Here is a 230,686-nt window from a genome sequence, read left to right on the forward strand (position 1 = left end):
TAGATCACGTCGACCTGCTGCAGCCCGCGCGTCGTGCGCATGTAGACGAACTTGTCCTTGACGACCAGATCCTGGCCTTCGACAAGTTCCACGCCCATCTGCTGCGCGAGAAACGCATGCTCGAAATAGGCGCTGTTGTACATGCCGGGTGTGAGCACCACGACGGTGGGCTCGGCGCTTGTCGATGGCGCGCTGGCGCGCAGCGTGTCGAGCAGCATGTCGGGATAGTGCGCGACCGGCGCGACCTTGTGCATCGAGAAAAGCTCGGGAAAGAGCCGCATCATCATCTTGCGGTTCTCGAGCATGTACGACACGCCCGAGGGCACGCGCAGGTTGTCTTCGAGCACGTAGTAGACGCCGTTGCCGCTCGAGTCGGGCGCGCGCACGATGTCGATGCCCGCGATGTTGGCGTAGACGTTGTTGGGTACCTCGACCTGCACCATCTCGGGGCGAAACTGGGTGTTCTTGTTGATCAGTTCGTCGGGCACGATGCCTGCGCGAATGATGTCCTGCCCGTGGTAGACATCGTGGATGAAACGGTTGAGCGCCGTGACGCGCTGCTCCAGCCCCTGTCGCATGCGCTGCCACTCGTTCGCGGGAATGACGCGGGGAATCAGATCAAACGGAATCAGGCGCTCGGTGCCTGCTCCTTCCTCGTCTTTTTCGCCATATACGGCAAAGGTGATGCCCACACGGCGGAAGATCAATTCCGCTTCCGTGCGACGCGCCTGCATGACGCTGTCGGGCTGCCTTGCCAACCATTGCGCATAGCGCAGGTAGTGCGCGCGCTCGGCGCCAGCAGTGATAGGAAGCGATTCGTACATTTCGTCAAATTTGTGCATTAAGAAGGCCTCCTGATGACGCAGGATAGCAAGTTGCGCGCCCGTTTCCTGCGCCGATCCTTTAAGCCCCATCAGCGCAATCCCTAGGTTATTGCCATTGGTCAGGGCTTGTGTGCAAATGCTTCCAGTAACGCAGGCCGCGCTCGCGCTCGCACACCGCGTCTTGAGGCGCTGAGGAACGCCACAGAACCGCTCCGCAGGACGGTGTCGAGAACACCTTGCTTTGCCTGATGCGGTAGCGCTCGATGATCTCGGGAACCGGATGTCCAAAGCGATTGCGATACCCCGCCTGCACGACCGCCACCTGCGGTTTCAGCGCGTCGATGAAGACGGTGCTCGACGATGTCTTGCTGCCATGGTGCGGCACCAGCAGGTAGCTCACGGGGCTCAGCACGTCGCGCGCGAGCAGCGTGCGCTCCTGCGCCTGTTCGATGTCGCCCGCGAGCAGCGCCGAGACGCCGTGGGCATCACTGATGCGAAGCACGCAGCTCATAGCATTCGACTTGAGCGGTAATGCGTGCTTTGCAGACAATTGCAGCGCGGACTCGCGTTCCGGATGCAGCACCTCGAACAGCACGCCATCCCATTGCCAGTGATCGCCCGCAATGCACGGCCTCGGTGGTCGGCCGTGCCACAGTGGGTGATCGCTTTCGACCGACGCCACCAATGCCGCCTGGGGCTGATGGGCGAGCACGGCTGCGGTCCCGCCCGTGTGATCGGCGTCGCGATGGCTGAGCAGCAGCATGTCGAGCCGCTCGCCCGTCGCACGCAACAGCGGAACGACCACGCGCTCGCCCGCGTCGGAGTCGGCTGAGTACAGCGGGCCCGCGTCATACAGCAGGCTGTGATGCGCCGTGCGCACCAGCACCGACTGACCCTGTCCGACATCGATGGCCAGCAACTCCACGCGGCCCGCGGGCGGTCTGGCTGGCGTCCACCACAGGGCGGGCAAAAGGCAGGGCAGGGCCAGCATGCGCACACGCCAGGGCAGATGCATGGCCAGCCAGATGCCCGCGCAGACGGCCAGCGCCCCGGCCCAGACCGGAGCCACGGCAAGCGAGAGTTGCGAATACGGCAGCGCCGCGCACCATTGCAGCACCGCCACCAGACATTGCACGCTCCAGAGTGCGAGGTTCCACAGCGGATGCCAGACGATGCCGAGAAACGCCACGGGCAACACCGCCAGCGTGATCCATGGAATCGCGAACAGATTCGCGACGAGCCCGATCAGCGAAACCTGCCCGAACAGCAGCAGAGTGAGCGGTGCCACGGCGAAGGTGACCACGGCCTGCTGATGCACAAGGGCCTTCACGTGCAGAGGAAGGCCGGTGCGCACGCGGGCGAACCATCCCGGCGATTCGGCGGCTTCCGGGAGGCCGGGCGCGGCCACGCTGCTTGCAAACAGAATGCCGACCGCCACGAAGCTCAACCAGAACCCCGCCTGAAGCATGGCCCACGGATCCCACAGCAGCACCATCGCGCAGGCCAGCAGCCACACATGCGGCCAGGGCCAGCGCTTTCCGCCGAGGTTCAACGCGGCAACGGTGGCGAGCATGAAGATCGTGCGTTGCGCGGGCACGCCCCAGCCACTGAACCATGCGTATCCGGTGGCAAGCAGCACGCCGCCGCAGACGCTCGCGGTCTGCGCCGGAACGCGCAGCGCAAGCCGTGGAGATCGTCGCCACAAAGCGCCGATGAGCTTGCCCGCAAGCCAGGCAAACATGGTGATGTGCAGCCCCGAGATGCTCACCAGATGGGCCACTCCGGTGATGCGGAAAATGTCCCAGTCGTTGCGGTCGATGGCGCGCTGATCGCCGGTGACAAGCGCGGCAACCACACCGGCCGCGCCGGCCCGTGAACGCCCCTCGTCGGAGGCGCGCAGAACCAGCCGCTCGAGGATGGCGTCGCGCACGTGCTGGCGCATGCGCTCGACCGGATAAAACCCGCCCTCGCCCAGATGCTGCGGCGCCGACTCGACTCGCACATAGCCCGTGGCCTGAACGCCTTGCTCCCACACCCACAGCTCGTAGTCGAAACCGAACGGGTTGGCTGCGCCATGGGGCGCCTTGAGTCGCACGTCCATGGACCAGCGCTGGCCTGCAATCAGCGAGGGAGGCGGGCTTGTATGCGGTGTGTCACGCGCCTCGAACAGCCCGCGTGCATACCAGTTCAGCTCGATCAGTGCGGGCAGTCGCACCGCGCGCCCTGCCAGCGTTGCAGACTCCACGGCCATGCGAAATCGCACGCCGCTGTCACGCGTCTGAGGCATGGCGGTGATCGTTCCCTCGATGCGCAGATCGCGTCCTTCGAGCGCTGGTGACAACGCATTCCCGGCAAATAGCGCGCTGCGAAGCCCGATCTGTGCAAAGGTCGCAAGGGCCGCGATTGCCAGCATGCACAAGGCGAGCGACCAGCGCCATCGGTCGCGGCCCGTGCACCGCATGAAGAGCAGCAGGCCGCCGAGCGTGATTGCGATGAGCAGGCCCGACAGGTAGGCGTGCATCGTCCACAGGCGCGGTTGCTGCAATTGCAGCGCCGTTCCCACCGGCACGCCGAGCAACAAGGCCGCACCCCACCAGGGGCTGCGGAATTCGGCTGGGCGACGGTTCATCCTGCGATGCTAGGCAGGCTTGTTCTGCGGCGCCTTGATCCAACCCGTTCGCCTTGGGCCTGTTTCAGCGTTCGCTTTTCCTGGCAACGGACACGCGGCCCGAAATCGACTCAAAAATAGCGCCGCCATATGGAAATCACTGCCGCGACTATGTAACATGCGCCTTTCGTGCGCAAAAGGCCGATGCAGCTTGCGCCGCGGATCTCAACTTCTTCCACAAGGATGCCGACATGAGCGTTTACGACAAACTCAAGGAACTCAACATCACCCTGCCGCCTGTGGCCACGCCCGCTGCGGCCTATGTGCCGTTCTTGCAGACCGGAAATCTGGTGTTCCTCTCCGGTCACATCGCGCGCAAGGAGGGCGCGGTCTGGATCGGTCAGCTCGGCAGGAACGTCACGACCGACGAAGGCAAGCTCGCGGCCCGCGCCGTGGCGGTCGATCTGCTGGGTACGCTGCATGCGGCAACCGGGGATCTGAATCGCATCAAGCGCATCGTCAAGCTCATGAGCCTCGTGAACTCCACCGCAGATTTCACCGAACAGCATCTCGTCACGAACGGCGCGAGCGAATTGTTCGCCCAGGTTCTCGGAAGCGAAAAAGGATCGCATGCGCGCAGCGCTTTTGGCGTCGCGCAGGTGCCGCTCGGTGCCTGCGTCGAGATCGACCTGATCGCCGAACTCGCCGATTGATTTTGCTTCCCTATGCCGCTTCCGCCTTCCGCCTTCATGCGGCAGCGGTAGATAAATTGCCCCGACCGGCCATGTCCACCACGACCCACGCCCGCTCGTTCTCACCATCCAGTCCCACGTCGCCTATGGCCACGTCGGCAACGACGCAGCGATGTTGCCCCTGCAGATGCTGGGCATTCAGCCGGTCGCGGTGCATACCGTGCAGTTCTCCAACCACACGGGCTATGGCGAATTCAAGGGGCAGGTGTTCACTCCCGCCCATATTTCCGATGTGCTCGACGGCCTGCGCGCGCGTGACGTGCTCTCGCGTTGCGAGGCCGTGCTGTCCGGATATCTGGGCGACGCCGGTGTCGGCGAGGCCATCCTCACGGCCGTACAGGAAGTGCGCGCATCCCACCCCAAGGCGCACTACCTGTGCGATCCTGTGATGGGCGACGTGGGGCGCGGGATTTTCGTGCGCCCCGGAATTCCGGAGTTTTTGCGCAAGCGTGCGTTGTCGCTGGCCAGCGTGATCACACCCAATCACTACGAATTCGAATTGTTGAGCGGCGGCGAGCCGTTGACCACGGTCGAAGCCGCCATCAAGGCGGCGCGCGCGATGCTCTTGCAGATGCATGAATCGAAGTCGGCGCTCATCGTGATCACGAGCCTGCGCACCGACGATCTACCGACGGACAGTCTGGCCACGCTGGCCGTCACCGCCAGCAACGCGTGGCTGGTGCAGACGCCATTCGTCGATCTGCAGCCCTTGCCCAATGGCATGGGCGACGTGTTTTCCGCCGTGCTGCTCGGGCATCTGATGCAGGGTGATCCGGTCCCAACGGCGGTATCGAGCGCGGTCAGCACGCTCTATGCACTGGTCTTGCGCACCCGCGAGGGCGAGCGCGACCTGCCGCTCATCGCATATCGTGACCAGATCATCAACCCGGGTGAACGGTTTTCTGCCGAGCCTGTTTGAACGCGGGCCTGACTTGTCGCCGCAGGTTTACATGCGCGAAGCAAAACTCAAACCCGCGCCCCGTTCACCTGCCTGAACGCGATGCCGACGATCAGGGGCCAGGTTGCTGCGCTTGTTCGCACTTCACATCGAACAACTCACGGTCGGCCAGCGTGGCACCGATGCGCATGGCGCTCAGGCAGCCGCCCCATACGCATCCGGTGTCCATGGCCAGCAGGTTGGGGCGGTTGACGAGACCCAGCGTCGACCAATGACCAAACGCCACCAACACATTGGCGCTCTTGCGGCCTGGTACATCGAACCACGGCATGAGGCCTTCGGCGGGGTGGCCGCGCTTTCGGTGCTCTCGAAATCCATGACGCCCTGCGGCGAGCAGAAGCGCAGCCGCGTGAGTGAGTTGACGATCACACGCAGCCGGTCGACGCCTTGCAGATTGTCGCTCCACTGGTCGGGCAGATTGCCGTACATCTGATTCAGGAATTCGGGCAGATCGGGGCTTCGCAGAACTTGTTGGACTTCATCTGCGAGGCCGAGGGTGTCTTCAAACGTCCATTGCGGCAGCACGCCCGCGTGAATCATGAGCATCTGTTCGCCCGCCACCGAGAATGAACGCGCCAGCGGCTGTTGCCTGACCCATTCGAGCATCGCTTCGCGGTCCTTGGCCTCCAGCACACTGTTCAACGTATCCCGGCGCGATGGATGGCGCGCGCCATGTGCGGCGGCCAGCAAATGCAGATCGTGATTGCCGAGCAGTGCACGCACGCTGTCCCCCAATCGCATGGCGCGGCGCAGCACGTCCGCCGAACTCGGGCCTCGATTGACGAGGTCGCCTAGCAGGTACAGCGTGTCGCGGCTTGCCGAGAAGTCAATGTGCTCAAGAAGTCGCACGAATGCGCCGTCGCATCCCTGGATGTCACCGATGAAGTAATTGGCCATGAAGCGTGTATTCGAATTCGGAATGATTGAGCGAAATGCTGCCGGAATTGTCTCTCAGGATGAGGTTCGGAGGGCATTCAGCACCGTATTGATTCAATGAACCCCCAATCCTGCTCATTCGTTTGGAGCTGGTGGGTAATGCGCAGTTTAGTAACCAATTGAATCGTTGATCGTTCTGCTCTGTCGGCGCTATTCGGATCGCATTGAAGGACGATCAATGCTTTGGAGCGAGGCGCATGAGTGTGTAAAGATTTCAAAGAAATTTCTTTCTATATTGAATGCATGGGTTTTTTGTTTATATAATCGCGTCACTTTCATTAAATTCACTGGAATTGGCACAACCATGACAGATAGCTACAAAGACCTGCTGAAGCAACGCGAAGACCTGGAAAAACGAATCGGTGAAGCGCGTCGCCAGGAACTCTCGACTGCGGTGACGCAGGTACGTAATCTGGTGGCCGAGTACGGCCTGACGGCTCAGGATGTGTTCCCCACGGGTCGCGGCTCGCGCGCCTCTGCCACATCCGGCGTGAAGGTTGCTCCCAAGTATCGCAATCCCGAAACCGGTGAAACTTGGACCGGCCGTGGCAAGGCGCCCAAGTGGATTCAAAATCAGGATCGCGAAAAATTCGCCATCTGATCCACTGGATCCAAAAACGGAATCGTTCTGGCAGTTGATCGAATGATTCCACCCGAAAGTCCGCGCAATGCGGACTTTTGTCTTTTTGAATGGTGTGTGCATTGCACCATTTTTGTGCACGCTCAAAATGAAGTGTGCGCCTGTGGGTATCCGCTGTGCTCCTTTGGGTGCGACGTACCCGGCTTCAGGCAGGCAAATATCGCGGAGCAAGGCGTTAACGATTTGACCCCTGAGTGCTTCCGTATATGGGCAATGCGGTTAACTTTTTCATTGTTGTTTCAACGAATGCCATATCGAGAAACCTCGATGCGGCGGCATATGACACCGCGGCCTGCAAGAGGTTCCATGATTTTTATTTCGTGCGGGCGCTGACGGAGTTCTTTCGATTGGCGGATGGCGTCGCGCGATGGCCATTTTCCCGAACCTTGTAGGGAATTGCGGGACATTCGGGAAATCGGCGTGAGTTTCGTGCAGCCAACGACCAATCGCCGAGGGCGTGGGGCCTGGAGAGGCGACCGTCTTGAGGGGCGATTGTGGGTCACTTATAGCGAAACCTCTCCGCGACTGCCAAAATGGTAGCCGTCGTTTTTCAAACGGAGCTACACAACATGGTCAAGACCCACGAACCGCGCCACGCTTTTGAATCCACTCTCAAATCCTTCAGTGCCGGTTCCGGCAAGTCCTCGAAGGGCCAGTTCTATTCACTTCCTGCGCTCGCCAGGCAGTTTCCCAACGTGAATCGCCTGCCGTTGTCGCTGCGCATCGTGCTCGAGTCGGTACTGCGCAACTGCGACGGCAAGAAGGTGATGCCCGAACATGTGGAGCAGCTTGCCAACTGGAAGCCCAATGCCTTTCGCACGGACGAGATCCCGTTCGTCGTGGCCCGCGTGGTGCTGCAGGATTTCACCGGCGTGCCGCTGTTGGCCGATCTGGCCGCAATGCGCACTACCGCCGCCGAGCTGGGCAAGAAGCCCAAGACCATCGAGCCGCTGGTGCCCGTCGATCTGGTGGTGGACCACTCGATCATGGTCGATTACTACGGCAGCAAGAATGCGCTCGACCTGAACATGAAGCTGGAGTTCCAGCGCAACAAGGAGCGCTACCAGTTCATGAAATGGGGCATGCAGGCCTTCGATACCTTCGGCGTCGTGCCTCCAGGGTTCGGCATCGTGCACCAGGTGAACCTGGAATATCTGGCCCGCGGGGTGCACAAGACCAGCAAGGACGTGTACTACCCCGATTCGCTGGTTGGCACCGACAGCCACACCACGATGATCAACGGCGTCGGTGTCGTGGCCTGGGGAGTGGGCGGCATCGAGGCGGAAGCCGCCATGCTCGGGCAGCCGGTGTATTTCCTCACGCCCGACGTCGTCGGTTTCGAGCTGACCGGCAAGCTGCGTGAGGGCGTGACGGCGACCGATCTGGTGCTCACCGTCACCGAAATTCTGCGCAAGGAAAAGGTTGTCGGCAAGTTCGTCGAGTTCTTTGGCGAGGGCACGCGCAGCCTCGCGGTGCCGGATCGCGCCACCATCGGCAATATGGCGCCGGAATATGGCGCGACCATGGGTTTCTTCCCGGTCGATGAAAAGACCATGGATTATTTCGAGGGCACGGGCCGTACCAAGGCCGAGATTGAAGCCTTCGAGGCCTATTTCAAGGCACAGGGCCTGTTCGGTGTGCCGCTCGCCGGCGAGATCGACTATTCGCAGGTCGTGAGGCTGGATCTGGGCACCGTGGCGCCCAGTCTTGCAGGTCCGAAGCGCCCGCAGGATCGCATCGAGATCGGGCATGTCGCGGACAAATTCACCGAGCTGTTCACTGCGCCCGCCGCTCAGAATGGTTTCAATCTGCCGCTCGAAAAGCTCGACAGACCGGTGAAGGTGCACATCAACGGCCACGGCACAACCATCGAGCCCTCGGACATCAAGCCGATTCCCGCAGGCGCGCCGCTCAACGCGGTGGAAATGGTGGCCAACAAGCCGGCGGTCGATGATGCCGCCGCAAGCATCAAGGCGGCCGACAAGGCCGTTGAGCGCATCGAGGGGCGCGACATCGATCTGCACAACGGCGACGTGCTCATTGCCGCCATCACGAGCTGCACCAACACCTCGAACCCGAGCGTGATGCTCGCTGCTGGTCTGCTCGCCAAGAAGGCGGTAGAGGCGGGTCTGCACGTCGAGCCGCATGTGAAGACCTCGCTGGCTCCGGGTTCGCGTCTGGTCACGCTGTATCTGACCGAGTCCGGCCTGCTGCCCTATCTGGAGAAGCTGGGTTTCGCGATTGCCGGTTATGGCTGCACGACCTGCATCGGCAATGCCGGCGATCTGCTTCCCGAATTCAACACGGCGATTCAACAGAACGATCTGGTCTGCGCGGCCGTGCTCTCGGGCAATCGCAACTTCGAGGCGCGCATCCATCCGAACATTCGCGCCAACTTCCTCGCAAGCCCCCGCTGGTGGTCGCCTATGCCATCGCGGGCAATGTGCGCAAGGATCTGATGACCGAGCCCGTGGGCCAGGGCAAGGACGGTCGCGACGTCTATCTGGGTGACATCTGGCCGACCAGCGACGAAGTGCACAAGCTCATGAAGTTCGCCATGAACGGCAAGGCGTTCCGCTCCAACTATGAAAAGGTCGATACCGAGCCCGGCAAGCTGTGGGAAAACATCCATGGCGTGACGGGCGCGACCTATACCTGGCCCGACAGCACCTACATCGCCGAGCCGCCGTTCTTCGACGGCTTCACGCTCGATGTGAAGGCCCCTGCCGGACAGGCGGACAGCCCGTACTCGGTGCACAACGCCCGCGTGATGGCGCTGTTCGGCGACTCGATCACCACCGACCACATCTCGCCAGCGGGCTCGATCAAGGAGTCGTCGCCTGCCGGTATCTGGCTCAAGGACAACGGGGTTCAAAAGGCCGATTTCAACAGTTACGGCTCACGTCGCGGCAATCACGAGGTCATGATGCGCGGCACTTTCGCCAACGTGCGCATCAAGAATCTGATGATTCCCGCGCTGGCCGACGGCTCGCGCGAAGAAGGTGGCGTGACGCTCTATCGTGACGCGAACGGCAACGAGACCAAGATGGCGATCTACGACGCCGCGATGAAGTACCAGTCCGAAGGCCGCGCCACCGTGATCCTGGCGGGCGAGGAATACGGCACCGGCTCAAGCCGCGACTGGGCGGCCAAGGGCACGCAACTGCTGGGCATCAAGGCCGTCGTGGCCCGCAGCTTCGAGCGCATTCACCGCTCGAATCTGGTCGGCATGGGTGTGTTGCCGCTGCAGTTCCTCGGCAACGATAGCTGGCAGACCCTCGGGCTCAAGGGCGATGAAACCATCGATGTGATTCCATCTGCCGATCTGAAGCCGCAAAGCGATGCGCAACTGGTGATCACCAGCCCTGACGGGACGCGCAGGGTGGTGACCGTGAAATTGCGTATTGATACGCCGATTGAGGTTGACTACTACCGGCATGGCGGGATCTTGCCGTATGTGTTGAGGCAACTGCTGGCGGACTGATCGTCCTGCTGCTCCTCTGCCTTTCTCTGTGATTGGTTGGTTGCCCCAGTGGCGGGGAGGTGTGTTCGGCACCTCGCTTCGCTACTGCTCGGAGGGCTGCATTGACCTGAATCAGGCGACTATTTACTGGTCGATTTCCCCTCGGTGCTTCGCCGCATCACAATCGGCCTATGCAAAAACAGATTTTGATCGCCGGTGGCGGGATCGGTGGTTTGGCGGCTGCTCTGGCGGCGGAGCGGGCGGGTGGGAAGTTCGGTTGTTCGAACGCGCGCCGGAGTTCTCCGAGGTTGGGGCGGGTGTGCAGATCGGGCCGAATGTGGTGCGCCGGCTCCAGGCCTGGGGCTTGCATCGCGCGCTGCAGGCCGTGGCGGCGTTTCCGGAGAAGCTGCAGGTGCGCAGCGCGGTGTCGGGGCGGGAACTGGCGGCGTTGCCGCTCGGAGCCTCGGTGATCGAGCGCTATGGGGCGGCGTATGCAACGATCCACCGGGCCGATCTGCACGGCCTGCTGCTGCATGCTTTGCGGGATTTGCCTGCCGTGCATTTGAATCTCGATCAACGCGTGGATCATCACCAGCAAGGCGATGGCGTGGTGACCGTGCGTCTGGCGGACGGGACGGTGGTCGAAGGCGATGCGCTGGTCGGTGCCGATGGGCTTCGCAGCGGCACGCGGGCGCGCTTGCTTGGGGAGGTGGCGACGCGTACCTCAGGTCATCTGGCCTATCGGGCGGTGATCCGGCAGATTGATCTGCCGCTGCACATGCGCACCCGCCACGTCACTGCGTGGCTTGGGCCGGGGCTGCATGTGGTGCAGTATCCGCTGCGTCGGGACGAACTCATGAACGTGGTGGCGATCCGGCATGGCGAGTCGCCCGCCGATCTCGATCAATGGGATCACAGTGCCAATGCTGCCGATCTCGAGTCCGCGCTGTCGCAGACCTGCGCACCGCTGCAGGAGCTGATCCGCGCCGTGCCGCAGGTCAGCGGTGGCTGGCGGCTGTGGCCGTTGTCTGATCGGGCTCCGGTGCGCGGGCCGCAGGAAATGGCGCAGGGCCTGGTCGCGCTGCTCGGGGATGCGGCGCATCCGATGCGTCCCTATCTGGCGCAGGGCGCGGGCATGGCGATTGAGGATGCTGCGGAACTGCAACGCGCGTTGTCGATGCATGATCTTGAAGTGGACCTGCGACTGCGCCGTTATGCGCTCAATCGCTGGCAACGCAACGCGCGCGTGCAGGAGCGATCACGGCGCAATGGCAGCATCTTTCATGCGACGGGTCTGGTGCGCCTTGGGCGCGATGTTTCGCTGCGCTTGCTGGGCGAGCGACTGCTCGACGTGCCCTGGCTTTATCGCGGCGATGGCGCCGGGGCCAGTCACCTTTGAAGCGCCGCGTTTTTGTCGTCGGTCTTCGGTGGTGAGGGCAGCAGCGTGAATGCGAGCGCGGCCATGACGAGCAGCGCGGCAATGCTGTACATCACGGGTCCGAATGGCTCGAGCGCTCGCGCCTGAGCGAGCGATGCGACCAGTCCGGTGAACCACTGCATCGCCGCGACGCCAAGAAACATGGCCATGGTGAACGCCGCCATCGCGCGACCGGTGAGGGCGGCTGGATAGGCGCTGCGCACGTCGGCATATTGCAGGATCAGGAATCCCGACAGAAACCCGATGGTCAGTGCCGCGGCAATGTTGGTCCATGCGTTGTGCGCGAATCCGATCAGCGCGAACAGCGCAGCAAACATCAGTGTGCAGACGACCAGCCATCGGCGGCGGTGCTGCGGCCCGGGGTCGATGCGGCCAAACACCATCGGACCGCACAGCGCCATGAGCGACAGCACGAGTGCCACGTTGCCGCTTTGCACCAGTGAAAAATCGTACCGGCTGATCAAGAGCGGCCCGAGCCACAGTCCGCGCAGGCTGATGAACGCGGCGTAGGTGATGAAGCCCAGCACCACGATGCTCCAGGTATGTGGCATCAGGAACAGCGAGCCAAAGCGCGCGACCGCTTCGCTGACGGTTTCCTTGCGAAGGTGGGCCTGATGATCGGTCTGCACCGGTTCGCGCACCGCTCTCCAGATCGCCAGCCAGGCCACCAGCGACATCACGGCCAACACCACGTATGCCATGCGCCATGAAGTGCTTTGCACCAGCCATGCAAGCGGCGTGCCGGTGAACAGCATGCCGAGCGTGCCGATCGCCATGGCCATGCCCGAGATCGGCGCAAAACGGGACGCCGGAAAATGTCGCGAGATGAACACCGTACACGCCAGAAACGCGGGTGAGCAACCAATGCCGATCAGTGCCTGCCCCAGCAGCAGCGTGCCGTAACCGGGCGCGGTTGCGGAAATCACGGCGCCGACAATCGTCAGAGGCGAAGCCAGCAGCACCGTGCGGCGCACGCCCCAGAGATCAAGGGCAATGCCCATGAACAGTTGCATCGCCCCGAACATGAAATGGAAACTGGCTGCAAAAATGCCCAGCGCCTGAGGCGACAGCCCCAGTTCGTGCGACAGCGGTGCCGCCAGGATCGCCGCGACCGTGCGATAGGCGTTGCTGAGTGCGAAACCGGAGGTCAGCGCCAGCAGCATCGCCCAGAGCGTCGGAGTAATGGCGTTGGCCTTGGGGGTTTGTACAGGCATGGAGGCGAATTTTTTTCAGGCTGCGATTGCGGCCACTGGCCGCAGTGTGCTGCAAATGTCGGCTTCGTGCACGAGGCGTTTTTTGCCGGTTCTCGAAATTTCTCCCGGCCCGAAACGCCCATAATCTACGCTTTCTTCCGCCATTCCTTCCCTTCATTACTTCATCGACCTGACTTCAGGATATCAACGTGGATCTGCTTTTACTGCTCAAGGCCGCCATCATGGGCGTGGTTGAAGGGCTGACCGAATTTCTTCCCATTTCTTCGACCGGGCATCTGATTCTTGCGGGTGCGCTGCTCGGATTTCACGGCGAAAAGGCCAAGGTGTTCGACATCGCAATCCAGACCGGAGCAATCTTCGCGGTGATCCTCGTCTACTGGGAGCGCATCCGCTCGACCATCGTCGAACTGCCCACCCAGCGCCGCGCGCAGAAATTCGCGCTCAACGTGATCGTCGGATTCCTGCCGGCCGTGGTGCTTGCGCTGATCTTTGGAAAATTCATCAAGGCGCATCTTTTCACCCCGGTCGTCGTGGCGACGACCTTCATTCTGGGCGGCTTCATCATTCTGTGGGCGGAAAAGCGCAGCGCTGGCGCGGCAGGCGCACCGCGCGTGAACTCCGTCGATGACATGACCGTGATGGACGCGCTCAAGGTCGGCCTCGTGCAATGCCTCGCCATGATCCCCGGCACCAGCCGCAGCGGCGCAACCATCATCGGCGGCATGTTCCTCGGCCTCTCGCGCAAGGCCGCGACGGATTTTTCATTTTTCCTGGCCATTCCCACCCTGATTGGCGCGGGCGTGTACAGCCTCTACAAGGAGCGCGCGCTGCTCTCCACGGCGGACATTCCGATGTTTGCGGTCGGCCTGATCTTCTCGTTCATCAGCGCCTGGATGTGCGTGCGGTGGTTGCTGAGGTACATCAGCAGCAACAGCTTTGTGCCGTTTGCGTATTACCGGATCGTGTTCGGGGTGATTGTCTTGCTGACGGCTTGGAGTGGGGTGGTGAATTGGTCTGATGCGGGGTAGGGTAAGGGGATGGGTTTCCCCCTTTGTTCAACCCCCCTCTCTTTTTTTGACGGTTTAGGGGCGTTTTTTCCCGGGGCCGGGACTGCCCCCGGCGGGGCAATCACTTTTTGCTTGCGCTCAAAAAGTAATCAAAAATGCGCTTGGAAGTCACGCGGTGAAACTCACTGCGCGCTGACGCGCTCCGTTCGGACAATCACCGCGAGTCAGAGGAAATACGGGGAGGTGTGCTCGGCACGTCGCTGCGCTCGTGCACATCTCGCGACTTCGCGAGATGCAGGAGGCACGAGCGCAGCGACGTGCCGAAAATTCCTCTTCAAACTGACTTGCGGCAATTGTTCGAGCGAAGCGCGTCAGCGCGTAGCGCGTTTTGCCGCAGGTATTGAAAGCGCGTTTTTGGTGCCTTTTTGCGCGCAAGCAAAAAGGGACTGCCCCGCCGGGGCAGTCCCGGCCTCGGGAAAAAACGCCGCAGCACGAGCTAAAAACCGCAAAAAGTCGACCCGCGGGTAGAGCCCACTTCTACCCGCGTTGACTCACAGCCTCCAGATTCCGCAACGAAGCCTCGATCGCCGCAGCCGTCGCATGCGGTTGCTCCATCGGGAACAGGTGTGAGCCGTCGATCATCATGATTCGGCCCTCGGTCACGCGCTCGGTGAGCGCCATGCCGACCTGTCGCATCTCCACCGACTCCAGTCCGCCGATGAACGCCGCCGGGCATTGCAGCGGGTGTTTCTTGAGCAGCGGTGCGAGGTTGTGCGGCAGGGTGTTGTAGATCGCGGTTTCCACTGCGCGGTCAAAGGCCAGCACGCGTTTGCCGGCCTGGTCGGTCAGGCCGTGCTGGACGTAGTCGCGCAGCACGCGTTCGTCCCAGCGCGCGAAGGCTTTTTTGTGGCGAAAGTGTTCGAATGCTTCGTCCGTGCTGTTCCAGCTGTTGCGGCGGGCGCGGCTGATCTTGCCGGGGGTCAGCGAGCCCACGAACTGTGCGCGTTTGACCACATCGAGCGCGCTGGCGCGCCAGCCGCTGATGATGGGGAGTCGATCAGGAGCACGCCGCAGGCCAGTTCGGGGTGGCGCGCTGCGGCCATGAGGCTCAGGATGCCGCCGAGCGAGTGGCCGACGAGGTAGACCTTCTGGCCGCCTTGCTCGACCCGCTCGCGGGCAAAGTCCGCGAGCTGCTGAACCAGATGGGGCCAGTTGTTGGTGACCTGATAGCGCTCCTCGTGACCATAGCGCTCGACCGCCGACACGTCGAAACCGCGCTGGCGCAGGTCGTTCAGCAGCACGTTGTAGGTACGCGCGGGAAGCTGTTGCCGTGCGAGAAAACGAGGGCGGGGCTGCTGGGCATGGCGGTCTGTCTGTCCGTCTGTCTGTCTGTGGAATTATTGTTGCTTGCGGCGTGCCGCGCGCGTCAGACCAGCTTTTCGTCGGGCTGGTGATCTTCTTGAGATGCTGGCTGCGATGAGGTTCGGCAAGGATCGGCACTTCGGTGACGCCGCCGTTCCAGGCCGGGTCCTCGATGCTGTCGAACACCTGGCGCAGGCGCTCGCCCCAGCTTTCATGCACCATGCGGAAATAGGGGTTGTATTCGTCGATGCAGACGATCTTGTCCGAGGAAAATTTGTCGACCTCATAGACCACCAGATCGAGCGGCAGCCCCACCGAGAGATTCGATTTCAGCGTGCTGTCCATCGACACCAGCGCGCACTTGGCGGCTTCTTCGAGCGGTGTCTCGGGGGTGATCACGCGGTCGAGTACCGGTTTGCCGTACTTGGATTCGCCGACCTGGAAATACGGCGTCTCCGCCGTGGCCTCGATGAAGTTGCCAGCCGAGTAGACCTGGAAAAGGCGCATGCCTTCGCCCTGGATCTGTCCGCCGATGATCATCGAGACGTTGAAATCAACGCCCGCGCGCTGGAGCGATTCGCCGTCGCGTTCGTAGACGCGGCGCACGGCGCAGCCGAGTACACGGGCCACGTCGAACATGCTGGTGGCGTTCCAGATGGTGATGGGCTCTTCGTCATCTTGCGCGCGCAGCTTGGTCACCTGCAGGATTTCGCGCACGGATTGCGAGATGCTCAGGTTGCCCGCCGACAGCAGCACCATGAAGCGGTCGGCGGTCTTTTCATAGACCATCATCTTGCGAAAGGAGCTGATCTGGTCGAGTCCTGCGTTGGTGCGGGAGTCGGAGAGGAAAACCAGCCCGGCGTTGAGCCTGATGGCGACGCAATACGTCATAGCGGTCGAAGAAGTGAATCCGGAAGGCGCAAGTGTAGTCGTCTTGAGCCAGATATCCTGTCCGGGAGCGTGATCGATGCGGGTTTGCGCGGCGTCGCCTCTCGGTTCAACCCCAAATCCCGCCGTGCGGTCCTATGACAAACCGGATGCGGGCGCTTAACCAACGGTTTACAGGCGATGGATATGATCGACCGAAAACAGTCCTATCCAAGGCACACATGCGAATTCGCTCATCCCACGCCAGTTTTCGAGGACTTCCACGGTCCGTTTCACGGGGCCGCTCAACCACCGGCGTGATCGTTGGTGTGCTGGCTCTGGCACTTGTGGCGGGCGGGGCCTATTGGTGGTATCAACGCAACGCCGCTCCGGGAGTTGCGGCAGCGAAGCCACAGGCCGCAGGCCCTCGCGGTGGTGGCGGTGGCGGAGCACGCCCGGGTCCCGGCGCGGGCGGCGGTGCGCAGGCGCAGCCGGTGTCCGCCGGCGTGGTGGATCGGCGCGACATGCGCGTGCTGGTGAGCGCCATCGGCACCATGAACGCCCGCGCGACCGCCGTCGTGCGCGCCAAGGTGACGGGCGAGATGATCAAGCTGCACTTCAAGGAAGGTGATGACGTGAAGGCGGGCCAGTTGCTCGCCGAGATCGATCCGCGCAGCTTCCAGGCGACGCTCAACCAGGTGCAGGGAACCTATCTGCGCGACCAGGCGCTGCTCAAGAACGCCCAACTCGACCTGCAACGCTACAAGGAATTGCAGGCGCAGGACTCGATTGCCACCCAGCAGGTGGACACGCAGGCCGCGCTGGTGCGCCAGTACGAGGGTACGGTGGCTTCCGGCAAGGCCCAGGTCGACGCGGCGAAGCTGCAACTCAGCTACACCCGCGTGACGGCGCCGATTTCCGGTCGGCTCGGCCTGCGCCAGGCCGATCTGGGCAACGTGGTGAATCCATCGGATGCCAATGGCATCGTGACCATTTCGCAGATACGTCCCATCGACGCGGTGTTCTCGCTGCCCGAAGTGCATGTGAGCACGCTCGCGCGGCGCATGGCGGACAAGCAGGATCTGCCGGTGGAACTCTGGGACCGCGAGCAAAAGCAGATGCTCGCCAAGGGGCGCATGAACGCGCTCGACAACACCATCGACACGACCACCGGCACGGTGAAGGCCAAGGCCTCGTTCGACAACACCGACTACAGGCTGTTCGCCAACCAGTTCGTGAACGTGAAGCTGCAGGTCAACCTGCTGAGGGACTCGCTCACCGTGCCCTCGACGGCCGTGCAGAACAACTATGTGTATCTGGTCAAACCCGACAACACGGTCACCCAGCGCAAGATCACGGTTGGCGTGACCGATGGCGATCGCGTGAGCGTGCAGGGCGATCTGCAACCCGGTGATCAGGTGGTGACCGACGGTATCGACCGTCTGCGTGAAGGAGCACCGGTCACCATCATCGCGGCTGACAAGGTCAGCAACGTCGATCAGGCCGTACAGAACAACGCAAGCGGGCCGCGCATGCCGCGCAACCTGCCACCCGAAGTTCGCGCCAAGGTGGCGAGCATGTCGCCCGAGGAGCGCAAGGCGTTCTTCCAGAAGATGCGCGAGGAACGAGCTGCGCGCGGTGAAGCGGCGGGTGGATCGGCGTCGTCCGCGGCATCTGCGGCGTCCGGCGCATCATCGCGTCCTCAGGATCGTGCGTCGGCCGCGCAGGCGCCCGCATCGGCGGCCAGCCGCTGATCGACAGGTGTTGCACCCCAGCCGATTGCCCACATGAATCTCTCGCGCCTCTTCATCCTGCGGCCCATCGCGACCACCTTGCTGATGGTGGCCGTGCTTATCTCGGGCATTCTGGCGTACCGGCTGCTGCCGATTTCATCGCTGCCGCAGGTGGACTATCCCACCATCGAGGTCACGACGCTCTATCCCGGCGCGAGCCCCGACGTGATGACATCGAACGTCACCGCACCGCTGGAGCGCCAGTTCGGCCAGATGCCCGGGCTCGACCAGATGTCCTCGGTGAGTTCGGGGGAGCCTCGGTCATCAGCCTGCGCTTCTCGCTCGACATGTCGATGGACGTGGCCGAGCAGCAGGTGCAGGCCGCCATCAACGCGGGCTCGAACCTGTTGCCAGGCGATCTGCCGATGCCGCCGCTCTATAGCAAGGTCAATCCTGCGGACGCGCCGATTCTCACGCTGGCGATCACTTCGCCATCGTTGCCGGTGATCCGTGTGAACGATATGGTCGAGAACCGCCTTGCGCCCAAGCTCTCGCAGGTCAAGGGCGTGGGGCTGGTGGCGATTGCCGGTGGCCGCCGTCCTGCGGTGCGCATTCAGGCCAACCCTACCGCGCTCGCCAGCTATGGCATGACGCTCGAAGACGTGCGCTCGGCCATCGCCGCGGCCAACGTAAAGGGTGCAAAAGGTGGGTTCGACGGCCCGTCGCGCGCGTCGACGATTGATGCGAATGACCAGCTTCAGTCGGCGGCCGAGTACCGCAATCTCATCATCGCGTTCAAGAACGGCAATCCGATTCGCCTGTCCGACGTGGCCACCACGGTGGATGAGGCCGAGAACACGCGCCTGGCCGCATGGGCCGCGAACCCCGAACACGGCTCGCAGGCCGGCGTGATCCTCAACATCCGCCGCCAGCCCGGAGCCAACGTGATCCAGACGGTCGATGCGATCAAGAAGCTGCTGCCCGAACTCAAGGAGACGCTGCCCGCATCGCTCGACATGCAGATACTCACCGACCGCACGGTGACGATCCGCGCCTCGGTCAAGGACATGCAACTGGAGCTGCTGCTTGCCATCGGCCTGGTGGTGGCCGTGATCTTCGTGTTCCTGCGCAGCGCGTCGGCCACGCTGATTCCGAGCTTTGCCGTGCCGCTGTCGCTCGTCGGCACCTTCGGGGTGATGTATCTGGCGGGTTTTTCGATCAACAACCTCACGCTGATGGCGCTCACGATCTCGACGGGCTTCGTCGTGGACGACGCCATCGTGATGATCGAGAACATCGCGCGCTATGTCGAGAAGGGCGAGCCGCCGATGCAGGCCGCGCTCAAGGGTGCCAGGCAGATCGGCTTCACCATCATCTCGCTGACCATTTCGCTGGTCGCGGTGCTGATTCCGCTGCTGTTCATGGGCGACGTGGTCGGGCGGCTGTTCCACGAGTTCGCGATCACGATGACGGTGGCGATCCTGATTTCGGCGGTGGTGTCCCTCACGCTCACGCCGATGCTGTGCGCGCGACTGCTCAGGCACACACCCGAAGAAAGCCACGGCCGCCTCTATCGCGCAACCGGCCGCTTCTTCGACGCAATGATCGAGAGATATGGGCGCATGCTCGGCTGGGTGCTCGCTCATCGCGGCCTCACCTGGATCGTGTTTCTCGCAACCCTCGCCATCACGGTGCTGCTGTATTTCGCGGTGCCCAAGGGTTTTTTCCCCGAGCAGGACACGGGCACGATCCAGGCCACGACCGAGGCCGACCAGTCGATCTCGTTCGCATCGATGGCCGAGCGCCAGCAGGCACTGGTCGATCAACTGCTCAAGGACCCGGCGGTGCAATCCATCTCGTCGTTCATCGGCGTCGATGGCACGAACACCACGCTCAATACGGGTCGCCTGCTGATCGACCTGAAGCCCCATGGCCAGCGTGACGGCGTGGCGGCGGTGGTGCGCCGTCTCTCGGACGATTCGAGCCGCGTTCCCGGCATTCGCCTGTTCGCGCAGCCGGTGCAGGATCTCACCATCGAGGATCGCCAGGCGCGCACGCAGTACCAGTTGCTTCTGTCCTCGCCCGACATGGAGGTGCTGACGGCCAGCACCACCGCGCTGGTCGAGCGCATGCGCGGACTCGGTCAGTTGCTCGATGTGAGCAGCGACGTGCAAAGCCTCGGCAAACAGGCCTTTGTGCGCATCGACCGCGCGCAGGCCAGCCGCATGGGCGTGACGGTGGCAGGCATCGATACGGCGCTGTACAACGCGTTCGGCCAGCGCCTGATTTCCACGATCTTCACGCAATCGAACCAGTACCGCGTCGTGCTGGAGGTCGCGCCGCAGTTCAAGATCGGGCCCGAGGCGCTGCAATCCATCTATGTCTCATCGTCGAGCGGGCCACCGGTTCCATTGACCTCGATTGCCACCGTCGAAGAACGCAGCATGGCGCTGTCGGTGAATCACGTGGGACAGTTGCCAGCCGCGACGATCTCGTTCAACACCGCGCCCGGTGTGTCGCTCGGCCACGCGGTGCAGGCGGTGCAGGACGTGATGAAGACGATGCGCGACGAGGGCCGGCTGCCGTTGTCGGTGGACGCGAATTTCCAGGGTGCGGCGCTGGCGTTCCAGGCGTCGCTGTCCAACACGCTGCTGCTGGTGCTGGCGGCCATCGTCACCATGTACATCGTGCTCGGCGTGCTGTATGAGAGCACGATCCATCCGGTGACGATTCTCTCCACGCTGCCATCGGCAGGTGTCGGTGCGCTGCTCGCGCTGTTGCTGTTCGGACTGGACCTCGACATCATCGCGATCATCGGCATCGTGCTGCTGATCGGCATCGTGAAGAAGAACGCCATCATGATGATCGACTTCGCGCTCGAAGCTCAGCGCGACGAGGGTCGCAGCGCGCACGACGCGATCTTCCAGGCCTGCATGCTGCGCTTTCGCCCGATCCTGATGACCACGCTTGCGGCATTGCTGGGCGCGCTGCCGTTGATGCTCGGAACGGGCGTGGGCAGCGAGCTGCGGCACCCGCTGGGCGTCACGCTGGTCGGTGGTCTGATCGTGAGCCAGTTGCTCACCTTGTTCACCACGCCCGTGATTTATCTGACGTTCGAGGGCTGGATGGAAAGGTGGCGCGTCAAGCGCGGCCTGCCGCCGGTCAAGCTCACGCATCCAGAACAGGAAGAAGAGGAACGCCGCCTGGGAGAGGCGCCATGAAGAGCTGGTCCAGCCTGTCCACGCCGTTCATCTTTCGGCCCATCGCCACGATGCTGCTGACGATCGGACTGGCGCTGGCGGGCGGGATTTCGTACTTCCTGCTGCCGGTTGCGCCGCTGCCGCAGGTGGACTATCCGACGATCTCCGTGACCGCAAGCCTGCCCGGTGCCGCGCCCGACACCATGGCCGCAACCGTCGCGACGCCGCTCGAACGCGCGCTCGGAGCGATTGCCGGAGTGAACGAGATGACGTCGAGCTCCAGCCTCGGCAACACCCGCATCACGCTGCAGTTCGATCTGACACGCACCGTGGACAGCGCCGCGCGCGACGTGCAGGCGGCCATCAATGCGGCGCGCACCTTGCTGCCCTCGGGCATGCCGAGCAATCCGACCTACCGCAAGATCAACCCCGCCGATGCGCCGATCCTGATGATCGCGCTGACCTCGGAATCCCTCACGCGCGGGCAGATGTACGACGCGGCTTCGACCGTACTCGCGCAGAAGCTCTCGCAGGTCGAGGGCGTGGGGCAGGCATCGATCAACGGCGGCGCGCTGCCTGCGGTGCGCGTGGAACTCGATCCGGTGAAGCTGGCCGCCCATGGCGTTTCGCTGGAGCAGGTGCGCACTGCCATTTCGGCGACCAATGCAAACCGGCCCTTGGGTGCGGTCGAGCGCGAAGATCATTACTGGCAGGTGGCCACCAACGATCAGGCGCGAGTGGCTGCGGACTACGCGCCGCTGGTGCTCAGTTGGTCTAATGGCAACGCGATTCGCTTGTCCGACGTGGCCGAGGTGACCGATTCGGTGCAGGACGTGCGCAACTACGGCGTGATGAACGGAAAGCCCGCGATCCTGCTGCAGGTGTTTAAGCAACCCGACTCCAACATCCTTGAAGCCGTGGCGCGCGTGCGCGCGCTGCTGCCGCAACTGAAGGCGTCGATCCCTGCGGCCATCGACATGACCATCGTCTCCGACCGCACGCCCACGCTGCGCGCCTCGGTGGAAGAGGTGGAGCGCTCGCTCGTGATCTCGATTGCGCTCGTGATCCTCGTGGTGTTCCTGTTCCTGCGCAATCTGCGCGCCACGCTGATCCCGGCGGTTGCCGTGCCGGCATCGTTGATGGGCACGTTCGGCGTGATGTACCTGTGCGGCTACACGCTCGACAACCTCTCGCTCATGGCGCTCACCGTGGCCACCGGCTTCGTGGTCGACGACGCCATCGTCGTGCTCGAAAACGTGATGCGCCACATGGAGCGTGGCAAGTCTGCCGTGCGCGCGGCGCTCGATGGTGCGCGCGAGATCGGGTTCACCGTGGTGTCGATGAGCATCTCGCTGATCGCGGTGTTCGTTCCCATCATGTTCATGGGCGGCATCGTGGGTCGCTTCTTTCGCGAGTTTGCGGTGGTGATGTCTGCGGCGATCCTGGTGTCGATGCTGGTGTCGCTCACCACCACCCCGATGATGTGCGCGGCCCTGCTGCGCACGCCTGAGCAAGAGAACAAGGCGAAAGCCGAGCGGGTGCGCGGCCGCTTGGGCCGCGCATGGGATCGTTTCTCTGCGGCCATTGGCCGCATGGAAGACCGTTCGATGGCCGTCTACCGCAAGACGCTGGCCTGGTGCCTGCGCCATCAGCCAATCGTGATTCTGGTGCTGCTCGGCGTCATCGCGCTGAACGTGCAACTGTATCGCGTGATCGAAAAGGGCTTCATCCCCGATCAGGACACGGGCCGCGTGATGGGCTTCATCCGCGCGGATCAGGCGACGTCCTACCAGGCCATGGAGCGGCGCATCAAGCGCTTTCTCGCCATCGTGCAGGAAGACCCGGCGGTGGAATACGTCACCGGCTTCACGGGCGGCGGTCAGCGCAATTCGGCCAACATGTTCATGTCGCTCAAACCCATGGCCGAACGCAAGGTATCGAGCGACGAGGTGATCAACCGCCTGCGCGAAAAGCTCAAGAACGAACCCGGCGCGCGGCTCTTCATGATCAAGCAGACCGACATCCGCATCGGTGGACGCCAGAGCATGGCGGCATACGACTACACGCTACAGGCCGACGACATCGCCGATCTGCGCGCCTGGGAGCCACGCATCCGGCAGGTGCTCTCGACGCTGCCTGAGCTCGAGGACGTCAACAGCGATGTGCAGGACTACGGCATGCAGACCACGCTGGTGGTGGATCGCGATGCAGCCGCGCGCCTGGGGCTCACCATGGCGCAGATCGACACCACGCTCAACGATGCCTTCGGCCAGCGGCAGGTCGGCGTGATCTACAACCCGCTCAACCAATACCGCGTGGTGATGGAGGCCGCACCGCGCTTTCTGCAAAGCCCGGAGACGCTGCGTGGCTTCTTCTTCGTCAACAAGACCGGCGAGCAGGTGCCGCTCACCGCGTTTGCCCAGATCACCACGACCAACACGCCGCTGTCGGTGAGCCATCAGGGCGGCACACCTGCGAGCACCGTGAGCTACAGCCTTGCGCCGGGTGTGTCGCTGTCGCAGGCCAACGATGCGATCCGCAAGGCGGTCGCCGAGCTTGGCGTGCCGGTGTCGGTGCGCGGCAGTTTCAGCGGCACGGCGGGGCCTTCCAACAGGCGCTCGCGGGGCAGCCGCTGTTGATTCTCGCGGCCATCATCACCATCTACTTGGTACTCGGCATCCTGTATGAAAACCTCGTGCATCCGCTCACGATTCTCTCCACGCTGCCCTCGGCGGGTGTGGGAGCGCTGCTGGCGCTGATGCTGTTCAAGACGGAGTTCTCGCTGATCGCCTTCATCGGCGTGATCCTGCTGATCGGGCTGGTCAAGAAGAACGCCATCATGATGATCGACTTCGCGCTCGCGCGGGAAAAGGACGGCCACGTCACCCCCGCGCAAGCCATTTATCGCGCCTGCGATCTGCGCCTCAGACCGATCCTCATGACCAGCATGGCGGCCATCTTTGGCGCGCTGCCGCTGATGCTCGGACGTGGCGATGGCGCGGAATTGCGCCAGCCGCTGGGCATTGCCATCGTGGGGGGCTTGCTGGTGAGCCAGTTGCTCACGCTGTACACCACGCCCGTGGTCTACGTGCTGCTCGAGGGCGCGCGCAACCGCGTCGTGCGTGGCTGGGCGAATCGTCCGTGGTGGCTGCGCCGTTCAGCGCCAACGCACGTATCGCAACCCGCGATCCAGACGGGGGAATGAACGTGAAGAAACACCATCCAGACAGAATGACCAAACCGTTTGTACTGAGCCTGTTGTCCATTGCCTTGCTGCTTGCGGGCTGCTCTACGCAAGAGCCCTATCAGCGCCCGTCGCTCGACGTGCCCGAACACTTCAAGGAGGCCGCGAAGCTCGCCGATGCCTCCGGTATCTGGCAACCGGCGCGCACCGGGGCAAACGGCGCGTCGCCGGTGGATGTTCCCGCAGAGTGGTGGAAGCTCTACGGCGATGCCACGCTCGACGGCTTGCAAAGCGAGGCGCAGGCCGGGAATCAGACGCTCGCCCAGGCCGCCGCGCGGGTGCGCGCCGCGCAGGCAGCCGTCGCCAGCAGCCGTGCGTCGCTGTTCCCGACCATCGGCACGACCGGCAGCGGCTCGCGCGCCAAATCGAGTGGCGGTAACTACACCGACTCATCCACCGGCCAGACCACTTCGCGCAGCGGCAGCATCAACAACAATTTTTCGCTCGGATTGAATGCGAGCTGGGAGGTCGACCTGTGGGGGCGCGTGGCCGGCATGGTGAGCGCGGACGAAGCCACCGCTCAAGCTCGCGGCTATGACCTCGCCGCGGCGCGATTGTCGATGCAGGCGTCGGTTGCCCAAACCTATTTCTCGCTGCGCGCGGCCGAGGCCCAGCAACGCCTGCTCAAGGAAACGCTGGACGCCTACACGCAGAGTTGGGAACTCACGCGCAATCGCTACAGGTCGGGTGTCGCGTCGTCCGCCGATGTCGCGCAGGCCGAGTCACAGTACAAAAGCACCGAAGCGCAGTTGATCGAATCGCAATCGACGCGTGCGCAACTCGAACACGCGCTGGCGGCACTGCTCGGCAAGGCCCCTGCTGCGTTCAGCCTGTCCGAAACCGGCGTGCTACCGACGCCGCCCATGGTGCCCGCCATGCTGCCGTCGAAACTGCTGGAACAGCGCCCGGACATCGCTGCGGCCGAGCGCAGCGTGGCCGCCGCCAACACCGAGATCGGCGTGGCGCGCGCGGCTTACTTCCCGTCGCTGACCTTGTCTGCGGCAACCGGTTTTCGCGGTTCCACGCTGTCGAATCTGCTGAGCGCGCCCAACCTGTTCTGGTCGCTCGGGCCGGCACTCGCGCTGTCGATTTTCGATGGTGGCGCACGCAGCGCTGCGGTGGAGTCCTCGCGCGCCCAGCTCGATCTGGCGGCGGCCACCTATCGGCAAACGGTGATCACCGCATTGCAGGAAGTCGAGGACAACCTTGTCATGGCCGATGCGCTGACGCGCGAACTGCAGGTCCAGACCGAGGCCGCAGCGGCGGCACGCAAGGCGCTGACCGTTGCCAACAACCAGTACAAGGCGGGTATCGTGACCTACCTGAACGTGCTGAGCGCACAGACCACGGTGCTAAGCGCCGAGCGCAGCCTGATCGACGTGCAGAACCGCCGCCTGGCCGCAGTCAATACGCTGCTCAAGAACGTCGCCGGGAGCTTTGAAGAACCGGTAGTCCGCTAGGTTTGTGCTCAGTCGCCCTCGATGCAGAACGCTTCGCGAAAGGCCTCGGCAAAAGCCGCGCTGCCCGACACGGTGAGCGTGATCGTGGTGTGACCTGTGCGGGCCGCGTGAACCTGCATCCGCGCGGCGTGCTCGTCATATCGCGCGCTCAGCGCCTCACCCGCGTCATCTTGCGCATGCAGGTCGAAATCCCAGTCCCCGCCGTCTTCGATGGCGCCGCGTCGTCCAGGGAAAGCGCGCCCCGCCCATTGCAGAATTGCCTCAACCTCGCCCGCAAGGGCACCGAGCCGTCCAGCAGGCACGCTGGCCATTGCATCCCAGGTGCCATTGCCTTCGTCGTCTTCGCTGTAGTCAAAAATCAGATAGTCGAGTGATTGCGTCACGGCGGTAGTCAGGTGGTGGAAAATCGGGATCGCATTTTCGCCCGAACTCACCCGACCCAAGACAGACACCATGAATACCGGAGACCCGAGCCCGCCCCGTTTCGTTGCCATGCTGCGCGTCACAGGGCTGCGGTTTGGCTACGCGAACGGCCCGCAACTGCAATGCCCCGATCACGCCTGGCATGCCGGACTGCATCTCGTGCAGGGCGACGAGGGTGTCGGCAAGACGGCCTTGCTCTGCACGCTCGCGGGCGCATTGAAGCCGTACGCGGGCGAGGTGGAGCATCTGTTTGGCACTCGGGCGCAGTTCAGCCGGGCGAAATCTTCTGGCAACACCCGCGCGCCGAAAGGGCCGAAGCCGAACGCACGGCGACCTGCCACGACTGGATCGAAAGCAACGCACCCGGTTATCCACAATGGTCGGCAACCGATTTCGAGCGGCACATCGAAGGCTTCGCGCTGCACGAGCACATGCACAAACCACTGCTGGCGCTGTCCACCGGCTCGCTGCGCAAACTCTGGATGGCGGCGGCCTGGGCGAGTGGTGCGGCGATCACGTTGATCGACGAGCCGCTCGCCGCACTCGACAAACCGTCAATGCGCTACGTGCAGGAGACGCTCAACGAGTTCACGGTGGAAGATCAGCAAGAGCGATTCGCCACGGCACGGCGCTGCGTGATCGTCACGCATTGGGACGCGATGCAGGATGTGGAGTGGGATGGGGTGCTTACATTGACTTGAAGCGAGATGCATGGATTCGGCTGACAGCGATTTTTTCAGGGCGCTCGCGCAGGGCGATCCATAGCCTGCCCGCTTCATCACGATCTATGCGGGCAATGCTGGCCGCACGCACGACGGTGCCGCGATGCACTTGCCAGAACTGCTGTGCATCGAGATGCGGCAGCAGGTCCTTGAGCGCCGTACGCAGCAGGTATTCGCGACCTTGCGTCAGCACACGCACATATTTGTCGGCTGCCTCGAGATAGACAATGTCCTGTACCGGCACCAGATGAATGCTTTTACCAACGGTTGCTTGTAGAAACTGCAGCGGATTTGGCTCGTTCTGTTGCTGACTTTGCGATTGTGTATGGAGTTTCTGCAACTGGTGCACTGCATGATCGAGCGCATCGCCGATGTTGCTTTCCTGACAGCGTCGTGACCAGTTTTCCCGAAGTCGCTGAACGGTGCGCGCAAGACGCTCTGATTGAACCGGCTTGAGCACATAGTCGATGGCCTGCGCATCGAAAGCTTCGATGGCGTACTCTTCATACGCAGTGACAAACACCAGCGCCGGAAAACGCACCGACACAGGCCAGGCATCGGCCAGTTCGGCAGCAGCTTCCAGCCCGCTTTGACCGGGCATGCGAATGTCGAAGAAAAGAATGTCCGGATACGTCGCCAACGCCTCCTGCACCGCGCGAATTCCGTTGTCCACCATGGCGCAGATCCGCAATTCGGGCCATGTCCTGGAAAGCGCCGCGCGCAGTTGCTCGGCCAAGAGTGGCTCATCTTCTGCGATCAGTGCGGTAGGGAATGTTTCGTTGGAGGTCATGCGGATGGATCGATGGGAATGACGATGCAGGCGATCATGCCCGTGCCCTGGGTTGCCGGACGCAGTTCGAAGCGCGCCCGATCACCATAACGTGTAGCAAGACGCTCGCGCACTAGCGCGGTACCGAGGTGCTTTCCTGATCTGGCATCACTGGCTTCTAGCGGGGATGGGTTGAACTCCGGGCCAGTATCCGATATGCAGAGTTCCACGCCGTGGCATCGTCCGCCATCGTCCACCGGGCGAGCGCTGACACGGACTGCTCCGCCATGTATCTGCGGCTCAAGTCCGTGTCGTATGCTGTTTTCGACCAAAGGCTGCAGCAGTAGCGGTGGTACGCGAACCTCGGCTAGCGCATCAGGCAGATCGAGAGTGAAGGTCAGGCGCTGGCCCATGCGAATCTGCATGATTTCAAGATAATCCCGCAGCCGCGCAAACTCGTCGCGCAGCGTATGCTCTTGCTGGCGGGAGTGGGTGAGCGTCGCGCGCAGATAGTCGATCAGATGGTCGAGCATGATCTCGGCACGCTCAGGTTGCGTGGCGACGAGCGCTCGCAGATTGGCCAGCGTATTGAACAGCATGTGGGGCTCGAGCTGTGCTTGCAGCACCTGCAGTTGCGCTTGCGCCGTTTGCCGCTCCGCTTGTGCGGCCTGCATCTGAAAATGGCGCGACTTGCCGATCAGATAGAAAACGAAGGATAGGGTGGCGCTGGCAGCGATGGTGATAACTACCGGCAACACCAGGAGCGACACGTTGTCACGCGCAGCTTGCGGATGCATCAGCGTCTGGTAGGAATCGCCGATCCACCCGCCAACTCCAACCCCGATGGCGATGCCCAGTGCGACCACGGCCACGCCGCGCCAGCCATGCGGCCAAGCGTGTTCGCTATGGTTGTTGCTCAGGCGAAAACGCGCAAATTCAATGGTCAGCCAGCTCAGCACTCCGATGGAAACGGAGTACACGAGGTTGACATCCCAGGAGCTCATGCCAGCGAGCGTAAGCACCAGTGTGATCAACAGGCAGACGAATAGCGTCGCTGCGGCATGTCGCGCAAGCTGTGGCAGTGTGATGGTGTGAGTCGGCATGACAGCGGCATGTTACGACGGGAGGCGACCATGGTCGGCGCGACGTTCGCGCTCGATGGCCTTGGCTTCCCGTTCGACCATGCGCTGCCACCAGGCGCTACGTGGCGCAATCAGCCAAACGCTGGCTCCATGCACCAACAAGCCGAAACCCCAGAAAACCATGGGGTAGAGGGACCAATGTTTGCCCTGATGTAGCGAAAGCGCTGTCAGTGCGGCGTTGACCATCAGGTAGATGGCGGCGTGCATATACCAGCCCAGCTTCTTGCGCGCTCGGCACCTGGCCAGATCTTGTAGCCGTTCAGCAGTGTCGTTGGCGTGGATGGTGTGGGCGGACATGCGTGTTCCTCCGAGAAAATTGAACGGGGTACGTAAAGATCAGATCGCGCTCAGCGTATGCCAGAGCCATCGACCGATCAGGCGATTCGGAGCCAGCGTGAGCAAGCCAGCGACGACGCAGGCACCGAAATAGACGATCCGCATCAGGCGGCGATGACCTGCGATGTTTTGGTGACGCAAATGCCAGAACGCGCGGGCCAGTCCTAAAGCTGTCAGCGGGATCAGCAGATGAACCAGCGAGAACCCATGCCAGCTGAGCGCATTGCTGCTGCGCAGGAACGTGGCGGTCCCCGCCGTCCCGATCATGAACAGCACGAAGACCAGGCCAGCCGTTCGATGCAAGCTGAGGATTGGTGCGGTCTGCCTGCCGGCGAACAGCGCCAAGGCTCCCGCGAGCGTTGCGATCAGCGCGAACGTCGCATGGGTGGCAATCAAGGGCGTCATATGGCATTCCGTCGTTGTGATGGACGGAATGTGCAACGCGACTACCGCGTCGCGCGAGCGGGTTGCGACGGTCTGCAGAACGCGTGTCGTGAATTGCAGTTTTACGGTGTCAACTGCATGCGGCAGTGGGTCTCTGCCCTGAGACCCACGTCACCCCACCAACCTTTTCAACTGATACAGCGCGTCCAGCGCCTCGCGCGGGCTCAGGGCGTCGGGGTTGATGTTGCCCAGCGCCTGCTCGACCTGGCTGATGCCGGCTTGCAGCGGCTCGGGCGGCGGTGCGAACAGGTCGACCTGGGTTTCGTCCTCGCCCGCACGGGATTCGAGTGCATCGAGGGTGTGGCGTGCGTGGTTGATCACGCCGGCCGGAACGCCCGCGAGTTTTGCGACCTGGATGCCGTAGCTTCGGCTTGCTGGGCCGGGCTGGATTTCGTGCAGGAAGACGATGTCGTTGCCCGACTCGGTCGCCCCGACGTGTACGTTCACCGCGTGGCCGTGGCGCGTGGACAATTCGGTCAGCTCAAAATAATGCGTGGCGAACAGCGAGAACGCCTTGGTCCGGTCGTGCAGATGCGTGGCGATGCCGCTGGCCAAGGCGAGGCCGTCGAAGGTGCTGGTGCCGCGCCCGATCTCGTCCATCAGCACCAGCGAGTGCGGCGTGGCGCTGTGCAGTATCTGCGCGGCCTCGGTCATTTCGAGCATGAAGGTCGATTGCGCGTTGGCGAGATCGTCCGCCGCGCCGATGCGTGTGTGGATCGCATCGATGGGGCCGAGTCGGCACGCGGCTGCGGGCACATAGGAGCCGATGCTGGCGAGCAGCACGATCAGCGCCACCTGTCGCATATAGGTCGATTTGCCGCCCATGTTCGGGCCGGTGATGATCTGCATGCGCGTGTTGGCGTTCAGGCGCGTGTTGTTGGGAATGAAGGCCCCGAAGAAGTCTCGGCCAGCCGCGCCTCGACGACCGGGTGGCGGCCCGCGTCGATGTCGATGCAGGGTTCGTTCACGAACTGCGGCGCGCACCAGTCGAGCGTGAGCGAGCGCTCGGCGAGCGCGCACAGCGCATCGATCGTGGCGAGCGCTCCGGCCAGGCGCGTGAGCGCCGGAACATGGGACTGCAATTGGTCAAGGATCTGTTCGTAGAGGAATTTTTCGCGCGCGAGCCCACGTTCCTGAGCGGACAGCGCCTTGTCCTCGAAGGTCTTCAGTTCGGGCGTGATGAAGCGTTCTGCGTTCTTGAGCGTCTGGCGGCGACGGTAGTTGTCGGGCACGCGGTCGAGATAGCTCGTGGTGACCTCGATGTAGAAGCCGTGCACCTTGTTGAACTGCACGCGCAGATTGGGAATGCCGGTGCGTTGCTTTTCCTGGGTTTCGAGTTCGAGCAAAAAGCTGTCGCAGTTGTTCTGGATGCCACGCAATTCGTCGAGTTCGGCATCGAAGCCGGTGGCGATCACGCCGCCGTCGCGCACCAGTGCCGCAGGTTCTTCCATGATGGCCGAGCGCAGCAGTTGCGTGCAGTCGGCGGGTGGCACGAGATCGTCGAACAGTTGCGCGAGAAACGGCTCGGGCGCGCGCGGAAATTGCGAGAGCAGATGGGATTTTTCCAGCGTGTTGCCAAGGCCCACGAGTTCACGCGGGCGCACCTGACGCAAGGCGATGCGCGCGGTGATGCGCTCCACATCCGACACGCCCTTGAGTTCGGCGCGCAGCATCTGCCAGGGACTGTTGCTGCCCGAGCCCGCTCCGCGCAGCACGCCAATGGCGGCAAGGCGCTCGCGCGCCGCAGTGCGTTCACGGGCGGGTTCGAGCAGCCAGGTCTTCAGGAGCCGGCTGCCCATGCCGGTCATGCAGGTGTCGAGCAGCGAAAACAGCGTGGGCGCTTCCTCGCCGCGCAGCGTCCGGGTCAGTTCCAGATTGCGGCGCGTGGTGGCGGGCAGATTGATCAGTTCGTTGTTGCGCTGCACGCGCACGCCATGCACGTGGGTCAGCGCGCGGCCCTGTGTGTGCTCGGCGTAGGTGAGCAGCGCGGCGCAGGCCGCATGCGCGTGCTGCAAACCCTCGGCATGCCAGGCTTGCAGACTGGCGGCGCCCAGATGTTCGAGCAGCTTGCGTTCGCCGAGTGCGGCATCGAACTGCCAGTCGGGGCGCAGGCTCAGCGGGCAGGTCAGCACGCCGCCGTGGCGCAGCTCGACCAGTTGCTCTTCAAAGCGTTGCGTGACGCCCGCGCTGTAAATCACCTCGCTGGGTGCGATGCGCGCGATCCAGTTGCCCACTTCGTCATGCGTGCATTCGGACAGATGCACTACACCCTGCGTGACGCTGAGCCACGCGAGCCCGGCCTTGGCGCGTGGCCCCTGGTGCACGGACAGCAGAATCGATTCGTTCTTGTCGGACAGCAGTTCGCTGTCGGTGAGCGTGCCCGGCGTGACCACGCGCACGACCTTGCGCTCCACCGGCCCCTTGGCCGCACCGACTTCACCGACCTGCTCGGCAATCGCCACCGACTCACCCATCTTGATGAGCCGACCCAGATAATTCTCGAGCGCATGAAACGGCACCCCGGCCATGGTGACCGGCTGCCCCGCCGACTGGCCACGCTGCGTGAGTGTGATGTCGAGCAGGCGCGCAGCCTTCTGCGCGTCCTCGTAGAACACCTCGTAGAAGTCGCCCATGCGGTAGAAAAGCAGCGTGTCCGGATGGTCGGCCTTGAGGGCGAGGTATTGCGCCATCATCGGCGTGTGCTGCGAAAAATCAGATTCCGCAGACGCTGGTTTTTGTACTGATGGTTCGTTCATGCTGTCAGTTTCGGGCCGTGCTGTCCGTTTGGAGAGCGGCTATTGTCCGCGACTTCCCGCTGGGTACACGCTGAGCGGTCTTGTTCAACGACAATCGCCGGTGCCCTTACTCCTTGCCCCCGTTTTTGTGCAACCGTCCGCTGATCACCGCAACAACTTCAATCTTCTGCGCCTGCTGGCTGCGCTCGCGGTGCTGTGGAACCATGGCGGGTTTCTTTATCGACTCGATCTGCCTGTGCCGTTTGCCGGTCACAGCCTTGGCGCGGTGGCGGTCTATGTGTTTTTCTTCATCAGCGGTTACCTGATCGCGCAGAGTTGGGCGCGCAGCGACGGTTGGCTCGATTATTCGGTCAAACGGGCCGGGCGGATTTTTCCGGGCTGGTGGTGGCGACCGTGTTTTCAGTGGCCGTGGTCGGTGCGGCGATGACGACCTGGACGCAGGCTGATTACTGGGGCAGTCCGGTGACCTGGGCCAATCTGCTGAACAACGCATTCGGGCTTGCGACGGTGCAGGTGCTGCCGGGGTGTTCGAGCGCAATCCCTTCGCGTTCACGGTGAATGGTTCGCTCTGGACGATCCGCTACGAGCTTGCCATGTATGTGTTGCTCGCGCTGGTTTCATGGCTCGGAGGCAGGCGGTTTCGCGCACTGTATGCGCTGTGGGCGATGGCACTTGCGGCCATCTGGCTGTTGGCAATGCGGCTCGATTGGCCGGACGTGCCTGCGGGCGCGCCGGTGTGGTTCAAGGATCTCTGGTCGATGCGGCAACTGACCTCGTTGGGCGTTTATTTCTTCATCGGCAGCGCGTTTGCGCGGGCCGATGTCAAGAGCCACTGGTGGATGGCGGTGCTGGGCGCCTCGGCACTGCTGGCAGCGCGCAGCAGCGCCGACGCGATGGTGATCCAGCTTGGCCTGTGGGTAGGGGTGAGTTGCATGGTGTTTTTTCTCGGTTTTTGGGGACGCAACGCAACCCGTGGCCAGCCGCATGAGGATTTGTCGTATGGGGTGTATATCTACGCGTTCCCGATCCAGCAGGCGGTGACCGAGATATCGCTGAGCAGAGGCTGGTCTCTGTCCGTGTGCATGGCGCTATCGCTGGCTCTGACGCTGGTGCTTGCTGCGGCTTCGTGGTTCTGGGTGGAAAAGCCCGCTCTGGCGTTCACTCGCAACTGGCTCAGGAAGAAGCGGCGCAGATCGGCGATGTCTGGCGCGATCAGCCCTTGATGATCAGCCCGGCTGCGGTCCGGGCCTGCCGTCTTCGACGACGAAATGCGCCAGTTCACGCACCGCGCTGTCGGCGTTGAGTGGATCGACCACGGCCTGCAAGCGGGTGCTCCATCGCGTGGGCGTGATGTCGCACAGTCCGTAGCCGCGTTCGTCGCAGCGGGCCAGCAGCACCTGCGGATTGATATGGCGGATGGCGTCAACCTTGTCCTGGGTCGTGCCCGATCGTGAGCTGATCGACGTGCCGCAGAACTCGCTGGCGATCACGCGGGGCCTCTTTCCGTCGCGCTCGCGCGCATTGACGGCTTCTACGTTGCAAACGAAATTCTGGTGAATGTCGCCGCCCAGAAAGACGCTGTTGCGCGGCGGATGGGCGTCGATGGCACGCAGCAGGCGATCACGCGCGGGCGGGTAGCCATCCCAGGTTTCGGACGACTGGCTGCCCGATGGATAGATTCTCGGCGTGAACAGCGTCTGCTGCGCAATCACGCTCCAGCGCGGGGAGCGCGCACGTGCATCGGCGAGCAGGCCCTGCTCAAGCCAGCGTTCCTGATCCCAGCCCAGGAAGCTGCGCGCGGGATCGAGCAGTTCCTTGCATTCGGTGGCTTGCACCGGGTTCGCCGCGCCGCCGGGCGGGCGACAGGCCTGGCGGTCACGGCTCTGGCGGGCGTCGAGCAGGTGCAGCCGCGCCAGTTGACCCCATTGCAGGCGCCGGTAGATTTTCAGGCTGTGAAAGCCGCCTTGGGCCGCGAGCGTCGAAGCCCTGAGCGGCATGTGTTCGTAGAAGGCCTGCCACGCGGCGCTACGCATCAGCAGGAAATTGGCCGTCGTCCCGTCCTTGCCTTGATTGGCCGTGTAGTCGTTCTGCACTTCGTGATCGTCCCAGGTAACGAGCCAGGGCGCGACGGCGTGCGCCCGTTGCAGATCGGGGTCGCTCTTGTGCAGCGCGTAGCGGTCGCGGAAGTCGGCCAGCGTGTGCGGCAAGCGGAGTTCGTGAACACGCGCCAGGCCTTCGGGTCTGGCGGGCCGCGCGTACTCGTACATGTAGTCGCCGAGAAACAACACCAAATCTGGCGACTGCGCAGCCGCGTGGCGCCATGCGGTGTAGAAGCCGTGCTCCCAGCGCTGACACGATGCGTAGACCACGCGCAGCCGCCCCGGCAACTCGTGTGCGGCGGGCGCCGTGCGCGTGCGGCCCGTGGCGCTGACGGCATTTCCGTGCATGAAGCGGTAGAAGAACCAGCGCCCGGAGGGCAGGCCGCGCACCTCCACATGCACGCTGTGGGCCAGCGCCGGATCGGCCCGGCCGTGCCGCGTGCGGCAATCTGACGGAATTGCTCGTCGTGCGCGACTTCCCAGCGCACGGTCTGCGGGCCGAACACGCTGAGCGCTTCGGGCGGCGATGCCGTGCCGACGGGCAGGGCGGGCACGGTCATGAGCCGCGTCCAGAGCACGAAGCCGTCGGGCGACGGATCGCCGCTTGCAATGCCCAGACCGAACGGGTCGTGCTGCCACTTCGCGTTCTGCGACCATGCCCAATGCGGGATTGCGGACAGGGTGGAGAGCTGCGCTGCGCGAATCAGCCATTGGCGGCGAGAGGCGATCATCGACATGACGGGCGGCGGATGTGGTGCTAGTGGAACACCCACGATAGCGCGATTTCGGCGTTGCAAGGGACAACCGAGAACGCTATCAGCATCTCGAAGCACAATGTCACCTTTTGGTTCTGCGCGACCTACAATCCGGTATTCAGCATTTGAGACCATGAAGATTCTCATTTCCAACGACGACGGCTATCAGGCGCCGGGCATTGTGGCCCTGCACGACGCTCTCAAGACCATTGCCGATGTCGAGGTGGTGGCTCCCGAACACAACAACAGCGCCAAATCGAATGCACTGACCCTGCATTCGCCGCTTTACGTGCATGAGGCCGCCAACGGGTTCCGCTATGTGAACGGCACACCTGCGGACTGCGTGCACATCGCGCTGACCGGCTTGCTGGGCTACAAGCCCGATCTGGTGGTGGCCGGCATCAACAACGGCGCGAACATGGGTGACGACACCATTTATTCCGGCACCGTGGGTGCGGCGATGGAGGGCTATCTGTTTGGCATCCCCGCAATCGCTTTCTCTCAGGTGGACAAGGGTTGGGGCGAGATCGAGGCCGCAGCGCACAAGGCGCGCGAGTTCGTGCAGCAACTCGAGGCGGGCAAGCACTTCGGCGGCGTGCCCTGGCTGCTCAATGTGAACATTCCCAACATGCCGGTCGATGCGCTCAAGCCCATGCGCGTGTGCCGTCTGGGACGCCGGCATGCGGCCGAGCGCGTGATCGAGCAGCAAAGCCCGCGCGGTGACACGATGTACTGGATCGGCAGCGCCGGTGCGGTATTTGACGAGGCCGAAGGCACGGATTTCCACGCCACCTCGCATGGGCATCTGTCGATGACGCCGCTGAAGGTCGATCTCACCGATCACGAACGCGTGGTTTATTGGGGGCAGGCGCTGCAGCAGTCCGGCAAGGAGGCCGCATGAACCAGCGCCGTCCGGGTTTCCCGGCCCGCCTGCCTGGTCCCGGGCCGGGTGCCGGAGCCAATCCCGCAGCGCCCAAGCCTGTTATGAGCAATCCGGCGCGCGCCGTGCCGCGCGCGGCACCTGCGCCGGTGGGCGTGGGGCTGGACTCCTCGGCTGTGCGCGACCGCATGGTGCGTCGGCTCGCCGAATCCGGCATTGGCTCCGCGCCCGTGCTAGCCGCCATGGGAGTCGTGGAGCGCCACCGTTTCGTCGACAGCGCGCTGGTCAATCAGGCGTATGAAGACACCAGTTTACCCATCGGCCTGGGACAGACCATTTCAAAACCGAGTATCGTCGCGCGCATGGCGGAATTGCTGCTGGGCGCACCGGCGGTCAAGACGCAGGGCCTGGGTCGGGTGCTCGAAATAGGCACCGGTTGCGGCTATCAGGCGGCAGTTCTGGGTAGGATCGCCAAGGAGGTGTATACCATTGAGCGGCTTCGTGCGTTGCACGAGAAGGCTCGTGACAACCTGCGTCCCCTCAGACTCACCAATGTGCATCTGATTCTGGGTGACGGCATGCTGGGTTACCCCAAGGGGGCACCCTATGCAGCCATCATCTCGGCCGCCGGTGGTGAAAAATTGCCTGAACAATGGTGTGATCAACTTGCCGTGGGTGGCCGTCTCGTCGCCCCATGGCTGGCCCGGATGGGAAGCAGGTACTTCTCGTGGTGGACAAGACCACGGCAGGGCTCAAGCAGACCATTTTGGAAGCCGTGAATTTCGTCCCCCTAAAATCGGGGTCGTCTGAAGGAATGTAGTTATGAATTTATCGCGTAGTCTTGTGGCTTGGGCCTGTGCCGCATCGGCCTCCGTGCTGATGGTCGGTTGCGGCAGCACCTCGGTGAACAGGGCTCCCGTGGAGGATCGTGGAACGTCTGCGGGCTCGAGCACGTCGGCTCCGAGTTCCTCCGGCACGTCCGCCATCGATCCCAAGACCCTGCCCGGTTATGAAAACATGGGCAAGCCGGGCTACTACACCGTGAAGCCCGGTGACACCCTGATCCGCATTGGCCTGGAATACGGCCAGAGCTGGAAGGACATCGCTCGCTGGAGCAATCTGGAAAACGCGAACGTGATCGAGGTCGGTCAGGTGCTGCGCGTCGTGCCGCCGGGACAGACTCCGTCGACGACGACGACGACGGCGGCCACCGAGACCCGTCCGGTCGGCGCATCGCCAGCCGCGAGCGCGGCCAAGCAGCCAGCATCGGCGGCTTCCACGGCGTCGGCTGCGGCCACACCCGTGCCTGCGCCAGCGCCCGTGTCCGTTCCCGCACCGTCGGCGGGTGGCGATGACCTCAATTTCATGTGGCCCGCGAGCGGCGGCTTGATCGCGGGCTTCGACGAGGCGCGCAACAAGGGCTATGACATCAGCGGCAAGGCGGGTGATCCCGTGATGGCTGCCGCCGACGGCCGTGTGGTGTACGCCGGGGCCGGTCTGCGTGGCTATGGCAATCTGATCATCCTCAAGCACAACAACACCTTCCTCACGGCCTACGCGCACAACCAGACGCTGCTGGTCAAGGAAGACCAGAACGTGCGCAAGGGCCAGAAGATCGCCGAGATGGGCAGTACCGACACCGATCGCGTGAAGCTGCACTTCGAGATCCGCCGTCAGGGCAAGCCGGTCGATCCATCGCGCTACCTGCCTTCACGTTGATTGACTGGCTTGCATCTTGGCCAGCAGGAAGACCCAACCCGCTGCCGCGACATTGCGGCAGCCGGGCCCCGAAGCAATCACCGGTGATGCGAACGAAAACAACGGGCTGGGTGCAAACGCCAGCCCGATTGCTTTGCAGGACGCGATCAACGAGCACGACAACGATAGCGACGAGAGCGACCACGATATCGACCACGACGCTGCGGCCACGGGCGCAGCCGAGGTGCGGGAATTCGTCGTAGCTCCGGCCCAGCATCTGATCCGCCTCGACAAGGTGCTGGCCGATTTCGTTCCCGAGTTTTCTCGCAGCTATCTCCAGCAATTGCAGGCTGCCGGTGCGGTCGAGCTCAATGGCAGGCAGGCGGTCAAGCCCGCGGCCAAGGTGGCGGCCGGAGACCGGCTGCGCGTCGAGATGCGGCCCACGCAGCAGAGTCAGGCCTTCAAGGCCGAGAACCTGCCGATCGACGTGGTCTACGAGGACGAGCATCTGCTCGTGGTCCACAAACCCGCAGGGCTGGTGGTGCATCCGGCGGCGGGCAACTGGAGCGGCACGCTGCTCAATGCCTTGCTGGGCCGCGACGAGCAGGCACGCGCCTTGCCGCGTGCGGGCATTGTGCACCGGCTCGACAAGGACACCAGCGGCCTGATGGTGGTCGCGCGTTCGCGTCAGACCATGGATGCGCTGGTGCGCATGATCGCCGCGCGCGAGGTCAGCCGCCAGTACCTGGCGATTGCGCACCGCCCCTGGGTGGGCGCGCGCGAGCGCCATGTGAATGCGCCGATGGGTCGTGATCCGCGCAATCGGCTGCGCATGGCGGTCGTCGATCTGGATCGCAACCCGGGCAAGACCGCACAGACCGACATTTCCGTGCTGGACAGCGTGGACGAGGGCTGTCTCGTGCGCTGCACGCTGCACACCGGCCGCACGCACCAGATCCGCGTGCACATGGCGTCGATACATCACCCGCTGCTGGCCGACGTGCTCTATGGCGGCTCGGTCGTCGGCGCGATGAACCGGCAGGCGCTGCACGCGTTCCGGCTGGCGTTTACGCATCCGGTGAGTGGTGAGGAACTGGTTTTCCATGCCGCGCTGCCGCAAGACATGCAGGGTGCGCTGGATCAATGGGGGCTGCGCTACAATGCAGGAATGCTGTCGACGCCGGGCTGATCGATTCGCCTTTGGGACTCCAGCAAAAAATCCCTCTCTCGCGGCAACTGAGCGCCGCACGCGTTCTCTCTCTTGTCGAGCCGCTGCCTGATTCCGTGGCGCTGCTCCTTTCCCGGAATTGCGGAACCATGAATACGCTGGATGCCAAACGGGTCCTTGAAACCGCGTTGATCTGCGCGCAGCAGCCTGCGACCGTGCGCGAGCTGCGCGTGCTGTTCGACGATGCGCTCGGCGCTGACACCATCAAGAGCCTGCTGACCGATCTGCAGCTCGATTGGGCGCAGCGCGGCGTGGAACTGGTGCCGGTGGCGACCGGATGGCGCTTTCAAAGCCGTCCCGAGATGCGCGAGTTTCTCGACCGCCTGCACCCCGAAAAACCGCCGCGCTACACGCGAGCGACGATGGAAACGCTGGCGATCATCGCCTACCGCCAACCGGTGACACGCGGCGACATCGAAGACATTCGCGGTGTGACGGTCAACAGCCTGATCATCAAGCAGCTTGAGGATCGTGGCTGGGTGGAGGTGATCGGTCATCGCGAGACTGTGGGCCGCCCCTCCTTGTTCGCCACGACGCGGCAGTTTCTCGATGATCTGGGATTGCAGTCCCTCGATCAGTTGCCGGTGCTGGAAGACTCGGCTGCGCAGTCCGCCATGCTCGATGCGCTCGGTGCAGAGGCGCTGGAGCACAGCTTGCAGGGCGACCTGCTGGATGAGGCGGCTGCCCAGGCCACCGATGCCCCAGGCTCCGCAGCGCCGGATGGCGAGTTGCCGCTCGAAACTGCCGAAACCGCCATCGAGATGGAAACCGGGATCGAGAGCAACGATGAAGACGGCGGAGCAACCACAGGCCTTGCTCCAGACCAGCAAGCCCGCGAGGAAGCGGGTCCTGCTGCGGACGAGGCGATGGAAGACGAAAACGCAGATACCACGGATGCGCAAGCATCCCACACAACACCACTGCCTTCGGGCGACAGCGTTGCGCAGGACCCGGTCGATCAGGCCGGAATGCCTTCAGGGCAGGACGAAGGGCTCCTGCGCGAAGGTGACGTTGACGACGACGACGACGCGGAAAAAAACCTATGAACGATTCAACAGATCAATCTGCCGACGAGCAGAACCCCGCACCGACCGCAGGGCCGCAAGAAAAGCCGCCGCGCCGCCGCCGCGCGACCAAGGCAGATGCGCCTGCGACAGACGATGCGCAGCCGCTCGATGCCGAGGCTGGCGCTCCCTCAGGTGATGAGCCAGCGGCCGAGAAACCCAAGCGCACGCGTGCGCCTCGCAAACCCAAGGCCGATGCCGAGGTTGAGACTGAAATGCAACCCGCCGCCGAGCCGGTCGAAGCGGTGGAGCCTGTGGTTGAAAGGGCGCGAGTGCAGCCGCAGGCTGAAGATGAACCCGTGCTGCCCCAACCCACCGCCGATGTGCCTGCCGCCGAGGTTGCGGCAGAGCAGCCGCAGGGCGGCGAGCGCCGTCATCGCAACGAGCGCGGCAACGAACCGGGTCGCCAGCGCCATCAGGATGGGCGTGGTGAACGCAATGAACGTGGCGGTGAGCGCCGCGATGGTCGCCGCCCGCAGCGTGGTGCAGGCGGCGCAGACGAGGGATACCAGTTCGCGGACGTGGTGTCGGGTCAGCTCGATCGTGATGAGGATGACGAAGCCGTAGCCCCCAGCAAGCGTGTTCTGCCGCCGCAGGCCGAAACGCCCAAGCTGCACAAGGTGCTTGCGCAGGTCGGCCTGGGCTCGCGTCTGGAGATGGAGCAGTTGATTCTCGAAGGCCGCATTTCGGTGAACAACGAGCCTGCCCACATCGGTCAGCGCGTGCAGTTTGGCGACCAGATCAAGATCAACGGCAAGCCGATCCGCTACCGCATCGCACCACCGCCGGTACGCGTGCTGGCGTATCACAAGCCGGTGGGCGAGGTGGTCACGCACGACGATCCGCAAAACCGCCCGACGGTGTTTCGCAAGCTCCCGCGCCTGGTGCAGGGCAAATGGCAATCGGTCGGTCGTCTGGATCTGAATACCGAAGGCCTGCTGCTGTTCACCAGTTCGGGCGATCTGGCCAACAAGCTGATGCACCCGCGTTTCGGTCTGGAGCGCGAATACGCGGTGCGCGTGCTCGGCGCGCTGAGCAACGAGGAAAAGGAACGCCTGCTCGAAGGCGTGCAGCTCGAAGACGGCGTGGCCTCGTTCGGCTCCATCGACGATGGCGGCGGCGAAGGTGCCAACCACTGGTACCGCGTCACGATTTCGGAGGGCCGCAACCGCGAGGTGCGCCGCATGCTCGAGGCCGTGGGTCATGCAGTGAGCCGCCTGATCCGCATTCGCTACGGCGCGATGATGCTGCCGCGCGGGCTCAAGCGCGGCGCGTGGATGGAGCTCGATGAACGTGACATCCGGGCGCTCGTGGCGGCAGCCGGTGCGGGCGAGGTCATGGACAACCGCCCGGGCGGCAACGCCGATACGCGCGGTGGCGCTCAGGGCAAGGGCAGGGCCGGGGCGGCAACAACAATCGCCGCGGCGGTCTGCGCAGTCCGCTGGGCAACGGTGGCAGGGGCGGCAATCGCCAGAATCAGGGCGGCGGCCAGGGCGGCCCGCGTGATCCGGGCGCATTTGGCGGTCCGCAGGACCGCTCGGCGTCCGGTGGTCGCAACCAGAGCACTCGCGGCCGTGGCAAGTCCGGCGGTGGCGGTGGCGGTGGCGGTGGCGGTGGCTCCTCGCAGCCCGATCCGATGAAGACCTCTGTGGGCTACATCGGCAGCGACAGCTTCTCGCGCCAGCGCCAGCAGCAACGCAACAACGGTCCGCGTCGGCGCGATCGTTAAGTTTTCATGACGGTGAAATGAAGGGGCGTGAAGATTTCACGTCCCGTGCGACCGCTGTTTGTGCCCTTGGGGCGCTTCATTTCATCCGTGACGAAGTGGCTTTCGCCAAGGTTTTGGCGAAAAGCTAAAATGCCGGGTTTTGCTTCTCAGGCAAAAAAGTCCATATTTCAACAGGAAACCATTAAATGGCTATCGAACGCACCCTCTCCATCATCAAGCCCGACGCAGTTGCGAAGAACGTGATCGGCCAAATCTACGCACGCTTCGAAGCTGCCGGCCTGAAGGTCGTTGCCGCTCGCATGGCTCACCTGTCGCGCCTCGAAGCCGAGCAGTTCTACGCTGTTCACAAGGAGCGTCCTTTCTTCAAGGATCTGGTGGACTTCATGATCTCCGGCCCGGTGATGATCCAGGCCCTGGAAGGCGAAAACGCCATCCTGAAGAACCGCGAACTGATGGGCGCAACGGACCCCAAGAAGGCAGCTCCCGGCACCATCCGCGCCGACTTCGCCGACAGCATCGACGCCAATGCAGTGCACGGCTCCGACGCTGCCGAAACCGCTGCCGTGGAAGTGGCTTTCTTCTTCCCCGGCATGAACGTCTACGCTCGTTGATTCGGGAACTGTGCGGGGTTGGGGTGATCCCAATCCTGTGTCAGCCGGATTCTTGAAACTCTTCTCTCCCGCGTGGACATGGACTGGTTTGCGTTATGACCACGAATCTTCTCGACTTTGACTTGAATGGCCTTACCGCTTTCTGCGAAGGTCTGGGGGAGAAGCGTTTTCGCGCCACGCAGTTGTTCCGCTGGATTCACCAGCGCGGTGCCAGTGATTTCGACCAGATGAGCGATCTGGCGAAATCGCTGCGCGAAAAGCTGCGCGGCTGCGCGCACGTCACGGCCCTGCCCGTGGTGACCGAACACATCTCCACCGACGGCACGATCAAGTGGCTGTTCGACGTGGGTGATGGCAATGCGGTCGAAACCGTTTTCATTCCCGAGGATGACCGTGGCACGCTGTGCGTCTCCTCGCAGGCCGGTTGCGCGGTCGGTTGCCGCTTTTGCTCGACGGGCATCAGGGCTTCAGCCGCAATCTGACGACCGGCGAAATCATCGCCCAGCTCTGGTATGCAGAGCATTTCCTGCGCAAACGATTCAACACCGACGAACGTGTCATCTCCAACGTGGTGATGATGGGCATGGGCGAGCCGTTGCAGAACTATTCGGCACTGGTGCCCGCGCTGCGCACCATGCTCGACGACCATGGCTATGGGCTGTCGCGCCGCCGGGTCACGGTGTCCACGTCGGGTGTCGTGCCGTTCATGGACAAGCTGGCGCTTGACTGCCCGGTGGCACTGGCGGTGTCGCTGCATGCGCCCAATGACGCATTGCGCGACAACCTCGTGCCGCTCAATCGCAAGTACCCGCTCGCGGAACTGTTGCAGACTTGCAACCGTTATCTGGAGCACGCGCCGCGGGACTTCATCACGTTCGAGTACTGCATGCTTGACGGCGTGAACGATCAGCCCGAACACGCAAGACAGTTGATAGAACTGGTTCGCGGACAGGGGGCAGACAATGTGTCCTGCAAGTTCAACCTGATACCCTTCAACCCCTTCCCCGCGTCGGGCCTCAAGCGCTCGAGTTCGGCTCAGGTGACGATGTTTGCAAAAATATTGTCCGATGCGGGTATCGTCACCACTGTGCGCAAGACGCGCGGGGACGACATCGATGCCGCCTGTGGTCAATTGGCAGGCGACGTGCGGGATCGCACGAAGGTGGAGCAACGCATGGCCAAGCTCCGCACCATTGAAATCAGGCCCGTCTCCTGAGATGAGGCCTGAGGCGTGAACAATTCAAGGGGATCAGTATGAACGGACGGGGCTTGGAATGGCGGCGCGCGGGGCTGTTGGGAGGTACGGCAGCTACGTTGCTGGTCGCAACCATGGGCCTCGGCGGCTGCGTGAGCACGACCTCCACGAGCGAGGCCGACACCAGCCAGATGGCCACCACCGTGGACACGGACGTGCGTCGCCGTGCGCGCATCCGCCTGGAACTGGCCGCCAACTACCTGCAAAGCGGCCAGACGAATGTGGCGCTCGATGAAATCCGTCAGGCGCTCGCCGCCGATCCGACCTTCGTCGACGCCTACCATCTGCGCGGACTGATCTACATGCAGATGAACGATCTGAATCAGGCCGAGGAAAGTCTCAATCGCGCGCTGGGCATGCGCGCGAACGACCCGGACATCATGCACAACCTGGGTTGGCTTCTGTGCCAGAAGGAGCAATACGCCCGGGCCGAGGCGATGTTCGACAAGGCGCTGGCGGTTCCGACCTATCAGGATCGCAACAAGACGCAGATGTCCAAGGGCGTGTGCCTGGTGCGCGCGGGCAAGCCCGATCAGGCCGAACCGATCCTGACACGCGCCTACGAACTCGATGCGGGCAACCCGATCCTTGGCTACGAAGTCGCCAAGCTGAAGTTCGACAAGGGCGATCTCAAGCGTTCGCAGTTCTATATGCGACGCCTGAACAGCAGCAATTTCGCCACGGCCGATTCGCTGTGGCTTGGCATCAAGGTCGAGCGTGGATTGGGCGACCATGCGGCGGTGCGCCAATTGGCTGAGCAACTGCGCCGCCGCTTCCCTGATTCCAGACAAATGCTGGCCTACGAGAGAGGTGCTTTCAATGAGTGAGCAACTGGGCATGGGTGCCGCAGTGCCTGAAGACAACATGAACGAGGCCGCATATGGCGCGGCCACGGCAGGGGAAATCCTGCGCGAGGCGCGTGAGGCCGCGGGCGTGCACATCGCCGCGCTGGCCGTGGCGCTGAAGGTGCCGGTCAGCAAGATCGATGCGCTGGAGACCGGGCGCCATGAAGAGTTTCCCGACAACGTATTCATGCGCGCGCTCGCGGCCACCGTGTGCCGCACGCTGAAGATCGATCCGGCTCCGGTGCTGGCTCTGCTGCCTTCGGGCGCTCCGCAGGCGCTCAACACCTCGCGCGGGCTGAACGCTTCGTTCAAGGACCCGACGGGCCGCTTCAAGATGGAGAGCTCGATCGAGCGTCCGAACAAATCGCGCTGGTTGGGCGCGGCCGTGGTGGTGTTGCTCGTGGGTGCGCTTGCCGTGGCATTTTTCCCGCACAAGGAAATGACGTCGGGACCGGAGGCGCAGAACGGAACGTCGGCGCAGGAGTCTTCGCCGAATGTGGCGGCAAACGAGCCGCGCGAAGCCGTCGCGACGGAGGCGACTGCCAGCGATGCTGCGGTGCCGCCGATGGGCGCTTCCCTGGCGCCGGCCAATGTGGGCGCGACAACTGCCGCAGTCGCTGCGCCGACGGTGGCCGCGAATGCGGCGCTCGCAGCCGCATCGTCGGCGGTGGCGGGAGACGCATCGAAGGTCCTGGAAATCAAGGCACGCGAGGCTTCCTGGATCAAGATCGTGAGCGCGGTGAACGGTGTCGTGCTGCAGCGCGAACTGGCGGCAGGCGAGAGCGTCGTGGCGACCGGTGCGCCGCCGTGGAACGTAACCGTCGGGCGTCCTGATGTCACGGACGTGATCGTGCGTGGACAGCCCATGTCCTTGAGCAACTATGCGCGCGGCTCCGTCGCGCGATTCGAGGTGAAGTGAACATGTCCGTTATGGAACAACCTGTGGCGATGTCGGCCCCTGCGGCGCGCAGATCGCGGCAGGCCCGGGTGGTATGGGGTGACCGCGTCGTCACCGTGGGCGGCGATGCTCCGGTGCGCGTGCAGTCCATGACCAACACCGACACGGTGGACGCGATTGGCACGGCCATTCAGGTCAAGGAGCTTGCACGTGCGGGCTCGGAGATGGTGCGCATCACCGTGAACACGCCGGAAGCGGCGGCGGCCGTGCCCTATATCCGCGAGCAACTCGACCGCATGGGCGAGAACGTGCCGCTGGTGGGTGATTTTCACTACAACGGCCACCGCCTGCTCACCGAATACCCGGACTGTGCCAAGGCGCTGTCCAAGTACCGCATCAACCCCGGCAACGTCGGCAAGGGCGACAAGCGCGACCGGCAGTTCGGCCAGATGATCGAGGCCGCCGTCCGGTACGACAAGGCCGTGCGCATCGGTGTGAACTGGGGCAGTCTCGATCAGGAACTGCTCGCGAGCCTGATGGACGAGAACAGCCGCCGCGCCGCGCCTTGGGACGCCAGGCAGGTGATGTACGAGGCGTTGATCACCTCGGCCATCGATTCCGCGAAACGTGCAGAGGAAATGGGCCTGGATGGCAACCAGATCATTCTCTCGTGCAAGGTCAGCGGCGTGCAGGATCTGATTGCGGTTTACCGCGCGCTCTCGCAACGCTGCGACTACGCGCTGCACCTTGGACTCACCGAAGCCGGCATGGGCACCAAGGGCATCGTGGCCTCGACGGCGGCGCTGTCGGTGCTGATGCAGGAAGGCATTGGCGACACCATCCGTGTCTCGCTGACCCCGATGCCGGGCGAGGCGCGCACTCAGGAGGTCGTCGTGGCATCCGAGATATTGCAATCGCTGGGGTTGCGCATGTTCGTGCCCAGCGTCACGGCGTGCCCCGGTTGCGGTCGCACGACGAGCACGACTTTTCAGGAACTGGCCAAGCAGATCGACGATTTCCTGCGCCTGCAGATGCCCGTCTGGCGCGGACGTTATCCCGGCGTGGAAAAGATGAAGGTCGCGGTCATGGGCTGCATCGTCAATGGTCCCGGCGAAAGCAAGCATGCCGACATCGGCATCAGCCTGCCGGGCACGGGCGAGGCGCCGGCCGCGCCGGTGTTCATCGACGGAGAGAAGGCGATGACGCTGCGCGGCGAGGGCATTGCCCAGGAATTCCAGCAAGTGGTGGAGAGCTATATCGCCAGACGCTTTGGGGGCGCGGACGCCGCTTGAACCTATTCAGGTGACAATCCCGTCTTTCGACAGAATGGACATCGCGCGGCAATCGAGTGAGTGCAGGCGCTGCCGACAATAAAAAGGTATTTCAGTTGAGCAAGACTCAAAAATTGGTAGCCATCAAGGGAATGAACGACATTCTCCCGCCCGAATCGGCGAAGTGGGAGTGGCTGGAAGACAAGGTTCGTGACCTGATGGCACGCTTTGCGTACCGCAACATGCGCACGCCCATCGTCGAGCCCACCGCGTTGTTCGTGCGCGGACTCGGCGAGGTGACCGACATCGTCGAAAAGGAGATGTACTCGTTCGAGGACAGGCTCAACGGCGAGCAGCTCACGCTGCGCCCCGAGGCCACGGCGGGCGTGGTGCGCGCCGTGGTCGAACACACCATGCTGTATGAGGGCGGCAAGCGCCTGTACTACATGGGGCCGATGTTTCGCCACGAGCGGCCGCAGCGCGGGCGCTATCGCCAGTTCCACCAGATCGGTGCCGAAGCCCTGGGATTTCCCGGTGCCGAGGTCGATGCCGAGCTGATCCTGCTCGCGCACAGCCTGTGGCAGGAAATCGGCCTGCAGAACATCGAGTTGCAGCTCAACAGCCTCGGCCAGCCCGAGGAACGCAAGGCGCACCGCGCGGCGCTGATCGAATACCTCGAGAAGAACCTCGATGTGCTCGATGAAGACGCGCGCCGCCGCCTCTACAGCAATCCGCTGCGCATTCTGGACACCAAGAATCCGGCGATGCAGGAACTGGTGAATGCCGCGCCGCGACTGTTCGACTTTCTGGGTGAGGCCTCGCTGGCGCATTTCGAGACCGTGAAGACCATCCTCGATGCCAACGGCGTGAAGTGGACGCTGAACCCGCGCCTGGTGCGCGGCATGGACTACTACAACCTCACGGTGTTCGAGTTCATCACGACCCAGCTCGGCTCACAGGGCACGATCTGCGGCGGCGGGCGCTACGACTACCTGATCGAGCAGATCGGCGGCAAACCCGCCCCTGCCGTGGGCTGGGCGCTGGGCGTCGAGCGCGTGCTCGAACTGCTCAAGGAGCAGGAGCAGCCCGTGCCCGAACCCACGTCCGATGCCTACGCCATCATTCCCGATGCGCAGGCATTGCCGACCGTCATGGCCACGCTGCAAAAATTGCGCATGGCCGGAGTGACCGTGCAGATGCATTCGGCGGTCACGGCGGGCGAGGGCATGGGCAGCATGAAATCGCAATTCAAGAAGGCCGACGCAAGCGGTGCACGCTTTGCGCTGATCTTCGGTCCGGACGAGATGGCGCGCGGTGCGGTCACAGTGAAATCACTGCGCGACGGCAACGGGCAGCAGGTCGAGCAGCCGCTGGCTGACATCGACACATGGGCGGCAACGCTCCACATCACTGGTTAACTAGTATCACAAGCAGCGGAATACAACATCATGGCCAATCATTTTGACCTCGAAGAACAGGAACAGCTCGACCAGATCAAGCACTTCTGGAAGCAGTGGGGCACGTTGATCACTGCTGTCGTGGTGCTCGTGTGCGGCGGCTTCGCCGCGTGGAGCGGCTACAACTACTGGCAGTCCCGTCAGGCGACCCAGGCCGCAGTGCTGTTTGACGAGGTGGACTCTGCGGCCGAGGCCAAGGACGTGCAGCGTCTGCAGCGTGCGTTCGACGACATGAAGTCGCGCTATGGCAGCACCGCGCAGGCGGGGCAGGCCGGACTCACGACCGCCAAGGTCTTGGTCGATGCCAAGAATCTCGACGGTGCCAAGAGCGCGCTCGAATGGGTTGCCAAGGACTCCAAGTTCGAGGGCCAGAAAGCCATTGCCCGCCTGCGCCTGGCCGCAGTGTTGATGGAGCAGAAGGCGTATCCTGAGGCGCTCAAGCAGCTCGAAGGCAGCGTTCCTCCCGAATTCGCCGCGTCTTTTGCCGACCGCCGCGGCGATGTGCTGGCGCTCAGTGGCGATGCCAAGGCAGCCATCGCGGCATACCAGGAGGCGCATGCCAAGCTGGATCCACGCTCGAACTATCGTCGCTTGATCGAGGCCAAGCTCAATTCGCTCGGCGCAACGGTGCAGGTCGCTGCGGCTCAGACAACGGGGAGTAGTCAGTGAAAACGAGGTTCTCTAGCAAATCCCGCATTGCCTTCACGGCAGGCGTATTGGCGAGTGCTCTGGCGCTTGGTGGTTGCTCGATGTTTGGTGGCAGTTCCGCTCCCAAGCCCGTGGAACTGGGCGCCAATGTTCCAGTGATTTCGGTCTCGCAGGTCTGGAAGACCAACATCGGCAAGGTGCAGAGCATCGTGCTGGAGCCGCGCGTCATCGGTGATACCGTCATCGTGGCGTCGGACGCGGGCGAGGTCGTTTCGTTCAATGCGGGCACGGGCGCTGCCACGTGGCGCGTGAACCTGGGCACTCCGCTGTCCGCAGGGGTGGGTAGCGACGGTCGCTGGAGTTCCGTGGTCAGCAAGCGCAACGAGCTGATCGCCATCGAAGGCGGACGTGAACTCTGGCGCAAGCAGTTGCCGATCCAGGTGTTCACCGCGCCGCTGGTCGCGGGCAATCGCATCTTCGTGCTGGCAGCCGATCGTTCGGTCTATGCCTACGACGCCGCAACCGGTCAGCGCATCTGGGTGCAGCAGCGTCCGGGCGAGGCGCTGGTGCTGCGTCAGCAGGGTGTGCTGATGGCCATGGACAACACGCTCGTCACCGGTCTTGCGGGAAGACTCGTGGGCTTCAATCCCGACGACGGTTCGATCCGCTGGGAAGCGCCTCTGGCAAGCCCGCGCGGCACGAACGATGTCGAGCGTCTCGTGGAAATCGCCGGTCGCACCAGCCGCATCGGAGGCAGTCTCTGCGCACGTGCGTTCCAGACTTCCGTGGGCTGCATCGACATGGATCGCGGCGCGGTCGCGTGGACGCAGACGGCCGCAGGCAGTGAAGGTGTCGATGGTGATGAAAACGCCGTTTACGGCGTCGAGAGCAATGGCACGGTGCTCGCCTGGAGGCGTGCCGACGGTGTCAAGATGTGGAGCAGCGACCGTCTGCGCTACCGGCATCTCACGGCACCGCTGGTGCTGGGGCGTTCGGTGGTGATTGGTGAATCGACTGGCGACGTGCACATGCTCTCGCGCGAGAATGCAGCGCCGCTCAACCGTCTTTCGACCGACAAATCCGGTATCGCCGCAGCCCCGGTGGCCGCGGCTGGCACGCTCGTCGTGGTGACCCGCGACGGTGGAATCTTCGGCTTCAGGCCGCAATAGACCAACCATAAAAATGAAGCCAGTTATAGCTTTGGTCGGACGCCCGAACGTGGGCAAGTCCACCTTGTTCAATCGAATGACGAAGTCGCGCGACGCCATCGTTGCGGACTTCGCCGGATTGACGCGTGACCGGCACTACGGAAATGGCCGCCAGGGCAAGCACGAATACATCGTGATCGATACCGGCGGCTTCGAGCCGGATGCCTCCTCGGGCATCTTTCGCGAAATGGCCAAGCAGACGCAGCAGGCAGTTGCCGAGTCGGACGTGGTCATTTTTGTCGTGGACGCGCGCGCCGGACTGTCCGCGCAGGATCACGAGATCGGCAAGTATTTGCGCCGCCTCGGCAAACCGACCCTGCTGGTTGGCAACAAGGCCGAGGGCATGAAGGACAGCATGCACATGTCCGAGTTCTACGAACTCGGCCTGGGCGAGGTGTATCCGATTTCCGCCGCGCACGGTCAGGGTGTGCGCCCGCTGGTCGAGCATGCGCTGGCGCTGCTCAACCTGCCGGAGCCCGGAGAAGACGAGGACGACACGGACAAGGGCGTGATTCGCCTCGCCGTCGCGGGTCGCCCGAACGTCGGCAAATCCACGCTGATCAACACCTGGCTTGGCGAGGAACGGCTGGTCGCGTTCGACATGCCGGGCACGACGCGTGATGCGATCTCGGTGCCGTTCGAGCGGCTGGGCCAGCGGTTTGAATTGATAGACACGGCGGGCCTGCGCCGCAAGGGCAAGGTGTTCGAGGCGATTGAAAAATTCTCGGTGGTCAAGACCCTGCAGGCGGTCGAAAGTGCACACGTCGTGCTGCTGCTGCTCGACGCCACGCAGGGCGTGACGGATCAGGATGCGCACATTGCGGGCTACATTCTGGAAAGTGGTCGCTCGGTCGTGATTGCGGTCAACAAATGGGATGCGGTCGACGACTACCAGAGGCAGATGCTCGAACGTTCGATCGAGACGCGCCTGTCGTTCCTGAAGTTCGCACCGATTCACTTCATCTCGGCGATCAAGCGCCAGGGCATAGGGCCGCTGTGGACTTCGATTCTTCAGGCCTACAAATCGGCCACCTGCAAGATGCCGACGCCGGTGCTCACACGCCTGCTGCTTGAGGCCGTGCAATTCCAGACGCCCAAGAAATCCGGCATGTACCGGCCCAAGATGCGCTATGCGCACCAGGGCGGAATGAACCCGCCGGTGATCGTGATTCACGGCAATTCGCTCGAGCATGTGACGGACGCCTACAAGCGGTTTCTGGAAGCGCGTTTCCGCAAGGAATTCAATCTCGTGGGAACCCCTTGAGAATTGAAATGAAGACCTCACATAACCCCTACGCCGATAAATAAATTTTTTGGCGCGCTAGCACCAAAACAACGCTGATTCAAGCCCTTGACGAAGTTGGGGTCCGTTGGCTGTGGTAAGGTGTCGGTTTACAACAACGCTCTGAGAACACGGAGAATATCGTGAGCAATAAAGGCCAACTTTTGCAAGACCCCTTTCTGAATGCACTGCGTCGCGAGCATGTGCCCGTTTCGATCTATCTGGTCAACGGTATCAAGCTGCAGGGGCAGATCGAGTCATTTGACCAATACGTTGTGCTGCTGCGCAACACAGTGACTCAAATGGTCTACAAGCACGCCATCTCGACCATCGTTCCCGGTCGTGCAGTGAATTTCTCCACTGCCGAAAACGCGGACGCTGAAAACAACCAGTAAGGTCGCCATCTGCATGGCGGTCACTCTTCGACCGTCAGGTCGTGAGTTTTTATTTGAAGGCTCTAGACCTTGAGCGTTGAAGAAGAAGTCCCTGTGCAAGGCAATGCCCCGGTCATCCTGGTCGGGGTCGATTTTGGAGCCCCCATTTCGATGGGGAGCTGGAAGAACTCGGTCTCCTGGCCGAGACGGCGGGCCTACAGCCCGTCGCCCGTCTCACATGCAAGCGCAAGGCGCCCGATGCGGCGCTGTTCGTGGGCTCCGGCAAGGCGGAAGAAATCCGCCTTCTCGCGCAGACCTACGGCGCCAAGGAAATACTGTTCGATCAGGCATTGAGCCCGGCCCAGCAGCGCAATCTCGAGCGCACGCTTGGCCTTCCCGTGAACGACCGCACGCTGCTGATTCTCGAAATCTTCGCCCAGCGTGCGCGCAGCCACGAGGGTAAATTGCAGATCGAACTGGCGCGCCTGCAATACCTCGCCACCCGTCTGGTTCGTCGCTGGTCCCACCTGGAGCGGCAGCGCGGCGGTATCGGTGCGCGCGGCGGCCCAGGCGAGACGCAGATCGAGCTGGATCGCCGCATGATCAATGACGCGATCAAACGCACCAAGGAGCGTCTGGTCAAGGTCAAGAAACAGCGCAATACCCAGCGTCGCCAGCGCGAACGCCGTGAGGTGTTCAGCGTGTCGCTCGTCGGGTACACGAACGCTGGCAAGTCCACACTGTTCAACGCGCTCGTCAAGGCGCGCGCCTATGCGGCGGACCAGTTGTTCGCGACGCTCGACACCACGACGCGCCAGATGTATCTCGGTGAAGAGGTGGGTTCGATTTCGATTTCGGACACCGTTGGATTCATTCGCGATCTGCCTCACGGACTGGTCGATGCGTTCCAGGCGACGTTGCAGGAAGCGGTCGAAGCCGATCTGCTGCTGCACGTGGTCGATGCGTCGAATCCGCACTTTCCCGAGCAGATCGAGCAGGTGCAGCGCGTGCTTGCCGAGATCGGCGCGGACGACATCCCGCAGATACTGGTGTTCAACAAGCTCGACGCCATTGCCGCCGGGCAGATGCCCGTTCAGATGCGCGACGAATACGAGCTCGATGGCCGCAGGCTGCCGCGTGTGTTTCTCAGCGCGCAAAGTGGCGAGGGTCTCGCTGCGTTGCGCGAGGAGCTTTCCACGGCTGCATTGGCATTGAGAAGGCGGTCGATGTCCCCTGAGCCCGCTGCTGAATTTCAGCCCGAAGAACATTGATGGGCACAATAGCTTCCTATTCAAGCGTCTAAGAGAACAAGAGACTTTGGCATGAACTCTGACAACATCGCATTTCGTTGGGCGGCACTGCCCCAGCGCATACGCGGGATGTTCAATCTGAATGACCCTCGCTGGGGGCGTGGTGACGATAAATCCGATGGCAATTCCTCGCCGCCGGAGAATCAACCGCGTCCACCGCAGAGCAACAACAATGGTCAGCAGCCCGACAGTCGCCAGCGCGGCCAGGGCAACAACAACGGTGGCGGCGGAGGAGGTGGCGGCGGGCAACCCCCGATCTCGATGAGATGTTCCGCGACCTCAACCGCAAGCTCCAGGGCCTGTTTGGTGGCGGCAACAAGGGCCCCAACAACAACGGTGGCAATGGTGGCGGTTTCCAGCCCGGCATGAAGGGCGCGGGCATCGGTGTCGGCGTGATCGCGGCAGTTGCTGCCGTGATCTGGCTTGGCACCGGCGTGTTCATCGTGCAGGAAGGTCAGCAGGCCGTGATCACGCAGTTCGGCAAATACAAGTCGACCGTGGGCGCGGGTTTGAACTGGCGCCTGCCCTATCCCATTCAGAAGCACGAACTTGTGTACGTCACGCGCATCCGCTCGGCCGACGTGGGACGCGACAGCATCATCAAGAGCACGGGTCTGCGCGAGTCGGCGATGCTGACCGAAGACGAGAACATCGTCGAGATCAAGTTTGCCGTGCAATATCGCCTGAGCGATGCGCGTGCCTGGCTGTTCGAGAGCCGCGATCCGGAAAGCACCATCGTGCAGGTTGCGGAGACCGCGGTGCGCGAAGTGGTCGGCAAGATGAAGATGGATTCCGCACTTGCGGATGAGCGCGATCAGATCGCGCCGCGCGTGCGCGATCTGATGCAAACCATTCTGGATCGCTACAAGATCGGCGCCGAAATCGTCGGCATCAATTTGCAGCAGGGCGGTGTGCAGCCACCCGAGCAGGTGCGTGCGGCCTTCGACGACGTGCTCAAGGCAGGTCAGGAGCGTGTGAGACTGCAGAATCTGGCGCAGGCCTATGCCAACGACGTGATTCCACGCGCTGCCGGTTCGGCTTCGCGCTTGAAGGAAGAGTCCGAGGCGTACAGCGCCAAGATCGTCGCTGCGGCGCAGGGTGACGCCGGTCGCTTCAGCTCGGTGCTCACCGAGTACCAGAAAGCGCCGCAGGTCACGCGCGATCGCATGTATACGGACACGATGCAGCAGGTGTATTCCAACGCCACCAAGGTGGTCGTGGAATCGAGCCGGGGTTCGAACCTGCTGTATCTGCCGCTGGACAAGATCATGCAGTCGGTCTCGCAGGCCTCCAACACTGCGGCTGCCGGCACGGTTGACGGCGCGACCGCTGCGGCTGCTCCAGCACCTGCGGCGACGAGCGCCGCGCCCAATGTAGATACACGCGTGCGCGACGCCAACCGCTCACGTGAGCGTGAAGCGCGATAAGAGGGAGAAGTCGTGAACAAAGTCGGTTTTTGGATCACTTCACTGCTGATCGCCCTGGCTCTCGCCAGCTCCATGCTGTTCGTGGTCGACCAACGCCAGTTTGGCGTGGTGTACGCCCTTGGACAGATCAAGGAAGTCATCACCGAGCCTGGCCTGAACGTCAAGCTGCCACCGCCGTTCCAGAACGTGCGCTACATCGACAAGCGTCTGCTCACGCTCGACAGCACAGACACCGAGTCCATGCTCACGGCCGAAAAGCAGCGCGTCGTGATTGACTGGTACGTGCGCTGGCGCATCTCCGATCCGTCGGCCTATATCCGCAACGTCGGCCCGGACGAGGCCGCCGGTGCCCTGCAACTCAACCGCGTGGTGCGCAATTCCTTCCAGGAAGAAGTCAACCGCCGCACGGTGCGCGAACTCCTCTCGGGCAAGCGCGAGGTGCTGATGGCGGACGTCAAGCGCGAGGTGCTCGAGGCCGTGCGCGGCAGCAAGCCCTGGGGCATCGACATCGTCGACGTGCGCATTACCCGCGTGGACTATGTGGAAGCCATCACCGCGTCGGTCTACGGGCGCATGGAAGCCGAGCGCCAGCGTGTGGCCAACGAGCTGCGGTCGACGGGGGCCGCCGAGGCCGAAAAGATTCGCGCCGATGCCGACAAGCAGCGTGACGTGATCGTGGCCGGGGCCTATCGCGATGCCCAGAAGGTCAAGGGACAGGGCGATGCGGAAGCCGCCCGCGTCTACGCCGAGGCGTTTGGTCGCGATCCATCGTTTGCACAGTTCTACCGCAATCTGGATGCCTACAAGTCCAGCTTCGGCAAGAAGGGCGATGTGATGGTGGTGGACCCCTCGTCTTCGGAATTCTTCAAGAACTTCACCGCGCCGGCGGCCAGTGCGCGCGGCAGCAGGTAAGCCGTGAAAAATGGTGCGCTTCGCGCCATTTTTCGCTGACTCTCGAAGACCTCACGGCTCCAGGTCACAAGCCCTCTGGTCAGCATTCGCCCTGTTGCTGATCTTCGAGGGCTTGTTGCGTTTTCCGCCCTTGGAACTGGCTGCGCGAGGGTCCCAATCCGTGTGCCCGGACCGCTTGCCATCATCGTCGGCGCGCTGATTCTGCCGCTCGTGTAGTGGAAGACCCGTACGGCGCTGTTTGATTGCAGGCTGTCCGGTAGAATCACGCTTTTAACAGCATCCCCATTTCTCATGTCCGCTTGGGTCCTGCCGGATCACATCGCCGATGTCTTGCCCTCAGAGGCTCGGCGCATCGAAGAGCTTCGCCGTGGATTGCTAGATACAGCCCGTAGTTACGGGTATGAGCTGGTAATGCCGCCACTGCTGGAGCATTTGGAATCGCTGCTTACCGGCACCGGCGAGGCACTGGATTTGCAGACCTTCAAGCTGGTGGACCAACTCTCTGGCCGCTCGGTGGGTGTGCGTGCCGACACCACTCAGCAGGTCGCACGCATCGATGCTCATCTCCTGAACCGAAATGGCGTCACGCGCCTGTGCTATTGCGGCCCGGTGCTGCACGCGCTCCCGGACCGCCCGCATGCGACGCGCGAGCCGCTGCAGTTCGGCGCCGAGATCTACGGCCATGCGGGTATCGAGGCCGATGTCGAATCCGTCCTGCTTGCCCTCGAATGCCTGCGCGTGGCCGAGGTCAAGGACCCGAGCGTCGATCTGGCCGACGTCCGTATTGTCCGCAGCCTGCTTGCAGGCGTTCCTGCGGGTCTGCAGACCTTGGCCCGCGTGCATGGCGCGCTGGCGGTCAAGGACGCCAGCGAGCTCAAGGAACTCACCCGGTCTTTCCCCGAGTCATCGCGCAACGGGTTGCTCACATTGCTACAACTCTACGGTGATGTGAAGGTGCTCGATGAAGCAGAGAAGGCGCTCGGACACATCGCCGGCGTCAAGCCCGTGCTTGACGATCTGCGCACCACGGCCGAGCGCATCAGTCCGGCCCGGGTGACCTTCGATCTCGCGCATGTGCGTGGCTATGCGTACTACAGCGGTGCGCGCTTTGCGATCTACGTCCCCGGCGCGAGCGATGCGCTGGTGCGCGGTGGTCGCTATGACGAGGTCGGCGCCGTGTTTGGACGAAACCGTCCCGCTGCGGGCTTCAGCCTGGACGTCAAGGAGTTGGTCGGCGCCGTCACTCCCAAGCCGCTCAAGGCCGCCATCCGTGCGCCCTGGGGCGTGCATGGCGACGTCGCACTTGCCATCAGCGCTTTGCGTCAGCAGGGCGAAACCGTGGTCTGCGTACTGCCCGGGCATGAAAGTGAAGTAGACGAATTTCACTGCGACCGTGAATTGGTACAGGTGGCCGAGCGCTGGGTCGTGCGCGCTATCTGACATTGAATTTCTAAGTATTTGATCGGATTTGAAATGAAGACAAGCAAGGGTCGTAACGTCGTCGTCGTCGGCACCCAGTGGGGTGACGAGGGCAAGGGCAAGCTGGTCGACTGGCTGACCGAAAGCGCGCAAGGCGTCGTGCGTTTTCAGGGCGGCCACAACGCGGGTCACACACTGGTGATCAACGGCGTGAAGACCGCCTTGCACCTGATTCCCAGCGGCATCATGCGTCCCGGTGTGAAGTGCTATATCGGCAACGGCGTGGTGCTGTCGGCAGCCAAGCTGTTCGAGGAAATCGAAGGTCTGGAAAAAGCGGGCGTGGAAGTGCGTTCGCGTCTGCGTGTGAGCGAAGCCTGCCCGTTGATCCTGCCATTCCACGTGGCACTCGACGTGGCCCGCGAGGCGGCTCGCGAGTCCGGCGGCGTCGAAAAGATCGGCACCACGGGTCGCGGCATCGGCCCGGCTTATGAGGACAAGATCGCTCGTCGCGCGCTACGCGTGCAGGATCTGAAATATCCTGATCGCTTTGCTGCCAAGCTGCGCGAATTGCTGGCGTTGCACAACCACGTGCTGACCACCTTCCTCGGTTCAAAGAATTTCCAGTTCGGCGATGCCTTGAAGGCCTACATGAAGGATGGCGCGGTGCAGTTCGAGCCGGTGTTCGAGGAAGCAATGCGTCATGCCGAGCTGCTCAGGCCCATGATGGCCGACGTATCGTGCGAACTGAATGTCGCGCACAAGGACGGCGCAAACCTGCTGTTCGAGGGCGCGCAAGGCACGCTGCTCGACGTCGATCATGGCACCTACCCCTATGTGACCTCGAGCAACTGTGTCGCCGGCAATGCCGCAGCAGGTTCCGGTGTCGGCCCCGGCATGCTGCATTACATCCTCGGCATCACCAAGGCCTATTGCACGCGCGTCGGCGGCGGCCCGTTCCCGACCGAACTGGATTGGCAAAAGGAAGGTACACCGGGCTATCACATGAGCACGGTAGGGGCCGAAAAGGGTGTTACCACGGGTCGCAGCCGTCGTTGCGGCTGGTTCGATGCTGCGCTGCTCAAACGCAGCGCGCAGGTCAATGGACTGTCCGGCCTGTGCATCACCAAACTCGACGTGCTGGACGGACTGACCGAATTGCAATTGTGCGTTGGCTATGAGCTTGACGGCGAGCGAGTGGATCTGTTGCCAATGGCTGCGGAAGACATCGCGCGGTGCAAGCCTATCTACGAAACCATTCCCGGCTGGACGGAATCCACCGTGGGCGTGACCGAGTACGACAAACTGCCGGCAACCGCGCGCAAATATCTGGAGCGCATCGAGGAAGTGACCGGCGTGCCGGTCGCGATGATCTCGACGAGTCCGGATCGTGATCACACGATCCTCATGCACAACCCATACGCCGCCGATTGATCCCGCCAACGGATTCAAGAGCAAAGACTGCCATCCGATCAGGAGTAAAGAATGTTGACAGAAGACGGCAAGCACCTCTACGTCAGTTACGACGAGTACCACAACCTCATTGAAAAACTGGCGCTCAAGGTGTATCAGTCAGGCTGGGAGTTCGACACCATCCTGTGTCTCGCACGTGGCGGTCTGCGCCCGGGCGACATGCTGAGCCGCATTTTCGACAAGCCGCTGGCCATCATGTCCACCAGCTCTTATCGCGCCGAGGCGGGCACCGTTCAGGGCCATCTTGACCTTGCACGTTTCATCACCACGCCCAAGGGTGAAATTGCCGGCCGTGTGCTGCTGGTGGATGATCTGGCGGATTCGGGCCACACGCTCAATGCCGTGATCGCCATGCTCAAGACCAACTATGCACCGATTACCGAACTGCGCAGCGCGGTGATCTGGACCAAGGCGCTCTCGACCTTCACTCCGGATTACTCGGTGGACTATCTGCAAACCAATCCCTGGATCCACCAACCTTTCGAGACCTACGACAATTTGACGCCGGAAAAGCTCATGGAAAAGTGGCGCCTCTGATCGCCGCTTGCAGGCCATGCTTTTGCTCAAAGGGAGAGATGTAAAAATCTCTCCCTTTTTCTTTGCCAGGTCTCAAAACGCGGCTATAATCGTTTCCCTTCCTTGAGACGAAGTCGGAATGCGCGGAGCGATTCGCAGTCATGCCGGAATAGTTCGAAGAGGATCGTGAAGTGGCTGGCGGGCTGTAAAAAGCGTGCTACACTTCAAGGCTTCGCTGGTTGCTGCGGGAGCGGTGGTTGGCAGGGGGGGTGGTTGAGTCGGTGGCAAGACCCCAAAGATTGACAGGTCTTTTCAAAACGTGTCATAATTCAAGGCTTCGCTGATCACGGCGAGTCAGGCGGTCCGGAGGTAACCCGGGCGGTCAGGATCCTTAAAAACATACAGCCGATAAGCGTGGGCGTTTGATGGCGAGTGCCAGGTTCTTCGGAACTAGTGCTTAGCACTACAAACGCTCATGAAAACAGTATTGTTGAAGTCTTTTCTTCATCAATTCCAATTTTTGAGCAAGTCGAGAGACTCTAAATTTTCAAGATCGAACTGTAGAGTTTGATCCTGGCTCAGATTGAACGCTGGCGGCATGCCTTACACATGCAAGTCGAACGGTAACAGGTCTTCGGATGCTGACGAGTGGCGAACGGGTGAGTAATACATCGGAACGTGCCCGATCGTGGGGGATAACGAGGCGAAAGCTTTGCTAATACCGCATACGATCTACGGATGAAAGCGGGGGATCTTCGGACCTCGCGCGGACGGAGCGGCCGATGGCAGATTAGGTAGTTGGTGGGATAAAAGCTCACCAAGCCGACGATCTGTAGCTGGTCTGAGAGGATGATCAGCCACACTGGGACTGAGACACGGCCCAGACTCCTACGGGAGGCAGCAGTGGGGAATTTTGGACAATGGGGGAAACCCTGATCCAGCCATGCCGCGTGCAGGATGAAGGCCTTCGGGTTGTAAACTGCTTTTGTACGGAACGAAAAGGTTCATTTTAATAAAGTGGGTCCATGACGGTACCGTAAGAATAAGCACCGGCTAACTACGTGCCAGCAGCCGCGGTAATACGTAGGGTGCAAGCGTTAATCGGAATTACTGGGCGTAAAGCGTGCGCAGGCGGTTATGTAAGACAGATGTGAAATCCCCGGGCTCAACCTGGGAACTGCATTTGTGACTGCATGGCTTGAGTGCGGCAGAGGGGGATGGAATTCCGCGTGTAGCAGTGAAATGCGTAGATATGCGGAGGAACACCGATGGCGAAGGCAATCCCCTGGGCCTGCACTGACGCTCATGCACGAAAGCGTGGGGAGCAAACAGGATTAGATACCCTGGTAGTCCACGCCCTAAACGATGTCAACTGGTTGTTGGGAATTTGTTTTCTCAGTAACGAAGCTAACGCGTGAAGTTGACCGCCTGGGGAGTACGGCCGCAAGGTTGAAACTCAAAGGAATTGACGGGGACCCGCACAAGCGGTGGATGATGTGGTTTAATTCGATGCAACGCGAAAAACCTTACCCACCTTTGACATGGCAGGAACTTACCAGAGATGGTTTGGTGCTCGAAAGAGAACCTGCACACAGGTGCTGCATGGCTGTCGTCAGCTCGTGTCGTGAGATGTTGGGTTAAGTCCCGCAACGAGCGCAACCCTTGTCATTAGTTGCTACATTTGGTTGGGCACTCTAATGAGACTGCCGGTGACAAACCGGAGGAAGGTGGGGATGACGTCAAGTCCTCATGGCCCTTATAGGTGGGGCTACACACGTCATACAATGGCTGGTACAAAGGGTTGCCAACCCGCGAGGGGGAGCTAATCCCATAAAGCCAGTCGTAGTCCGGATCGCAGTCTGCAACTCGACTGCGTGAAGTCGGAATCGCTAGTAATCGTGGATCAGAATGTCACGGTGAATACGTTCCCGGGTCTTGTACACACCGCCCGTCACACCATGGGAGCGGGTCTCGCCAGAAGTAGGTAGCCTAACCGCAAGGAGGGCGCTTACCACGGCGGGGTTCGTGACTGGGGTGAAGTCGTAACAAGGTAGCCGTATCGGAAGGTGCGGCTGGATCACCTCCTTTCTGGAAAACAGCATTCAAGATTGAACGCCCACACTTATCGGTTGTTGGAACAAAGCCAGGTGGCCTGCCCAAGCAATGCGGCGGGCTGCGTGGAATGGGTCTGTAGCTCAGCTGGTTAGAGCACTGTGTTGATAACGCAGGGGTCGTTGGTTCGAGCCCAACTAGACCCACCAAGATTCCAATATCTGGTTCGAGGATCCCGGGGGATTAGCTCAGCTGGGAGAGCACCTGCTTTGCAAGCAGGGGGTCGTCGGTTCGATCCCGTCATCCTCCACCACCACACTCCAAGTGCTTATCAAGTAATCAACATCAAAGCGGTTTCGCCAGGAGACTGCTTTGATGTTGAATCCGGATTACCGGATCAACGCGGCTGTTCTTTAAAAATTCATAGAGTCGAAAATCAGTGTTGCTGGCGGAAAGCAGGAAACCGGATGGGTTGCTGCACCGTGCCGCCAGTGACAAATTTGATTGCGTCAAAACGAATAGACAAAAACTTTGTTTGTTCAAGTAATGACGAATTGTTCTCAAAGTTGGGGTGCGCGATAAAAAGCGGACTCCAGCCAAGAAGATCATTCACATTACGGCATAACGCGTGAGGTGAGAGACCTCACAAGACAAGTCTGAGATCTGTTGACTGTGTAGTCTCCTTGAGGGGAGATGTCAAAGTTATAGGGTCAAGTGACTAAGAGCATATGGTGGATGCCTTGGCGATGATAGGCGAAGAAAGACGTGATAGCCTGCGATAAGCTTCGGGGAGCTGGCAAACAAGCTTTGATCCGGAGATTTCTGAATGGGGAAACCCACCCGCAAGGGTATCGGCAACTGAATACATAGGTTGCCGAGGCGAACCGAGTGAACTGAAACATCTAAGTAGCTCGAGGAAAAGACATCAACCGAGATTCCGATAGTAGTGGCGAGCGAATTCGGAAGAGCCTTGCAGTGATAGTCATCGGGTTAACAAAACGGCATGGAAAGGCCGGCCATAGTGGGTGATAGCCCCGTATGTGAAAACCCGGTGGTGGTACTAGGCTGCAGACAAGTAGGGCGGGGCACGAGAAACCCTGTCTGAATATGGGGGGACCATCCTCCAAGGCTAAATACTCATCATCGACCGATAGTGAACAAGTACCGTGAGGGAAAGGCGAAAAGAACCCCGGGAGGGGAGTGAAATAGATCCTGAAACCGTATGCTTACAAAAAGTCGGAGCCTCGCAAGGGGTGACGGCGTACCTTTTGTATAATGGGTCAGCGACTTACATTCAGTGGCAAGCTTAACCGAATAGGGGAGGCGCAGGGAAACCGAGTCCGAACAGGGCGATTTAGTCGCTGGGTGTAGACCCGAAACCAAGTGATCTATCCATGGCCAGGATGAAGGTGCCGTAACAGGTACTGGAGGTCCGAACCGACTAGTGTTGCAAAACTAGCGGATGAGCTGTGGATAGGGGTGAAAGGCTAAACAAACTTGGAAATAGCTGGTTCTCTCCGAAAACTATTTAGGTAGTGCCTCAAGTATTACCTGCGGGGGTAGAGCACTGTTTTGGCTAGGGGGTCATGGCGACTTACCAAACCAAGGCAAACTCCGAATACCGCAGAGTACAGCTTGGGAGACAGAGCACCGGGTGCTAACGTCCGGACTCAAGAGGGAAACAACCCAGACCGCCAGCTAAGGTCCCTAAAATTGGCTAAGTGGGAAACGAAGTGGGAAGGCTAAAACAGTCAGGATGTTGGCTTAGAAGCAGCCATCATTTAAAGAAAGCGTAATAGCTCACTGATCGAGTCGTCCTGCGCGGAAGATGTAACGGGGCTCAAGCCAGTTACCGAAGCTGCGGATGTGCAATTTATTGCACGTGGTAGGAGAGCGTTCTGTAAGCCTGTGAAGGTGTCTGGAGACGGATGCTGGAGGTATCAGAAGTGCGAATGCTGACATGAGTAGCGTTAAAGCGGGTGAAAAGCCCGCTCGCCGTAAGCGCAAGGTTTCCTACGCAACGTTCATCGGCGTAGGGTGAGTCGGCCCCTAAGGCGAGGCAGAGATGCGTAGCTGATGGGAAACAGGTCAATATTCCTGTACCGATCAATAGTGCGATGTGGGGACGGAGAAGGTTAGCTCAGCCAACTGTTGGACATGTTGGTTCAAGCCTGTAGTCGTGCCTGGTAGGCAAATCCGCCGGGCTAAGATGAGGGGTGATAACGAGTGTGCTTGCACACGAAGTGAGTGATACCCTGCTTCCAGGAAAAGCCACTAAGCTTCAGCTATTGACGACCGTACCGCAAACCGACACTGGTGCGCGAGATGAGTATTCTAAGGCGCTTGAGAGAACTCAGGAGAAGGAACTCGGCAAATTGATACCGTAACTTCGGGAGAAGGTATGCCCCCGGTATGTGAAGTTGAACAAACGGAGCAGAAAGGGGTTGCAAAAAATCGGTGGCTGCGACTGTTTATTAAAAACACAGCACTCTGCAAACACGAAAGTGGACGTATAGGGTGTGACGCCTGCCCGGTGCTGGAAGATTAAATGATGGGGTGCAAGCTCTTGATTGAAGTCCCAGTAAACGGCGGCCGTAACTATAACGGTCCTAAGGTAGCGAAATTCCTTGTCGGGTAAGTTCCGACCTGCACGAATGGCGTAACGATGGCCACACTGTCTCCTCCTGAGACTCAGCGAAGTTGAAATGTTTGTGATGATGCAATCTCCCCGCGGAAAGACGGAAAGACCCCATGAACCTTTACTGTAGCTTTGTATTGGACTTTGAACAGATCTGTGTAGGATAGGTGGGAGGCTTTGAAGTGTGGTCGCTAGATCACATGGAGCCAACGTTGAAATACCACCCTGGTGTGTTTGAGGTTCTAACCTGGATCCATTATCTGGATCGGGGACAGTGCATGGTAGGCAGTTTGACTGGGGCGGTCTCCTCCCAAAGTGTAACGGAGGAGTTCGAAGGTACGCTAGTTACGGTCGGACATCGTGACGATAGTGCAATGGCATAAGCGTGCTTAACTGCGAGACTGACAAGTCGAGCAGATGCGAAAGCAGGACATAGTGATCCGGTGGTTCTGTATGGAAGGGCCATCGCTCAACGGATAAAAGGTACTCTGGGGATAACAGGCTGATACCGCCCAAGAGTTCATATCGACGGCGGTGTTTGGCACCTCGATGTCGGCTCATCTCATCCTGGGGCTGTAGTCGGTCCCAAGGGTATGGCTGTTCGCCATTTAAAGAGGTACGTGAGCTGGGTTTAAAACGTCGTGAGACAGTTTGGTCCCTATCTTCCGTGGGCGCTGCAGATTTGAGGAAGCCTGCTCCTAGTACGAGAGGACCGGAGTGGACACACCTCTGGTGTACCTGTTGTCACGCCAGTGGCATCGCAGGGTAGCTATGTGTGGAAGAGATAACCGCTGAAAGCATCTAAGCGGGAAACTCGTTTCAAGATGAGATCTGCCGGGGCCTCGAGCCCCCTGAAGGGTCGTTGTAGACCACGACGTTGATAGGCTGGGTGTGGAAGAGCAGCAATGCTTTAAGCTAACCAGTACTAATTGCCCGTGCGGCTTGACCCTATAACTTTGATAATGACTTTGAATAGCTCAAGACTTGTAAGTTATGCCAAGACGCAATCAAAACTGATCCCAGACTCTATGAATTCGCAACGCAGTTCTCCCACAGAACTGCCAAGCACCCCGTTATGCCTGATGACCATAGCAAGTTGGCACCACTCCTTCCCATCCCGAACAGGACAGTGAAACGACTTCGCGCCGATGATAGTGCGGGTTCCCGTGTGAAAGTAGGTCATCGTCAGGCTCTTACAGCCCAAGACGCCCTCCACTCCTCATGAGTCGGAGGGCGTCTTGCTTTGGGGGGACGAAATGACGGCAGACGCATAGCTGGGACATACTGCCGAAGTAGCTTCACCATCGCCCATTCACGAACGGCCCGATCAAATTCGGGGCATCACAGCATTCGATCCATGCAACTTCAGGACATTCTCTATTCCCAGGGTTTTGGAACCCGGCGTGTGTGCGCCGGGCTGGTGCAGCAGGGGCATGTGGCCATCTATGTAGATGGCGATGCGGCAGAGCCCGTGGTTTGTCGGGACGCAACGCAGGATTTCGAGGAGCATGGGCTACGTCTCAATGTGCAGGGCGTCGATTGGCCGTATCAGGACAAGGCATACATCCTGCTTCACAAACCGGCGGGCACGGAATGCTCGCAGAAGCCATCAGCCTATCCCAGCATTTATACCTTGCTGCCGAGCCCGCTGCGTCAGCGCCCGAGCAAGAGCAATGTTCAGGGAGTTCAAGCCGTCGGGCGTCTGGATCAAGACACTACGGGCATGTTGATACTGACCGATGACGGGCCATTCATTCATCGCCTGAATTCGCCCAAGCGCCACGTGCCCAAGGTGTATGACGTGACGGCCAAACATGAGGTCACGCCCGAGCAGATCAAGCGCCTGCTCGACGGTGTACTGCTGCATGACGAAAACCAGAACGTGCGCGCTGCGGCCTGTGAGCAAACGGGCTCGCACACGTTCAGATTGACCCTCACCGAGGGCAAGTACCATCAGGTCAAGCGCATGGTCGCCGCTGCGGGCAATCGGGTCGAAGGTCTTCATCGCTCACGTATTGGAACGATGGATTTGCCGAGCGATCTGGCCGCCGGAAAGTGGCGTTGGTTGACTATCGACGAGCTTAGTCGGTTGACCGCAACAACCTGATCGCGGTCAACGGTCATCCACTGCCAAAAGGTCCGCGCCCGCTTACACTTCGAGCCTCGGCGACTGCGGTATCTGGCTGACCACACCACGTGAACGGCTCGCGTCCCCGAATCGGAAAAGGGATTTTTGTGAAGTATCAGGTTTGGCACAAGGCGGGCTTTGCACTGCTGACGGCGTTCACGATGATGGGTGCCAAGGCGAATCTTCCGCCGATTTTCGTTCTCAATTCCCTTGATGCCAATGTCAGCGTCATCGATCCCGAAAAGTGGGTGGAAGTCCAGCGCATTGCCACGGGCAAGGAGCCGCACCACCTCTATCTCACCCCCGACGAGAAGTCGGTGGTCATCGCCAATGCGCTCGGCGATTCGTTGACCTTTGTTGATCCGAAGACCGCCCAGGTCCAGCGCACGGTGACGGGCATTGTCGATCCCTATCATCTGCGCTTCAGCCCGGACATGAAATGGTTCATCACGGCGGCGAATCGTCTGAACCATGTGGACTTCTATCGTTGGGACGGAACGAACATGACGCTCGCGCAGCGCGTGCCTACCGCCAAGACGCCAAGCCACCTCTGGATCGACAACAAGAGCCGCACGGTGTATTCGACCATGCAGGACAGTGATGAACTGGTGGCGATCGACATCGCAACTCAAAAGATCAAGTGGCGCGTGAAGACGGGCCCGATGCCCGCTGACCTGTATGGTTCGCCCGACGACAAGACGTTGTTCATCGGTCTCACGGGCGGCAAGGGTGTCGAGGTGTTCGACATCTCCACCGACCAGCCCGCGCGCAGCGTGCAGATCATTCCGACCGGCGCTGGCGCACACGCTTTTCGCGCGGCAGGCGACGGCAAGCACCTCTACGTGAGCAACCGCGTTGCCAACACGATCAGCAAGATCAATATGGCCAGCCGCCAGCCGGTCGAGAGCTACTCGGCTCCCGGAGGCCCGGACTGCATGGACGTTTCCGCCGATGGTCGCTACATCTATGTGGGCGCGCGTTGGGCACGCAAGCTGCTGGTGATCGACACGCAGGAAAAGAAGGTGATCCGCTCGGTCAACGTCGGCAAGTCGCCTCATGGCGTCTGGACGCTGAACCACGCCAAGCGCTGAACTGTTTCGCGTTCCCGGAGTCATGCATTTCATGCCCATGCGCTTCGTCAAACACCTTGTGTCTGGTCTGATCGTTCTGCCCGTGGCCGTGATGGCGGCGCCCGAGGCTGCGTGCGACAAGCCGCTCTATCTGACCTTCGACACCGGGCACATGGGCGTGGCTCCGTTGATCGCAGACGTGCTCAAGCGCGAACAGGTGCACGTCACGTTCTTCGCTGCCAACGAGGCGACCAAGACGGACGGAAGCAGCCTCGACGCGCAATGGGCACCGTGGTGGAAGGCCCGCGCGGCCGAAGGCCACGAATTTGCCTCACACACCTATGACCATGTCTATTGGCGTGGTGATGTCGTGGTCAAGGGCCAGGAGCCATCGTTCAAGGTCCGGCCTTCGGCGGGGCCGCGCAACGGGCAGCAGTTCACGATGACGGCTGCTCAATATTGCGAGGAAATCGGGCGCTCGGAGGACCGCCTGCGTGCGATCACCGGCAAGGAGCCGCTGCCGCTTTTTCGAGCGCCTGGCGGCAAGACCTCACCGCGTTTGCTGGCGGCCGCCAAGGCCTGCGGCTACGCTCATGTCGGTTGGGCACCCGCAGGCTTTCTCGGAGATGAGTTGCCGAGCGAGAAATTCAGCAACCAGCGCCTGCTCGATCAGGCGCTTGCCAATATTCGCAGCGGCGACATCTTGCTCGCCCATCTTGGCATCTGGTCGCGTCAGGACCCGTGGGCCCCGGCGGTGCTCGAGCCACTCATCAAGGGCTTGAAGGAGCGCGGATTCTGTTTTCGCACCTTGCGTGGACATCCAGACTACGCGAGTTGGGCGCGCAAGCCGAAGTAGCTCCAGAGGGACAGGACAGAATCGTGGAATGGTGGTCGTCGCTTTTCAACTCGGTGCAGCAGTGGCTGTTTGAATCCGTCATCCAGCCGGCGATGTTCCAGTTGGGCCTTGCCAGCCTGCTTGAAGATGGCTACGACGCTACGGGATGGTTGTTGGTCGGGCTGCTGCAGATGCTCGTGATTGTGGCGGTCATCGGGCCGCTCGAGCGCTGGCGACCGGTGGAGGCCGTCACCGATCGCAAGGGCATCCGGACAGACATCATCTACACGTTGATTCAACGTCTTGGCGTGTTCCGGCTCGCGCTGTTCTTCACATTGGCACCGCTGTTCGACGGACTGTTCGGGATGCTGCGTGTGGAAGGCCTGCGCACTTTCAATATCGACGCGATCTGGCCCGGCATCACCGATGTGCCCTGGGTCAGCTTTCTGATCTATCTGGCTGTATTCGATCTGCTCGACTACCTGATCCACCGGGGTCAGCATCGTTTCGAGTGGTGGTGGTCACTGCATTCGCTGCACCATTCGCAGCGCCAGATGACCAAATGGTCGGACAGCCGCAACCATTTGCTCGACGACGTGCTGCGTGACGTGATCATCGTGGTGGTGGCGCAGTTGATCGGGGTGGCTCCGGGCCAGTTCGTGGCGATCGTCGCGATCGCGCAGCTCAGCGAAAATCTGCACCATGCCAATGCCCGCATCTGGTTCGGTCGGATTGGCGAGCGGCTGTGGATCAGTCCGCGCTTTCATCGCCGCCACCATGCGATCTCGCTCGTGGAAGCGCGCCAGGGTGATCCGCATTTGCCAGCAAAGGAGTTGCCGCGTTCCATCGAGCTGGCGCGCGGCTGCAATTTCGGCGTGCTGTTTCCGGTCTGGGACATGCTGTTCCAGACGGCCAATTTTGAACTGCGTTTTGATCCCACCGGCGTTGAAGACCAGATCAAACCTGGCCCGGATGGCAGGGTGCGCAACTATGGCCGTGGATTCTGGTCACAGCAGTGGCTCGGAATCCTGCGGCTATTCGGGCGCGGGTGACGGGGCGCGAGTCCCAAGGTATTCTCGGGCCATGAAGATGTCTTCCTTGTTTGATTCGTTCTGGCGCGCCGCCGCGTATTGCCTGATCCCCCGGGTGATCGTGCTCTCACTGCTGCCCCTGCTGCTGATCGCCATCATCGCGGGTGCCTGCACCTACTTTTTCTGGGATTCCTCGGTCGCCGCCGTGCAGCAGATGCTGGGCGATTCGGGCCTGTTGAGCGGTCTGTGGAACTGGCTGGCCAACATGGGGTGGAATCACGTCACCGACTACCTCGCACCGCTGCTGGTGGTGCTCGCGGCGGTTCCGGTGATCGTGCTGATCGCCTTGTTGTCGGTGGCCGCGTTCATGACGCCCGCGCTGGTCAACCTCGTCGCCGCTCGACGCTTTCCCCATCTGGTGCGCAAACACGGTGGTTCCCTGCTCGCGAGCGTCACCTGGTCGGCGCTGTCCACGGTTGCGGCGATGCTGGCCCTGGTGGTGTCATCTCCGTTATGGCTGATTCCGCCGCTGGTGCTGGTGTTGCCGCCGCTGATCTGGGGGTGGCTGACCTACCGCGTGATGAGCTTTGATGCACTGTCCGAACACGCGAGCAAGGAAGAGCGCAAGGAGATCTTCGCGCGCCATCGCTACAGCCTGCTCGGCATTGGCGTGGTGTGCGGCTTTCTGGGTGCGGCTCCGAGTCTGGTGTGGGCTTCGGCCGTGGTGTTTGCCGCAGCCTTTCTGGTGCTGATTCCCATCGCCATCTGGATCTACACGCTGGTGTTCGCGTTTTCCTCGCTGTGGTTCACGCACTATTGCCTTGCGGCGCTGGAGCAACTGCGGCTTGAGCGCAATGAGCCTGCGTTGGACGTTCCGGTCACGCCGGTGCCGTTGCCGGAATCGACGGCGACGGTCCCCAGCAGTGCGCCTCCCGCGTTGAGCGATGAGTCGGGCGCCAAGCCGGGCAATCATTGAGATACTGTTTCTTTTCCTGAACTCACCCGGATCGACCGTGACACCTCAGTTTGGCCTCATCATCGTCGGCGACGAAATTCTCTCGGGCAAGCGGGCCGACAAGCACATGCCCAAGGTCATCGAGTTGCTCACGGCGCGCGGCCTGTCGCTGGCTTATGCGCACTATGTTGGCGATGATCCGGCGCGCATCACCCGAACGCTTTCGGATGCGTTTGCGACTTCCGACATCGTCTTCAGTTGCGGCGGCATCGGCGCGACGCCAGACGACCACACGCGCCAGTGCGCCGCCGCGGCGCTCGGCGAGCCCCTGGTCCTGCACCCCGAGGCGGCAGCGCTGATTCGCGAGCGCATGCAGGATGTGGCGCGCGAGGAAGGCAAGCCGTTCGAGCCTGGCCGACCCGACAACCTGCATCGCCTGAACATGGGTACGTTCCCGGCCCGTGCCCACATCATTCCCAATGCCTACAACCGGATTCCCGGGTTCAGTTGCGTGGGCGCAGGGGGCGGTGCGGTGCATTTCGTGCCCGGTTTTCCGGTCATGGCATGGCCGATGATCGAATGGGTTCTGGATCACCAATGCGCACAGTGGTTTCACCGCGAACCGCAGACCGAGCATTCGGTCGTCGTTTACGGGGCCATGGAATCCGCGCTGACGCCGCTCATGGTGCAGATCGAGGCGGCGTTTTCGGCCATCAAGGTTTTCAGCCTGCCGAGTGTCGATCATCCCGTGCATGGACGGCACATTGAATTGGGGGTGAAAGGCGCATCTGATATGGTTCCGGCTGCCTGGAATATGCTTATCGGTACCTTGCACAATATGGGTGCCCATCTCGGCCCCGAAATGGTGCGGGAGCGGTGACTTGCAGGTGATTCACTCGGATCGCACCATTGTGGTGCAATTCATTGCATGCTTTCCCGCGTGTCAGGCTGCCGAGAGCCTTGTGCCATCTTGTGGTGCATGGACTCGGGCGGGCTGGCACGCATTCTGCTAATCAAGATTTTGTTATCAAATACGCGATCATTCCTTGGAGAACACTAATGGCTAAGACCGTTGCAGACGTGATGAACATGGTGAAAGAGAACGAAGTCAAGTTTGTTGACTTCCGTTTTACCGACACCCGCGGCAAAGAGCAGCACGTGACCGTGCCCGTCTCGCATTTCGACGAAGACAAGTTCACGTCCGGCCATGCCTTTGACGGTTCGTCCGTTGCCGGCTGGAAGGGCATCGAGGCATCGGACATGCAGCTCATGCCCGACCCGAACACCGCCAACATCGACCCCTTCTTTGAAGAGACCACGCTGTTCCTTCAGTGCGACGTGGTCGAGCCTTCGGACGGCAAGGCCTATGATCGCGACCCACGCTCCATCGCCAAGCGCGCCGAGGCCTATTTGAAGGCCTCTGGCCTGGGCGACACCGCCTATTTCGGTCCGGAGCCTGAATTCTTCATCTTTGACGGTGTGCGCTGGACCAACGAACCCGGCAAGGTCGGCTTCGAGATCGAGGAATACGAAGCCCCGTGGAACACCGGCACCAAGTTCGAGACCGGCAACCGTGGTCACCGTCCTACGACCAAGGGCGGCTATTTCCCCGTGCCTCCCGTGGACAGCACTCAGGACATGCGCGCTGAAATGTCCCTGATCATCGAATCGCTGGGCATTCCGGTCGAAGTGTTCCACCATGAAGTGGCGGGCGCTGGCCAGAACGAAATCGGCACCAAGTTCAGCACGCTGGTCGAGCGCGCGGACTGGACGCAGCAGATGAAGTACGTGGTCTGGAACGTGGCCAATGCCTATGGCAAGACGGCGACCTTCATGCCCAAGCCCTACGCCGGCGACAACGGCTCCGGCATGCACGTTCACCAGTCGATCTGGAAGGACGGCAAGAACCTGTTCGCTGGCGACGGCTATGCCGGTCTGTCGGATTTCGCCCTGTACTACATCGGCGGCATCATCAAACACGCCCGTGCGCTGAACGCCATCACCAACCCCGGCACCAACAGCTACAAGCGCCTGGTTCCCGGTTTCGAGGCTCCGGTCAAACTGGCCTACAGCTCGCGCAACCGTTCGGCATCGATCCGCATTCCCTATGTGGCGAACCCCAAGGGTCGCCGCATCGAAGCGCGCTTCCCCGATCCGCTGGCCAACCCGTACCTGTGTTTCTCCGCGCTGATGATGGCGGGTCTCGACGGCGTGGAAAACAAGATCCATCCGGGCGAAGCCGCCACCAAGGATCTCTACCATCTGCCGCCAGAGGAAGACAAGCTGGTGCCGACCGTCTGCCACAGCCTGGATCAGGCGCTCGAAGCGCTCGATGCTGACCGTGGTTTCCTGACCAAGGGCGGCGTGTTCTCGGACTCCATGCTCGATGCCTACATCGATCTCAAGATGACCGAAGTGCAGCGTTTCCGCATGGCGCCGCATCCCGTGGAATACGACATGTACTACTCGCTGTAAGTCAGCCGGAGCACGGGTTGGTTCGTTGATAGCATCAGCCCGGTGCTTCGTTGACAGCAAACAGAAAGCGGCTTGAGGGCCGCTTTTTTCATTGGCGCAACGGTTCTGGAGGAACGATCGAGGCCTTTCGGGGTCTTTGAGGGATGGTCTGTTATCGTCGGTGGATTGCATATGGCTACAAATAGCGGAAATCGATTGCCGCAGGGGAGCCGGTTGGGCTGACGATTGTTGTCGCGCGAGGAATTCATGGAAAAATCACTGGTTGCACTCTTCATCGCTGTTGCTTTGGTGCCAATGGCCTGGTCCCAGGACCGTATCTATCGCTGCGGCAACGAATACACCAACAACGCCAACGATGCCAAGCAGCGTGGCTGCAAGGTGGTGGAGGGCGGCAACGTCACGGTGTTGCAGGGCGCGGCGCGTCCTGCCGGGGGCGGTGGTGGTGGCGGTGCGGCCGCGCCGCGCAGCAATCCTCCGTCGTCGTCGAGTTCGCCTGCGGGCGCGCCGAAGGTGGACAACGCCGACCAGAAGGCGCGCGACTCCGACGCGCGTGCGATCCTCGATTCCGAACTCCGCAAGGCACAGGCCCGCTACGATGATCTGAAGAAGGAATACAACGACGGTTTCCCGCAAAGATCGGCGCTTGAGATGCGCAATCCCCAGGGCTACATAGAGCGCACCGCCGAAATCAAGGCCAATCTGACCCGCGCCGAGGCCGATGTCGAAGGCATCAAACGCGAGCTATCGCGCCTGAAATAAGCAACGTGGCCCCCAACGCATCCAGGAGTCCTTCACTCGCACATCCCTCTGCGCCACCGCAGTCCCCGGACCACGCAACGCAGAACTATCAGGCGCTGGATCTGGTTTCCACCCTCGTGGCCGTGCTGGGTGAAGATGGTGCCGTGATCTTTGCCAACGCGGCGCTCGAGACGGCGCTTGGGCAATCGCGCCGCACGCTCGAAGGCGCAGACGTCGGCAGCTTTTTCACCGATGCGTCGATTCTGCGCAATGGCTTATCGGGCGCGCGAGGTGCCGATTTCGCCGCGCTGCGCTTCGAATCCAGCCTGCGTCGCGGCTCGCAGGATCCTCTTCCGGTGCACGTGCATCTGTCGTGCGTGGAGCAGGGCGGGGACGTGCTCGTCGAATGCTGGCCGCTGGAAGCCCAGGCCCGTCAGGACCGCGAGGAACGCTTGCGCGAACAGGCGCTTGCCAACAAGGAACTGATCCGTAATCTGGCGCACGAGATCAAGAATCCACTGGGCGGCATTCGCGGCGCTGCACAGTTGCTCGAGATGGATCTGCCGTCGCCTGATCTGCAGGAATACACGCAGGTCATCATCCATGAGGCCGACCGCCTGCAAAGCCTCGTGGACCGGCTGCTTGCGCCTCACCGCCATCCGCATCAGGTCGGCGACGTCAACATCCACGAGGTCTGCGAGCGTGTGCGCTCCCTTGTGCTGGTGGAGTTTCCGCGCGGCCTGTCCATCAAGCGGGACTACGATATCTCGATTCCCGAGTTCCGTGGGGATCGCGAGCAGCTCATCCAGGCGCTGCTCAACATCGTGCAGAACGCGGCGCAGGCGCTGACCGAGCGCATCATCTTGGGCGGAGATGCCGAAATCATCCTGCGCACCCGCGTGGCGCGGCAGGTAACATTTGGTCGCCAGCGCTATCGGTTGGCATTGGACTTGCATGTGATCGACAACGGACCAGGTGTGCCCGAGGCGATCAAGGAGCGAATCTTCTATCCTCTCGTCACGGGAAGGGATGGTGGTTCGGGTCTGGGACTGACGCTTGCGCAGACTTTCGTGCAGCGGCATCACGGCCTGATCGAATGTGACAGTGTCCCGGGACGCACGGACTTTCGCATCCTCATCCCGCTGCCTTGAGGTCCTTGAAGCAACAGGGCGGCGACGCCCTCTCAACAAGGAAATAGATAAACATGAAGCCGATCTGGATAGTGGACGACGACCCCTCGATCCGCTTCGTCCTCGAGAAGGCGCTGGCGCGCGAGAACCTGCCCACGCGCAGCTTCTCGAACCCGCGCGAGGTGCTAGACGCGCTTGCCGACATCGCGGCAGGCGACACCGAATACAGCGGCCCGCAGGTGCTGGTCAGCGACATCCGCATGCCGGGTGGTTCGGGCCTGCAATTGCTCGAAAAACTGCGCGAGCTACAGCCCGGCCTGCCGGTGATCATCATGACGGCGTACTCGGATCTCGATTCCGCCGTATCCGCACTGCAACGCGGCGCGTTTGAGTACCTGCCAAAGCCCTTCGATCTGCCCAAGGCGGTGGAGCTGATCCGCCGTGCGGTCGAGGAAAGCCAGCGTGAACAGGTCGCCGAGGAACGCCAGGCCGCAGCGCCCGAGATTCTCGGGCAGGCACCGGCGATGCAGGACGTGTTCCGTGCCATCGGTCGCCTGAGCCAGAGTGCGGTGACGGTGCTCATCACCGGCGAGTCGGGATCGGGCAAGGAACTGGTGGCGCGTGCGCTGCACAAGCACTCGCCGGTATCGGGTGGCCCGTTCGTGGCGATCAACACGGCGGCCATCCCCAAGGATCTGCTGGAGAGCGAACTGTTCGGCCACGAGCGCGGCGCGTTCACCGGTGCGCAGACCCAGCGGCGCGGGCGTTTTGAGCAGGCCGAGGGCGGCACGCTGTTTCTCGATGAAATTGGCGACATGCCCTTCGATTTGCAGACACGCCTGCTGCGGGTGCTGTCTGACGGCCATTTCTACCGCGTGGGCGGGCATGCCGCAGTCAAGGCCAACGTGCGCGTGATTGCCGCGACGCACCAGAACCTGGAGGCGCGCGTGAAGGACGGCGTGTTCCGCGAGGATCTGTTTCACCGCCTGAACGTGATTCGCCTGCGCCTGCCGGCGCTGCGCGAGCGGCGTGAAGATGTTCCCGGGCTCACGCGCCATTTCCTGCAGCAAAGCGCCCGTCAATTGGGCGTCGAGCCCAAGCGGATTTCCGAAGCGGCGCTGGCACGGCTGCAGGCATTCGATTTTCCGGGCAATGTGCGCCAGTTGGAGAACATCTGCCATTGGCTTTCCGTGATGGCTCCCGCTCAGGTGATTTCGGTGCAGGATCTTCCGCCCGAGGTGCTCAACATGCCCGTCGTCGTCCCGGGTGCCTCGCCGCAGGAGGCCAAGCCTCTGGAAGCCGCGGTGTTGGCAGAGACGGCTGCGGCAACGGTCGCAGCACCACAGGTGACGCCATCGTCGTCTGGACCGGGCAGCGTGGGCGGCTACGGCGCGGTCTTTCCGGAGCCATCCCTGGCCGTGTCGCCAGGTCAGGGCCTGGTGCCAACCCAGACGGGCTGGGAGCGCTCGCTTGAGGCCGAGGCGCAGGAACTGCTGCGTGAAGGCCGCCCGGAGGTCTGGGACATTCTCACGCGGCGCTTCGAGTCCCGCCTGATCAAGACCGCGCTGCACGAAACGCATGGCCGTCGCATGGAGGCGGCGCAGCGTCTGGGCATCGGCCGCAACACCATCACGCGCAAGATTCAGGAGTTGGGCCTCGACGAACACCGGGGGGTGACGAAGGATGAGTCTTTTTTCGAGGTAGTCGAAAAAAATTTTCGCTCTGCTTCACCCCATTTGAGCGCTTGCTCCGATTCAGTGGATGTGATTCCTACATTCATCCACTTTGAGGAGCAAGCCATCATGGTTGCGTCGTTCCAGATCTTTCGCAGAATTGCATCCCCGCTGTTGATCGGCACTGCGCTGCTCGGCGGTCTGTCCAGCACTGTCCAGGCCGCGACCCTGGCCGATGTGAGGCTGATCGAGCGCAACAGCGGGCGCGTGCTGCCGCTGTATTTCCACCAAGGCGAATACTGGGTGGCGAGCCGGCCCGGAGCCAACTATTCCATCGACATCACCAATCGCATGGGTAGCCGCGTTCTCGCGGTGATCAGCGTCGATGGTGTCAACGCGATCACCGGAAAAACCGCATCGGCCACGCCCGATGACGGCTATGTGTTCAGCCCTCGCCAGAACTGGGCCATCAACGGCTGGCGCAAGAGCGACAGCCAGGTGGCGGCGTTCTATTTTTCTGAAAGCGATGCCTCGTATGCGAGCCGCACGGGCCGCCCGCTTGATGTGGGCGTGATCGGTGTTGCATTGTTCCGCGAGCGTCCGGCGGAGCCCGTGCGTCCGGCCCCTCCGATTCTGCGAAACGAACGCGGCATGGAGGATCGCAAAGCCGGTCCGGCAGGGGATGCATCTGCCAGTTCTGCGCCCGTGGCGCCAGCTCCCATGCCAGCGCCAAGCGCAAAGGCACCGATGGCGGCCGAAGCTGAATCCGCTGCGAGCCCGCGCATGGCCGAGAAGAACGCCGACCATGCGGCCAAACGCAGTCCAAGCCTTGGCACCGGCCACGGCGCGGTCGAGACCTCCTACACCTCGAACACCGAATTCGAGTCAGCCACCCGCCGCCCCGAGCAGGTGGTCCGCATCCGCTACGACAGCCATGCCAACCTGGTCGCCATGGGCGTGATTCCGGCGCCGCGCACCGGACGCACGCCCAATCCGTTTCCAGCCCATGGAAGCGAGGCTTTGTTCCCGATCCACCACGTTGGTGAGCAAGCCAGGTCGCGGGCAATAACGGCACTCGGCGCTGTGCGATTTTCTCCACAGCGCGGTCGGCAGCGCCTATGGCTTTGCATAATGCCCGCCATGGTGGAGTCCGAACTGAATGCCCTGGCCGATGAAGCCCTGATGCTGGCCTACGCCGGTGGCGAGGCGCGGGCGTTCGAGCTTTTGTACGATCGTCACAGCCTGCGCCTGTGGCGCTATCTGTTTCGCAACACCGGCAATCACGCGCTGGCGGACGATCTGGGTCAGGAGGTCTGGTTTGCCGTCGTGGACGCTGCTCTCACCTATGCGCCCAAGGCGCGGTTCACGACCTGGCTGTTCACCGTGGCGCACCACAAGCTGGTGGATCACTGGCGCAGCCACCGGCCCCAGCTCAGCCTTGATCAGGAGACGCCCGAAGCCATGCAGCTCGCCGAAACCCTGTTCGCGCATTCCGGCTTCGAGCCCGAACGCCTGCAGGGCCGCAAGGATCTGGCGCGCGCGTTGCTCGATGCGTTGGCCGATCTGCCCGAAGAACAACGTGCGGCGTTTTTGCTGCAAGCCGAAGGAGACATGAGCGTGGCCGACATCGCCGCCGCGAGCGGGGTTCCATTGGAAACCGCCAAAACCCGGTTGCGCTATGCCCGCGCCAAACTGCGTCAGGCGCTGGAGGTGCTTGCATGACCGATCGCACTCCTGAAAATCCACCGAACGCGCCCGCCGATGACGCCTTGGTCGATCTGTATCGCGAGGCCACCCAGCAGGATCGCGGTCCCGACGCGGCCGCGCGAGAACGCGTGCTGGCCCATGCGCGCGAACAAACGGCCAGGCGCAAGCCCGCGACTACGCTCGTCACCGAGCCGCCGCAGCGCCGCGAGGCTGCCAATGACCGCCGCTGGCTGCGCCATGCGCTGGGCAGTCTGGCGATCATCGGGGTCGTCGGCTGGCTGACCCTGCAGCATTTGCAAGAGCCGGGCGCGCCGCAGCTCGATCAGGCCGCGCCTTCGGTGCAGCAGTCGTCGCCTGCGCCCCAGAGTGCGCCCGCAGCGGCGCCTTCTGCGGCCGAAAGCAACGCGAATTCGGACACGGCAGCGGATCGCCCACCAGCCCCTGTCTCAGACGTGAAGGAAGAGCCGAATACGGTGTCCAGACCCGCGCCAGCGGCACGCAGGCAGCGCGCGCAGGAGGACGCCATAGAGCGGGAACGGGCCGTGGAGAAGGCCGTTTCACCCTCGGCGCCGCGCTCTGCGCCTGTCCCCGCGCCCGCCGCGACACCTGCGCCGGCGCCGATGTCGCGCTCACAGGAGTCCGCACCTGCGCCGCAACCCGTGCCATCGCCATCACCATCGCGCGCCGCAGAAGGCAGTATCCGCGCGCCATCGTCGATGCAGGACCGGGCCATGGGCCGCATTGGCGGTGACCACAATAAAACCCAGCAGGCGGATGCTTTGGATCTGGTGGACTGCGATGAAAACATGCAAGCCTCGGCGCTCGCCGAGCAGGCTCGCCGAATCAAGGCGCGTGACGAGGCGGTAGCTGCCGGGCAGCCGCTGCCGGACCCGGCACCGGTATGCAGGCCCCGAGCCGCCGTCAGTCCAGCGTCACAATGACCGGAGCGTGATCGCTGGGCTGCTTGTTCTTGCGCGGCGCGCGGTCGATGGTGCAGGCGCTGACACTGCCCTTGAGCGCGTCGCTGACCAGAATGTGGTCGATCCGCAGCCCGCGATTTTTCTGAAAGCCGAGCATGCGGTAGTCCCACCATGAATAGCTTTTCTCGGGCTGCTCGAACATGCGGTAGGCATCGGTGAGGCCGAGGCCGATCATGTTCTGGAAATAGGTGCGTTCCTCGACCGTGTGATGGATGGTGTCCTTGAGTCCGACCGGGTCGAAGGAATCGCGATCTTCCGGCGCGACGTTGAAGTCGCCCATGACGATCAATCGGGGGTGCTTTTGCATCTCGCCGCGCACCCAGTTCTCGAGAGCGCCCAGCCACTTCATCTTGTAGGTGAACTTCTCGCTGCCGGGCTCCTGGCCGTTCACGAAGTAGCAGTTGATCACGCGCAGAGGGCCGGTGTGCGTTTCCACGGTTCCGGCTATCACGCGGGCCTGCACGTCTTCGTGCGATGGAATGTTGCGCACCACGTCGTCGGCAGGCTTGCGCGTGATCAGGGCCACACCGTTGTAGGTCTTCTGGCCATAGGTCACCGCGTGATACCCCTCAGCCTCGAAGGCATCGTAGGGGAACTTGTCATCGGTGAGCTTGAGTTCCTGAAGACCGAGCACGTCGACCGGGTTGGCCTTGAGCCAGTCGAGCACCTGCGGCAGGCGCACGGAGAGGGAGTTCACGTTCCAGGTGGCAATACGCATATGGCTTGTATCCTATTGATTTAAAAGAATTTTCAAATCCGGTTTTTTGTTGATACCCCCAAATCTACCCCAGAAGGGGTCTTTCGATCGGGAGCTTATAGGCTCAATCTTGGGCGATTGGGGGTATCGAATTGCCCTCTTGAACGGTCAAATTTCAGCCAATCATTGTATTTCAGCGGTTGCTGAAAACAGACAAAGTAGTGAAACCGTCTTGACGGCTTCACTGGAAATGCTATTTTCAGCGTGTGATGAAAACGCCCGATCCAGTGAAAACCGAGCTTCAGGCTGCAGAAGCTCTCCGTCTCTTGTTGGCGGAGGTGCCTGCAACAGAGAGCGTGGACGTTCGTATCGTTGAACGCAGGCCAGATTCGGGCATCGACATCTTTGCCGAAGTGACGGCCTTCGGTCGCCAGCATAAGCTGGTCGCTGAAGTGAAGTCGAGCGGGCAGCCGCGCCATGTACGTCAGGCCCTCCTGTCGCTGCGCAACTACGTAGCGCATCAGGCAGACCGCATCACGCCGATCCTGATCGCGCCGTACCTGTCACCCCAAGCGCAGGATCTGTGTCGCGAGTCCGGTGTGGCATACCTTGATCTTGAGGGAAATGCCCGGCTGGCCTTCGGCACCTTCTTTCTCTCGCGCCAGTTCGCGAAGAGGCCCGTTGTGGAGAAGCGAGAACTGCGCTCGCTGTTCAAGCCTAAGTCAGTTCAGGTTCTCAAGGTCTTGCTTCGCGAGCCCTCAAAGCCGTGGCGGGTAGCTGAACTGGCTGAGGTTGCCGGTGTGAGCCTGGGGCACGTCAGCAATGTCCGGAATGGCTTGCTGGACCGGGAGTGGGCGCAGTTGGCGGATGAGGGGATGTTTCTCGCCGCGCCGGATGCGCTTCTGGACGCGTGGCGCGAAGCCTATGAAGTCCCATCCGGTCAGCGGCAGGCCTTCTACACCACCCTGCACGGCGCATCGTTCGACGCGGGGTTTAGGGGGCGACCGCTTGAACGCGGGGGCAGATTGCGCTTGCATCGTTCTCGGCCGCTCAGTGGCTGGCGCCCTTTGGCCGCACGGGCACCCATTATTTCTATGCTGACGCAGAAGGGCTGGAGATCCTGCGGTCGAGCTTGAAGCTTTCGAGCACGAGCAAGGGCGAAAACGTCGTCGTGACGGTGCTTGACGAGCCTGGGCTGTTCCAAGACACGGTGCAGCCCGCTCCCGGTGTGGTTTGCACAAGCCCGGTCCAAACCTATCTGGATCTGGCGGCGGCAGGCGAACGCGGGCAGGAAGCGGCGGACCACCTTCGGCAAGAGAGGTTGCAATGGCAAGGATGACGCCTGGTGAGGCTCAGCACGCGAGCGAGTACGACGATCGGACGACAGCAGCCGTGAAGTCGGTGCTTGTCGAAATCGGGCAGATCCTTGGCAGTTTCAAGGGGCGCTTTGCCATCGTCGGAGGTGCTGTGCCTTGGCTGTTACTGGGCAACGAGGACATGCCTCACGTCGGCACGCTGGATGTCGATCTAGGTTTGGATGCGGCCGTCCTGGGGATGGGGAATATGCCCATCTGGTGGAGGCGCTGCTGGGCCATGGGTATGAGCAGCGCAAAGAACTCCGTCGGTTCCAGTTGGTTCGCCAAATCCAAGCAGATGACGGCGGGCCTCCCATCGATGTCGTGATCGACTTCTTGATGCCGCGGGATGCGGACGTTGTGAAAAACGTGCCTCCGTTGATCAGCGATTTTGCGGTGCAGAAAGCAGACGGTGCGGACCTGGCGCTTCGCTTCTATCAAATGGTTGCCATCGCTGGGTCCATGCCAGGCGGTGGAACCAACAGGGTCGAGGTCGCAGTCTGTTCCATTCCAGCGCTACTGGCGATGAAGGGGCATGCGATCGAGGGGCGCTACAAGCAGAAGGATGCCTACGACATCTACTACTGCATCCGTAACTATCCGGGTGGGGCTGAGGCGCTTGCGGAGGACTGCCGCCCTCTGTTGGAGCATGACTCTGGTGTAGCCGGGTACGGCTACATCGCTGGCAAGTTCGATTCCGTGGATGGGTTCGGTCCAACCTGCGTACGCAAGTTTGTGGAAGACACGCAGGTCTTGAGCGAGCGCAGCCCGGAGCAGTGGCAGCAGGACGCGTTTGGGCAAGTTGATGCCTGGCTGAGAGCGTTGGGACTGAGGGGGTGACATGCCAGTGCGAGTGAATATTCCAATGACCTATCCAGATGGACCTGGAACGGCACCCGTCTGCTCATCCGCGGATGTCGTGGCTGAATACGATGCCCAGCAACAGCTCGCCCAGTTCATGTGCTTCAGTACACGTGAGCGTAGAAAGGGGCTGGCGGGTAGCCGGAAAGATGCTGCTGCGACAGGGCCGCTGCACCTCTACAAATATCGGCCGCTGGATGCAGCGAATCCAGCCTCGATCAACAAAGCACGGTCTCTACTGGTGCACGACAGAATCTGGATCGCATCAGCTGCATCGCTGAATGATCCACGAGACATGCGCTTCAAACTGGTCTTAAACCAAGATGCCGCTACACGCAAACGGTGGGCCAAAGAAAACGCGCATCTACTGCCCAAAGTGTCGCCAGCGAAGCGACTGCTCCGCCAACAGCAGTTAGCAAGATCTGCGATGACGGCGGAGATGGAGCTTGGTTTCAAGCAAGATATGGAGCAGAACATGGGCGTCTTCTGCGCGTCAACAGATCCGCGTAGCAAGCTGATGTGGACGCACTACGGTGGGGAGCATCGGGCATATGCATCCAGCTTGCACCATACGAAGACGAACTTTTTCTGATATCCAGGCAGGTGACCTACACGAATAAATTTCCCACACTGGTTGTTCCGGTGCCGCCAGATTTGGCTCAGGAATATTACCTTCAGAAATCAAATGATTGGGCGTATGAGAAGGAGTGGCGTGTCGTTTTGCCAATCAACAGTTGTTCAGTTGTTCTACGGCCACGAGTCATTTCATCCGTGATTTTTGGAGCCAGGGCTGACCCCGAAAATTTCGATGCCGTGATGGCGTTGCTAGAGGAGCGGAAGAGGCTTGGAAAGCCAAGTGTCAAGGTCTATCGTGCAGAGTTGGACGACGAAGGGTTCGATATCCGAATTTACAATCCGAGGTGATTGCCAATCGATAGTATCTGGGCAATAACTGAGACGCTACGGCCGAAGTCAACATGTCAGACACCGAAGAAAGCATCAAAATTTCAAACAGAAGGCGGATTGCCTTGAGTTGGCCGACGGCACTTAGCTTGCTCACGGCTCTCGTGGCTGCGGGAACAGTCACACTCCATCTCATCGGCGACGTGCGACATCGGCAATATCTCAAATATTGGAATGTTGATGCTGGGCTTTTCCCAAAGACTGCAGACTGGATACTGATAAACGGGTACTACGGCGTTGTTGACCGGTTTATATATATTCTCGCTGCGGTGTTCGATAACCTGTATTGGTTGTTCATCGCTACGATCATATCGGGCCTGTACCTCTTCATCCTCTTGTCCCCGACCGCTGGAGCATCTGGAGAAGCGCCAGCTTGGCTGCTCAGGCAACCTGAATGGCGGCGTCGGCTCATTCGACAAATGCTGCTCACCGCGTTATTTATGAGTGTGATGCCCTGTGCGCTCTTTCTATTGACAGCCTTCATGGTAGTGCCTGCCGCACTCGGAGAGACTGCAGGAAAGGCTGCGGCTGAGAGTGATTTAGCCGAGTACATGAAAGGTTGCCAAACCTCAAAGATTCCCTGCGTAGAACTTCAGCGTGAAGGGACGACCATTGCTACAGGCTTTGTCCTTGACAGCTCACCTTCGCACATCGCGATTTTTGACGCGCAGGCTCAGCGAGGCCGAGTCCTGGCTTTGGAGAAGATTGAGGTTCTTTCTAGTCGAGCACCTTCCCTCAAAGAAAAAATTGCGCGTTGAGTTCTCCTTCAATCTGAAGATCGTCCCATGCCCACAGCGAGAGAAACATTCAACAGCTCGATCAAGGATGCGGAAGAGCTGCTTGCGCATTTCAATGCCATCAACGTGCAACCCCCACCGCCAAATGCGGAGGTGTTGAAGCGAGCGGGGCTCATTATGGCTTGCACCGCATGGGAGACGTATGTGGAGGATCGAGTGCAGGAAGCTGTCCAGCAGAGGCTAGGCGAGGGCAATGACAGCTTCCAGAATCGATTTCTGCTGCGGCATTTGCAAATCACCCTCAAGCAGTTCCATAACCCAAGCGCAGAAAAAACCTGCAAGCTGTTCTCCGACTTCCTTGGCGTTGACGTATCTGCAGGCTGGCAATGGAACAACTATGACAGCGCACGAGTTCGCTTGGAGCTAGATGCCTTAATAAAAAAGCGTGGCGAAGCAGTCCACCGATCAAAATCCGTAAATGCTGGGATACCGGCAGCACATCTTGTGCGCAAGGATGAATTGGAGAAGGCCATCAGGTTTCTAAAAAGTCTGGTGGAGGCGACGGATGCGGCGACGAAGGTTTGACTTGGTCAGGGTTACGTCTAGACTCCCACTGCTGAATCAGTTTTCCCAAGCTGCCGTGTAGCGCTTTGAGGTTATCACCTACTAAATCTTGCAACTTAGCCTCGTCTTTGGGGTCAGCAAAGATTGCTTCAATAGGATCTGATTCTTGCGTGAACGACAGGGTTGCACCGCCATCAGCCATGGCTTGCCACGAGAATTTGCTCCGAGGCGTGCGAACAACAAAAGGTTGCCATTCTTTGAATGCGTCCAATAAGGCCAACTCGATTGGGTCGAGATGAGTCGCAACCTCTGCTGTAGGCTCTCTTATTTCTTTTATTTGGGTCAACGCAATGCCTGCCAAGGTGGCCCTGCTCATCGCAGAGAACATCTCGCGTAAATGAATCTCATCAGGCCGATTTCTTGAGAAATGAGCCCACGGATTCGCCTCCGGCTGAAGCCGTCTCAGTGTGTCTAGGGCTGCGCGGCACCCCGAAAGGGGTCGATAGGCTCGGGAAGTGCGGAGCGATGCGACCATAGTTTCAGTATTAAGTTGACAGCGTCTCGCTCCAGCTTGATTTTCTTGGTGCCGGTTGCTGACTCAGCCTTTTCAATTGTCTCTGCCAGATGGTGCGCCATCCAGCGTTGGAGCAATTCCCCTCGCGTATTCAGGCGAAGCTCAGCAGCAATCGCCAAGCCAAGAGCCAAGGTGTCTTTCGGCAATGGTGAGTTCGTCATCTCCGGTAAGTCGGTAGATACGGTCGAACTGCGCTCTAGGCGCTTCTTTTTCGAGAGAAAATTCTCGCTCTGATTTTTCACGTCGATTAACCTCAACTTCTACAATCAAATCTGACCCTGCATCTTTTAGGAACTGGATTAGCTGTCGACGGTGTGCGAGCAGTCGATGTCCTTCAGAGCTAAAGCCAGTGCTGTACCTGTCGTCGGGAATTTCTTTTCCCCAGGACTCAAAAATAAACATGGGTGCGTGGCCTGCCACGTCTGACCGTGTCCACTTCATGAAACCTTTTGAATCCCGGACTAGAGCGCAACGCTGCATGACAAGCCGCCCGGACGCATGGGGATGTAAGAAACCGAACCTTTGAATTCGTCCTTTTCGTCCAAGCCGCCATCAGCCTGAACTGAGTGCAGCCATCCGGTGAGCTTGAAATTCCCATCGCACTCTTCGGCACTTTCGTCTTCTTCGTGCGGCAACCTATAGTCCCAAGCACTTTCCATTGTCTGAAGCGCGCGGACTAGCGCTGGGGCTGTGCGACGGTCGGCCAGAGCGCTGGATACCTCAATGGTCTCTTCTTGTTTTTCCAAATGGCGCGTCGCGCGCGCATAGACGACCGTGTATTCGAGCCGATCCTCCGGAAAAATCTCTCGCCGGTGTTCGCCTTCATCGACGGATTCGACCCACCCGCGTGCATCGCCTGGACTGAAATACCAGTTCTGCGGTACCAATGGGGTCGGGCAGGCCAAATCAATTGACCAAAGGGAGGCTCCGCAGGGCGATGGCTTCGGAGTCGTTCGTCAAGACTGCCCCAACTGCCACCGGTTTGGTCAGGTTTCGGCAGCGGTTCTGACTTCAGCAGTTCACCGGCGGCGCACCACATCGCGTGCCACTCGAGGTAAGTGCTGTAGCGCTCGACGGTTGGGAGTGAGCCGTGGCTGTGGTTTGTAAGGTTGTAGTTGTATCGTTCAAATGACTTGCGTCGAGGCTCATGATCCCAGCGGTAGGTGTTCTCGTCGGCTCCCCACATATCGACGATCCAACGATCAGCTTCAGCGCAAAAGTCATCGAGATCGACGTTGGCGAAGCCGCTGGTGATATTGCTATACCAGTAGGGCTTGGTATCCATTTCATCGAAGTGAAAGCGTGTCGTGCGCTCGACCGATCTGCGACCACGTCCAATCCCATGCCTCTTAGTTTGACGAGCTTGGTTGGCACGAGGGACGGTGGACTGGTTGACGCGCTCCAGGGCGGATCGAGCATCGGCTTGCGGAGGTATCCAACCCGCAGCAAGCAGAGCTAGGCATGCATCGCGCGCGACAGACCGAACCAACATGTGTGGGAAGCCATCATTGAGGGCGATGCGGAGGAGCACCTCGCCAGTCTCGAAAGCTTTTTCGGGTCTTTCGTGAGCAATGCGCTCCCAGGCGAGGGCGAACCATAGGCGGGCGGCGAGCCAGTAGAACGGCAACTCGGAAGAACGAAATGCCGGCAGTTGCCGTACCTCGTACATGGCCGTGAGGCTTCGCAATGCGGCAATACAGCCAGTCGCAGCATACCGGCGTGCAGCATGGGCTGCTCTCCAGCGCTCGCGCATGTCAGGAGAACCGAAGCATGCGAAAACCATTCCGGCCGCCGCCGTGTCCACATCCTTTGGGTAGTCGTCATCTGCGGGCAGGATCACTCGATCAGCATCCGTGAGTCTGCTCACAAGCCGGCTCGCGTACCACTGAGCCAGGCCGGCAGCGTCTTGCGTTCCAAGGTGACTCGAAAGCAGGCCAACGAGATGGTGCACGCGTTCGGCGCTGAGGCGGCTGACATTTGCGCTGATACCGGCAAGCATGAGGTCGGTGATCTCCGCTGGTTGTAGCTCTACCAGAGCTAAAACGGTTTCGAAGCGATCTTCGTCATAGCCGTATGGTTTGGCATAGTGAACCAGGCTTGACTTGATGCGCTCTGGGAGATTGGAGTTGCACCATTGAGCTACTGCTGGTGACGTCGCTCGCCATTCCTGGGCTGCATCCACGAGCGCCCAAGAGGTGTCGTGTGAACCTCGATCGGTCGTCAGCAGGTTCAGTGCGTCCAGGTGCTTGAGGCGGTCTCTGAGCGGCACTGCATGCCGGGCTTGTCGTAACAGACCGCGAACGCTGTCATAGCGCTGTTGACTTCGAAGCTCGAGTTGCCTTGCATCGACCGCTCGGCGAAGCATGTCGGCATTGGTCACCTCCGCCAAGGACCAGGCACGGTCGGCGACGATTTCTTGACGATCCGTCGGGACATAGTCAGTGCGATACCCTTCCCCTCGTTGGGAGCTGGGAAGTTCCTTGATGAAGGCCTCTTGTGCCAGCAGAGCTGAACACCACGGCCCGGTTAGGCCTGCCTGCTGGGTCAGTTGGCTGAGCTTTGGGTTTCGGTCGTGTCTGTACCGGATCAGAGTGTCCTGGGCCGCTGCTTCGGCCAACGTCGCGGCCTCGTCGGAGTCGGTGGCGATTGCTCTGGTGAGGGCCTGATTGACTACGTCACCATCTGAGCTTGTCAGTAGCGCCAGTGAAGATGCATGCGCAGGAGGAAGCCAGCCCTGGGCGAGGCCTGCTTTGAGGAGATCAGGCAAAGTACTTCGCAGTTCTGCGACGTTCTCGTCGTCCCACCTGATGACGTCCGCAAGCGCTCGTGGGCCGTCGAGACGCGCCAACGCAGACATCGCAGCAGACCATGGAAAACCATCGTAGCCATCCAAGCGCAAGCTGGCGTCAGCGACCACCGTCGTGGCATTGCGCGACAGTTCTGCCTGAGCAGAGAAGTGACCCGCCCCACGGGTGACGAACTTTTCGAGCAGCTCGATCTGAGACATGGCTTCGCGGTCTATATGCGCGGCGACATGGACGGCGTTGTTGAAGACAGCATTGGCATCGTCGGGACTGATCGGACGCAGGAGCGTGGCCAACTCCAACATGTTGGAGCATTTCTCTGAAGCGCCTGCGCGTCGTCTGAACACGTTTTCAGCCGCGCGGACAAGGTCGGCCGCGAGCTTGGGGTGCAGTTCTGTGCACAGCGACTGTCGCGAGACAAGCTCGGCGGAGGGCGAGGGGCCAGATTCCACCCACGACCAGTGCAGCGCATCTGAACTCTGTTTGATGAGTGAAGGAGAGAACCCAATCGCGACAAGATCCATCAGGCTGATCGCAGCTGCGACCTTCAGGTCGCGACCTTGATGCGAATGTCTGCGACGGTACTCACTCTCGCTTGCCTTGCTCACGGTTGCAGCAAGTTCCGCAGAAAGTGTCTCCATCGAGGCCGCGCCGATGATTGCCCGTGCTCGCGCACGGTACACCGCAATGACAGAGCCGACCAAATCCTTCAGTTCAGTGTCATGTTCCTGTTCAGGCTGGCGAATGCTCTGCCGTGCAGGTGCCCTGTTTTCCGGATTGTCGGGATCGACCACCCTTGGGAAGAAGTCCTCCGACGAAGGGTCATCACCGCTTCGGACGCGCTGCAAAGTAAAACTGCGGAGCAGCATGTCCAACTTACTCGACTCATAGCCGCTGCGCTTATCGATGCGCCGCAGCTCGGGGCACTGAGTTCTTCCAGCAAGAAATCAACGGCAGGGCAGGGCACCTTTCGGGCTACCAGGATTTCTGCGGCGGCGAGCGCAGTACGCAACAAAGCTCCATCTCGTGACTCCGTTGAATGTCTCTGATCGAAGTGCTTTCGAATGAAGGAACGTCTCCGGCAAACGGCAGCCAGCCCGTCGGAAAGAGCCGCACCCGGAACCTCTCGGCCAGAATTTGCCAAAGGAACCGAACACAAAAGCCTGCCGATTGGGTGGAGATCATCGCTGGCACAGACTGATTCCACCAACTCCGCATATCCTGCATTGATCAGTTTGGTCGGAAGTTGAAGGCCAACAGCGAGCGCTATGGTGATTGAAGGACGCCAAGAGCGCAGCACCTTGAAGGCGGAATCTACGCCGCTTGTCAGTAGGGTTGATTCGACCAAACAACCGATGTGTTCGTACCCAATCGGCCATGCTTCCGGCCGACGTTGTTTGCTGGCCTGGTGAGTACGTCTGGCATCAAGCCAGGCGTTTAGCATGCGCCGACCCTCGCGGACCATGGCAGCATCTCCGCTTCGCGCGTAGAACGCGATGCGATGAAACAGGAATGGTCCATGCCGATCCATCTGCTTTGGATCTGACAAGAGCAGTCGCCCAACCGTTTCGAAAGCGAAAGCTGCTGCCATTTCAGGATTTGCCAACAACAAATCTCTGAGTGCCGCTTCGGTTTTCATACCTTCGGCGCCTCTGAGCACAAACTGCAGCGCCCGTGGGACGTCGCGGACGGTGCGACACACCTGAATCGCAAGTCTGAGTCTTACTATCTCAGCTTCCCGGCGTATCACGGGGTCAACGATGATCGTGGGCGACGAATCGCGGTCGACAAGTTCGATCAACTCAGCATGGCGATCCGTTGTGACCAGGGCCTGAGCGACATGCATTGCCGCGTATGGATTCACTGCGCATTGGGCATACATCCATGAGGCGGCGGCTTCTTGCGCTGCTGCCATCTCCGTAGCATCGCGTTGGCGTAAGAACTCCTCAAAGTCTTCGTCGGCGAAGCTAAGTAGGGTATCTCGCAGTTTGACGCCCGGTGCCAGATCAGAGCATATGTCGAGCACCTGCGCTGGTTGGAGCTCGGCGACTTGTGCCAGGGCATCAATCGGAACTGGTCGGGGCATCGTGATCAGCCCGGCGCAAAGGCGGTTGACGTCGCCTCGGCCAGACTTCTTGGTTGCAGCATCTAGACGGGCGCTGAACACATCATTCAGATTCTTGCCCGTGGGCCGCAAGAGATTCAATACGGCTTCGGGACCACCTTCAAGCTGGTCCAGCGCATAGGATTGCACGCGCGGAACGCCACCGGATAAGTCGTGGAAGTCGGTAATCCATTGAGCCGAAGTATGGAGCCGTCGGGACACGAACTCTGTAGTCTGGCTAAGGTCGAATGGACTCAGTTCGATGTGTTTGTAGCTGGTCGGCAAGTCCAGTTGAGACATCCGGCCCGTGCGCGCGCTGACGATGAAGCGAACGTTCTCAGGGATCGTTTCAATACGGACGAAATCCAAGACGAAGGCTCGCTCGGCTGGCTCACGACCGTCAGCGGCAATGATGGCGTTGTCTGCTGCATCGATCGCGATCACGAGCAGGGCTCCGGGTTGTTGCGCGCGGAGTGCGGCTGCAGCATGCTCCAGCCTTCGCACAAATAGGCGGGGCATGTCGTCTCCGCCAGAGCGCGCTAACAGAAGAGGAAGTCCTAATTGGATTGCAGTTTGGTTGATGAGTTGCATGTAGGCATCTGTCGCGCGATGCCGAAACGCACTGGGGTCCTGATACGTTCCGCCGCCATAGCAGTCGAAGACGACCATGCTGGAGCCTTCAGGAAGGAGTGCGCGGATCTCCTGTAAGACGGTGGTCTTCCCGATTCCTCCTTGACCGTGCAACGCTGTGAACTGCACACCGTCGGACATCGCCTGTATCGCCAGTGCAGCGGATTGACGCTTGATAGGCCTCTCGACCTGCACCAATGCCGCAGGACACGGGAGCAGAACATCGGAGGAATATGCTCCGTATTGGAGAAAAACCGCACGGCGTGTGATCGCCTGACCTGCATGCTCTGGTCGCATCCGAGCGCGGACATACTCCCTTAGCCGAAGCACTCCATGTAGCAGATCGCTTTCGCTCCATTTAGAAATTTCTGCCAGGACACGTTCCTCGGCAGCAAACCTGGAGCCAGCCCCTGTCTCAAACTGCAATGCCAACCAGAACGCTTTCTGCTGTTGCTGCGGGAGGCCGGCTGCTTTGGTCAGACGCTCTTCGTCGGAACCTATTGCCCAAGGCTTAACGCTGACTGCCTGCGCGAGCCGCTTGACGCATTCCGTCAGTTCGGAGGCGGCTGCTTGATTGCTGACCAGTCTGACGTCAATGGAACAGGATGTGGGTGCACGCGATCGCATAGCACTCCACGCGCGTGCAAGCTTACCGACAACAGATTGACCCGGTTTCGTCGCATAGCTGAATCGAGCGACCGTCCAAAGACCTGTGGGAGCAGCCGCGGAGTATTTGAGTTGCTCAATCACGACTCGCTTCGCGTGGTCGCAGTTCTCGCTACCGAAGTACAAGGCGCAGTCGACAGCGTCCCAGGTTCCGTTTGGAACACCTGCTTCGTCTTCGGCGGCTACGCCCTCAAGAGTGATGGCCTGCAGATCGTCGGCGCCAGAAAGCAGACGGATGGCATGTCTTGCTGCCCAAAGCTCGTGAAAGTCGTCGCCTGCGTTCGACGCCCGTGCGCCTAGAAATTCTGAAGTCATCGTCAGTTTGATCCAGTCTTTTCAAATGCCGCATAAATCTCACACGCGAGCCGGTCATGGGTGCTTTCCATGCGCAGTTTGCTAACAACAGACGTGTGATGGGCTCTTTCAGATAATGTGTGGCATCGACACCGCATGGGATTTTGGCAGGGCAGGGCCTCCTGAGCTGCCTACTTGCAGACGACGGGGCGACTTTGAATCGCCCCGAATTTCGCGGAGGCTATTTGGTTTAAGTCAGGCGACCACAGTAGTGGCTGGATTGGCGAGTTGCCGGTAGTAGTTTGCCTCAGCTTCCGCAGGTGGGATATATCCGATGGGTTCAAGCAGGCGGTGGTGGTTAAACCAAGACACCCATTCGAGTGTTGCAAACTCCACTGCTTCTTTGGTTTTCCATGGCGCGCGGCGATGGATGATTTCAGCCTTGTACAGCCCGTTGATGCTCTCTGCCAAAGCGTTGACGCTCCTATGTCAAGAGGCACCGTGTGATCCGCGCAGATCAGCCAGTATCAACGGGTACAGCTCGCGAACGATATACCGCTTTAGGCACCGCTGAATTTCTTTGGTTGACAGACCCTGTGCCGTACGGCGAACGACGTACTCGCGCGTGCGCGGATCACTGCGCATTCGAACCATAGTAATGGTCCAAAGAGCATTGTTCGCGGAGCGGTCGCCGCCTCGATTCAAGCGATGGCGTTTAGTCTTTCCCGATGAGGCCTGCAGCGGACTGACACCGCAGAGTGCGGCCAGGGAAGCCTCACTCTTCAGGCGATCCGGGTTGTCGCCAGCAACGCAGACGAGGACGGCAGCGGTCTGGCGCCGACGCCAAACTTTTGGCGAAGCCGCGAAGCATGTTGGCTTGTGAGCTGCTCGAGTTCCGCGTCCAGAACCTTGATCTCGGCTTTCAACGCCAGCCAGCGCCTGGCAAGGAGGCGCAGTGTTGCCATCAGCGGCTGCAGCAATGGGCTGTTCCCAAGCATCTCGCTCGCGAGCACTTGTTGACGCAATCTTCCGCATTGGTGTGCAGCAGGCGATCGCGGACATCTTGCGGCGCGCTGATCAGAATCCCGCGCAGTTGGTTGATGGCCTGCGTCTTGGCCTTTACCGCGCTACGGCGCGCTACCGAGACGGCGCGCATCGCGTACGCCGCGCCAGACTGCGCTTTGGGCTTTGCCGTCGCACGCCCCGCAAGTACCGCACACGCAGCGCTATGGGCATCTGTAGGATCCGACTTGCCACGCATCCGCCGCGCGGCGCGGTCGGGTCGGTTGACTTCGAAAACTTTGACGCCATGATCGAGCAGCAAATGCGTTAGCCCGGAACCGTAGGTTGCTGTCCCCTCAATACCAACACGCAGGAGCTCTCCGTGCGATCGGGCCCAGTTCAGTAGTTCCAGGGAACCAGCCCCCGTTGTTTCCACAGCCTTCGTTGCAAGCAGCTTGCCAGTGGAACTGATCACTGCACCAACAGGCACGTCCAGATGGGTGTCAACCCCAAGAATGACTTCGTCCTGATTCATACAAGTTCCTCCGTGTTGCAGAAGGCATCGCGAACCTCAATAGCCGGACAGGACACTCAGGGTGCAAAACAAGGCTCCTATTAGGTCACATGCATTGAGCCCGACGGTGCTCGGGGAAAATCCGACGTGATCGACAGGTCAACGCAAAGGCAGCAAGTCCAGTCGTAGCTCGGGTCAGATCACGTCGGCGTCCAACGCAATTGGAACTGAGTGTCATAGCTGTCGCCTTTGCTCCCAACAGAAGGCTCAATGCCTGCTTCTGCAAGCCGTTCGGAGTAGCGGATGCTGACATATTGCGACCCTCTATCCGAGTGGCAAATCAGACTGCCATCGCGTTCTGGCTGACGTGCATACAAGTGGTGCTTTGCCATCACTGACGGTGGTTCGCACGACTTTGCCGCGCATCACACGCGCAGTCCCATCTTGCGCATCAGCCGCTCGACAGTGCAACGGGCCACTGTCACGCCTTCACGAGCCAGTTGTCGCCACACTTTGTCTGCACCGTAGACCTGCATGTGGGCTTGCCAGACACGTTCAATCTGCGGCATCAGCATGTCGTCACGGTGAGCCCGGGCACAGCGCTTGTGAGGCGCGCGCAGCAGCGCGGCATGCCGACGATACGCCGACGGGGCAATCTGCAGAACTTTGCAGAGCGGCTCGACCCCATATGCATCGCGATGCTTGTCAACGAAGGCCCTCAAGACTTCAGTCGGCGGTCGAGCTCCGCCTGGGCGAAAAACGCGCTGGCCAGCTTCAGTATCTCGTTGGCTCGGCGCAGTTCCTTGACCTTACGCTCCAGCTCCTTCATTCGTTGCGCTTCGCTGGTCGTGATGCCTTCGCGCACACCCGCGTCGACTTCTGCACGCTTGACCCACTCGTTCAGGGTCTGCGGTACACAACCAATCTTGGGAGCGATGGACTCGATGGCTGCCCACAGCGATGGGTACTCGCCTCGGTGCTCCTGCACCATGCGTACTGCACGCTCACGTGTCTCAGGCGAGAACTTGTTTGACTTCTTCATGGCTTCATCTTCTCAGTAGTTGAAGCCTCCTCAAAATCCGGGGCGATTCATTGACCTACGCGAGCTGGCCTGCGGCTTCCGAATTCCGCAGGTCTGTGACCTCATGCCTCTTGGAGGTCACTGGCACATGAGCTCGTAACTGCTCCAAGCGTTCCGCCCACTGCTGGAGTATTGCCCTGCGTTCGGGCCGGTAGGCATGGCGGTTGTAGGCCGCGCGAACGGCGTTGGATGGGACGTGTGCCAGACACTGCTCGATCACATCGATGTTCTGCTCGATGCTGTTGAAGTAGGTACTGAACGCGGCTCTCATGCCGTGCGGAGTGCCTTCGCCGCCGAAGCCCAGCCGCTCCATGACGGCATTCAAACTGCGGTTGGCCATTGGGCATTTCGGGTCGTCGCGGTTGGGGAAAAGGTGGTCCCGGTCCGCAGGCACCAACTGGCGCAGCCGTCTGATGAGTTCAACGGCCTGCCTGGAAAGTGGAATCCAGTGAGGACGGTTGCCTTTCATTCGCGCTGCCGGGATCTCCCACTGCGCGTTGTCCAGGTCGATCTCTTTCCACTGGCCTTCGATGACCTCGGCTTTTCGGCACGCCGTCAACAGCACCAGCCGCATGGCGATCGATGTCTCTTCCTTCATCTTGTTGGGATCATCGATTGCACGTAGGAACGCTCCTAGCCTCTCCTCGGACAGGGCTGCATGGTTCTTCTGGTTGCGCTTTCTCATCACACGCACTGGCGGCACCGGATTGGCTTCCAGGAGGCCGGAATCGATGGCGTACTCGAAGATTCCCCACAAGTGATTTCGCAGGTTGCGTGCAACTTCAGGCGCACGTGTCTCGACGCGTTTGAGCAGTGCGGTGAGTTCGAGGCGGGTGATGCTGCTGATGTGCCGACCCTTCAGCTTCGGCAGCAGATCGTTGTCGATTTCCCGCCGGCACTGCTTGACTGTTGCTGGGCGCAGGCCCGCTCCAGTTGCCGAACTCCAGTCCGCAACTACCGTCGAGAACAGATCGGTGACCCGCACCAACTCGACGTGCTCTTGTTCCAGACGTTGTTCGCGCCTGGCGTGCGTGGGGTTGATCCCTTGAGAGACGAGCTGCCGCGATTCCGCAAGTTGGCCACGCGCCTCGGCCAAGCCCACCTCCGGGAAGGACCCGAGCGACTGAAGCCCTTCCTTGCCTGCGACACGGAACTTGTAGCGCCAGAGCTTGGATCCGCTGGGCTGAACCAGCAAGTACAAACCACCACTGTCGGCGAGCTTGTAGGGGCGCGAATCTGGCCTGGCGGACTTGATCTTCAGGGTAGAGAGCATGGCTCGTTTCCATTGCCGTATGCGATGGCAATGTGCATGGTTCGATACCCCCAAACATACCCCCAGACGCGTGCGATCTCAAGAAATCAAGCTAGACCCTCTGATCAGCCATGAGATTGCAAGGTATTGATTTTGTTTGGTTTTCCGAACTTTCTGAGCCGCCTTGAGATCGCCTGAAACGCCAATGCCGGATTCAGGTGGCAATCTGCATTTTTGTCGAATGTCCTTGTTCCGGAGGAAGCGCACCTTGGCGGAGCGCTGCGATGCAAGGATGGTATCAACTTGCCAGACGCGGGCGAAGGAGCAATGACCATGCCCCCGGTTCGTCAGCCGGGCTGGGCCTCTCTCTCGTAGGTCACGAAACTGAACGGCAGGCCATTGGCACCGACGTGATCGGTGCGGGCGGTTTCCTTCCATTCCGGCCCCAGCGAGGGAGCCTGGACATCACCGTCGAACGCCTGATGAATCTCGGTGACTTCCACGCGCTGTGCGAGCGGCAAAGCCTGGGCGTAGATTTGCGCGCCGCCCATGACCCATGCGGTGTCTGCGCTTTGGGAGGCAATTTCGAGCGCGTCTTCCAGGCTGGTGGCCGGCTTGGCACCTTCGTCCTGCCAAACTTCCTGTCGCGTGACGACGATGTTGAGGCGGTCGGGCAGCGGGCGGAAACGCTCGGGCAGCGAGTCCCAGGTCTTGCGGCCCATGATGACCGGGCGGCCCTGCGTAAGCTCCTTGAAGTGCGCGAGATCCTCAGGCAGATGCCAGGGCATGACGCCGTCCTTGCCGATGATGCCGTTGTCTGCGCGGGCGAAGATCAGATTGATTTGCATGGCTCTATCCCTCATGAACTTTATTCAAAGGCCCAACATAAACTCAAACGGCAACCGGGGCCTTGATGGCGGGGTGGTGCTCGTAGCCGGTCACTTCAAAATCGTCGTACTCGTAGTCAAATATGGACTCGGACGGCGTTTCAAGTTCAGCGTGGGGTAGGCAAACGGCGTGCGGGCCAGTTGCGCCTGGACCTGCTCGAAGTGGTTGTTGTAGATGTGGCAGTCACCACCGGTCCAGACAAAATCGCCGACCTGCAGATCGCATTGCTGCGCCAGCATGTGTGTGAGCAGCGCATAGCTTGCGATGTTGAATGGCACGCCCAGAAAGATGTCGGCGCTGCGCTGATAGAGCTGACAGCTGAGCTTGCCGTCCGCCACATAGAACTGGAAGAACGCGTGGCAGGGCATCAGCGCCATTTCGGAGAGGTCGGCAACGTTCCATGCGCTCACGATGATGCGGCGGCTGTCGGGGTTGCTCTTGAGCTGCTTGACCACTTCGGCGATCTGGTCGATGTGACCACCGTCGGGCTTGGGCCAGTTGCGCCACTGAACGCCGTAGACCGGACCGAGGTCGCCGTCTTCGCGCGCCCATTCGTCCCAGATGGTGCAACCACGCTCCTGCAGCCATTTCACATTGCTGTCGCCACGCAGGAACCAGAGCAGTTCAAGAATGATGGATTTCAGGTGCACCTTCTTGGTCGTCACCAGCGGAAAACCTTCGGCCAGGTTGAAACGCATCTGATAACCGAACACGCTGCGCGTACCCGTGCCCGTGCGGTCGGTCTTCGCCACACCGTTGTCGTACACGTAGCGCAGGAAGTCTTCGTATTGGGAGCGCACGGGGCGCGGCGGAGTGCTCGAACTCGAACTCATGGATTGCCTGAATGCTGATGCCACCGCGGTGGGTTTCACGCAGTAACTTGGAATGGACAGACCCTAGTGTGCCATGCCCGCGAATGTCCTAAGCATCCTCTGCCCTCCACGGTTTTTCGTTTGGAAACAATTGGAAGGTCACTGTCACTTTTAAGGAGGAAGTGGGTCATACGCATCCCGGAAAATGAATCATTGAATCATCACGTGGGTGCCGGATCGTTTTCTATTCTGGCGCCAGAACAGTCATTGGAAAGGTGGGATTTGTGGACTTGAACAACGGCAAACATGCTTCGTGGAAAACCTGTGTCGCGGCATGCGCGGTGCTGGCGGGATTGAGCGCCTGTGACTCGAAAAACTCTCAGGAGGGCAAGACCGGCGCGCCGCCACCGGCGAGCGCTCCGGCAACCGGAGACGTAGCCATTGGTCCGGTGGTGACGCCATCGGCGCCTGCGGCAGCGCCCGCGCCGCCACCGCCATCGATGGCCGAGCAGGTTCATGCCTATGTGGGAGAGCCGGGCGAGCCTGTGCTTTCAACCCTGCAACCGTTTCTCGGCAAGTATCCGCAGGACGGCACGAATTTCCTCAAGGAGGGCATTCTTGCCCAGCGCCTGAAGAAATTGCTGGGCGCTCAATACGACACCCTGATGAACAACCTCGAGACCGTCGGCCCGCTCAAGAAGGAAGGCGGGCGCTGGAGCGTTGTTGGCAACCGTCAGCATGCGGGTGGCAAGGAAGCCGCAGCCGTGGTGATCGACCCGGGCCGCAACGGATTGCGTGTCTGGTTGCTCAGCGGCGGCAAGGAGTCGGTTTTCACCGATCTGGGCGAGGAACATGTCATTCCATGGACACCCGAGGTAAAGAAGTTCATGGCCAACGCGCAAGTGGTGCCCAAGTAATAAGCCGCTTGCCGTCAGAACGAGTGCCGTATGCCGACCGAATACGCGTTCGGATCGGCCCCGGCCACGGCCGGATGAAGCGCCCGTCAGCGCGGCTTATTGGCGTATGGCCTCGATCTGGATGACCAGACGCACGTCGTCCGGGATCACGTCGTACGAGGAGATGTCCCAGTCCCGTCGGTTGATGTTTGCAACGAAGTCGCCACCGCAGATTTCGCGTTTCAGCATGGGGTGCTGGTAGCAGTTGAAGTGAAGGGCCTTGAGGCTCACCGGCTTGGTCTTGCCGCGCAGGCTCAGCTCGCCCTCAACGGACTGCACCTTGTCCTCATTGCCGAAGCTGAAGGACGTGGCCTTGAATCGCGCCTCCGGGTGGTTGCTCGCGTCGAAGAACTTGTCGCTCTTGAGCATCGCGTCGAACGCGGCGACACCGGAATTCAGGGAAGTGAGTTGAATCGTCACGTCGGCGCTGCCGGTGCGCTTTTCGCGGTCCACCAGCACCTTGCCCTGGGACTTGTCAAAGCGCCCGCGCACCGTTGCAGTCTTGTAGTGCATCACTTCGAAGTAGACGAAGGTATGCGTCGGTTCGAGTTCATAGGTCACGGTCTCTGCGTTGGCGTGCGGCGTGGTCAGCGCGGTGCATGCAAGCACGGCGGCGGCGGAGATCGACTTGCTGATGGAGTGCATGGCGCGGGCTTTCTTGTGAAGGTTGAAAATTCAGGGCTCACGAGCGGTCGCGGTTCACGGCTGGCCTTGTTTGTTTGCGTGCTTGCTTTCTCGTTCAGTCCAGACTGATACCCGATTCCTGCACGATCTGCGCCCAGACCTTGGCCTCGCGCCGCATGTGCGTATTCATCTCCTGCGGGCTGCTCGGTATGAGTTCGCCGCCGAGGTCTGCAAGCCGTTGTTTGACGGACGCGTGCGTGGCAGCCTTCGCATAGGCCTCGTTCAGGGCCGCGATGATGCGCTCCGGCGTACCGGCCGGCGCGGCGAATCCTTGCCAGGCCCAGGCATCGAAGCCCGAGACTCCCGACTCGGCCATCGTGGGCACCTGCGGAGCCAGTTGCAGGCGCGCGGCCCCCGTCGATGCGATGGGCCTGACCTTGTCGGTCTTGATGAACTGGCTTGCGGTCGCGAGATCGGACATGAGCACGGAAATCTGTCCGCCGACGAGATCCTGCATGGCCGGCCCGCCGCCCTTGTAAGGCACATGGGTGAGCTTGATGCCCGTGCGGCGCATCAGCATTTCCATGGCGAGGTGGTGCGGTGTTCCGGTTCCGGGCGTGCCGTAGCTCAGCGTGTCGGGGCGCGACTTCGCGAGCGCGATGAATTCCTGCAGCGTCTTGACCGGGAGCGAAGGATGCACCACGAGCATGAGCCCGAAGCGCGCGGTGAGCGTGATCGGCGCAAGGTCGGTGAACGAGTCGTAGCTGAGCTTCTTGAACAGCGAGCGATTGGTGGAGTAGGTTCCCATGTCGCCGAGCAAAAAAGTGTACCCGTCGGCAGGAGCGCGCGCGACGGCGGTGGCACCGATGATGCTCGATGCGCCGGGGCGGTTGTCGATCACGACCGACTGTCCGAGGATCTCGCCCATGACCGGAGCCACGGTGCGCGCAAATGCGTCCGTGCCGCCGCCGGGGGATAGGGCACGATCAGCTTGATGGGATGCTCGGGATAGGCTGCGGCACGGCTCGCCGTCGACAGCGTCAGGCCAGTCGCGGCGGTGGTGATCACGAACGAGCGGCGATTCATGCGCATGGGGATTCCTTGGTTTTTTGTTATGAACGGAATGGATCGCGTATCAACGGCCCAGCCGGGCACGTTTTTCTTCGTTCCATGCGGCGCACTGCTGGTGGGCCGTGCTGCGCGCGGTGGCCATGTAGGCTGCATCGGCGGTCTCGATGGTCAGCTCCAGGCGAATGCCATTGGGATCGAAGAAGTAGATCGACTCGACGAAATGGTGATCGGTGACTCCCAGCACCTCGACACCGGCCGCTTCGAGCCGTGCCTTGGCGGCAAGCAGTTTTTCCTGCGAGGCCACGCGCAGCGCGATGTGGTTGACCCAGGCCGGCGTGTTCGGCGAGGGCTCTGCGCGCTGGTCGTCGCCGAGATCGAAAAAGGCGATGCACGAGCCGTCGGCCATCTCGAAGAAGAGGTGCACATAGGGCAGTACTCGCCCGTGCTCGGCACCGTTTCCGCACGGATCAGGTGAATCAGCGGCAGACCGAGAAGATCTTCGTAGAACTGGCGCGTCTCCTCCGCGTCGCGGCATCGCCAGGCGAAATGATGCAGTCCGAGCACCGGTACGCCGATGGCCTGCATCGGGGTATGGAGTGTGAAATCGTTGGTTGACATGGCGCACCACATTCTCAATAGGTCATTGATCCAGATGCTAGGCCCGCGCCTCGAAAGTTTCAATAACGGAGACTGTGGTTTTTGGTAGTCGTATACACTGAATATAAGTATCAATAATCGAGACTTATGACGTTTGGTGGTGGTGGAGAAGGACCATGTCCCAACTCAACAAGATTCTTCAGGTCATGGATCTGTTTTCCGCAGAGCGGCCTGCTCTGAGTGCAGAGCAGATCGCGCTGAGCCTGCAGCTTTCGCGGCCCACGGCGTTCCGCTATGTGCGCCAGTTGTGCGATGCCGGTCTTCTGCTCAACATGGCGGGCAGCTACACGCTCGGGCCGCGCATCATCGAACTCGACTCCTGCATTCGCGCGTCTGATCCCATCCTGGCCAACAGCCGTGACGCGTTGCGCATCCTCTCGGGCACGCAGGCCTGTGTCGCCGTGCTGGTGACCATGTATGGAGAGCAGGTGATTCACGTGCATTCCGAGTCGGGCATCGGAGCCGTGGGTCTGCAATTCACGCGAGGACGCAATCTGCCCTTGCTGCGCGGAGCCGCCTCCAAGATCATCCTTGCAAACCAGCCCCTGAATCGGCTCAAGCGCGTGTACCAGCGTCATGTGCAACAGGACGACGTGAACGCGCTCGGTGCGACCAGTGGCGAGTTCGTCAAATATTTCCGTGCCGTGCGCCAGCAGGGCTACTACATCTCGCGTGGAGAAGTGGAACCTTCGGTCACGGGTCTGGCGGCACCGATCACCAATGTGAATGGCGACGTCACCAGTTGCCTGTCATTGACGTTCAATCACGAGTTGAACCCGGATTACGACGTGACGAACTTCGTTCCGCTCGTGCAGAGTTGCGCCCACGACGTCAGTCAGCGTCTGGCGAAGTTGAACCGGCCCTAATCTGCAAGCGGCAATACCCGTCCCGGGTTCATGATCCCCTGAGGATCGAGCGCCGTCTTTATCGCGCGCATCATCGACAGTGCCACGGGCGACTGGTATTTCTGCAGCTTGTCGACCTTGAGCGCGCCCACGCCGTGCTCGGCGGAAAACGAGCCGCCGAACTTCGCCACCGCTTCGTAGACCAGATGGTTCACGTGGTCCTCGTGTTCGCGCATGAAGGCCTTGGGATCGCCTTCGCTGGGCGCCTGCACGTTGTAGTGCAGATTGCCGTCTCCGAGGTGGCCGAAATTCACGATGCGCACGCCGGGCAGTTCGCGTCGCAGCAGGGCGTCGGCATAGTCCACATAGTCGGGGATGCGTGACGCGGCGACCGAGATGTCGTGCTTGATGTTCGGGCCTTCCTCGGCCTGCGCGAGCGGGATGCTTTCGCGGATATGCCAAAGCTCATGGGCCTGCGCAATGCTTTCGGCGACCACGGCGTCGAGCACGCAGCCTTCTTCGAGCGCGCGCTCGAGCAGGCTCTCGAAACGTTCGCGTGCGTGCTGCTCGGATTCGCTGTCCGAATTTTCGAGCAGCACGCAATAGGGCGCGTCCTGCATGTCGGCAAAGGGAATGCGCAATTGCGGCATGTGGCGCGCCACGAAGCTCAGCGCAAACTGGCCCATGACTTCAAACCCGGTAAGCCCCGCGCCAAGCTGCTGATGCGCGAGACCGAGCAGTTGCACCGCCGCCTGCATCGACGGCACGGCAGCCCATGCCGTCAGTTGCGCTGCGGGCCTGGGATAGAGCTTCATCGTCGCGCCGGTGATCACGCCGAGCGTGCCCTCGCTGCCGATGAACAGATCGCGCAGATCGTAGCCGGTGTTGTCCTTGCGCAGGCCCTTGAGCCCTTCCCATACCTCGCCCTGGGCGGTGACGACTTCAAGCCCCAGACACAGCTCACGCGTGTTGCCGTAGCGCACGACCTGCGTGCCGCCCGCGTTGGTGGCGAGGTTGCCGCCGATCGTGCAACTGCCTTCGGCCGCGAGCGAGAGCGGAAACAGGAAGGCTTCGCGGTCTGCGGCCTCCTGCAGGCTTTGCAGGATGCAGCCCGCATCCACGGTCATCGTGAGATTGGCGTGATCGATGTGACGCACGGCGTTCATGCGCGTCAGGCTGAGAACGACCTGCGTGCCGCTCTCGTCGGGCGTCGATCCGACGGAAAGGCCGGTGTTGCCGCCCTGGGGGACGATGCTCACGCGTTCTTCGGCGCAGGCGCGAACCACGCTCGCCACCTCCTGCGTGCTGGCGGGCGCACCACGGCGAGGGCCTTGCCGCGTTCGCGGCGGCGCCAGTCCTGCTCCCAGGCGATCAGATCGCCATCGGTGAGTACATGGTTCGCGCCAACGATCTGGCGCAGGCGGTCAAGAAAAGCAGTGGGTGGCATGATGATTGTCGACGGTTGGAGCGCAGCTGAATTTAGCCCCATTGGCAAGACTGGGCAATCGGCGGGGACACTGCTGCGCACTCACGCTGCGGCGCTCGCCAGCGACTGACGCGCGGCTTTCTGGCGCAGCCGCACATGCAGCGCGCAGGCGGTGAACAGCAGCAGGCAGAGCGCAATCTCGATCATGGCGAGCCAGTTGCCGGGCGACTTGTCGCTCCACGCACGCACCACACCTTCGGTGAAATACAGCCAGACGACGAGACTCACCCAGCGGTAGGTGTACATGCGGTGCTTGAGCAATCCAGCCAGCGGAATGCACAGCGGCAGCGCCTTGAGCACCAGCCACGAACCGCCGGGGCGCAGGGGCGCGAGCCACAATTCCCAGAGCACGCACAGCACGATCAAACCCAGCAGGCTGCCCACCGCAAGCCAGCGCGTGAGCGCCACATCGCCATGAACGGTGAGGGCGAGGCGGCGTCGTGCGGGGCAGGTGCGGTCATGAAAGGCAATCGGGAACGTTCGTTAAGATGGGAGTCAACAAATGCGCGAAGATGCCGATCCCGCGAAAAATCACTCCAGTCAACCATCCATCATAGCCACCATGAGCCAGAGTTTCCCGACCATTCTTGCGCGCCTTGAAGCGTGGCTCGACGAACTCTCGCGCTTTCCCTGGCGCACCACCGCACACACCTTGCGCGAGCGCTTTCGCGAGGACAGCCTCGGCCTGACCGCGAGCAGCCTGACCTTCACCACGCTGCTCGCGCTGGTGCCCTTCGTGACGGTGGCGCTCGCGGTGTTCACGGCGTTTCCGATGTTCGGCAAGATGCAGACGCTGCTGCAGCGCTGGCTCGTGGACAGCCTGATACCGGACACGATCTCGCGCTCGGTGCTCGACTACCTCACGCAGTTTTCGGCCAAGGCGAGCGGGCTTGGCGCGGTCGGCTTGAGCATTCTGTTCATCACGGCGCTTGCGCTGATCCTCACCATCGACCGCACGCTCAACAACATCTGGCGCGTGCCCAAGCTCAGGCCACTGGGCCAGCGCGTGCTGATCTATTGGGCGGCGCTCACGCTCGGCCCGCTGGTGCTGGCAATCAGCCTCACGCTCACCACATCGATGGCGTCGGCCGCATCGCGCGGCATTGGGCAGGCGCTGCCGCAGAGCACGCGCTTCATCTTCGATTCGATTGAATTCGTGCTGCTTGCCACCGGCATGGCGGGGCTGTACCGCTACGTGCCCAACACGCTCGTGCATTGGCGGCACGCGTGGGCCGGCGGTATTTTCGTGTCGATCGGCATCGAGGCGGCCAAGAAAGTGCTGGGGCTGTACCTGTCGTCCGTGCCGACGTACTCGGTGCTCTATGGCACGTTTGCCACCCTGCCGATTCTGCTGCTTTGGATTTATGTGGCGTGGGTGATCGTGCTGCTTGGCGCGGTCGTGGCGGCCTATCTTCCAAGCCTGCTGGCGGGCGTTGCGCGGCGAGCAGGTGGGCCGGGTTGGCACTTTCTGCTGGCGGTGGAACTGCTGCAGCATCTGCAAGCCACGCGTGAAAATCCCCCGCATGGCCTGACGGCTGCGCAGGCAGCGCAGCGCATGGGCGTGGCGGCCCTGCAATTGGTGCCGGTGCTCGACGCGTTGATCGCACTGGGCTGGGTCGTGCAGACGGACGAGACCGCATCGGGCGACCTGGACGATGTCGATTCGCGCTATGTGCTGGTGGCTGACCCGGCGCGCACCCTTTTGCAGCCCTTGGTAGAGATGCTGCTGATCCAGCATACGCAGTCACTGGATCGCTACTGGACCCATACCGGCATGGAAGTGCTCAAGCTCGCGGATGTCCTGCCGCGCCGCAATGCGCCCGCCGCCAACGCGATTGCCGCGCAGCTCAGCGCGTGAGCGCAGTCGCGGCGGCAGTGCCGTTGAGCACGGCCCCTTCAAGGGTGGCGGGGTAGGGGCCCGTCACATAGTCGCCGCAGGCGAGCAGCCCCGGCGCGATCTGCATCGCTGGCCGTTGGAGGCCCGGAGTGCAGGCGAACGTGGCTCGCTTTTCCACCACGGTCTGGATGTGTTCGACGTCATGCAGCGCGAGTTGCTCCGCTGCCTGCTCGATCACCTGCCGCACCAGCGTTTCGCGCTCGCCATCGAATGCGCTCACCACGAACGCGAGCACACCCGCATCGCCGTAGAGTCGCTCGCGGTCGAACACGAATTGTGCGGGACGATTTCCGCGCGATCTGAGCGCGGTCATCGGATGCGCGAGCAATGCGCTGGGAGCGTTGCCGACGCCGCGTTGCACACGCAGGTACACGGTGGCAATGGAAGCGAATTGCAGCGACTGCGCTTGCGCGGCCCACTCGCGCATGAGGGGCTCGTCAACGGTCGCCGCACCCGATACCAGACGCGCGGATTCGATGCTCGGCGTTGCGAGCAATACCGCATCGTATGCATCGCCATCGACCCACCACGACGCGCCGGAGCGCGCAAGTGCCTGCACGCGCCGGCCCGTGCGCACGCTGTGTCCACGCGCCTCCAGCCAGTCACTGGCCGCCTGCGGAAACAGTGCACCCAGATCGACGCGCGGCAGCAGCAGATTCGAGCCGCCTCGTCCGCTGAACAGGCTGTCGCGCAACACCCGCAAGAAGACCTGTGCGCTGGAGTCGACAGCCAGCGTATTGAGTGCGGAGACACACAGCGGATCGATGAACTCGTCCATGAGCCGGGCGGGCAGCCCGGCGCAGATGTCCGCCACGCTCGCCGACGCGCGGCATTCGAAATTCTGCAACCGCCATTTCGCGGCACGCGCCAGCAATTCGAATTTTTCGCGCGCAGACCAGCCGCGTGCCCGGGCGATGCCGACGAGCGCATCGAAGGGCGGTGCGCTGTCGGGCAACTGCAAACCACCACCATCGGGAAACACCAGCGCGAGCGGCGTGCGCAGCAATGCGGTGTCGGGATCAACGCCGACCACGCGCATCAGCCGCAGGCATTCGGCATACGCGCCGATGAGTATGTGCTGGCCGTTGTCCAGCACCAGGGATTCACCGGACTTGCTCGCTGATGGCACGGTGCGCGCGCGGCCTCCGACGGTGCGCGCGGATTCGAACACGCTGACCTGATGCCCGGCCTCGTGCGCACCAATGGCCGCGGCCATGCCCGCCCAGCCTGCGCCGATCACCGCAATGCGTTTGCTGCCTTGCCTGGGATGAGCCGCCGCCACCGCTTACATGCGCCCGAGTGCCTGCATCTTCCACGCAAGCCAGAGCTTGCGCAGCGGCGTCAAACTGATGCGCTGGTGCAGCACCTTGAAGTCTTCACGTTCGATTTCGCGCAGCAGCGTGCGGTAGATGCTGGCCATCATCAGCCCGGGCTTTTGCGCACGGCGATCCGCATCTGGCAGCATCGCGAGCGCTTCGTCGTAGAGCCGGTGTGCGCGTTCGGCCTGAAAGCGCATCAGGTGAGTGAAGTTCTCGGAATACTTGCGGTTGGTGATCTCATGCGCCTTCACGTCGAACTGCTGCAACTCGGAGACCGGCAGGTAGATGCGGCCCATCATCGCGTCCTCACCGACATCGCGAATGATGTTGGTGAGCTGGAACGCAAGCCCCAGCTTGTGCGCGTATTCCGTGGTCTTCGGATCGCTCTGGCCGAAAATTTTTGCCGAGACCTCTCCGACCACGCCCGCGACCAGGTGGCAGTAGCGCTGCAATCCCGGGAAGTCGAGATAGCGCGTCTGCTCCAGATCCATCTGGCAGCCCTGGATGATGGCCTGAAACTGGCGCTCCTCGAGGCCATATGCAGACACGTGCGGCATCATCGCGAGCATCACGGGATGCGTGGGCTTGCCGGCGAAGGCCTGGCTCACTTCGGCCTGCCACCAGGCGAGCTTGGTGCGGGCGACGCCGGGATCGGACACCTCATCGACCACGTCGTCCACTTCGCGGCAGAACGCATAGAAGGCGGTGATGGCTGCGCGCCTTTGCGCCGGAAGGAACAGGAAGGCGTAATAAAAACTGCTGCCCGAGCTGGCGGCTTTTTGCTGGACGTACTGTTCCGGATTCATATGGAGGGGGATTGTCCCATGGCTATGGGGCGGGTGGTGGGCGGGGGCGATTTCCCGGCCTGCGTGCCTCGGCGGCTGCGTCATTGAACTGTCTTGCGTTTGTCACGCTGCTGTCTCGCTGCATGTTCACCATGCAGGTTCATGAAACGCGAAGATGCTCTGCTGAACGCTTGGAAATCGTCGTCGGCTGTACCGCCCGATGTGGTGGACGAACTGGTCGACGCGTCGCGGCCGCTGCGGCGGTTTCGGACGCTGTGGATATCGGACCTGCATCTGGGCACGCCCGGTTGTCAGGCCAAGGCGCTGCTGGACTTTCTCAAGCACACCGAATGCGAGACGCTGTTTCTCGTGGGCGACATCATCGACGGCTGGCAACTGAGGCGCCAGTGGTACTGGCCGCAGGCGCACAACGACGTGATCCAGAAGCTGCTGCGCAAGGCCCGCAAGGGCACGCGGGTGATCTTCATTCCCGGCAATCACGACGAGTTTGCACGGCGCTATCTGCAGCTTGATTTTGGTGGCGTGCATGTGGCCGAGGACTGGGTCCACGAGACCGCCGATGGTCGCAAGCTCTGGGTGATCCATGGCGACCTGTTCGATGGCGTGATCCAGTGCGCCAAGTGGCTGGCCTACGTGGGCGACTCGCTCTACGAATTCACGCTCAAGCTCAACCGGCATCTGAATTCGCTGCGCGCACGCATGGGGCTCCCGTATTGGTCGCTGTCCAAATATCTCAAGCTCAAGGTCAAGCGTGCCGTGAATTACGTCGGCGACTTTGAAAACGCCGTGGCGCGCGAGGCCGGGAAGCGGGGTTTGCAGGGCGTTATCTGCGGACATATCCATCACGCCGAAATGCGCGATATCGACGGCATCCTGTATGCCAACGATGGCGACTGGGTGGAGAGCCTCACGGCGCTGGCCGAGCATGCGGACGGCACGCTCGAGATCATCCAGTGGGCCGACGAGATGAAGGCCGCCAAGAGCGCCATGAAAATCGCATCGACAGAGGTAGTGAATGACGCAGCAAGCCATGTTTCAGCCGTATGAATTGCCGCGTGCGCGGCCCGCAGATGCCGCTGCGCCGGTGGTCGAACTCGTGTATTTCAACGCGGGCGGCGGTCATCGCGCTTCGTCGCTCGCGCTCGAATCCGCGATTGTGCGCGCCGGGTTGAACTGGACCGTCAAACGCACGCATCTGTTCGAGGTGCTCGACCCCAACGCACGCTTTCGCCACTGGACCGGCATCGAGCCCGAAGATGTCTACAACAAGCGCCTCGCGCGGGTTGGACGCTCGGCCTGTCGCAGGAATTGCGGGTGCTTCAGCAGATGATCCGCTTTGGCCATCGCTCGCTCGTGCAGTCGCTTGCGGCCTACTGGGGCGAGAACGCGCCCGCGATGGTCGTATCGCTGATTCCCAACTTCAACCGCGCGATGGCCGACGGCTTGGCGCTGGCGCAACCGGCCTGTCCGTTCGTGACCGTCATGACCGATCTGGCCGATTGCCCGCCACGCTTCTGGGCCGAGCCGCAGACACAGCAGACGCTGGTCTGCGGCTCCCCCTATGCGCTGACGCAGGCGCGCGCGTCGGGACTTGCTGCGCACCGCGTCTGGGGCGTATCAGGCATGTTGCTTGGCGAGCAGTTCCACGAGGATTGCGTGATCGACAGGGAGCGCGAGCGCTTGGCGCTGGGCTTTGATGCGCACAAGCCGGTGGGGCTGGTGCTGTTTGGTTCCGAGGGCTCGAAGGCGATGCTGGCGATTGCCCGGCGCCTGACGGACACGCCATTGATCCTCGCGTGCGGTCGCAACGCGGCGCTTGCGCAGGCCTTGCGCGAACTGCCGCGCAACGCGCCCACGCTGGTGCTCGACTACACACGCGAGATGGCGCGCTACATGCGCCTGGCAGACTTCTTCATCGGCAAGCCGGGCAGCGGCAGCTTGAGCGAGGCGGTGCATCTGGGCCTGCCGCCCATCGTGGTACGCAATGCCTGGACCATGCCGCAGGAGCGTTATTGCACGGACTGGGTCAGGGACCGGCGATTGGGGCTGGTGCTGCCGCATTTCAAGGACATTGCACCCGCCGTCCAGAGGCTCATCGCCGATCTGCCGCGTTATCGCAAGGCCACGCAGGCGGTGCGCAGCGAGGCCGCCACGCAGGTGCCGCAGGTGCTGGAGCATGTGCTGCGTCAGGCGCAGCAGGGCAGCGGGAACGAGCGGGCGCTGAAGGTGGCGTGAACCAGCGGCGTCCGTAACCGGCGTGCCGACTCACATCCACAATGCGCGCCACAGCATCAGCGGCCAGTCCCATGGCTTGAGCGTGGTGCGCGCGAGCAGGCTGCCTCCACCTTGCGCCTCGACCTTGTCGAGAATGCGCAGACCGCCTTGCACCACCAGCCGCAGTTCCCAGCCCACACGTCCCTTGAGCGTGTGAACGAGCGGCGCGCCGGACTGCATCAGCGCGCGTGCAACGGCGGCGTTGTGCATGATGAGGCGGTCGGTGTCGGCGCTGCGATGGCGACCGGCGATGGCCGCTCGCGGCACCCTGAACCGCGCGCAGTCTTCGTCGGTCAGGTAGTGGCGACCACGCGGCAGGTCCACGCTCAGGTCCTGCCAGAAATTGATGAGCTGCAGGGCCGAGCAGATGGCATCGCTTTGTTCCAGCGAACGCGCATCGTTCACGCCGTACAGGTGCAATAGCATGCGGCCCACAGGGTTGGCCGAGCGGCGGCAGTAGTCCAGCAACTCCTGCTGGTTGGCATAGGTGCAGCCGTCGCGCGTGTAGACGATGTCCTGCACGAAGGCGTCGAGCAGATCGTCGAGCAATATGACGGGCAGGGCGCGCTCACGGATTTGCACCTGTAGCGGCGCAAACACCTGCCGCCAGCGGGGACTTGGGGGATTTCCGGCGGCGATGTGTTGCAGTTCCGCACGGTATTCATGCAAATCCTGCAAACGCCGCTCGCACAGAACATTTCCTTCGTCGGCAAGATCGTCGGCGGTGCGCGCGAAGCCGTAGATCGCCGCAATCGGTTGGCGCAGATGGGGCGGGCACAGCAGCGACGCCACCGGAAAGTTTTCGTAGTGGGTGACCGTTTCGGCCAACGGGGCCGGTGCGGCGGACGGGGTCTGGGAGGGCTGGGGGTGGCGGGACTGGTTCACCCCTCTATTGTGGAGCTTGACAAGCCGGTATCACCTCCAATAGATTACTAACCAGTCAGTCATTAACATAGAAAATTGGACGCCGCCATGAGCCCGTGCACCGGTGATTTCTCCGCTCCTTCCCTTGGCATGGGTGGGTACAGGCCCCGTAGCGGAGCCGTTTCATGGGCGCGTCGCTCGACCTGGGGTTTGACGCTGATCACCGCCGTGGCATTGGTGGGCTGCTCGCCCAAGGAGCCGCCACCGGAGCCGATCCGCTCGGTCAAGCTGCTCACCGTGGGAGCCGCGCCGTTGCATGCGCAGCTCGAATATTCGGCCGAGGTGCGGGCGCGTGTGGAGTCGCGTGTCGGCTTTCGCGTGCCCGGCAAGATCGTCCAGCGTCAGGCCGAGCTGGGCCAGCATGTCAACGCCGGTCAGGTACTCGCACAGCTGGATCCGCGCGATTATCAGCTCTCAACCCAGGCGGCGCAGGCGCAGTTGAACGCGGCAAGAACGCAGCGCGATCTGGCGGCTGCAGACTTCAAGCGTTATGAAAAGCTGAAGTCACAGAATTTCATCAGCGGTGCGGAGCTGGAGCGCCGCGAGGCCTCGCTCAAGGCCGCGCAGGCCTCGGTCGATCAGGCCAATGCACAGCTCGCCTCGCAGGGTAATCAGGCCAGCTACACGCGGCTTGTGGCCGACGTGTCGGGCGTGATCACGAGCATCGAGGCGGAGCCGGGCAGGTGGTGTCCGCCGGAACGCCGGTGGTCCGCATTGCGCAGGACGGCTCGCGCGATGCGGTGTTCTCGGTACCCGAGGACAAGGTGGCGCAATTGCGCGTGGGCAGGAGGTGGGCGTGCGTCCGTGGACGGAAGGCGCGTCGCTTGCGGGCAAGGTGCGCGAGGTCGCGGCCAGTGCCGATCCGGTCACGCGCACCTTTCTCGTGAAGGTCGCCATCGAGGGTGCGCAGGTGCCGCCGCTCGGTGCCACCGTTTATGTCGAGCCCAAGGTGCTGGGCCGCGAGGGCATCACGGCGATTTCTCTCCCCACGACGGCACTGCGCCAGGAGGGTGGCCAGACCGCAGTCTGGATCTACGACGCGGCCACCAGCACGGTGAAGTCGCAGGCGGTGCAGGTCGCCACGGCCGACGGCAATCAGGCGGTGATCGCGGCGGGGCTGCAACCGGGCATGCAGGTGGTGGCAACCGGCGTGCACGTGCTGGCACCGGGGCAGAAGGTCACGGTCTACCAGCCCAAGGGCGCTGCGCCCGCGGCAACTGCGGCAGCGGCCGCCGCTTCGGCAGCCCGGCCCGCAGCCTCCGCTGCCAGCACCCACTGACGGATAGACGAGGCCAAGCATGTCCACAGAAAATCCGCCCGAACACATCGAACCGAAACAGCATTTCAACCTCTCGAAATGGGCGCTCGATCACGCCGCGCTCACGCGCTACCTGATGGTGGTGCTGATGCTGCTCGGCATTGCGGCCTACTTCCAGTTGGGTCAGGACGAGGACCCGCCATTTACCTTCCGCGCGATGGTGGTGCGCACCTACTGGCCCGGCGCGACCGCGCAGCAGGTGGCCGAGCAGGTGACCGACAAGCTCGAGCGCACGCTGCAGGAAGTGCCCTATGCCGACAAGATCCGCAGCTATTCCAAGCCCGGCGAGTCGCAGATCATTTTCGAGATCAAGGACTCGTCCAAACCCGCCGAGGTGGCCAACGTCTGGTATCAGGTGCGCAAGAAGATCGGCGACATGCGCTACACCCTGCCGGGCAACATCCAGGGCCGTTCTTCAACGACGATTTTGGCGACGTGTATGGCGTGATCTACGCGATCCACGGCGAGGGCTACAGCTACGCCGAAATCAAGGACTTCGCCGACGCCGCGCGCCAGAAACTGCTGCGCGTGAAGGATGTCGCCAAGGTCGAGCAGTTCGGCGTGCAGGACGAGAAAATCTGGGTCGAGGTCTCGCAAAAGCGCCTCGCGCAGATGGGGCTGGATTTCAACAGCGTGCTTCAGCAACTGGGCGCGCAGAACGCGGTCGAGAGCGCGGGTGCGGTCAACACACCGCAGGACGTGGTGCAGGTGCGCGTGGGCGGTCAGTTCAACAACGTCGAGCAATTGCGCGTGATGCCGATTCGTGGCGGCAACGGCAACCAGATCCGCTTAGGGGACATTGCCGAAGTGCATCGCGGCTATGTCGATCCGGCCACGGTGAAGATGCGCTTCGAGGGCCAGGAAGTGATCGGGCTCGGCATCTCGATGACCAAGGGCGGCGACATCATTGCGCTGGGCAAGGCGTTGAAGGAGGCCACGCAACAGATTCAAACCTCCTTGCCGGCAGGCGTGCAGCTCGATCAGGTGCAGGACCAGCCGGCGTCGGTGGCGAGTTCGGTCAACGAATTCGTCAAGGTGCTGATCGAGGCCGTGGTGATCGTGCTCGCGGTGAGCTTCATCGCGCTCGGCCTGCACAAGGGCGGACGCTTTGGCTGGTATATCGACTACCGCCCGGGGCTGGTCGTCGCGATCACGATTCCGCTGGTGCTGGCCGTCACCTTTCTGGCGATGAACTACTTTGGCATCGGACTGCACAAGGTGTCGCTCGGCTCGCTGATCATCGCGCTGGGGCTGCTCGTCGACGACGCCATCATCGCCGTCGAGATGATGGTGCGAAAGATGGAAGAGGGCTACGACAAGGCGACCGCCGCCACCTATGCCTACGACGTGACAGCCAAGCCCATGCTGACCGGCACGCTGATCACGGCGGCGGGTTTTCTGCCGATCGGCATCGCCAAGTCGGTGACGGGCGAGTACACCTTCGCGATCTTCGCGGTGACGGTGATCGCGCTGGTGCTCTCGTGGCTGGTGTCGGTGTACTTCGTGCCGTACCTGGGCACCTTGCTGCTCAAGGTGAAGCCACACGACCCGAACGCGCCGCCGCACGAGTTGTTCGACTCGGCCTTCTACACGCGTTTTCGCGGTGCGGTCGGCTGGTGCGTGGACCACCGCTGGATCACCATCCTCGCGACGATCCTGATCTTTGCGGCCGGCATCCTGGGCATGGGCAAGGTGCAGCAGCAGTTCTTTCCGGACTCAAGCCGCCCCGAAATCATGGTCGATGTCTGGTTCCCCGAAGGCACCTCGTTCGCGGCCAACGAGGAGGTCACCAAGCGTCTCGAAAAGCGTTTGTTGCAGGAAGATGGTGTGGCCAGCGTGGCGACGTGGATCGGCTCGGGTACGCCACGTTTCTACCTGCCGCTCGATCAGGTGTTCCCGCAGACCAACGTGTCGCAGTACATCGTGCTCGCCAAGGACCTGAAGCAGCGCGAACAGATCCGTCTGCGTCTTCCCAAGCTGCTGGCCGAGGAATTCCCCGAAGTGCGTGCTCGCGTGAAACTGCTGCCCAACGGCCCGCCAGTGCCCTACCCGGTGCAGTTCCGCGTCGTCGGCAGCGATCCCGAACATCTGCGCCAGCGCGCCGACGAGGTGAAGGCGATCCTGCGCGCCAACAGCAATATGCTCGGCGTGAACGACAACTGGAACGAATCGGTGAAGGTCATCCGCCTTGAAGTCGATCAGGCCAAGGCACGCGCGCTCGGCGTGACCAGCCAGGCGATTGCGCAGGCCTCGCGCACCATGTTCACCGGAACGACCATCGGCCAGTACCGCGAGAACGACAAGCTCATCGACATCGTGCTGCGCCAGTCGCCCGACGAGCGCGAAGCGATCTCGGACATCGCCAACGCATACCTGCCCACGGCCAGCGGCAAGTCGATCCCGCTCACGCAGATCGCCCGGCCCGTATTCACCTGGGAGCCCGGCGTGATGTGGCGCTGGAACCGCGACTATGCGATCACCGTGCAGGGCGACATCGTCGAAGGCCTGCAAGGCGCCACGGTCACCGCTCAGATTCAGCCTCAATTGAAAGAGCTGGAAGACAAATGGAAGGAGCAGGGCGACCAGAGCGTGCGCATCGAAGTCGCCGGTGCTGTGGAGGAAAGCAGCAAGGGTTCGGCCTCCATCGTGGCGGGCGTGCCCGTGATGCTGTTCCTCGTGTTCACGCTGCTCATGCTGCAGTTGCACAGCTTCAGCCGCTCGATGCTGGTCTTCCTCACCGGCCCGCTCGGCATCGCGGGTGTCGCCGCGGCGCTGCTGCTGCTCAACCGGCCCTTCGGATTTGTGGCGCTTCTCGGCGTAATCGCGCTCATGGGCATGATCCAACGCAACTCCGTGATCCTGATCGACCAGATCGAACTCGACCGTGAAAAGGGCGTGCCCGCACGCACCGCCATCATCGAATCGGCAGTGCGCCGCATGCGCCCCATCGTCCTGACCGCCGCCGCCGCCGTACTCGCCATGATCCCGCTGTCACGCAGCGTGTTCTGGGGCCCGATGGCCGTCGCCATCATGGGCGGCCTGATCGTCGCCACGGTCCTCACCCTGCTGGCCCTGCCCGCCATGTACGCAGCGTGGTTCAGGGTGCCTCCGAAGGAGCGTGAACAAAGCAGATGAAGACCGGAAAATCGCGCCGAAGTACGGCTAGAATCGGCGATTCACCAATTTCCGGTCTCCTGAAACTTTCAGCGTGACCGACGAACGAACAAACAAAAGAACGTTTGATTGACCTGCGCGGGTGGCGAAATTGGTAGACGCACCAGGTTTAGGTCCTGACGGTGGCAACACTGTGGGGGTTCGAGTCCCCCCCGCGCACCACGAACGAAAAAGGCATAGGCAGACAGTACCGGGCATTTTTCACGTAAGAGGCTGATTTTCATAGGGAAATCAGCCTTTTTTGTTGCCCATTCGCATGTTGCGAAACGGGCGCGAAGGGCGGAAAAGACTCAAAGGTTCAATGCGATCCCCACAGATCCCCCACGCGTTCCCCCACGCACGGTGTTGCTCCGTGGTGCAGAGGGGTTGTCGTGGCGTCGTTGACACTCCTGCCGGGAGCGTCTGGCTTCATACCTCGCGCGACCGTCGTCATTGAGTATGCGAAAATCCATCGAAGGTCGATTGCCGACGAATCGCCCTCCCTTCCCTGTGACAAAACCCGTCATCTTGCAAAAGTGACGGGTTTTTGTTGGGCGCTTCAACACCCGTTCATGCAGCCAGCGAAACCCATTGACGCTCAACGATTCGCATCCCTTGACGGGTTGCGCGGCGTTGCGTGTGTGGTGGTGGTGATCTGCCACTATCTGCAGATCTACGTGCCAGCCGCGTTCGAAGGCAAGTACCCCGATCTTTTCGGCGAGAAATGGTGGGTCAATTCGCCGCTCAATCTGCTGTTCAACGGACACGCAGCCGTGATCCTGTTCTTTGTGCTGAGCGGCTTTGTGCTGTCCGCGCCGTTCTTTCGGGAGTGGGCAACGCATGGTATTGGCGGTCGCTCGTCAAGCGCTATCCTCGGCTGGCGATTCCGGCGCTGGTGTCTTCGGTGTTTTCCTGCACATTGCTGGCGTTGTTCGGTTTTCGTTATGCCGGGTTGAATGTCTATTCGGGCTCGGACGTGACGAGCTTTCTGCCAACGGTGGTCGACTTTCGGCTAGCCGCCTGGGAAGGTGCGATTGGTTCGTTTTTTCTGGGGAAATTCAGTTTCAATCCGGTGCTCTGGACGATACGCACGGAGCTGTTCGGGTCCGTCCTGGTACTGGTTCTGGTGCCGCTCGTGGGGCGTCTGCCGGCCTGGTTGCGGTACGCGATCTACGCGGGCCTGATCTGGCAGTTCTCGAATGACAACCTGATGGCGTTTGTGTTTGGCGCGCTCGCGGCCGATCTGTTGCTCAAGCCGCCGCGCGGGCTTGCGGGTTTGAAGACCGGCTGCGTTCCGGCACTGATCTTCATGCTGGGGCTTTATCTTCTCTCCAGGCCGTATTACGTTCCCTACGTGAATTTATGGCAGCCCGTCGATCTGCTGATGCCCGATCCCACCATGCGCAAACCGCACGCGGCGGGTGCCTTTTTGCTGATTCTGAGCGTCGGCTCCGTAGCCCCCGTGCGTCGATTGCTCGAAGGGCGGGTGGCGCAGTTTCTGGGCAGGCTGTCATATTCGCTGTATCTGCTGCACTTTCCGCTGCTTGCCTCGGTGGGCGCACTGGTCTTGCTGGCGATGGTGACTCATGTGGGTTACGGGACGGCGCTGCTGCTGGCGTTTCCGGTGGTGATGGCCATCTGTCTGGCCCTGTCGATGGTCTTCAATCGATGGGTGGACGAACCGGCGGTGGCTTTTTCGTCCCGGCTGGCCGGTGCGCTGGTGCGAAATCGGGCTTGACGGGTTTGCGCAATCGCCTGCACAGCCCCGCTTGGCCGGGGTAGATGGCGCGCTGGGTATAATCATTGGCTTAGCGCAATCCGGCGCCAGATTTCGTCTGGCCTTTTGCTCGCGAAAGAAATCTACGAAATCTACGTTTTAGTTAGATATTGCTGCGCATGAGATTCCGGCCCTTCGATGGGGCCTGGTGCCTCGTGCGCGAGACATGTGAGACTTTGGCGGAACACGGTGCAGACTGCCTGCGCTGCAGTCGGCTCGGTCCACAGCCCTGACACTAGGAACTACCATGGCCGTAACTGTTGAAAATCTTGAGAAGCTCGAGCGCAAAATCACGCTGAGCCTGCCTGTTGCTTCGATCCAGACCGAAGTTGATTCGCGCCTGAAGCGTCTGGCCCGTACCGTGAAGATGGACGGTTTCCGTCCCGGCAAGGTGCCGATGAGCGTGGTGGCCCAGCGTTATGGCTACTCCGTCCAGTACGAAGTGATGAATGACAAGGTCGGTGAGGCGTTTGCCCAGGCCGCCAATGAAGCCAATCTGCGTGTTGCCGGCCAGCCCCGCATCACCGAAAAGGACGGCGCACCCGAAGGTGAAGTGTCGTTCGACGCGGTGTTCGAAGTGTTCCCCGAAGTGAAGATCGGTGACCTGAAGACTGCCGAAGTGGAAAAGGTTTCCGCCGAAGTGGACGATGCCGCCATCGACAAGACCCTGGACATCCTGCGCAAGCAGCGCCGCACCTTTGCGCAGCGCGCCAAGGACGCGGGTGCCGAGGACGGTGACCGCGTGACCGTGGACTTCGAAGGCAAGATCGACGGCGAGACCTTTTCTGGCGGCAAGGCGGAAGATTTCCAGTTCCTGGTGGGCGAAGGCCAGATGCTCAAGGAATTCGAGGACGCGGTGCGTGGCCTGAAGTCGGGCGAAAGCAAGACCTTCCCGCTGGCGTTCCCTGAGGACTATCACGGCAAGGACGTGGCTGGCAAGACCGCCGACTTCCTGGTCACGGTCAAGAAGATCGAAGCCGCTCACCTGCCCGAAGTGAACGAACAGTTCGCCAAGTCCCTCGGCATTGCCGATGGCACCGTGGACGGTCTGCGCGGCGACATCCGCACCAACCTCGAGCGCGAAGTGAAGTTCCGCCTCCAGGCCCGCAACAAGCAGGCCGTGATGGACGCTCTGGTGTCCAAGGCCGAACTCGATCTGCCCAATGCGTCGGTGCAAGCCGAAATCGGCCGCCTGCGTGAAAGCGCGCTGGCCGACCTCAAGCAACGCGGCATCAAGGACGCCGACAAGGCCGAAATCCCGGAAGACGTGTTCCGTCCACAAGCCGAGCGCCGCGTGCGTCTGGGCCTGGTGGTGGCCGAGCTGGTCAAGGCCAACAAGCTGGAAGCCTCGCCCGAGCAACTGAAGGCGCACATCGACGAACTGGCTGCCTCCTACGAGAAGCCGGAAGACGTTGTGCGTTGGTACTTCAGCGACCGCAACCGCCTGGCCGACGTGGAAGCCGTGGTGATCGAGAACAATGTGACCAACTTCGTGCTGGAAACGGCCAAGGTCAATGACAAGAACATCAGCTTTGATGAACTGATGGGCGCTCAGGCCTGATTCTCTCAGGGCGGGCCGAACTTGCCGCTATGATGGTCGGCGAGTCAATACCGTCAATACCTTGACGTGCGGGCTTGTACTTTGGTGTACAAGCCCCATTTCATTTCTGGAGTCCCGCGCCGACCTCAATCGGTGGCATCGGGACAGTAGGTGAAGCTTCCATCTGTCTGGAGATATACATGAGTGCACTGGAAACACAGGCCTTGGGCATGGTTCCCATGGTCATCGAGCAGTCGGGTCGCGGCGAGCGTTCGTACGACATCTATTCGCGCCTTCTGAAGGAACGCGTGATCTTTTTGGTGGGCGAGGTCAATGACCAGACCGCCAACCTCGTGGTGGCGCAATTGCTGTTCCTCGAGAGCGAAAATCCCGACAAGGACATTTCGTTTTACATCAATTCGCCGGGCGGCAGCGTCACAGCGGGCATGGCGATCTACGACACCATGCAGTTCATCAAGCCGGACGTCTCCACGCTGTGCTGCGGTTTTGCCGCGAGCATGGGTGCGTTCCTGCTGGCTGCGGGTGCCAAGGGCAAGCGTTTTTCGCTGCCGAACTCGAAGATCATGATCCATCAGGTGCTCGGCGGCGCCCGTGGTCAGGCGACCGACATCGAAATCCATGCGCGTGACATCCTGCGCACCAAGGACCAGATGAACCGTATCCTGGCCGAGCGCACCGGTCAGCCGCTTGAGAAGATCAAGCACGACACCGAGCGTGATTACTTCATGACCGCCCCCGAAGCCAAGGAATACGGCCTCGTGGACGAGGTCATCTCCAAGCGCCCCTGATGATGGAGCCGGTGCCGCCTTTGGGGCACCGTCGCTCCAGGGTCCGGCGTTTCCCCGATGCCCCTGCATGAGTCCGGCATTTGCCCTGTGAACAACGGGGCAAAAAAACCATGAAGCGCATCAGGAGAAACGCCGTTTTTTATTTCGTTATCATCAGACTACGTTCCTTGTCATAAGGCATTGCTTCCATGGCCGAGAAAAAAGGCTCTTCCAGCGAGAAAAACCTCTACTGCACCTTCTGCGGCAAAAGCCAGCACGAGGTGAAGAAGTTGATCGCCGGTCCGTCCGTGTTCATTTGCGACGAATGCATTGATCTGTGCAACGAGATCATTCGCGACGAACCGCAAACCCCGAAAACGGTCGCGAAGGTCGCGGCGATCTGCCCGCGCCCGCAGAAATCAAGGCCAACCTTGATAACTACGTGATCGGTCAGGAAAAGGCCAAGCGCACGCTGGCCGTGGCCGTCTACAACCATTACAAGCGTCTGCGCCACAAGGATCGCGCCGGTAAGGATGACATCGAGCTCGCCAAGAGCAACATCCTGCTGATCGGTCCGACCGGCTCCGGCAAGACGCTGCTCGCGCAGACGCTCGCTCGCCAGCTCGACGTTCCGTTCGTGATGGCCGACGCCACCACGCTGACCGAAGCCGGCTATGTCGGCGAGGACGTCGAGAACATCGTTCAAAAACTGCTGCAAAGCTGCAACTACGATGTGGAGCGCGCGCAGCGCGGCATCGTCTACATCGACGAAATCGACAAGATCTCGCGCAAGAGCGACAACCCCAGCATCACCCGCGACGTGTCGGGCGAGGGCGTGCAGCAGGCGCTGCTCAAGCTCATCGAAGGCACGATGGCGAGCGTTCCCCCGCAAGGCGGACGCAAGCACCCGAACCAGGATTTCCTGCAGATCGACACGACCAACATCCTGTTCATCTGCGGCGGCGCATTTGCCGGCCTGGAGAAGGTGATCGAGAGCCGTACCGAGGCGTCCGGCATCGGCTTTGGGGCCACCGTCAAGAGCAAGAAGCAGCGTTCGGTCTCCGAGGTGTTCCAGGAAATCGAGCCGGAGGATCTGATCAAGTTCGGCCTGATCCCCGAGCTAGTCGGTCGCATGCCGGTCGTGACCTCGTTGGCCGAACTCAGCGAAGATGCACTGGTGCAGATCCTGACCGAGCCCAAGAATGCGCTCGTCAAGCAGTACGGCAAGCTCTTCGCGATGGAAGGCGTGGACCTCGAAATCCGCCCTGCGGCTCTCAAGGCAATCGCCCGCAAGGCGCTGGCCCGGAAAACCGGCGCACGCGGATTGCGCTCGATCATGGAGCAGTCGCTGATCGGCACCATGTTCGACCTGCCCACCACCGACAACGTGGAGAAGGTCGTCGTTGACGAATCCACGATTGAAGAAGACCAGTCTCCGCTGCTCGTGTACCGCGAGGCGGCCAAGACCGCCTGAGGACGCAGCAATTCATTTGGCTGCGCTTCGCTGGCGGTGCAGCCGGAGACCGTGACCCGTCGTGCATTTGCTGCGCGACGGGTTGAAAAACCGACCCGCGGCCTCAACTCCAGGGTGCTATTAAAGGATCATATAAATGTCCGGAAACACTCCATTGCCCGCAACCCCCATTGATTTGCCGCTGCTCCCGCTCCGGGATGTCGTGGTCTTCCCGCACATGGTGATTCCATTGTTCGTGGGACGCCCCAAGAGCATCAAGGCGCTGGAACTGGCCATGGATGCGGATCGCCGCATCATGCTCGTCGCGCAGAAGACTGCCGCCAAGGACGAGCCATCCGTCGAAGACATGTTCGAGGTCGGCTGTGTCTCCACCATTTTGCAGATGCTCAAACTGCCCGACGGCACCGTGAAGGTGCTGGTCGAGGGCCAGCAGCGCGCAAAGGTGGATGCGATCAACGACGCCGACACGCACTTCCTCGCGACCGTCACGCCGCTGGAAAACCCCGAGGTCGACGACCCCAAGTCGAGCGAGATCGAGGCGCTGCGCCGCGCCGTGATGCAGCAGTTCGACCAATACGTCAAGCTCAACAAGAAGATTCCCTCGGAAATCCTCACCTCGATCTCGAGCATCGACGATCCGGGACGCCTTGCCGACACCATCGCCGCGCACCTGCCCCTCAAGCTCGAGAACAAGCAGACCGTGCTCGACGTGGCCGATGTGAAGGGCCGCCTCGAAAATCTGTTCGAGCAACTCGAACGCGAAGTCGACATCCTCAATGTCGACAAGCGCATCCGTGGTCGCGTGAAGCGGCAGATGGAAAAGAACCAGCGCGACTTCTATCTGAACGAGCAGGTCAAGGCCATCCAGAAGGAACTTGGTGAAGGCGAGGAAGGTGCCGACATCGAGGAGATCGAGAAGAAGATCAAGGCCGCCCGCATGCCCCAGGAGGCGCGCAAGAAGGCCGAGGGCGAGCTCAAGAAGCTCAAGCTCATGTCGCCCATGTCTGCCGAGGCGACCGTGGTGCGCAACTACATCGATGTGCTCACCGGTTTGCCGTGGGCCAAGAAGACCAAGATCAAGCACGACCTGCAATTCGCGGAAGACGTGTTGAACGAAGACCACTATGGCCTCGAAAAGGTCAAGGACCGCATCCTCGAATATCTCGCGGTGCAGCAGCGGGTGGACAAGGTCAAGGCGCCGATTCTCTGCCTCGTCGGCCCACCGGGCGTGGGAAAGACCTCGCTCGGTCAATCGATTGCCAAGGCGACCGGTCGCAAGTACGTGCGCATGGCCCTCGGCGGCATGCGTGACGAGGCCGAGATTCGCGGACATCGACGCACCTACATCGGCGCGATGCCGGGCAAGGTGCTGCAGAGCCTGAACAAGTCGGGCACGCGCAATCCGCTGTTCCTGCTCGACGAAATCGACAAGCTGGGCATGGATTTCCGTGGCGACCCTTCATCGGCGCTGCTCGAAGTGCTCGACCCGGAGCAGAACAACAAGTTCGCCGATCACTACGTGGAAGTGGACTTCGACCTGTCTGACGTGATGTTCGTCGCGACCTCGAACTCGATGAACATTCCGCCCGCGCTGCTCGATCGCATGGAAGTCATTCGCCTGTCCGGCTACACGGAAGACGAGAAGACCAACATCGCGATGAAATATCTGCTGCCCAAGCAGATGGAGAACAACGGCCTGAAGTCCGAAGAACTCGAAGTGCAGGAGAGTGCGGTGCGCGACATCGTGCGCTACTACACGCGGGAGGCTGGCGTGCGCTCGCTCGAGCGCGAGATCTCCAAGGTCTGCCGCAAGGTCGTCAAGCAGTTGCTGCTCAAGCAGGTGACTCCTCAGGTCCAGGTGACCGCGGAAAACCTCGCCGAGTATCTGGGCGTGCGCAAGTTCAACTACGGTCATGCCGAGAAGGAAGACCAGGTCGGACAGGTCGTGGGTCTGGCATGGACCGAAGTGGGCGGCGATCTGCTGACCATCGAAGTCGCAACCATGCCGGGCAAGGGCGGCGTGACGCGCACGGGCTCGCTGGGCGACGTGATGAAGGAATCGGTCGAGGCCGCGCGCACCGTGGTGCGCAGCCGCGCCCATCGTCTGGGCATCAAGGACCAGGTGTTCGAGAAGCGCGACATCCACATCCACGTGCCCGATGGCGCCACGCCCAAGGACGGCCCGAGTGCAGGTGCTGCCATGACGACCGCGATGGTCTCGGCCCTGACCGGCATTCCGGTGCGCGCCGATGTGGCCATGACCGGCGAGATCACGCTGCGCGGTGAAGTCACGGCAATCGGCGGACTCAAGGAAAAGCTGCTTGCAGCCTTGCGCGGTGGCATCAAGACCGTGCTGATTCCCGAGGAGAACGTCAAGGATCTGCAGGAGATTCCCGACAACGTGAAGAGCGGTCTGGAAATCGTGCCGGTCAAGTGGATCGACAAGGTGCTGGAAGTGGCGCTGGTCCGTCAGCCGGTGCCGCTCACCGACGAGGAAATCGCTGCTGCCGCCGCAGCCGCTGCGGCGGCTCCTGCCGCGCCGGTTGCTGCGGATTCATCGGCGGGTGGCTCGGTCAAGCATTGATGGCCGACACATGATCTGCGGGCGAGGCGGTTCCAAGACTTTGAGGGCCGCCTTGCCCGTAGATTTTTCAAAAATTGGGCGCGTTTGTTGGGAAGGCCAAAAAACTGCGCTACAATTCAGTTCATCGCAGCAAACACGGTATATACTGTGAGGCTCGATAAAATGCGGGAATAGCTCAGTTGGTAGAGCGATACCTTGCCAAGGTATAGGTCGACGGTTCGAACCCGTTTTCCCGCTCCAGATTTCCAGTGGCTTGATCGGTGGATCAAGCGGCTGCCGGAAGCGATCAAGGCGCGATAGCAAAGCGGTTATGCCCCGGATTGCAAATCCGGTTAGTCCGGTTCGACTCCGGATCGCGCCTCCAAATTTAATAGCGCCAAGCCCCGTAGATTCAACGATCTACGGGGCTTTTGCTTTTTGCCAATGGTTTCCTAAACACAGATCCAGCGCCTGGAATAGGTCTCAAATTGCCTCAAATGGGTAGCACTGCGACCACGAACCGGACTGTTTTATCCGGTTGGATCAATAAGGGGCGTCTATGGCAATCATCCAACGCGGGGCTCAATTCCAACCCCGTATCAAAGCAAGTTGCTGCCAGGTGGCAGTTAGCCGCTCTGAGAAAAAAGTGGTGAGCGCACCAGCCAGATGGGAGCAGTCCACTACCTTGGGGTCTTCTGCGGCAGATGGCCACGTGCTCGTCGTTTGCGCAGCCAGATCACGACACCAGTCACACTGAGCGCGGCAACGACGATGCCCATCGTCGAAATCAGGATACGCCCTGGTAGACCCAAGATGCGTCCTGAATGTAAGGGGAACTGCGCCTGGACGAAGAGATCGGCCGCGGTTCCTTTCCATGGTTCGGTGCTGCCGAGAATTTGGCCGTTTAGCGCATCCACAAACAACATGGGGTGACCCACGCCGCCTGCGCCATGCTCGTCGTCGGGCGTGTAGAACTGCGCGACATAGATGCCGAACAGTCGCGCGTAAAGCAGCTTGCCCACGGGCGCCGTCCATCCGCGGTGTTGCGCTTCTTTGGTCGACACCTCGAGTGCGTTGGCGTAACTCAGCACGGGATTCACGGGCTGATTCGCAGGCGCAGGCAGGCGTTGCTCGAACGGTGTCGGTGTCACGTCAGAGACCAGCGACATGGCTGGAAAAAACACCTCGCGGTACAGGTTCAGAGAGAAGGCGGTGAAGGCAATCACCAGCAGAAGTGCCCATGTCCACAATCCGAATGCGCGGTGCAGGTCGAAGTTGAGCTTGTAGAAGCCCGTTCCTCTTCGGATCTTCCATGCGGGCATCCAGCGCCGCCACCAAGTCTTGCCTGGCTGTGGGGCCGATACCTCTCCGGATCGCGTGCGACGAGCCGGTAGCGTCAGGTAGAAGCCGGTGAAACAGTCAACCGTCCAGATCAGCGCGATCAACCCCATCAACCATGTTCCCCAGCGGTCAATGCCCCAGAGTGTCGGCAGGTGCAGGCTGTAATGCAATTCATACAGGAACGAGACGAAATTCTCCCTGTTGATCGGCCAGACGGATCCCCATGCGCGCCGCCCCAATTCTTCGCCTGACGCGGGGTCGACAAAGACCTGGTTGAAGCCCGGCTCGAAGTGCCGGTCTGCAACCGGGTCAAATCGCGGCTCGACACCGAATACCAGTGAATGACCCGGCTCGGCAGCCATCGGAATGGCGACTACGGTCACCTGGGGATGGCGCGCCTCGATCTGACGCGCAAGCTCCAGCGACGGCAGCGCGGGTCCTGTTGCTCGCGCTGTGGTGAGGTGCGCGTTCAGCAGCTCATCCAGCTCGTGGTCCCAGGAGATGACTGCGCCGGTGAGGCCGGACATGACGAGGAAACCAGCGATCAACAGGCCGGCCCATTTGTGCAGGGTTACGAAGATCTGACGCATGGTCGGTGGCCAATCGCCGAAGTGCGGTGGGTGTCAGCAGTCATTGTCATGAAAACGATGGTGGATGCGCGGGTGCAGGCGTTCATCGGCACGGACGCCGTCGCCAATCGCGTAAGAATGATGGTGCGCCGACGAGGTGCATTGCGCAAAGTGAGTCATTGAGGCGGATACCCCGTTATGGACTAGACGGTTGGAACGTGAAAATGTTCATGGGCCTGGTGGCATTGCACCGAGCCGAAGCTTGAGCGCAGCCAGTCCGCTTTCCATTCGCGTCCTGTATCGAATGGCATGGCTTCTCGGCAGACAAGCGGCAATGCCCGATGGGTCGCCGCGCACAGCGATACCAAGTGATCGGGAGTTGCTTCCATTTGCCAGAACGACCAGTGGTGTCCCGTTTGGTCGCTGGTCGTGAAGCCAATGTGGTCGTCGTCGGGCAGGAGGGAGAACGCAAAGCTGTCGAGCGCAATCTGCATGCCCGAGCGGCGAGCCTTGACGTAACTTTCCTTCAAAGTCCACAGTTCAAAAAACCGGCGGTCCTGCAATGGCCTGGGCAAGCTCTCAAGCGCGCTCATCTCGGCTTCCGAGAATGCAAGCTTCGCTGCTTCGGTTGCAGGTGCGCGCGCAAGGTGTTCTGCGTCGACGCCGAACTCAATGTGGCGGCCCACGGCAAGCACGACCAGGCCGTTGGTGTGGCTCAGATTGAAATCGAGTCCGTCAATTGCGCTTGCCAATGTGTGATCGATGTGCGGCCTGCCGTGTGGACCCGGGGAGAAGCGCCATTCCCTCGCAGGGATTGGCGCGTAGTGCGACAGCACCGTGCGCACCAACGCGCGCGTCAGCAAAAACTGGTGTTGATCACGTTCGAAACGAAATTGCGCGCGACGTAATACCTCGTCTGGCGCGAGTATGGAAAGACATCGATCCTGTAAGGCCTTATCACTCGCGTCTTTGTGTCGGCAGAGCCACAAATCGATGTGGCCCGGTGGCAAGAAAAGGGGGCGGCAGAGAAACACATAACGGCATCCTGTCGTGGAGAACGTGGTCAGCGGAGCGGTGCGCGGCAATAGACGGTCGACATTCAATTCGGGAAGTGTGTCATCAAATATAAATGCAAACAATTCCTAATTAGATTTAGGATTGGATCAAAGCAATGCGAATCAGCGCATCGCAGACCGTCTTGACGGGGAGGCCACGTTGTTCGATACGCCCTTGGAAATGCAAGATTCGTCGCTGGAGAGCGTCTTCATTGAAAATCGTGCTCAGCTCTGGCGTGTGGCGCGAAAAATCGTGAACACGCCAGATTTGGCCGACGATGTATTGCAGGACGCCTATTTGAAATTGGTCGATTGCCCGTGCCAGCGTCAGGCCAATCAACCACTCGGGTATTGCCACCAAGTGGTGCGAAACATGGCATTGGACTACTGTCGGCGTCACCGTGTTGAGTCCACATATCGCACATTCAATATCGAGGTGGAGACGCTGGAAGTACCAGCGATCGACACTCCGGACCGGAACCTGTGCACTCGCCAGGTTGTCGCCGGTGTCGAAAGAGCTTTGTCGAAATTGCCTTGTCGTGCGCGAACTGTTTTCGAGTTGTATCGCGTTGAAGGAATGACTCAGCGAGAGATTGCTCAGAACCTTGGGTGTGCGCTGGGCTTGGTCAATGGCTTGATTGCAGAGGCGACTGCAGCTATCAGCGGTTTTGCAGACCTTTTGCTAGATCCCGAGGCGCGGTGATCATGCAGATGGTTGTTCGGTGTTCATGGTGTTTCGCACTGATTGAGTGAACAGCGGCGCTTGCAAGACGTCATGTCTGCAGGGACCGCAGGAAAGGCATCGCTGTGCCGATTCTCGGAGGTTCGATTTCATATGTCGAATGCTCCCGAACATTCATTCACAGAAGGACGCACCGATGTCAACCAGTTGTTTTGATCGCGAGGACGAAGTCTTCATCGTTCTGGTCAACCACGAAGAACAGTATTCCATTTGGCCGCATTGGAAGGCGGTGCCCGGAGGCTGGCAGGCCGTGGAAGGCGTGCGTGGCGACAAGAAGACAGTGCTTGCCTTTGTCGAAAGCACGTGGACAGACATGCGTCCGCGCTCGTTGCGCGAATGGATGCACAACCAGGCGCAGGCATCTAACGTTTGATGCCCGCAGTGCACGACGCGCCCGTCACATTGCTGTGTTTGCCCTGTGCCGGCGCGAGTGCCACCATGTACCTGCGTTGGCGCCGCTATCTACCGCACTGGATCCACCTTGCGCCCATCGAGCTGCCCGGGCGCGGTGCCCGCATGGTCGAGGCACCCGTTGAAGATTTCGCTGCACTCGTGGCAGGTATCTGCGATGAGCAGTCGCACAGGATGCCCGGCGAGTTTGTGCTGTTCGGCCATAGCATGGGCGCGTTGCTGGCGTATGGCGTCGCCACTCGTCTGCGCGCAAACGGCAAAGCGCTTCCGCGGGCGCTGCTCCTGTCGGGATGCGCGGCACCTTCGGCGCGCGATGTAGACCATCTGGCTGGGATGCATACCGATGCGTCGCTCGTGTCCGACCTGCGGCGCCAGGGCGGTACGCCCGATGCGGTATTCGAACACGACGAGTTGTTGCGTCTCACGCTGGATCTGTTGCGTGCCGATTACCGCGTGTGCAGCAGCTTTGTCGCACCGCAGGTCGGTGCGGTGCTGCCGCTGCCGGTGCATGTCTTTGCTGGTCGCAACGATGCCATTGGCGCGCCCGCCATGAAGGCGTGGTCGAAAGCAACCAGTGGAGCGTTCACGCTCGACTGGTTCGATGGCGGCCATTTCTTCATTCGCGACGACGAGCGCGCCTTCATTGCGGCACTTGTGCGGCGAATCGAATCATCGGCGATTGGAGTCGGCACTACGCCATCGGCATCGCTGCGCGAGAGCACCGGACGCGCGCCCGTGCGTGCGCAGTACCCATAGGAAGAAGGATATGTCCGTGACCGAATCCCTGCATCGGCGCCACGCCAATTTCGTGGCGCACCTGAGAGAGCTCGCGCGCCTGAAGCCCGACGACATCTGGCTCACCGTCGCGGACCACGTGGACGGCACGTATGTCGAAACTCCCTTTACCTATGGCGCATTCGAAAGGCGTGTCAGGGCATTGGCAGCGCTGCTGCAACAGCACTTTGCCAAGGGTGAGCGGGCGCTCATCATGCTCGACAACAGCGAGCACTACGCGGTGTGCATGCTGGCATGCTTCTACAGCGGTGTGATCGCCGTACCGATCTTCCCTCCGGAGTCGATGCGTCCGCAGCACATGGCCAGGCTCATGGGCGTGGCCAACGATGCCAAGGCGCGCTGCGTGCTCACGTCGGCGGCGCTCGCCGGTGCCATGGACAAGAATGGCACGCTCTTCGATGGGGCGCAGATCATGGTGGTCGATGGCATCGACATGGCGTTGGCGAGCCAATGGCAGCCTTGTGAGCCTCAGCCCGAAGATGTGGCCTTCCTTCAATACACCTCGGGTTCGACATCGGCTCCCAAAGGCGTGATCGTCACGCACGCATGCCTGATGGCCAATGAAGAGGCAATGCGCATCGGCTTCGATGTACGGCCCGATTCGAGGTACGTGACCTGGGCACCGCTGTACCACGACATGGGACTGATCGGAGGCCTGCTGCTGCCGTTGTACTGCAGTGTTCCCGTCGTGTTGACGTCGCCGCGCTATTTTCTGGAGCGGCCAGTGCGCTGGCTGGAGCTGATTTCCCGTCACCGAGCCACCCACAGCGGGGGGCCGGATTTCGCGTTTCGCTTGTGTCTTGAACGGGCGCGCGATGCGCAGATTCATGAGCTCGATCTATCGCATTGGCAATGCGCCTATACGGGCGCAGAGCCGGTGCGTGCCGATACCGAGCGCGACTTCATCGAGCGTTTTGCTCCAGCAGGTTTTCGCGCGCAGGCAGCTTTCCCCTGCTATGGGCTTGCCGAAGCGACGTTGTATGTGACAGGCACGTCGAGCGGCGAGGGGATGATCGCGCGGGGCTTCAATTCCGACGCTCTGGCGGCGGGCAGGGGCGTGCCCGATCCGGACGGCGCAACGCTGGTGAGTTGTGGACAGGTGCCGCCGGAGCATGCGCTGGCGATCGTGGATCCCGCGACATGCATCGATGTGGCATCGGGCGTCATTGGCGAGATCTGGTTTCATGGCCCGAGCGTCGCCGCCGGCTATTGGTGCAACGAACGCGCCACGCGAGATGCCTTTGTCGAACGCGACGGCCGACGATGGTTGCGCACGGGCGATCTGGGGTTTTTGTGCGATGGGGGGCTTCTGTATGTCACGGGGCGCATCAAGGATCTGATCATCGTGCGTGGCCACAACATCTATCCGCAGGACATCGAGCGCGTGATTGAAGCCGAAGTCGATGCGGTGCGCAAGAGCCGGGTCGCGGTGTTTGCCACGCAGAGGCCCGATGGTGAGGGCATCGGCGTGTCTGCCGAAGTATCGCGCAGCATGCAGAAACTCGTATCGCCATCTGCGCTGGTGGAGGCTCTCAGCGCTGCGGTGAGCGAGGCGTTCGGCGAGCCATTGTCGGTGGTGGTGCTGCTCAATCCCGGAGGTCTGCCGAAGACCACCAGCGGCAAGCTGCAGCGAAGCGCCTGCCGTGCGCAATGGATGGATCGCAGTGCCGATGCCTATGCGATTCATGAGTTCGCCACGTGGGTGAAGGGTGGCCCGGACGGTGAGATGCCCGGCACATCGGCTTTGGATGAAACCGAGCAAGCGCTGGACGGCATCTGGCGCGGCGTGCTGCGTCGCGCATACGACGCCCCGCTCAAGCGGGATGCGCATTTTTTCACGCACGGCGGTAATTCCCTGTCGGCAACGCAGGCAGCGGCGCGCATCGCGGCCCGCTGGCGCATCGACTTTCCGCTGCGGCTGATGTTCGATGCTCCGCGCCTGCATGAATGTGCAGCCGAAGTGCGCAAGCGCATCGGGCAGGGAGCCACCGCTGCGGCCTCGCCTATCCAGGTGGTGCCTGCATGCGAACGCTCGCGTGGCTTGCCGCTCTCGCACGCGCAGTCAAGGCAATGGTTCCTCTGGCAACTCGACCGCGCGAGTTCGGCCTATCACATCTGCGGTGCTCTGCAGATCGTTGGTTCGCTCCACACGGAGGCATTGCGTGCGACGTTGGCTGCCCTGTGCCAGCGTCACGAATCGTTGAGAACCTCGTTTCGTGCCAACGAACAGGGGCTCGTGCTGCAATGGATTGCACCCACTGGCACGGTGTCGCTTGAAGACATCGACTTGCGCGCCGAGCCTGTGGCACAGCGCGATGCCCGCATCGCACAGGAACTGCAGCGCTTCAAGCAGATGCCGTTCGATCTGGAACGGGGCGACCTGATGCGTGCGGCGCTGTTGCGCGTGGCCGATGACACTCACGTGCTGGCGCTGGCCATGCACCACATGGCCTCAGACGGCGCGTCGATGCAGTTGCTGATGGACGAGATGGCGGCGGACTATGCGTTGCGCCTTTCTGGAGCGGCAGCAACACAGCAAACCGCGCAGAAGATCGGTTGGGTGGATTACGCCGATTACGCGCTCTGGCAGCGAGACTGGCTTGCGGCAGGCGAGGGCGCGCGGCAGCTCGCGTGGTGGCGCGAACAACTGTCCGGTGCGCACGAGGTACTGGAGCTGCGCACGGACCGCCCGCGCCAGCCGCATGCGGGTGAGTACCGTGCCGCACGCCACGGGTTCACCTTGTCCGCGCCGCTCTTGGAGCGATTGCGCGAACGATCGAACGGCAAGGGATCGACACTCTTCATGGCGCTGCTGACGGGCCTGCAGGTACTGCTGCATCGGTACACCGGGCAACGGGATATCCGCGTCGGCAGCGCCATCTCCAATCGCCATCGGGTCGAGTTTGAAGCCGTGGTCGGCCTGTTCGTGAACACACTCGTGTTGAGCAACCGGATCGACGGGCGCATGCCGTTGTCCCGCGTGCTGGCGCAAGCACGCGATACGGTGCTGGGCGCGCAGGCGCACCAGGACCTGCCGTTCGAGCAATTGGTCGGGCCTTGCAGCCCGAGCGCAGCAGCAGTCGCAGCCCGTTGTTTCAGGTGATGTTCAATCATTTGATCGAGGACATCTCGGCGTTCGATGCCATCGACGGCCTTGCGGTACGGCACCATCCCGTGCCCGACCTCGATGCCCAGTTCGAGTTGGTGCTCGAAACGACCGAGCAGGTGGGTGGCGCACTGAAGCTGGATTTCATCTATGCCAGCGAACTGTTCGACGCACCGACAATCCACCGATTGGCAGGGCACTACGTGGCGATCCTGGAGGCGCTGGCTTCGCCGGTCGATGTGGCGGTGGGCGATGTACAGCTACTGTGCGAGCAGGAGATGGCAGAGCTGCGGAGTATGGGCATCAACGGCGCACGCGAGGCGCAATTGGAGCCGGCGCACAGGGCGATTGCGCGCCAGCCCGGCGAGCGCACGGCGCTGCTGTTTGCGAACGAGACGCTGAGCTACGGGGAACTCAATGCACGCGCCAACCGTCTGGCGCACCACCTGATGGAGCGTGGTGTGGGCCCGGAGGTGCTCGTTGGCATCTGCATGGAGCGCTCGGTGGAGATGATCGTGAGCATTCTGGCGGTGCTCAAGGCGGGTGGTGCCTATCTGCCGCTGGACCCGGAATACCCCGCGCAGCGCCTGGCCTACATGGTGGCCGACAGCGGCATCGCGTTGCTGCTCACGCACCGTGCAACGCAAGGGTGCATTGCGCCGACGGCTTCGCTCTGCGTGCTGGAAGTGGAGCAGCTTGCGCTACAGGCCCGGCCAGAGAGCGAGCCGTGCGTTGCCGTGCACGGCGAGAGCGTGGCCTATGTGATCTACACCTCGGGCTCGACAGGCCAGCCCAAGGGCGCGGCAGTGCGCCATGATGCGCTGAGCAGCTGCATGGCGTGGATGCAGCGCAGCTACCAGTTGGAGGAAGCCGACACCGTGCTGCACAAGGCGCAGTTCGGCTTCGATGTCTCGTGCTGGGAGATCTTCTGGCCGCTGACGAGCGGAGCGCGGCTGGTGGTGGCCAACCCGGGCGATCACCGGGATCCGGCGCGGATCGTGGAGCTGATAGAGCGCCACCAGATCACGACGATGAACTTCGTGCCAGCGATGCTGCAGGCGTTCCTGGCGCATCCGGGCATCGAGGCGCACACGCGGCTCAAGCACCTGATCGTGGGGGAGAGGCGATGCCGGCGCAGACGCAGAAAGAAGCGCTTGCGCGGCTGAAGGGGCGACGCTGCAGAACCTGTACGGCCCCACGGAGACAACCATCCACGTCACGCGCTGGACCTGCCGCGACGATGGGCAAAGCCAGGTGCCGATCGGGCAACCGATCACGGACACGCAGACCTATATCCTGGACAGCGAGCTGAACCTGGTGCCCCGGGGCGTGGCGGGCGAGCTGTACATCGGAGGGGTGAGTCTGGCGCGGGGGTATCTGGGGCGGGCGGCGTTGACGGCGCAGTGCTTCGTGGCCGACCCGTTCGGGCAGGGCGGCAGGTTGTACCGCACGGGAGATCTGGTGCGCTGGAATGCACAGGGTCAGATCGAATACCTGGGGCGCCTGGACCATCAGGTGAAGATACGGGGCTTTCGCATCGAGCTGGGAGAGATAGAGGCCCAGTTGCTGGGCCAGCCCGAGGTGCGGGAGGCGGTGGTGGTCACGGCAAAGGCGACAACGACAACGGTGGCATCGGCGACAACGGTGGGTGCGCGTCTGGTGGGCTATGTGTCGCTGCACGCCGCAGCGCAGACCGATGGGGCGCAGTTGCGCGAGCGGCTTCAGGGCGTGCTGCCGGACTATATGGTGCCGACGGCGATCATGGTGATGCAGGCGCTGCCGCTGAACGCCAACGGAAAGATCGACCGCAAGGCGTTGCCGCCAGCGGCGACGATGCTGGAGGGTGGTGGCGCGCATGAGGCACCCAGAGGCGAGGTGGAGTGCCTGCTTGCGCAGATCTGGGGCGAGGTGCTGGGGTGCAGCGGGTGGGGCGCCATGACAACTTCTTCGAGCTCGGCGGTGACTCGATTCTGAGTCTGCGACTCATCGCGGAAGTGCGGCGCAAGCTACCGGGTGGCAACCAGCTAGGTCTGGCCGATGTGATGCAGTCCACTGATCTGGCCCATTTGGCCGCGCGTCTGCATCAGCGCCATGGTCAGGCACACCATGCCGTGTGTCTGCAGGCGACGGGTGAGGGCGTTCCGCTGTTCTGCATGCCAGGCCTGATCGTCAACACGCGCGAGTTTCTGCCGCTGGCACGCGCACTCGCCGGGGACCGGCCGGTGTACGGTTTCGTGAGCCATGTGTACACGACAAGGCGTTGGCGCGGTTTTGCGGTGGACGATTTGGCAGAAGAGTATGCGGAGTTCATCGCGGCCAACGCTCCGGGCGGACGGTGTGCACTGCTGGGGTGGTCGATCGGCGGCGATCTGGCAGTGGAAGTGGCGCGCAGGCTGGAAGGCCGTGTGAAGGTCGCGTTTGTGGCGGCGGTTGATGTCTTCGAGCCGGAGCGCATGTTACCGCGCCAGCCGATGACATGCGTTGAAGTCGAGCACGGACTTGCGTCATGGCTGAGCCGTTCTTCCATGGCCGATCCATGGCGCGCGCTGCTTGCCCGGATGACAGACAGCGAACGGTGTTGGGTAGCCGAGCAATTGGGAGACCCGGCGCAGACGGTGCCCAATGATGGCAACGGCGATGAGGCCGCCGAATTCATTCTGTGGGCTACGCTCGACAGCCGTGTGCGTCTGGCGCGCCACCGGCATGCTGCTTGCGCACAACCGCTACACGTCTATGTCGCTGACAGCTCGCTTCAGCATGATGCGACACTGCGCGACTGGTCGGAGTTTACTCCGGTCGTGGCCACCGAAGTCATCGCAGGCGCCGATCATCTAGACATCGTCAGACACCCTGCGCTGGGCGCTTCATTGCGTCACAGACTGCGGGACATCGACAGTGCATAAGAACGGGGCCGTGGCCCCCGTTCTGTTGAATGTCGGCATGTCTTTCACTTGCTCGCCGATCGAAAGCGGTTCGCCTACCAATGATACGTGGCTGTCGCTGTGACCGTACGTTGGTCACCGTAGTAGCAGGACTGCGCTTGTCCGTCGCAGTTTGCAAGATAGGTCTTGTTGGTCAGGTTCCGGACATTCAGTGCTAGCGTCCATTGAGGCAGCTCGTAGCCGATCATCGCATCGATCAGAGTGTAGGCTGGGACCTTGACAGGTGAGATGCCACCGTTCCCGTGGGTCGAACCGACGTAACGCGCCCCAACACCCACCTTGATGCGATTGAGGAAACGGTAGTCGGCCCACAAGGCCAATTGATTGCGTGGCACGGCGGTCGCCTGTTTTCCAATTTGTGCGGGGTTGGCACTGGCGGTGACGATGGCGCGCTGGGTGTAAGTGTAGGCAGCGGTCAGGTTCATCCTCGCGACGGGCTGCGTGGTGGCCTCGAGTTCGAGGCCGCGCACCGAGATTTCGCCGGTCTGGTAGGGGACGTAGTTGGGGTCGAAGGTGACGTAATTTCGTCGGCGCAGATCAAAGATGGCGGCGCTGTACATGTCCCGCGTGCCAGCGGGTTGGTATCGCAGGCCGGTTTCGTACTGGCGACCGGTCTCCGGGTCGAAAGGCGCTTTCGTCAGTGGATTGATCGCCGTGATGGGGGAGAACGATTGCGTGTAGCTCACATAGGGCGCCAGCCCGCTGGGCGCCAAGTACACGAGGCCGGCGCGCGTGGTGAACTTGTTGTTGGATATCTTGGTGCTGGTGCCGCCCAGCTTGTCGGTGTAGTCGCTGCTCGCCTGATCGTAGCGCCCGCCAACGGTGAGTCGCCAGTGCTCGCCCCACTTGATCTGGTCTTGCAGATACAGTCCGGTCTGCGTGAGGAGCGTGTCATCGATGGCGTAGGGAGCAGGTACCTCGAACGGGCCGTTCGGATAGGAAGGGGCGTCGATGATAAGCAACGGAGCGCTGCCTCCGCTGAAGCTAGTGGCCTTGAACCGGTTGCGTTGGTAATCCAGGCCTACCAGCACCTTGTGTTGCCAATCCCCAGAGCGCAGATCGGCTTGGAGCTGGTTGTCGAGGCTGAATCCCTTGGCGGACTCGCGGCTGCCGAACAGCGGGCGGTTGAGCGCCTGGAAATTCGCCGGGTCCAGCGGGTCAGTCTCGTTCAGCGTTGCGTAGCTCGGTGCCTGCAGTCCTGCATAGTTGAGCTTCATGTGTCCGGCACGCAGGTTTTGCCGGAAAGTCAGCGTGTCGTTGAAGCGGTGATCGAACTGGTAGCCCAGCAGTTGCTGATCCTGGTCAAAGCGGTCGAAATGGCGATTGCCGGAAAACAGGGAACTTGGGATGTAAGTGCCGATGGCGTTCGGCACCAAGGATCCGACCAAGGGCGCACACGGGTATTGACTCCTGCGCGATTGCGCATCAACTGCGCATACAGGGTGAGCTTCGTGTCGTTCGACAGTTTCAAGCTCAGCGATGGCGCAAGATAGGTGCGGTCATCGCGTGCGCCTCCTTCCGGCAGATCGCCATCGCGGAACAGTCCGACGATGCGGTACAGCACTTTGCCATCCGCGTCGAGTGCGCCGCCGAAATCGCCGGCAATCGTTTTACGGCTGTGGCTGCCGTACTGGAGCTGCAACTCGCGCACGGGCGTAGCCGTGGGCAGTTTGCTCACCACGTCGACCACGCCGCCCGCACTGCCTTGTCCATACAGCACGGAAGATGGTCCGCGCAGCACGTCGATGCGCTCCGCACCATAGGGCTCGACTTTCCACACCGCAAAGGAGTTGGCGTTTCGCAGCGGCAGACCGTCCTGATAGAACCCGGGACTGTACGCATCAAAGCCGCGGACGGTGATCCAGTCATAGCGCGAGTCGGCACCATACGGAGAGATGCCGATTCCCGGCGTGTATCCCAGCGCATCACGAACGGTGGTGGCACCAATGGCCTCGACGCGGTCGGCGGTGATCACCGACACCGACTGCGGAATCTCGACGATGGGCGTGTCGGTCTTTGACCCCGCGGTGCTGCGAAGTGCGCTGTAGCCGCTGACTTGGCCAGAGCCATCTTCGCTGTCGGCAGTCACCGTGACCGTCGGCAACACCGCGTTGCTGCTGATCTCCTTTGCGGCAGGGACGGTGGACGTCTGTGCGGACGCTGTTCCGCCCAGGACGGCAATGGCTGCACCAACGGCAGCACTGACGGCCGCCAGGGATACGTTGAGTGAACGAGGTTCCGGTGAGTCTTTGGGATGCATGGCGATGTTCTCGAGAATGAAGGAAATCTGCAGGGTGAATTCGGTCGGTGAGGGCCGATGGCCGATGGGCCGATGGGCCGGATGAGCGATGTTTTTCTGTCTAGCTGGCGGCCAGTGGCGTCGCACAGAGGCTTCCACGCGGCAGACCGGAGACTGGCGCGCCCTCATCGCGAGGCTGCCACAGTGCGTCGGTGAAGTAGCGCTCGCGCAGCATCGACACCAGCAACGCGCGTTTGTGCGGCAAGTCGAACTCTTTGACTTTGGCGTAGCCTGATTTGTCCAGATTCCGGATTTGCTGGAGGTGATCGATCCGTGGCTCTCCCATGGCGCGTTCGGTGCGAGGGTCACACAGGAAGAGGTAGTGCGATATCGACGTCAGCCACGCGGTGGCGAAGGCGCGACCCCGGAAGGCTGGTTCACCCACCAGAACATGCCATCCGCGGTCATAGTCGTGCACGTCATAGAAAGGCGAGATGCGGCTCTCCTTGGCCCAGTACGTTTCGAAGTATGCAAACGGCTCGCCATCGAAGGAGGCAACCATCGAGTACATGTGCGGATCCCTGTCGATGGCTTCCAGGTAGCTGCGGTGCTTGGCGAGATCGCCTTCCTCCTGCCAGACGTGAGCCACATCGGGATCATTCATCCAGCGGTTGAACATCGGCAGATCACGCTCCATGTCGAAGCTTCGAAACGAAAATGTCTTGCCCAGCCACGGCACGAAGCGCTGGTACAACGTGCCTCGGGGCTTGGGCGCGCGCGTCGGATGCCGCCTTCCACCTGTCAGTGTGTAGTGCAGTGCAATGGGTGCATGGACCTGGGGCAGCCATGAACGCGGCTGTTGCCACAACGTTTCGCGGCACACGCGCAGCTCTCCATCGGCGCCCGCAAGCGCTACACCCGTGGCGGCGAGGTCCGGAAACCGTTCGACGTCATCCAGCAAGGCGCTGCGATACCCCGGATGATGCACAAAGGCTGCTTCGATGGCCGCCAAGGCGTGCAACTCGGCGATTTCTTCGGTCATGGCGCCTTCGATCTGACGCAATGCAAGTGCACGTGTGGGGTCTGCATCGACCAGCCACCGGGACAATGCGCCGGTCTTGCGAGTGCGCACTGCAAGGTGGTTGTCGGCATGGGTCACCTCGTGTGAGAGGCCACCTGCGTAGGAGATGAAGGATGCGTTCTGCGACGCCACGGGTGAGGTCATGGTTCTCCTTGACGGATGTGAGGGGCCAGCAGCGCCAGACCCTGATGCAGGGCCGGGAACAGGCTGTGGTTGAAGTTGTTCCAGCGCAGCTCGAGAATCGAGTCGAGCGGGTCGATGTCGGTGCCGAGCACATCGAAAATCACCTCTCCGGAGTCGATGCCGTTGTCCACATAGTGCAGGGAGGCACCGGTTTTCTGCACCTGCGGCGCCTCGACCGTTTCCAGGCTGTGCCAGTCGATCACCTTTCGGCCCTGCGCTCCGTGGAGCGCGTCGAGCGTGGCAAACGCGCCGCGGCGCTCATAGGGGGATTCGATGCGGGTGATGCCCGGATGGATGTTGACCACGCGACGCTCGAAATGCGCGCCGGGCCGCACCAGTTCGTCCAGGATGATCAACAGGCCGTCAAGCAACACCACATCGGCGCGCAGCGCGATCAATTTGTCGAACAGGGTGCGTTCATAAGCGGTCTTGGCCGCCGGGCGTTGAGGCGAGTCCAGAGGCAACCGTCGGTAGGTAGACGGAACGGCGTGCAGCATGTCCAGCAGCAACTTCCCTTGCACGCGCATTTGCGGCGGAAAGATCCATGGACGACCTGGGGCGTATTCGAACCCATAGTCTCCCAGCGCTGCCCGATCACGCGGGGACTCGGCGTCATCGTCGTAGACGATGCCTTCGAAAGAGTAGGCGTCACCCAAAGGCGATCGATCAAGCGCCTCGGCAAGATATTCCAGCGGCGACTTCATGTAGCGAGGTGCGCCCTGGTAGTCGACGTGTTGGCCGGCCTTGTCGGCTGCGGCGTTCCGTAAAGACAAGATATAGACGAGCTTGGCCTGTGGCATGGGAGCGTAGGAAAAAGAGAGGAAGCGACACAGGCAAGACGAAACAGCATGCAATTTGTTCACACTGCATGCGTCGAGGCTTTGTCATCGTCCAAGCGGCGCTGTGTCGACGTGGCGACGGGCCGCGTGGACGCGGACATCGCACAGCTACCGCGACGTCTGAAGTGGTGATGCATCGCATCGCGACGTGAACATCGATTGACTCCGTCCGTCTATGCAAAAGACGACCGCCATGAGGCGGCCGCATTTTCATTGTTCCTGCTCATCGATGTTCCTGTCGTTCAGGTCATCGCTGTGCCGCTTCCCTGCCGTTTGGGCGGAGAGAGATTTTTTTATGACATCTGCTGATGCTGCCAATCCATCGAGTAGCAATGCCGCGGAAATCTGGCGCTTGCTCAAACCCTTCATGCCATGGTTGGCACTGTCCGCAGTGATGGGGATTGCGTCCGGTGCGGCTACCGTTGCATTGCTCAGCACCATCAACGATGTGCTCAACCAGCAGGGAGGAATGTCGGGAGCCTTGCTGGTGACCTTCATCGCGCTGTGTGCCATCGCGCTGTTCGGGCGCATGCTCTCGGATGTGTCGACCAACTATGTAGGTCAGCGGCTGGTGGCGCAGGTACGCAGAAGTCTGGCGGAGAAGATTCTTTCAGCTCCGATCGACGCGCTCGAACGCTATCGTACGCATCGCCTCATGCCTATTCTTTCGCAGGACGTGGACATGATCAGCGATGTGGCGTTCGTGATGTCTTCCATGCTGATTGCGCTGGCCGTTGCGCTGGGATGTCTTGGCTACCTGGCCGTGCTCTCGCCTGCATTGTTCGTGCTGGTCGTGGTGATGCTTGTCCTCGGCGCCACGGTGCAGATCGTCGCGCAGACACGGGCCGAAACGGGTTTCTGGAAGGCGCGTGAGCATGAAGACCAGCTCCACAAGGCGTATCGTGCAATCAGCGAGGGCGCCAAGGAACTGCGCATGCACCGTGCGCGCCGCACGCAGATGTTCGGCGAGCAAGTGGCGCGCATCGTCGATCTGATTCGCGAAGTGAACGGACGCGCCATCTACACCTATGTGATCGCCAATGCCTTTGGCTCCGCGCTGTTCTTTCTGCTGATCGCCGTGATTCTGGGTTGGGCGGCGTTCCGGGAGACGGAACCTGCGGTGCTGAGCGGCTTTGTGCTTGTGCTGCTGTACCTGAAGGGTCCGCTCGACACCATTGCCAATGTGCTGCCGAATGTCGGGCGCGCTCGCGTGGCGTTCCAGCGCATTGCCGATCTGTCCGCACGTTTTGCCACACCGGAGTCGCATCTGCACCTTGAGCGGCCCGCCGAGGCGGCCACCTTGGCCGACGGCATCGACTTGCGTGGAGTGTGCTATTCCTTCGACGCACCCGAGGGCGGAGAGCCGTTTGTGCTGGGGCCCATCGATCTCGAACTGCGATGCGGTGAAATGGTGTTTGTAGTGGGAGACAACGGCTCCGGCAAGACCACTTTGATCAAGCTCCTGCTGGGCCTTTATGCGCCGCAGCAAGGGGAGGTGTTGCGCGATGGCGTGGTGGTGAAGCCGCAGACGCGGGACGACTACCGGCAATTGTTCACCACCGTCTTCTCTGACTTCTACCTGTTCGAGAATCTAATGCCCGTGGGTCCGGATGGCGCGACGACGGCAACGCTTCCGCAAGCAGCGCAGCCCTATCTGCAGCGCCTGGAGATCGCGCACAAGGTGAGCGTGAAGGATGGCGCGTTCAGCACCGTGGATCTTTCCACCGGCCAGCGCAAACGACTTGCCCTGGTGCACGCCTATCTCGATGGAAGACCGGTGATGGTGTTCGACGAGTGGGCCGCGGATCAGGATCCGGCCTTCCGCCATCTCTTCTATACCGAGTTGTTGCCCGAATTGCGCGCGAAGGGTCACTTGCTGGTGGTCATCTCGCACGACGACCGCTACTTCCACCTGGCTGACCGCGTGATCACGATGCGCGCAGGACGCATCGTCGAAGACCACGCGCGCTCGCAGGAACGTGCGGCCTGAGGTCGCAGTCCGTCAATCCAAGGAGCTGATTTTCCATGCAACCTATTCACGATCTGATCGGCATCGGCTTCGGGCCGTCGAACATTGCTCTTGCCATTGCGCTCAAGGAGCGCTGCGAAGGCGGCAAGCCCGTCGATGCGCTGTTCATTGAGCGCCAGGAAAGCTTTGCATGGCATCCACACATGCTGCTGGATCAGGCGCACATGCAGATTTCCTTTCTCAAGGATCTGGCGACGTTGCGCAACCCGACGAGCCGATTCACCTTCGTCAACTATCTGCATGAGAGCGGTCGTCTGCCGGATTTCATCAACCTCAAGAGCTTCTATCCGAGTCGGCGCGAGTTCAATGACTATCTGGATTGGGCGGCTCGCCAATTCGCACATGCCTGTGCCTACGGCGAGACTGTGTTCGAGGTGCTACCGGAAAAGCGAGGCGGCGAGATAGAGCTGCTTCGCGTGCGCTCGCGCAATGCGGCGGGGCGAATACAAGAGCGCCTTGCCCGCAATCTTGTAGTCAGCGTTGGCGGAACGCCAAAAATTCCCGATTGCTTCAGCGCACTCCATGGTGATCCGCGGGTATTCCATTCCAGCAATTACCTGCGTAGCATCGGGCGCCTGGAAACGGCGCGCCGCGTTGCCGTGATTGGCGCGGGCCAGAGCGCAGCAGAAATCTTCATGGACTTGCAGAGCCGTGCACATGCGCCCCAGGTGGACCTGGTGATGCGCGCACGGTCCATCCGTCCGGCGGACGACAGCCCGTTCGTCAACGAGGTGTTCAACGTTGACTACACAGACTATGTATTCAGTCGTCCGATGGATGAGCGTGTGGCACTGCTCGATGAGGTCGCCCACACCAATTACGCGGTGGCCGACCTTGACCTGATCCGAAGCATCTTTCAAACGCTGTATGAACAGAAGGTGGCGCGCGGCAATCGGTTGAGCGTCCTGCGCCAGCATGAGGTGACAGCGGCGCGCTCCAACGCTTCCGGTATTCACCTGGAATTGCGTGACCATGACACCGGTCTTCAATGCATCAAGCGCTACGACGCCATAGTGCTGGCGACGGGCTACGCCCGCAAGCAGCACCTGGAATTGCTTGCGCCGCTGGAGCCGTATCTTGGGGACTTCTCGGTGGATCGCTTCTACCGGCTGGCCGCGTCCGAAGATTTTCGCCCCAACATCTTCTTGCAAGGCGCCTGTGAAGACACGCATGGCATCAGTGACACGCTGCTATCGGTTGTGTCCGTTCGCACAGGGGAAATTGGAAACGCATTGCTTGCCGGTTTGGTGGACACGGTGCATTCAACACGGGTCGAGGTTTCTTCGCCCACGGTCTGATTCAGTCCTTCCAGGAGCAGCAGTAACTCAGTAGGTCCCGTCGGGAGGCATGCATATAAACTCGCCCAGGCCTTCTTGAGCGTCTGCTGCTGAGTAGAGCTGTGACTGCTTCGACGAGGGATGACCTACTGCTATAGCCTCGATGTGGAAACCGCGGAACTCGCCTATGTCGGTGTTCCGTGCGCAAACGCTATGGGGATTTGAGCTTGGCTTCTGCGATCCGGAGTGCAGTCACCCAGGTGCTCAGCAGCAACCGGCATGACATTCGTAACTCCAAACGCGCCACAAACAGACGCGCAAATCCTCCATCGAGGCACCCATGGGCATGCTCATGTTTACATAGCAAGTGCATTGAGTGTTTATGCAAAACAAGCAAAAAAACCAATGAAATCAACGGTAGGCGAAAAAAGTGGGCCAAGCTCACAAAAGTGACTCTTTTTTGACTATACAATTGCCTGCTTCACTGTGATGCAGCGAACAGATTTGCGGGAATAGCTCAGTTGGTAGAGCGATACCTTGCCAAGGTATAGGTCGACGGTTCGAACCCGTTTTCCCGCTCCAAATTATGATCTACAGACTTCTACTGACGTCTGTAAGTCATTGAAAAAAGGGGCTTCGGCCCCTTTTTCCATTCCAGCGAGCGCCACGGAAATCCACCCACAGCTACCGTTTTTGAGTGACCAATTGAGGCACAAGAATACGGGTGGGACGGCTACCGGATAGTTGCTGGGGCTGAGCGGGAACCATGACGAGCATAGGGCCTAAGTCATTACTTAGGAGCCTCGAAATGGCACTCTCTGATCTGACCGTCCGGCAGGCAAGAACCACCGGAAAACGCTACACCCTCTCCGATAATGACTGCCTGGGCCTGATGGTCTCTGCTGCAGGCGGTAAGTCGTGGATGTTTCGCTACTACTGGCTGGGCAAGCAAAAACGTATGTCCCTGGGCGGATATCCTGCCCTCAGCTTGCGCGAGGCCCGCGCCGAGCGGGATAAGGCCCAAGCCCTGCTTGCCAGGGGGGTTGATCCGCAAATCGAGCGTGACCAGCGCCGGCACGCGGCCAAATTGGCGGGTGAATACACCTTTAGGAACGTTTTTGATGCCTGGGTCGAGCATCGCCGCAAGGAACTCAAGGAAGGCCGCCAGAGCACCCTGTCGCAGATTCTGCGCATCTTCAACAAGGACGTGCTGCCCGCCTTAGGGAAGATGTCGATCTACGACATTCGCCGCCCTCAGCTCCTGGGAGTTCTGGCGGCGATCGAGAAGCGCAAAGCGTTCACCACCGCCGAGAAGGTTCGCACCTGGTTCAACCAGATGTTCCGCTATGCCTTGGTCGTTGCCGAGGGCTTGGAGGTCAACCCTGCTGCTGACCTGGATGTGGTGGCCGAACCCAAGCCCCCGGTGACCCACAATCCCTATCTGCACCTGCCCGAGATGCCCGAGTTCCTTCAGAAGCTTCGGCTCTACACCCCCCGCGGCTGGCAGACCCAGCTTGGTGTGCGGCTGCTGTTGTTAACTGGGGTGCGGACGGGCGAATTGCGGCTGGCCGAGCCTGAGCAGTTCGACCTCGACCGCGGCTTGTGGATCATCCCGCCACAATTCGTCAAGCAGCTCCAGGACGAAATGCGCAAGGCCGGTAAGCGGCCGCAGGACGTGCCGCCCTACATCGTGCCCCTCTCTCTGCAGGCCATCGAGATCGTGCGCTATCTTCTGAGCGCGATGCGGCCGGCGCAGAAGTACTTGTTGGCTCATACCAGCGAACTCAAGAAGCGCATCAGCGAAAATACGCTGAACAAGGCCTTGCAGCTCATGGGTTACGAGGGGCGCCTGACCGGGCACGGCATCCGCGGCACCATCTCGACGGCGCTCAACGAAATCGGCTATCCGAAAATTTGGGTGGATGCACAGCTATCGCACTCCGACCCCAACAAGGTCAGCTCGGCCTACAACCACGCCAAATACGTGGAGCCGAGGCGCCGGATGATGCAGGACTGGGCCGATCGCCTCGACCTGCTCGAACAGGGCGAGGTAGAAGCTGCGAGCGCACACCTGACCATCCGCATCGATGGGGTGCCTGCGATGGCAGAAGTGGAAGAGGCGGTGGGTGCGGCCCCCATCGTGGCCGAGCCCCCTGTGCCCGGCGTGCAGTCCCTTGTCGCAACGCCCATTGTCGTCACTTCGAGCAGCGGCGGAATCACGTTCCGGAGACTGTCGCATCTGCCGCCGCCTCCGGTGCATGTCCCAGAGCCGGAAGTGTCCGCGATCCAGCGCGAGCGCGAGGAAATGCTGGCTATCTATGAGTCGCCGAACAGCCTGCCGGTCCCGTTGTTCGGCAAGCTGGCCGGGAAGTCCAAGGACCAGATCAACCGCGAACTGAAAGCCGGAAAGTTGCTGGCTATCAGCCTTGGCAATCGGGGACAGCGTGTTCCGGACTGGCAACTGGTGCCGCTCAAACACAGGCTGGCCCAGGTGCTCATGAACCAGTGCCCGCACGCGGATTCTTGGGGACTTTACCGCATGCTGACCCAGCCGCACCCTGACCTGGGCGATCGCGCCGCCATCGATGCGGTCACGCCGACCAACGTGCCGGCGATCGTACGGGTCATCATGGGCGACTACCAGCATCACGAGGATGTGCCCAAGGCCGTCGCCCCGCAGCCCGTCCCGGAAGATGTGCGGCAGAGCGTTCGTAGGCTAGTGGACAGCGCTGTGGTGATCGAGGGAACCTAATCCACGGGTCAGCCTATGGCCGGGATGACGCTTCCGGCCGTAGGCCCATCACCTTGCACCTTCCCCAGCAATCTGTAGCGCTCTACGCTCGAACCGCTTGGCAGCAGAATCGGCTTGCGCGTGGGGCCGTTGGAGGTACGTCACGATATTGTAGGGGCCATCGGCGAGCGGTCGCATGCCGATCCCCCATTGATGGGCACGCTCGATGCGCGATTGCGCGCATACGCCGATGCCGTAGCCGGATGAGACCCACAGCGCCATCATCTCGAATGAAGTTGCAGACAGGATGTTCTCTTGGTCCACTGGCATGAGGGAGGCCAACCTCTCGTCCAGCAAGGGGCAAGCCTCCACCCGCCAGCGATAGATTGGATAATCCTGAAGATCTGAGATGGTGAGCTTCGCCTGGTTAACTAAGCGGGACCGCGGTGGTATCGCAACGGCCATGCTTTCGCACCATAGCCTCCGGCTACTCGTCAGGTGATCCCCCGCACCGCTAAGAGATAGTCCCGCGTCGTAGCGGCCCTCCTGCAGGCCCGTCATCAACTCTTGATCCGAAACTTCACGCACGGCCATCGCGACGCCCGGCTCCTGCGCTCGCTGCAGTGCAAGCAGCGCCGACAGCCGTGAAGACGGTACACCTGGCGCTATGGCGAGTGTGAAATTCGGGGCGGACTGATGACGTCATGCATGGATACCCCCAAAGAGGCGGCGGGAGGGGATCGAAAAGATCTACCGACATCATACTAAAGAGATATCTTTAACGTGGTTAAAGATCAGTGATTCCATGACGCTTCTGCGAATGCAGAAGCGCACTATTCGGCCTGGACGGCCCGCCGGAGTAACCACCTATGAGTCCGCACCGGCGTTGGCGTTCGGGCAAGCGGTGCGAGCCGCTCGCCTGGATCAGGGGATTGCTCAGGATGAGTTCGCGGGCTTGGCGGGGATCGCGCGTTCGCACATGGGCAAGATTGAGCGCGGCGAGCACATGCCGACACTCGCTCTCATTCTAAAAATTTCCCTGGCTCTCAAGATCAGCTCGGCCGAACTGATGACGGCCACGGAGCGCAACCTCTACCTTCAGGGCGATGCGTGACGCCGGGTGTGGCGCAGGCGCCGTAGCTAATCGCTCTTTGGCGAACGCAAACGCTCGATGAAGCGCTCTACGGGAACGGATAGTCCGCTACCGCCTTCGGGCCGAAGCAGGTAGGTGATGATGACGGCCGAATCGAGCGCCAACGGCCGGATCACCACGTCGGGACGTTGGCATACCGCGATTCGGGTCGCCGTTGCGAAGCCGATGCCGTAACCAGCTCCGACCAACGTGAGCATCATGTCCAGCGACGAGACATGCTCAACGATGGTGGACTCGCGCTCCAGGGGATGTAGCAGCCGGGTCAATTCGCGGCAGTAGCCCTCGCAAAGCTGCGGATCGCACATCACCAGCGGGTAACTCACGAGTTCACGTAGCGACACTTCCTTGTGGGCCAGCAACGGGTGCCGGATCGGCAAGGTCACCACCAGCGGGTCCTGCCAGATGGGCTCCGTCACCAGTCCGTCGCCGACGTCCGCAGTGTGTGCGAAACCGATCGCGAAGTCGCCGGATCGCAGCCCCCGCAACTGTTCCGCCAGGGTGACCTCGGAGAGCCGTATTTCGATCTCCGGCTCCTCCTGGCGGCACAGGGCAAGAAGTGCAGACAGCCGCGGGTCGATGGCGCCATCGGAGATGGCGATGCGCACGCTGCCTCTTAGGCCTGCGGCGATCGCCCTGACGTTTTCTCGTGCCTGCTCCAGGTTGGTGAACAGCCGGCGAATGTCCTGAAGGAAGGTGGTACCCGCTGGCGTCAACCGCGTTCCCCGCCGATCGCGGTCAAAGAGCAGCACCCCCAGTTCGTCTTCCAATTCCTTGATCGTGCGGGACAGCGGCGGCTGCTCGATGTGCAAGCGCTCCGCAGCACGGGTGAAATGCAGCTCTTCGGCGAGAGCCACGAAGCAGCGCAAATGACGAAGTTCCATGGGCACGTCCTTCAGCAATCCTGGTCATTGGGTTGGCCACGGCGCATTGCTGCCGAAGTGCGCTTAGAGGGGGCGAGGTAGTGCTGGGTCCCTCTTCAGGGCGAGGAAAAAGGCCATCGGTGTATCTGAATAAGAATACATATGTTCATGTATTAACTCAAGTCAAGAGTGGTAGCAACTGTTTCGGAACGTGACGCCGAACCCAACCCGCTCAATGCTTGAGCGGCTAAGGCCGTACTGACGCCAAAGTAGCGCGAGCCCACAGAGGGGCTCGCGAGATGTAGGACCGAAGGCGCTCTGCCTTCATGGAAAAGCCCAAATCAGGCCGGGTTGATTTCCAACGAGCCACGGTTGATCTGGTCGCGTTCCATCGACTCGAACAAGGCGCCGAAGTTTCCTTCGCCGAAGCCCTCGCGGTAGTTGCCCTTGCGCTCGATGAACTCGAAGAACACCGGGCCAAGCAGCGGCTCGGAGAATATCTGCAGCAGCAGGCGGGGCTGGCCGCCTTCGGTCGTGCCGTCGAGCAGAATGCCGCGCGCCTGCAACTCGGGCACGGGCTGGCCATGGCCGGGCAGGCGCTTTTCCAAGTTTGCGTAATAGATGTCGTTGGGGCGGTCAGCAGCGGGATACCGGCCATCTGCACGCGGTCGAGCGCATCGAGTAGGTTGTCGCACAGCAGGGCGATGTGCTGGATGCCCTCGCCGCTGAACTGCATCAAGAATTCCTCAATCTGGCCGCCGCCCTGGCGTGCTTCCTCGTTCAGCGGGATGCGGATCAGGCCGTCCGGCGCGCTCATCGCCTTGGAAGCCAGGCCGGTGTACTCGCCGTTGATGTCGAAGTAGCGGATCTCCTGGAAGTTGAAGAACTTCGTGTAGAAGTCGGCCCAGTACGTCATGCGGCCGCGATAGACGTTGTGTGTGAGGTGATCGACGATCGAGAAGCCGTGGCCTTTGGGACGGCGATCCACACCGGGTAGGAATTCGAAGTCGATGTCGTAGATGGACTTGCCGTCCTCGAAGCGATCGATCAGGTACAGCGGCGCGCCGCCGATGCCCTTGATCGCCGGTAGGCGCAACTCCATCGGGCCAGTGGGAATGTCCATCGGCTGCGCGCCCAGCTCCAGCGCGCGGTGGTAGGCCTTGTGCGAATCCTTGACGCGGAACGCCAGCCCGCAGGGGCTGGGGCCGTGCTCGCCCGCGAAATACGCCGCCTGGCTTTTAGGCTCGCGGTTGACGATGAAGTTGATGTCGCCCTGGCGGTAGAGCGATACGTCCTTGGAGCGATGCCGGGCCACCTCGGTGAAGCCGAGCTTCTCGAACAGCGGCTCCAGCACGCCGGGCGTCGGCGAGGCGAACTCGACGAATTCAAAGCCGCACAGGCCCATCGGGTTGTCAAAAAGGTCGGTCATCAGGGGTGTCTCTCTTGGGTTTGGGGTGGAAATCTGGACACCCTAGATGGTAAGAAAAAGCCCGCACATCATTTCTGCAAAATCAATTGCAAATAGACTTCTTGATGCCTGATTCCTGCGTGGTGAAAGAAATGAGCACAGAAATAGTCCTTGATGGTACGGATAGACGCCTTATTGATGCATTGCAACGCAATGGAAGGTCCACCTTCGACGAACTGGCCGAACACGCAAGCCTGTCGTCCTCGGCCACGCTGAGGCGGGTGCGCCGCCTCGAAGAGGCTGGCGTCATCGCCGGCTATGTGGCCCTGGTGCACCCCGAACGCATCGGCCTCACCCTCACGGCCTACCTGAACGTGCGCCTCGAAAAGCACTCTGATTCGCACAAGCGCAACCCCATGGACGTGTTCCGCGCGTCGGTTCAGAACTGGCCCGAGGTGGTGGAGTGCCACGCGCTGACCGGCGACATGGACTACCTGTTGCGGGTGGTCGTCAGAGATATGGCCCACTACTCCCGCTTCGTGCTCGATACGCTGCTCAAGCACCCCAGCGTGCAAGACTGCAAGACCAGCTTCGTGCTGGACCGCGTGAAGAGCACCACGGCCTTGCCCCTATGAACATTCGGCAGGTTGGTGTGGCGGGATGCAAATAGCGCTTGACCTTCCAACCGTGGCAAGGATCAAACTTTAAGCATCCCAACCCGAAAGGAGTTTTCCATGCAATTCCATCTCGAAGACATGACCTGCGGCGGCTGCGCCCGCACTGTGACGAAAACGATCCAAACGATCGACCCCAACGCCAAGATCGTTACGGACCCGCCGACCCGCCGTGTCGAGGTCCAGACCTCGGCCTCGCAAGAGCAGATCGCCGCGGCCCTGAGCGAAGCTGGCTTCCCGCCGCGCGCGCAGTAACACCGCGTCGTGGCCGGCATGCACACAGGACGGCCGATGCGAGCACGTGCGCTGCGCCATATCTGGCGCGGCGCTCAGTGCATCCCAAGGTAGGCGACCTTGGCCCACATCCACAGGGCCATCGCCACCATCATCAGGTTCTCGGTCAGGGACACGAAGTCCAGCGGCACGTTGCTGTCCCCGCCCACGCAGGCGCACTTGAGTTCCCGGCGATCGACATAGACCGCCTTGAAAACCGACACGGCCCCGACGGTCCCGATGAACAGCGCCAACGGAATCGACACCCACATCCCCACGCCCGCGACCATCAGGACGCCTGCGATGGCCTCCGCGAACGGGTAGAAATAGGCATACCGAACCCAGCGCTTGGCCAGCAGGTCGTAGTTGAGGAACATCGTCGCGAAGCCGTCCACGTCCTTGAGCTTCTGCAGCGCCAGGAGACACATGGCAAAGGCCACGAGCCACTCTGCCGCCTGAATGCTCCAGAGCTGGCCGAAGGCCGCCCAGCTCGCCGCCAGCGCCATCGCGGCCGCCATGGCGAACAGCGCGATCACAGGGGTGTAGGTCACGGCGTTCTTGTCCTTCACGGACATGCCGAAGAATTTGCGTAGGTCGTCGTAGCCGCCCACGCGCCGCCCGTTTATGAAGACCTGGGGCGTGGTCTCGACGCCATGCTCCTTCTTGAACGCATCCGTCTGCTCGCGGCTCGCCAAGTGTTTGTCCTCGACCTCGTAGCCCTTGCGTTTGAGCAGATCGAGCGACTTCAGCCCGTAGGGGCAGGTATGGCCGGGCATGACCATTCGGTAGAGCGTGGCTAGCTTGGGCGCAGACATGCAGGACTTCTCCTGTGTGACTTTCCATGGGCCGGCCGTCACGGATTTAAGGACGTTGATGACCTTTCCAGCCTAACCGACGACCGTGCAAAGGGAGTGTAGACACCTGGCTCGCGGGTTGGTCTGGCCCACGGGTTGGTTATCTGGCTGCAATGCCGTCAGTCCTCCATCTGCCAGAGCAACCCTGCCGCAGGCCGGTGCGCCTGAGGCAGCACGCAGGCTCCTAGTGGTTCTCCTTGGCATGGTTGATCGTGTACTTGGGGATCTCGACGGTCAGGTCTTCGGTCGCAACGATGGCCTGGCAGCTCAGCCGCGACTGCGCCTCCAGTCCCCAGGCCCGGTCGAGCAGATCATCCTCGCACTCCTCGACTTCGTTTAGAGAATTAAACCCCTTGCGCACGATGCAGTGACAGGTCGTGCAGGCACAGCTCATGTCGCAGGCATGCTCGATCTCGATGCCGTTGTCCAGCAGGGCCTCGCAGATCGAAGTGCCTGCTGGCACGTTCAGTTCGGCTCCCTCGGGAGCCAGTTCAGGATGGGGCAAGACTGTGATTTTGGGCATATCTCTCCTGGCTGCTCAGTGCGCACGCGGCTTTTTTCCTGCTGCGTTGGCTCGCGCGCGGCGCGGCACTGCGCCAGTGCGCGCTTCGGGCTTGTTGTCACTGGTATCGGGCTGCTCCAGCGTGTGCAGGATCGGGCAGTCGGGCCGTTCGTCGCCGGCGCAACACCGGATCAGCGCCTTGAGCGTCGCGGCCATCTCCAGCATGCTCTCGATGCGCCGGTCCAACTCGTCGATGTGTTGCTGGGCCAGACGCTTTACATCAGCACTCTGGCGCGACTTGTCATTCCACAGTCCCAGCAAGTCCGTGATCTCGGCTACCGAGAAGCCGAGGTCGCGCGAACGCCGGATGAAATGCAACCGGTGAACGTCGTCCTGGGTATAGGCGCGGTAGCCCGAATCGGTGCGGTCAGCCGGAGGGATCAGACCGATTTGCTCGTAGTAGCGGATCATTTTGGCCGAGACCTTCGAGGCCTTGGATGCTTCACCGATGTTCATGGTGTTCCTCCTTTCTCAATGAGCGGTATCCGCCGCCAGCGGCGGCTGGAAGCGGCGCAGGCGCAGCGCGTTTCCGAGCACGAACACGCTGGACAGCGCCATCGCGCCAGCCGCGAAGATCGGCGACAACAGCACACCGTATGCGGGGTACAGGACGCCAGCGGCCACCGGGATCAGGGCCGTGTTGTAGCCAAACGCCCAGAACAGGTTCTGGCGGATGTTGCCGATGGTCGCCTTGGACAGCGCGATGGCGTTGGGCACGCCCTGCAGGTTGCCCGACATCAGCACTACGTCGGCCGACTCCACCGCCACGTCGGTGCCGGTGCCGATGGCCAGGCCCACGTCGGCCTCGGCCAGCGCCGGGGCGTCGTTGATGCCGTCGCCCACGTAGGCGATCTGGCCGTGGCTGGCTTTCAGCCGGCGCACGGCTTCGACCTTGCCCTCGGCAGCACTTCGGCCACCACCTCGTCGATGCCCAGTTGCTTGGCGATGGCCTGCGCGGTACGCGCGTTGTCGCCGGTGATCATCGCCACCTTCAGGCCGAGCTGGTGCAGCGCGGCAATGGCCGCGGGCGTGCTGGACTTGATCGGATCGGCCACCGCGATGATGGCGGCCAGCCGGCCGTCGATCGAGGCGTACAGCGGCGACTTGCCCTCGTTGCCTAGGCGCTCGGCCGTGCGAGCGAAGCCGCCCACGTCCAACCCCAGCTCACGCATGAAGCGATCGGCACCGACCTCGACACGCGCGCCGTCCACGGTGGCGCGCACGCCCATGCCCGTGACCGAATCGAAGTCTGTCATCGTCGGCAGCGCGATGCCACCTTCCACGGCCGACTCGACGATGGCGCGTGCGATCGGATGCTCCGAGCGCGATTCCACGGCGGCGACCTTCGCCAGCACCTGGTTGCGGTCAAAGCCGTCGGCAATCTCCAGGTCGGTCAGGACCGGGCGGCCCTCGGTCAGCGTGCCGGTCTTGTCCACGGCCACCACCTTGGCGTCCTTGAGCAGTTGCAGGGCTTCACCCTTGCGGAACAGCACGCCCATCTCAGCGCCCCGGCCCGTGCCGACCATGATGGAGGTCGGCGTCGCCAGACCCATGGCGCACGGGCAGGCAATGATCAGCACCGCCACGGCATTGACCAGCGCGAAGGACAGCGCGGGCGACGGGCCGAACACCAGCCAGACCAGGAAGGTCAGCACGGCGGCCAGCATGACGGCGGGCACGAACCACAGCGTCACCTTGTCCACCACGGCCTGGATCGGCAGCTTGGAACCTTGCGCCTGCTCGACCATGCGGATGATCTGCGCCAGCATGGTCTGACCGCCCACGGCGGTGGCACGCAGCGTCAGCGCACCCTTCTGGTTGACGGTGCCGCCGACCACGGTGCTGCCTTCCGCCTTTTCGACGGGAATCGGCTCGCCGGTGATCATCGACTCGTCCACGAAGCTGCGGCCCTCGGTCACTTCACCATCGACCGGCACGCGCTCGCCGGGGCGCACTTCCACGATGTCGCCCTGCGCCACGTCGTTGATCGGGATGTCCACGATGCGGCCGTCGCGCAGCACGTGCGCCTCCTTGGCCTGTAGGCCGACCAGGCGCTTGATGGCCTCGGAGGTGCGGCCCTTGGCCCGTGCCTCAAGAAAGCGGCCCAGCAGGATCAGCGCCACGATGACGGCGGCCGCCTCGTAGTACACGTTCACCGTGCCGGCCGGCAGCAGACTGGGCGCGAACGTGGCGACCATCGAATAGCCGAAGGCCGCGGCCGTGCCGACCGCGACCAGCGAGTTCATGTCGGGACCCAGGCGGAACAGCGCCGGGAAGCCCTTCTCGTAGAAGCGCCAGCCCGGAATGGCGAGCACCAGCAGGGTCAGCACGAACTGCAGATACCAGCTCTGCTGGATGCCGATGGTGGAAGCCACCCACTCGTGCATGCCGGGAATCATGTGCGAGCCCATTTCGAGCACGAACACAGGCAGCGCCAGCACGGCGGCCAGGGTCAGGTCGCGCTTGAGTTCGGCGCGCTCGGCGTCCTTTTTCTCGGCGGCTTCCTCGTCGGCCTGCATGCTGGTATCGACAGGGCTGGCCTCGTAGCCGACCTTATCGACAGCCGCGATTAGATCCTGCACGGATGCCACACCACGCACGGTAGCGCGCTCGGTCGCCAGATTGACCACAGCCTCAGTGACGCCCGGCACCGCCTTGAGCGCCTTCTCGACGCGGCCCACGCACGAAGCGCAGGTCATGCCTCCGATCGCCAGCTCGATGGTGCCCTGAGGCACGTCGTACCCTACCTTCTCGATCGCCTGGATCAGCGCCATGCGATCGACAGCACGGTTCAGGCGAATGTCCGCTCGCTCGGTGGCGAGATTGACAGACACGCTTGCCACGCCCTCGACCTTGGCAAGGGCGGCCTCGACTCGGCCGACGCAGCTTGCGCAGGTCATGCCCTCGATGGGCAGGCTGATTGCCGCTGCTTGGCCGCCAGCACTACTCGTTGTTGCCATGCTCATGGTGTGCTTCCCATAGTTGAAATTCGACATGGAGGGAGCTTAGGGTTTACCATCGTGGGAAGGTCAAGCGCTTTTTCGGATGCTGTCAGGTTTCAGAAATGACCCGGTGCACGGGGAGCGGAGGCCTTGCCTGCCAGGCTCGCACTGGTTCTTTGCTGCGCGCGCCTAAGCGGCTGCTGCCTTGTTAATTCTGAAGGGCGAAAACAGCCATTCGAGGTTAGGAAATATTTTAAAAATGAATACAAGTAAGCCATTCAGTACCCCACCGAAGGATCCCAGCGCCAATTTGGAATCGCTGTCACAGAATGACGTGACCATCTTGGCTGAGACATTCCGCCTCCTGGGTGACCCGTCCCGGCTGAGAATCATGCTGTGCTGCATGAAGGGCTCATCCTCGGTCGGGGATATCGCTGAAACCCTCGAACTCTCGCAGTCACTGGTGAGCCACCACCTGCGGTTGCTGCGCGGTGCTCGCCTGGTCAAGGGCGTGCGCCAGGCCAAACAGATCTTCTATGAGGTGGCGGACAAGCACGTGAACCAGGTGCTGCTGGATATGGCCACCCACATCGCGGAAGACCACAACGACGAGTAACTGTTGGGCATAGCATGCCGTTGCATGCGTGGCCTACGTTCCATGGCGATATGCGCCCCACCGCCCGCAGCTGCGGGCGGTGGGCGGTTTGGATGCCGCTTCCGATCAATCAGAAGTTGAGCGCGCGCTTGTCCACTGCCAGCGAGGCCTCTTTGAACGTCTCGGAGAGGGTCGGATGGGCAAAGCAGATGCGGGCGATGTCTTCGCTGCTGGCCTTGAACGCCATGGCGATAACGGCCTCGGCCACCAGTTCGCTGGCCTGCGGGCCGACTACATGCACGCCGAGTATCTCGTCCGTGGCAGGATCGGCGATCACCTTGACGAGGCCCGTCGTGTCGCCCAGCGCACGCGCGCGGCCATTGGCCATGAACGGGAAGGAACCGATTCGATAGGCGGTGCCCTGCTCTTTGAGCTGCTGCTCGGTGCGGCCTACCCAGGCGATCTCCGGGCTGGTGTAGATGACGTTGGGGATCGTGTTGAAATCGACGTGACCGTGCTGGCCGGCAATGCGCTCGGCCACTGCGACACCTTCCTCTTCCGCCTTGTGCGCCAACATCGGGCCACGCACCACGTCACCGATGGCCCAGATGCCGGGCACATTGGTGCGGCATTCATCGTCCACCACCACGGCGCCGCGCTCATCCAGTTGGAGTCCCACGGCGGCCGGATTCAAGCCTTCGGTGTTGGGCACGCGGCCGATAGCCACGATCACTTTGTCTGCCTGCAAGGACTGCGTCTGGCCTTGGCTGTCGGTGTAGTGAATAGTCACGCCGGCCTCGGTTGCATTGACTTCGCGAACCTTCGCGCCCAGTTCGACCTTCAGGTTTTGCTTATCGAACGCCTTCTTCGCCTCCTTGGCGATGGCTTGGTCGACGATTGGCAGGAAGCTGGGCAAGCCTTCGAGGATCGTGACATCCGCCCCCAGGCGGCGCCAAACGGAGCCCAGCTCCAGGCCGATCACGCCGGCACCGATCACGGCCAACCGATCGGGCACGGCCGCGATGTCCAGCGCACCGTCGTTGGAGAGCACGACCCGCTCATCGAACGGTAGGTTGGGGAGCGGCCGCACGTTGGAGCCTGTGGCAACGATGATCTGCTTGCCCACCAAGGTAACAGCCTCATCAGCGGCGACGCTCACCTCGAAGCCACCATCGACAGCCCTGGTGAAAGACGCCAGGCCGTTGAAAAACTGGACCTTGTTTTTGCGGAACAGATAAAGGATGCCTTCGTTGCTGGACTTCACGACCTGATTCTTACGTTCCAGCATCGTGGTCACATCCATGCGCAGATCTCCCGTGGAGATGCCGTGCGAGCCAAAGTGGTGCTTGGCTTGTTCAAAGTTCTCTGACGACTGCAGTAGTGCTTTCGAAGGGATACAGCCGATGTTATTGCAGGTGCCGCCAGGTGCTGGCTTGCCGTCCTTGTTCTTCCAGGCATCTACACAAGCGACCTTCATACCTAATTGGGCAGCACGAATGGCAGCGATGTATCCGCCAGGGCCGGCACCGATAACAATGACGTCGAAATGCATGTCCATGATTTACATCTCCCAAGTTCTTGAGGAAATAGTGAGCGCCTATGTCGCGCCTTTTGTTGTGAGATCGCCAGATCACAGCGAGTTTCCTGACGATCACGTTGAACACTACGGCAGAACGAACCGGACACCCGTGACATTGCCCTCGCGTTCGACTTGGACGACGGCCTTTGTATCCTTGGTCGCAGCGAAGGTCCCGCTGCCTTCGAGGCGACTTCCGTCTGCGGCAGGCGTGAGTTGCACCTCCTGCTTTTGTGAGCCGGTCAACAGCGTGAGCTTGGCTGTGGAGTTGCTTACATTAACCTGCTCGCCGTGATCGCGCAGGTAGAGTTGCGCCATCGCTGGCTGAACGACCAGCTCGTAGTCCACGTCCCGGACTTCGGTCACGACGCCGCCATGTAGCGGCTTGTGATCATGAGCATGGTCATGGTCGCCTGCGGCGAAGGCCGTGACGGATGCCAGGACAAGTGCGGCGCCTGCCGCGAGGGAACGAAAGAGAACAGGCATGAAAGCTCCTATAGGGTTACGGTGGTTGAAATCGGGTGACAGAAGGCGTTGCATCAGAATGCCTCCGCGTCGCGGTCGTCCAGCAGGCGTTCGGCAGGCTTGCGGCCGAACAGCCAGAACATGGCGGGTGTAAGGAAGGTGTCTAGCAGTGTGGAGCTGACCAGCCCCGAGAAGATCACCACCGCGACGGGGTGCAGGATCTCAGTACCGGGTCGGGACGCCTCGAACAACAGCGGGGCCAGCGCGAAGGCCGTGACCAGCGCGGTCATCAGAACCGGGGAAAGCCGTTCGAGCGAGCCACGCACGATCATCTTCTGGTCGAAGTCCTCGCCCTCCATGCGCATGAGGTTGAGGTAGTGGCTCACCTTCAGGATGCCGTTGCGCACAGAAATACCCGCGAGCGTGATGAAGCCGACCAGAGCGGCCACGGACAACGGCTGGCCAGACAGCCACAGCCCAACACGGCGCCGACCAGGGCCAATGGAATGTTCACCATGATGAGCGCCGATAGGGCGACCGACTTGTAGCGCGTGTACAACACCACGAACATGAGCGTCAGGGAGACGATGGACAGCAGGCCCACCAGTCGCGAGGCTTCCTCTTGTGCCTGGAACTGGCCGCCCAGCGTGATGAAGTAGCCTTCGGGCAAGCGCACTTCTTGGACGACGCTGCGTATGTCGGCCACTACTTCGGACAGCGGCCGTCCCTGAGCGTTGGCCGACAAAACTATGCGCCGACGGCCATCGTCGCGGCTGACCTGGTTGGGGCCGTCGCTGTCTTCGATGGTGGCAAGGCGCGACAACGGGATCCGACCCATGGGCGTGTCGATGAGGATGCGGTTCAAGCCTCAATCGACCGCGCCTGCTCGGGCAGGCGAACCACCAGCGCGAAGCGGCGGTTGCCCTCGATGACCTCGGTGATCTTTTCGCCTTCGACCAGGCTTTGCAGCGTGGACAGAATTTGCGGTGCGGCCACGCCGTAGCGTCCCGCCGCCGCATAATCCACGCGGATTTTGATCTGGGGTGCCAGGACCTGCTTTTCTATCTCCAGATCGGCAAGTCCTGGAACTCCGGCCAGCTTGGAGCGCAGCAGATCCGCCTGCCCGCGCAGGACGTCCAGGTCCTCGCCGAACACCTTGATGGCGATCTGCGAGCGCACCCCCGACAACATGTGGTCGATGCGGTGCGAGATCGGCTGGCCAATGCCGATGGACCCGGGCAAGTGAGCCAGACGCGAACGGATGTCGGCGGTGATCTCCTCCATGGAGCGCTTTAGCTCTGAGGCAGGCAGTAGACCCACGTCCAGTTCACTGACATGCACACCTTCGGCATGCTCGTCCAGCTCGGCCCGTCCGCTGCGCCGGCCCACGTGCTGCACCTCTGGCACCTGCGCGACCAGCAGCTCGGCTTGCTGGGCAAGCGCCGAAGATTCGGCCAGCGTCACACCGGGATTCAGGCGCAGGCCCACCAGCAACGTTCCTTCATTGAACGGGGGCAGGAACGTGGTCGGAAAGAATGGCACCGCGGCGACAGCCAGTGTGACAGCCACAGCGGCCATGCCAAGGGCGGCACGCGGCCGCTGCAAGACCCGCTGCAGGCCGCCCTGATAGCGCGCCTTCAACCAGGCTAGAAGCCGAGTGTCGCCATGGTCCAGCGTCCTCATCTTGGGCAGCAGGTAGTACGACAGCACCGGAGTGACCGTCACAGAGACCAGCAGCGAGGCTAGTGTGGAGACGATGAAGGCGATGCCCAGCGGCACGAACAAGCGCCCCTCCATCCCCGGCAGCGCGAACAGGGGCAGGAACACCAGCACAATGATCATCGTGGCGTAGAGAATCGCCGAGCGAACCTCCATCGAGGCCCTGGCAACGATGACCAGGGGCGTCAGCCGGTTCTCAGGGTGGCGGGTGCGGTCCTCCTTGAGCCGCCGCATGATGTTCTCCACATCGACCACAGCATCGTCCACGAGACCGCCGATGGCGATCGCCAGCCCACCGAGCGTCATGGTGTTGATTGATAGGCCGAAATAGTGGAACACCAGCCCGGTCACGAAGATCGAGGCAGGAATCGCGGTCAACGCGATCACCAGGGGGCGCAAAGTGCCCAGGAAGAAGAACAGGATCACCGCCACGAAGACCGATGCGCCGATGAGCTTGCCTTGCAGCGTGCTGATGGACGCCTCGATGAAGTTGGCTTGTCGGAAGGTCACTTGCGGCTCGGCCATGCCAGCCGGCAGTGAGCCCTTCATGTCCGCCAACGCTGACTCGATCGAGCGGGTCAGTGCAATCGTATCGGCCGTGGGCTGCTTTTGGATGCCCAGGATCACGGCTGGCAGGCCCTCGAAGCCCGCATCGCCGCGCTTGATGGCTGGCGCAAACTGAACATCGGCGACCTGGTGGAGCAGGATGGGTTGGCCCGCACGCACCGCGAGAGGCAGGTTACGCAGGTCGTCGAGTCGGGACGTGCGGCCCAGGTTGCGGATCAGGTACTCGCGGCCATTGATCTCCAGGAAGCCGCCGGAAGTGTTCGCGGAGAAGCCCTTGAGAGCCGCATCCAGATCGGACGCAGTCACGCCCAGCTCTGACATTCGTGTGGTGTTGGGTTGGACCTGGAACTGACGGACCTCGCCTCCGATCGGGATGACTTGGGCAACGCCAGGTATGGCCATCAGCCGGGGGCGTAGCACCCAGTCCGCGTACTCGCGCGTGTCCATGGCCGACAGCGGCGGGGCTGCGTTCTTCTGCCCTGAGGGCTTGGCACCGATGGGGATTGCAATCTGCATGATCTCGCCCATCACTGAGCTGATTGGCCCCATCGTGGGCGTCACGCCCGGGGCTAGCCCTTCCTCCATGGACGTCAGGCGTTCGGAGACCATCTGGCGCGCCCGGAAGATGTCGGTCTTCCAGTCAAATGTCACGTAGATGAAGGAAAGCCCGGCGCTGGAGACCGAGCGCACGCTTTCGACGCTGGGCAGGCCGTTCATGGCCGTTTCGAGCGGGAACGTGATGAGCTGCTCGACTTCTTCGGCAGCCATGCCGCCAGCCTCCGTCATGAGAGTGACGGTCGGCTTGTTGAGATCGGGAAAGACATCTACCGGCGTGCGCGTCAGGGTGAACGCGCCATACGCCATCAGCACCAGCGCCCCGATGATGACCAGGAGCCGGTTTCGTAAGCTATTTTCGAGAAGCCACTTGAACATGGAATGGTGCCCTCAACGAACTTGATTGATCAGGGACGCGCCCTCGACAACCACGCGGTCGCCGTCCGCCAGACCCGAGGTCACGGCGATGGATGCACCATCCAGCGGAGTGATGTTCACAACGCGCGGCTCGAAGCGCTCGGCCTGGTCTTTGACCCAGACGATGTTCTGGTTGGCAGGGTTCTTCATCAGCGCACCGGAAGGCACGCGGTAGCCAGGTACCGTCGTCGCCTCTTGCACGAAGACCACCACCGGCATACCGACCGCCAAGCGCGAGAGGCTTTCGCTGGTGCCCTTGAACAGCATGGGCAGGGCCTGCTCGCGCAGGCTGCTGGCGGCACCGACGAAGCTCAGCGGCACCTTCTGACCGCCTACTGCGAGTGCAGCACCGGCCAGGTTCTGTGCCATTGCCGGATCGTAGGCAAGCGCCTCGATGCGCAGTTGGGTCGGATCGACCACCTCAAACACCAGTTCGCGCGCATCCACGACCTGCCCGGCAACTGCGGGGCTGGATGCGATGACGCCGCTGACTGGGGCCTTCAGCACGTCCCTGCCGGCGAGGCCCCCGCTTAAGGCGCGGGCGCGTTCGGTCAGGCTGTTCACTTCGCTTTCGGCTGCTTCGATCTCCTTGCGGGGCACGGTCTCCGACAGCTCGCGCAGCCGGGCCAAGCGCTTCTGCGCGAGCGCTTGGCCCGCACGCAGCTCGGCAACCTGGGCCATCTGGCCTGAGCGCTCCAGCACACCGCTGGCCGGTTCGATGTAAGCCAGCACCTGGCCCTTGCGCACGGATTGGCCGATCTGCGGCAGACCATCCGGCCCGGGCACCAGCCGGCCCATTACCATTGCCTGGACCTTGCCGCCCGTGGTCGGGTCCATGATTACTTTGCCAGCCAGCTCGTGGCTGCGGGCCAAGGGCTCCTGCTTGACCAGCTGGGTGCGTACACCGATCTGACGTTGCGACGGTTTCGGAAGAAACACGCTGCCATCAGGCTGGCGCTGGGGCCATTGGAAGACGCAGCCGGCGCTTCGTCGCCGTGGTCGTGACCGTCGTGAGCGAACGCGGGAGCAGCCAGAGCCAATGTAGCCGCCATGGCCGTCGTCATCAGGAAACGGGCGTTGCGCTTCATGCTGCACCTCGCAGTGCACCGTTGGTGCGTGTACGTCTGCGCAGCGCCCACGCTAGGACACCGACGCCGAGGACTGCAGCACCGCCACCTAGTACGACCACGCGGCCGGATGCGGCGGTATGCTCGTGTTCGGCGTCTTCGCTATGAACATCGAGAACGCCCGTCAACAGGTCCGATTGGCCCTGCGCAGTAACAGTGGCCATGATTGAGGTCTCGCCATCGGATAGCGGCTCAGTCAGATCGGCCTCGAACTCTCCAACCCCGTGTGGGCTGACCTTTACCTGTTGACCACCCAGCTCGAGGGTCAGCTCGCCATCGGTCACCGGCCGGTTGTCGGCAGCATGGTCGAGGTAGAGTGTGAGACGCTGGCCGTTCAGCACACCCACCAGTTCGAAGTCATCGGAAACTGCGGCAAAGCGCGGAAACGCGGCCGCCACGGGGCAGGAGCGGCTTCGCCATGGTCATGGCCGTCGCCGGCCCACGTTGCGCTGCTGCCAAGCAGGAGGCTGGACAAGGCAGCGGCACGCCAGAAAGAGGATTGCGACATTTCTAAGGTTCCAGGATGGTTGAGCGCGCGCCGATCAGCGCGTGCCGGAGATGTCAGTGAAAGTCTCGGTCGGCTGAGGCAGCGTGCCTTGTGCCTGCAACAGGGACGAGATGGCCGCGGCATGTTCCACCTTGGCGAGCAGCGCCGCGCGCTCGGCCTCGGTGGCCTCCTGCTCGATGCGAAGGCGTGTCGGCATGTCCGTCTCGCCCATCGCGAACGACTTTTGGTAGAAGGTGCGTGTTTGCTGAGCCAGTCGCTGGCGCTCCGAGGCGGCCTGCATCTGGGTACTGGTTGCCAGTTCGCGCGATTGGGCAGTTCGAATTTCCGAGAGCAGCCGGGTGCGCTGGGCCGCGAGTGCCGATTCAGCCTCTAGTGCCTGCGCATTGGCGCTGGACAATTGCTCGGTATGGCGGCTGCCCATACCGAAGGGAATGCGCACACCCACAGTGATCGTCTGGTTGTAGCGTTCGCCGTAGCCGCCCCGATCCCGCGTTGTCGCCAGGGTCAGTTCGGGGTTGGCGTACTTCTGATGGGACACCAGTTCCGCGGAGCGGCGGGCCGCCAGCGCCTTGTGCTGCAGCTCCAGCAGCGCAGGGTGGTTAGCCAACAACGCGCCGGACGACTGTGCCGATGCCGGTTGAACTCGGACACCTGACTGCTCCGGCTGCGCGGAATCTGCCTGCGCCGGAATAGTCTCGATGCCGGTCAGTGCCAACAACGCCTCGCGCTGCGTGACTTCTTCGGCCTGAGCAATGGCCAGGGCACTACGAGCCGACGCCAAGGCGCCATCGGCCTGGTTTCTGTCGGCTTGCGCCAGGTCGCCCACGCGAACCCGGCGAACCACATCTTGCGCCAACTCGCCCGCGCTGCGGGTGCGATCCTGCGCTGCCGCCAATTCGGCCTTGGCACGCTGCCAGGCCCACCATGCCTGCCGAACCTGTCCGGCCGTGCGCAGCTTGGCAGCCAGCATCCGGCTGGATAGCGCGAGGTTTTCCGCGTCCGCCCAGCGCGCCGACGAAGTGCGTTCACCCGGCATCCAAAGGGGAATAGCCACACCGACTTCATATTCGCGCTGTCCATCGCGGTTGTTGAAGCGATCAGTTTTGGTGGAGGCTTCCAGCGCCATCGGACCTGCCACCCAACTGTCGGCTGTCTCTTGGCGTGCTCGGGCTGCCTGCTGCCAGGCGCCTTCTCCAGCGGCTTCTGGCTGCAGTTGCCAAGCCGACTGCCACAACTGGGTGACCATGTGGCTGTCTGGCCTGGATGGGGCGTGCGGGGCGGCTACCGGCTGGGCCAGTACGGTGCCAGCCCAAAGCATGGATACCGCCCATATCCATCTCTTACATATGTCTTTGCGAAGCATTCAATTCTCCATCGGTCTTGCATCAGTACTTACCCCAGTTGGGTGTTCTCTTTCCGAGCAAGTGCTTGTCGTTGAAAAGCCACTGTTTACGGACTTAGATATGAACAATTGTATATCTATTCATATGAATATGGAAGAAAACCTTACCTCCTTTGAACACCAATCGCCATAGAGAGGGCGTCGGGCGCAAGACATCGAGAGACGAGGTGGGGCTAATCCACTACGCAATCAGCGATGCAGACTCCTTGATTACATCCCCCAGGGGGATATAGTCACCATATGAAAGAAATGCACAAGCACACCAGCCACCCCGATCTCGTGAAGCGGCTCAAGCGCGCCGAGGGTCATCTACGGCACGTCATCGGGATGATCGAAGGAGAAGAAACCTGCCTCGACATCGCCCGCCAGCTCGCGGCGGTGGAGAGCGCCGTCACAGCGGCCAAGCGGGTTCTGATCCATGACCACATCGACCACTGCCTGTCTCATGATGAGGACTCCGTTCTAGCCGAAATGAAGGCGCTGACTAAACTGCTCTGAGGCCTCTCGATGCTCTCTGTCCTAAAGAACCGCACCTACCGCCACTTGTTCACCGCTCAGGTGATCGCGCTCGTTGGCACGGGCCTGATGACAGTGGCGCTTGGCTTGCTTGCTTACGAGCTGGCCGGGGCGGATGCAGGTGCGGTGCTCGGGACGGCGCTGGCCATCAAGATGCTGGCCTATGTGGGGGTCGCGCCGGTCGCACAGGCCTTCGCCGACTGGCTCCCGCGACGGTTATTGCTCGTAGCGCTGGACCTGATACGAGCGGCCGTCGCGATCTGTTTGCCCTTCGTCACCGAAGTCTGGCAGATCTATCTGCTGATCTTTATCCTGCAAGCGGCATCCGCCGGCTTCACGCCGACTTTCCAGGCCACTATCCCAGACATCCTTCCCGATGAAGAGGAATACACCAAGGCGCTGTCGCTGTCCCGGCTGGCCTATGACCTGGAAAGTTTGATTTCCCCGATACTGGCGGCCGCGCTATTAACCGTCATCAGCTTCCACAATTTATTCACGGGAGCGGTGCTCGGTTTCCTCGTTTCAGCCGCGCTCGTGGTCAGCGTGCGGTTGCCCACAACTGCTCCCGGACCGCGCCGCGGCATTTGGGATCGCACGACGCGCGGCACATGCATCTACCTCGCTACGCCACGCCTGCGGGGCCTGCTGGCGATCAGCTTGGCCGTCTCGGCGGCGGGCGCCATGGTGATAGTGAACACGGTGGTTCTCGTGAAGGCGCGCTTCGGCCTGGGCGAGGTCGAAGTTGCGTGGGCGCTGGCGGCATTCGGAGGCGGGTCGATGCTGGCAGCCTTTGTCCTGCCATCTCTGTTGGAAAAGGTGACCGACCGAGCCGCGATGCTCACCGGCGCTACCGTACTGGTCGTGGGCACGGGAATTGGCGCACTGCTGCCGAGCTATGCGTTGTTGCTGCCGCTGTGGTTGGTCATCGGCTTTGGCTACAGCCTGGCGCAAACGCCATCCGGCCGTCTTCTGCGCCGCTCGGCCCATGCCGAGGACCGCCCCGCGATCTTCGCCGCGCACTTCGCGCTGTCGCACGCCTGTTGGCTCATCTGCTACCCACTGGCCGGCCGCTTCGGCGCGGTCATGGGCTTACCATCGACCTTCATTGTCATGTCTCTGATCGGCTTGGCCGGCGTGGTGCTGGCGCTCTGGCTGTGGCCGGCCAGCGACCCTTCTGACGTGGTGCATGACCACCCCAGCTTGCCGCCGGATCACCCTCATTTACGCACACACGCAGACCGAGGCAAGCACCATCACCAGCTGATTGTGGATGACCTGCACCGTATCTGGCCGAAAGGATAGGCACATTTTCTCGTTGCGGCACCACAACGTATGGCTTCGGCGGCTGGGAAGGGTGAGCGAAAATACTTCACATGAACATGTATTCATGTGTTATATTTTCACCATAGTCAAACACTCAACCAGCAGAGGCGCCCATGTCCCAATCCCATGCACATGACCATGGTCACGACCATGATCACGACCACACCCCCACAGTGACCAGCGCCAACGAGCGCAAGGTTCTGGTTTCCTTCTTCCTGATCTTCGGCTTCATGCTCGTGGAAGCTGTCGGCGGCGTGCTGTCGGGCTCGCTAGCCCTACTTGCCGATGCTGGCCACATGCTGACCGACGCCGTTGCACTTGCCCTGGCTTACGCTGCCTTCCGATTCGGTCGCCGCGCAGCCGACAGCAAACGCACATTCGGTTACCTGCGCTTCGAGGTCATCGCCGGCTTCCTGAACGCCGTGACCCTGTTCGCGATCGTCGCATGGATCGCCTACGAGGCGTGGGAGCGGCTGCAGGCGCCGCCCGTCATCCTCGCCGGCCCGATGATGATCGTCGCCGTGCTCGGCTTACTGATCAACGTCCTCGTGCTGTGGATCATGACCCGCGGCGAAACCGATCACGTCAATGTGAAAGGTGCCATTCTCCACGTGATGGGTGACCTGCTGGGCTCTGTCGGCGCCATCGTTGCAGCGATCGTCATCTATTTCACCGGCTGGACGCCGATCGACCCCATTCTGTCGGTCTTGGTGGCAGCGTTGATTCTGCGCAGCGCCTGGAAGCTCCTGGCCAAGTCGATCCATATCCTGCTGGAAGGCGCGCCAGAGGATGCTTCGCCGGAAAAGGTGGAACAAGGCCTGATGAGCACTGTACCCGGCCTGGCAGCTGTCAGCCACGTTCATGTGTGGCAACTCACTTCCGGTCGCACGATGGCCACACTGCACGTTCGACCCAATGTGGACGAGGAGGCGCGAGCCGTGGTCAAGCGCGTCGAGGTGGTGCTTCGAGAGCAATTCAGCATCGAACACGCCACAGTCGGAATCGACTGGAACTCGGAGGCTGACGAGAACATCTGCAGCCTGCAACCCACGACAGACCGTCAGGACCACAGCGGCCATGGCCACAGTGAGCACAATCATGACCATGACCACTCCGCTCCTGGTCACAAGCATTGAGGCCGTGCGAGCCGGCTCGCAGTTCACTTGAGGGTTTGAATCCATGACATCACGCAAAACCACCAGCTCCGCTATTGCTCACTGTTCGACCTCCAGCCACGGCGCGACCACTGATGTCCTCGCACTGTCGCAAAGTGACGTCGCTGTTCTGGCCGAGACCTTCCGCCTGCTGGGCGACCAATCGCGATTGAAAATCCTGTTGCAGTGCATGCGCGGATCCGTCGCAGTGGGCGACATTGCCGATTCGCTAGACCTGTCGCAATCCTTGGTCAGCCATCACCTGCGCCTGTTGCGCGGCGCGCGCCTCGTGCGCGGCGAGCGCCAGGCCAAGCACATCTTCTACGGCATCGCCGACCAGCACGTCAGCCAGGTACTGCAGGACATGGCGGTTCACATTTCGGAGGACAGAAACGACGATTGACTGAACGTGTGAGTGCGCGCCGGCCTACTCCTTCAAGGGGTAGGCTTTTTTTTGGCTATCAATCTAGAGAAACACCGACGCGCCTTGCTGAATGCCTAGAAGACTCCACAAGCAAAAGCAGCACCAGATAAAATAAACACTTGAACATATCTTCATGTGTGTTATTATTTGTCTACGGGGTATCCGAAAAGGCGTAAGGACCACGCCATTATTTGTAACGTCAAGGAGTATTGACCATGTCCAAGAAAATTCGCTTTGCTGTTCTGCTTTCCGCACTTTTTGCTGCTGGAGTAAACGCTCAACCGTTCGCCGCAGATATGACACGGCAACAGGTCCAAGAGGATCTGACTGCTTGGAGGCAATCTGGGCTGGAAGCGTTGTCTCGCGGCGAAAGCGGCCCGGATACGTTCAGCCCTCAATACCAGGCTGCCTTTCAGCGCTACTTGCAATTGACCCAAGGTGATATGTATCAGGCGCCCTCAGCAGGAAAGACCCGTGCTGAAGTGATGGCTGATTTGGAACTGTGGAAAATCTCCGGCATGCACGCATTCACCTCGCGCGGAATCACCACCGCTTCGCACACCCCTGCCTACCAACAAGCCTACCAGAACTATCTCCAGCTCAAGCTGGGTGCAGCTTACAAGGCTCCGGTGGCCTTGACTCGCGCTCAAGTGAAGAGCGACTTGGCAGATTGGCAGTTTGCGGGGATGGCTGGATTCTGGTCTGGTGAACAGACGCCTGATACCTACAGTGATGCCTACCGCACCGCATTTGAAACCTACCAGATGCTGCGCAACAAAAAATGACTTAATGGCAGCAGCATAAAGCAGTGATCGGATGGTTCACCCAGAAAGAGATTCTTTCTTTTTTTTGGGCATACATACAAACAAGTGTTCATGTATTTATTAATGCATCATGACGATCACTGACTTGTGCGTTCTGCCACGGCAATCACTCAGAGAACCAGGAGATTGATATGTCTTTGGGAACATTGGACGGCACAGGAGCGCAGGACGAACACCTGGGCTTTCGGGTCGAAGGTATGGATTGCGCCAGTTGCGTCGGCAAGATTGAAACAGCACTTGGTCGAATTGATGGCGTATCAAATGTGCAGGTCAATTTTACAAATGAGACACTGACGTTGACGCGCAGCACAAGTAGCCGAAATACTGCTCGCGACATTGCCAAGAAAATCCGGTCGCTGGGCTTCGACGTGCAGGCACTGCCCGCGTCCGAAATGTCCGCAGCACCTGCACCGCGCCAGGCGGCCCACGCGCATGACCACGCCGGCTGCGGCGGCCACCATGACCATGGGCATGCCCACGACCACGGGCACGATCATTCGCACGGCAAGGCGTGCGGTGATGACCATGGGCATGGCCATGCTCACGGCCATGCCCATGACCACGGTCACGATCACGGGGCCTGCAGCGGGCATGACCATGCGCCGGCCTCTGCCTCCCGTGGAGCACCCAGCACGCCCCCAACGTGTCCATGCGCGTCGAGGGCATGGACTGCGCCAGTTGCGTCGGCAAGATCGAAACGGCCCTCGCGCGCATGGCCGGCGTGTCCGACGCCCGCATCAACTTCACCGCCGAAACGCTGGAGCTGACGCTCGCGTCCAGTGGCCCCACGCAGTTCGGCGACATCGAGAAGACCATCAAGAGTTTGGGCTTCGGCGTCTCCGACGTGCGCCGCCACGACGGCTCCGCACCCGCCGCGCCGGCTCCGGCGTCCTCGGCCGCCAGCCTGCGCTGGTGGCAGACGAAAAAAGGCAGGCACGTGCTGGGCCTGGGTGGCCTCATGGGCTCGGCCTACGCGATCGCGCAGTTTGTTCCCGGCTACGCCGAATGGATCTTCGCCGCCGCGGTGATCACGGGCGTGCTGCCGTTCGCGCGCAAAGCCTTCGCACTGGCCATGTCAGGCTCGCCGTTCTCTATCGAAACGCTGATGGTCGTCGCCTCGCTGGGCGCGCTCGTGATCGGCGAGGCCGAGGAAGCCGCTGCCGTGGTGTTCCTGTTCGCGATCGGTGAACTGCTGGAAAGCGTGGCCGCCGGCCGCGCGCGTGCCGGCATCAAGGCGCTGGCCTCGCTGGTGCCCAAGACGGCGGTACTGCTCGATGCCGCGGGCGGGCAGCGCGAAGTGCCCGCCGCCTCCCTGCGCGTGAGCGACCGCGTGCTGGTGCGTCCTGGTGACCGGGTGCCGGCGGACGGCAAGATCCTCCGCGGCGAAAGCAGCCTGGATGAGTCGCCCATCACCGGCGAGTCCGTGCCGCGTCAAAAGGCTATCGGTGCCGACGTGTTCGCCGGCTCCATCAACGTCGATGGCGTGCTCGAAGTACAAGTCGAGAAGACGGCATCGGACAACACCATTTCGCGCATCATCCAACTGGTGGAGCAGGCGCAATCCTCCAAGGCGCCCACGGCTCGCTTCATCGAAAAGTTCAGCCGCTACTACACCCCTGCCGTCATGGCCATCGCGGCGTTGATCGTGGTGGTTCCGCCACTTGCCATGGGTGGCGACTGGAGTACCTGGCTGTACCGCGGCCTCGCATTGCTGTTGATTGCCTGCCCATGTGCGCTGGTGCTCTCCACACCGGCAGCCATCGCCTCGGGTCTTGCGGTGGCCACGCGACGGGCCTGCTGATCAAGGGTGGCAACGCGTTGGAAACCATTGGCCGCGTACGCGCCATTGCCTTCGACAAAACTGGCACGCTGACCGAGGGCAAGCCGCGCATCACAGAGGTCGTGCCCTTCGGGATGTTCAAGCAGCAACAGGTCCTTGCGCTTGCCGCCGCTGTCGAGTCCGGCTCGAACCATCCCTTGGCGAAGGCCATCGTCGCCCATGCCAAGAGCCTGGACGTGGCGATTCCCCAGGCCACGGACGCATCGGCCATCGCCGGCAAGGCGGTCCGCGCCACCGTGAACGGCAGTGCGCTCGCCGTCGGTTCGCCTGTCCATGCGAGTCAGACGGTCACTCTGACGGCTGAGCAGCGCCGCGAGATCGACAAGCTGGAAGACGGCGGAAAGACCGTCGTGGTGCTGTTCGAAGAAGGCAGCAAGAACGTGATGGGGCTGCTGGCCCTGCGCGACGAGCCCCGCCGCGACGCACGCGAAGGGGTAGCCCAGCTCAACGCCATGGGCGTGCGCTCGGTCATGCTGACCGGCGACAACCGCCGCACTGCGCAGGCGATCGCCGGCAAGCTAGGCATCGAGTGGGAGGCTGAGCTGCTGCCGCAGGACAAGCTGCGCTTGGTCAACGATATGAAGCGTGATGCCAAGGTGGCGATGGTCGGCGACGGCATCAACGACGCGCCGGCCCTGGCGACCGCCGACGTGGGTATCGCCATGGGCGGCGGCACGGACGTGGCGCTGGAAACCGCCGATGCCGCGCTGCTCAAGAGCCGCGTCACGGATGTGGCCCACCTGGTGGCCCTGTCGCGGGCGACGATGGCCAACATCCACCAGAACGTCGTATTCGCCATTGGCCTCAAGGGCTTGTTCCTGGTCACCACCGTGTTGGGTATCACCGGCCTGTGGATTGCCGTGCTGGCCGACACCGGCGCCACGGCCCTGGTCACGCTCAATGCACTGCGCCTGCTGCGCTTCAAGGGCGCGCCGGAGACCAGCCACGGCGACGACGCCGGGCGTCCCACCACCTTGTCCATGCCGTCTGCCCGCTGAGGCAACAAGAGGGCTTGACTTTGCCGTCGTTGTAACGCCTAGCCTCCACACAAATTTCTGCAGGACGCTTCGGAAGGGCCGGAGTCCTGCATCCAAGAAGGATCACTTCCATGCGTAAGAAAATCAAAATCGTTGTGGTGGCGGGCATCATCGCAGCCGTCGGGGGATAGCGATCGCTGCCCGCGATGTCAAGGACGAGGGCAAGGCCGCGGCCCCCCCGGCGGGCGCGCCGATGGCGCCGCAGGTGCCCGTGGCCGAGGTCATTACCCGCACGGTCACGCCATCGGCCGAGTACACCGGCTTCCTGGCCGCGCCCAAGACCGTCGAGTTGCGTTCGCGGGTCGGCGGAGCCGTCGATGCGGTGAGCGTTCCCGAAGGTAGCCTCGTGCGCAAGGGCCAACTGCTGTTCCAGATCGACCCAAGGCCGTTCCAGGTGGCGCTCGACACGGCCGTGGCGCAACTGCGGCAGGCCGAGGTGCTGGCCAGCCAGGCCCAGGCCGACTTTGACCGCGCCGAGCGCCTGGTGGCGACCGGCGCGGTCTCACGCAAGACCTACGACGATGCCGCCTCAGCACGCAGCGCACGTCAGGCCCAAGTGCAGGCGGCCAAGGCCGCCGTTGCTGCGGCACGGCTGGATCTGTCTTACACGCGCATCACGTCGCCTATCGCGGGGCGAGTTGACCGCGTGCTCGTGACCGAGGGCAACCTAGTCAGCGGTGGCGGCGCTGGCGCTGCGACGCTGTTGACCACGATCGTTTCCATCGACCCACTGCACGTGTACTTCGACATCGATGAGGCCACGTACCTCAATGTTGTAAGCCGCTCGCGACCCCTTGCGGGGCCGATAGCAAGGACTCGCTGCCCGTGCAGGTCGGGCTGACCACTGACAAGGGTTTCCCGCACAGGGGCGTACTCGACTTCGTAGGCAATACCATCGACCGAAGCACCGGCACGATCCGCGCGCGCGCCGTCGTGCCCAACCCGAATGGGCACATGACACCCGGCATGTTCGCCCAGGCCAAGCTGTCCACCGGCGCGGCGCGCGAGGCCGTACTGATCGACGACCTGGCCGTGGGCACCGACCAGGGGCGCAACTACGTGCTGGTCGTCGGTGATAATAATCAGGCCCAGTACCGGCCCATCGAACTGGGGCCGGTGGTGGACGGGCTGCGCGTCATCAACGGCGGCCTGCAGGCCGGCGAGAAGATCATCATCAAGGGTCTCGTGCGTCCCGGCATGGCGGTCACGCCGCGCATGGTGCCTATGCAGGTACCCACGACACCTGCCACCGGTGCGGCCTCCGCAGCGGCGTCGACCGAGGCCGGTGACGCGGATCAGGCCAAGGCTGACGGCGCGGCTGGCTCGACGGAGGCCCGCCAATGAACTTCCCTCGTTTCTTCATCAACCGGCCGATCTTCGCCATCGTTCTGTCGGTGCTGATGCTGATCGCCGGCGCGATCAGCTATTTCCAGCTCCCCTGAGCGAGTACCCACAGGTCACGCCGCCGACGGTGCAGGTCACCGCCAGCTATCCCGGTGCAAATCCGCAGGTGATCGCCGACACTGTGGCATCGCCGCTGGAGCAGGCGATCAACGGCGTGGAAGGCATGATGTACATGCAATCCCAGATGTCCACAGACGGGCGAATGGTACTCACCATCTCTTTCGAGCAGCACGTTGACCCCGACGTCGCACAGATTCAGGTGCAGAACCGCGTATCGCGCGCGCTGCCCCGGCTGCCCCCGACGTTCAGCGCATCGGCGTAGTCACTGAAAAAACCGCGCCTGACATTCTCATGGTAGTGCATATGCTCTCGCCGGGAGATCACTACGACCCGTTGTACGTGTCCAACTACGCAATGCTCAACGTGCGCGACGAACTAGCCCGACTGCCGGGCATCGCCAACGTGATCATTGGCGGCGAAGGCGAGTACGCAATGCGGGTCTGGCTCGACCCGAAGAAGGTCGCATCGCGGGGCATGACCGCCAGCGATGTAGTTGCTGCCATCCGTGAACAGAACGTGCAAGTTGCAGCAGGCTCTATCGGCCAGCAGCCCAATGCATCGTCCGCCTTTCAGGTTACCGTTAATGCTCTGGGCCGCTTGACCACCGAAGAGCAGTTCGGTGACATCGTGATCAAGGCTGGTGCTAGCGGCCAAGTAACGCGCCTGCGCGACGTTGCGCGCCTGGAACTGGGCTCGGACAACTACACCATGCGCGGCCAACTCAACGGTGAAAACGCGGTCGGCCTGCAAATTCTGATGACGCCCGGCTCCAATGCCCTGGACACGTCCAGCGCGGTGCGCGCGACGATGGAGCGGCTGCAGGCTAAGTTCCCCGAAGGCATCGAGTACAAAATCGCCTACGACCCCACGGTCTTCGTGCGCGCCTCGCTCCAGTCTGTCGCCGTCACGCTGCTGGAGGCCATCCTCCTGGTGGTGATCGTGGTGGTGCTGTTCCTGCAATCCTGGCGCGCATCGATCATTCCACTGATCGCCGTGCCGGTTTCGCTGGTCGGCACGTTCGCGGTGATGCACATGTTCGGCTTCTCGCTGAACACGCTGTCGCTGTTCGGCCTCGTGCTCTCCATCGGCATCGTGGTGGACGACGCCATCGTGGTGGTGGAGAACGTCGAGCGGCACATGGCTCTGGGCGAATCTCCCAAGGATGCGGCGCGCAAGGCCATGGATGAAGTGACCGGCCCGATCCTGGCCATCACCTCGGTGCTGGCGGCAGTCTTCATCCCCTCGGCGTTCCTGTCGGGGCTGCAAGGCGAGTTCTATCGCCAGTTCGCGTTGACCATCGCGTTCTCGACTATCTTGTCGGCGATCAACTCGCTCACGCTGTCGCCCGCGCTGGCAGCCGTCCTGCTCAAGCCGCACCATGGCGCAGTCAAGCCAGATCGCGTCACGCGCATCATCGAGGGCGTGTTTGGCGGCTTCTTCCGCCGCTTCAACCGTTTTTTCGATAGCGCCTCGAATGCCTACGTAGGAGGCGTGCGCCGCGCGGTGCGCGGCAGCACCATCGTGTTGCTGCTCTACGTCGGCTTCCTGGGTTTGACCTGGCTGGGCTTCCACAAGGTACCTACTGGCTTCGTGCCCGCGCAAGACAAGTACTACTTAGTGGGCATCGCCCAGTTGCCTACCGGCGCGTCGCTGGATCGCACCGAGGCAGTCGTCAAGGAGATGACCAAGATCGCATTGGCCGAGCCTGGCGTTGAAAGCGTGGTGGCCTTTCCCGGACTGTCGGTCAACGGCCCGGTGAACCAGCCGAACACCGCGCTGATGTTCGCCATGCTCAAACCCTTCGATGAGCGCAAAGAACCGTCGCTGTCGGCCTTCGCCATCCAGGGCAAGCTCATGGGCAAGTTCAGCCAGATCCCGGACGGCTTCGTTGGCATATTCCCGCCGCCGCCGGTGCCGGGCCTGGGTTCGATGGCGGCTTCAAGCTGCAGATCGAGGACCGGGCGGGCCTGGGTCCCGAGGCGCTTGCGCAGGCACAGGGCCAGATCATGGGCAAGGCCATGCAGGCGCCCGAGCTGGCGAACATGCTCGCCAGCTTCCAGACCAATGCACCGCAGTTGCAGGTTGACATCGATCGGGTGAAGGCCAAGTCCCAGGGCGTGTCGCTAACCGAGGTGTTCGACACATTACAGATCAATCTCGGCTCACTATATGTCAACGACTTCAACCGATTCGGTCGGACTTACCGGGTCATGGCCCAAGCCGATGCGCCGTTCCGCATGCAGGCTGAAGACATAGGCATGCTCAAGGTGCGCAATGCAGCGGGCGACATGATCCCGCTGAGCGCGATCACGACCATTGAGCGCAGTTCCGGCCCCGACCGGGTGATGCACTACAACGGCTTTCCCTCGGCCGACATCAGCGGAGGGCCAGCGCCGGGCTACTCGTCCGGACAGGCTACTGCCGCGATCGAGAAGATCGTGACCGAGTCGCTGCCGGACGGCATGACCTACGAATGGACGGATCTGACTTTCCAGGAAAAGCGGGTTGGCAATACTGCGATCTATATCTTCGCGCTGGCGGTGTTGCTCGCCTTCCTGTTCCTGGCGGCCCAGTACAACAGTTGGTCGCTGCCGTTCGCTGTGTTGCTGATTGCACCCATGGCGCTGCTCTCAGCGATCGCCGGCGTCTGGCTCTCGGGAGGGGACAACAACATCTTCACACAGATCGGTTTCGTGGTGCTGGTCGGCCTAGCCGCCAAGAACGCGATCCTGATTGTGGAGTTCGCCCGCGCGAAGGAAAGCGAAGGGCCGATCCGCTGGCTGCCGTGCTCGAAGCCGCGCGCTTGCGGTTGCGCCCAATCCTGATGACGTCGTTCGCCTTTATCGCTGGTGTGGTGCCACTGGTGCTGGCCAGCGGTGCGGGTGCCGAGATGCGCCATGCCATGGGCATCGCGGTATTCGCCGGCATGCTGGGCGTGACGGCATTCGGCCTGGTGCTGACGCCGGTGTTCTACGTTGTGGTGCGTAAGCTGGCGCTGCGCCGCGAAGCGCGCCATGCCCATGTCGGCATGACCGACCAGCAGGCGTGACGGCCAGGAGGACATACGACATGAAGACATCTTTCACACTCAAACGATCCGCCAAGATGCTGGCGCCGCTCGTCCTCGCGGCGGCACTGGCTGGCTGCTCCATGGCACCGAAATATGACCGGCCCGTAGCGCCGATCGACACAGCGTATCCTTCCGGCGCGGCCTATGTGGAACCGGCGGTCGCGACGCCCGACGACGCGATCACGGCCGAGATCGGCTGGCGGGACTTCTTCCGCGACCCGCTGCTGCTGCAGTTGATCGGCATCTCGTTGGAGAACAACCGCGACATGCGCAAGGCCGCGCTCAACGTCGAAGCGGCGCAGGCGCTGTACCGCATCCAGCGCGCCGAGGTGCTGCCAAACCTGGGCGTTTCCGCCAGCGGCGCGTCAGAACGTGTACCGGCCGACCTCAGCACCACGGGCAAAGCGAGGTGCTCAGGCGCTACGACGTGGCCGGGGTGGCGGCCGCCTGGGAACTGGACCTGTGGGGCCGCATCCGCAGCCTTAACGACCGAGCGCTGGCGTCCTACTTGGCCCTCGACGAGACCCGCATCGCTACGCAGATGAGCTTGGTGTCCGAGGTGGCCGGCGCTTACCTCACGCTACTTGCCGACCAGGAGCTGCTGCGCCTGACAAGCGACACCCTCGCCACACAGAAGCTCTCCTACGACCTGACGACCCAACTGGTGGAAGCTGGCAACTCCACTCAGCTCGACCTGCGCCTCGTGGAGATCGCGCTGCGCACCGCCGAGGCCAATCATGCTGCTTACACGCGACAGGCGGCCAGGGACCGCAACGCGCTGGTACTGCTGCTGGGCCAGCCGCTGACGCCCGAGCTTTCCCGACAGTTGGACGAGGCTGTGGTGCTACCCGACAACATCGTGCCAACCGATCTACCAAGCGGTTTACCGTCGGAACTACTCGCGCGCCGTCCTGACATCCGCGCTGCCGAGCAGATGCTGATCGGTTCCAACGCCAACATCGGCGCGGCGCGGGCAGCATTCTTCCCAACGATCAGCCTCACGGGTTCGGCCGGCACGGCCAGCGCCTCGCTCGACGGCCTGTTCGATTCGGGCTCGCGGGCCTGGAGCTTTCTGCCGCAGCTCACGCTGCCCATCTTCCGCGGCGGCGCATTGCGCGCCAGCCTGGACATGGCACAGGTACAAAAGAGGATAGAGATCGCCAACTACGAGAAGTCTATTCAGGCGGCTTTCGCAGAGGTGGCCGACGGCTTGGCGGGCAAGCGCACACTCGATGAGCAGATCCGCTCGGAGCAACTCCTGGTGGCCGCGAGTCAAAAGGCCTACGAGCTGGCCGGGCAGCGTTTTCAAGAAGGCGTGGACGACAACCTTACCTTGCTCGACGCGCAACGCACACAGTACGGTGCGCAGCAGACCCTGGTGCGCACGCGCCTGACGCGGCTGAACAACCTCATCCACCTTTACAAGGCGCTGGGTGGCGGCTGGACTGAGCATACGGTGCAATCGGGCTCCACCGCGCAATCATCCACCCGGTCGCCGGGATAAAGGCTATGCGCAACGGTGGCGTTCCCCATCGTTGCGCACGGAGAACTGGATGAGAATCGGTGAGCTTGCGCGCTTGACGGGCACCCCCCCGGAGAACATTCGTTTCTACGAGCGGGAGGGCCTGTTGCAAGCCCCGGAGCGGTCACGCAACAACTATCGGCGCTATGGCCCGGCGCATGTCGAACGGCTTCACCTGATTCGCAACTACCGTGCGTCGGGGATCGGCCTGGATGACGTGCGCCGTCTGCTGAGTTGGGCACATGAGGGGTTGCTGGAACCTGAACTGCTAAGGCAGGCTGTCCAAGGCCATCTCGCCTGTGTCGAGGAACGTATGGAGCAACTGATCCAGGTGAAAGAGCACCTGCTCGGCTTGGCCTTGCACGGGGCGGCTTCCGAGGATGGACCGGCTCGCGATGGCTCGTGAGCATCGCATGGCCTTATAACTGAATATATATTCATTCGTGTAATATTTCCGGCCAGACAAACGAATAAGAAAGACGCCATGACCGACCCGAACATCACGCGCCGAAACATCGGTGTTCTCACCGCCGCGCAGGCGCTCGGCGGCGCCAGCGCGCCCATCGTGATGTCGCTGGGTGGGCTGGTCGGCCAGCAGCTTGCCAACGATTCGGCCTGGATCACGTTGCCCGTGAGCCTGTTTGGCCTGGGCCTTGCCATCGGCACCTTGCCCGCAGCGTTCATCATGCGACGCCATGGCCGCCGTAACGGATACGTGGTCGGGGTCGGCTTCGGCGTAGCCTCGGGCCTGATCGCCGCACTGGGCATCATGCTGGCGTCGTTCTGGATCTTCTGCGCCGGCACCTTCCTGGCAGGCTTCTACAGCGCGTATGTGCAGAGCTACCGCTTCGCAGCTGCCGACACCGCCGAGGACGCACTCAAGGCCAAGGCCATTTCCTGGGTCATGGTGGGCGGCCTCGCGGGCGCTATCATCGGGCCGCAGTTGGTGATCTTCACACGCGACGCGGTAGCGGGCACGCCCTACGTCGGCAGCTTCCTCAGCCAGGCGCTGTTGCCGCTGATCGCCTTGCCGATCCTGCTCATGCTGCGCACGCCGCGCCAGACCCAGGCCGAAGCAGTCGCCGATAGCGGTCGGACGGTGCTGCAGCTCTTGGCGATGCCGCGCTATCTGCTGGCCGTGGCTGCGGGCGTGGTGTCCTATGGGGTGATGGCGTTCGTGATGACCGCCGCACCTGTAGCGATGGTCAACCATGGACATTCGGTGGACAACGCCGCCCTGGGCATCCAGTGGCACTTGCTGGCGATGTTCGGGCCGAGCTTCTTCACCGGACGACTGATGGTGCGCTACGGCAAGGAGCGCGTGACCGCCGTCGGCATGGTGCTGCTCGCCGCCTCTGGGGTGGTGGCCCTGGGCGGGCTCGGCCTGTCCCACTTCTGGGGCTCGCTGGCGCTGCTGGGCATCGGCTGGAATTTCAGTTTCATCGGCGCGACGGCGATGGTCACCGACTGCCACACTCCGGCCGAGCGGGCAAGGCGCAGGGCATGAACGACTTCTTCGTCTTCGCCGCCACGGCGGCCGTGTCGTTCCTCGCGGGGTCGATCCTGCACAACTCGGGCTGGCAAGCGGTCAACTGGATGATCTTCCCGGCCTTGGCGCTGATCCTGGTGCCGCTGCTGTGGCAGGGTCGGTACGGTCGCAACTGACTTGACTTGGTGGGGCATTGATCGAGGACTGGAAGCCGATAAGTGGCCCGTTCCGGCACTACACGACTTGTCTCCACTGCTGAAATTTCGGAAAGCTACTTTGCCGTTCCACCTTTATTGATGGTCAAAGAGTTGTATGGGCAGATGAATTTAGTTAATTAGATTTATCAAGAAGCAGTTTAACCACGGCTTTGGCTTTGCGAGCAGCGTGCAAATCTCCAAGAACGTGAGCCTGAATAATCGCCCCTTCAAGCAACATAGCAATTGTTTCAGAGATTTGAACTATCGATTCTCTGGACGTTATGGCAAGTGAAGTGTGGTGTGTGATCCATCGCAGCATAGCCTCTTTGTTTCGGGCGCAAAGCTTATGTATATCATGATCCGGATTGCTGAATTCGGCGCTGACATTAATGAAATAACAGCCCAAGAAAAGTGGCTTGGATTGATCGAGACCCTGAAACAGATCGTCAAAGGCATCAAGCATGGCATACAAGGCGTCCCTGCCTGGCGTCGCTTCGTGCAAACGCAAATCGAGCCAAGAGAAATACTGCTGATCACAATATTCGACGGTCGCAGCAATCAGATCTTCCTTGCTGGAGAAGTGGTTATATAGCGTTTTCTTGGCAATGCCGGACTCTTCAAGCACCCGATTTATACCAACAGCATGAATGCCGTACTTATAAAACAGGTTGAAGGCAGTTGCGACTAACTGTTCTTTTTTGTCCATGGTGTTCTTCATCGTTGTGAGGATTCATACACGACATGTTGACACAGGGAGACAGACCTGTCTACATTCCACAAGGAGACCGATCTGTCTCTTTCTTTGTAATTTCCTTGAGGCTTCTTTTATGAACACGACAACAGCGGCTTCCGCACAACAGCCCTCCGTCATCTATGATCTAGTCACGATAGGTTCCGGTTCGGCGGCTAGGGCCGCAGCGAACGAAGCACGTAGGCTCGACAAAACAGTCGCCATGATCGAACAGGGGTTGGCGGGAGGGACCTGCCTCAATGTAGGATGCGTTCCTTCAAAGACGTTGCTTGCGGCGGCTTCTGCTCGTATGTCTGCTGCGCATGGGAAGTTCCCTGGTGTAGCGACCTCGGCCGGGCCTGTCGACTTGTCTTTGCTTGTCAGAGATAAAGATCAAATGATCGGGCACTTCCGGCAGTCTTTCCATGTGCAAGCACCCAAGGATGCAGGTATTGCGGTATTTCGCGGCAAGGCAACCTTTGTAGCGTCAGGCGAGCCTGATATCGTAGAGATCATCGTCGCGGACTCAGACGGCAACACAAACCTGGTGTGCGCCAAGCAGGTACTCATCGCCAGTGGGGCCGCGCCATTCATTCCTTCCATTCCTGGCCTCAGTGAGGTGGGCTTTCTCACTTCCGCCTCGGCCATGTCCCTGGAGCAGGTGCCTGAGTCCATGCTGGTCGTCGGCGGCAATGCGATCGGTCTGGAGCAAGGTCAATTGTTCGCTCGACTGGGCAGCAAGGTTGAAGTGGTCGAGATAGCTCCTCGAATTGCACCGCTCGAGGATCCCGCAATTTCTGCGGCACTGGAGCAGGCGCTGTCAGCGGAGGGCATCATATTCCATACTGGTGCCAATCTGACAAACGTCGCACCACACGAGAACGGGGTGCTTGCGACTGTCGTCTCCGAAGGACGTACTCAGCAACTTTTCGCCCATAAGATTCTCATGGCGACGGGGCGGCGTCCGGCAACTGAAGGACTCAACCTTGATGCGGTCAATGTGTCCATGGGGGATCGAGGCGAAATCATTGTGGACGAACATCTGCGAACCTCAAATCCTCGCATCTGGGCAGCGGGCGATGTCACTGGTATGGCTCAATTAGTGTATGTCGCTAGTGCACAGGGGACGTTGGCGGCGAGCAATGCTCTGGGGAACGTACCTGGGTCCCTAGACTACACCGCCTTACCCCGCGTCATTTTCACGTCACCCGAGATGGCTGCTGTCGGCTTGACTCCAATGCAGGCTGAGGCGGCCCATATTGCCTATGAGGTTCGTGAACTTCCGGTTTCCTTTGTTCTACGCGCCATTGTAAGTCGTCACGACCAAGGGATAATCAGGCTGATATCCGAGCGTGAGACAGGAATGATTCTTGGCATTCATATGGTAGGCGAATCTGCTGGAGAGGTTATTGCAGCTGCAACATATATTATTTCCGCAGGCCTTACCGTTGACCAGCTTGCAAAACAGTGGTCTCCTTACTTCACTATGGCGGAGTCACTTAAAAACGTAGCAAGCAGTGCACCAACTTTGGAAAATTCGGCTAACGGCTAAAGTTTATTATTACTATGCGCTTAAATTTCAAGGGATCGCTCCAAGGTGAAGTTTCTTGATGTGAGCATGCTTCAGCTTTTGCTATGGCGGGGTCGCTCAATAGGCTTCCCGCCTTTTTTATGGTGAATCATCAAAAAAATTTCCCGATCTTGAATGTCTCCATAAAAACACAAGGGATACCGCTCAGCCTGTTGACGAGAAAGGTAGGGTTCTTCTACTAAGAAAATCCCATCAGAACTTCAAATTATTTTCTCTTAATTTTAAAGGTTGTCATCCAATTCATGCGCGATGAGGCAGACACGCTGGTCTGCTTCAGTCCCCCGAGCACTGCGACCAGAAGGAAAGATGTTATTCGTTTCATAGTTCGATTTCCTACTGTGGGTCAGGTGAAGCGGTAGTGTCCATGTGCCTTCCGGTAAGTCGATGGCTCGCGCCTGCTTGATAAGTCGGGGACGCCGCCTCAGCCTCACCTTTGAGTCCGTAGATACGTATAGCATCTTCCATGTGTGCCGCCGTTACAATCCCAAGCATCCGCAGTGCACTTGCCTAGTCATTTAGTCATGCAAGGCCGAATGCGCGTGGCGGATTTACGTTACTGCTGAAGCTGCTTCTGCATGGTGTTGTGGTTGTAGTAGTCGCTGGCATAGATAATCTTTCCGTTCACAACACGGAAGAAGCTCACACCGAAATAACTGATGTTCGAGTTGGAGGGTGACGTCTCGCCATCGCTTTTCTTGGTAGCGGTGAATTCCCACTCGATTGCCACGGCGTCGCCGGAGGCTACAGGCTGCGAGCGGATTCTCATTTTCCGGTCAGGCAGAATTTGCATTAGAAACTGCGACACTTCGGTAATGGCTTGAGGCCCAGTGCGGGACGCTTCATTGCTGGTATTGAAATAGACGACATTGGGGCAAGCACTTTTTCCATCGCGTCGGTTCGCCCGCCATTCCAGGCATCAAGGTATTGTCGGACCAGCTTCACACTCTCTGGCTCATCTGCCGCGTGCGAAGTGGCACTATAGGCGAGTGAAGTCAGTCCAAGCATTATTGCTCCTAAAGCCCGCATCGAGCAGTGGCGTAAGCTGCTTGAAGAGCGAAGGGAACTAGATAACAAGACGTGCTGCATGCTTTTCATGGTCTAAAATTTCCAAAACATGTTGAAAGAAAACCTCGCTCACACAGGCGTGGTGAATAACGGCGTGGCACGTGATGAGTGCCCCAGAGATTGCCAGTGATTGCTCTTTTCGTTAATAGATAGGATCATCCTATATATATGGGCTGAGTCGGTACAATGGAGGTCCTGATAGCTACCGTCTCTGTTGTCCGAGAACCGCGATGAATAACCGCTTCACACTCCCACAGGCACCACGGCGATCGCTCGTCGATTCGACGATCGAACTGATCCGCGACCAGATCGAGGGGGGCGCCTGGAAAGTCGGCGAGCGCATCCCCAAGGAGCAGGAACTTGCTGAGATGCTGCAGGTAGGCCGCAACACGGTGCGGGAAGCCATTCGAGTGCTCTCCCACGGGCAGGTCCTGGAAGTCCGTCAGGGGACGGCACCTATGTGCGAACCAATGTCGATCCGGTCGAGGTGATGCGCCGTGTCGGACGCTCGGACCTGCGGGAGCACTTCGCGTTGCGCAACATGCTGGAGGCTGAGGCGGCGAGGTTGGCCGCGGCACACCGGTCCAAGGCGGACGTTGGGCTGCTGCGCCGACTGTTGAACGCCCGCGGAGAGCGGGAGCAACACGTATCGAGCGCGGCCTTCGCTGAGGCCGACACGGCTTTCCACTGCGCGATCGCCGGCATGTGTGGCAACGGCGCACTGGCTGAGCTGTACCGCTATTTCGCGAATTCGGTTCGTCTGAACACGCTGACGATGCTGGAGGACAAGGAACTGCCTGAGCCGGGTCTCGCGGCCCATAAAGTGATCGTGGATGCCATCGAGCGCCAAGACGGAGAAGCAGCCGCGGCGGCCGTACGGAATTTGGTCGCCCCGTTGATTGCGGCGCTTGAGAAATCGAGCTGATCCGAGAGCGCCTCCCGCGCTGGCAATTTCGTGGCGACAGAGCATCGCGTCCTTGCGGCTGACGACGGAAGGTTTCATTTCCACCGAGCTGCCGGTTGCAGTTTCACCGATCGTAGCGCGCATTGTTCCCCGGAGAGCATACGGTAGCCGGTCATCAAGAATAGGCCCATAGCGCTACAGCGACCGGACGGTGCTGTTCATATCGAATCTTCGATGCGACCACCCGCCAGGACATGCCGGGCCAGCGCCTCGGCATCGGCGTGGCTAGCCCGGGTGGACTGCGGTGTTCCGAAAGCCTGGACGAGCTTTGGCAGCATGGCTTCTAACTGGGCTCGCTTATCCAATTCCGGTTCGACATGGATGAGCGCGAGCAAGGTGCCGCCAAGCGTCTCCTTGTGAGTCTTCAGCCAGACGCCGCGCTGGGCGCGGTCGTCGAGAGCCTCTTCCGGCCCGCCCGCGACGTAGATCAGCACAAAGGGCTTTCTACGGGCGACGAGTTCGTCCATTTCCGCGCACCAGGCGCTGCCGTATCCGTCGTATATGTTTGCACCATTGAAGCGGACGATGGGGAAATCGCTGATGTCGTGAACTTTTGGTTGCTGGGACATGATCCTGGACTTTGGTTTTTTTAACATCCTAACATCCTACCTTTAATGGGAGTTACTTGCAACTGAAATGGGCATGGGCACACCGCCATGCGGTGCCAAGTGGCGGACGAAGTATGGGCTTGACATTCCAACAATGGGAAGCCCTACAGTGAGCCCATCAACCTCATTCAAGGAGTTTTTCATGAAGGTCAACAAGTTCAGCCTCTTGTTCATTGCGGGCGCCGTCGTGGTCGCAGCCGGCCTGGTGGCCGTCCAGAAAAAGGTGGACCCGTCGGGTGAAACGGCGCAGGCCAGCGCCAGCGCAGGTCACCAGGGGCACGCGATGCCGTCCAGCGCCTCGGCCAATGACAGTCCCTCCACGACCGCTTACCGCGCCGTTAACGATCAGATGCACGCCGGGATGGGGGCGCAGTTCACGGGTAACCCCGACGTCGATTTCATGCGCAGCATGATCCCGCATCACCAGGGCGCGATCGACATGGCCAAGGTGGCGCTGCAGTACGGTAAGGACCCGGAGGTTCGCAAGTTGGCCCAGGAGGTCATCACCGCGCAGGAAGGCGAGATCACCATGATGAACAAGTGGCTGGGCGAAAACGACCAGCAGGCGGTGGCCGGTAGCTCGGGCGATGCCTCGACGGCAGCCTACCGTGCCGGCAACGACCGCATGCATGCGGACATGATGATCGACTTCAGCGGCGACGCCGATGTGGACTTCATGCGCGGCATGATCCCGCACCACCAGGGCGCGATCGACATGGCCAAAGTGGCGCTACAGTACGGCAAGAACCCGGAGGTCCGCAAGCTGGCCGAGGAAGTCATCTCCGCGCAGGAAGGCGAGATCACCATGATGACGAGCTGGCTTGCCGCTCGGGGCAAGTGAGGGCGCGACCATGACCCAGGCCAACACTCCGCACATCCTCATCTACAGCACTCCGGCGTGTCCGGACTGCCGGGCGCTGAAGGCGTGGCTGTCCCAGCACGGCATCGCGTTTGAAGAGCGCGACCTGACCGACCCGAAGATTTCCGCGGAAGCCAAGTCGCGAACCGGCGTGCGCGTAGCCCCGATCACGATCATCGGCAACGAGGTCTTCTATGGCACGTTCGCAAGCCAGAAACCAGGACTGATGAAGGTGCTTGGCCTTCAGTGAGCCGCTGAAAGAATACCGTGGTCACGGGTGGAGCCGCCGGTGCGGACCCCAGACCCTGTAAGCGCTGTTGCGGACGCGTCTGCACGCAAAGTCCAAGACCGTGGGGCATTCTTCGCCGACGACGCTCGGAGCTTTCACCTGCGGTCGTTGACATCACGAGAGGAAGTTTTATGCGATCGATATCATCAGCCACCTCCCTGCACGTCGCCATTTCGGAGGGCATCACAGTCGCCAACGACCTGCCGTTCGTGCTGTTCGGCGGCATCAACGTCATCGAGGATCTCGATACGACCCTGGCTGCGGCCGAGCACTTCGTGGAGGTGACGCGCAAGCTGGGGATACCCTTCGTTTTCAAGGCGTCGTTCGACAAGGCCAATCGCTCGTCGATCCATTCTTTCCGAGGCGTCGGCCTGGACGAAGGGCTGCGAGTCCTCGATGCGGTCAAGTCGCGGTTCGGATGCCCAGTCTTGACCGACGTGCATGAGGTTCAGCAGGCCATGCAGGTCGCAGCCATTGCCGATGTACTGCAAGTTCCGGCCTTCCTGGCCCGGCAGACCGATCTGGTGGTCGCCATTGCCCGCACCGGTCGGGTAGTGAATATCAAGAAGCCGCAGTTCCTCAGCCCGGGTCAGATCAGGCATGTCGTCCACAAACTGCACGAGGCTGGCAACCCGCGCGTCCTGCTGTGCGAGCGTGGCACGCAGTTCGGCTACGACAATCTCGTCGTGGACATGCTGGGCTTCCGCGAGATGAACTTTGCCAGCGGTGGTCTGCCGCTGGTGTTCGACGTCACCCATAGTCTGCAACGCCGGGAAGCGGGTGCAGTGGCTTCGGGCGGACGTCGCGAGCAGTTGCCCGAACTCGCGCGGGCCGGCATGGCGGTCGGCATTGGTGGTTTGTTCCTCGAAGCACACGCGGACCCGGCGCATGCACGCTGTGACGGACCCAGCGCTCTGCCACTGGACGCGCTCGAACCGCTGCTGCGGCAGGTCAAGGTGGTGGACCAACTCGTCAAGTCGTTCGAGCCTCTTCGGATCGACTGAAGCCTGCCACCCGCTCAAACAGAACGTGTGGCACTTCCCCCTTAGTCGGCTATTTGAGCGACAGATAAGGATTGTTCGGTGGAACGGCATCGAATATGTGCGATGGATCTTCGAGCAAATATCCATGCACCTGGCGCGTTTTGCGAGGCCCCATGACCTCGCACGTCCTGATGTTCAGACCCGATGGCTGTTTCCTGTGGAGTCCGAGTTTTTCAAAGCGCTTCTGCACCCACTGCCAGTTCTGCAGGGCCGCGTCCTTTGCAAGCGGCCCAATGTTTGGATGCTCTTGTGCGTAGCGCTGGAAAATACCAGGGCTGATCAGGTAAACCGTGTCGGACACGGTATGTACCAGGGCCTTGGCGTCATTGATGATGAGCTTGCGGGTCTGGACGGCCTGTTTCAGCCAGGCCATGAAATGCTCGCCCGATGGCCGCCCGGTAAATGAGGCGGAATCGTGCGCGGCAGGCGCGGCGGTCGGCGCCGAAGGACCAGGGGCCGATGCGGGATGGTCGAGCGGCGCCGCTGCATCGTCGGCACCCTCTGGCGGGGCTTCGACGGACTGCTCCGGCTCAGGCGTTGCCTCGAACATCGCCAGCATGCTTTCCAGCGGGTCGGCCGGATTGCGCTGCGGGCTGGGAGGTATGGCGCGACTCCCGCCCGACTGATCTGGATGGCTGCTTGCTGCAGGCTCCTTCTCTGTTGCCGCCGCTGTTCCGGGTCGCAGTGCAGCGTCGTGCGCGGACGGGCGCGGCCCGTCCTCGGCCTCGCCGGCGTTGTCCACGGTCACGGTTCCCGCAAATGGGCTGGGTCGCTCCGAGGGCTCCCAGATCAGCGCCGGGGCCAGGCGCAGGAGCGTGAAGGCATGGGACCAGCCACTCTCACTGGTAATAGTTGCGCGCCAGATGGCCTTGCCGGAGGCGGTGGGCTGCAACATGGCATGATCCTGTAGCACGTTGAACACGGCCGTGTTGTTCGCGGGGATGCCATCGACCCCTGGGACAGCAGGTGCGCGCGCAGCTTGTCCGAGACTGTCTTGCTCACCAGCCACAGCGCGTCCTCGGTGAGCCAGCCATCGGAGGCTTCGGGCTGGTTCAGTTTCAGCTCTTCCTTGAGCAGGTAGCGCAGCCCGTTGACCAGCTTGCGTTGGAGCGAGTGCTTGGGCGCGGCCATGGCACGCGCGGGATCGCCGCCCAATTCCTGAGCGACGGAGGCGCGGTCAGCCTGCACGACCAGCTCGCCCAGTACCCCGGCGTGCTCGTACTGCCCGGCCAGAACGTAGAGTAGCGGCGCCCACAGGGAAGGATAGCCACTGAGCCAGTCCAGCAGATCGCGGTCGAGCAGTTGCCGGTAGAGCAAGCCTGTCGCGGCGCTATGGAGCCGGTACTCGCGGTCGTCGCGGTAGCGGAAGCGGTACGGTTGGCGCAGCGGGCCGTGCCATGGGTGCCAGGTGCTCCCGTCGGCCAGCTCGACGTGCAGATCGACGGCAACCTTGCCGATGTCATGAAGCAGTGCGGCATAGGCGACGGCCGCAGTCCAGGCTTCGGCCTGCGCCGCTTGGTCTTCGGGGCTGGCCCCGATGGGCAGCAAATGGGACTGCCGCAGCTTCAGGCTGTAGGCGACGATTTCGAGGCCGTGATCGAGCATACCGCCCGGGTAGGCGTGGTGGTGCGCTTCGGAGGCCGGGAAGACCTGGACCAGCTCGGCGTATCGCTCCAGTGGCGCGCGGTACAGGGTGGCGAACTGCCGGCGCGAGAGCGAGGTGCGCTGCCAGATGTGTTCCAGCAGCTTCTGCCGGCGCGGGGTGGCCAGCAGCGATGCGGCCGACTCCGGCCGCATCAACCCTTTCGGGAGGTCGATGGCGGGGGCTGGAGACGTCGCGGCAGCGACCGGAGGCCGTTTCCGCTGGAACAGGGAGAGCATGTCGATGTCCTGATAGCGGGCCGGGCGGGAGGCCTTTTTGCCTTTTCGGGATAGGGCCTTTCCCCTTGCATCCCATTCCCTTGCCGTTTCGACCCTTTGGCCTTTCACCGTTTCGGTATAGCTGGGCCTGAGTTGCGGCTCCAGCGTCAATGCGGAACCCGCACGAATGGATTGGACGGCGAATTGGCGCTGGCCCCGGCCTATGCTGCCGGGACGCTACACCGCCAGGTGGGCTCCCACTCAGGCGATCAAGTTGACAAAGGCGACAAAGGCGACTAGAGTGAGTCTTGTCTCAAACCTACCTGGGAGTTGACCATGCCCACTGCGATCGAATTCATTGCCGACCGGCTGCCGCGCGTCACGGTGGAGGATGTGCGACGCTTCGCCGATACCGTCGAAATCCGGGATGCCCCGGCTTTCGCGGCCGAGTTGCAGGCGTTCATCCACGAGCGCGTGGAGGCTGTGACGCTGCCCGCTAACCTGGAAGGTGAAACGGTGGCGCAGGCCTTGCAGCGCAAGGCGGCCGCGTTGCGCTCCGACACGCGCTGGGCACCGACTGAAACCGACGTCCAGAGAGGCCGCGCCGTGCTGCTGGAAGCCTTCAATCAGCCGGACAACCTGCCGCCTGCCGAGTTCGCCAAGCTGGCGGACAAGTCGCGCCAGCAAATCTACAAGGACATCCTCGCCCGTCGGCTACTGGCGCTGAACGTGGGGCCGCGCGGCCAGAAGCTGCCCGACTGGCAGCTCGACCCGGTGAAGCAGCAGTTGACCCAAACCGTGCTCCAGGAGGTCGAGGGCATCGACCACTGGACGATCTACAGCGCGCTGTCCGAGCCGCTCGAAGGCTTGGGCGGTCGCTCGCCGGTGGATGCGGTGACGCATGGCACGATCGATGACGTGGCCGAGGCCGTGTTCAACGTGCTGGGCGTCCAGGTGCATTGAAGCGAGATCGCCATGAGCCACGAGCTGCCTTCGTTCCTGATCGATGACGGTGAACTGCTCCAGCATGTGAGCCGCGTCGTCTATCGGGGCAGCCCGCTGTACTATGGCCGCAGCAGCACGAATCGCTACGATGACCCGGCGGGGGCCTACGGCGTGCTCTACCTGGGGCGCGACCTGCCCACGGCGCTGATGGAGTCGGTGTTTCACAAGCACCAGTGGCTTGCGGACACGCAACGCTCGATCGCGCTGAAAGAAGTCCAAGCCCGGATGGTGCGCGCAGTAGGCGTGATGGACGACGTGCTTCTGGCCGATATCACGACGCCGGGCGTCATGGCGGGCTACTTCGGCCTGAACCTAGAGCAGTTGGCCAGCCGCGACTACACGCACACGCAGCAGGTGTCCGCCCAGGTGCATGCGATGCTCGCAGATGACGGCCAGGCGCTGTTCGACGGGGTGCTCTATCCGTCGCGCAACAACTATCCCGCTAAGAGCATCGCCCTGTTCGAGCGTGCGGGAGCGAAGGTTGGCGTCATCGAGGACATCGACCTGGTGGACCACGTGGACTGGCCGCATTTTGTTGCCACCTACCGCATCGGCGTTGAACCTGACCCCGGCCCGGTGGGGCCGGATGACGAAGCGTCCTGAAGCAGCAAGAAAACACATTGAAGCCGCAAACCGAATGAAGTGGAGCAAACTGGAATAGGCATTCCTTAACAGCAGGATACGACCATGAACACGACGACCCGCACCAGCACCGCAGAACGCCTCGGCCGCGCCTTTGGCCGCGGATGGCGCGCCTATGCGCGCGGCGAACGGCGGGCGTCGAATTGGCTGGTATTCAGGGGTGTGCCGCGAGCTGGTGCTACCGCACTTGTGTGGGTCTTCAAGCTGGCTGTGCTCGGGGTGCTGCTCTACGTTGCTTTCTGGTTCGCACTCGTGCTGCTGGGCGTGGTGGTGGCAGGATGGGCTATGAATCAGCACCATCCCGATGAAGAAGGGTTTGAACTGCAGTACCCAACCATTGAGGAACTGCGGGCCACGCCTGGCTACGATCCCAACCTGTACAACGATACCTCCCACGAGATGTACCAAGACGACTGACGCCGAAGGTCATTCGATCATTTGAGCTTGCCGCCTGAGACAGCACCTGCTCCTTTGCCGCCAGCGCTTCCTGCATCCTTTGTGGCAGTGGCGAAGGTGTTGGCGATTGCACCGGCACGTACACCGACCCAGGTGAGTGCGCCAATCCAGAACGTAGGCAGGACGATGAACATGGTGCCCATGACGAACATCAGAAGCATGTCGCCAAAGGCATTGTTCAATCCCACCAGCGGGTCGAAGTTGGTGTGCGGCCGATTCCACCCGAAGCCCCAGCCGTAAAGCGCATCGAGGATGGTGCTGTCGATCCAGCGGGCGAGCTGGAACCAGAAGTCCACGAAGAACAGCGCGAACTGCACGACGCTGACGGTGACGACCGTTTTCAGGTCATAGGTGCCGATGACCAGCACGAGCGGGATGCAGATGACCAGCGCCATCTTGAGCAAGGCGAGGACCATGGGCAGAGCCTGTCTCACGACGTCCATGGCAGGAAACGCGGCAATCGCGCCGACTGCCATGCCGACGTCGCCCGTGGCGCGCGTCACGATGTTCGGCAGGGTCTTGTCGATCTGGCCGCCGTAGTCCGTATAGACGCTGCCCTGGTTCAACTTCTGCTGCCGCGGGGAGGCGATGGCGCGGATCACCGAGTCGTCCACCTCGGCCCGGCTCAGGAACCCGGCCCAGCCCGCCAGGCGATTCAGCAGGCTCGGGTCCACCTGTCCCAGCAGGCGTGCCCGCAGGCCGTTGCTGCCATCGGCCCACCACTGCCTACAGTTCGGATAGCCGCCGCCGCTGGCCACCTGCGCAAGCCCGGCATCGCGGTTGCTGTCGTAGGGCCAGTCGTCGCGCGGCGTGCTGGAACGGTACGTGTCGTAGTAGCCGTTGGTGTCGGTGAAGAACCTCGATCCGATCCAGGTCACGTCGTGCATCTGCTGCTCATCGAGCTGAGGGCGCTGCATGAACAGTTTGGCCCGCGCAGGCCCATAGCAATCCCGCGAGAAGTCCGCCACTTCCTGGGCCAGCACCGGGTCGTCAATGCGGGTCGCGTCGATCTCCATGCGCATTTGCCGCAGGTCCGTACCACATGGGATCGCCGCCACCGAGGCGCTCGTGACAGCGCGCGAGAGCGCGTGCATGAAGGCCCACCAGACCGGCACCTTCGCGGACTGGTTGTTGATGGTGCTGAAGGACTGTGACCAGCCGGTATCCGTGGGCTGTGGCACGCTGACCTGGCACTGGGCCGAGCGCGAGCTGTCGTACTGGATGGTGTTGAGGTCCACGTCGATGAACGGAATGCCCGCGAACATCACCACCACGATGGCGACGAAGACCCGGTTCTCGATGCGGACGGCCGAGAGCAAGCCCTTGTTGCCTTCGTCGGCACCTTCCGCACGGGCCTTCAGCCACTCCTGCACGATGATGGCGACGAAAGGCAGCGCGAATACCCCGCTGGACACCAGCACCGCCCAGATGCCGTTGTTGACGATCCAGGACACGAGGGTGAGGTAGTACTCCAGATAGTCGGTCGTGAAGAGCGTCATGGTCCCGATCTCCCCTCAAGCGGCCTCCATCAACAGGCTGGTTTCCAGCGCGACGATGGCGACGACGCTGGCGACCTCGGTGCGGATCAGCCGGCGCCGCGCCTGCCCATCTGTCCCGCTTTGGTCTTCGCGGGCGAGCACCCGGCGGCGCATCCAGAACCATCCATAGGCCGTTGCCGCGTACACGCACAGCCGCCAGATGAAGAAATACCCTGCGGAGGCCGTCAGCCACCGTTCCCAGCCTGCAACGCTGCCGACTAGGTAGATGCCCGCGACGTTCGCCCCACGGCGGCGGCAACGATCAGCACCAGCCACAGCAGCGTCTTCGCCGCGCGCCGGCTGAACAACCAGCGCAGCGGCCGCCAGGCCATGCGCGCCGGGCTCATGGCCGACTCCCCGGGTTGCCCTTCTGGAGCTGGTCGAGACGGTCCGGCACAGGATCGCCCTCGTAGATGCCGCGCGAGCCGGCCGCACGTGCGCCGTGGCGCTGGATGATCGCCATGGGTGAGTTGTTCGCCAGCTCGCGCCGCAGCTCCAGTTCGGTCTTGAGGTTGCGAATCTCACGGTCGAGCGTGTCGCTCTCGTGGTTCACCGCCTCAACGGCAAGCTCGTTGGCCGCGACGTTGGGCTCCTTCTTGCCCGTGAGCAGCGTGCGCTGCAGCAGCAGCGCTTTCTCCAGCACGGACGCCAGCGCGACTTCGGACGCCAAGCGCTGCGACAGCAGGTGCTGGTCGGGCTCGTCGCGCAGCGCCTCGATCACGCCGCGCGTGATCGGCAGCGACGCGCTGCCAGCTTCGCGCAGGTTCTCCGGCGTCGTGTTCTTGGCCTTGGTCACCAGGTCCTGGAGCGCCTGCAGCTTGGCGTCGTACTCCTCCTGGATCAGCGGCGTGAGCCCGACGCCCGGCGTCGTCTCGGTCTTGGTGCAGGCATCGCACGTGCGCTGCTCCTTCTCGCCGAGCACGCGCGTGGCCCACTCGACGGCGGCCTGCGGAGAGGCCCAGGTCTGGCACGAGAGGCTGCTGCAACTGGCCGGCGCGATGGATGAGGTGTCGGTCACGCCGCGGCCGTTGACCAGGTTGTAGCCGGCGCGGGTGACATCGCCGACGACCTTGATCGCGGGCTGGCCGGAGCCGCCCGCGTTGCTGCCCCCGACCCACGGCACGCCGTCATTGCCGCGGCGCGTCTCGGCTTGCTCGATGGCCGAGACCGCATCCGTGCTCGACACGGCATCGCGCAGCGCCAGCCCTTCGGCCATCTGGCTCCAGCCGAGCTGGCCGCCCGCCATTTCGGCCATCTTCTCGGCCATGGCACGGCACGTCAGCTTGCTGCGGTCGAAATCGAGTCGCGCCTGCAGCACGCCATTGGTGAGCAGGTTGTACAAACCGGGATCGGCCCGCTGGATGATCAGCGCGGGCAACGATGCCACCGCACTGGTGGCACTCTGGATCACCGACGACATGATTTGCTGGAAGCCGTTGGTGATGCCGTTAAGTTGGTTCTTCAACGTGGTCTGGATGCTCATGTCGCCGCAGATCAAGTTGCTGTTCCAACCCACGCCGACACCGAGAGAGCGCATGCCGGCCGCACGGCCCATCGACACGGCGTTGCCGCCACCGATCGAGTACATGACGTCATCGCCGATGACACTGCCGCTGGTCTGGTAGCCCAGTTGACCCCAGGCCACGCCGCTGCCCAGCGCGAGGGCGCCGGCCAGCGCCAGGACGATCTCCGTGCGACGTGCCCGGCGGGAGAACGGATTGAATGCAGGACGGAACTTCATGGCACCACCTCAGAGAAAATCGACGCTGCCCAGGAACACTTGGCCCCGGCGTTCGCAGCAGGCATACGGCCGCCACAGCGCCCATGCGTAGTCGCCTTGCTGCGCCTGGGTAAGAAAGCCGCTGCGCGGGAAGACCGTGCAGGACGACGACAGGACGGGCGTGAGTTCTTGCCACTTTCCGGTCGAGGCATCGCCCTCCATCAGCGCGCCTGCCGGCCAGTAGCCGTCGCGGGAGTTGGCAAGCAACGGCTGATAGACGTGGATCTGCCCCCGGCGCGTGACCACATCGCCTGCACGCTGGGCCACCACTGCGCCGGCCTTGAAGTCGTCGGTCTGGTGCAGGAAGCCGCCACGGGGATACACGTTGCCCCACAGGTTCATCGTGGTGCGTGCGCCGACCTCACGCCGGCCCGGAATCAGCGCTTCCGGGTAGGCCATCTCGGGCACGTTGTAGCGCCAGGCCAGCGTGTCCAAGGTGCTGAGCAAGTACGGCATGAACGCCGTGCCCGCGCCCTCGCAGAAGTAACCCGACGACGAGACGAACTGGTTGAACACCTCGACGCCGGGGTGGCCGATAACGTCCGAGTTTTTGAACTTGGCGAGGTTGTTTTCGTGATCCTCGTTCGTGGTTCCATCGCCGCCCGCTTGGGCGGACGGGTTGGGCGTGCTCATTGCCCGGACCTCGACCCAGGGGTTTTCGCCGGTATTCGAGTACGACGACACCACCGCATCGGGGATGTAGTGGCGCACCTTGATGGACGTGCGCACCGTGCAGCCGGTCCAGGTGCAATAGAGCCAGTAGCAGATGCCAACGACGCGGTATTCGAGGCAGTCGGGTGACGCTACCGAGCCGACGATGGTGGCAGTGTTGAGGGCGTAGCTGCCCGTGGCGCTGAGCAGCAGCAACGAAGCCACGCCAGCATGCAGACGGCGCATCAGGTCGAATGGTCGGGTCACGGCTGGGTCCTCCGGTGCTGCTCGATGCGCGCGACAGCGCGAGCCACATCCGACTCGCCATAGACCACATAGCGCCTGTCCACCACCACGGCCGGGAGGCTGGTGATGCCGAGACTCCATGCGTCGGTAACGCTTTGGTATGCGGAAGCGATGCGTCGCTGCAGATCGGCACCGCCGCCATTCAGCCGGCGCTTGACGATGGCCGTCGCCTGTTCGGGGTCGGTGGGCAGTCCCGCGGAAAGCTCCGCTTCAATCCTGTGGGCTTCGTTCAGTTCGATCAGCCGCTCGCCGCCCATGGTCTTGACCGGGTGGCGGCTGTCGGTGACGACCACCACGTCGGCGGCGAAGGTGGCCGGGCTGAAAACGGCCAGGGCTGCCGGCAGCGCCACGGCCAGGCCGAGGGTTCGCCAGCCCGGCGCGAACCTGGAAAGAGATGCTGGCATGTCGCGTGCCCTTGAAGTTGATCAGAGCAGTAGTCAAACGCGAAGCCGACGCGGCCCCAACAAACAATGCGCATCGCGCACTGCCCGCATACCTGCTTGTCTCGCGCCCATGAAAAAGCGGAGGCCGAAGCCTCCGCGTGGATCAAGGAGCGGGCTACAGCAGACCGGATTCCGCGAACGAGTATGGAGCGCCTTGGCCGACGATGATGTGGTCCAACACTCGCACATCGATGAGCGCCAACGCAGCCTTCAGTCGGTCGGTCAAAGCGCGATCCGAGCTCGACGGCTCAGTGCATCCCGAGGGATGCTGGTGCGAAAAAATCACCGCGCCGGCATTCAGCTCCAATGCACGCTGCACGACAGCGCGCGGATAAACTGCAGTCGAATCGAGCGTGCCCTTGAACATCGGCTCATAGGCCAACACCCGGTGCTGGCTGTTCATGAACACGATGGCGAACACTTCGTTCGGTTCTGCGACGAGTTTCAGACGCAGATAGTCCTTCACGGCCTGTGGCTGGCCAAGAAGCGGTCCGGCCTTGAAAACACGTTGTTCCAGCAGCGCGATGGCCTGCCGGATGATCCAATCATCAGATTGGGACGCTGGGGCAAAACGTGGCTCCACGCAGGAGTCATTTACGACGAGAGACATGGCGGACCTCCAGAATGTGAACGGAGGACGCCACCCCAGGAGGGCAAGCCCTCCTGGGGATGGAAACAGCGGAACAAGGTGCATCCACCACCGCGCAGCGGTGATTGTTCGCAGCCAGGATGCGAAGCGAACGGGTAGCGGTCAGTGCGGCAAGCCGCGCCGTAGCCTCCAAGACCGAGGGCTACCTGGGCATGTCGCCGACAACGTCGGCAGGCATTTCGGATGTGGGGATGGTGGGTGCGGCCGCCGTGTCGCTGGCCGAGTTCCCGGTCGCCAGCATGTCAATGGCCGACAGCAAGGCATCGCCCTCGATCGGCCCCTGCAGCAGGATCGCCTTGCCGGTTTCGCGATCGTGCAGCCGCAGCGATGGCGTGGCGATCACGCCGCTGTTCGTGGCTTCCGCCGTCTGGGCGCGGATCGGTGCATCGGGCCGCTCGCTCGCCAGACACTGCTCGATCGCTGGAGTGAGGTCGGGGTAGCGCAGCCCTTCAGGCAAGCCCTGGCCGTCGCTGCGCGTGTGGGCATAGACCCATTCGACGGCCTGCCAAAAGGCGGCATGGCTGCCGGCTTCGCCCGCGCATTCCGCCAGGCGCGCTTCGGCGGACGCGGCTGGCTCATGCGCGGCCAACGGCAGGTGGTGCCATTGCAGGGCCACGTCGGTGTTGTTGCCGACCCAGCGCTTGAGCTGCGGGAAATACTCCCGGCAGAACGGACATTCCAGGTCGGCATAGAGCGTCAGCGTGAAGCGGCCCTCTGGGTTGCCCATCTGCCAGGGTGACCCCGGCGTCTGCGTCATGCTGACCGGCGAGGGCGACGGCGCTGAGGATTCATCGGGCGACCGGGGGACGAGCCAGATCAACAGCAATGCGACCAATGCAGCGGCCAAGGCCCAGGGCCAGCGGGGACGCCCGTTGCGACGGCGGAACACCTGGACCTGCATCGGAATGGAAGGACGTTTCGGTTCCATGGCGTTCTCCGGCTTAGTAGGGCAGTTCCAGGGCTGGCGAATCGATGCCGCGTGCCTGGTCGATCTTCTCGGCCACCTTGAAGGCCGCCTCCAGTTCGGAGCAGCCGTATTGCTGCATGAGCTGGTAGCGCTCGGCCTTCTCTTCGGGTTCGGTCTGCGCGAGCGCGAGGTACAGGCTCGGCGGCACGGCACGGAACAGCACTTCCATGCTCTTGGAGAGGATGACGCCCTCGGTGAATTTCCCCGCCTCTTTGCGCGCCGACAACATTAGCGCCTTCTGTGCTGGGCTGAGTTCGCGGAACCGCGCGATCTTCTCCACCTCATCCGGGGGCATCGACAAGCAGATCCACCACTCGATCATGTTGAGCATGGGCTCAGCTGCGCGCGGCAGATCGTCGATGTTCTGCGTGGCCAACCAGAACCATGCGCCCAGCTTGCGCCACATCTTCGTGATCTTGACCACGTAGGGCGCGAGCAGTGGGTTCTTCGTGATGATGTGTCCTTCGTCGGTGACGTTGATGATCGGGCGTCCAAGGTATTGGTCGCGCTCGGCGATGTTGTTCACCGTGCTGATCAGGCTGATGTAAGCGATGGAGAGCTGCGCGTTGTAGCCCTCGCGGGCGTATGTCGCGAGGTCAACCAAGGTGATGTCGGCTTCGGGCCACGGCGTGCCGTCGCGGTCGAACATTTCGCCGTCCGTGCCTTGACAGAACATGTCCATCGCATCCGCCATCTCCAGCAGCCGCACGCGGCGCATTTCGGGCAGCGTCGGGTCCTGGCCGCGGGCGCGCAACGCGTTGCGCACGTCGCGCGTAAGCACCGTGCGTTTGTCGGCCACGCAGTGCTCGGCGGCGTCGAGGATGCACTGACGGATCAGCGAGCGGTCAGCCCGTGTCATCCGGGCTTCCTCCTTGTCCTCTCCGCCCGTGATCATCAGCCGCGCCGTGATCTCCAGTTCGCCGAGCACGTCGCGCTGCTCGTCCGCCTCCATGGCCGAGGCATCTGGTGGCGGGTCTTCATCCAGCGCGTCGGCGTCGAGCGTCTGCACGTCGCTGGGCGTCTCGATCAGCCGACGCGCGTCTGCGAATGGCGCGAGGCTGATGCCCGAACCTGGGGCCAGCTTGACCCGGTTTACCGTCAGCCCGAGCCTGCGTGCGAAGTCGCTGAACAGGCCGAAGCTGTTGCCAGCCTCCACGATGAACAGCCGCGGTCGGTAGATGGCCGTGACCTGATTCAAGAGGTTGTTGAGCGTGGCGCTCTTGCCGGAGCCGGTGGGGCCGAACAGGAACAGATGGGCGTTCATCTGCCGATCCAGGCGGCTGAGCGGGTCGAAGGTGATCGGCCCGCCACCGCGGTTGAACATCGTGATGCCCGGGTGCCCCGTACCTTGAGCGCGGCCCCACACCGGCGACAGGTTCGCCGCGTGCTGAGCGAACATCAGTTGGGTGTACCACTTGCGCCGATCCTGGCCGGGGTTGTAGCAGCATGGCAGCCACCGCAAGTAGCTGTTGAGCGGCGCCACCTCGTCGTCCTCGCGCACCGGCTGCAAGCCAGCATTGAGCATCACGTTCGCCAGGTCCAGGCCGCGCCGGTCCAGTTCCGCTTCGTCGCGTCCGCGCAGGTAGAATGCCAGCGTCCCCCGGTAGAGCTTGTGCGCGCTGCCGATGAGGGAGCGGGCTTCCTGCACGTCCTTCAACGTCTGCTCCGACGCCAGCGTCTCGCCCACGGCCTTCTTCGCCAGGTGGTTGAGATCCGCTTCCAGGACATCCTGCGGCGTGGCGACCATCGTGAGACACAGCAAGGTGTCTTCCGGCATCTGGTCGAACAGCGTGTTGATGGCATCCCCTTTGCGGGTCTCGCCGGTCAGGTGTCCGGTGCCGGGCGGCATGCGCAGCCGGTCGGTGATCAGCACGCGGTGCGGCATGCCGTCGAAATACCAGGTGCCGTGCTCCACGTCGGAGCGTGGCTGGCCGAAGAACAGCCGCTGACTGAAATCCCGCCCGCTCGCCAGCTCGATTTCGCCGGCCTCGCTTTCTTCGGTGCTGTCGGGGTAGCGCGCCAGTGCATAGAAGCGCTCCTGATCCTCGGCTCCAGGCCCGAGCATCGCGGGGCGCGGATTGAACCACCGCAGCAGCCAGTCGTGGACGTCGGCTGCGACCATGCGCCGTGCCTGGATGCCGGCGTTCGCCAGGCCGCCGCACAGGCGGTCGCAGACGATGTTCAGCATCTGCTCGGGCGTCTGGCCGCGGCGGCTTGCCTGCCCGGTGGCACGGCGATAGATCACCATGCGCACCCGCCGCGTCTGGCCGCGCCAGCGCAGCCGCGTGACCACCGTGTCCTCGAACAGGCCGCCCGGCTTGGCGACCGCGCGCAGATGGTGGCCGAAGAAGCGCAGGTAGAACTCGGTGAACGCAGTATCGCGGGCGCGCGGCTGCACATAGTCGCGCAGGGTCTGCATGTACTGGTCGAAGCTGGGCTCGTCCTGGGCGTAGAGCTGGAGCACCCAGGGGTTCTCGTCCAGCTCATCGAACGAGTCCTGGAGCGCGTTCTCCAAGGCATCGCGGGCATGCGCGAGCCAGCCGGGCTCCCGCCCCTCGGTGCCCAGCGGCACCAGCTCGTAGAAGGCAGCGACCGACTGCCCATCCTCCAGCAGCATGGACTTCGACTGCGGCAAGAACTCCACCCAAGGCAGCAGTTCCGCGAACGACGGCGCGACGTCGTACAGCGCCTGCTCGTCGGCTACCGTCGCCGGCCTGCGGCCCTGGACCGCTGCGCCGGGTTCAGGGACGCCGGCCTGGCGCAAGGCCTCGACGTGGCGCTGCCAGCCGTCCGGCTTCTCTTCGTCGCCGGTGCCGGATGCGGCCAGCTTCGGCCAGGGAAGTTTCCAGCGCATCAATAGTCCTCCAGCCGTTCACCGGGCATGGCGTACTGCACGCGCTGGTACAGCGGGAAGACCGTCGTGTAGCCCGGAACCGGCACGGGGTCCGTGCCCGCTAGGTGCGGGTACACATACATGACGAGATCGGGGTTGGGCAGGCGCTGGAACTGGCGATAAACCTCGTTGCGCGCCAAGCGCGTGTAGCGCATCTGCTCGACGGGCGCAGCCTGCACATCGGCGTCGGTCAGCGGCCGGCGCAGGCTCTGGCGCGCGTCGAGCAACTGCCGGCGCGCGACCTGGCCGGTGCCACTGCCGCCGCCACCCGTTTCCTGCTGCCAGATGTCCATCATGGTGCGGTCGCTATGGGTCAGCAGTTCTTCCTTGCTGGTGGCGCAACCGCCGAGCACGGCGACGGCCGCGGCCAGCGCGAGGCCCTTAATCGAGTTCGAGCGCATGGCTTTCTCCTGCACGGTGATCGACGCGCCGGCCTTCGGGGTCGTGATCGATGGCCAGCGGCTTTTCGAGGTGGACGGCAACCTTGGCACCAGGCTGGACATAGACGGAGGCGAAGGCCTGGCCGTAGAGCTTGTTGACCCAGGCCGACATGTCCCGGACGCCGCCCGCGAGGATCTGGCCGACTGCTTCCTTGCCGCTGATGCCCACGGTGCCGATGGCGCCGTCCGAGCCGACGTAGGACATGCGGCCGCTGTCGCTCTCGATGAGCGAGGCCACGCCGGCACCGGCCGCCGTGATCAGGGCCTGCGAGCCGAGGTACTGCTGGGCGTTGCTGCGCCGTTCGCCACTGACGCAGGGGATGCCGTGCGGATCGCTGATCCAGCCCAGGCCGTCGCGCTGCTGGTTGTTCTGCTGGTTGCCTTCGCGGTCTTCGGGGATGGTGCGGATCGTGCCGTCGTTGAAGACGAAGGTGATGCTGCGTACCTGGCCGCGCACGCACGAGAGCGTCCAGTCACCCGATGCGGTTCCGCTGAACACGGCGCCGGCCACGTCGGGAATATCAATCCCGTTGGCCGTGAGGTTGTCCGGGCCGACCAGCACCTTGAAGGGGTACGGATCGTTCACCGTCCCGTCGATCGGCACACGACCGATCAGCGCGGTCATCGCGACCGACCCCATCAGCGTTGAGTTGGTTGGCACGGTATAGACCGGCTTGGCGCTCTTGACGCCTGCCGCACGTGCGCCGGCGTTCGCCACGGTTTCCGCGGTCGTTTCCAGCGTGCTTTGCGCCGGGCCGAAGCTCGTCGGGAAGCTCATGCCGCTGCCCGTGCCACGACTGCCGTTGCGTCCCTCGGCCTTCTTCGCGTCGTCCGGTTCGACCCAGCGCATGCCGCCTTCCATGTCGGCCTCGTCGCCATCGCGCAGCCCCAGGCCCACGGGCAGATCGGCATGGCCGCCGCCGCGCCCGCCGATGCTGTCCAGACGCCGCTGCAGGTCGGCGAGCAGCCCTTCGGTCTGCTGGCGCGCGCTGGCCGCCTGTTCCTGGTCGCGGCGCAGGTTGGAGCGCTCGGATTCGAGGGCCGAATTGATGCGCTGATCGATGGAGTTCTCGCGCTGGCGCAGCCGCTGGTTTTCCTCGCGCTGCGACTTGTTGTCGGTCAGCGCGGTCTGAAGCTCGGTGCGCAACTGCTTTACCTGGGCGACGAGCGTTGCCACTGTATCGCGGGGGTATCGCCTTCGATGCCCAACGCCTTCATTTCCTCGGGTGTGAGCTTGGCGCCGGCATCCGGGGCGAGCGGCGCCGACGAGCTTCCACCCGAAAACAACCGGATGGCGACGAACAGCACTAGCAAGGCGACCGGGATCATCAGCCACTTGAGCAAGCCGTTACTGCGCATGGCGGGCCTCCTTGCCGTCGCCGGCTTCAGCTTCCGGTTGCGGCAGATGCACGGCCGGGTCGAAGCGGTGGATCGCCGGCAGCAGCGACTGCGCCAGGCCGTGCCCTCGCGTCACCAGGTACAGGACGGTCGTGTCCTCGGGCGTTCCGCGCGGGCCGAGCGCCTCGTGCTGGAAGGTGGCGGTGAGGAAGTCGCCTTGCAGCACGCGCGGGTCGAGCGTGATCCTGCCCGCGCCGGTGTTGGTCAAGCGCACGGCAGTGACCCACTGGTCTTCCAGACGCCACGACGCGAGCGCGACCGCGCGCACCGGCAGCGTCGGCATCAGCGTGCCGAGGTCGAGGTCACGGCGCAGGTTGACCCGCATGACACCCGGCAGCGGCTCCACGGTGCGCAGCGGCGCATAGAGGTTCTGCGCAGCGAAGCGCGTCAGCACGACAGGGACCGGAGTTTCGCGCCGCGCGGTCCGCGCACCTGCCTGGCCCTGGGCGCGTGCCGGGGCCTCATCGGCACCGCCTGCCTGATCGCCGTAGCGCGCCGGGGTGCTGCTGCCCTCGACGATGCGCACCGGCTCCAGCTCGGCCTCGCCGTCCTTGGGCGGCTCGGCCGCGATGTCGAGCAGGATCAGCGCGCCCGTGTCGGCGTCCTGCAGTTGCAGCCGCGTGGGCTCGATCGGTTCGCTGGCGCGCAGGTACACCGCGCCGCCCGCGCTCTGCACGCGCAGGCGTTCGCCCACGCCCGCGGGCACGCCCACGCGCACGTTCCGGTCGATGAACACGATGCGTTCCTGACCGACCTTCAGCGGCACTGCCAGTGGCATGCGTTCCCAACGCAGGATCTCCACCGCCTGGGCGACGGGTGCCGCGGCCACGGCCAGTAGCCCCAGCAGCGCGAGTACAGGATGCTTCATGGGGTGTTTCCTCCTTGAGGCGCTTGCGGAGACAGGCCACTCGACGCCGGGCGCGCCGGCTCCGGTGCACTGATGCGCTGGGGCGCGCCTTCGTAGCAGTCCAGCGCCAGGCCGAACGGGTTGCGGGCGGGATCGACGTCCACCCGCGTGACCTTGATCGGATAACGCACCAGGGCGCGCTTGACCTGCTCGGCGCCGTAGTACTCGTCCGCCGTGATGTCCAGCGTCACCACCCAGTCGCGATCGGACACGGTGCGCACGCGCGCCGTGGGGTCGTCGCCATAGCCGCGGCCGGGAATCTCGTAGATGCCGCGCACGCGCTGGCGTAGCTCGCCGGTGGAGCGGCGGTAGTCGTAGTCCGCGCGAAGGAAGGCCTGGCAGGACGGGGTGAGGTACGGCGAGAGCGTGTGGAGGTTGCGCGAGTAGTCTTCTTCGCCATTGGTCGGCCAGCGGTTCAGCGTCTGGAACACGTAGAACGTGAACGCATAGACCGATTCGGGCGGCACTTCCCACCACTTGCGGGTACTGCCAGAGCGCAGGTCGGGCGGGACGTGGATGGTCAGGTCGCGCGGCGCGCTCCACCAGCCGCCGCCCATGACCAGGGCGACAATGACCAGCGCGCCCGCGCCCAGGCGCAAGGTCTTGATGTGCGCCTGCAGGTGGGCGATCTCGTTCTTGAAGCGACTCATCGCATGCTCCTGCGGGTGGACCAGAAGCCCGAGCGCGAGATCAGCACGTGGCCGCCCACCCAGCCGGCCATCAGCGGATGGCCCGTTGCGATGCGCCACTGCAACTGCCGATAAAGCCAGGTGTCGGGGCGCCCACGCTTGAGGCGGCGCAGGATGCCGCCGCCGATGAACACGCCCAAGGCCACGCCCAGGACAACGAACGTCGGTGCGATGGCGATCGTGCGGAACACCCACGAAAGCGGCGCGCCGACCAGCAGGCCGGCGGCGCCGGACAGGCCGCAGCAGATCCACAGCTCGTCGGCGGTGAGGCCGCGCACGACAACGGGATGGCGGTTGAGCCGGTGCGGAAGGAACGTGACCGTCCCGTCCGCACGGACGTGCTGCTGCTCGGACATACCGGCCTCGCCTTACAGGATGCCCGTGGCTTCGGTGAGCAGCCAGATGCCGATCACGAGCAACACGGCGCCGATGGCGACCGTGAGGCCGAATTGGCCCCACGTCTTGCGGCCGGTGTGGATCTCCGCGTAGGTTCCGTAGGCGTGGTAGCAGACGCCGATGAACATCGACGCCACCACCAGCAGGGCCACGAGCATGATGATGTCGTAGCCGTAGTTGCGGATCGTCTCCATGATGCCGTTGCCGGTGCCGCGCGTCGGGTTCTCCAACTGCGGCAGGCCTTGCGCGAACGACAGCGCGGGCAGCGCGGCGGCGCCCAGGGCCATGGCGGCGCGCTGGGCGAGACGGGAAGTGAGGATGCGGTTGTGCATGGTCGGGCCTTTCAGGTCAGGACAGAAGGAAGAAACTCAGGACGAGGTACATCGCGACGAAGCGGATGCAGACGCCGAGGAACTGGCGCTGGTTGAGGCGGCTCTCGGACCACCCCACGTAGGCCGTTCGGATGGCCCAGACGCCCCACACGAGCAGGACCGCGAACACGACGCCGACCAGGACGGTCGCCATTGCGGAAGGCGCGATGCCGCTGTTGGCTTGAAATGCCGAGACCTGGGCGCCGTTCATTGCTTGCCCCCCGCAGTCGTCGCCGGCAGCGGCTCGGCCGCCCGCTCGGTGCGGTAGTCGCCGGCCAGTTCGGAGGGTCGCGCGGCTGAGCGCGCGATGGCGTCAGGTGAAACTGGATGCCGGCGCGAACGCGCGCCAGGTCAGCCAGCAGCCGCGGGTAGTCGAAGTGGTAGCGCTCGCCCGGCTGGATGGGGGCATGCGCGGCGCTGTCCGCGACGGTGCGCTCCAGCGCGTCGAGCTGGCGCAGTGCGGCGACCAGCTCCTGGCGCTGTGCCGGAGACTCGGCCAAGGCCATCTGGGACTGACCCAGCAGGAGGGCCGTCACGAGAAAAGTGGGCACGCCGCGATGCGCGGCGCGCAGCCAGATCGAAGCCACCATCGCGCCATTCCTGTGTGATCAGCAATGGGGTGATCGTGGAGATCAGGGCTGTTTTAGGCCGCAAACAATAGGAACTGGCGGACGACCGGATTGGGCATACCGCGAGCGAACCTACAAAAGCCCGGGTGGAGTTTCGATTATTGCGTTTTTCGAGTGTTTCGAATATGATCGGCTCTGCAACCGTTTTCGCTTAGGAGCTACCCATGACCACCGCCACTGCCCAATCCAAGATGACCCTTCCCGCCGCGGGAGAGGTTAAGGCAGCCGTCCAGGGTCAACGTGCCTTGGCGGCTTACCTCGCAACCCAGTTCGAGACGCAGCACATCCAGATCTTTGATGACCACAAACAGGCTCATCAGGTGGAACTGCCTACCTCGGCTTTACGCCTGCTGGTCGACATCCTGGCCGAGTTGGCCGATGGCAATGCAGTAAAGGTGGTGCCCGTCCATGCAGAGCTGACGACCCAAGAGGCGGCGGACTTGCTCAACGTGTCCCGTCCCCATTTCGTCAAGCTGCTAGAAGATGGGGTGTTGGCATTTCATCGCACCGGCAAGCACCGCAGGGTGAGGTTCGCCGATCTGATGCAGTACAAGGAAGCGCGCGAGCGCGCCAGTGAGCAGGCGATGGCCGAACTCGCTCAGCAGTCGCAAGAGTTGGGAATGGGATACGAATGAGGCATTCCCCATTCACCGCCGTCTACGACGCGTGCGTTCTATATCCCGCGCCACTGCGGGATTTCCTGATGTGGCTCGGCCTGTCTGGCCGCTTCCGGGCGCGGTGGAGCCAAGCCATTCATGAGGAGTGGAAACGCAATCTGTTGATCAACCGCCCCGATCTCACCCGGGTTCAGGTCGACAGGACGTCGGATCTCATGGACAGGGCCATTCCGGACGGCTTGGTGGAGGGCTACGAAGCGCTCGTGGCAGGCCTGACATTACCCGATCCGAACGATCGGCACGTCCTGGCTGCGGCGATTCGCTGCGGTGCGAGCGTGATTGTGACGTTCAACGAACGTGATTTCCCGAACGATCTGCTGGCTCCGTACGGCATCGAATCGCAGCACCCCGATGAGTTTGTGGACAACCTGCTGGATCTGGATGCGGCCGCCGTAGTGTCGGCTGCGCAGCGCCAGCGTGCCCAACTCAAGCATCCGCCGATCGATGTGGACCGCTATCTCGAAATCCTGCTGCGCCAAGGCCTTGTGCAAACGACCAAGGTGCTGGCGACCTATCGCACCATTCTCTGACCCGCCGAGAGCCACGGATGACCAAGAATCCTTCATCAGACGCCACTTTGCCGAAAGGCATCCATCGAAGCTGGAAGCTGCCGGATAAGTCGCTGGGTGACTTGTGGGATTCGATCGTGATGGACGAAGCCATCAAAAAACAGTTGCTGTCACAAGCGATCGTCAACTTCACGGTGCGCCCCAAGGTGGAGCGCACGGTACTCCCCCTGCACGGCGTGATCTTGTTGGTCGGCCCGCCGGGGACTGGGAAGACCTCCTTGGCACGGGGCTTGGCGCATCGTGTGGCCGAATCTTTTTCTTCTGCGAAGTTTCGATTGCTGGAAGTGGAGCCTCACACGCTGACGAGCTCTGCAATGGGAAAGACTCAACGCGCCGTGGCAGACCTGTTCTCGCAATCGATCGCAGAATCCGCAGCGGCGGGCCCGACGATCGTCCTTCTGGACGAGGTCGAAACGCTTGCGGCTGATCGAGCGAAGCTCAGCCTGGAAGCCAACCCGGTTGATGTGCACCGGGCCACCGACGCGGTGTTGGTGCAGTTGGACATGTTGGCCGAACGCAACCCGCATCTGCTGTTCGTGGCCACCAGCAACTTCCCACAGGCCGTCGACAGTGCCTTCCTATCTCGTTGCGACATGGTGATGGAGGTGCCACTGCCCGGCAAGGATGCCTGCAAGCAGATCCTAGTGGACTGCCTGAATGGCCTGGCAAAGACATTTCCGGGGATTGGCAAGCTTTCCTCGGCTCACCAGTTCGACGCGTGCGCTGGCGAGTGCGTCGGATTGGATGGTCGGGCCATTCGCAAGGTCGTAGCCAACGCCCTCGCGGCCGACCCGCAAGTGGCTATCGATCCGAACAAGCTTTCCGTAGAGCACTTGCGCAGTGCGATACGACAGGCAAAGCAAATGCGCCTTCAAGGAGGGAAGCAAAAATGACCACCGTTGTCAGCCGGACGTTTCGCAGCTCGCCGCACCGCGATGCGTTGCAGACATGGGATGCCATTGTCGAACTGCTCACTCAGGGCAAGGACGGCACGGCTCGCTCTGAACTCAGGGCCGTGACGGGCGTGGCCGCCAGCTTGATCGCCGACCAGGCACCCAAGAGCGCGCCCATCGTTGCGACATGCGATGGACCACGGACCAGGATCTACTGCCTCTTCGACGAAGACGCGATCTATGGTGATGATGCCAACGAAGAAGTCTTGGGGTTCGAGCCGTTGAAGGGAGACTGGGGAGTCTCGCTGCCGTGTCCGAAGGAGCAGCTCGGCTGGGTGCAAAGCGCGCTCAAAAAGCACAGTTCTCGCATCATTGCACGGGACTTGAGCCAAGGAATTGCCACGCAGGCGCAGGCCGATGCTGGGCAAGCGCTGTCGCTCGACCTCGGAGGTTTCCTCAAGTCATGAGCACCGTCGCCACCTACTCGTACACGCACTCGGTTACCTATGTGACCGACAACATCCTCAAGAGCTTGAAAGACATCATCCTGCTCAGTGGGCTGGACCCTGAGCACTTTGCGGATCGCTGGGAGAGCAATACCCGAGCCATCAAGACGTGGCTCGGGACCGGTGATCTGCGCAAGGTGATTCTGGAGATCTACAACCCGGCAACCGACAAGCTCGTGACCCGATGGGATATCGACATCGTGTATGGGTGGTCCGATGGCGACGGCAGCTTCTGGACAGATACCGAGCAGTTGAAGTACGCGATCAAGAAAGCTGGGCTGCTGCCATCGCAGGCCAAGTACAAGTTAATGCTCGATACAAAGCCAGGGCGACCTGATGTGGAGGGATGGAGCAAAGGAAGTTATCGCTCGACGGATGGAATGGTCAAGCAGAGCCTAGGCTCGACTGTCGAACACAGCGGCCTGGCGGGTCAGGCCGGATATTGGAGGCAACGCTGATGCTGTCGATCGATGAAGCTTTTCGCAAGTTCAAGTCGCGTCTGGAACTCAACGAACGCGAACAGAAGAATGCCTCGCAACGCCAGAACGAAGTGCGGGACTACCTGCAGACCAAGTTCGGCATTGCGCGCAGCTTCCTGACCGGTTCCTATGCTCGATACACGAAGACGAAGCCGCTCAAGGATATCGACATCTTCTTCGTGCTGAAGGACTCGGAGAAGCATTACCACGGCAAGGCCGCATCGGTAGTGCTGGATGATTTCCACTCTGCATTGGTGGAGAAATACGGTTCGGCGGCCGTGCGCAAACAGGCGCGCTCGATCAACGTGGATTTCGGTGTTCACATCGACGCGGAGGACAACACGGACTACCGGGTGGTCAGCGTGGATGCGGTGCCCGCATTCGATACCGGCGACCAGTATGAGATCCCCGATACGGCGTCCGGAAAGTGGATCAAGACGGACCCGGAGATCCATAAGGACAAGGCGACCGCAGCGCACCAAGCCTATGGCAATGAGTGGAAAGGTCTCGTGCGCATGGTGAAGTACTGGAACAACAATCCCAAGCACGGCGATCTGAAGCCGGTGAAGCCCTCGTTCCGGGGTCTCCTCGTTTTCAGTGCAATAAGTGACGGTACGCAAAGCTAGCACTGGCGCGGGGTGGTCTGGGTAGACCGTTGATTTCATTGACTTTCCTGTTCGCTTTGTAAACGGGTATGGTGGCCTCCCACTTTTGAGGTTCACGATGCAGGGTTGGCACACAACGTTTTTGGGGATGCGTGGGCTCCCCCGCGATATCAGCGACTTCGAGATGAAGGCATTTTTCACCTTCGATGGTGCCGAGCGCGACGCAATCAATGCACGCCGAGGTGATTCCCACAAGCTTGGTCTGGCGCTCCATATTGGTTTCCTGCGCATGAGTGGGCGTTTGCTCGGTGCCTTTCGGGTAATTCCAGTAGCCTTGTGGCGCCACCTTGGCAACGAGCTTGGCATTGCAGCACCAGAAGTCGCCTCGCTGAGAGCCATGTATGAACGCGGGCGCACGCTATTCGATCACCAACAAGTAGCCTGCACGGTCCTTGGATTCCAGTGGATGAGCGAGCACCAGCGCCGCTCACTGGTACGTGAACTGCGCGACGAAGTGGCGCGCTGCGCCGACCGCGATCAGCTACTCGTGCGGGCGCGTCAATGGCTGTACAAGAACAAGCTGGTGATCGTGCACGAGCGGGCAATTCGGACACTGATTGCGGCGGCACTTGCCCAGCTTGAAGTTGAAACAGGCACCGCCATCGCCGCCAGCGTTGATCCAGCAACACTTGATCGCTGGCGAGCCTCAGTTTCAGAGCTGCGCCCAGATGGACAAACCCAGCAGAGTTGGCTATGGGCTGCACCGGCGAAACACTCAACCCGCCAAATCAGCGAGGTACTGGAGCGCATCGACCTGCTTTACACGCTGGACGTTCATAAGCACCTGGCAGACATCCCCGATCTCATCTTGCGCCGCTACGCGCGCCGACTTGTCTCCAGGCCGCCCTCAGCCGGAGCCAAGATCAAAGAGCCAGCGCGCACCGTGGAGGTCGCATGCTTTCTTCGGTATTGCCTGTTCACCACCACAGACCAGTTGATCCTTATGGTGCAGCGCCGGATCGCCGATCTGTGGCGTCAGGCTGCCGCCGATGTCCCCGCTACCGTCAATTGGGCCGCAATGTACAAAACGCTGCTCGGCGAACTTGTTGCCTTGAGCGCGCAAGGTGCGGTGCCAGATGCTGAGTTGCGTGCCCGTCTTGAAGCCTTGATCACCGAAACCCAGAAACGCAAACCACCGAGCAGGGCCTCCCTGGTCCGCGAGGGATTGATTGATGGAATTCGCCCCGTGCGGTCGTTGCTCGTCGCCATTGCAAAGCTGCCCTGGCAGGCCACCGGCGAGCATCCTGCCATCGAGTACCTTGCCAAGCTGCAAGCTTTATATCTCAAAGGATCCAGAAAGCTGCCAGTTGAAGTGGTGGCACCAAGTCTGGGAATGATCTGGCAGGTTTCGATCTCCAGCCCAGACCGGGAACGGGCGTTTCAGGCGTTGGAGGTGGCCACCCTGTTTGCCCTGCGCCGCGCGGTGCGCAATGGCTCGGTCTGGATTGAGCACAGCCTGAGCTTTCGGGGTCGTGCGCGCTTGTTCTTCACGGACGAGCGTTGGCAGGCAGAGTCCAAGAAACACTATGCCCGTCTATCGTTACCCAGCAAGGCTGCCACTTTCTTGAAGCCTTTGCTGGCCAGAGTAACTGCCGGTGTCGATGCGGTGGCCGCTGCAGCCCGCAGTGGCGTACTGCGCGTGGATGATGAACTCCATTTGTCGCCATTGCCCGCAGAGGACGAAGACCCAGAAGTGACCAAGCTGCGCGCGGCTTTGGATCACCGCATCGGTGAGGTTCAATTGCCGGAAGTGATTCTGGCCGTTGACGCCCAGGTGCGCTTTAGCTGGATCATGCTCGGACGTGAGCCGCGCTCTACCGACGAGCTGCTGATGGTCTATGCCGGCATCATGGCCCACGGCACCAGTCTGACTGCGGTCGAATGCGCGCGCATGATTCCGCAATTGTCTGCCACCAGCATTCGCCAGGCCATGCGCTGGGCGCGGGACGAACGGCGTCTGAGCCAGGCCTGCCAGGCTGTGCTGGAATTCATGCAGCGACACCCGATTGCCGCCACCTGGGGGCGGTCCGATTTGGCATCTTCTGACATGATGACCATGGAGACCACCAAACGGGTGTGGCAAGCCCGGCTTGATCCTCGGCGCAACACACCTTCCATTGGAATCTACTCCCATGTAAAAGACCGGTGGGGCATCTTCCATGCGCAGCCCTTTGTGCTCAATGAGCGCCAGGCGGGCGTGGCCATTGAAGGTGTCATCCGCCAAGAAAAGCTGGAGACCAGCCAGCTTGCTGTGGATACCCATGGCTACACCGACTTTGCCATGTCACATGCCCGTTTGCTTGGTTTTGATCTTTGCCCGCGGTTGAAGGAACTCAAACAGCGCCACCTCTTTGTGCCACGCGGCACCAAAGTGCCCGCAGAAATCGCTGCGGTGTGCGAAGCCAATGTCGACGTCGCTTTGATCGAAAAGCATTGGGATAGTCTGGTGCACCTGGCAGCCTCGGTCATGAGCGGACATGCCAGTGCGGTGGCAGCTCTTGCGCGGTTCGGTTCTGCCGCCCAGGGCGATCCAATCTATGAGGCTGGCGTGCAATTGGGGCGGTTGCTGCGTACGGCGTTTTTGGCTGACTACTTTGTCAAGGACGCTTTCAGGAACGAGTTGCGCCGGGTGCTCAATCGGGGCGAGGCTGTTAACGCCCTCAAGCGCGCCATTTATACCGGCCGGATCAGCCCGGCGCAGGCCAAACGTGTCGATGAAATGCAGGCTGTGGCCGATGCGTTGAGCCTGATGGCCAACATCGTGATGGCGTGGAATACCTCACAGATGCAGGCGGTCCTGGATCGCTGGTCGAACCGCCGCCAGGTCATTCCACCGGAACTGATCGGGAAGATTGCGCCCACCAAGCTGGAGAGCATCAACTTGCGGGGTGTGTTTCGCTTCCCGGTTGACCGCTATGCTGACCAAATCCTGCCTTCGCGGCCAAATGCATCGATAACTGGCACCAATGGATGAAACCGACCACGGTTTGACGCCACGAATCGCAGATTTGAAAGTGAACAGGAAAGTCAATGAAATCAACGATCTACCAACACCACCTCCGCGCCAGTGCTAGCTTTTCGTACCGTCACTTATTGCACTGAAAACGAGGAGACCCCTACTTCATGCAACGCGACGGAGCGGTGCTGAGCATGGTGCTGCGCATCTTTCTGCGGGTGATCGCACAAACTCTGCAGACCCACAGCCCCGGTGCGGCCCATATGGACAAGGCAGGCCTGCACATCGGTGCCATCGCCTTCATTCACCGATTCGGCTCCAGCCTCAATGAACACGTCCACTTCCACGTTTGTGTGGTGGACGGGGTGTTTGAGGAAGTGGAGGGCGAGGGCGATGCTGATGCGACCCCTCGAATCTCATCGCCGGGTGTCATCTTTCACGCGGCCACCGGCATCGATGCGGCTACCGTGGCCCCAGTGCAGACCACACTGCAAAAACGCATCCTGCGCGCCTTCGTTGCTCGGGCCTGCTGGAGAACTGTGACGCCAAAGACATGCTGGGCTACAAACACAGCGGCTTCTCGGTGGACGCCGGTGTCTGCATCGAAGCCCACGACCGCGCTGCGCTGGAGCGGCTGCTGCGCTATTGCGCGCGTCCACCGTTTTCCATGGAGCGCCTACGCAAAGAGGGAAGCAAACTGGTGTACCGCTGTGCCAAACAGCGCAGCGAGCCCACCAGTGACAAGCGTGGTGCCAAGGCAGATGAGCTGCACCTCACACCGCTGGAACTGATCGACCGCATCGCCGCGCTGGTGCCACCGCCACGCACCCACCGGCACCGCTACTTTGGTGTGCTGGCACCAAACTCGCCGCTGAGAGCGGCGGTAACGGCGCTGGCTCAGCCTGCTGCGTCGCAACCAGCCACGGTGGAGACTGCACAACCTGGCGCGGGCGTACCTGGGGTGGCGGCGCCGGGCAACGCGGCCACACCCACACCCGAACCTGAAGCACGCCCGAAGCGAGCGGCGCATTACTTGTGGGCGGTGCTGATTGCCCGCATCTACGAGGCATTTCCGCTGCTGTGCCCCATGTGCGGTGGGCAGATGCGCATCATTGCCTTCATCACCCACAGCGCCGAAATCCGCCACATCCTGAACCACATCGGGGTGGAGTCTGCCCCCCGCACATCACCCCGGCACGCGGGCCACCGCTGTGGGAGGGCTGCGACGCGCCGGTGGATGATGGTGCGCAAGGCGAGCCGGATTGGGATCTGGCAGCTCAACCCGACGAGGTAGACCAGCGCGTCAATTGGTGACCCAGTGAAGCGGCGGTATCCATCGCTGCGGGGAAGCAGCTGCGCGCGCGCCAGGCCCAAATGCATACTGCCTCCCAAGCTCTTGCCATTGAGCGGCAAGCGAGCGCTCAACCTTCCTTGGCCGAACGTGTTTCGAGGCCCAAAACTCGTGCCATACTTGGCCTCATGCGGTTGAATTTCCTATCCGTCTTTTCCCTCACTGGACCAGCAACACATGATCAACAAGATTGCGGATTCCGTTGCCGAGGCGCTCGCGGGCGTGCAGGACGGCGCCACCGTACTGATTGGCGGCTTTGGCACTTCGGGCAACCCCATTGAACTGATCAACGGCCTGATCGCCCAAGGCGCGCGCGACCTCACCGTGGTCAACAACAACGCCGGCAACGGCGATGCCGGCCTGGCCGCGCTGCTCAAGAGCGGGCAGGTGCGCAAGATCATCTGCAGCTTCCCGCGCCAGGTGGACAGCTATGTGTTCGACGAGCTGTACCGCAGCGGCAAGATCGAACTGGAACTGGTGCCCCAGGGCAACCTGGCCGAGCGCATGCGCGCCGCGGGCGCCGGCATCGGCGCCTTCTTCTGCCCCACGGCCTATGGCACGCAGCTGGCCGAAAGCAAGGAAACCCGCGAGATCAACGGCAAGCACTACGTGCTGGAGTACCCCATCTACGGCGATGTGGCCTTGGTCAAGGCCGAGAAGGGCGACCGCTGGGGCAACCTGACCTACCGCATGTCGGCGCGCAACTTCGGCCCCGTGTGCGCCATGGCGGCCAAGTACACCGTGGCCACCGTGCATGAACTGGTGGAGCTGGGCGAGATGGACCCCGAGGCCGTGGTCACCCCCGGCATCTACGTGAGCAAGGTCGTCCAGGTGCCGCGCGTGGCCACCCAGGCCGGTGGATTCAAGAAGTAAAGCCCGTTCAGCCCAAGGAGATACAGCGTGAGCAGCTATCAAAAACGAACCAAGGACGAACTGGCCGCACGAGTGGCCCAGGACATCTTCGACGGTGCCTATGTGAACCTGGGCATCGGCCAGCCGACCCTGGTGGCCAACCACATCCCCGCAGGCCGCGAGGTGGTGCTGCATTCCGAGAACGGCATCCTGGGCATGGGCCCCGCACCCGCCAAGGGCCAGGAGGACTATGACCTGACCAACGCCGGCAAGCAGCCCGTGACGCTGCTGCCCGGTGGCTGCTACTTCCACCATGCCGACAGCTTCGCGATGATGCGCGGCGGCCACCTGGACATCTGCGTGCTGGGCGCCTTCCAGGTGTCGGCCACGGGCGACCTGGCCAACTGGAGCACCGGCGAGCCCGGCGCCATTCCCGCCGTGGGCGGCGCCATGGACCTGGCCGTGGGCGCCAAGTCCACCTGGGTGATGATGGATCTGGTCAGCAAGACCGGCGAATGCAAGGTGGTCCAGGCCTGCAGCTACCCCCTGACGGGCCTGGCCTGCGTCAAGCGCATCTACACCGACCTGTGCACGCTGGAATGCACGCCCCAGGGCCTGCGCCTGATCGACACCGTGCCCGGCCTCTCGCACGAGGAACTGGAGCGCATCGTCGGCCTGCCGATCCAGCCCGCACAGCAATAAGTACCAAAACGGCCTCCAGCGCTTGATGGACAAGCGCTGGCAGCTCACTTTTTTGATATTCCCTTCGGAGACACCATGAGCAACGCCCGCCAAGCCTTCATCTGCGACGCGATCCGCACCCCCTTCGGCCGCTACGGCGGCGCCCTCTCCAGCGTGCGCACCGACGACCTGGGCGCGTTGCCCATCAAGGCGCTGATGGAGCGCAACCCTGGCGTGGACTGGGCAGCGGTGGATGACGTGCTGTATGGCAACGCCAACCAGGCCGGCGAGGACAACCGCAACGTGGCGCGCATGTCCAGCCTGCTGGCCGGCCTGCCCATCGACGTGCCCGGCGCCACCATCAACCGCCTGTGCGGCTCGGGCCTGGACGCCGTGGGCTCCGCCGCGCGCGCCATCAAGTCGGGCGAGGCGCGCTTGATGATCGCTGGCGGCGTCGAGTCCATGAGCCGCGCGCCCTTCGTGATGCCCAAGGCGGAAAGCGCCTTCAGCCGCAGCAACGCGGTGTACGACACCACCATCGGCTGGCGCTTCATCAACAAGCTGATGAAGGCTCAGTACGGCGTGGACTCCATGCCCGAGACGGCCGAGAACGTGGCTGACGATTTCAAGATCGAGCGCGAGGCCCAGGACCGCATGGCCCTGGCCAGCCAGCAAAAGGCCGCCGCCGCGATGGCCGCCGGCTACCTGGCCAAGGAAATCGTCAACGTCGTCATTCCCCAGAAGAAGGGCGACGCCGTCGTGGTCAGCCAGGACGAGCATCCGCGCGCCACCACGCTGGAGGCGCTGGCCAAGCTCAAGGGCGTGGTGCGCGAGGGCGGCACCGTCACGGCCGGCAACGCCAGCGGCGTGAACGACGGCGCCTGCGCGCTGCTGCTGGCCGATGAGGCGGCCGCCCAGCAATACAACCTGGTGCCCCGCGCCCGCGTGGTGGGCATGGCCGTGGCCGGCGTGGCGCCGCGCATCATGGGCTTTGGCCCCGCGCCTGCCGTGCGCAAGGTGCTGGCCCAGACCGGCCTGACGCTGGACCAGATGGACGTGATCGAGCTGAACGAAGCCTTCGCCGCACAGGGCCTGGCCGTGCTGCGCGACCTGGGTGTTGCCGATGACGACAAGCGCGTCAACCAGTGGGGCGGCGCCATCGCCCTGGGCCACCCGCTGGGGCCTCGGGCGCGCGCCTGGCCACCACCGCCGTGAACCAGCTGCACACGCTGGGCGGCCGCTACGCGCTGTGCACCATGTGCATCGGCGTGGGCCAGGGCATCGCCGTGGTGCTGGAGCGCGTGTAAGCGCGTCGCGTGACCCGAGGAGCGAGCATGAACAAGCAAGAACGCTGGGTGGATGTGCAGGGCGGGCGCCTGCGCGTGTGCGTGCAAGGCCCCGAGGGCGCCCCGGCCCTGGTGTTTTCCAACTCCCTGGGCACCACGCTGGAGATGTGGGACGCGCAGGCCGCGCGCTTCGCCCAGGACTTCCGCGTGGTGCGCTACGACACGCGCGGCCACGGCGCGAGCGTGGTGACACCCGGCCCCTACACCTTCGAACTGCTGGGCGGCGACGTGGTCGCGCTGCTGGATGCGCTGCGGATCGAGCGTGCGCACTTCTGCGGCATCTCCATGGGCGGCTTCACGGGCCTGTGGCTGGGCGTGCACCAGCCCCAGCGCCTGCTGAGCCTGGCCGTGTGCAACAGCGCCGCCAAGATCGGCACGGCCGAAGGCTGGCAGGCCCGCGCCGCGCTGGTGCGCGAAAAGGGCCGTGACGCCATGGCGGAGCTGGCCGCATCGTCACCCGCGCGCTGGTTCACCCCAGCCTTCTGCGCGGCCGAGCCGGACGTGGTGCTGCGCGCGCAGAGCTGGATTGCCGGCATTTCCCCTGAGGGCTATGCCGCCTGCTGCGAAGCCCTGGCGCTGGCCGACCTGCGCTCGCAGGTCGGTGGCATCGACGTGCCCACGCTGATAGTGGCCGGCAGCGCCGACCCCGTGACCACCGTGGCCGACAGCCGCTTCATGCAGGCGGCCATTGCCGGTGCGCGGCTGGCCGAGGTGCCGGCTTCGCACCTGTCCAACCTGGAAGCGCCGCAGGCCTTTGACGAGGCCCTGGCGCAGTTCCTGCGCGGCTGAGACCGCGGGCGGCGATGCAGTGCGGCTTGCTGCGCTGCCCACGCCGCTTCCTTCCATTCATCCAATCCTAGAGAAAGAGGAAACAAGCATGACCAACCTTCATCACACCACCCGCCGCACGCTGCTGGCCTCCCTGGCCGTGGCCGCCGCCGGCGCGCTGCCCCTGGGCGCCCTGGCGCAGAACTTCCCCACCAAGCCCATCACCATCATCGTGCCGTTCTCGGCCGGCGGCACCACCGACATCCTGGCGCGCATCGTGGGCCAGGGCCTCACCACCGAGCTGGGCCAGTCCGTCGTGGTGGACAACAAGCCCGGAGCGGGCGGCAACATTGGCGGATCGCTGGCCGCCAAGGCCGCGGCCGACGGCTACACCCTGTTCATGGGCACGGTGGGCACGCACGCCATCAACCAGTCGCTGTACAAGAAGATGCCCTTCGACCCGGTGAAGGACTTTGCGCCGCTGTCGCGCGTGGCCACGGTGCCCAACCTGTTGGTCGCACACCCCAGCCAGCCGTTCAAGACCGTGAAGGAAATGATCGCCTATGCCAAGGCCAACCCCGGCAAGATCACGTATGGCTCGCCCGGCAGCGGCGCGTCGCCCCACGTGTCGGGCGAGCTCTTCAAGAGCATGACCGGCACCGATCTGCTGCACATCCCCTACAAGGGCAGCGCCCCCGCCATGACCGACCTGCTGGGCGGCCAGACCTCCGTCATGTTCGACAACATGCCCTCGGCCATCCAGCACGTGCGCTCGGGCAAGCTGCGCCCCATCGCCGTGACCACCGCCAAGCGCTCGCCCGAGCTGCCTGACGTGCCGACCATCGCCGAAGCCGGCGTGCCCGGCTACGAGGCAACCTCCTGGTTCGGCATGTTTGCGCCGGCCGGCACGCCCAAGCCGGTGCTGGACAAGCTGCACGCCGCGCTGATCAAGGTGCTGAACCAGGCCGACGTGAAGAAGAAGATCGCCGAGCAGGGCGGTGACGTAGTGGCCGAGACACCCGAGCAGTTCGCCGCCTTCATCAAGGCCGAAAGCGTGAAGTGGGGCAAGGTGGTGAAGGAGTCCGGCGCGACGGCCGACTGACCCTTCGCTGAGCGGTTCAGCCCCTTACCCTCCCTCACACGGCGTGTGGAGGGGTAGCGGTAATCTGCTATTGATACGAGAGCTTGTAGCGCTTGATAGGTGGGCGCTACAGGCTCTTTTGTTATGGAGCCTTGGGTGCCTGGGGCACATCGGGCGGCAGGCCGGCGCCAGCCTCCGCCGCGGCCATGCGTTCCTGGCGCTCCTTGGCCATCTGCTCCACCAGCTGGGCGCGGCCCTGCTTGGCGACGGCGATCATGGCCTCGCGGTCGTTGTGGTGCTCGTACATGCGGTTGGACAGCGCCATGTTGTGCGCGCGGAAGCGCTCGGCCAAGGTGTCGGCCTCTTGCGGCGACAGGCCGTTGAGCTCCAGCACCGTGCGTGCGGTGCGCAGGCTGGACTCGAACACCTCGCGTTCCACATGCTCCACGCCCAGATCGCGCAGCGCGTGCCAGTGCGTCACGTCGCGCGCGCGCGCCACGATCTGCAACTGGGGAAAGTGCTTCTTCGCCAGTTGCACGATCTTGAGCGACTGCTCCGGCGCGTCCACCGCCACCACCAGGATGCGCGCATGCTCGGCGCCGGCCATGCGCAGCAGGTTCACGCGCGTGGCGTCGCCATAGAACACGCGGTAGCCAAAGGTGTGGGCCACCTCCAGCATCTCCACGCTGTGGTCCAGCACCGTGGCGGGCACGCCCTGCGCCAGCATCATGCGCGCCACGATCTGCCCATAGCGCCCGAAGCCGGCAATGATCACCGGCGCCGACTGCGGCTCGGAGATCTCCTGCGCCTGCGGGGCGGTCTTCAGCGTGGCAAAGCGCTTGAGCAGCACCCGGTCCAGCAGCACCAGCAGCAGCGGGCTGATCAGCATGGACAAGGCTACCGCGCCGATCAGCAGCGACGCCATCTCGGCCGGAATCGCGCGAAAGCCCGCGCCGGCCTGGAACACCACGAAGGCGAACTCGCCGCCCTGCGCCAGCAGCAGCGTGAACACCGGCCGCTCCTGGTAGGGCATGGCGGTCACGCGCGCCAGCGTCCAGATCACCAGTGCCTTGATGCCCAGGAAGCCCAGCAGCAGCGCCAGCATGCCCCAGGGCGTGCGCAGGATCACGCTGTCGGCCACCGCAGCCTCCGCTGCCGCCCTGCTCACCAACAGCGCCGATCCCGCGAAACCACCGGCACCGGCCAGGACAAGACCGGCAGCAAAAAGGTGGTGGCGTTCAAGAAGGCCATCATCGCCGCTGGCAGCCAGGCCGTGCGCCTGCCCTTCATGCCCGACGATCCGCGCGTGGTGGACTCCACCGGCGCACTGGCGCTGCAGGGCGTGCCCCAAAAGATGCTCATCGTCGGCGGCGGCATCATCGGCCTGGAAATGGGCACGGTGTACAGCACGCTGGGCGCCCGCCTGGACGTGGTCGAGATGATGGACGGCCTGATGCAGGGCGCGGACCGCGACCTCGTCAAGGTCTGGGAGAAGATGAACAAGCACCGCTTCGACAACATCCTGCTCAAGACCAAGACCGTGGGCGCCCAGGCCACGCCCGAAGGCATCCAGGTGCAGTTCGAGGGCCTGGACGGCACGAAGAGCGAAGGCACCTACGACCTGGTGCTGCAGGCCGTGGGCCGCACCCCCAACGGCAAGAAGATCGCTGCCGACAAGGCCGGCGTGTCTGTGACGGACCGCGGTTTCATCAACGTGGACATCCAGATGCGCACCAATGTGCCGCACATCTTCGCCATCGGCGACATCGTGGGCCAGCCCATGCTGGCGCACAAGGCGGTGCACGAGGCGCATGTGGCGGCGGAAGTGATCGCCGGCGAATTGCAGGGCAACAAGGAACTGGCCAGCGCCGCCTTCAACGCCCGCGTGATCCCCAGCGTGGCCTACACCGACCCCGAAGTGGCCTGGGTGGGCCTGACCGAAGACCAGGCCAAGCAGCAGGGCATCAAGGTCAAGAAGGGCCTGTTCCCCTGGGCGGCCTCGGGCCGCGCCATTGCCAACGGCCGCGACGAAGGCGTCACCAAGCTGCTGTTCGACGACAGCCCCGAAGCAGGATCAGGAGACGGCCATGCTGGCCGGGGCCACGGCAAGATCCTGGGCGGCGGCATGGTCGGCACGCATGCGGGCGACATGATCGGCGAGATCGCCCTGGCCATCGAGATGGGTGCGGACGCTGTCGACATCGGCAAGACCATCCACCCGCATCCGACGCTGGGCGAGAGCATCGGCATGGCGGCGGAAGTGGCGCATGGCAGCTGCACGGATGTGCCGCCTGCGCGCAAGTAAGTCCGCAGCCAAGCTACCCTGACAAGGCCCGAACTGGCGACGGTTCGGGCCTTGTGCTTTGCGTACCCAAACAATCGCCGCAGAATACTGTGCATTTGTACAGTATTCATGTCAGCCACTTCCAAGCCCAAGCTCTACAACCCACGCCACCCCGAACGCACGCTGCTCTACCAAATGGTAGCCGAGCACTACGAGACCTGGCTAGAGTTGGCCAGCGCGGGTCAGTTCGACGGCCAGGGCGACCACCACACCCCCAAGCCCTTCGTGCGCAAAGCGTTTGCCAAGTATCTTGAGTGCGGCATCTTTGCCCATGGCTTTGCCCGCGCTCGCTGCGGCGACTGTGGGCACGACTACTTTGTAGCCTTCTCCTGCAAAGGCCGGGGAGTCTGCCCCTCGTGCACCACGCGGCGGATGGTGGAGACGGCGGCACACCTGAGCGACCACGTTTTCCCCGCCTGCCGGTGCGCCAGTGGGTGCTCTCCGTGCCCAAGAGGTTGCGGTACTTCATGCAACGCGACGGAGCGGTGCTGAGCATGGTGCTGCGCATCTTTCTGCGGGTGATCGCACAAACTCTGCAGACCCACAGCCCCGGTGCGGCCCATATGGACAAGGCAGGCCTGCACATCGGTGCCATCGCCTTCATTCACCGATTCGGCTCCAGCCTCAATGAACACGTCCACTTCCACGTTTGTGTGGTGGACGGGGTGTTTGAGGAAGTGGAGGGCGAGGGCGATGCTGATGCGACCCCTCGAATCTCATCGCCGGGTGTCATCTTTCACGCGGCCACCGGCATCGATGCGGCTACCGTGGCCCCAGTGCAGACCACACTGCAAAAACGCATCCTGCGCGCCTTCGTTGCTCGGGCCTGCTGGAGAACTGTGACGCCAAAGACATGCTGGGCTACAAACACAGCGGCTTCTCGGTGGACGCCGGTGTCTGCATCGAAGCCCACGACCGCGCTGCGCTGGAGCGGCTGCTGCGCTATTGCGCGCGTCCACCGTTTTCCATGGAGCGCCTACGCAAAGAGGGAAGCAAACTGGTGTACCGCTGTGCCAAACAGCGCAGCGAGCCCACCAGTGACAAGCGTGGTGCCAAGGCAGATGAGCTGCACCTCACACCGCTGGAACTGATCGACCGCATCGCCGCGCTGGTGCCACCGCCACGCACCCACCGGCACCGCTACTTTGGTGTGCTGGCACCAAACTCGCCGCTGAGAGCGGCGGTAACGGCGCTGGCTCAGCCTGCTGCGTCGCAACCAGCCACGGTGGAGACTGCACAACCTGGCGCGGGCGTACCTGGGGTGGCGGCGCCGGGCAACGCGGCCACACCCACACCCGAACCTGAAGCACGCCCGAAGCGAGCGGCGCATTACTTGTGGGCGGTGCTGATTGCCCGCATCTACGAGGCATTTCCGCTGCTGTGCCCCATGTGCGGTGGGCAGATGCGCATCATTGCCTTCATCACCCACAGCGCCGAAATCCGCCACATCCTGAACCACATCGGGTGGAGTCTGCCCCCCGCACATCACCCCGGCACGCGGGCCACCGCTGTGGGAGGGCTGCGACGCGCCGGTGGATGATGGTGCGCAAGGCGAGCCGGATTGGGATCTGGCAGCTCAACCCGACGAGGTAGACCAGCGCGTCAATTGGTGACCCAGTGAAGCGGCGGTATCCATCGCTGCGGGGAAGCAGCTGCGCGCGCGCCAGGCCCAAATGCATACTGCCTCCCAAGCTCTTGCCATTGAGCGGCAAGCGAGCGCTCAACCTTCCTTGGCCGAACGTGTTTCGAGGCCCAAAACTCGTGCCATACTTGGCCTCATGCGGTTGAATTTCCTATCCGTATCCGTCCCACCTGCTGGCGAACCGGTCGCTTGCGGACCTGCTGCTGTTCGGCAGTTTCCTGATTTGGTCGCTGGCTTCGCTGGCGGCCGCCAGGCGCAGGGACCGCGCGGCCGCCACCCGCTACCCGGCCGGCACCATGGCCGGCACCCTGGGTGCGATCGTGGCAGGTGTCGTCGCCTGGGCCGCGTTCGCGTTCTGGCTGCATCAGCTGTGGCTGGGCGTGAGGCCATTCGGCTGACGTCACGCCTGCCGCCTGCTGCAGGCCGGGCTGTAGCGTTTCTTAACGAAGAATCAACTGTTCGTGGACTGAAAATCCATGGCAAGATAAAGCTCGCCTATGAGCCGGCATCCCGCACAAGTCTCCTGTCGGGCCGGTCGTCGGCACCTTTAACAAGACCGCGCGGCGCAGGCGGCGGAGCACAGGGACGCGGGCAAAGATCCGGCAGAAAATAACCTTTCAACTCTGGAGACAATCAATGAAACACCCCTTATCGGCAAGGCTGAAAAAGCAGCGGCACCTGTCCGCGCTCGCGCTTGCGCTGCTGGCCGGATGCGGCAGCAGCGGCTCGGACAATGACAGCGGAAACGGCGGCTCGCCGGCGCAGGCGTCGCTCAGGGTCACCAGCGTGTCATCGCCGCAAGGCATGGCCAGCGGCGGCGACAGCCTGATACAGGTCAGCGATGCGGCAGGCGGCGCGATCGACAACGTCGTCATCCGCCTGAACGGCAGGGATGTGTCGGCGGCGTTCAGGAAGGCGCCGAACAGCGGCGCGCTGCTGGGCACCGTAACCGGCATGAGCAACGGAGAGAACAGGATCGAGGTGCTGGACGCGGCCGATCCGTCGGTGGTGCGTGCCAGCCTTACGCTGACCAACTATCCGCTGCAGGGACCCATCCTGTACGCGCCGCAGGAGCAGCCTATCGCCTGCGAGACGCATAACTTCACGATCTACCCGGGCGGACCGAAACTGTCCGACGCGCCGGTCACGAATGCCGACTGTACCGTGCCGACCCGTGTCGACTGGGTCTATCACGACGCCAGCAAGGCCGGCACTGCGGTCTGGCAGCGCTACGACCCGGCGAATCCGCCGGCCAGCGTCGAGCAGACCACGCTGGCCGACGGCAGCAAGGTGCCCTACATCGTCCGTCTCGAGACCGGCGTGATCAACCGCGGCATCTACCAGACCGCGGTGCTGGGCGACCCGGTCGCCAATCCGAACCCGACCCCGCAAACGCCGGCGAAGTCCTGGAACGGCAAGCTGGTGTATCCGTTCGGCCAGAGCTGCGGCGGCGGCTGGTATGTGCAGGGCACGTCCATGGGACCGGTCGGCGGGTCGACCGCGTCGGCCAATGGCGTGTCGGGCGACTTCAATGTGCTGAACGACCTGCCGCTCAGGAAAGGCTACGCAGTGGCGAATTCGACGCTGAATTTCTTCGGCCAGAACTGCAATCACATCATTTCGGCCGAGACCATGATGATGGTGAAGGAACGGGTGGCGGAAAACTACGGTCCCATCCTCTACACGATGGGCTGGGGGAACTCGGGCTCGTCCATACAGCAAAGCATGATCGCCGACGTCTACCCGGGCCTCATCGACGGCTTGGTCATGTTCAACGGCTTCCCGGACAATACCAACATCGCCAGCCTGGAAGGCCGGCTTTTCTACAACTTCCAGCTCAACCACACGAAGGGCGGCACAACCGAGAACGGCACCTTTGCGCCGCTGCCCAACGCGCCGTATGACCCGACCTACGACAATGCGACGGCGGCGCGCCGCGCGGCCGATGCCAGCCTGCTCAACTGGAGCAACAGCGACATCGCCGCGGTGTCCGGCTTCACGACCTATCACAGCGTGCGCCAGCAGGCCAGCTTCTGGGCCGGACGCCTGGACTCGGTGCTGCGCACGCCGAATGCCGGCGACCGCGACAACGTGATGGCCGGCGCCGGCAACAGCTCGGTGTTCAGGGCGATCATCGGCAACGAGAGGAAATACAGCCCGGCCAATGCGGTGGCCAGCGCGCCCATGGGCACCATCCCGACGGCAGGCTACACGCCGCCGCCGGTCAGCCCGCTGCAACCGAACCCGACCGGCCTGCGGCCCAACGTCGCCGACCATAACAAGAACACGCTGGGGATCGACCCTGCCACCGGTTTTGGGCGCAGCTACAGTGCCAACGTCGGGTCCAGTACGGGCTGAATGCGCTCAACAGCGGCCAGGTCAGCATGGCGCAGTTCATCAACCTGAACGACAAGATAGGCGGCGTCGACATCGACGGCAACCATACCGCGGCGCGCATCCAGCCCGACGTGGAAGGCCTGAAGAATGCCTATCGTTCCGGCATGATCATGTATGGCGGCGGCGGGCTGGCCCAGACCGCGATACTCAATATGGACGGTCTCAACAACGAGGCCACCGGCGCCGGCGACCTGCACCTGAAGTTTTTCCACTACATGGTGCGGGCGCGGCTGAAAGCGGCCAACGGCCACTTCGACAACCACGTGATGTGGAATGGCCAGGCCAATGTCGCGGCCTTCGTGCAGGACCCGCATGCCCACGCGGCCAGCCCGGTCCTGCCGCCGCGCCCGGCCTACAGCGGCCGGCGCGAGATCGTGCTGGAGAAAGCGTTCGACAGCATGGACCGCTGGCTGACCGCGACGGTCAACGACAAGACTTCGGCCAGCCGCGCGGCCGCGGTGGTGCGCAACAAGCCGGCCGACCTGGTCGACGGCTGCTTCGGCGCCAGCACGCCGGGCGCGGCGAACGATTTCATCGTCGAGCCGCAGACCTTCGGCGGCTTCAACACCGTGTTCCTGAAAGGGAACGGGACGGCGCAGCCGGCCGGCACGGTGAGCACCGGCGCCACGCCGTCGCGCTGCAATGCAATGTTCCCGGCGTCGTCCTATCCCCGCTTCGAAGCCGGCGAACCGTTGACGGGCAGGGTGGTGCAATGCCAGTTGAAGCCGGTCAGCGCAGAAGACTACGCAGGCTATGCGGCGCTCAATCCGGGCTGGACCGGCGCCACCCGTGACGCCGACCTGGCCAGGCTGCGGCAGGTGTTCGCAGGCGGCGTCTGCGACTACAGCAAGCCGGGCCTGGCCGAGCAACCGCTGGCCGGCACCTGGCTCAGGGTCACGGGACCGGGGCAACTGGTAGCGGGACAGCCGCTGCAGAAGTAAGCGGGTGAAGTAAGCGGGTGACCCAATCGGATGCGCCGGCCCGGCCGGCGCATCCGTCGTCGCGGACTGCAGGCCGCGAAATGGCGCCCGCAGCTTGGTAAAGGTCCGTGGATTCCCTTCCTTCAGCCTGGCACCGGGCATTAGCAGCGGAGGTCAGGCAGCCTTCCTTCGCTTGCAAGCAAAGCGCGGGAAGCGCCGGTTTGCGATGATGTAGTCCCACGCATTTTTTCAGGCAGGACTATGGCGCAGCATCCCAAACTGCAGGTCTTTCTCGACCTGGACGGCGTTTTCGCCGATTTCGACGCGCGCGTGAAGCGGCTCACCGGCAAGCATCCGGACCAGCTCGACCGCAATCACCTATGGAAGGCGATCAACCGCGACAAGCGCTTTTTTGCGGAGCTGGAACTGATCGAAGGCTGCATGCAGCTATGGGAGGCGACGCGCGACCTTGAACCGGTGTTCCTGACCGGCGCGCCATCGTCGCGCATCTTCCAGGAACAGAAACGCGAATGGGTAGCGCGCATTTTCGGACCGGAGTTCACGGTCCACGTGGTGCCGAAGAGACTCAAGCAAGACTACAGCGGACCGGGCAAGGTGCTGATCGACGACACCCCGGCCAATATCGAGCAATGGGAATCGCGCGGCGGGCACGGCATCCTGCATACCGGGGACCATGCGTCCACGGTGCGGGCACTGCAGGAACTGGCAGCGCTCTACCTCGAACAGGAAGGCAGCACGGGTTCCTGACACAGCCGGCGCATTCCGGCGCCTGCCGAAATCTCCCATCCTTGTCCTGCGGCAGCTAAAATCATGCCCCGTCAAAACATCGAAAGAGACTCCGGTGCAGGGAATCAAGAGAAAGCTGGTGTACGTCACGGTCTTCGAGGCGATCGCCATATCGGTCTGCACCGTGGGTTTTGCGATGCTGTCCGGCAAAAGCCTGGCCCATGCCGGCGCATTGTCGGTCGTGACATCGGCCATCGCCATCATGTGGAATTTTCTTTTCACGAATTTGTTCGAGGCATGGGAAGCGCGGCAGGCGACTGGCGGTCGCAGCATCGGGCGCCGCGTCGCCCATGCGGTGTGCTTCGAGGCGGGCCTGCTGCTGATCATTGTCCCGCTCACCGCGGCATGGCTCGATATCACGCTCGCCAGCGCGCTCGTGCTCAATATCGGCCTCGCCGGGTTCTTCCTGGTATATACCTTCGCGTTCAACTGGAGTTTCGACCGGCTCTTCGGCCTGCCCGCATCCGCCCGGAAATGAGCCGAGGGCAAGTCCATGCTCGTCGAAAAAAAGCAAACCGGTGGCCCGGTCACGGCGCCTAGTACAATCTCCGCTTCATAAATACGTGAACCAGTGAGAAACCGCGTGGTTCCTTCGTAGTGGACATATTGATTATACCAGCGGGATCAACCGTTTTTTGAACTGAATTTTGAACCGGGTTTGCAACCGGGTTTTCAACCGAATTTTCAACCATGCCGCAGCCCCCTCAACAACGCCATCCCCACACGGGTGATGAACATCAACACGAATCCCAGCGCCAGCGCTTGCAGCAACAGAATGGCCGTGCGCGGGCTGCTCGGCCGGTCGGTCGGCACCGGTTGCGCAATGATCGACAGGTACCGCTGCAAGCGCAGTGCATCCGTCATGGCCTGCTGATACGACTGCTGCGCCAAGGTCAGGTTCGAATCGGCGAAGGCCTGGGTATTTCTCAGCGCCTCGTAGGACTTGAGCTGCTTGGCTTCGGTGTTGCCCTGGCCGCTCAGGCGACGGCGCACCGACTCGATCCGCTTCTTCAAGGCCACCACCTGCATCTGGGCGGGCTTCAGCATGAAATGGTCTTTGTTGCCCAGCGCGCGGATCTTGTCCAGATTGATCTGCGCGCTGCTCAACTCGGTCTCAAGCTGGCTGGACAGGTTCAGCAGCATCGACACCGTGGCGGTCGGGTCGATATTGCCGTGCGTGGTGCGCCACGCCGTCAGCGCCTCGCGAGCGGCAAGCGCCTTTTGCTCGGCCAGCCGGACCGATTCTTCGCTGACCTTGAGCTTGTCGGCCACGCCTTTCTTGTTCATCGAACTGACGAATTCCTCGGCCAGCCCGATCAGCGCGCGGGACAAGGTGGCGGCGTCGTCGGGTGAATACGCGCTGACGCGCAAGACGTCGATCTGCTCAAGCGCATTGAACGACACGTGCACCGCCCGTTGATAGGCACGGTAAAGATCATCATTGCTTGAGTCTTCGGAAAGATGGTTCAGCTGGCCGCGGCCCGGTGGCTCAGCGGGCGCCGCTGATGTCCATGTCCTGCAGCTGGATGAAGCGCGTGCCCTTGCCCAGCTTGTAGCCCCACCAGATCGCCAGGAACAGCGGGATGCCGATGTAGGTGGCGATCACGCCGGTCCAGTCGATGGTCTCGGCCAGGAAGGCCTGGTAGTTCTGGCCCAGGGTGATGATCAGGCACAGCGCGAACGCGAAGATGGGCCCGATGGGGAAGGCCGCGGCGCGGTAGGGCAGCTGGTGCGTGTCAAAGCCCTGCACCTCGCAGGCGCGGCGGAAGCGGTAGTGGCTGATGGCAATCCCCAGCCAGGCGATGAAGCCGCACATGCCTGACAGGTTCAGCAGCCAGATGTAGACCGACTCGGGCTGAACACATTGGTGAAGAAGCACAGGGCCGCGATCACGGTGGTGGCGATCAGCGCCATGATGGGCACGCCGCGCGCATTCACGCGGGCGAAGATCTTGGGCGCCATGTTCTGCTGCGCCAGGGCGTACAGCATGCGCGTGGAGGCGTACATGCCGGAGTTGCCGGCCGACAGCACCGAGGTCAGCACCACGGCATTCATCACCGCCGCCGCGCCCAGCAGGCCGGCGTGCTCGAACACCAGGGTGAAGGGGCTGACGCTGATGTCGCCCAGGTCGTTGCGCAGCAGCTGCGGGTCGGTGTAGGGGATCAGTAGGCCGATGATCAGGATGGAGAAGACGTAGAACAGCAGGATGCGCCAGAACACCTTGCGCACTGCGCGGGGCACGTTCTGGGCGGGGTTCTCGGACTCGCCGGCGGCAATGCCGATCAGCTCCGTGCCCTGGAAGGAGAAGCCCACGATCATGGCCACGCCGATCAGCGCCGCAAAACCACCGGCAAACGGCGCGTCACCGGCCGTGAAGTTGGCGATGTTGCCCCACAGGCCGTCGGGGCGCCGCCGGTCAGGATGCCGAAGACCATCAGCAGGCCCACGCCGATGAAGACCAGCACGGTCACCACCTTGATGGCGGCAAACCAGAACTCGGATTCGCCGAAGCCCTTGGACGACAGCGAGTTCAGGCCGAACATCAGCGCCAGGAAGATTGCGCTCCACAGCAGGCCGTTGACGCCGGGGAACCAGTAGGCCATCACCAGCTGCGCGGCCACCAGGTCCACGGCAATCGTCACCGCCCAGTTGTACCAGTAGTTCCAGCCCAGGGCGAAGCCGAAGCATCCAGATGCGCACCAACGTGCCGCACATCTTCGCCATCGGCGACATCGTGGGCCAGCCCATGCTGGCGCACAAGGCGGTGCACGAGGCGCACGTGGCGGCCGAGGTCATCGCCGGCGAACTGCAGGGCAACAAGGAACTGGCAAGCGCCGCCTTCAACGCCCGCGTGATCCCGAGCGTGGCCTATACCGACCCCGAAGTGGCCTGGGTGGGCCTGACCGAGGACCAGGCCAAGGCGCAGGGCATCAAGGTCAAGAAAGGCCTGTTCCCCGGGGTCTCCTCGTTTTCAGTGCAATAAGTGACGGTACGAAAAGCTAGCACTGGCGCGGAGGTGGTGTTGGTAGATCGTTGATTTCATTGACTTTCCTGTTCACTTTCAAATCTGCGATTCGTGGCGTCAAACCGTGGTCGGTTTCATCCATTGGTGCCAGTTATCGATGCATTTGGCCGCGAAGGCAGGATTTGGTCAGCATAGCGGTCAACCGGGAAGCGAAACACACCCCGCAAGTTGATGCTCTCCAGCTTGGTGGGCGCAATCTTCCCGATCAGTTCCGGTGGAATGACCTGGCGGCGGTTCGACCAGCGATCCAGGACCGCCTGCATCTGTGAGGTATTCCACGCCATCACGATGTTGGCCATCAGGCTCAACGCATCGGCCACAGCCTGCATTTCATCGACACGTTTGGCCTGCGCCGGGCTGATCCGGCCGGTATAAATGGCGCGCTTGAGGGCGTTAACAGCCTCGCCCCGATTGAGCACCCGGCGCAACTCGTTCCTGAAAGCGTCCTTGACAAAGTAGTCAGCCAAAAACGCCGTACGCAGCAACCGCCCCAATTGCACGCCAGCCTCATAGATTGGATCGCCCTGGGCGGCAGAACCGAACCGCGCAAGAGCTGCCACCGCACTGGCATGTCCGCTCATGACCGAGGCTGCCAGGTGCACCAGACTATCCCAATGCTTTTCGATCAAAGCGACGTCGACATTGGCTTCGCACACCGCAGCGATTTCTGCGGGCACTTTGGTGCCGCGTGGCACAAAGAGGTGGCGCTGTTTGAGTTCCTTCAACCGCGGGCAAAGATCAAAACCAAGCAAACGGGCATGTGACATGGCAAAGTCGGTGTAGCCATGGGTATCCACAGCAAGCTGGCTGGTCTCCAGCTTTTCTTGGCGGATGACACCTTCAATGGCCACGCCCGCCTGGCGCTCATTGAGCACAAAGGGCTGCGCATGGAAGATGCCCCACCGGTCTTTTACATGGGAGTAGATTCCAATGGAAGGTGTGTTGCGCCGAGGATCAAGCCGGGCTTGCCACACCCGTTTGGTGGTCTCCATGCTCATCATGTCAGAAGATGCCAAATCGGACCGCCCCCAGGTGGCGGCAATCGGGTGTCGCTGCATGAATTCCAGCACAGCCTGGCAGGCCTGGCTCAGACGCCGTTCGTCCCGCGCCCAGCGCATGGCCTGGCGAATGCTGGTGGCAGACAATTGCGGAATCATGCGCGCGCATTCGACCGCAGTCAGACTGGTGCCGTGGGCCATGATGCCGGCATAGACCATCAGCAGCTCGTCGGTAGAGCGCGGCTCACGTCCGAGCATGATCCAGCTAAAGCGCACCTGGGCGTCAACGGCCAGAATCACTTCCGGCAATTGAACCTCACCGATGCGGTGATCCAAAGCCGCGCGCAGCTTGGTCACTTCTGGGTCTTCGTCCTCTGCGGGCAATGGCGACAAATGGAGTTCATCATCCACGCGCAGTACGCCACTGCGGGCTGCAGCGGCCACCGCATCGACACCGGCAGTTACTCTGGCCAGCAAAGGCTTCAAGAAAGTGGCAGCCTTGCTGGGTAACGATAGACGGGCATAGTGTTTCTTGGACTCTGCCTGCCAACGCTCGTCCGTGAAGAACAAGCGCGCACGACCCCGAAAGCTCAGGCTGTGCTCAATCCAGACCGAGCCATTGCGCACCGCGCGGCGCAGGGCAAACAGGGTGGCCACCTCCAACGCCTGAAACGCCCGTTCCCGGTCTGGGCTGGAGATCGAAACCTGCCAGATCATTCCCAGACTTGGTGCCACCACTTCAACTGGCAGCTTTCTGGATCCTTTGAGATATAAAGCTTGCAGCTTGGCAAGGTACTCGATGGCAGGATGCTCGCCGGTGGCCTGCCAGGGCAGCTTTGCAATGGCGACGAGCAACGACCGCACGGGGCGAATTCCATCAATCAATCCCTCGCGGACCAGGGAGGCCCTGCTCGGTGGTTTGCGTTTCTGGGTTTCGGTGATCAAGGCTTCAAGACGGGCACGCAACTCAGCATCTGGCACCGCACCTTGCGCGCTCAAGGCAACAAGTTCGCCGAGCAGCGTTTTGTACATTGCGGCCCAATTGACGGTAGCGGGGACATCGGCGGCAGCCTGACGCCACAGATCGGCGATCCGGCGCTGCACCATAAGGATCAACTGGTCTGTGGTGGTGAACAGGCAATACCGAAGAAAGCATGCGACCTCCACGGTGCGCGCTGGCTCTTTGATCTTGGCTCCGGCTGAGGGCGGCCTGGAGACAAGTCGGCGCGCGTAGCGGCGCAAGATGAGATCGGGGATGTCTGCCAGGTGCTTATGAACGTCCAGCGTGTAAAGCAGGTCGATGCGCTCCAGTACCTCGCTGATTTGGCGGGTTGAGTGTTTCGCCGGTGCAGCCCATAGCCAACTCTGCTGGGTTTGTCCATCTGGGCGCAGCTCTGAAACTGAGGCTCGCCAGCGATCAAGTGTTGCTGGATCAACGCTGGCGGCGATGGCGGTGCCTGTTTCAACTTCAAGCTGGGCAAGTGCCGCCGCAATCAGTGTCCGAATTGCCCGCTCGTGCACGATCACCAGCTTGTTCTTGTACAGCCATTGACGCGCCCGCACGAGTAGCTGATCGCGGTCGGCGCAGCGCGCCACTTCGTCGCGCAGTTCACGTACCAGTGAGCGGCGCTGGTGCTCGCTCATCCACTGGAATCCAAGGACCGTGCAGGCTACTTGTTGGTGATCGAATAGCGTGCGCCCGCGTTCATACATGGCTCTCAGCGAGGCGACTTCTGGTGCTGCAATGCCAAGCTCGTTGCCAAGGTGGCGCCACAAGGCTACTGGAATTACCCGAAAGGCACCGAGCAAACGCCCACTCATGCGCAGGAAACCAATATGGAGCGCCAGACCAAGCTTGTGGGAATCACCTCGGCGTGCATTGATTGCGTCGCGCTCGGCACCATCGAAGGTGAAAAATGCCTTCATCTCGAAGTCGCTGATATCGCGGGGGAGCCCACGCATCCCCAAAAACGTTGTGTGCCAACCCTGCATCGTGAACCTCAAAAGTGGGAGGCCACCATACCCGTTTACAAAGCGAACAGGAAAGTCAATGAAATCAACGGTCTACCCAGACCACCCCCGCGCCAGTGCTAGCTTTGCGTACCGTCACTTATTGCACTGAAAACGAGGAGACCCCGAAACTGGCGTACGGAACGACTGGCTGCTTTGGAACGCAGCGACCGGCACAAATCGCCGCAGGCACGGTGAAGGGTTGTGAGATCTGACGCGTCGATGGAGGTAGTCATCCAGCGTCACGGTCTCGAAAGCTCGTTGGTTTTTTGGGCTGGGGCAATTGCATACCCGCTCGGCCATTGTGTGGGCGCATAGCCGAAGCCGGGCACCAGCAGTCTGCCTTGACGCTGCGGCTTTCCTGAGGCGGTCAGGCAGCCGACCCGCCACAGCGAATACGCTGTGGCGCTGCAGGACAGGTCCACCATGTCCCTAACTTGGAAAGTTGCTGCAGGCAGTCTCGATGGGCTGACTCGTGAAGATGGCTGGGCCGCAGGCACGCTGGATGCCTGACCAGCGCCGGATAAGATGTGGCTCAACGGCGCAGGGCTGTTTGGTTAGCCGCGTTTGCGTGACTACGCAAACAACCTGAGCCAGGAGGAAGGTCTCGTGCGGGAGACCCTGCACAAGGAGACGGCAGAACGAGGAGCCAAATGCACTCAGTGCAGTTCGAAATCGTGAAACCAACGGATGACTCGGCTTTCGAGGACATGTGCGCCCGAATTTATGGCGAACTGTTCGAAGATCCGATGCCAAAAATCAATGGGAGGCGGGGGCAAGCTCAAGGAGGCGTCGACGTTTTCGTGAACTCCCGTGCGGGACGGGTAGGCATTCAGTCCAAGCGGTATGTCGATGGCGCGATTACCCTCAAGATGGTCGAGAAAGAGCTTGAGCGCGCGGAAAAGAAGAAGGTTCCCATCGTCAAGCTTATCGTCGCGACCACTGCGGCTGCTGACGCGTCGCTGTTGCATTCCGTTCAGGACCTTTCTGACGAACGCGTTGCTGCGGGCCAGTTCCCTGTCGAAATCGAATTTTGGGATGACATCTGCCGCCACATTCGCGGCAACGGCAAGTTGCAGCGGGACTACGCGCCAAATGCGCCGGGAGCGATGTTCCATGAGCAGAGAGAAAGCAATCTAGCGCTTCAAACGACGGCGTTGCGTATTGAGTCGAAGCTGGACGGTGCCATCGGACTGCCAGGTGCGAGGGCAGACTCTGTCAACAAGTTCATTTCTGACCAGCTCGACGGCATCAATGACCTGCTGAAGGCCTGCCGATTTCGAGATAGCCTGGAAGCCGTGGCTCGCTTGGGGTCGGACATGAGCGTGCTGGACCAGCATCAGCAGGCTCGGTGGTATCTGCAGCGGGCACTGTGCACTTGGCACCTGGAGGACGGAAAAACAGCAGTCGCAGACTTCCTGAAGGCAGCGGAGCTGTACCCTGGCGATGAAAAGATGGCTGCAGCGGGTGTGCGCGGGCTGTTACTCAACGACGATATCGCGGGCGCAGTTGCCGCGGGCGCAACGGCCGTAGCCCGGTTCCCTATGTCAGCGCATGTTTGGACTGCGTATACGAACGCACGCATGTTCAACGGTGAGGATGTCAAGTTGGCAGATGCGCCGGCGGCTATGCGGTCCAGCGCCGACGTGCTGCAAGCAGTGGCGTTGGCGCGCAAGATGGTCGGTGACCTTGCTGGCGCCAATCTTGTAATCACGCAAGCACTCGACGTGCCTGATGCCGGGTTCTTTGTCCGGAGAACCGCACTGGCGATGGCGTTGGAAGTTGCGACGGCGGACCCTATTCAAAGCGCATTCGAACTTCGGCCTGGAGCCAATCTCAATGCATTGAAGCTAGCGATTTCTCACCTGACTCCGCGCAAGGAGCGGTTGTGGGACATTCAAAGCATAGAAGCCCGTGCGGACACGCTGGTGCACCTGGCCTATGCGTACAACCTCACTGGCCAAGCTGAAGAGGCGTTGAAACTCGTCGAGGAGGCTCGGCATGTTGATGCGCTGAGTCCTGAGCTCCAGCGCGTGGCATTGGATGCCTACCGACGGTTAGACCGCCTTGATGAGATTCTGGTCAATGGCCGCGCCTGGCTGGACCAGCTTGAAGAAGCAGCGCTGATACTGGTCGCTGAGGTCGCCTCTGATGCAGGGGACATCGCTCTTGTTGAGGCAGCGACTGCCGCCATTCAGAAGGTCCCATGCTCTGAGCCCAAAGTGCTCGACATCATGCAGGCGATGCGATGGATTGCGCTGTGGCGGTCAAAAGACGGCCGAGCCCAGGCAACTGCGGAGGTCAAAGCGGTCAACTGGGCCACTATTGACAGCCTTCCACTCATCTGCGGTGGCGCACGCATTCTTCACTTGACAGGTGAAGAGGCTGAATGTGATGTCGCGGTATCCCGTGCTAAGGAGCTCGTTCCCGATTCGAGTCAGGGACAAGCAGCACTTCAACTCGCGGACCTGTACTACGCGGTGCGCAAGCACGTTGAAGCGGCGCGGATCTACGAGAGGTTCGCACCGATTGGGCACCGAACCGAACTCCATGTTCGGCTCCTGGTTTGCTACGTTCGCAGCGGTGCACGGAAGAAGGCGCGTGAGCTCCTCACATCCTTGCCAGGTGACTGGGCCGCTGACGAACACATTCGGAGGCTTGCCCTGGAGCTGGGGCAGCAGGCGGCAGATTGGGACTTCCTAGTGCCGCTGGCGGAACGTTTGTGCGAGAGCGCTCCTAAGAGTTCGGGGGCTGGCTGCTCAGACTCGTCTTGGGCCTCAAGACCAAGAAGATGCTCCGATTCCACCAAGATCTGGAGGCCTTACCTGACGAGCTTGATGGCCATCATCGACAAATCGCGCAGCTTGCTTCGCTTGAGCTGAAGTACGACCGGCAGGAGTCGGGCATGTTGCGGCTGTATCGACAGTTCCGCCGAAACATGGATGCAATCGAGGCAGCCTCTGGCTACTTCGTTGGCATCGTCGCATGTCGGGCTAACCTTCCCAATATGGATGCGTCCCTGCTGGCAGTCGTACCCGGTTCGACAGTTCAATTGCAGGACGCGTTCGGAGGGCTCTGACGATATCGTTGGACCCGATGAATTCGGGAGCGTTGCCATCCCGCGATGGGTTCTACCCGCATGACAGCGCTGAGATCCATGCGTTGCTGGGGGCGGCTCTCGGCGCTGAAGTTGAACTGCCTGGAGGCTTGGGGACCACGCGTAAGTACATCATCCAGAGCATCACTTCAGCATATCAACATCTGCTACAGGTTGCACAAGAACGAGTTCAGACGTCGATGTCTTCGAATTCAGCGTTCATTTCTATCCCGGTTCCAACCGTGGAGGATGGTGTCGAC

General features: G+C 62.1%; 161 protein-coding genes, 6 tRNA genes, 3 rRNA genes, 45 pseudogenes and 1 other annotated feature (2 of these 216 running past the window's edge). Of the genes and pseudogenes, 136 read left to right on the plus strand and 79 right to left on the minus strand.

Going from position 1 to position 230,686, the window contains the following annotated elements; genetic code table 11:
• Nucleotides 1-842 carry the 5' portion of a circularly permuted type 2 ATP-grasp protein gene (locus H9K75_RS18895; protein WP_187723783.1) on the minus strand. Its footprint begins 733 nt before the window's first position, so 842 of the gene's 1,575 nt are visible here — the first part of the coding sequence; its start codon is at nucleotides 840-842; its stop codon lies off the left edge, out of view.
• Between the two features lie 88 nt (nucleotides 843-930).
• Complete coding sequence (locus H9K75_RS18900; RefSeq protein WP_187723784.1) at nucleotides 931-3,453, minus strand: DNA internalization-related competence protein ComEC/Rec2; 2,523 nt, start codon at nucleotides 3,451-3,453, stop codon at nucleotides 931-933.
• Nucleotides 3,454-3,683: 230 nt separating this feature from the next.
• Here H9K75_RS18900 and H9K75_RS18905 point away from each other — a divergent pair, with 230 nt between their 5' ends.
• Together H9K75_RS18905 and pdxY are read left to right on the plus strand one after the other, a co-directional pair.
• Nucleotides 3,684-4,145: a RidA family protein gene (locus H9K75_RS18905; RefSeq protein ID WP_187723785.1), complete on the plus strand. Its 462-nt coding sequence runs from the start codon at nucleotides 3,684-3,686 to the stop codon at nucleotides 4,143-4,145.
• Nucleotides 4,146-4,296: 151 nt separating this feature from the next.
• Nucleotides 4,297-5,103 carry a pyridoxal kinase gene (pdxY, locus tag H9K75_RS18910; RefSeq protein ID WP_264293862.1) on the plus strand — a complete coding sequence of 269 codons (807 nt, stop codon included), beginning with the start codon at nucleotides 4,297-4,299 and terminating at the stop codon, nucleotides 5,101-5,103.
• A gap of 91 nt (nucleotides 5,104-5,194) precedes the next feature.
• Here the strand turns inward: pdxY and H9K75_RS18915 are convergent.
• Nucleotides 5,195-6,039 (minus strand): annotated as a pseudogene (locus H9K75_RS18915) (symmetrical bis(5'-nucleosyl)-tetraphosphatase).
• Between the two features lie 343 nt (nucleotides 6,040-6,382).
• Here H9K75_RS18915 and H9K75_RS18920 point away from each other — a divergent pair.
• The 4 genes and pseudogenes from H9K75_RS18920 (at nucleotide 6,383) to H9K75_RS18930 (ending at nucleotide 11,580) form a co-directional block, all read left to right on the plus strand.
• On the plus strand, nucleotides 6,383-6,679 hold the full coding sequence (locus H9K75_RS18920) for an H-NS histone family protein (protein ID WP_187726112.1): 297 nt from the start codon (nucleotides 6,383-6,385) through the stop codon (nucleotides 6,677-6,679).
• A 608-nt stretch (nucleotides 6,680-7,287) separates the two neighbouring features.
• The gene (gene acnA, locus H9K75_RS25630; RefSeq protein ID WP_404826363.1) at nucleotides 7,288-9,177 is read left to right on the plus strand and encodes an aconitate hydratase; all 1,890 of its coding nucleotides are present in this window, start codon (nucleotides 7,288-7,290) and stop codon (nucleotides 9,175-9,177) included.
• Nucleotides 9,135-10,202 (plus strand): hypothetical protein, encoded by a 1,068-nt coding sequence (locus H9K75_RS25635; RefSeq protein WP_404826364.1) that lies wholly within the window; start codon nucleotides 9,135-9,137, stop codon nucleotides 10,200-10,202. The genes acnA and H9K75_RS25635 overlap by 43 nt, the downstream gene beginning before the upstream one ends.
• A gap of 170 nt (nucleotides 10,203-10,372) precedes the next feature.
• Nucleotides 10,373-11,580, plus strand: a pseudogene (locus H9K75_RS18930) (FAD-dependent monooxygenase).
• Here H9K75_RS18930 and H9K75_RS18935 read toward each other — a convergent pair.
• Nucleotides 11,571-12,833: an MFS transporter gene (locus H9K75_RS18935; RefSeq protein WP_187723786.1), complete on the minus strand. Its 1,263-nt coding sequence runs from the start codon at nucleotides 12,831-12,833 to the stop codon at nucleotides 11,571-11,573. The pseudogene H9K75_RS18930 and the gene H9K75_RS18935 sit on opposite strands and share 10 nt — an antisense overlap.
• A 188-nt stretch (nucleotides 12,834-13,021) precedes the next feature.
• Between H9K75_RS18935 and H9K75_RS18940 the strand changes: the two genes are divergently transcribed.
• Nucleotides 13,022-13,861, plus strand: a complete 840-nt coding sequence (locus H9K75_RS18940) for an undecaprenyl-diphosphate phosphatase (RefSeq protein WP_187723787.1) — start codon at nucleotides 13,022-13,024, stop codon at nucleotides 13,859-13,861.
• A 516-nt stretch (nucleotides 13,862-14,377) separates the two neighbouring features.
• On the opposite strand, the pseudogene H9K75_RS18945 reads toward H9K75_RS18940, so the two are convergent.
• Nucleotides 14,378-15,203, minus strand: a pseudogene (locus H9K75_RS18945) (alpha/beta hydrolase).
• Between the two features lie 77 nt (nucleotides 15,204-15,280).
• Nucleotides 15,281-16,093: pseudogene (locus H9K75_RS18950) on the minus strand (peptidase); the annotation flags it as partial.
• 218 nt (nucleotides 16,094-16,311) lie between these two features.
• On the opposite strand from H9K75_RS18950, the gene H9K75_RS18955 reads away from it, so the two are divergent.
• From H9K75_RS18955 to H9K75_RS18970, 4 genes and pseudogenes are all read left to right on the plus strand, one after another.
• Entirely contained in the window at nucleotides 16,312-17,823 is a 1,512-nt protein-coding gene (locus H9K75_RS18955) for an efflux RND transporter periplasmic adaptor subunit (protein WP_187723788.1), read from the plus strand.
• 33 nt (nucleotides 17,824-17,856) lie between these two features.
• Nucleotides 17,857-21,023 (plus strand): annotated as a pseudogene (locus H9K75_RS18960) (MdtB/MuxB family multidrug efflux RND transporter permease subunit).
• A pseudogene (locus tag H9K75_RS18965) lies at nucleotides 21,020-24,207 on the plus strand (multidrug efflux RND transporter permease subunit). The pseudogenes H9K75_RS18960 and H9K75_RS18965 overlap by 4 nt, the downstream one beginning before the upstream one ends.
• A 26-nt stretch (nucleotides 24,208-24,233) precedes the next feature.
• Nucleotides 24,234-25,706 carry an efflux transporter outer membrane subunit gene (locus tag H9K75_RS18970; RefSeq protein ID WP_187723789.1) on the plus strand — a complete coding sequence of 491 codons (1,473 nt, stop codon included), beginning with the start codon at nucleotides 24,234-24,236 and terminating at the stop codon, nucleotides 25,704-25,706.
• Between the two features lie 8 nt (nucleotides 25,707-25,714).
• On the opposite strand, the gene H9K75_RS18975 is transcribed toward H9K75_RS18970, so the two are convergent.
• Nucleotides 25,715-26,089, minus strand: coding sequence for a hypothetical protein (locus tag H9K75_RS18975; protein WP_187723790.1), 375 nt, complete (start codon nucleotides 26,087-26,089; stop codon nucleotides 25,715-25,717).
• Nucleotides 26,090-26,560: 471 nt separating this feature from the next.
• On the opposite strand from H9K75_RS18975, the gene H9K75_RS18980 reads away from it, so the two are divergent.
• Nucleotides 26,561-26,830, plus strand: a complete 270-nt coding sequence (locus H9K75_RS18980; RefSeq protein ID WP_187723791.1) for a hypothetical protein — start codon at nucleotides 26,561-26,563, stop codon at nucleotides 26,828-26,830.
• Here H9K75_RS18980 and H9K75_RS18985 read toward each other — a convergent pair.
• The 5 genes and pseudogenes from H9K75_RS18985 to mutS form a co-directional block, all read right to left on the minus strand.
• The gene (locus H9K75_RS18985; RefSeq protein ID WP_187723792.1) at nucleotides 26,817-27,641 is read right to left on the minus strand and encodes a LytR/AlgR family response regulator transcription factor; all 825 of its coding nucleotides are present in this window, start codon (nucleotides 27,639-27,641) and stop codon (nucleotides 26,817-26,819) included. The two genes, H9K75_RS18980 and H9K75_RS18985, sit on opposite strands and share 14 nt — an antisense overlap.
• Nucleotides 27,638-28,723 (minus strand): sensor histidine kinase, encoded by a 1,086-nt coding sequence (locus H9K75_RS18990; RefSeq protein WP_187723793.1) that lies wholly within the window; start codon nucleotides 28,721-28,723, stop codon nucleotides 27,638-27,640. Before H9K75_RS18990 ends, H9K75_RS18985 begins: the two co-directional genes overlap by 4 nt.
• 12 nt (nucleotides 28,724-28,735) lie before the next feature.
• Nucleotides 28,736-29,059, minus strand: coding sequence for a 2TM domain-containing protein (locus H9K75_RS18995; RefSeq protein ID WP_187723794.1), 324 nt, complete (start codon nucleotides 29,057-29,059; stop codon nucleotides 28,736-28,738).
• 39 nt (nucleotides 29,060-29,098) lie between these two features.
• Complete coding sequence (locus H9K75_RS19000) at nucleotides 29,099-29,539, minus strand: DUF2306 domain-containing protein (protein WP_319016843.1); 441 nt, start codon at nucleotides 29,537-29,539, stop codon at nucleotides 29,099-29,101.
• Between the two features lie 114 nt (nucleotides 29,540-29,653).
• Nucleotides 29,654-32,235 (minus strand): annotated as a pseudogene (mutS, locus tag H9K75_RS19005) (DNA mismatch repair protein MutS).
• Between the two features lie 61 nt (nucleotides 32,236-32,296).
• Here mutS and H9K75_RS19010 point away from each other — a divergent pair.
• Genes H9K75_RS19010 through H9K75_RS19015 form a run of 3 tightly spaced genes read left to right on the plus strand, consistent with a single transcriptional unit; the run spans nucleotide 32,297 to nucleotide 33,521 of the window.
• Entirely contained in the window at nucleotides 32,297-32,725 is a 429-nt protein-coding gene (locus H9K75_RS19010) for an acyltransferase family protein (protein ID WP_226858312.1), read from the plus strand.
• A complete protein-coding gene (locus tag H9K75_RS24155) occupies nucleotides 32,692-32,856 on the plus strand; it encodes a hypothetical protein (RefSeq protein WP_226858313.1) in 165 nt (54 codons plus the stop codon). Before H9K75_RS19010 ends, H9K75_RS24155 begins: the two co-directional genes overlap by 34 nt.
• The gene (locus H9K75_RS19015; RefSeq protein WP_187723797.1) at nucleotides 32,823-33,521 is read left to right on the plus strand and encodes an acyltransferase family protein; all 699 of its coding nucleotides are present in this window, start codon (nucleotides 32,823-32,825) and stop codon (nucleotides 33,519-33,521) included. The genes H9K75_RS24155 and H9K75_RS19015 overlap by 34 nt, the downstream gene beginning before the upstream one ends.
• A gap of 3 nt (nucleotides 33,522-33,524) precedes the next feature.
• Here H9K75_RS19015 and H9K75_RS19020 read toward each other — a convergent pair.
• A pseudogene (locus tag H9K75_RS19020) lies at nucleotides 33,525-35,134 on the minus strand (alkaline phosphatase D family protein).
• Between the two features lie 151 nt (nucleotides 35,135-35,285).
• On the opposite strand from H9K75_RS19020, the gene surE reads away from it, so the two are divergent.
• The 38 genes and pseudogenes from surE (at nucleotide 35,286) to H9K75_RS19210 (ending at nucleotide 78,027) form a co-directional block, all read left to right on the plus strand.
• Nucleotides 35,286-36,053, plus strand: coding sequence for a 5'/3'-nucleotidase SurE (gene surE / locus H9K75_RS19025; RefSeq protein WP_187723798.1), 768 nt, complete (start codon nucleotides 35,286-35,288; stop codon nucleotides 36,051-36,053).
• Nucleotides 36,050-36,852, plus strand: a pseudogene (locus H9K75_RS19030) (protein-L-isoaspartate(D-aspartate) O-methyltransferase). The gene surE and the pseudogene H9K75_RS19030 overlap by 4 nt, the downstream one beginning before the upstream one ends.
• 2 nt (nucleotides 36,853-36,854) lie before the next feature.
• Complete coding sequence (locus H9K75_RS19035; RefSeq protein WP_187723799.1) at nucleotides 36,855-37,751, plus strand: peptidoglycan DD-metalloendopeptidase family protein; 897 nt, start codon at nucleotides 36,855-36,857, stop codon at nucleotides 37,749-37,751.
• Between the two features lie 187 nt (nucleotides 37,752-37,938).
• Complete coding sequence (locus tag H9K75_RS19040) at nucleotides 37,939-38,919, plus strand: RluA family pseudouridine synthase (protein WP_226858760.1); 981 nt, start codon at nucleotides 37,939-37,941, stop codon at nucleotides 38,917-38,919.
• Nucleotides 38,920-39,047: 128 nt separating this feature from the next.
• Entirely contained in the window at nucleotides 39,048-40,004 is a 957-nt protein-coding gene (gene scpB, locus H9K75_RS19045) for an SMC-Scp complex subunit ScpB (RefSeq protein WP_187723800.1), read from the plus strand.
• Nucleotides 40,005-40,237: 233 nt separating this feature from the next.
• A pseudogene (locus H9K75_RS19050) lies at nucleotides 40,238-41,751 on the plus strand (pseudouridine synthase).
• A 185-nt stretch (nucleotides 41,752-41,936) separates the two neighbouring features.
• Nucleotides 41,937-42,362, plus strand: coding sequence for a nucleoside-diphosphate kinase (ndk, locus tag H9K75_RS19055; protein WP_187723801.1), 426 nt, complete (start codon nucleotides 41,937-41,939; stop codon nucleotides 42,360-42,362).
• Nucleotides 42,363-42,457: 95 nt separating this feature from the next.
• Nucleotides 42,458-43,578: pseudogene (rlmN, locus tag H9K75_RS19060) on the plus strand (23S rRNA (adenine(2503)-C(2))-methyltransferase RlmN).
• A gap of 38 nt (nucleotides 43,579-43,616) precedes the next feature.
• Nucleotides 43,617-44,444 (plus strand): type IV pilus biogenesis/stability protein PilW, encoded by an 828-nt coding sequence (pilW, locus tag H9K75_RS19065; protein ID WP_187723802.1) that lies wholly within the window; start codon nucleotides 43,617-43,619, stop codon nucleotides 44,442-44,444.
• Nucleotides 44,437-45,381, plus strand: a complete 945-nt coding sequence (locus H9K75_RS19070) for a helix-turn-helix domain-containing protein (RefSeq protein WP_187723803.1) — start codon at nucleotides 44,437-44,439, stop codon at nucleotides 45,379-45,381. The genes pilW and H9K75_RS19070 overlap by 8 nt, the downstream gene beginning before the upstream one ends.
• A gap of 2 nt (nucleotides 45,382-45,383) precedes the next feature.
• Nucleotides 45,384-46,652 (plus strand): flavodoxin-dependent (E)-4-hydroxy-3-methylbut-2-enyl-diphosphate synthase, encoded by a 1,269-nt coding sequence (gene ispG, locus H9K75_RS19075; protein ID WP_187723804.1) that lies wholly within the window; start codon nucleotides 45,384-45,386, stop codon nucleotides 46,650-46,652.
• Nucleotides 46,653-46,783: 131 nt separating this feature from the next.
• On the plus strand, nucleotides 46,784-48,049 hold the full coding sequence (gene hisS, locus H9K75_RS19080) for a histidine--tRNA ligase (protein WP_226858314.1): 1,266 nt from the start codon (nucleotides 46,784-46,786) through the stop codon (nucleotides 48,047-48,049).
• Between the two features lie 30 nt (nucleotides 48,050-48,079).
• Entirely contained in the window at nucleotides 48,080-48,757 is a 678-nt protein-coding gene (locus H9K75_RS19085) for a YfgM family protein (RefSeq protein WP_187723806.1), read from the plus strand.
• 80 nt (nucleotides 48,758-48,837) lie between these two features.
• On the plus strand, nucleotides 48,838-49,905 hold the full coding sequence (gene bamB, locus H9K75_RS19090; RefSeq protein ID WP_264294041.1) for an outer membrane protein assembly factor BamB: 1,068 nt from the start codon (nucleotides 48,838-48,840) through the stop codon (nucleotides 49,903-49,905).
• A gap of 13 nt (nucleotides 49,906-49,918) precedes the next feature.
• Nucleotides 49,919-51,252: pseudogene (gene der, locus H9K75_RS19095) on the plus strand (ribosome biogenesis GTPase Der).
• A 117-nt stretch (nucleotides 51,253-51,369) separates the two neighbouring features.
• Nucleotides 51,370-51,621, plus strand: a complete 252-nt coding sequence (gene hfq / locus H9K75_RS19100) for an RNA chaperone Hfq (protein WP_187723808.1) — start codon at nucleotides 51,370-51,372, stop codon at nucleotides 51,619-51,621.
• Nucleotides 51,622-51,714: 93 nt separating this feature from the next.
• Nucleotides 51,715-52,871 (plus strand): annotated as a pseudogene (hflX, locus tag H9K75_RS19105) (GTPase HflX).
• 51 nt (nucleotides 52,872-52,922) lie between these two features.
• Nucleotides 52,923-54,337: pseudogene (gene hflK, locus H9K75_RS19110) on the plus strand (FtsH protease activity modulator HflK).
• A gap of 12 nt (nucleotides 54,338-54,349) precedes the next feature.
• Nucleotides 54,350-55,249, plus strand: coding sequence for a protease modulator HflC (hflC, locus tag H9K75_RS19115; RefSeq protein WP_187723809.1), 900 nt, complete (start codon nucleotides 54,350-54,352; stop codon nucleotides 55,247-55,249).
• A 291-nt stretch (nucleotides 55,250-55,540) separates the two neighbouring features.
• Nucleotides 55,541-56,689: an ATP phosphoribosyltransferase regulatory subunit gene (locus tag H9K75_RS19120; RefSeq protein ID WP_187723810.1), complete on the plus strand. Its 1,149-nt coding sequence runs from the start codon at nucleotides 55,541-55,543 to the stop codon at nucleotides 56,687-56,689.
• A gap of 33 nt (nucleotides 56,690-56,722) precedes the next feature.
• Nucleotides 56,723-58,099, plus strand: coding sequence for an adenylosuccinate synthase (locus H9K75_RS19125; RefSeq protein WP_187723811.1), 1,377 nt, complete (start codon nucleotides 56,723-56,725; stop codon nucleotides 58,097-58,099).
• Nucleotides 58,100-58,150: 51 nt separating this feature from the next.
• Complete coding sequence (locus H9K75_RS19130; protein ID WP_187723812.1) at nucleotides 58,151-58,675, plus strand: phosphoribosyltransferase; 525 nt, start codon at nucleotides 58,151-58,153, stop codon at nucleotides 58,673-58,675.
• Nucleotides 58,676-59,209: 534 nt separating this feature from the next.
• Nucleotides 59,210-60,742 (plus strand): 16S ribosomal RNA (locus H9K75_RS19135).
• A gap of 96 nt (nucleotides 60,743-60,838) precedes the next feature.
• Nucleotides 60,839-60,915 (plus strand) — tRNA-Ile (locus H9K75_RS19140).
• A gap of 28 nt (nucleotides 60,916-60,943) precedes the next feature.
• Nucleotides 60,944-61,019 (plus strand) — tRNA-Ala (locus tag H9K75_RS19145).
• 395 nt (nucleotides 61,020-61,414) lie between these two features.
• Nucleotides 61,415-64,294, plus strand: a 23S ribosomal RNA gene (locus H9K75_RS19150).
• Nucleotides 64,295-64,422: 128 nt separating this feature from the next.
• Nucleotides 64,423-64,535: ribosomal RNA gene (rrf, locus tag H9K75_RS19155) — 5S ribosomal RNA — on the plus strand.
• The 16S, 23S and 5S rRNA genes sit together here with 2 tRNA genes alongside, the layout of an rRNA operon.
• A gap of 166 nt (nucleotides 64,536-64,701) precedes the next feature.
• Nucleotides 64,702-65,451, plus strand: coding sequence for a 16S rRNA pseudouridine(516) synthase (locus H9K75_RS19160; protein ID WP_187723813.1), 750 nt, complete (start codon nucleotides 64,702-64,704; stop codon nucleotides 65,449-65,451).
• A gap of 182 nt (nucleotides 65,452-65,633) precedes the next feature.
• Nucleotides 65,634-66,563 carry a YncE family protein gene (locus H9K75_RS19165; protein WP_187726114.1) on the plus strand — a complete coding sequence of 310 codons (930 nt, stop codon included), beginning with the start codon at nucleotides 65,634-65,636 and terminating at the stop codon, nucleotides 66,561-66,563.
• A 91-nt stretch (nucleotides 66,564-66,654) separates the two neighbouring features.
• Nucleotides 66,655-67,398, plus strand: coding sequence for a polysaccharide deacetylase family protein (locus tag H9K75_RS19170; RefSeq protein ID WP_226858761.1), 744 nt, complete (start codon nucleotides 66,655-66,657; stop codon nucleotides 67,396-67,398).
• A gap of 92 nt (nucleotides 67,399-67,490) precedes the next feature.
• Nucleotides 67,491-68,429, plus strand: a complete 939-nt coding sequence (locus H9K75_RS19175) for a sterol desaturase family protein (RefSeq protein WP_404826446.1) — start codon at nucleotides 67,491-67,493, stop codon at nucleotides 68,427-68,429.
• 37 nt (nucleotides 68,430-68,466) lie between these two features.
• The gene (locus H9K75_RS19180; RefSeq protein WP_187726115.1) at nucleotides 68,467-69,384 is read left to right on the plus strand and encodes an EI24 domain-containing protein; all 918 of its coding nucleotides are present in this window, start codon (nucleotides 68,467-68,469) and stop codon (nucleotides 69,382-69,384) included.
• A gap of 37 nt (nucleotides 69,385-69,421) precedes the next feature.
• Nucleotides 69,422-70,243, plus strand: coding sequence for a competence/damage-inducible protein A (locus tag H9K75_RS19185; RefSeq protein ID WP_187723816.1), 822 nt, complete (start codon nucleotides 69,422-69,424; stop codon nucleotides 70,241-70,243).
• Between the two features lie 179 nt (nucleotides 70,244-70,422).
• The gene (glnA, locus tag H9K75_RS19190) at nucleotides 70,423-71,838 is read left to right on the plus strand and encodes a type I glutamate--ammonia ligase (RefSeq protein ID WP_187723817.1); all 1,416 of its coding nucleotides are present in this window, start codon (nucleotides 70,423-70,425) and stop codon (nucleotides 71,836-71,838) included.
• Between the two features lie 246 nt (nucleotides 71,839-72,084).
• Complete coding sequence (locus H9K75_RS19195; protein WP_187723818.1) at nucleotides 72,085-72,597, plus strand: hypothetical protein; 513 nt, start codon at nucleotides 72,085-72,087, stop codon at nucleotides 72,595-72,597.
• 95 nt (nucleotides 72,598-72,692) lie between these two features.
• Complete coding sequence (gene glnL, locus H9K75_RS19200) at nucleotides 72,693-73,727, plus strand: nitrogen regulation protein NR(II) (protein WP_226858762.1); 1,035 nt, start codon at nucleotides 72,693-72,695, stop codon at nucleotides 73,725-73,727.
• 53 nt (nucleotides 73,728-73,780) lie between these two features.
• Nucleotides 73,781-77,101, plus strand: a complete 3,321-nt coding sequence (ntrC, locus tag H9K75_RS19205) for a nitrogen regulation protein NR(I) (RefSeq protein WP_187723820.1) — start codon at nucleotides 73,781-73,783, stop codon at nucleotides 77,099-77,101.
• Entirely contained in the window at nucleotides 77,098-78,027 is a 930-nt protein-coding gene (locus tag H9K75_RS19210) for a hypothetical protein (RefSeq protein ID WP_187723821.1), read from the plus strand. Before ntrC ends, H9K75_RS19210 begins: the two co-directional genes overlap by 4 nt.
• On the opposite strand, the gene xth is transcribed toward H9K75_RS19210, so the two are convergent.
• Entirely contained in the window at nucleotides 78,008-78,784 is a 777-nt protein-coding gene (gene xth, locus H9K75_RS19215) for an exodeoxyribonuclease III (RefSeq protein ID WP_187723822.1), read from the minus strand. The genes H9K75_RS19210 and xth overlap by 20 nt on opposite strands.
• A gap of 248 nt (nucleotides 78,785-79,032) precedes the next feature.
• Between xth and H9K75_RS19220 the strand changes: the two genes are divergently transcribed.
• From H9K75_RS19220 to H9K75_RS19245, 7 genes and pseudogenes are all read left to right on the plus strand, one after another.
• Complete coding sequence (locus tag H9K75_RS19220; RefSeq protein WP_319016844.1) at nucleotides 79,033-79,899, plus strand: hypothetical protein; 867 nt, start codon at nucleotides 79,033-79,035, stop codon at nucleotides 79,897-79,899.
• The gene (locus tag H9K75_RS25265) at nucleotides 79,896-80,102 is read left to right on the plus strand and encodes a hypothetical protein (RefSeq protein ID WP_404826365.1); all 207 of its coding nucleotides are present in this window, start codon (nucleotides 79,896-79,898) and stop codon (nucleotides 80,100-80,102) included. Before H9K75_RS19220 ends, H9K75_RS25265 begins: the two co-directional genes overlap by 4 nt.
• Nucleotides 80,090-80,958, plus strand: a pseudogene (locus H9K75_RS19225) (nucleotidyl transferase AbiEii/AbiGii toxin family protein). Before H9K75_RS25265 ends, H9K75_RS19225 begins: the two are co-directional and overlap by 13 nt.
• A 79-nt stretch (nucleotides 80,959-81,037) precedes the next feature.
• Nucleotides 81,038-81,571, plus strand: a complete 534-nt coding sequence (locus H9K75_RS19230) for a hypothetical protein (RefSeq protein WP_187723823.1) — start codon at nucleotides 81,038-81,040, stop codon at nucleotides 81,569-81,571.
• A gap of 11 nt (nucleotides 81,572-81,582) precedes the next feature.
• On the plus strand, nucleotides 81,583-81,903 hold the full coding sequence (locus tag H9K75_RS19235) for a DUF2971 domain-containing protein (RefSeq protein WP_187723824.1): 321 nt from the start codon (nucleotides 81,583-81,585) through the stop codon (nucleotides 81,901-81,903).
• Nucleotides 81,904-81,956: 53 nt separating this feature from the next.
• Nucleotides 81,957-82,700 carry a hypothetical protein gene (locus tag H9K75_RS19240; protein WP_187723825.1) on the plus strand — a complete coding sequence of 248 codons (744 nt, stop codon included), beginning with the start codon at nucleotides 81,957-81,959 and terminating at the stop codon, nucleotides 82,698-82,700.
• A 27-nt stretch (nucleotides 82,701-82,727) separates the two neighbouring features.
• Nucleotides 82,728-83,264 carry a HEPN domain-containing protein gene (locus tag H9K75_RS19245; RefSeq protein WP_187723826.1) on the plus strand — a complete coding sequence of 179 codons (537 nt, stop codon included), beginning with the start codon at nucleotides 82,728-82,730 and terminating at the stop codon, nucleotides 83,262-83,264.
• Here H9K75_RS19245 and H9K75_RS19250 read toward each other — a convergent pair.
• The 10 genes and pseudogenes from H9K75_RS19250 to H9K75_RS19295 form a co-directional block, all read right to left on the minus strand.
• The gene (locus H9K75_RS19250) at nucleotides 83,212-83,619 is read right to left on the minus strand and encodes a hypothetical protein (RefSeq protein WP_187723827.1); all 408 of its coding nucleotides are present in this window, start codon (nucleotides 83,617-83,619) and stop codon (nucleotides 83,212-83,214) included. The two genes, H9K75_RS19245 and H9K75_RS19250, sit on opposite strands and share 53 nt — an antisense overlap.
• 95 nt (nucleotides 83,620-83,714) lie before the next feature.
• A complete protein-coding gene (locus H9K75_RS19255; RefSeq protein ID WP_187723828.1) occupies nucleotides 83,715-84,059 on the minus strand; it encodes a hypothetical protein in 345 nt (114 codons plus the stop codon).
• A 434-nt stretch (nucleotides 84,060-84,493) separates the two neighbouring features.
• The gene (locus tag H9K75_RS19260) at nucleotides 84,494-87,415 is read right to left on the minus strand and encodes a hypothetical protein (RefSeq protein WP_187723829.1); all 2,922 of its coding nucleotides are present in this window, start codon (nucleotides 87,413-87,415) and stop codon (nucleotides 84,494-84,496) included.
• The gene (locus tag H9K75_RS19265; protein WP_187723830.1) at nucleotides 87,331-90,105 is read right to left on the minus strand and encodes a hypothetical protein; all 2,775 of its coding nucleotides are present in this window, start codon (nucleotides 90,103-90,105) and stop codon (nucleotides 87,331-87,333) included. Before H9K75_RS19265 ends, H9K75_RS19260 begins: the two co-directional genes overlap by 85 nt.
• 465 nt (nucleotides 90,106-90,570) lie before the next feature.
• Nucleotides 90,571-90,792, minus strand: a pseudogene (locus H9K75_RS19270) (integrase core domain-containing protein); the annotation flags it as partial.
• 12 nt (nucleotides 90,793-90,804) lie between these two features.
• Nucleotides 90,805-91,852, minus strand: a pseudogene (locus tag H9K75_RS25755) (IS110 family transposase).
• Nucleotides 91,853-92,064: 212 nt separating this feature from the next.
• A pseudogene (locus tag H9K75_RS19280) lies at nucleotides 92,065-92,873 on the minus strand (transposase); the annotation flags it as partial.
• Nucleotides 92,479-92,595: a sequence feature (AL1L pseudoknot), on the minus strand. Its footprint overlaps the pseudogene before it by 117 nt.
• Nucleotides 92,874-92,928: 55 nt before the next feature.
• Nucleotides 92,929-94,185: a tyrosine-type recombinase/integrase gene (locus H9K75_RS19285; RefSeq protein ID WP_187723831.1), complete on the minus strand. Its 1,257-nt coding sequence runs from the start codon at nucleotides 94,183-94,185 to the stop codon at nucleotides 92,929-92,931.
• A 326-nt stretch (nucleotides 94,186-94,511) separates the two neighbouring features.
• Nucleotides 94,512-95,012: a dihydrofolate reductase gene (locus H9K75_RS19290; RefSeq protein ID WP_187723832.1), complete on the minus strand. Its 501-nt coding sequence runs from the start codon at nucleotides 95,010-95,012 to the stop codon at nucleotides 94,512-94,514.
• A gap of 43 nt (nucleotides 95,013-95,055) precedes the next feature.
• A pseudogene (locus H9K75_RS19295) lies at nucleotides 95,056-95,885 on the minus strand (thymidylate synthase).
• A 263-nt stretch (nucleotides 95,886-96,148) separates the two neighbouring features.
• Between H9K75_RS19295 and H9K75_RS19300 the strand changes: the two are divergent.
• Nucleotides 96,149-96,781, plus strand: a complete 633-nt coding sequence (locus tag H9K75_RS19300; RefSeq protein WP_187723833.1) for a hypothetical protein — start codon at nucleotides 96,149-96,151, stop codon at nucleotides 96,779-96,781.
• Nucleotides 96,782-96,877: 96 nt separating this feature from the next.
• Here H9K75_RS19300 and H9K75_RS19305 read toward each other — a convergent pair whose 3' ends face one another.
• The 4 genes and pseudogenes from H9K75_RS19305 to H9K75_RS19320 all read right to left on the minus strand — a co-directional run bounded on the left by H9K75_RS19305 (nucleotide 96,878) and on the right by H9K75_RS19320 (nucleotide 99,100).
• On the minus strand, nucleotides 96,878-97,465 hold the full coding sequence (locus tag H9K75_RS19305) for a YceI family protein (RefSeq protein ID WP_187723834.1): 588 nt from the start codon (nucleotides 97,463-97,465) through the stop codon (nucleotides 96,878-96,880).
• 94 nt (nucleotides 97,466-97,559) lie between these two features.
• Nucleotides 97,560-98,372 carry a Bug family tripartite tricarboxylate transporter substrate binding protein gene (locus H9K75_RS19310; RefSeq protein ID WP_264293863.1) on the minus strand — a complete coding sequence of 271 codons (813 nt, stop codon included), beginning with the start codon at nucleotides 98,370-98,372 and terminating at the stop codon, nucleotides 97,560-97,562.
• Nucleotides 98,342-98,536, minus strand: a complete 195-nt coding sequence (locus H9K75_RS19315) for a hypothetical protein (protein ID WP_187723836.1) — start codon at nucleotides 98,534-98,536, stop codon at nucleotides 98,342-98,344. The genes H9K75_RS19310 and H9K75_RS19315 overlap by 31 nt, the downstream gene beginning before the upstream one ends.
• Before the next feature lie 43 nt (nucleotides 98,537-98,579).
• A pseudogene (locus H9K75_RS19320) lies at nucleotides 98,580-99,100 on the minus strand (VOC family protein).
• 188 nt (nucleotides 99,101-99,288) lie between these two features.
• Between H9K75_RS19320 and H9K75_RS19325 the strand changes: the two are divergent.
• Entirely contained in the window at nucleotides 99,289-100,038 is a 750-nt protein-coding gene (locus tag H9K75_RS19325) for an IclR family transcriptional regulator (protein ID WP_187723837.1), read from the plus strand.
• Here the strand turns inward: H9K75_RS19325 and H9K75_RS19330 are convergent.
• Nucleotides 100,035-101,464, minus strand: a pseudogene (locus H9K75_RS19330) (FAD-binding oxidoreductase). The gene H9K75_RS19325 and the pseudogene H9K75_RS19330 overlap by 4 nt on opposite strands.
• A gap of 81 nt (nucleotides 101,465-101,545) precedes the next feature.
• Nucleotides 101,546-101,911, minus strand: coding sequence for a DUF2069 domain-containing protein (locus H9K75_RS19335; RefSeq protein ID WP_226858316.1), 366 nt, complete (start codon nucleotides 101,909-101,911; stop codon nucleotides 101,546-101,548).
• A gap of 154 nt (nucleotides 101,912-102,065) precedes the next feature.
• On the opposite strand from H9K75_RS19335, the gene H9K75_RS19340 reads away from it, so the two are divergent.
• Nucleotides 102,066-103,361, plus strand: coding sequence for a YihY family inner membrane protein (locus tag H9K75_RS19340; protein WP_187723838.1), 1,296 nt, complete (start codon nucleotides 102,066-102,068; stop codon nucleotides 103,359-103,361).
• Here H9K75_RS19340 and hpnE read toward each other — a convergent pair.
• Together hpnE and hpnD are read right to left on the minus strand one after the other, a co-directional pair.
• Nucleotides 103,351-104,616: a hydroxysqualene dehydroxylase HpnE gene (hpnE, locus tag H9K75_RS19345; protein WP_187726117.1), complete on the minus strand. Its 1,266-nt coding sequence runs from the start codon at nucleotides 104,614-104,616 to the stop codon at nucleotides 103,351-103,353. The genes H9K75_RS19340 and hpnE overlap by 11 nt on opposite strands.
• A 69-nt stretch (nucleotides 104,617-104,685) precedes the next feature.
• On the minus strand, nucleotides 104,686-105,525 hold the full coding sequence (gene hpnD, locus H9K75_RS19350) for a presqualene diphosphate synthase HpnD (protein ID WP_187723839.1): 840 nt from the start codon (nucleotides 105,523-105,525) through the stop codon (nucleotides 104,686-104,688).
• A gap of 141 nt (nucleotides 105,526-105,666) precedes the next feature.
• Here hpnD and H9K75_RS19355 point away from each other — a divergent pair, with 141 nt between their 5' ends.
• From H9K75_RS19355 to H9K75_RS19360, 3 genes are read left to right on the plus strand one after another with little or no spacing between them, the layout of a single operon-like run.
• Complete coding sequence (locus tag H9K75_RS19355) at nucleotides 105,667-106,572, plus strand: UDP-2,3-diacylglucosamine diphosphatase (RefSeq protein WP_187723840.1); 906 nt, start codon at nucleotides 105,667-105,669, stop codon at nucleotides 106,570-106,572.
• On the plus strand, nucleotides 106,541-106,855 hold the full coding sequence (locus tag H9K75_RS24175) for a hypothetical protein (RefSeq protein WP_226858318.1): 315 nt from the start codon (nucleotides 106,541-106,543) through the stop codon (nucleotides 106,853-106,855). Before H9K75_RS19355 ends, H9K75_RS24175 begins: the two co-directional genes overlap by 32 nt.
• Nucleotides 106,840-107,760, plus strand: a complete 921-nt coding sequence (locus H9K75_RS19360; RefSeq protein WP_226858319.1) for a glycosyltransferase — start codon at nucleotides 106,840-106,842, stop codon at nucleotides 107,758-107,760. Before H9K75_RS24175 ends, H9K75_RS19360 begins: the two co-directional genes overlap by 16 nt.
• Nucleotides 107,761-107,790: 30 nt before the next feature.
• Here the strand turns inward: H9K75_RS19360 and hpnC are convergent, their stop codons facing one another.
• Nucleotides 107,791-108,684: a squalene synthase HpnC gene (gene hpnC, locus H9K75_RS19365; RefSeq protein WP_404826366.1), complete on the minus strand. Its 894-nt coding sequence runs from the start codon at nucleotides 108,682-108,684 to the stop codon at nucleotides 107,791-107,793.
• Between the two features lie 129 nt (nucleotides 108,685-108,813).
• On the opposite strand from hpnC, the pseudogene H9K75_RS19370 reads away from it, so the two are divergent.
• The 11 genes and pseudogenes from H9K75_RS19370 (at nucleotide 108,814) to H9K75_RS19420 (ending at nucleotide 121,721) form a co-directional block, all read left to right on the plus strand.
• Nucleotides 108,814-110,002: pseudogene (locus tag H9K75_RS19370) on the plus strand (efflux RND transporter periplasmic adaptor subunit).
• Nucleotides 110,003-110,021: 19 nt separating this feature from the next.
• Nucleotides 110,022-113,176: pseudogene (locus H9K75_RS19375) on the plus strand (efflux RND transporter permease subunit).
• Nucleotides 113,177-113,291: 115 nt separating this feature from the next.
• Nucleotides 113,292-113,377: transfer RNA gene (locus tag H9K75_RS19380), tRNA-Leu, on the plus strand.
• 389 nt (nucleotides 113,378-113,766) lie between these two features.
• Nucleotides 113,767-114,150 (plus strand): acyltransferase family protein, encoded by a 384-nt coding sequence (locus H9K75_RS24880; protein ID WP_264293866.1) that lies wholly within the window; start codon nucleotides 113,767-113,769, stop codon nucleotides 114,148-114,150.
• Complete coding sequence (locus H9K75_RS19390; RefSeq protein WP_264293867.1) at nucleotides 114,090-114,932, plus strand: acyltransferase family protein; 843 nt, start codon at nucleotides 114,090-114,092, stop codon at nucleotides 114,930-114,932. The genes H9K75_RS24880 and H9K75_RS19390 overlap by 61 nt, the downstream gene beginning before the upstream one ends.
• A gap of 286 nt (nucleotides 114,933-115,218) precedes the next feature.
• Complete coding sequence (gene tig / locus H9K75_RS19395; protein WP_187723842.1) at nucleotides 115,219-116,532, plus strand: trigger factor; 1,314 nt, start codon at nucleotides 115,219-115,221, stop codon at nucleotides 116,530-116,532.
• A gap of 179 nt (nucleotides 116,533-116,711) precedes the next feature.
• A complete protein-coding gene (gene clpP, locus H9K75_RS19400) occupies nucleotides 116,712-117,320 on the plus strand; it encodes an ATP-dependent Clp endopeptidase proteolytic subunit ClpP (RefSeq protein ID WP_187723843.1) in 609 nt (202 codons plus the stop codon).
• 188 nt (nucleotides 117,321-117,508) lie between these two features.
• Nucleotides 117,509-118,773, plus strand: a pseudogene (gene clpX / locus H9K75_RS19405) (ATP-dependent Clp protease ATP-binding subunit ClpX).
• Nucleotides 118,774-118,909: 136 nt separating this feature from the next.
• The gene (lon, locus tag H9K75_RS19410) at nucleotides 118,910-121,357 is read left to right on the plus strand and encodes an endopeptidase La (protein ID WP_187723844.1); all 2,448 of its coding nucleotides are present in this window, start codon (nucleotides 118,910-118,912) and stop codon (nucleotides 121,355-121,357) included.
• Between the two features lie 164 nt (nucleotides 121,358-121,521).
• Nucleotides 121,522-121,597: transfer RNA gene (locus tag H9K75_RS19415), tRNA-Gly, on the plus strand.
• Between the two features lie 50 nt (nucleotides 121,598-121,647).
• Nucleotides 121,648-121,721, plus strand: a tRNA-Cys gene (locus tag H9K75_RS19420).
• A 295-nt stretch (nucleotides 121,722-122,016) separates the two neighbouring features.
• Here H9K75_RS19420 and H9K75_RS19425 read toward each other — a convergent pair.
• Nucleotides 122,017-123,267: a PepSY-associated TM helix domain-containing protein gene (locus tag H9K75_RS19425; RefSeq protein WP_187723845.1), complete on the minus strand. Its 1,251-nt coding sequence runs from the start codon at nucleotides 123,265-123,267 to the stop codon at nucleotides 122,017-122,019.
• A gap of 182 nt (nucleotides 123,268-123,449) precedes the next feature.
• Nucleotides 123,450-124,349 carry a 4'-phosphopantetheinyl transferase family protein gene (locus H9K75_RS19430; protein ID WP_187723846.1) on the minus strand — a complete coding sequence of 300 codons (900 nt, stop codon included), beginning with the start codon at nucleotides 124,347-124,349 and terminating at the stop codon, nucleotides 123,450-123,452.
• 112 nt (nucleotides 124,350-124,461) lie between these two features.
• Between H9K75_RS19430 and H9K75_RS19435 the strand changes: the two genes are divergently transcribed.
• The 5 genes and pseudogenes from H9K75_RS19435 to H9K75_RS19465 all read left to right on the plus strand — a co-directional run bounded on the left by H9K75_RS19435 (nucleotide 124,462) and on the right by H9K75_RS19465 (nucleotide 132,258).
• Nucleotides 124,462-125,004: a sigma-70 family RNA polymerase sigma factor gene (locus H9K75_RS19435; protein ID WP_226858320.1), complete on the plus strand. Its 543-nt coding sequence runs from the start codon at nucleotides 124,462-124,464 to the stop codon at nucleotides 125,002-125,004.
• Nucleotides 125,005-125,179: 175 nt separating this feature from the next.
• Nucleotides 125,180-125,416 carry an MbtH family protein gene (locus H9K75_RS19440; protein ID WP_187723847.1) on the plus strand — a complete coding sequence of 79 codons (237 nt, stop codon included), beginning with the start codon at nucleotides 125,180-125,182 and terminating at the stop codon, nucleotides 125,414-125,416.
• Complete coding sequence (locus H9K75_RS19445; RefSeq protein ID WP_404826367.1) at nucleotides 125,416-126,210, plus strand: thioesterase II family protein; 795 nt, start codon at nucleotides 125,416-125,418, stop codon at nucleotides 126,208-126,210. Before H9K75_RS19440 ends, H9K75_RS19445 begins: the two co-directional genes overlap by 1 nt.
• A gap of 10 nt (nucleotides 126,211-126,220) precedes the next feature.
• Nucleotides 126,221-131,418, plus strand: a pseudogene (locus H9K75_RS19450) (amino acid adenylation domain-containing protein); the annotation flags it as partial.
• 90 nt (nucleotides 131,419-131,508) lie between these two features.
• Nucleotides 131,509-132,258, plus strand: a complete 750-nt coding sequence (locus H9K75_RS19465) for a thioesterase domain-containing protein (RefSeq protein ID WP_449757735.1) — start codon at nucleotides 131,509-131,511, stop codon at nucleotides 132,256-132,258.
• A gap of 74 nt (nucleotides 132,259-132,332) precedes the next feature.
• Here the strand turns inward: H9K75_RS19465 and H9K75_RS24190 are convergent, their stop codons facing one another.
• The 5 genes from H9K75_RS24190 to H9K75_RS24200 form a co-directional block, all read right to left on the minus strand.
• Nucleotides 132,333-133,658 (minus strand): TonB-dependent siderophore receptor, encoded by a 1,326-nt coding sequence (locus H9K75_RS24190; protein WP_226858765.1) that lies wholly within the window; start codon nucleotides 133,656-133,658, stop codon nucleotides 132,333-132,335.
• Entirely contained in the window at nucleotides 133,544-134,557 is a 1,014-nt protein-coding gene (locus tag H9K75_RS24195; protein ID WP_226858321.1) for a TonB-dependent siderophore receptor, read from the minus strand. The genes H9K75_RS24190 and H9K75_RS24195 overlap by 115 nt, the downstream gene beginning before the upstream one ends.
• Nucleotides 134,558-134,657: 100 nt before the next feature.
• The gene (locus H9K75_RS19475; RefSeq protein WP_187723851.1) at nucleotides 134,658-135,761 is read right to left on the minus strand and encodes a GNAT family N-acetyltransferase; all 1,104 of its coding nucleotides are present in this window, start codon (nucleotides 135,759-135,761) and stop codon (nucleotides 134,658-134,660) included.
• Nucleotides 135,758-136,600: a N(5)-hydroxyornithine transformylase PvdF gene (locus tag H9K75_RS19480; protein ID WP_187723852.1), complete on the minus strand. Its 843-nt coding sequence runs from the start codon at nucleotides 136,598-136,600 to the stop codon at nucleotides 135,758-135,760. Before H9K75_RS19480 ends, H9K75_RS19475 begins: the two co-directional genes overlap by 4 nt.
• 249 nt (nucleotides 136,601-136,849) lie before the next feature.
• Complete coding sequence (locus H9K75_RS24200) at nucleotides 136,850-137,137, minus strand: hypothetical protein (RefSeq protein WP_226858795.1); 288 nt, start codon at nucleotides 137,135-137,137, stop codon at nucleotides 136,850-136,852.
• On the opposite strand from H9K75_RS24200, the gene H9K75_RS19485 reads away from it, so the two are divergent.
• The 5 genes from H9K75_RS19485 to H9K75_RS19505 all read left to right on the plus strand — a co-directional run bounded on the left by H9K75_RS19485 (nucleotide 137,031) and on the right by H9K75_RS19505 (nucleotide 142,697).
• A complete protein-coding gene (locus H9K75_RS19485) occupies nucleotides 137,031-138,629 on the plus strand; it encodes a cyclic peptide export ABC transporter (RefSeq protein ID WP_226858766.1) in 1,599 nt (532 codons plus the stop codon). The genes H9K75_RS24200 and H9K75_RS19485 overlap by 107 nt on opposite strands.
• Before the next feature lie 35 nt (nucleotides 138,630-138,664).
• Nucleotides 138,665-139,966, plus strand: a complete 1,302-nt coding sequence (locus tag H9K75_RS19490) for a lysine N(6)-hydroxylase/L-ornithine N(5)-oxygenase family protein (RefSeq protein WP_187723854.1) — start codon at nucleotides 138,665-138,667, stop codon at nucleotides 139,964-139,966.
• Between the two features lie 258 nt (nucleotides 139,967-140,224).
• On the plus strand, nucleotides 140,225-140,398 hold the full coding sequence (locus tag H9K75_RS19495) for a hypothetical protein (protein ID WP_187723855.1): 174 nt from the start codon (nucleotides 140,225-140,227) through the stop codon (nucleotides 140,396-140,398).
• 53 nt (nucleotides 140,399-140,451) lie between these two features.
• Nucleotides 140,452-140,527: transfer RNA gene (locus tag H9K75_RS19500), tRNA-Gly, on the plus strand.
• A 226-nt stretch (nucleotides 140,528-140,753) separates the two neighbouring features.
• On the plus strand, nucleotides 140,754-142,697 hold the full coding sequence (locus H9K75_RS19505) for a tyrosine-type recombinase/integrase (RefSeq protein ID WP_017642575.1): 1,944 nt from the start codon (nucleotides 140,754-140,756) through the stop codon (nucleotides 142,695-142,697).
• Nucleotides 142,698-142,745: 48 nt separating this feature from the next.
• Here H9K75_RS19505 and H9K75_RS19510 read toward each other — a convergent pair whose 3' ends face one another.
• Nucleotides 142,746-143,345, minus strand: coding sequence for a substrate-binding domain-containing protein (locus H9K75_RS19510; RefSeq protein ID WP_187726122.1), 600 nt, complete (start codon nucleotides 143,343-143,345; stop codon nucleotides 142,746-142,748).
• A gap of 136 nt (nucleotides 143,346-143,481) precedes the next feature.
• Here H9K75_RS19510 and H9K75_RS19515 point away from each other — a divergent pair, with 136 nt between their 5' ends.
• Entirely contained in the window at nucleotides 143,482-143,790 is a 309-nt protein-coding gene (locus tag H9K75_RS19515; RefSeq protein ID WP_017642573.1) for a helix-turn-helix domain-containing protein, read from the plus strand.
• A 26-nt stretch (nucleotides 143,791-143,816) separates the two neighbouring features.
• On the opposite strand, the gene H9K75_RS19520 is transcribed toward H9K75_RS19515, so the two are convergent.
• Both H9K75_RS19520 and hppD read right to left on the minus strand, forming a co-directional pair.
• Nucleotides 143,817-144,710 (minus strand): LysR family transcriptional regulator, encoded by an 894-nt coding sequence (locus tag H9K75_RS19520; RefSeq protein WP_003821171.1) that lies wholly within the window; start codon nucleotides 144,708-144,710, stop codon nucleotides 143,817-143,819.
• 320 nt (nucleotides 144,711-145,030) lie between these two features.
• A pseudogene (hppD, locus tag H9K75_RS19525) lies at nucleotides 145,031-146,118 on the minus strand (4-hydroxyphenylpyruvate dioxygenase).
• A gap of 131 nt (nucleotides 146,119-146,249) precedes the next feature.
• On the opposite strand from hppD, the gene H9K75_RS19530 reads away from it, so the two are divergent.
• Nucleotides 146,250-146,732: an Lrp/AsnC family transcriptional regulator gene (locus H9K75_RS19530; protein ID WP_033471055.1), complete on the plus strand. Its 483-nt coding sequence runs from the start codon at nucleotides 146,250-146,252 to the stop codon at nucleotides 146,730-146,732.
• Nucleotides 146,733-146,831: 99 nt separating this feature from the next.
• Nucleotides 146,832-147,026 (plus strand): heavy-metal-associated domain-containing protein, encoded by a 195-nt coding sequence (locus tag H9K75_RS19535; RefSeq protein WP_003821167.1) that lies wholly within the window; start codon nucleotides 146,832-146,834, stop codon nucleotides 147,024-147,026.
• Between the two features lie 74 nt (nucleotides 147,027-147,100).
• Here the strand turns inward: H9K75_RS19535 and H9K75_RS19540 are convergent, their stop codons facing one another.
• From H9K75_RS19540 to H9K75_RS19555, 4 genes and pseudogenes are all read right to left on the minus strand, one after another.
• A complete protein-coding gene (locus H9K75_RS19540) occupies nucleotides 147,101-147,859 on the minus strand; it encodes a MauE/DoxX family redox-associated membrane protein (RefSeq protein ID WP_017642570.1) in 759 nt (252 codons plus the stop codon).
• 223 nt (nucleotides 147,860-148,082) lie between these two features.
• Entirely contained in the window at nucleotides 148,083-148,421 is a 339-nt protein-coding gene (gene fdx / locus H9K75_RS19545; RefSeq protein ID WP_003821165.1) for an ISC system 2Fe-2S type ferredoxin, read from the minus strand.
• A 15-nt stretch (nucleotides 148,422-148,436) separates the two neighbouring features.
• The gene (cueR, locus tag H9K75_RS19550; RefSeq protein WP_003821164.1) at nucleotides 148,437-148,916 is read right to left on the minus strand and encodes a Cu(I)-responsive transcriptional regulator; all 480 of its coding nucleotides are present in this window, start codon (nucleotides 148,914-148,916) and stop codon (nucleotides 148,437-148,439) included.
• Nucleotides 148,917-148,931: 15 nt separating this feature from the next.
• A pseudogene (locus tag H9K75_RS19555) lies at nucleotides 148,932-151,420 on the minus strand (heavy metal translocating P-type ATPase).
• Between the two features lie 385 nt (nucleotides 151,421-151,805).
• On the opposite strand from H9K75_RS19555, the gene H9K75_RS25760 reads away from it, so the two are divergent.
• Nucleotides 151,806-152,018, plus strand: coding sequence for an ArsR/SmtB family transcription factor (locus tag H9K75_RS25760; RefSeq protein ID WP_425355277.1), 213 nt, complete (start codon nucleotides 151,806-151,808; stop codon nucleotides 152,016-152,018).
• 109 nt (nucleotides 152,019-152,127) lie between these two features.
• Here H9K75_RS25760 and lpdA read toward each other — a convergent pair whose 3' ends face one another.
• The 7 genes and pseudogenes from lpdA to H9K75_RS19590 all read right to left on the minus strand — a co-directional run bounded on the left by lpdA (nucleotide 152,128) and on the right by H9K75_RS19590 (nucleotide 160,177).
• Nucleotides 152,128-153,555, minus strand: coding sequence for a dihydrolipoyl dehydrogenase (gene lpdA, locus H9K75_RS19565; protein ID WP_086068409.1), 1,428 nt, complete (start codon nucleotides 153,553-153,555; stop codon nucleotides 152,128-152,130).
• Nucleotides 153,556-153,660: 105 nt separating this feature from the next.
• On the minus strand, nucleotides 153,661-154,059 hold the full coding sequence (locus H9K75_RS19570) for a hypothetical protein (protein ID WP_086068455.1): 399 nt from the start codon (nucleotides 154,057-154,059) through the stop codon (nucleotides 153,661-153,663).
• A 53-nt stretch (nucleotides 154,060-154,112) separates the two neighbouring features.
• A pseudogene (locus H9K75_RS19575) lies at nucleotides 154,113-157,257 on the minus strand (efflux RND transporter permease subunit).
• Nucleotides 157,258-157,269: 12 nt separating this feature from the next.
• A complete protein-coding gene (locus tag H9K75_RS19580) occupies nucleotides 157,270-158,133 on the minus strand; it encodes an efflux RND transporter periplasmic adaptor subunit (protein WP_449757721.1) in 864 nt (287 codons plus the stop codon).
• A 2-nt stretch (nucleotides 158,134-158,135) separates the two neighbouring features.
• Nucleotides 158,136-158,384 carry a hypothetical protein gene (locus H9K75_RS25765; RefSeq protein ID WP_449757722.1) on the minus strand — a complete coding sequence of 83 codons (249 nt, stop codon included), beginning with the start codon at nucleotides 158,382-158,384 and terminating at the stop codon, nucleotides 158,136-158,138.
• Nucleotides 158,381-158,821 (minus strand): hypothetical protein, encoded by a 441-nt coding sequence (locus H9K75_RS19585; RefSeq protein ID WP_226858322.1) that lies wholly within the window; start codon nucleotides 158,819-158,821, stop codon nucleotides 158,381-158,383. Before H9K75_RS19585 ends, H9K75_RS25765 begins: the two co-directional genes overlap by 4 nt.
• Before the next feature lie 144 nt (nucleotides 158,822-158,965).
• On the minus strand, nucleotides 158,966-160,177 hold the full coding sequence (locus tag H9K75_RS19590) for a TolC family protein (protein WP_226858323.1): 1,212 nt from the start codon (nucleotides 160,175-160,177) through the stop codon (nucleotides 158,966-158,968).
• Nucleotides 160,178-160,582: 405 nt separating this feature from the next.
• On the opposite strand from H9K75_RS19590, the gene H9K75_RS19595 reads away from it, so the two are divergent.
• The 14 genes and pseudogenes from H9K75_RS19595 to H9K75_RS19650 all read left to right on the plus strand — a co-directional run bounded on the left by H9K75_RS19595 (nucleotide 160,583) and on the right by H9K75_RS19650 (nucleotide 175,172).
• Nucleotides 160,583-160,831 (plus strand): metal-sensing transcriptional repressor, encoded by a 249-nt coding sequence (locus H9K75_RS19595; RefSeq protein ID WP_169879863.1) that lies wholly within the window; start codon nucleotides 160,583-160,585, stop codon nucleotides 160,829-160,831.
• Between the two features lie 9 nt (nucleotides 160,832-160,840).
• A complete protein-coding gene (locus H9K75_RS19600) occupies nucleotides 160,841-162,151 on the plus strand; it encodes an MFS transporter (protein ID WP_086068405.1) in 1,311 nt (436 codons plus the stop codon).
• A 134-nt stretch (nucleotides 162,152-162,285) separates the two neighbouring features.
• A complete protein-coding gene (locus H9K75_RS19605) occupies nucleotides 162,286-163,308 on the plus strand; it encodes a cation diffusion facilitator family transporter (RefSeq protein WP_000083351.1) in 1,023 nt (340 codons plus the stop codon).
• Between the two features lie 43 nt (nucleotides 163,309-163,351).
• The gene (locus H9K75_RS19610) at nucleotides 163,352-163,729 is read left to right on the plus strand and encodes an ArsR/SmtB family transcription factor (RefSeq protein WP_000203935.1); all 378 of its coding nucleotides are present in this window, start codon (nucleotides 163,352-163,354) and stop codon (nucleotides 163,727-163,729) included.
• Nucleotides 163,730-163,965: 236 nt separating this feature from the next.
• Complete coding sequence (locus H9K75_RS19615) at nucleotides 163,966-164,535, plus strand: DUF4148 domain-containing protein (protein WP_086068404.1); 570 nt, start codon at nucleotides 163,966-163,968, stop codon at nucleotides 164,533-164,535.
• Between the two features lie 236 nt (nucleotides 164,536-164,771).
• Nucleotides 164,772-165,341 carry a heavy-metal-associated domain-containing protein gene (locus tag H9K75_RS25770; RefSeq protein ID WP_264294044.1) on the plus strand — a complete coding sequence of 190 codons (570 nt, stop codon included), beginning with the start codon at nucleotides 164,772-164,774 and terminating at the stop codon, nucleotides 165,339-165,341.
• Nucleotides 165,224-166,375: a heavy metal translocating P-type ATPase gene (locus tag H9K75_RS25775; RefSeq protein ID WP_264294045.1), complete on the plus strand. Its 1,152-nt coding sequence runs from the start codon at nucleotides 165,224-165,226 to the stop codon at nucleotides 166,373-166,375. Before H9K75_RS25770 ends, H9K75_RS25775 begins: the two co-directional genes overlap by 118 nt.
• Nucleotides 166,303-167,412 carry an HAD-IC family P-type ATPase gene (locus H9K75_RS25780; protein WP_264293870.1) on the plus strand — a complete coding sequence of 370 codons (1,110 nt, stop codon included), beginning with the start codon at nucleotides 166,303-166,305 and terminating at the stop codon, nucleotides 167,410-167,412. Before H9K75_RS25775 ends, H9K75_RS25780 begins: the two co-directional genes overlap by 73 nt.
• Before the next feature lie 232 nt (nucleotides 167,413-167,644).
• Nucleotides 167,645-168,292 carry an efflux RND transporter periplasmic adaptor subunit gene (locus H9K75_RS25270; RefSeq protein WP_319016845.1) on the plus strand — a complete coding sequence of 216 codons (648 nt, stop codon included), beginning with the start codon at nucleotides 167,645-167,647 and terminating at the stop codon, nucleotides 168,290-168,292.
• Nucleotides 168,277-168,795 (plus strand): efflux RND transporter periplasmic adaptor subunit, encoded by a 519-nt coding sequence (locus H9K75_RS25275; protein ID WP_319016846.1) that lies wholly within the window; start codon nucleotides 168,277-168,279, stop codon nucleotides 168,793-168,795. The genes H9K75_RS25270 and H9K75_RS25275 overlap by 16 nt, the downstream gene beginning before the upstream one ends.
• Nucleotides 168,792-171,964, plus strand: a pseudogene (locus H9K75_RS19635) (efflux RND transporter permease subunit). Before H9K75_RS25275 ends, H9K75_RS19635 begins: the two are co-directional and overlap by 4 nt.
• A gap of 20 nt (nucleotides 171,965-171,984) precedes the next feature.
• Nucleotides 171,985-173,489: pseudogene (locus H9K75_RS19640) on the plus strand (efflux transporter outer membrane subunit).
• A 49-nt stretch (nucleotides 173,490-173,538) separates the two neighbouring features.
• Complete coding sequence (locus H9K75_RS19645) at nucleotides 173,539-173,913, plus strand: MerR family transcriptional regulator (protein ID WP_086068400.1); 375 nt, start codon at nucleotides 173,539-173,541, stop codon at nucleotides 173,911-173,913.
• Between the two features lie 78 nt (nucleotides 173,914-173,991).
• Nucleotides 173,992-175,172 (plus strand): annotated as a pseudogene (locus H9K75_RS19650) (MFS transporter).
• A 154-nt stretch (nucleotides 175,173-175,326) separates the two neighbouring features.
• On the opposite strand, the gene H9K75_RS19655 reads toward H9K75_RS19650, so the two are convergent.
• Entirely contained in the window at nucleotides 175,327-175,899 is a 573-nt protein-coding gene (locus H9K75_RS19655) for a TetR/AcrR family transcriptional regulator (protein ID WP_226858324.1), read from the minus strand.
• 121 nt (nucleotides 175,900-176,020) lie between these two features.
• Between H9K75_RS19655 and merA the strand changes: the two genes are divergently transcribed.
• Nucleotides 176,021-177,475: a mercury(II) reductase gene (merA, locus tag H9K75_RS19660; RefSeq protein ID WP_086068397.1), complete on the plus strand. Its 1,455-nt coding sequence runs from the start codon at nucleotides 176,021-176,023 to the stop codon at nucleotides 177,473-177,475.
• A 592-nt stretch (nucleotides 177,476-178,067) separates the two neighbouring features.
• Here merA and H9K75_RS19665 read toward each other — a convergent pair.
• The gene (locus tag H9K75_RS19665) at nucleotides 178,068-178,427 is read right to left on the minus strand and encodes a nuclear transport factor 2 family protein (RefSeq protein WP_226858767.1); all 360 of its coding nucleotides are present in this window, start codon (nucleotides 178,425-178,427) and stop codon (nucleotides 178,068-178,070) included.
• A gap of 382 nt (nucleotides 178,428-178,809) precedes the next feature.
• Here H9K75_RS19665 and H9K75_RS24215 point away from each other — a divergent pair, with 382 nt between their 5' ends.
• Nucleotides 178,810-179,070 (plus strand): FadR/GntR family transcriptional regulator, encoded by a 261-nt coding sequence (locus H9K75_RS24215; protein ID WP_226858325.1) that lies wholly within the window; start codon nucleotides 178,810-178,812, stop codon nucleotides 179,068-179,070.
• A complete protein-coding gene (locus H9K75_RS19670) occupies nucleotides 179,040-179,504 on the plus strand; it encodes a FadR/GntR family transcriptional regulator (protein WP_226858326.1) in 465 nt (154 codons plus the stop codon). The genes H9K75_RS24215 and H9K75_RS19670 overlap by 31 nt, the downstream gene beginning before the upstream one ends.
• Before the next feature lie 197 nt (nucleotides 179,505-179,701).
• Here H9K75_RS19670 and H9K75_RS19675 read toward each other — a convergent pair whose 3' ends face one another.
• Nucleotides 179,702-180,112, minus strand: coding sequence for a GntR family transcriptional regulator (locus H9K75_RS19675; protein ID WP_086068454.1), 411 nt, complete (start codon nucleotides 180,110-180,112; stop codon nucleotides 179,702-179,704).
• A gap of 181 nt (nucleotides 180,113-180,293) precedes the next feature.
• Here H9K75_RS19675 and copM point away from each other — a divergent pair, with 181 nt between their 5' ends.
• The 3 genes from copM to kdsA all read left to right on the plus strand — a co-directional run bounded on the left by copM (nucleotide 180,294) and on the right by kdsA (nucleotide 182,303).
• The gene (gene copM, locus H9K75_RS19680) at nucleotides 180,294-180,992 is read left to right on the plus strand and encodes a CopM family metallochaperone (protein ID WP_086068394.1); all 699 of its coding nucleotides are present in this window, start codon (nucleotides 180,294-180,296) and stop codon (nucleotides 180,990-180,992) included.
• A gap of 10 nt (nucleotides 180,993-181,002) precedes the next feature.
• Nucleotides 181,003-181,260, plus strand: coding sequence for a glutaredoxin family protein (locus H9K75_RS19685; protein ID WP_086068453.1), 258 nt, complete (start codon nucleotides 181,003-181,005; stop codon nucleotides 181,258-181,260).
• 197 nt (nucleotides 181,261-181,457) lie between these two features.
• On the plus strand, nucleotides 181,458-182,303 hold the full coding sequence (kdsA, locus tag H9K75_RS19690; RefSeq protein WP_216355697.1) for a 3-deoxy-8-phosphooctulonate synthase: 846 nt from the start codon (nucleotides 181,458-181,460) through the stop codon (nucleotides 182,301-182,303).
• 49 nt (nucleotides 182,304-182,352) lie between these two features.
• On the opposite strand, the pseudogene H9K75_RS25645 reads toward kdsA, so the two are convergent.
• Nucleotides 182,353-182,802 (minus strand): annotated as a pseudogene (locus H9K75_RS25645) (conjugal transfer nickase/helicase domain-containing protein); the annotation flags it as partial.
• Nucleotides 182,803-183,264: 462 nt separating this feature from the next.
• Nucleotides 183,265-184,223, minus strand: a pseudogene (gene mobH, locus H9K75_RS25650) (MobH family relaxase); the annotation flags it as partial.
• A gap of 315 nt (nucleotides 184,224-184,538) precedes the next feature.
• Between mobH and H9K75_RS19700 the strand changes: the two are divergent.
• The 3 genes from H9K75_RS19700 to H9K75_RS19710 all read left to right on the plus strand — a co-directional run bounded on the left by H9K75_RS19700 (nucleotide 184,539) and on the right by H9K75_RS19710 (nucleotide 186,266).
• Nucleotides 184,539-185,165 (plus strand): hypothetical protein, encoded by a 627-nt coding sequence (locus H9K75_RS19700; protein ID WP_047219624.1) that lies wholly within the window; start codon nucleotides 184,539-184,541, stop codon nucleotides 185,163-185,165.
• A gap of 12 nt (nucleotides 185,166-185,177) precedes the next feature.
• Nucleotides 185,178-185,810, plus strand: a complete 633-nt coding sequence (locus tag H9K75_RS19705; protein WP_058130708.1) for an RES family NAD+ phosphorylase — start codon at nucleotides 185,178-185,180, stop codon at nucleotides 185,808-185,810.
• An 84-nt stretch (nucleotides 185,811-185,894) separates the two neighbouring features.
• Entirely contained in the window at nucleotides 185,895-186,266 is a 372-nt protein-coding gene (locus H9K75_RS19710) for a DUF3742 family protein (RefSeq protein ID WP_058130706.1), read from the plus strand.
• Nucleotides 186,267-186,283: 17 nt separating this feature from the next.
• Here the strand turns inward: H9K75_RS19710 and H9K75_RS19715 are convergent, their stop codons facing one another.
• The 16 genes and pseudogenes from H9K75_RS19715 to H9K75_RS19790 all read right to left on the minus strand — a co-directional run bounded on the left by H9K75_RS19715 (nucleotide 186,284) and on the right by H9K75_RS19790 (nucleotide 200,323).
• Nucleotides 186,284-187,804 carry a conjugal transfer protein TraG N-terminal domain-containing protein gene (locus H9K75_RS19715; RefSeq protein ID WP_047219618.1) on the minus strand — a complete coding sequence of 507 codons (1,521 nt, stop codon included), beginning with the start codon at nucleotides 187,802-187,804 and terminating at the stop codon, nucleotides 186,284-186,286.
• 15 nt (nucleotides 187,805-187,819) lie between these two features.
• Nucleotides 187,820-188,190 (minus strand): annotated as a pseudogene (locus H9K75_RS19720) (hypothetical protein).
• On the minus strand, nucleotides 188,187-189,584 hold the full coding sequence (locus H9K75_RS19725; RefSeq protein ID WP_039016603.1) for an integrating conjugative element protein: 1,398 nt from the start codon (nucleotides 189,582-189,584) through the stop codon (nucleotides 188,187-188,189). The pseudogene H9K75_RS19720 and the gene H9K75_RS19725 overlap by 4 nt, the downstream one beginning before the upstream one ends.
• Before the next feature lie 9 nt (nucleotides 189,585-189,593).
• Nucleotides 189,594-190,541 (minus strand): TIGR03756 family integrating conjugative element protein, encoded by a 948-nt coding sequence (locus tag H9K75_RS19730; RefSeq protein WP_017640439.1) that lies wholly within the window; start codon nucleotides 190,539-190,541, stop codon nucleotides 189,594-189,596.
• Nucleotides 190,538-190,984, minus strand: a complete 447-nt coding sequence (locus H9K75_RS19735) for a TIGR03757 family integrating conjugative element protein (protein ID WP_026083770.1) — start codon at nucleotides 190,982-190,984, stop codon at nucleotides 190,538-190,540. The genes H9K75_RS19730 and H9K75_RS19735 overlap by 4 nt, the downstream gene beginning before the upstream one ends.
• Before the next feature lie 154 nt (nucleotides 190,985-191,138).
• Nucleotides 191,139-191,633: a RadC family protein gene (radC, locus tag H9K75_RS19740; protein WP_017640437.1), complete on the minus strand. Its 495-nt coding sequence runs from the start codon at nucleotides 191,631-191,633 to the stop codon at nucleotides 191,139-191,141.
• 181 nt (nucleotides 191,634-191,814) lie between these two features.
• Nucleotides 191,815-192,600: a DsbA family protein gene (locus H9K75_RS19745; RefSeq protein WP_047219620.1), complete on the minus strand. Its 786-nt coding sequence runs from the start codon at nucleotides 192,598-192,600 to the stop codon at nucleotides 191,815-191,817.
• A 13-nt stretch (nucleotides 192,601-192,613) separates the two neighbouring features.
• A complete protein-coding gene (locus tag H9K75_RS19750) occupies nucleotides 192,614-195,493 on the minus strand; it encodes a conjugative transfer ATPase (protein ID WP_017640435.1) in 2,880 nt (959 codons plus the stop codon).
• The gene (locus tag H9K75_RS19755) at nucleotides 195,493-195,933 is read right to left on the minus strand and encodes a TIGR03751 family conjugal transfer lipoprotein (RefSeq protein ID WP_017640434.1); all 441 of its coding nucleotides are present in this window, start codon (nucleotides 195,931-195,933) and stop codon (nucleotides 195,493-195,495) included. The genes H9K75_RS19750 and H9K75_RS19755 overlap by 1 nt, the downstream gene beginning before the upstream one ends.
• Nucleotides 195,914-197,331 (minus strand): annotated as a pseudogene (locus H9K75_RS19760) (TIGR03752 family integrating conjugative element protein). The gene H9K75_RS19755 and the pseudogene H9K75_RS19760 overlap by 20 nt, the downstream one beginning before the upstream one ends.
• Nucleotides 197,321-198,238 carry a TIGR03749 family integrating conjugative element protein gene (locus H9K75_RS19765; protein WP_047219622.1) on the minus strand — a complete coding sequence of 306 codons (918 nt, stop codon included), beginning with the start codon at nucleotides 198,236-198,238 and terminating at the stop codon, nucleotides 197,321-197,323. Before H9K75_RS19765 ends, H9K75_RS19760 begins: the two are co-directional and overlap by 11 nt.
• Nucleotides 198,235-198,927, minus strand: a complete 693-nt coding sequence (locus tag H9K75_RS19770; RefSeq protein ID WP_004350603.1) for a PFL_4703 family integrating conjugative element protein — start codon at nucleotides 198,925-198,927, stop codon at nucleotides 198,235-198,237. The genes H9K75_RS19765 and H9K75_RS19770 overlap by 4 nt, the downstream gene beginning before the upstream one ends.
• Entirely contained in the window at nucleotides 198,924-199,322 is a 399-nt protein-coding gene (locus H9K75_RS19775; protein WP_003153632.1) for a TIGR03750 family conjugal transfer protein, read from the minus strand. The genes H9K75_RS19770 and H9K75_RS19775 overlap by 4 nt, the downstream gene beginning before the upstream one ends.
• 12 nt (nucleotides 199,323-199,334) lie before the next feature.
• Nucleotides 199,335-199,694: a TIGR03745 family integrating conjugative element membrane protein gene (locus H9K75_RS19780; protein WP_003153634.1), complete on the minus strand. Its 360-nt coding sequence runs from the start codon at nucleotides 199,692-199,694 to the stop codon at nucleotides 199,335-199,337.
• Between the two features lie 16 nt (nucleotides 199,695-199,710).
• A complete protein-coding gene (locus H9K75_RS19785) occupies nucleotides 199,711-199,944 on the minus strand; it encodes a TIGR03758 family integrating conjugative element protein (RefSeq protein WP_003050225.1) in 234 nt (77 codons plus the stop codon).
• Nucleotides 199,941-200,323, minus strand: a pseudogene (locus tag H9K75_RS19790) (integrative conjugative element protein, RAQPRD family). The gene H9K75_RS19785 and the pseudogene H9K75_RS19790 overlap by 4 nt, the downstream one beginning before the upstream one ends.
• Nucleotides 200,324-200,526: 203 nt before the next feature.
• Between H9K75_RS19790 and H9K75_RS19795 the strand changes: the two are divergent.
• From H9K75_RS19795 to H9K75_RS19855, 13 genes and pseudogenes are all read left to right on the plus strand, one after another.
• Nucleotides 200,527-200,997 (plus strand): helix-turn-helix domain-containing protein, encoded by a 471-nt coding sequence (locus tag H9K75_RS19795; RefSeq protein ID WP_003050245.1) that lies wholly within the window; start codon nucleotides 200,527-200,529, stop codon nucleotides 200,995-200,997.
• Nucleotides 200,994-201,569: a PIN domain-containing protein gene (locus tag H9K75_RS19800; protein WP_003153636.1), complete on the plus strand. Its 576-nt coding sequence runs from the start codon at nucleotides 200,994-200,996 to the stop codon at nucleotides 201,567-201,569. Before H9K75_RS19795 ends, H9K75_RS19800 begins: the two co-directional genes overlap by 4 nt.
• Nucleotides 201,570-201,586: 17 nt before the next feature.
• The gene (gene cap6 / locus H9K75_RS19805) at nucleotides 201,587-202,501 is read left to right on the plus strand and encodes a CBASS system CD-NTase-associated protein Cap6 (RefSeq protein WP_003050256.1); all 915 of its coding nucleotides are present in this window, start codon (nucleotides 201,587-201,589) and stop codon (nucleotides 202,499-202,501) included.
• The gene (cap8, locus tag H9K75_RS19810) at nucleotides 202,498-202,968 is read left to right on the plus strand and encodes a type III CBASS phage resistance system CD-NTase-associated protein Cap8 (protein WP_003153638.1); all 471 of its coding nucleotides are present in this window, start codon (nucleotides 202,498-202,500) and stop codon (nucleotides 202,966-202,968) included. Before cap6 ends, cap8 begins: the two co-directional genes overlap by 4 nt.
• Nucleotides 202,965-203,465 carry a type III CBASS phage resistance system CD-NTase-associated protein Cap7 gene (gene cap7 / locus H9K75_RS19815; protein WP_003090159.1) on the plus strand — a complete coding sequence of 167 codons (501 nt, stop codon included), beginning with the start codon at nucleotides 202,965-202,967 and terminating at the stop codon, nucleotides 203,463-203,465. Before cap8 ends, cap7 begins: the two co-directional genes overlap by 4 nt.
• Nucleotides 203,465-204,064 (plus strand): annotated as a pseudogene (locus tag H9K75_RS19820) (CBASS oligonucleotide cyclase); the annotation flags it as partial. The gene cap7 and the pseudogene H9K75_RS19820, both read left to right, overlap by 1 nt.
• Nucleotides 204,065-204,209: 145 nt before the next feature.
• The gene (locus H9K75_RS19825; protein WP_059401894.1) at nucleotides 204,210-207,125 is read left to right on the plus strand and encodes a Tn3-like element IS1071 family transposase; all 2,916 of its coding nucleotides are present in this window, start codon (nucleotides 204,210-204,212) and stop codon (nucleotides 207,123-207,125) included.
• 143 nt (nucleotides 207,126-207,268) lie between these two features.
• Nucleotides 207,269-208,421, plus strand: a pseudogene (locus H9K75_RS19830) (IS91-like element ISCR8/ISPps1 family transposase); the annotation flags it as partial.
• A gap of 214 nt (nucleotides 208,422-208,635) precedes the next feature.
• A complete protein-coding gene (locus H9K75_RS19835) occupies nucleotides 208,636-209,331 on the plus strand; it encodes a 3-oxoacid CoA-transferase subunit A (protein ID WP_187723857.1) in 696 nt (231 codons plus the stop codon).
• A 27-nt stretch (nucleotides 209,332-209,358) separates the two neighbouring features.
• Entirely contained in the window at nucleotides 209,359-210,012 is a 654-nt protein-coding gene (locus H9K75_RS19840) for a 3-oxoacid CoA-transferase subunit B (protein WP_088888401.1), read from the plus strand.
• Between the two features lie 75 nt (nucleotides 210,013-210,087).
• Nucleotides 210,088-211,298: pseudogene (pcaF, locus tag H9K75_RS19845) on the plus strand (3-oxoadipyl-CoA thiolase).
• Between the two features lie 27 nt (nucleotides 211,299-211,325).
• Nucleotides 211,326-212,126, plus strand: coding sequence for a 3-oxoadipate enol-lactonase (pcaD, locus tag H9K75_RS19850; RefSeq protein WP_135149213.1), 801 nt, complete (start codon nucleotides 211,326-211,328; stop codon nucleotides 212,124-212,126).
• A gap of 88 nt (nucleotides 212,127-212,214) precedes the next feature.
• The gene (locus tag H9K75_RS19855; RefSeq protein ID WP_187723858.1) at nucleotides 212,215-213,207 is read left to right on the plus strand and encodes a Bug family tripartite tricarboxylate transporter substrate binding protein; all 993 of its coding nucleotides are present in this window, start codon (nucleotides 212,215-212,217) and stop codon (nucleotides 213,205-213,207) included.
• Between the two features lie 121 nt (nucleotides 213,208-213,328).
• Here the strand turns inward: H9K75_RS19855 and H9K75_RS19860 are convergent.
• Nucleotides 213,329-214,318, minus strand: a pseudogene (locus H9K75_RS19860) (NAD-binding protein); the annotation flags it as partial.
• Between H9K75_RS19860 and H9K75_RS19865 the strand changes: the two are divergent.
• The 6 genes and pseudogenes from H9K75_RS19865 (at nucleotide 214,208) to H9K75_RS19895 (ending at nucleotide 221,774) form a co-directional block, all read left to right on the plus strand.
• The gene (locus H9K75_RS19865) at nucleotides 214,208-215,491 is read left to right on the plus strand and encodes a dihydrolipoyl dehydrogenase family protein (protein WP_226858768.1); all 1,284 of its coding nucleotides are present in this window, start codon (nucleotides 214,208-214,210) and stop codon (nucleotides 215,489-215,491) included. The pseudogene H9K75_RS19860 and the gene H9K75_RS19865 sit on opposite strands and share 111 nt — an antisense overlap.
• 108 nt (nucleotides 215,492-215,599) lie before the next feature.
• Nucleotides 215,600-217,143: pseudogene (locus tag H9K75_RS24910) on the plus strand (IS91-like element ISCR8/ISPps1 family transposase).
• A 250-nt stretch (nucleotides 217,144-217,393) separates the two neighbouring features.
• Nucleotides 217,394-217,570 (plus strand): NnrU family protein, encoded by a 177-nt coding sequence (locus H9K75_RS19875; protein ID WP_241229592.1) that lies wholly within the window; start codon nucleotides 217,394-217,396, stop codon nucleotides 217,568-217,570.
• Nucleotides 217,571-217,976: 406 nt separating this feature from the next.
• Nucleotides 217,977-220,510: pseudogene (locus tag H9K75_RS24235) on the plus strand (DUF6351 family protein).
• 240 nt (nucleotides 220,511-220,750) lie between these two features.
• Nucleotides 220,751-221,257, plus strand: a complete 507-nt coding sequence (locus tag H9K75_RS19890) for a 5' nucleotidase, NT5C type (protein ID WP_187723861.1) — start codon at nucleotides 220,751-220,753, stop codon at nucleotides 221,255-221,257.
• A 94-nt stretch (nucleotides 221,258-221,351) separates the two neighbouring features.
• Nucleotides 221,352-221,774, plus strand: a complete 423-nt coding sequence (locus H9K75_RS19895; RefSeq protein ID WP_187723862.1) for a PACE efflux transporter — start codon at nucleotides 221,352-221,354, stop codon at nucleotides 221,772-221,774.
• A 206-nt stretch (nucleotides 221,775-221,980) separates the two neighbouring features.
• Here H9K75_RS19895 and H9K75_RS19900 read toward each other — a convergent pair.
• Nucleotides 221,981-222,778 (minus strand): annotated as a pseudogene (locus H9K75_RS19900) (sugar ABC transporter); the annotation flags it as partial.
• A 7-nt stretch (nucleotides 222,779-222,785) separates the two neighbouring features.
• Nucleotides 222,786-223,980: pseudogene (locus tag H9K75_RS19905) on the minus strand (amino acid permease); the annotation flags it as partial.
• Between the two features lie 2 nt (nucleotides 223,981-223,982).
• Here H9K75_RS19905 and H9K75_RS19910 point away from each other — a divergent pair.
• Nucleotides 223,983-224,264 (plus strand): annotated as a pseudogene (locus H9K75_RS19910) (FAD-dependent oxidoreductase); the annotation flags it as partial.
• Nucleotides 224,265-224,395: 131 nt separating this feature from the next.
• On the opposite strand, the gene H9K75_RS19915 reads toward H9K75_RS19910, so the two are convergent.
• Nucleotides 224,396-227,311, minus strand: coding sequence for a Tn3-like element IS1071 family transposase (locus H9K75_RS19915; protein WP_044402914.1), 2,916 nt, complete (start codon nucleotides 227,309-227,311; stop codon nucleotides 224,396-224,398).
• 671 nt (nucleotides 227,312-227,982) lie between these two features.
• Between H9K75_RS19915 and H9K75_RS19920 the strand changes: the two genes are divergently transcribed.
• Both H9K75_RS19920 and H9K75_RS19925 read left to right on the plus strand, forming a co-directional pair.
• Complete coding sequence (locus H9K75_RS19920) at nucleotides 227,983-230,211, plus strand: tetratricopeptide repeat protein (RefSeq protein ID WP_187723863.1); 2,229 nt, start codon at nucleotides 227,983-227,985, stop codon at nucleotides 230,209-230,211.
• A 214-nt stretch (nucleotides 230,212-230,425) separates the two neighbouring features.
• Nucleotides 230,426-230,686: the start of a PIN domain-containing protein gene (locus tag H9K75_RS19925; protein ID WP_187723864.1), read on the plus strand. Its footprint extends 1,377 nt past the window's final position; only the first 261 of its 1,638 coding nucleotides appear in the window; it begins with the start codon at nucleotides 230,426-230,428; its stop codon lies off the right edge, out of view.

The organism is Diaphorobacter aerolatus (genome assembly GCF_014489535.1).
Taxonomy (GTDB): Bacteria; Pseudomonadota; Gammaproteobacteria; order Burkholderiales; family Burkholderiaceae_C; genus Diaphorobacter_A; species Diaphorobacter_A aerolatus.

Coding starts and splice junctions, on each gene's coding strand:
- H9K75_RS19580 (WP_449757721.1), bottom strand. CDS start 158,133: ATGGACCCGACCACGGGCGGCAAGGTCCAGGCAATGGTAATGGGCCGG.
- H9K75_RS19535 (WP_003821167.1), top strand. CDS start 146,832: ATGCAATTCCATCTCGAAGACATGACCTGCGGCGGCTGCGCCCGCACT.
- H9K75_RS25760 (WP_425355277.1), top strand. CDS start 151,806: ATGAAGGGCTCATCCTCGGTCGGGGATATCGCTGAAACCCTCGAACTC.
- H9K75_RS19240 (WP_187723825.1), top strand. CDS start 81,957: ATGTCAGACACCGAAGAAAGCATCAAAATTTCAAACAGAAGGCGGATT.
- H9K75_RS19170 (WP_226858761.1), top strand. CDS start 66,655: ATGGCGGCGCCCGAGGCTGCGTGCGACAAGCCGCTCTATCTGACCTTC.
- H9K75_RS19505 (WP_017642575.1), top strand. CDS start 140,754: ATGGCACTCTCTGATCTGACCGTCCGGCAGGCAAGAACCACCGGAAAA.
- H9K75_RS19440 (WP_187723847.1), top strand. CDS start 125,180: ATGTCAACCAGTTGTTTTGATCGCGAGGACGAAGTCTTCATCGTTCTG.
- H9K75_RS18970 (WP_187723789.1), top strand. CDS start 24,234: ATGACCAAACCGTTTGTACTGAGCCTGTTGTCCATTGCCTTGCTGCTT.
- hpnD (WP_187723839.1), bottom strand. CDS start 105,525: ATGAATCCGGAACAGTACGTCCAGCAAAAAGCCGCCAGCTCGGGCAGC.
- H9K75_RS19685 (WP_086068453.1), top strand. CDS start 181,003: ATGACCCAGGCCAACACTCCGCACATCCTCATCTACAGCACTCCGGCG.
- H9K75_RS19780 (WP_003153634.1), bottom strand. CDS start 199,694: ATGCACAACCGCATCCTCACTTCCCGTCTCGCCCAGCGCGCCGCCATG.
- H9K75_RS19645 (WP_086068400.1), top strand. CDS start 173,539: ATGAGAATCGGTGAGCTTGCGCGCTTGACGGGCACCCCCCCGGAGAAC.
- H9K75_RS19890 (WP_187723861.1), top strand. CDS start 220,751: ATGGCGCAGCATCCCAAACTGCAGGTCTTTCTCGACCTGGACGGCGTT.
- H9K75_RS19785 (WP_003050225.1), bottom strand. CDS start 199,944: ATGAACGGCGCCCAGGTCTCGGCATTTCAAGCCAACAGCGGCATCGCG.
- H9K75_RS19775 (WP_003153632.1), bottom strand. CDS start 199,322: ATGTCCGAGCAGCAGCACGTCCGTGCGGACGGGACGGTCACGTTCCTT.
- surE (WP_187723798.1), top strand. CDS start 35,286: ATGAAGATTCTCATTTCCAACGACGACGGCTATCAGGCGCCGGGCATT.
- H9K75_RS19515 (WP_017642573.1), top strand. CDS start 143,482: ATGACGCTTCTGCGAATGCAGAAGCGCACTATTCGGCCTGGACGGCCC.
- H9K75_RS19590 (WP_226858323.1), bottom strand. CDS start 160,177: ATGGTCACCCAGTTGTGGCAGTCGGCTTGGCAACTGCAGCCAGAAGCC.
- H9K75_RS19120 (WP_187723810.1), top strand. CDS start 55,541: ATGTCCGCTTGGGTCCTGCCGGATCACATCGCCGATGTCTTGCCCTCA.
- H9K75_RS25775 (WP_264294045.1), top strand. CDS start 165,224: ATGCGCGTCGAGGGCATGGACTGCGCCAGTTGCGTCGGCAAGATCGAA.
- radC (WP_017640437.1), bottom strand. CDS start 191,633: ATGTCTCTCGTCGTAAATGACTCCTGCGTGGAGCCACGTTTTGCCCCA.
- H9K75_RS19245 (WP_187723826.1), top strand. CDS start 82,728: ATGCCCACAGCGAGAGAAACATTCAACAGCTCGATCAAGGATGCGGAA.
- ndk (WP_187723801.1), top strand. CDS start 41,937: ATGGCTATCGAACGCACCCTCTCCATCATCAAGCCCGACGCAGTTGCG.
- H9K75_RS18905 (WP_187723785.1), top strand. CDS start 3,684: ATGAGCGTTTACGACAAACTCAAGGAACTCAACATCACCCTGCCGCCT.
- H9K75_RS19315 (WP_187723836.1), bottom strand. CDS start 98,536: ATGCGCATGAATCGCCGCTCGTTCGTGATCACCACCGCCGCGACTGGC.
- H9K75_RS19655 (WP_226858324.1), bottom strand. CDS start 175,899: ATGGACAAAAAAGAACAGTTAGTCGCAACTGCCTTCAACCTGTTTTAT.
- copM (WP_086068394.1), top strand. CDS start 180,294: ATGAAGGTCAACAAGTTCAGCCTCTTGTTCATTGCGGGCGCCGTCGTG.
- H9K75_RS25270 (WP_319016845.1), top strand. CDS start 167,645: ATGGCGCCGCAGGTGCCCGTGGCCGAGGTCATTACCCGCACGGTCACG.
- H9K75_RS19290 (WP_187723832.1), bottom strand. CDS start 95,012: ATGCAAATCAATCTGATCTTCGCCCGCGCAGACAACGGCATCATCGGC.
- H9K75_RS18980 (WP_187723791.1), top strand. CDS start 26,561: ATGCACAAACCACTGCTGGCGCTGTCCACCGGCTCGCTGCGCAAACTC.
- H9K75_RS19070 (WP_187723803.1), top strand. CDS start 44,437: ATGAGTGAGCAACTGGGCATGGGTGCCGCAGTGCCTGAAGACAACATG.
- H9K75_RS19710 (WP_058130706.1), top strand. CDS start 185,895: ATGAACACGACGACCCGCACCAGCACCGCAGAACGCCTCGGCCGCGCC.
- H9K75_RS19250 (WP_187723827.1), bottom strand. CDS start 83,619: ATGAGCAGGGCCACCTTGGCAGGCATTGCGTTGACCCAAATAAAAGAA.
- H9K75_RS19700 (WP_047219624.1), top strand. CDS start 184,539: ATGCCCACTGCGATCGAATTCATTGCCGACCGGCTGCCGCGCGTCACG.
- H9K75_RS19595 (WP_169879863.1), top strand. CDS start 160,583: ATGCACAAGCACACCAGCCACCCCGATCTCGTGAAGCGGCTCAAGCGC.
- H9K75_RS19085 (WP_187723806.1), top strand. CDS start 48,080: ATGGCCAATCATTTTGACCTCGAAGAACAGGAACAGCTCGACCAGATC.
- H9K75_RS18935 (WP_187723786.1), bottom strand. CDS start 12,833: ATGCCTGTACAAACCCCCAAGGCCAACGCCATTACTCCGACGCTCTGG.
- pcaD (WP_135149213.1), top strand. CDS start 211,326: ATGAACAAGCAAGAACGCTGGGTGGATGTGCAGGGCGGGCGCCTGCGC.
- H9K75_RS19770 (WP_004350603.1), bottom strand. CDS start 198,927: ATGAGTCGCTTCAAGAACGAGATCGCCCACCTGCAGGCGCACATCAAG.
- H9K75_RS19795 (WP_003050245.1), top strand. CDS start 200,527: ATGACCACCGCCACTGCCCAATCCAAGATGACCCTTCCCGCCGCGGGA.
- H9K75_RS19540 (WP_017642570.1), bottom strand. CDS start 147,859: ATGTCTGCGCCCAAGCTAGCCACGCTCTACCGAATGGTCATGCCCGGC.
- H9K75_RS24880 (WP_264293866.1), top strand. CDS start 113,767: ATGCAGCCAGCGAAACCCATTGACGCTCAACGATTCGCATCCCTTGAC.
- H9K75_RS19325 (WP_187723837.1), top strand. CDS start 99,289: ATGTCCCAACTCAACAAGATTCTTCAGGTCATGGATCTGTTTTCCGCA.
- cap7 (WP_003090159.1), top strand. CDS start 202,965: ATGAGCACCGTCGCCACCTACTCGTACACGCACTCGGTTACCTATGTG.
- H9K75_RS19675 (WP_086068454.1), bottom strand. CDS start 180,112: ATGTCCCAGCAACCAAAAGTTCACGACATCAGCGATTTCCCCATCGTC.
- H9K75_RS19285 (WP_187723831.1), bottom strand. CDS start 94,185: ATGCTCTCTACCCTGAAGATCAAGTCCGCCAGGCCAGATTCGCGCCCC.
- H9K75_RS19425 (WP_187723845.1), bottom strand. CDS start 123,267: ATGCGTCAGATCTTCGTAACCCTGCACAAATGGGCCGGCCTGTTGATC.
- H9K75_RS19520 (WP_003821171.1), bottom strand. CDS start 144,710: ATGGAACTTCGTCATTTGCGCTGCTTCGTGGCTCTCGCCGAAGAGCTG.
- fdx (WP_003821165.1), bottom strand. CDS start 148,421: ATGCCCAAAATCACAGTCTTGCCCCATCCTGAACTGGCTCCCGAGGGA.
- H9K75_RS19755 (WP_017640434.1), bottom strand. CDS start 195,933: ATGCGCTCGAACTCGATTAAGGGCCTCGCGCTGGCCGCGGCCGTCGCC.
- H9K75_RS19310 (WP_264293863.1), bottom strand. CDS start 98,372: ATGGGCGAGATCCTCGGACAGTCGGTCGTGATCGACAACCGCCCCGGC.
- H9K75_RS24195 (WP_226858321.1), bottom strand. CDS start 134,557: ATGCATCCCAAAGACTCACCGGAACCTCGTTCACTCAACGTATCCCTG.
- H9K75_RS25765 (WP_449757722.1), bottom strand. CDS start 158,384: ATGAAGCGCAACGCCCGTTTCCTGATGACGACGGCCATGGCGGCTACA.
- H9K75_RS19725 (WP_039016603.1), bottom strand. CDS start 189,584: ATGAAGTTCCGTCCTGCATTCAATCCGTTCTCCCGCCGGGCACGTCGC.
- H9K75_RS19765 (WP_047219622.1), bottom strand. CDS start 198,238: ATGAAGCATCCTGTACTCGCGCTGCTGGGGCTACTGGCCGTGGCCGCG.
- H9K75_RS19495 (WP_187723855.1), top strand. CDS start 140,225: ATGACATTCGTAACTCCAAACGCGCCACAAACAGACGCGCAAATCCTC.
- H9K75_RS18900 (WP_187723784.1), bottom strand. CDS start 3,453: ATGAACCGTCGCCCAGCCGAATTCCGCAGCCCCTGGTGGGGTGCGGCC.
- H9K75_RS24175 (WP_226858318.1), top strand. CDS start 106,541: ATGACGCAGCAAGCCATGTTTCAGCCGTATGAATTGCCGCGTGCGCGG.
- H9K75_RS19750 (WP_017640435.1), bottom strand. CDS start 195,493: ATGCGCTGGAAACTTCCCTGGCCGAAGCTGGCCGCATCCGGCACCGGC.
- H9K75_RS19305 (WP_187723834.1), bottom strand. CDS start 97,465: ATGCACTCCATCAGCAAGTCGATCTCCGCCGCCGCCGTGCTTGCATGC.
- H9K75_RS19210 (WP_187723821.1), top strand. CDS start 77,098: ATGACCGATCGCACTCCTGAAAATCCACCGAACGCGCCCGCCGATGAC.
- H9K75_RS19920 (WP_187723863.1), top strand. CDS start 227,983: ATGCACTCAGTGCAGTTCGAAATCGTGAAACCAACGGATGACTCGGCT.
- merA (WP_086068397.1), top strand. CDS start 176,021: ATGAACACGACAACAGCGGCTTCCGCACAACAGCCCTCCGTCATCTAT.
- hisS (WP_226858314.1), top strand. CDS start 46,784: ATGAACGACATTCTCCCGCCCGAATCGGCGAAGTGGGAGTGGCTGGAA.
- scpB (WP_187723800.1), top strand. CDS start 39,048: ATGAATACGCTGGATGCCAAACGGGTCCTTGAAACCGCGTTGATCTGC.
- H9K75_RS19715 (WP_047219618.1), bottom strand. CDS start 187,804: ATGACGCTCTTCACGACCGACTATCTGGAGTACTACCTCACCCTCGTG.
- H9K75_RS18955 (WP_187723788.1), top strand. CDS start 16,312: ATGCGAATTCGCTCATCCCACGCCAGTTTTCGAGGACTTCCACGGTCC.
- H9K75_RS19825 (WP_059401894.1), top strand. CDS start 204,210: ATGCAGGGTTGGCACACAACGTTTTTGGGGATGCGTGGGCTCCCCCGC.
- pilW (WP_187723802.1), top strand. CDS start 43,617: ATGAACGGACGGGGCTTGGAATGGCGGCGCGCGGGGCTGTTGGGAGGT.
- H9K75_RS19340 (WP_187723838.1), top strand. CDS start 102,066: ATGAGCCAGAGTTTCCCGACCATTCTTGCGCGCCTTGAAGCGTGGCTC.
- H9K75_RS25780 (WP_264293870.1), top strand. CDS start 166,303: ATGTGCGCTGGTGCTCTCCACACCGGCAGCCATCGCCTCGGGTCTTGC.
- xth (WP_187723822.1), bottom strand. CDS start 78,784: ATGCGTATTGCCACCTGGAACGTGAACTCCCTCTCCGTGCGCCTGCCG.
- H9K75_RS19480 (WP_187723852.1), bottom strand. CDS start 136,600: ATGCCACAGGCCAAGCTCGTCTATATCTTGTCTTTACGGAACGCCGCA.
- H9K75_RS25770 (WP_264294044.1), top strand. CDS start 164,772: ATGGATTGCGCCAGTTGCGTCGGCAAGATTGAAACAGCACTTGGTCGA.
- H9K75_RS19160 (WP_187723813.1), top strand. CDS start 64,702: ATGCAACTTCAGGACATTCTCTATTCCCAGGGTTTTGGAACCCGGCGT.
- H9K75_RS19175 (WP_404826446.1), top strand. CDS start 67,491: ATGTTCCAGTTGGGCCTTGCCAGCCTGCTTGAAGATGGCTACGACGCT.
- H9K75_RS19615 (WP_086068404.1), top strand. CDS start 163,966: ATGTCCAAGAAAATTCGCTTTGCTGTTCTGCTTTCCGCACTTTTTGCT.
- H9K75_RS19835 (WP_187723857.1), top strand. CDS start 208,636: ATGATCAACAAGATTGCGGATTCCGTTGCCGAGGCGCTCGCGGGCGTG.
- cap6 (WP_003050256.1), top strand. CDS start 201,587: ATGACCAAGAATCCTTCATCAGACGCCACTTTGCCGAAAGGCATCCAT.
- H9K75_RS19130 (WP_187723812.1), top strand. CDS start 58,151: ATGTTGACAGAAGACGGCAAGCACCTCTACGTCAGTTACGACGAGTAC.
- H9K75_RS18990 (WP_187723793.1), bottom strand. CDS start 28,723: ATGCCGACTCACACCATCACACTGCCACAGCTTGCGCGACATGCCGCA.
- H9K75_RS18985 (WP_187723792.1), bottom strand. CDS start 27,641: ATGACCTCCAACGAAACATTCCCTACCGCACTGATCGCAGAAGATGAG.
- H9K75_RS19800 (WP_003153636.1), top strand. CDS start 200,994: ATGAGGCATTCCCCATTCACCGCCGTCTACGACGCGTGCGTTCTATAT.
- H9K75_RS19570 (WP_086068455.1), bottom strand. CDS start 154,059: ATGCCTGTTCTCTTTCGTTCCCTCGCGGCAGGCGCCGCACTTGTCCTG.
- bamB (WP_264294041.1), top strand. CDS start 48,838: ATGTTTGGTGGCAGTTCCGCTCCCAAGCCCGTGGAACTGGGCGCCAAT.
- H9K75_RS19220 (WP_319016844.1), top strand. CDS start 79,033: ATGAAAACGCCCGATCCAGTGAAAACCGAGCTTCAGGCTGCAGAAGCT.
- ispG (WP_187723804.1), top strand. CDS start 45,384: ATGTCCGTTATGGAACAACCTGTGGCGATGTCGGCCCCTGCGGCGCGC.
- H9K75_RS19600 (WP_086068405.1), top strand. CDS start 160,841: ATGCTCTCTGTCCTAAAGAACCGCACCTACCGCCACTTGTTCACCGCT.
- clpP (WP_187723843.1), top strand. CDS start 116,712: ATGAGTGCACTGGAAACACAGGCCTTGGGCATGGTTCCCATGGTCATC.
- cueR (WP_003821164.1), bottom strand. CDS start 148,916: ATGAACATCGGTGAAGCATCCAAGGCCTCGAAGGTCTCGGCCAAAATG.
- H9K75_RS19035 (WP_187723799.1), top strand. CDS start 36,855: ATGAATTTATCGCGTAGTCTTGTGGCTTGGGCCTGTGCCGCATCGGCC.
- H9K75_RS19355 (WP_187723840.1), top strand. CDS start 105,667: ATGAAACGCGAAGATGCTCTGCTGAACGCTTGGAAATCGTCGTCGGCT.
- H9K75_RS19475 (WP_187723851.1), bottom strand. CDS start 135,761: ATGACCTCACCCGTGGCGTCGCAGAACGCATCCTTCATCTCCTACGCA.
- H9K75_RS19605 (WP_000083351.1), top strand. CDS start 162,286: ATGTCCCAATCCCATGCACATGACCATGGTCACGACCATGATCACGAC.
- ntrC (WP_187723820.1), top strand. CDS start 73,781: ATGAAGCCGATCTGGATAGTGGACGACGACCCCTCGATCCGCTTCGTC.
- H9K75_RS24200 (WP_226858795.1), bottom strand. CDS start 137,137: ATGAAGGTCACCAGCAAGGCTCCCGACATTCCTCCCTGCTGGTTGAGC.
- H9K75_RS19530 (WP_033471055.1), top strand. CDS start 146,250: ATGAGCACAGAAATAGTCCTTGATGGTACGGATAGACGCCTTATTGAT.
- acnA (WP_404826363.1), top strand. CDS start 7,288: ATGGTCAAGACCCACGAACCGCGCCACGCTTTTGAATCCACTCTCAAA.
- H9K75_RS19010 (WP_226858312.1), top strand. CDS start 32,297: ATGCTGTCAGTTTCGGGCCGTGCTGTCCGTTTGGAGAGCGGCTATTGT.
- cap8 (WP_003153638.1), top strand. CDS start 202,498: ATGACCACCGTTGTCAGCCGGACGTTTCGCAGCTCGCCGCACCGCGAT.
- H9K75_RS19165 (WP_187726114.1), top strand. CDS start 65,634: ATGATGGGTGCCAAGGCGAATCTTCCGCCGATTTTCGTTCTCAATTCC.
- H9K75_RS19125 (WP_187723811.1), top strand. CDS start 56,723: ATGAAGACAAGCAAGGGTCGTAACGTCGTCGTCGTCGGCACCCAGTGG.
- H9K75_RS19610 (WP_000203935.1), top strand. CDS start 163,352: ATGACATCACGCAAAACCACCAGCTCCGCTATTGCTCACTGTTCGACC.
- H9K75_RS19915 (WP_044402914.1), bottom strand. CDS start 227,311: ATGCAGGGTTGGCACACAACGTTTTTGGGGATGCGTGGGCTCCCCCGC.
- H9K75_RS19735 (WP_026083770.1), bottom strand. CDS start 190,984: ATGCCAGCATCTCTTTCCAGGTTCGCGCCGGGCTGGCGAACCCTCGGC.
- H9K75_RS19445 (WP_404826367.1), top strand. CDS start 125,416: ATGCCCGCAGTGCACGACGCGCCCGTCACATTGCTGTGTTTGCCCTGT.
- pdxY (WP_264293862.1), top strand. CDS start 4,297: ATGTTGCCCCTGCAGATGCTGGGCATTCAGCCGGTCGCGGTGCATACC.
- H9K75_RS19465 (WP_449757735.1), top strand. CDS start 131,509: ATGCCAGGCCTGATCGTCAACACGCGCGAGTTTCTGCCGCTGGCACGC.
- H9K75_RS19745 (WP_047219620.1), bottom strand. CDS start 192,600: ATGGAACCGAAACGTCCTTCCATTCCGATGCAGGTCCAGGTGTTCCGC.
- H9K75_RS19195 (WP_187723818.1), top strand. CDS start 72,085: ATGGAAAAATCACTGGTTGCACTCTTCATCGCTGTTGCTTTGGTGCCA.
- H9K75_RS19490 (WP_187723854.1), top strand. CDS start 138,665: ATGCAACCTATTCACGATCTGATCGGCATCGGCTTCGGGCCGTCGAAC.
- H9K75_RS19705 (WP_058130708.1), top strand. CDS start 185,178: ATGAGCCACGAGCTGCCTTCGTTCCTGATCGATGACGGTGAACTGCTC.
- H9K75_RS18995 (WP_187723794.1), bottom strand. CDS start 29,059: ATGTCCGCCCACACCATCCACGCCAACGACACTGCTGAACGGCTACAA.
- lon (WP_187723844.1), top strand. CDS start 118,910: ATGTCCGGAAACACTCCATTGCCCGCAACCCCCATTGATTTGCCGCTG.
- lpdA (WP_086068409.1), bottom strand. CDS start 153,555: ATGGACATGCATTTCGACGTCATTGTTATCGGTGCCGGCCCTGGCGGA.
- H9K75_RS24215 (WP_226858325.1), top strand. CDS start 178,810: ATGAATAACCGCTTCACACTCCCACAGGCACCACGGCGATCGCTCGTC.
- H9K75_RS18920 (WP_187726112.1), top strand. CDS start 6,383: ATGACAGATAGCTACAAAGACCTGCTGAAGCAACGCGAAGACCTGGAA.
- glnA (WP_187723817.1), top strand. CDS start 70,423: ATGGCTAAGACCGTTGCAGACGTGATGAACATGGTGAAAGAGAACGAA.
- tig (WP_187723842.1), top strand. CDS start 115,219: ATGGCCGTAACTGTTGAAAATCTTGAGAAGCTCGAGCGCAAAATCACG.
- H9K75_RS19180 (WP_187726115.1), top strand. CDS start 68,467: ATGTCTTCCTTGTTTGATTCGTTCTGGCGCGCCGCCGCGTATTGCCTG.
- hpnE (WP_187726117.1), bottom strand. CDS start 104,616: ATGGCCGCGGCCATTGGTGCGCACGAGGCCGGGCATCAGGTCAGCGTG.
- H9K75_RS19855 (WP_187723858.1), top strand. CDS start 212,215: ATGACCAACCTTCATCACACCACCCGCCGCACGCTGCTGGCCTCCCTG.